This is a genomic window from Alteriqipengyuania lutimaris, from assembly GCF_003363135.1.
Taxonomy (GTDB): Bacteria; Pseudomonadota; Alphaproteobacteria; order Sphingomonadales; family Sphingomonadaceae; genus Alteriqipengyuania; species Alteriqipengyuania lutimaris.
On record NZ_QRBB01000002.1, the window covers coordinates 225,003 to 445,300 of the forward strand.

Genomic DNA, 220,298 nt, shown 5'->3' on the forward strand with positions numbered 1-220,298 from the left:
AACGCCAGCTGGGCTACAAGCATGCGAAATACCTCACCGGGGTAGAGGCGGTCGCCAGTCTCGACGATATCGGCCTCGGCCGGGGTGGCTACTGGGAGGACCATGGTGGCTATCAATGGTACGCTGGAATGTGAGTGCCTTGTCCGGGCTTGGCGACCGGGCATTGCGTCCGGGCATTGCCCGCGCGATAGAGCAACCGGCACGCCGGAAGGGACGATGAGAAGGTAGTCGATGGCCGACAGCTGGAACGACGATCAGGTGCGGGTTCTGGTTGGGTGGAACGCACAGGACTTCGGATCGAACATGGTCCTTCGGCTCGAAACGGTCGGCGATCTGCCGCAGAGCGACGACGACGTGCTGGTCTCGCGAATGGTCCTGAACCGGAACCAGGCGTGCAGCTGGGCAATATGCTTTGCGAGATATCGGGTGCCATGCCGCCGAAGACGGCCAGGCCCTCTCGGCTGGAACGCATGCTGACCAGAAAATCCGACTGACCGTTGATTGAAGGCGAATACGCCGCAAACAAAGTGAGCTCCGATGTCGAACAGGAACCATACCGACCTCATCGATAATGGCGGAACCCGCAGCCCGGCGAGCGTCCTGCTCAGCCGCTATCTGTCCGGCCAGATCACCTCGGGCAGTCTCGAAGTCCGGTTCGCCGACGGGACGCGCGAGCATTTCGGCCAGCGGGAGGCGGACGGTGCGGGGATCGCGATCCGCTTTACCGACGGACGGGTGCCGCGAGAGATGCTGATAGACCCCGCGCTGGGCGCGGCCGAGGCCTTCATGGATGACCGGCTGATCATCGAACGCGGCGACATCATGCAGATGATCGCGCTTTTCGCGCGCAACGCGCCGTGGGAAGCGGGGGCCAGCTACACCCGTCCGCACGTGCTCAAGAAAATCGTCAACCGGATCGCCTTCCATGGCGAGCAGGTGAACAACGCCGTCCGGTCGCGCGCCAATGTCTCGCACCACTACGACATCGGCAACGATCTCTACCGCCTGATGCTCGATGCCGAGCACATGCAGTACAGCTGCGGCTACTGGCCCGAGGATCGCGGCGGCAAGGCCCTGAGCCTGGCGCAGGCGCAGGAGGCGAAGCTGGCGCATATCGCCGCCAAGCTCGCGCTGGAGCCCGGGCAGCGGGTGCTCGATATCGGGTGCGGCTGGGGCGGGATGGCCATGTTCCTCGCATCGCGCGCGGACGTCCACGTCACCGGCATTACCTTGTCCGAAGAACAGGCGGCGCTGGCACGGGAACGCGTGGCCGAGGCCGGCCTTGCGGACAAGGTCAGCATCGAACTGGTCGATTACCGCGACCATGCGAATGCCGGCGCGAAGTACGACCGCATCGTCTCGGTCGGGATGTTCGAGCATGTCGGACAGGCGCAGTTCGACAGCTTCTTCCGCTGCACGGGCAAGATGCTCAAGGTCGACGGCGTGATGCTGGTCCATACGATCGGGCGCATGGGACCGCCGGGATCGACCGATGCCTTCACCCGCAAATACATCTTCCCCGGCGGATACATCCCCGCGCTGAGCGAAACCGTCGCCGCGAGCGAGAAGTGCCGCCTGATCGCCACCGATGTCGAGACATGGCGGCTGCACTACGCGCATACCCTGCGTGCCTGGTACGCCAATTGCGAAGCCAACCGCGATGCGATCGTGCGGATGTACGACGAACGCTTCTACCGCATGTGGACTTTCTACCTCGCCGGGGCAGCGGCGGCATTCGAAAGCGGTGCCATGTGCAACTACCAGATCCAGTACGCGCGCCACCGCCATGCCCTGCCCTACACGCGCGACTACATGGCGGAGGCAGAGGCGAACCTGCTGACCAGAGGCTGACGCGCGCGCGCGTCGCTCAAACGATTGATATTGGCCCGTTGGGACCCCAGATTGGGTGAAGGAACTCGAAGGGAAAGGCCAATGGCTGGCGGATGGGCGCGCGATGGCGCGGTACAGGATCAGATCGACGACACGGTTTCGGACGCAGTGAGCGCGGCGCGATCGCGCATGCCGAGCGGCGAAAGCGAGGAATGGTGCGTCGAATGCGGCGAGGAAATCCCCGAGAAGCGGCGTGTCGCCCTGCCGGGCGTGAAGCGCTGTATGCAATGCCAGTCCGGCCGAGACGCCGCCGTTCGCAGCAGCGGGATCAACCGGCGCGGCAGCAAGGACAGCCAGCTGCGCTGAGCCCGCCTTCTTCCTGCGGCAATCCGCGTTGCGCGGCCCGCAAACCGCTGCTAGCCGCGCGTCATGAGCAGCGAACCCCATAACAACCGCGTCGTCCTCGCCTATTCGGGCGGCCTCGATACCTCCGTCATCGCCAAGTGGCTCGAAGTCGAGCGCGGGCTGGAGGTCGTCACCTTCACCGCCGATCTCGGCCAGGGTGAAGAGCTGGAACCTGCGCGCCGCAAGGCGCAGGCGATGGGCATTCCCGACAAGCACATCTTTATCGAGGATCTGCGCGAGGAGTTCGTGCGCGACTTCGTCTTCCCGATGATGCGCGCCAATGCGCGTTACGAGGGCGACTACCTGCTGGGCACGTCCATCGCGCGTCCGCTCATTTCCAAACGCCTCGTCGAGATCGCGCGCGAGACCGGTGCGGGCGCGATCGCGCACGGCGCGACCGGCAAGGGCAACGACCAGGTCCGCTTCGAACTGAGCGCCTACGCGCTCGACCCCGACGTCACCGTGATCGCCCCGTGGCGCGAATGGGACCTGACCAGCCGCACCGCGCTGATCGCGTGGGCGGAGGAGCACCAGATCGAGGTGCCCAAGGACAAGCGCGGCGAAAGCCCGTTCTCGACCGATGCGAACCTCCTCCACACCTCGTCCGAGGGCAAGGTGCTCGAAGACCCGTGGGAAGAGACGCCCGACTACGTCTACTCGCGCACCGACCATCCAGAGGACGCGCCGGACACCCCGGAATACATCACGCTGGCGTTCGAGAAGGGCGACGGTGTCGCCCTGAATGGCGAAGCGATGAGCCCCGCCACGCTGCTCGCCGCGCTCAACGATCTGGGCCGCAAGCACGGCATCGGGCGGCTCGATCTGGTCGAGAACCGCTTTGTCGGCATGAAGTCGCGCGGCATGTACGAGACGCCCGGTGGCGAGATCTACGCCCGCGCGCATCGCGGGATCGAGCAGATCACGCTCGATCGGGGGGCGGCGCACCTCAAGGACGAGCTGATGCCGAAGTATGCAGAGCTCATCTACAACGGCTTCTGGTTCAGCCCCGAGCGTGAGATGCTGCAGGCGGCGATCGACCACAGCCAGGAGCGTGTTTCGGGCGAGGTGCGACTCAAGCTCTACAAGGGCAATGCCTTCGTCGTCGGGCGGCGCAGCCCGCACAGCCTTTATTCGGAAGCGCACGTCACTTTCGAGGACGATGCGGGCGCATATGACCAACGCGATGCCGCCGGGTTCATTTCGCTCAACGCGTTGCGCTTGAAATTGCTCGCAAAACGCGACCAGCGCGCCTCGAAGGGCTGAATCCGCGTAATAACCGACAAGTTTGACGAAAGGTCCGAAGTAGTCGGGCCAAATGTGGCGGAAGCGCGGCGAGCTGCTTCCGCCGTGGTTCCTCTTCCAGCATTAGGCACTAATTTGCCTCGTCATGGACGGGAACAAAAACATCCTTCGCCGCGCGGCGTTGCCGACGCTTGCACTCAGCCTCTTCGCACTGCCGCTGGCAGGCGCGGTGGCGCAGGACGCGCCGGGCCAGCAGCCGCTCGTCGCGCAGATCGCGGCCCCTTCGCATTTGGAACCGCTGACCGACGAGATCGTGCCCGTCGTATCCGAAGACGCCGCCTTCGAAAGCAGCTTCGCCCGGTTCGACATCGATCCGCCCGCACCCGATGTGAGCGGCCGCACGGTCGACCTCGAAAGCTTCGATCCCCCGGTCGAGGTCGAGCCCGAAGTCTGGCGCAGCGGCGTCGCGTCCTATTACGGCGCCAAGTTCAACGGCCGCCGCACCGCGAGTGGCGAGCGGTTCGACATGAACGCGCTGACCGCCGCGCACAAGACGCTGCCCTTCGGCACGAAGGTGCGCGTGACCAATCCGAACACGGGCAAGAGCGTGGTCGTCCGCATCAACGACCGCGGGCCCTATGCGCATGGTCGCGAGATCGACCTGTCGCGCCGCGCCGCGACCGAACTCGGCCTGATCCAGCGCGGCCACGGCACGGTGGAGCTCGCGCTGGTCAATTAGGCGCATATCCCTCGGGCGCCGGATGGCGCGTCGCCCCCCTCACCATCCTACGGTTGCATGATCCGCAACCCCGATCGGCGCCGGGAAAACGGACCGGCGCGCATCGCCATCCTCCTGAAAACGCGGTGCATTTTCGCCGGACGCCACGGCGCGGATCGCTTTGCCTGACACACCTGACACAGTGTCCAGGGCCAAAAAACCGCCTATCCGATATATTCGCACCTTAGCTCTGGCTCGTCGCGCAGTTCGTCGAGCGCGAGGTCGAACTCGGCCGCCGCATCGCCCGCACACTCATCGCGCGCCAGCCGGTCGAGCCGCCCGAGATGCGCGAGCAGCAGCCGCGCGTCGTAGCGGCGGCGCGTCGCCACCGCCTCGCCGTGGTAGAAGATCGTCTCCTCCACCCCGTTGAGCGCGCGGTCCGCCAGCACCGCCTCGACCTGCGGCCGCGCGACCACCAGCGCGGCGTCCCACAGCGCCGCGAAGCGCGCGCAGGCACGCCGCATGCGATAGGCGGTCGAGCGCGAGACGCCCGCATCCCCGCACGCCGCCCGCACATTCCCGCACCCCGCCAGCGCATCGAGGAAGTCGCACTGCTGCGCGCGGCTGAACTGCTCTGGGATCGCGGGGAGCGCCGCATCGTCCTGCGGCGCGAGCGCGAGGCGGGTTTCGGGCGTATCGGCGGTGTCGGCGAGGTTGGGCATGGCATAGGTCCGCAAGCTGGCGCGAGCCAGACGGCGCGCGCGGGGTTGAGACGGACCGGACCATCTATCGGCGAACCCGCGTGTAGGACAGGTTTTGTGCGGGGGTGCGGGGATCGAGCGGCAGGGCAGTCCTCCCTCGCCCCTATCCCAATCGTCGGCCCGTAACCCTATCGTCACCCCAAAGTCGTCGGCCCGGACTTGCCCCTCGACCACGCCCCACTCCCTTCTCGTCACCCCGGACTTGCCTGCCCCCGCGCAGGCGGGGGATCCGGGGTCGGTGCTTCTTCTTCACGCGCCCAGCAGAACGAGCGCAGGCGCGCCGCCGAGCCGCCCGCCAAGCAAAGAAGAAAGCACTGGCCCGGACTTGCCTGCCCCCGCCTGCGCGGGGGCAGGCAAGTCCGGGCCGACGCGGAGGGAGAGCGAAAGCCCCTACCGCCCCCGCAATTCCTCGCGCACATGGACTGTCACCGAGACCGCCCTACCCAGCAGCACTTCCTCGTTGCGCATATGACGAAGCAGCAGCGCGGGGTTCGGCGCAGCGCGCGTCCCGATGCGGCCTGCATCGACATGGGCCTGCCACGCTTCGAACGCCTCGCGCTCGGTCAGCGTGGGGTTGGCCGCGAGGTCGGGGTGCTGCGGGGAGGGTTTGGACATGGGGTGCCTCTCGGGTTCGTCGGAGCCGGGACCGGAGAGGCTAGTGGGGGAGAGGGGTGTAGGAAAACAGCCGTCCTAACATTAGTCCCTCGCGGCAACCCTCAACCATTACGGCAGAGCGTTAGAAATATATTCTACCGACTCCTTGGAAAACGTTTTTCTATATATTTCGCTGTAAGTGGAATTCGTCCTATCACCCAACACATCGGGATGGAGTACATACATCGCGCCGTCTATGGAAATGATACCATCATGGACTAACCTCTCCAATATAGCTTTGCCAGTGCCTTTCGTCATCCGTTCGTGGTCCAATTTCCTTCGGTATCTACGCAAGCTTCCCTTACTATGCGATCGGAATGAGATCACAAATTTCCTAAAGCGCCTAAGTCCTTCGTCTACTCTGGGATCATCCGCTGCACGCTTGGGAGCCGAAAATGTGGTCCACGGATGCGCGCTTGAGTCTTCCCAACTAACAGTTAGTGCGACGTCCCCTCTTAAGCTCGGCACTCGCGAAATAGAGGGTGCCTCCAGTTCATCTGCTTCGAGGACAACTGCACCTTCACCGTCACGCGCACGCTCAATAATCCAGATCTGCGATGGACTTATCAGTTTTCGGCATTGGAGAGATATCGGCGCCACCAAAAGAGCTTCACGCCCTGAACCAATCTCGACGTCAACCAGAGGCGACTGTATGTCTACGTCCTCTATGTATGGACCCAGCCTAATGACGTTCGTCTCCTCGATAATGAACTGGAATATCTGAGGTTCGGCGGCCATTTTTCGTGAGACGCTAATCTCAACATCGCCCTCCAACAAACGCTCTTCATCATCAATCTCGGTGCCGTATACCGTCAAGGTGGCCTTATCACCCAGGGCAAGTCCCGCGCGGATAGATGCATAAACGACGCCAACATGTGATGCCGGCATCAGACTGACCTCAGACCCTTGCGCCTGCTCCGTCAAATCTTTCAGGTTTTCAAAATAGAATTCGGCCAAAAATGGATTTGCTTTAGCCCCTTTTTCGAGCTCCGTAGTAATTGCCGGGGCATCTTCGCCCCTGGCAAACATATCGTGAGCCGCTATAAATGCACCAAAGACCGCCGATGATGGCTCGCTCCCAGAAAGAAAGGGATGCTCATCAATCCATGTATTCAGAGCAGACGAATAAATTTCGAAATCGGTAGGGCTCAGACCCTCAATTTGCGGGGACCTTGATCCGTAAACACGGGCCGAAAGATGCCCCAACTGTTCAGGGGGAGTGTATAGCTTCTTGGCAAGGCTCTTGTCCTCAAAGGGCAGCGACTCTAACTTGCCCCTCTCCCTTTCAAGAATATAATCTACAATTGTGCGGAGCGTTATTGGCTGCTCCCCGCGCTCCACCTCAGAAATTAGAGTCGATGGATTTTCTTCACGCGCGACCCTTTGAGAAATCGCGTTCAAGACCGGCGCGTAACCGGCGAAGCGATCAGAATCAGCTTCTGTCTCCGCTCTGATTCGATCAATGAGAAGCTCAACGGCGGTATCTTCAACCTGAACATGCGCACTATCTTTTTTCAAGACCCGGAGTTGCGATTTTGCAAACTCAATCGACGTTTCCCGGTCAAAGAACCCGAGTTCCATCACGGCGATTTTAGCCTTCTCGCCTTCCAGCCAAATCCAAGAGTCTTGGATTGCGCCCGTACGCCCCAATACCACTGTAGGAAGAGGCTTATTCTCGGACAGGTTCTTTATATCTGCCAAAAAGGCCTCAAACGCCTCTTGCGTTACCCTTATGCGCGCCTCGTCAACGCCGTCGATCACGATCCCGAGAGATCCCGAACGCCATTCGTTATAAAGGTCACATCTCGCAAGACCGCCGGAGATAGTGTTGGCGCCCACGGGCTCTGCCTTAGCCAAATCGACTAAAAGTGAATTCGTTCGAAAACAAAGCTGCTTGGCAAACGTCGATTTTCCGACTGCTCCGGGAGCGGAAATAAGAATAATATCGGCATCGTCCGCGCCTGCGGTTGAAAGCTCATCATCTAAGGTGAGACTCGCTTCCTGAAAACCGGCGAAGGGAGCATCAACCCCTGACCACCCAGCAATCATTTCCCCGTCAGGCGATTTGCTGGCCTTAAATGCTCTAGTCCAATATCCTTCAATAGGATAACTCAACGGCTTCGCTCCCATCAGTCTGCAAGACCTTGCTAGTCTTCAAGACCTATCTTTACAGCAAATGTCAGGACCGCCAAGCGCAGCAATCGCCTAAGATGTCCAACACCCGGAGCGCCCCGGCTCGAAGCCGGCGCAGGCTAACATCAGATCGTACTTTCAATCCGCCGGTTCTGCCTGTCTTTCCAGCATCGGTTTCAGATAAGCGTCGGTGCCGCTCTGGGGCTCGCTTGCCACCTCCTCCGGCCCCAGCCTACGCCGGGGCAGGCTCGTTCCGGGTCGCGCGGTCCAACAGCGGTTTGAGATACTGCCCGGTGTAGCTTCTCTCGTTGAGAGCGACGTCTTCCGGAACGCCCTCCGCCACAATCTCCCCACCCCGCACACCGCCGTCCGGCCCGAGGTCGAGCACCCAGTCCGCAGTCTTGATCACATCCAAGTTGTGCTCGATCACCACCACGGAGTTCCCCTGGTCGACCAGCCGGTGCAGCACTTCCAACAGCTTGCGCACATCCTCGAAATGCAGCCCGGTGGTCGGCTCGTCGAGGATATAGAGCGTCTGGCCGGTGCTGCGCTTGCTCAGCTCCTTGGCCAGCTTCACCCGCTGCGCCTCGCCGCCCGAAAGCGTGGTCGCCTGCTGGCCGACCTTGATATAGCCCAGCCCCACCTCGTTCAGCATCGCCATCTTGTCGCGGATCGGGGGGACCGCCTTGAAGAAGCTTTCCGCATCCTCGATCGTCATGTCGAGCACGTCGGCGATGGAGTGGCCCTTGAACTTCACCTCCAGCGTTTCGCGGTTGTAGCGCTTGCCGCCGCATTCCTCGCAGGTGACGTAGACGTCGGGCAGGAAGTGCATCTCGATCTTGATCAGGCCGTCGCCCTGGCACGCCTCGCACCGGCCGCCCTTGACGTTGAAGCTGAAGCGGCCGGGCTTGTACCCGCGCGCCTGGCTTTCGGGGAGCCCTGCGAACCAGTCGCGAATCTGGGTGAAGGCGCCGGTATAGGTCGCGGGGTTGGAGCGCGGCGTGCGGCCGATCGGCGACTGGTCGATCTCGATCACCTTGTCGCAATATTGCAGGCCGGTGACCTTGTCGTGTGGCCCCGCGATCACCCGCGCGCCGTTCAGCTCGCGGGCGGCGGCGGCGTAGAGCGTGTCGATGGTGAAGCTCGACTTGCCGGAGCCGGAGACGCCGGTGATGCAGGTGAAGGTCCCCAGCGGCAGCGACGCGGTGACGTTGTTGAGGTTGTTGGCGCGCGCGCCGTGGACGGTGAGGGTGTGCCCGTTACCCTTGCGGCGCTTGGCCGGAACCTCGATCTCCCGCGTGCCGTTCAGGTACGCCGCGGTGAGCGACTTCTTGGACTTGAGCACCTGCTTGAGCGTGCCCTCGGCGACGATCTCGCCCCCGTGCACGCCTGCACCCGGGCCGAGGTCGACCACATAGTCGGCGGTGCGGATCGCGTCTTCATCGTGCTCGACCACGATCACCGTGTTGCCGAGGTCGCGCAGGCGTTTCAAAGTCTCCAGCAGCCGGTCGTTGTCGCGCTGGTGCAGGCCGATGCTCGGCTCGTCGAGCACGTAGAGCACGCCCGAGAGCCCGCTGCCGATCTGGCTGGCGAGGCGGATGCGCTGGCTCTCGCCCCCGCTTAGCGTGCCCGACTTGCGGTCGAGGTTGAGGTAGTCGAGGCCGACGTTGTCGAGGAAGCCCAACCGCTCGTTGATCTCCTTCAGGATCGCACGGGCGATCTGCTGCTGCTGGTCGGTCAGGCGTTCGGGCAGGTCCTCGAACCACACCTTCGCATCGCCCACGCTCATCTGCGACGGGGTGGCGATGTCGATCGCGTTGTCGGGACCGCCGATCTTAACCGCCAGCGCCTTCTCGTTCAGCCGCTTGCCGCCGCAGGTCTCGCAGGCTTGCGCGGTCTGGAACTTGGCCAGCTCGTCGCGCATCCACGCGCTTTCGGTCTGCAGCAGGCGCCGGTTGAGGTTGCCGATCACGCCCTCGAACGGCTTGTTGACCGTATACTGCTTGCGCCCGTCCTTGAAGGTCAGCGGCACGCGCTTGCCCTTGGTGCCGTAGAGGATAACGTCCTGGTTCTCCGCGCCCAGATCCTGCCACGGGGTGGTCAGGTCGAAGCCGTATTCCTTCGCCAGGCTGGCGAGCACCTGCATGTAATAGGGCGACGGCGGATTGCTCTTCGCCCACGGCATGATCGCGCCCTGCTTCAGCGTCAGTGCCTCGTTCGGGACGACCAGCTGCGGGTCGAACAGCTGCTTCTCGCCGATCCCGTCGCAGGTCGCGCAGGCACCCTGCGGCGCGTTGAAGGAGAACAGCCGCGGTTCGATCTCCTCGATGGTGAAGCCGCTTACCGGGCACGCGAACTTTTCGGAGAACACGATGCGGTTGGCGGGCACGCCTGCTCCACGAAGCCCTCCCTCCTTCAGGGGGGAGGGTTGGGAGGGGGGCCCGGAGCCACCACCCCCAACCCCCTCCTCTGAAGAGGAGGGGGCTTTGCCCGTCACCTCGGCAACCGTCCCATCGGCGAGGTCCACATAGGCCAGCCCCTCGGCCAGCCGCAGCGCGGTCTCGAAACTGTCCGCCAGCCGCGTCTCGAGCCCTTCCTTCACCGCGAGGCGATCGACCACCACTTCGATGTCGTGCTTGAACTTCTTGTCGAGCGCGGGCGCATCCTCGATCGGGTAGATCTCCCCGTCGATCCGCACGCGGGTGAAGCCCGCCTTCTGCCATTCGGCCAGTTCCTTGCGGTATTCGCCCTTGCGACCGCGCACCACCGGCGCGAGCAGATAGGCGCGCGTCCCCTCGGGCAGCGCCATCACGCGGTCGACCATGTTGGAGACGGTCTGGGCTTCAATAGGCAGCCCGGTCGCAGGCGAGTACGGCACGCCCACCCGGGCCCACAGCAGCCGCATGTAGTCGTAGATCTCGGTGACGGTCGCCACGGTCGAGCGCGGGTTCTTGCTCGTCGTCTTCTGCTCGATCGAGATAGCGGGGCTCAAACCCTCGATATGCTCGACATCGGGCTTCTGCATCATCTCGAGGAACTGGCGCGCATAGGCACTCAGGCTCTCGACATAGCGCCGCTGCCCTTCCGCATAGATCGTATCGAAGGCGAGCGAGCTCTTCCCCGAGCCCGAGAGCCCGGTGATGACGATCAGCGAATCCCTCGGCAGGTCGATATCGACGCCCTTGAGGTTATGCTCGCGCGCACCGCGCACGGAGATTTTGGTAAGTGCCATAGGCGAGCCCAAGTGGGGGCTCGCGGGGGGTTAGTCTAGGGGGAGAGCAATCGGGCGCCGACAACTGGCCCAGCGGCATCACTTCTCCGTTTTGCCATCGGTCCAATTTCGGACTTTGTTGTGTCTCAGTCGTTCGGCGCGGTCACAAGCGCGATATTTTGCCTGGCCGCCTGCTAAATGCCCTTCCGATCGACACAGACAGCGGTCTTCACCCCCTCGATAAACGCATCGCCTGCAAAGTCGAATTCGCTTCCGGGGGTCAGCTGGTCTGTAGCCAACCGCAAGTGAAGCAGCTTTCGTGCTCTTTTGTCCTGGTTTTGAACGACCAGCGTGAGGGTCTCTCCAGGTCGCTTCTCGACTGCTTTCAGGTTGACAATCAATCTCGTTCGAGATTCGTATTCCCTGAGCAAAACCTCAAGCTGCTTAAGAGAATATTTTTCCGGTCCGATATACACCATACCCTCCTAATCACTTACTGCAGGTAGCTGTGATACGCAGAAAATTGCTGGTCATTCTGCAAGGTTTGAATCAGTGACGTGACTTCGTCAGCAGTACAAAATCCGCCCAGCAAGGCATTCTGGATAAGCTGGTCTACTGCTCGGACATCAGCTTCGGTCATTATTCCGTCGCGCATCGTTGCCGACACTTTGATGCCGTAAGCTTCGGCGAGCGCACCTAATCCTTGCCGCGCAACTGTAACGTTGTCATCACCCGCTCTAGCCTCAGTGAGTGCGGCGTTAAATACCTCGTAATTGAAGTCTCCGAGCTTTTCGGTCTGCCCGCTTTGAAGGGCAGCAACCTGCTCGGGAGTGCAGGCGAATCTGACGGCCCTATCGAAGCGCTCCTTCTGCTCGACCCGTTGCTTTACGGCTTCATCGGTCACTAGGGCGATCGCTTGGTCGAGCGTTCCAGCATTCTGATATTCTACGAGGTCAGCCAATGCGGCTGTGAGAGGATAGTCAGCAGACGGAAGGCTCATTTTTTGTACAATACCGGTGCGGACCTTCAGCCTCTGAGCGTCCATTCCAGCGATCAAGGCCACGGTCGTCTGGTCAAAATACAGGTTCTTGTCGATCGATGCGCTCGTACCGGCATAGACGGCGGAGACGGCCGCAAGCTCTTCGGCCGACTTTGCCGCGATGGTCGCCAGACCGGCGAGCCCCAATTGCGCTATGTCGAAACCCAGGACGAGCTCTCGCTGCTCGCCCGCGATACCCGTTCGAAACTCGTAATAACGAGCATCGATTGCCTGAAAATATGCCGAAAGAATCTCGTTCCGATAGACCCGCTGCGCGGGAGCGGACAGTTGACGATACTCCGATACAACGTTGGGAATCCGGTAGAGTTTGACAACATCAATGGCATCGCTGGTCGAGATGACCGATTTCGGAGCGCCCCTTAGAGACACACAGCCCGTGGACCCAAAAGCGAAACTGCCAACCAGCGTAAGGAAAATTGCCTTTTTTACATCCAGCATCGGCGCCCTCCCACAACCCCGGAAAGCCTTATTGGCGGTATCTTTAGCAGACTCCAAAAGGCCCAACAACACCGAAGACTTACTTCTACGAAGAATACCGCCTGAAAATTCGTCCACGTTTGAATTATGCACTACGGACTTCACGTGAACCAAATTGAAATTATCTTTTTTTATAAATATTTGTCATCCGAAGCAGAGGATTGCTCTCCCTGAGCGATCGATCTCGACCGAGCTAGTCGACCGCAGCGGGAAATGAGCGGATCGCTCGTGGTGACTGCGGAACATCCCCCGCGCCCACCCGCTGATCCATCGAACCCCCAATTCGAAGGAGCATCCCCATGAAAGTACTCGTCTCCGGCGCGACCGGGCATACCGGCCAGCGCCTCGTTCCGCAGCTGATCGAAGCGGGCCATTCGCCCATCGCGCTGGTGCGCGACGGCTCGGACACGTCGACCCTTCCAGCAGGCTGCACCACGCGCAGGGGCGACCTGACCGACCTGCCGCAGGATGTCTGCGAAGGCATCGACGCGGTGATCTTCGCCGCGGGATCGGGCAGCAAGACCGGGCCCGATATGACCGACAAGGTCGACCGCGACGGTGCCAAGGCGCTGGTCGACCGGGCCAATGCGGCGGGCGTGAAGCGCTTCGTGATGCTGAGCGCGCGCGGGGTCGACGATCCCGATCCGGACTCGGACCTCTATCACTACGCGCTCGCCAAGAAGGCGGCGGACGATCACCTGATCGCCTCGGGCGTGCCCTATACGATCATCCGCCCCGGCGCGCTGACGCATGACGACGGCCAGCGCGATATCCGGCTTGGCGACGATGTCGAAGGCAACGGCACCACCGCACGCGGCGACCTGGCGGCAGTACTTGCCCGCGCGGTCGACGACGATGCGCTGGCGAACTGCGTCGTGCCGATGGAATCGGTCGGGATTTGAAATCGACGGGCGTCGGTCCCGCTCAACGGCGCGCTCCGCCCGGCCTCCGTCGCCGCCTCGATGGCGTAATTACCCTACCTAGCTCGTAGGCCATGAAGGGCTTAATCCTCAGACCTACGGTCGCATCCACAAGGCCCGGATCACGGATCCGGACGGGAGAGCGGCATGAGCGAGATAAAGCTGACCGGCGATCACATCCAGGCACTCGCGCGGCGGAACAATTTCCGACCCGAAGCCGGGCAATATATCTTTTTCGGACTGCGCGGCATTTTGCCGGTCGACATCGGCGGAACAGATTTCGCATCGTCGCACCGGGTTCGCCTGACCGACATCAATCATCGCTACATGCGCTGCACACTCGGACAGTTCGATACCCAGAGCGGCAAAATCGCTGTCTTCCCCGGATCCACCGTGCCGCACATCAATTATATCGCAAGTGCGCAGCGCCGGGGCGGCATCGGCGCGAACATGCTGATGCTGGGCCATTTCACCTACAAGCGCGGGGTGCACAAGCCCGGCAAGAGCGGCGGACATCGCGCGTTTCGCCAGGCTTCCTTCTTCCCCGCATGGCGATCGGCGGACGATTACGATTTCGATCTGGACGACGAGGTCGACAATGATGGCGGCTATGTGTGGGACAACCTGCACTGTGCCTACAACGACAATATCGACGTTCCGAAATTCGCTTCTGCCGGATGCCAGGTCGTGTGCGGACGACAGGAGAGCCCCGAGGGCAAGAAGAACGAGACCGGCCCCTGGCGCAAGTTCGTCGCCAATGCCTATGGCGCGTCCTCGGCGCAAAAGACCTACAGCTACTGCCTGTTCAACGGCGCAGAGCTGCTGTTGCTGGACGTGCGCAAGCCATCCGACATCTCGCAGTCCATTCGCTTCGGATCGAGCGGTCCGCTGGCACAGAAGGCGCAGGCGGCATTGCGCAAGGCAGGATTGCCTCTGGGCGAGCCGGACGGCGAGTTCGGGCGCAATTCGCTCGACGCCCTGCTGGCGTTCCAGACCCGCGAATTCGGTCCGGGAACCGCAGATGGCATCATCGGTCCGAACACGGCCGCGCGCCTGGGACTGAAGTTACCGACGCTGGCCGAGGCCTGATGGCGAGAGGCAGAATGATGCCGCGCGTCCGCGGCGTGGCTGGCATCGCATTGGCCGGCGATCGGTTCTATGCGGTGACGCCATGCACCGCCTGTTCGTCGCCCTGCGTCCGCCCGAGGCCATCCGCGATCCGCTGATCGACACGATGGAGGGCCTCGACGGCGCGCGCTGGCAATCCGACGAGCAATTGCACCTCACGCTGCGCTTCGTGGGCGAGGTCGACCGGGCGCAGGCCAATGATCTGGTGAGCGCGCTGCAGGCGGTCCGCGCGCCGGGCTTCCCGCTGCAGCTGCGCGGCGTCGGCACCTTCGCGCGGAAGGGGCGCCCGAGCGCGCTGTGGGCGGGTGTCGAGCGCAGCGAGCCGCTCGCCATCCTTCACCGCCGCGTCGAGCGGGCGTGTCGGGCGGCGGGGCTGGCGCCGGAAACGAGGCGCTTCGTGCCGCACGTCACGATCGCGCGCCTCAACGCCTCCACCGCCCCCGTCGGCGGCTGGCTGGCGACGCATGGGCGGCTTGCGCTGCCGGTGTGGCAGGTGGACAATTTCCAGCTGTTCGAGAGCCGGCTGGAGCGCGGCGGATCGGTTTACGAGCCGGTGGTCGAATTCCCGCTCGCCCCGGCAGACTAGTCAGAACAGCGTTTGCCGGACCGGCACCTGCAGCCCCGCCTGCTGCGCGATGATGCCGATCCACTCGCCCACCTTGGCGATCTCGTCCTCCACCACCGCGCTCTGTGTGGCGGAAGCGTCCGCGCGCGCCTTTTCGGCGAAGTCGGCCCCCGTCTTGGCATCGCTCGCGAAGACCGGGCCCCGGGCGATCTCCTGCGCCTTCCCGCTGTCGATCGCGACGCCGGTGAAGTCGCCCACCGCCGCCAGCGTCCGGGCGCGCTCGGCATCGAAGCGGTCTCCGTCGAGCACGCGGGTGCGGTCCCCGTACCGGCGCGCGATCGCATCGAAGTAGCGCTGGTTGAGGAACCATGCGAGCCCGGCGGCCTGGAGGTCGGTCATCGCGAACTGCTCGCGTCCGTCCATTCCCAGGTCGATCCCGGCATAGGCCATCAGTTCGAGATAGAGCTGCCGCCCCCAGCGCCGCCCCATCATCCCCTTGCGGATCACCGCCGCGAGGAACGAGGGCAACGGGTTGGTCACAAGGATCGCCCTCGCCTGCGGCGCGGAGTCCATAAGCGCGGGGATCAGGCTGTTGGCGTGGTTGGTCGGCTTGACGAAGACGGCTTCGTCCTGCCCCCAGGGCCGCGCCAGCAGATCGACCACCGGGGCGACGAGCGGCTGTCCCCCCTGCCCCGCATTCACGAGGCTGCCGATCACGCCGGGCTCGCTTAGCCCGGCGGACACACCCGGACATTCGAGCGCGCGCACGAGGAGTGTCGACCGGCAAAAGGCGGTGTGGAAGATGAAATGCACGGGCCCCGGCGCGATCGCCGACCGGTCGAGTTGAGACAGCGCGATCGCCTGCGTCGGACCGGTGCGATCGGCCAGGAACCCTGTCTGCGACAGGGCTTCGCGCGTCAGGTGAAGGAACTCCAGCCGCCCCGCCGCCGGGTCGATGCGGTGCGGGATCCAGCGGGGATCGGCGGCGATGCTCTGAAAATCGGTCATTGCCTCCTGCCGCTAGCCGAGCGGCGGCGCTGGCGCAAAACCCGATTTTCGCCCGGCGAAGCGGGATTCCTGGCCCAAGCATACGCTGGCCTGAGGACCTGCTTCGACGAATGGCGGACCTTTTGCCCCGGGTCGTCCGTTTGTTGAATGAAGGCGGCGATGGCCCGTGGCCCCCAACGCGTGGTCCGCCGCCCACGCTTACGACGCAGTCCTACGACGATCGCGACAGGAGAGGAAGCAATGATCGCCCCCAAGGCGACACCGATACAGGGAGAGGACGGCATCGGGGGCGACCTTCGATGACCACTCTTGCAGCCCCCTCCGGTTCCGCGCGTGCCCATGGCGGACCCGCGATCGCGCGTAAGCAGCGCGGGCAACGCGCACGCATGCGTCAGATGCGCGATGACGAGCAATCCGGGCGCAGGGACAAGTGGCGCAAGCGCCTCCTCAAACGCGCGCCGATCGCGCTTGCCGCGGTGTCGGTGGCCGCCGGTACGCTCGGCAGCCATCAGCCCGCAGCCACCCAGACGAGCAAGGATGTCGCCGGCTGGTCCTACCAGACCGACCTGCGTTCCAATCCCAGCTTCACGCGCGTCGATTCCTCGCTTCTGAGCACGAGCGAGCGCATGCAGCGCGCGCTGGCGCAGGAAGAGGGCATGAGGCTGACCGTCTATCGCGACGTCGCAGGCTACCCCACCGTGGGGATCGGGCACCTCGTGCTGCCTGAGGACGGCCTGAAGGTCGGCGACCGGATCACCCGCAAGCAGGCGATGGATTTCCTCGCATCCGACCTGAAGAAGGCGGAACAGGCGGTCGTCAACGTGGTCGGCAATCTCAAGCTCTATCAGCACGAATTCGATGCGCTGGTCGACCTTGCCTATAATGTCGGCGAGGGAACGCTCTCGCCGCAAGAGAGCCCCGCGCTCAATCAAGCCATTGCGGCGGCCGATTACGATGGCATCGCGGCAGAACTCGACTATCGCTTTGCGGGGGGTGAGGTTGCTGGCGGGCTCATCCACCGATCCGAACGGCGCGCACAGATTTTCCTCGAGGCCGATTATGCGGATGTCCGTCCGGGCTAGACTTGCCTGCCTTGCCTGCGCCGGCACACTTGCCGCATGCTCGCCAGCCAGCGAGGCCCAGGTACAGACCCAAGCCGAGAACGATCCCGCTCCGGCGGCGCAGGACGACGTGTTCGTCCAGCAGACGCCGGACAACTGCCTGTTGCTCGTGTGGCAGGAGCAGGAGACGCGCGACGAGCAGTTCGACCTCGCCAACGATCATGCCGATGGCGGGGCGATTTCCTGCGCGACGGGCACCAGCGCGAGCCAGTTCGACCAGGCCCTCGCCGCCATCCGCGCCGCCGCGCGCAGCCAGAACAAGGCCGCCATCCTCGAAGAGGTCGGCCTGCCGTTGCTTTACATCGATGCTGCGGGCGAGCGCCGCGAACTGACCCGTTCGGACGATGTCGACGCGACCTTCGCCGAAGTGTTCGACGACGACGTGCTCGCGCTGCTGCGTGAGGTCGATCTCGACGCACTGACGGTCGTGCCCGAGCAGGGTGCTTTCGTGGAGCTGGGATCGGTCTGGCTGGTGGTGGACCGCAGCGGCGGACGCCCGCGGATCGTCACCGTCAACAAGCAGGCGCTGGGCGAGGCCGCCATGGCGGTGCGCGACGAGGCCGAGGCCGGCGGCGGGGAGACAGCGCCCGCGCGGCGATCGCGCCGGGATGCGGAACCACAACGCGACATGAACGCCGCGCCAGCCACTGTTCAAGATGCGGCTGCTACGCCATATCGCGATCCGAATTGATTTTCAGCAACGAGAGAGACCTTAGATGCGCAGACTTCTAGCGACCGCCGCCACCCTCGCCCTTGCGGGCGGATTTCACGGAGCGGCCCTCGCGCAATCGAGCGGCAACGAAGCAATGAGCGAGGCGAGCACCGCAATGGACGAAAGCGAGAACTACTTCGCCAGCGAAAGCACGCTCCCCTTCAAGGCGCCCGACTTCTCCAAGATTTCCGAAGACGACTACATGCCCGCCTTCGAGCAGGGCATGGCGATCCAGCAGGCCGAAGTGCAGGCGATCATCGACAATCCGGAAGCCCCGACCTTCGACAACACGATCGTCGCGCTCGAGAAGTCGGGCCGCATGCTCGGCCGCGTGGGCACGGTGTTCTTCCAGCTGACCGGCACCAACACGACCGACCGGCTGGACGAGATCAACACCGAGATCAGCCCCAGGCTCTCCGCGCATTCGGACAGCATCACGCTCAACCCCGCGCTCTTCGCGCGCGTCAAGGCGGTCTACGACAACCGCGCCGCGATGGCGATGACGCCCGAGGATGCCAAGCTGCTCGAGGAAACCTACAAGAGCATGGTTCATGCTGGCGCGGAGCTGACCGATGCCGAGCGAGCCCGCGTGAAGGAAATCAACACCGAGCTTTCGACCGTCACCACCGAATTCGCGCAGGAAGCGCGCAATGCGATGGCCGAGCAGCCGGTGTTCTTCGACAGCCGCGAGGAACTGGCGGGCCTGTCCGAAAGCGACATCACCTCCGCCGCCAAGCTGGCCGAGGAAGAAGGGCAGCCGGGCAAGTTCGCGATCGCGCTGCAGAACACCACGCAGCAGCCGCTCCTGCCGAGCATGGAAAACCGCGCCGCGCGTGAAAAGCTGTTCAAGGCTAGCTACAACCGCGCCGACGGCACGACCGACATCGACACGCGCGAGCTCGTGGCGAAGATCGCCGCACTGCGTGCCGAAAAGGCCGCGCTGTTCGGCGAGCCCGACTGGGCGAGCTACACCATGTATGATCGCATGGTCGAAAGCCCGCAGGCCGCGCTCGACTTCATGGGCCAGATGGTCCCCGCGCTGGCCGAAACCCAGCGCCGCGAGGCAGGCGTGCTGAACGAGAAGATCGCCGAACAGGGCGGCAATTTCGAAGTCCAGCCGTGGGACTGGTATCGCTACGCCAACCAGGTGAAGGCGGAACGCTACGAGGTCGACGACGATGAAGTGATGCAGTATTTCCAGCTCGACAAGGTCCTGGAAGACGGCGTCTTCTACATGGCCGAAAAGCTCTACGGCCTGACCTTCGAACGGCGCACCGATCTACCGGTCTACCACCCCGACGTGTGGGTCTACAACGTTTTCGAGGAGAACGGATCGCAGCTCGGCATCTTCTACTTCGACCCGTTCCAGCGCCCCTCCAAGCGCGGCGGTGCGTGGATGAGCAACTTCGTCGACCAGTCGTACCTGTGGGACGAAAAGCCCGTCATCTACAACGTGCTCAACATCCCCAAGGCGCCCGAGGGCGAGCCGCAGCTGGTCAGCTTCGACTGGGTCAACACCGCGTTCCACGAATTCGGCCACGCGCTGCACGGCTTCTTCGCCTCGCAGAAATACCCGAGCCTGTCGGGCACGGCGACCGCGCGCGACTTCGTGGAGTATCCCAGCCAGGTGCACGAGATGTGGGCGACCTATCCCGAGGTCCTGCAGAACTACGCCAAGCACTACCAGACGGGCGAGACCATCCCGACCGAGCTGGTCGACAAGATCGAAGCCGCATCGAAGTTCAACCAGGGCTACGATTTCGGCGAAGTGGTCGAGGCGGCGCTGCTCGACATGAAGTGGCACGCGCTCTCTTCCGACGAAGCGGCGGCGATCGACACGCCCGAAGAGGTTTCGGCCTACGAGGACAAGTCGCTGCGCGAACTCGGCCTGGAAATCGATCTGGTCCCGCCGCGCTACCGCACGACCTACTTCAACCACATCTTCTCGGGACCGGCGGGTTATTCGGCGGGTTACTACAGCTATCTGTGGACCCAGATGCTCGACCGCGACAGCCGCGCATGGTTCCTCGAGAACGGCGGCCTGACGCGCGAGAACGGCGATCACTATCGCGAGACCGTGCTCAGCCAGGGCGGGACGATGGATTACGGCGAAATGTACCGCAACTTCGCGGACCGCGATCCCAACGTGCAGTACATGCTCGTCGCGCTCGGCCTTGCCGAGGAAGCGCCGGGCACGCCCGGGCAGACCGTCGGCGACCCGTCCGACGGCAAGCTGCCGGCCAAGACGGTCGACGGCGACGCGCCGATCGCCGAGTAGAATTGAAAGATTACAAATGCGTACGGAAAGGCCGGGTCTCTGCACCCGGCCTTTTTCGTTCGGCTACCGGCGTTCCTGCGGTTTGACGCGCAACGCGGTGCGGATCAGCCGTTGAGCAGCTTCTCCCACGTCTTGCGCCCCACGATCCCGTCGGCCGAAAGCCCTTTGGATGTCTGGAACGTCTTCACGGCCTCCAGCGTCTTCGGCCCGAAATCGCCGTCGTCGACGATGCCGAGCAACTGCTGAAGGAAGGCCACGTCCTCGCCCCTGTCGGCCAGCCTCACCGGCGCGCGCGATCGCCTGGCTTCGTCGGCCAGTCCCTTCTTGCCGGTCGGCTTCTTCTCTTCGGTCGTCAGCAGCGCGGCCCAGGTCTGCGCGCCCACGATCCCGTCGGGGTGGAGGCCCTTCTTTTCCTGGAAGGCAGTCACCGCGGCCTTGGTCGCCGGGCCGAAATCGCCGTCGGTCGCGATCCCCAGCAGTTCCTGCAGATGCATCACTGCCTGCCCCTCGTCCCCTGCGCGCAGCACCGGGAACGGGCTGTCGGTGCGCGCGCCGCCTTCGCTGAAATCTCGGTAGGCGCGGGCCATCTTCTCGTCGTACTTGTTCTTCCAGTAGTACTTGCCGTTGTAGATCCGGGCGAAGCCCTTCCAGTCGAGCCGCCGCAACTCGTCGTCGAGCCGCTTGGACTTGATGAACTCGACGAAGGCATCGAGCTGGCGCCCGGAATTCTCGACCATCGCGGCGACGAAGGAATCGACATCGTCGAAGCCGACCTCGCGGTGGTTGAAGCCCATGATCTGGAACGCGCCCCAGCTCGCGGACTTGAGTGCCGCCTCGCGATCGAGCGCGATGGCGCGCGCCAGCCGGTCGTATTCGCGCGCCCCGCCGGCATATCCGCCCCAGCTGGGCCAGGAGATGTCGGAATGGCTCTGCGAATGCTTGCCACCGGTATGGCGATGGAACCAGTGCCGTTCGAAAAGGATCTTCGGGCGTCCGTCGCGCTGGTAGCCGCCGCCTGCACTTTCCACCTGGGCCACGGCGCGCAGCGCGGGCACCGAACAACGCAGACTGCGGGCCGGACGCTCGAAATCGGCGGCCTCGAGGGGCGAGGGATCTCCTATGAATTCATCAGCCATCACGCATATCCTCCTCGGAACAAGTCGAATGTCTGTTCGAAAGCGTGCGACCCTAGTTCTTCGTATCGTCTGTAGGATAGCAGGAAAGCACTTTTTCTCCAACATCGCCGTACCACCGCGCCCTTACGCCGAAGACTACTTCGAGATTGGCGTCGGATAGGGCGTCGGCGGGCTCGCCGTCGGCATGAAGTGTTCCGCGGTCGAGCAGGATGATCCGGTCGGCGAGGTTGTGCGCCAGCGACAGGTCGTGGACCACGACCACCACACCCCGCCCGGCATCGGCCTGCAAGCGCAGGTGCCGCGCGAGCGAGGCCTGGTAGGCGAGGTCGAGCGAGGCGAAGGGCTCGTCCGCCAGGATGAAGCGCGGCTCGCCCGCCAGCACCCGCGCCAGCAACGCCCGCGCCCGCTCCCCGCCCGACAGGGTGGAGACGGGGCGGTCGGCGAAGTCTTCCAGCCCCATTGCCGCAATCGCCACCTCGACCGGCTCGTTTCGTCGGTCGCCATGCGCCAGCCGCCCGAGCGAGACGAGATTGCGCACGGAGATATCCCACGCGATCTGCGGTTCCTGCGGCAGGTAGCCGATCGCCTGCGCGCGGGTGCGCGGGTGCATGTCCGCCAGCCGCTTGCCGTCGAGGATCGCCTCGCCATCCGTAGGTCTCAGCACCCCTGCCAGCAGCCGCACGAGCGTCGATTTACCCGCCCCGTTCGGGCCGCAGATCGCGGTAATGCGCGCCGGTTCGATGCTTCCGGATACGCCCCGGAGCCGGTCGTCCAGCGTCAGACCGCGCGCTTCGATCACACTGGCGCTCATGTCAGGCCCATCCCACCGCCGCGGCGCAGGCGCAGCAGCAGCCACAGGAAGAACGGCGCGCCGATCAGCGAAAGGGCGATACCGAGCCGCAGCTCGCTCACCAGCGGCAGCATCCGCAGCACCGCGTCGGCCACCAGCACCAGCAGCCCGCCCGCAAGCGCGCTCGGCACGATCAGCGAGGACGGGCGGCGGTCGGTCAGCGGGCGCACCAGATGCGGTACCATCAGGCCGACGAAGCCGATGATCCCCGCCACCGCCACGCCGCTGCCAATGGTCAGGCCGACGCCCACCACCAGCAGCCAGAGCAGCCTCTCCATCGAAACGCCCATCGAGCGTGCGGCGTCCTCTCCCAGTGTCAGCGCGTCGAGCGCGGCGCCGCTGCGCGCCAGCACCACGATCCCCGCGAGCGTCAGCGGCGCGGCCAGCATCACGTCGGCCCAGCTGCGATCGGTCAGCGCGCCCATCAGCCAGGTGACGATCTCGCTCAGCGCCCAGGGATTGGGCGCGAGGCTGATGACGAGGCTGGTGAGCGCGCCCGCAAGGCTTGCGATCATCAGCCCGGCGAGCGTGAACAGCGCGATCCCACCGCCCCGACCCGCCAGCAGTGCCAGCAGCGCCATCGCCCCGCCCGCGCCCGCCAGCGCGAGGATGGGGAGGAGATATCCGCTCGCCGCGTAGCCCAAGGAGAAGCTCAGCACCGCGCCCAGCGCCGCGCCCGGTGCGATGCCGAACAGGCCCGGATCGGCCAGCGGGTTGCGCAGATAGCCCTGCATCGCCGCACCCGCCGCGCCCAGCCCCGCGCCCACGATCACCGCGAGCAGCGCGCGCGGCAGGCGCAGTTCGGAAACGATCAGCAGCGCGCGCGGCTCGTCGAGCGAAAGGATCGCGGCGCGGCCCGCCAGCAGCGAGAGCGGGATCGCGACCACGAGGCCGCCGAGCAATATCCAGCTGGCGCGAGTCATACTGACCCGTCCCGGATCGCGGCCAGCCGATTACCCGCGCGGATGAGGCTCGGCCCGCCGCAGAAATAGAGCTGCGGGTCGAACTGGGCGCGGCGCGTGTCGAGCTTGCGCAGGGCCGGGTGATGGAGCGTGCGCGACTGTTCGTCGCCCTGCGCGCCTGCATGGAGCAGGATGTCGGGCGGATCGACCAGTACCGCTTCCAGAGGCAGCCGGTCGCCCTGCCCCAGTCCGCGCGTCGCCGCAGCGGGTTGCAGCCCGACCCGGCGCATGAGGTCGACCACCAGCGCGCCGTCGCCCGGCACGATTCCGCCCGCCTGCCACAGGATCGCGGTCTGTCCCGCGTCGCCCGGGCGCGGCGCGGCATCGCCGAGCGCGCGTTCGATCCGCGCAACCAGCGCATCGCCCGCCTCCGTCTCGCCGACCGCGTCGGCCAGCGCGCGCACCTGCGCCAGGTTTTCCTCGACGCTGTTCGACATGCCGAGCACCACCACGGGTATGCCGAGCTGGTCGAGCGCGGCGCGGGTCGCGGGCGGCAGGAAGCTCGACGCGACCACCAGGTCGGCGTGTGCCGCAACGATCTCCTCCACCGAACCCCCGGTTGCAGGCCAGAGGCGCGCCTCGCTCACCGGCATCGACGCGGCGGAGGGGTCGTGGCTGTAATGCGACACAGCCGCCAGCTTGCCCGGCGCGATCTCGGCCAGGATCGCATCGCTGCACGGATTGAGGCTCACGATGCGCAAGCCGTCTTGCTCGCGCGGCTCCGGCGAGGGAGCACACCCCGCCAGAGCGCACGCGATCATGCCGCTCAGCAATGGCGCGGCGCGCATTGCTACAGCCCCACGCGGATCCCGGCGAAGGCCCCGCGCGGCGCCTGGTTGTAGCCGGCGGCGGTTTGGTACTCCTCGTCGAACAGGTTCTCGACCCGCCCGAAGACCTCGACCGGCCGCTCGCCCGCGATCAGCCCCAGCGGCACGCTCACGCGCAGGTCGAACACGGTGTAGCCATCCAGAAGCACGTTGTTGCCCGCATCGTCGAACGCCTCGCCCACGATCCGCAGATCGCCGCCGATGACGGGCGCGCCGATGGTTTCGGGCAGCGGCGCCCAGTCGAGCGACAGCGTGCCCGCGTGTTCGGGGCGCCGGGCCAGCCGGTTGCCGAAATTGGCGGTGCCATCGCTGCGATTTTCGGCCTCGGTATAGGCATAGGCGGCGCGCAGCCGCAGACCCTCGACCGGCGATGCGCCCGCTTCCACCTCGATCCCGCGCGCCCGCGCCTGCGTCACATTGTCGTAGGTGCCGAAGGGCCGGTTTTCGCAGATGCCGGTCTGGTCCGGACAGCCAATAAAGGCGATCAGGTTCTCGCTGTCGCGCTGGAAGGCGGTGACGCTGGCATAGAACGGCGAAATCCGCGTCCCGTAGGCGAGCCCCAGATCGTAGCTGGTGCTTTCTTCGGGCTGGAGCGCCGCGTTGCCGTAGTCGGAGAAGAGCTGGTACAGCGAAGGCGCCTTGAAACCTTCGCCCACGCTCGCGCGCAGGCGCAGGTCGGGCACGATCTCGTAGGTGAAGTCGCCGCCGAAGCTCGTCGCTCCGCCGAAATCCTCATGTTCGTCCTGCCGCAGGCCGAGATGGCCGGAAATGCCGCGGAATTCGATCCCGAGCTGCGCGTAGGCCCCGAAGATCGAGGTTTGGGCGTCGCTGACCGCCCCGTACGACGTGCTCTCGTAGTCGGACCAGAGGTTCTCGGCCCCGAAATTGACGATCAGCGGACCGATCGGCCGCCATTCGCCGCGCAGTTCGACCCGTTCGGAACCCCCGTCGCTTTCGAACGTCGGGTCGAGCCCTGAGCCGGGCAGGTTCGCGCGCTCGATATCGGATACCGAATAGGCCCCGCGCAGGTAGAGCGGCCCGCCGTCGTAGAGCGCGCCGACCACGCCCGAAAGCTGGCGCGTCTCCTGCACCTCGGGCGTGTCGCCGAGGGTGAAGCTGGGCGCAGGGAAGCCATCGATTTCGAGCGTGCCGTCGGCATAGCGGCCGCTCGCGAAGATTTCGAACGTGCGGCTGAGATAGGCGCGCCCGCGCAGGTTGTAGGCCTGCTGGCGGAAACCGTCGGGCTCGGTCCCGCTGGCGGCGGCCGAGAAACCGTCGGTCGTCAGGTAGCTCGCCGATCCGCCGAGAAAGCCGATATCGCCCGCAATGCCGCCTTCCACGCTGGTGGAAACGGTCTCGCGCGAGCCCGCCTCGACCGAGCCGGCGAGGCCCGTGCGCTCGAAAGTAGAGGCGACGAGCACCCCGGCGAGCGCATCCGCGCCCCAGATCACGGAGTTGGAGCCGCGCAGCAGTTCGACCTTGGCAAGGTTGCTGCTGGTCAGCGTGCCGAAGTCGAAACCGCCAGCGGGCGCGGCGGTATCGGCCACCCGCACGCCGTCGATCAGCACCAGCAACTGGTCGTTGCTCGCGCCGCGCACCGATACGCCGGTCGTCGCGCCCAGCCCGCCGGTGCGGTTGATGGTGACGCCGGGCACGCGCTGGAGCACGCGGGTGAAGTCGGGGCCCTGGATGTCGGCGATTTCCTCCGCCCCGATCACGGTCACGGGCTGGCCTGTATCCTCGACCTCGCTCGGGCTGCCGGTGACGGTGATCGTCGTGGCTTCGTCGTCGAGGGTGTAGGCTTCGGACGCCAGAACCGGATCGCCCCCGCCCTGCTGCACGTCGTCCTGCTGCACGTCGTCCTGAGCAAGCGCCGGTGTGGCCAGCCCCAGGATCGAGCACCCGAGAAACAGAAATTTACGCATGTCTTCTCCATCACAAGCCTTGCTGTCGCTCATGACGGAAGGCGTCGGACGCATTGCGACACCCTTCCTCCGCTGCCCTCGGTACACCCCGCCCGTGGCCGAACGACGTATCGCAGGCAGGTCTCCTGGCTCCCGGATCGTCGCGGCTCCCCCCACCTTCCCGTTCCCGCGCCGAAGCGTCGAGGGACAGTGGCGTTTTGGGCGGACCGCTCCCCGGTCACAGTTGCGGGGGCAGCCGGGGCTTGTCCGCTCCGCTATTCGCGGTCCGGCTCCCCGTTCCCTCTTAGGCGGGCGGGCCATCCGCCCACCCACACCTGCAATACGCGGGCGGCCGTAGGCGCATTCACGCAGGCGGGCAACACCGCTCTTTCGAGCCGTTGGACAAGTTAGCTGGGCGTTAACCAGATTGCTTTACCTGTAGGTACGATATGTCCCGTAATGTAACCGTGCGGTCAGTCCCAGGCGCGCCCCAACCCCTATCGTCTTAGACTGACCGTATCTTTTCCGCTTCAGTCAGGATTGCTTTGCCCCAGGCCTCCCGCCCGACACCACCGGCCGCGCGTTCGCCGAGAACCCGTAGGCCATGGCGCGGGATTGCGGTGCTGGTGGGTGCCATCACGCTCCCCGCGATGGGCGCGCAGGCCGAGTGGCGCATGCAGCAGGTCGCCCCGCAGGCGAGCGAGATCGTGGCGAATGCACAGATCGAACCGCTCGAGAGCGAGCGGGCGGGCGCGACCTTCCCCGGCTCCGCGCTCTATTTCCTCGCCGATCCCCCCGCTGCGGCCAGCTTTGCCAATGTCGCGGTCGACACACCGGGCGCGGTCAATCCGATCGCGGCGTGGAACGGCGATCCCGATGCGGCGATCGCGATCGAGACGGCGGGGCCGGCCGCACGCGGCTTCGTCAGCCGCGGTACCGGGATCGACAAGGCGCGCGCGCTCGATTGCCTTGCCAAGGCGGTCTATTACGAGGCCGCGAGCGAGAGCGAGGGCGGCCAGCGCGCGGTGGCGCAGGTGGTGCTCAACCGCGTGAGCCATCCGGCCTATCCCAGGACCGTGTGCGGCGTCGTCTACCAGGGATCGCAGCGGCGCACCGGCTGCCAGTTCACTTTCACCTGCGATGGGTCGCTGAACCGCAAGCCTTCGGCGACGCACTGGGCACGCGCGCTCTCGGTGGCGCGCCGTGCGCTCTCGGGCGAGGTCTATGGGCCGGTCGGCCTCGCGACCCATTATCACACGACCTGGGTGAATCCCTACTGGGCGCCCAGCCTCGCGCATATCGGCACGATCGGTGCGCACCGCTTCTACCGCTGGCCGGGCGCCGCCAGCCGCCCCGCGGCCTTCAGCGATTTCTACTCCGGCGGCGAACCTTCGCCCTCGCCCGCACGCGCGGCCCAGGCCAGCGATCCCGCACCCGATCCGGTGGAAGTCGCGCGGGACTATGCAAGCGCGGGCGCAGCGCGCGAGCCGGCATCGGCATCGGCACCGTCCTACACCGTGGCTGCCGGAGCGAACGGCAGGCAACCAGACCCGGCCGCCGGCCGCACGCAGCCCGATCGCCCGCAACCCGCGACCGAGGGACCGGGCAGCGTCCGGCCGGAATATGCCAATAGCGGGCAGTGGATTTCCCGCCCGCAATAAGGCCGCGAGGGCGCGTCCGACCCGGCCCGGCTCGCGGGACGAGGTTAATTGCGCTAAACCTTGATTATCCGCATAAAATTCACGCTGTGTACCTACCGCTGAAGGGACAGCGAACACACGTTCAAGGATTGTCCCATACATGAGTCGCGGCCTCGCCCCCACGCGTCCTTCCTACCGGCTCTCTTACTCCGGCGCCCTGCCCGTACGCATCCCGGAAGCCGCCAACGACAATGTCGCGCCGGGTCGCACCGCGCAGAGCGAGGGCGAGCTGCGCGCTGCGCTCGACCATTTCGCGCGCCACCACCTCAACGCCGCGCACGACGCCTACGAGCGCGCCAATCATGCGCTGGCAAAAGGGGACCAGACCGATTTCCACTACTGGGCGGACGTCTGCCGCGCGCTCGATCGCCGTCTGGCGGGCACCCTCGCCAGCGGAAGAGACGGCCAGCCCTGAGACATCCAGGGCCCCCGCCGACCGCATTCGGCTCCGGTTTTGGGTGCGAGGGAGTGGTAACGCTCCCGTTAAGCAATTCGTGACGGTTACTGCTTAGTCCGGTGTCCACGATGATGCCCGGAGATATCCGTCGAGCCTACAGGATGCTTCTTCGCCGATTGTCCGGCGACGAGATGAGCGAACGCGCGCGCCGTGTGCTCGTCACGACGCTCTACACGCACCCCTTCAGCCTCGCGAGCGGCGCGGTCATCGGCACTCTGATCGGCGTCTTCCTCGCGATTAACGTTCCCGAACCGCCGGTGATCGCCTGCGTGGTGGTGTTCTCGCTGGTGGGGATCGCCCGCGTGTGGTCCTCGCTCCGGCTGGTGAAGACCGACGACACGTCGACCCACGCGCTCGAATTCTGGTTCGAGATCGGCGCGTTCTCCTACGCCCTGCTGTTCGGCGTGATCGGCGCGATGGCGCTGGTGTACGATACACCGACCCACGTCGCCGTGGTCGTCGTCGTCAATGCGGTCGGTTACGGCATGGCCATCACCGCACGCAACGCCGGCCGGCCCGAGATCGCGCTGGGCCAGATGACCCTGGCGTTCCTGCCCATGTTCATCGTGTCGCTGTGGATCGGAACCTTCCCGCTCTACGTGCTCGCGCTGACCATGTTGCTGGTCGCCCCCACCATGGCGCTGGTGACGCTCAACGTCGCGCGGCTGCTGCGCACCTCGATCTCGGAAGCGGAGACCAGCGAGCGGCTGGCACGCAAGATGGAGGTCGTGGCGCACACCGATGTCGTCACCGGCCTGCACAACCGTGCGGGGCTGAACGACATGCTGGTCAACCAGCTGATGAAGTCCGATCCGAACCGCCCGATGGCGCTGTTCTGGATGGATCTCGACCGGTTCAAGGAGGTCAACGACCTGCTCGGCCACCAGATCGGCGACCGCGTGCTGTCCGAAATCGCGCGGCGCCTGCGCGACGGCCTGCCCGAAGATGCGGGGATCGCGCGCTTCGGCGGCGACGAATTCGTGTTCTTCTGCAACGTCGAAAGCCGCAAGCAGAGCGAAACGCTGGCGAACCGCATCCTCGAGCAGATCATGCGCCCCATGCGCCTCGACGGAGAGCGGCTGGAAATTAGCGGCTCGCTGGGGATCGCGCTGATGCCCGAGGACGGCACCGATGCCGACCGCCTGATGCAGGCCGCCGACCTCGCGCTGTTCTACGCCAAGAAGGAAGCGCGCGGGCGCTATCGCTATTTCGACCCCGCGATGACGCGCGAACTTGCGAGCCGCCGCGAGATCGAGGCGGAGCTGCGCCTCGCGATCAAGCGCGACGAGCTGTCGCTGTTCTTCCAGCCGGTCGTGGACCTCAAGACCGGCCACATCCGTTCCTTCGAGGCGCTGCTGCGCTGGTTCCACCCGGTGAAGGGCGAACTGCGCCCGGCCGAGTTCATCCCCGTCGCGGAAGAGACCGGCGTCATCGTGACGCTTGGCAACTGGATCACGCGGCAGGCCGCGCTCGCCTGCGCGCAGTGGCCCGAGCATGTCAGCGTCGCGGTCAACCTCTCCCCGCTGCAGATCAAGGCGCCCGGCGCGGTGCTGGCGATCGAATCCGCCCTGCGCGAGGCACAGCTGGATCCCAGCCGGCTCGAGCTCGAAGTGACCGAAAGCCTGTTCGTAGAAGACAGCGAGCAGACCGCCGCCTTCATCAGCGAGCTGTCGGCCAAGGGCGTGCGCTTCGCACTCGACGATTTCGGCACCGGCTATTCCTCGCTGTCCTACATTCACAAATATCCCTTCTCCAAGATCAAGGTCGATCGCTGCTTCGTGTCGGGCGACGACGTGGGCCCGCGGGCGCACGCGATCATCCGCGCCGTCGCGGCCATGGGCCACCAGCTCGACATGGAAATCGTCGCCGAAGGGATCGAGGAGCAGGAGCAGGTCGAGTCCGTGCGCGATGCGGGATGCACGCTGGGCCAGGGCTATTTCTTCAGCCGCGCCGTGCCCGATTACCTCGCCGCCATGCTGCTGGCGCAGGATCGCGACGGCGACGGGCTGCGCGCGGCGTAGGACGAACATCGCTCTTGCGAAGCATTATCTAAACCGCCGCAAAACATCGCTTTTTGCCGGTTGCAATCCCCCACGCCCAAGCCTAGGTCCTCTCGCGATAAAGGCGGCCTTTCGCGCATCTTCACCCCGGGGACGCCGGTGAAGCACGATCTGGCCTGCATCCCTTGGTGATTGCCCCGGGCGTCCCGGGCGATGGAAGGACCGACAGACACCCATGGCCAATTCCGCAGGACGCAAGAAGATCGCGCTCATCGGCTCCGGCATGATCGGAGGCACCCTCGCCCATCTCGCGGCGAAGAAGGAAATGGGCGACATCGTCCTGTTCGACATCGCCGAGGGCATGCCGCAGGGCAAGGCGCTGGACCTCAGCCAGTGCGGTCCGGTCGAAGGCTTCGACGCCAAGATCACCGGTTCGAACGACTATGCCGACATCGCCGGTGCCGACGTGATCATCGTCACCGCAGGCGTGCCGCGCAAGCCGGGCATGAGCCGCGACGACCTGCTCGGCATCAACCTCAAGGTGATGAAGGCGGTCGGCGAAGGCATCAAGAACAACGCGCCCGACGCATTCGTGATCTGCATCACCAACCCGCTCGACGCGATGGTCTGGGCGCTGCGCGAATTCTCCGGCCTGCCGCACAACAAGGTGGTCGGCATGGCCGGCGTGCTCGACTCGGCGCGCTTCGCGACCTTCCTTGCATGGGAATTCGACGTTTCGGTGAAGGACGTGAACGCCTTCGTGCTCGGCGGCCACGGCGACACCATGGTGCCCGTCACCAGCTACACCACGATCAACGGCATCCCGGTCAACGACTTCGCCAAGATCAAGGGCGTCGATCAGGGCCGCATCGATGAAATCGTCGACCGCACCCGCAAGGGCGGCGGCGAGATCGTCGGCCTGCTCGGCAATGGCTCGGCCTATTACGCGCCAGCAACCAGCGCGATTTCGATGGCCGAAGCCTATCTCGGCGACCAGAAGCGCATCCTGCCCTGCGCCAGCTATGTCGAAGGCAAGTACGGCCTCGACGGCCTCTACGTGGGCGTCCCCACCGTGATCGGCGCGGGCGGCACCGAAGAAGTGATCGAGATCGAGCTTTCGGAAGAAGAGAAGAAGAATCTCAAGGTCAGCACCGACGCGGTCGAGGAACTGCTCGAAGCGTGCAAGGGGCTGGACGAGAGCCTGAAGTGATCCGCACCGGTCTTTTTTGCGCCGCCTTAGCAGTCGCGTCCTGCGCCAACGCACAGCTTCCGGTGGTTTCGCCCGAAGCTGCGGTGGCCGCAGCGCGCGACTGCGCGGAGGCTACCACGGGCGGTGCGATAGATACCCAAGCGCTCGAAGCTCAGGGTTGGTCAGCGGCGAAAATCCGGGCGGAGGGCGAAACGATCGAAACGCCGCTCAGGATTTTTGGCAAGGCCGGTGACAGCCCCATGATGTTGATTTCGCCTTTGACAGACGGATCGCCTGAAGGTTGCGTGCTGACTGGCTCGCTTCAACGCTTGGCAGACTTCGAAGCCATCAGTGCAGCCTTCGAAAATGCGTTCGAAGCTACCGGGAAAAAGGCGGACGACCGCTATTTCCGTATCGGTAAAGACATAGCGATCCTGAGCCCGACCGGATCGCGCACAGAGCCATCATTCCGCGTTGCGGTACTCGAATTGGGAGATTCCGAATGAGCATCCTCGTAGACAAGAATACCAAGGTCATCACCCAGGGGATGACCGGCGATACCGGCACCTTCCACACGCAGCAGGCGCTCGATTACGGGACGCAGATGGTTGCGGGCGTGACGCCGGGCAAAGGCGGCACGACGCACCTCGGCCTGCCCAATTTCAACACGGTGAAGGAAGCCGTGGCGGAAACCGGCGCGACTGCCAGCGTGATCTACGTGCCGCCGCCCTTCGCCGCCGACGCGATCTGCGAAGCGATCGATGCGGGCGTCGAACTGATCGTCACGATCACCGAAGGCATCCCCGTGCTCGACATGGTGCGCGCCAAGGCCGCGCTGCGCGGTAGCAACTCGCGCCTGATCGGCCCGAACTGCCCCGGCGTGCTGACGCCCGGCGAGTGCAAGATCGGCATCATGCCCGGCTCGATCTTCTCCAAGGGAACCGTGGGCGTCGTCTCGCGCTCGGGCACACTGACCTACGAAGCCGTCCACCAGACGACGAATGCGGGCCTCGGCCAGTCGACCGCGGTCGGCATCGGCGGCGATCCCGTCAACGGCACCAACTTCATCGACGTGCTCGACCTGTTCCTCGACGATCCGGAAACCGAGAGCATCATCATGATCGGCGAGATCGGCGGCAGTGCCGAGGAAGAAGCCGCCCAGTTCCTCGCGGACCAGAAGAAGCAGGGTCGCTGGAAGCCGACCGTCGGCTTCATCGCGGGCCGCACGGCGCCTCCGGGCCGCCGCATGGGCCATGCCGGTGCGATCGTTTCGGGCGGCGAAGGCGGCGCGGACGACAAGATCGCGGCAATGGAGCGCGCGGGCATTCGCGTGGCGGATTCGCCCAGCGAGCTCGGCACGACGCTCGCCGCGCTCCTCAAAGAGCCGGCATAAGCGTCTATAATGAGCCCCGGCGAGAGCCGGGGTTCGTCCCGCGTCGGAGGAACGGTTGGCAGAGGGCTTCGTCTACTTACTGACCGGGCATGAAATGCCATTGGATTGCCGCACAGGTTTTGCGGCGCACAGGTGAGTTGGATGGGTAACGAAAACCAGTCATTTCTGCCGGAACTCGGCGATCAGGAAGGTCCGCAGAAAGGTCCGAGCTGGGCGAATCCCCGCTGGCCGCTGACCGATCTGGGCAGCGAAGCCGACCTGACGCAGGCGCTCGACCCGACCGCGATGAAGGCGGCGGTGAAGAAGGCGGCGGACAAGGCGGGCAAGCCGGTCGACCAGGCCAGCGTGACGCAGGCCGCGGAAAACGCGATCCGCGCCATGCTGCTGATCCGCACCTTCCGCGTGCGCGGGCACCTCGCGTCCGATCTGGACCCGCTGGGCCTGTCCAAGCGCGAACTGCCCGAAGACCTGAAGCTCGAATGGCACTTCCCGCCCGAGGCGATGGATCAGGAGATCTACGTCGGCGGCAATCTGGGCATGGAGTGGACCACTCCGCGAGAGCTCTACCAGGTGCTCAAGGCCAATTACTGCGGCAAGGTCGGCCTCGAATACATGCATATCTCGGACGTGGAGGAGCGCCGCTTCCTCCAGGACCGGATCGAGGGGCCCGAAGAGGTCATCCAGTTCACGCCCGAGGGCAAGCGCGCGATCCTTTCCGCCGTGATCCGGGGCGAGGAGTTCGAGAACTTCCTCGGCAAGAAATACGTCGGCACCAAGCGCTTCGGCCTCGATGGCGGCGAGGGGATGATCCCCGCGCTGGAGGCGGTCATCAAGTACGGCGGCCAGATGGGCGTGCGCGAGATCATCTACGGCATGGCGCACCGCGGGCGGCTGAACGTCCTCGCCAACGTGATGGCCAAGCCTTATCGCGTGATCTTCCACGAATTCTCGGGCGGCAGCGCCAATCCCGAGGATGTCGGCGGGTCGGGCGACGTGAAATATCACCTCGGTACCAGCACCGATCGCGAATTCGACGGCATTGCCGTGCACATGAGCCTGGTGCCCAACCCCAGCCACCTCGAAGCGGTCGACCCCGTGGTGCTCGGCAAGGCGCGCGCGCAGCAGGCAATCCGCGACGACCTTAAGCGGCACGAGCAGGTGCTGCCCGTGCTGATCCACGGCGATGCGGCCTTCGCGGGCCAGGGCATCGTGTGGGAGACGCTGAGCTTCTCCGGCATTCCCGGCTACAACACCGGCGGCGTCATACACTTCATCATCAACAACCAGATCGGCTTCACCACCAGCCCCAAGTTCGCGCGCAGCTCGCCCTATCCCAGCGACGTGGCGAAGGGCGTCCAGGCGCCGATCCTGCACGTGAACGGCGACGATCCCGAAGCGGTCACCTTCGCCTGCAAGCTGGCGATCGAATATCGCCAGAAATTCGGTCGCGATATCGTGATCGACATGTGGTGCTATCGCCGCTTCGGCCACAACGAAGGCGACGAGCCGAGCTTCACCCAGCCTCAGATGTACGATGCGATCAAGAAGCATCGCAAGATCAGCGTGATCTACTCGGATCGCCTGCTGCAGGACGGCGTGATCGACGATGGCTTCGTCGAAGGCCAGCGCGAGGAATTCACGACCCACCTGCAGGAGGAATTCGAGGCGGGGCAGAACTACCAGCCCAACGAGGCCGACTGGTTCGGTGGCCGCTGGGCGGGCCTCAACAAGCCGGCGGACCCCGAAACGGCGCGGCGCGGCGTCGAGACCGCAATTCCCAAGAAGCTGTTCGACAGCCTTGGACGCACGCTCACCACCGTGCCCGACGAGATCACGATCCACCGCACGCTCGGCCGCGTGCTCGATGCCAAGCGCAAGATGTTCGACGATGGCGAGGGCCTGGACTGGGCGACCGCCGAGGCGCTGGCCTTCGGCAGCCTCGCCACCGAAGGCTACAACGTGCGCCTGTCGGGCCAGGATTCCGGCCGCGGCACCTTCAGCCAGCGGCACGCCGTGTGGCACGACCAGAAGGAAGAGGGGAAGCAATACGTCCCGCTCGCCACGCTGCCGCACGGCAAGTTCGAAGTCTACGACAGCCCGCTGTCCGAATATGGCGTGCTCGGCTTCGAATACGGCTTCGCGCTCGCCGATCCGAAAACGCTGGTTCTGTGGGAAGCGCAATTCGGCGATTTCGCCAATGGCGCGCAGATCATCATCGACCAGTTCATCGCCAGCGGCGAGGTCAAATGGCTGCGCGCCAACGGTCTCGTGATGCTGCTGCCGCATGGCTATGAGGGCCAGGGGCCCGAGCACAGCTCGGCACGGCTCGAACGCTTCCTGCAATTGTGCGCGAACGACAATATCCAGGTGTGCAACATCACCATGCCGCACAACTACTTTCATGTGCTGCGCCGGCAGATGCTGCGTCCGTTCCGCAAGCCGCTGATCATCATGACGCCCAAGAGCCTGCTGCGTCATCCGATGGCGAAGAGCGGCGCAGAGCAGTTTATGGGCGACAACCAGTTCAAGCGGATCCTGTCGGACCCGTCGATGGAGCCGGACAGCGCCGCCGACAAGAAGATCAAGCGCCTCGTGCTGTGTTCGGGCAAGGTCGCATTCGACCTGATCGAGCAGCGCGACGCCGAGGGACTCGAGGATGTCTCGATCGTGCGGATCGAGCAGCTCTACCCCTTCCCCGGCGATCCGCTGGCGCTGCGCATGAGCCGCATGGACAATCTGCAAGAAGTGGTCTGGTGCCAGGAAGAGCCGCGCAACAACGGTGCGTGGTTCTTCGTCGAGGAACGGATCGAGGCTGCGCTCAAGGCCGCGGGCAAGGACGGCATGCGGCCATCCTATGCGGGCCGCGAGGAAGCGGCATCGCCCGCCACCGGCCTCGCCAAGCGTCACAAGGCGCAGCAGGATGCGCTTGTCACCATCGCCCTCGGCCTTGCCGATGGCGGCGCGGCCAAGCGCGCACTCAAGAAAACCGAAACCGCCGAAAAGAAGGTCTGAGATAAACATGGCTACCGAGATCACGGTCCCCCAACTCGGTGAATCGGTCACCGAAGGCACCATCGCCGAATGGCTCAAGCAACCCGGCGACACGGTCGAACTGGACGAGCCGATCGCGAGCCTCGAGACCGACAAGGTCGCGGTCGACGTGCCCTCGCCCGTCGCAGGCGTGATCGAGGAACTGCGCGCCGAGGTGGGCGACAATGTCGAAGTCGGCGCAGTGATCGCGACGGTGAAGGAAGGCGCGAGCGCAGGCGAGTCCTCGCCTGCCCCCAGCCCCTCGCCCAGCCCGGCGCCCGCACCCGCTCCGTCCAAGGGCGAGGAAGGCCAGGCCGCCTATGGCGGGCACGACGAAGGCGGCGGCGACGGCAACCAGACCCTCTCCCCCGCGGTGCGGCGCGCCGTGCTGGAATACGGTGTCGACCCGAGCAGCATCAAGGGCACCGGCAAGGACGGCCGCCTGACGAAGGAAGACGTCATCGCTGCGGCGAAGAACAAGGGCGATGCTGGCAACGCACCCGCACCTGCGCCGGCTTCCTCCGCGCCTGCGATCGTCGCCTCGGGCGAGCGCCGCGAGGAACGCGTCAAGATGACGCGGATGCGCCAGACGATCGCCAAGCGGCTCAAGGGCGCGCAGGACGAGGCGGCGCTGCTGACGACCTTCAACGATTGCGACATGAGCGCGGTCATCGAGACGCGCGAGAAGTACAAGGACCTCTTCGCCAAGAAGCACGACATCAAGCTCGGCTTCATGGGCTTCTTCGCCAAGGCAGCGTGCCTTGCGCTGAAGGACGTTCCCGCCGCCAACGCCTACATCGAAGGCGACGAGATCGTGTACCACGATTACGTCGACATCTCGGTCGCGGTCAGCGCGCCCAACGGCCTGGTCGTGCCCGTCATCCGCGATGCCGACAAGAAGGGCTTCGCCCGGATCGAGAAGGATATCGCGGACTTCGGCGCACGCGCCAAGGAAGGCACGCTGACGATGGACGACATGAAGGGCGGCACCTTCACCATCTCCAACGGCGGCGTCTTCGGTTCGCTGATGAGCACCCCGATCATCAACCCGCCGCAGTCGGCGGTGCTGGGCCTGCACCGCATCGAGGATCGCCCGGTCGTACGTAATGGCGAGATCGTGATCCGCCCGATGATGTATCTCGCGCTCAGCTACGACCACCGCCTGATCGATGGGCGCGAGGCTGTGACGGCGCTCAAGATCATGAAGGAAGCGATCGAGGATCCGGCGCGGATGCTGATCGACTTGTAGTTCCAACGAAGCTGCCGTTCGTCATTCCCGCGAAGGCGGGAACCCAGCTGCGGACGGCAGAAGATGGCTCCCCGCCTTTGCGGGGATGACGAAGGTAGAGATATGGCTGACCACAACTACGATTACGACGTCCTTGTCATCGGCGCAGGCCCGGGCGGCTATGTCGCCGCAATCCGCGCCGCGCAGCTTGGCCTCAAGACCGCGTGCGCCGAAGGGCGCGATGCGCTGGGCGGCACCTGCCTCAATGTCGGCTGCATCCCTTCCAAGGCGCTGCTGCACGCCAGCGAATATTTCGACGCGGCGACGAACGGCACGATGAAGGAGATGGGCATCGACGTCTCGCCGAAGTTGAACCTCGACCAGATGCACGCGCAGCGGCGCGACGCGGTGGAGGGCCTGACCAAGGGTGTCGCCTTCCTGTTCAAGAAGAACAAGGTCGACTGGCTGCAGGGCTACGCCACCTTCAAGGATGCACACACGGTCGAAGTGAACGGCGAGACCAGGACGGCGAAGAACATCGTCATCGCCACCGGCTCCTCGGTCACGCCCCTGCCAGGCGTCGAGGTCGACAACGAGAAGGGTGTGGTGGTCGATTCCACCGGCGCGCTCGAACTGGCGCAGGTGCCCAAGAAGATGGTCGTCATCGGCGCGGGCGTTATCGGGCTGGAACTCGGCTCGGTCTGGCGCCGCCTCGGTGCCGAAGTGACCTGCGTCGAATTCCTCCACCAGGTCCTGCCCGGCATGGATGGCGACGTGCGCAAGGAAGCGAACAAGATCTTCAAGAAGCAGGGGATCGAGTTCAAGCTGTCGACCAAGGTCACCGGCGTCACGGTCAAGGGCAAGAAGGCGACCCTTACGCTCGAGCCGGCCAAGGGCGGCGAGAGCGAAACGATGGAGGCCGACTGCGTGCTGGTGTCGATCGGCCGCAAGCCCAACACCGACGGCCTCGGCCTCGATGCGATCGGCCTCGAAACCAACGAGCGCGGCCAGATCGAGATCGATCACGACTTCCGCACCAAGGTGGACGGCGTATGGGCGATCGGCGACTGCGTCCCCGGCCCCATGCTCGCTCACAAGGCCGAGGATGAAGGCATTGCGGTGGCGGAAAACATCGCGGGCCAGACCGGCATCGTGAACCACGATATCATCCCGACGGTCGTCTACACTCTCCCCGAATTCGCGGGCGTCGGCCTGACCGAGGAGCAGGCGATCGAGAAGATGGGCGGCGACAAGAAGGCCGTGAAGACCTCCAAGTTCCCGATGATGGCCAACAGCCGCGCGAAGACCAACCACGAGCCCGACGGTTTCGTGAAGGTCATCGCCGAGGCCGAGACCGACCGCGTGCTGGGCGTGTGGTGCATCGCCAGCGTCGCGGGCACGATGATCGCCGAGGCAGCCATCGCGATGGAATTCGGGGCGACGAGCGAGGACATCGCCTATACCTGCCACGCGCACCCGACCCACGCGGAAGCGCTCAAGGAAGCGGCGATGGGCGTGCAGGGCAAGCCGATCCACATCTGAGGTAGCCGATCATGGAAGAGCGCTGGCGAGAGAGATTTCCGGCGCTCTTCGCCATCGCGCTGCCGGTTCTGGCGGGACTTGCCTACATGGCGCTGTCGGGCGCGCCGCGCAGCTACCCGATCGTCAATGGCGGTTCGCTGATCCTTGCCGGTGCGATCGTGCTCGCCGGTCCGCCAAGGCTGGAGCGGCGCGCACGACTCATTGTCGGCGGCGTGCTGCTCGCGCTGTTCGCCTTGCCGCTTCTGACCGGCCCTTCGGTGAACGGCATCGCCCGCTGGCTGCCGCTGGGCCCGGTCATCCTCCACGCCGGGATGCTGACCGTCCCCGCTCTAGTGCTGCTGGCAGCAGGAGACGACAAGCTCGGCCCGCCCGCCCTCGCCGCGGCGCTGCTGCTGGCGCTGGCCCAGCCCGATTTCGCGAGCGCCTTCGCGCTCACCGGCGGCGCGGTCGGCATGTATCAGGCGCGGCGCAACTGGCGGATCGGTCTGGTGATCATTCTCGGCTTCCTGATCGCCATCGCCGCCGCCTTGCAGGGCGAGCTGCCCGCGGTGCCCTTCGTCGAGCGGATCGTGATCGATGCGCTGCGGACCTCGCCTGCAATGGCCGCGCTGCTCGCGCTCTCGCTGCTGGGATCGGTCCTGCTGATGCTATTTGCGACCGGCCTGCCGCGGGCCGTGCGTTATCCGGTCGGGATGAGCATGTTCGGCTTCCTCCTCGCGTCGCTCATTTCGAACTACCCCACCCCGCTCGCAGGTTACGGCGCGGCGGCGATCATCGGTTTCGCGCTCGCGCACGCGCTTGCCTTTGCGCTGCTGGATGCGCACAATGTGGACGCATGAGCATCCCCCCCTTCCATCTCGCCTTTCCCGTCCATGATCTCGACGCGGCGCGCAATTTCTACGGCGCACTGCTCGGCTGCCGCGAGGGGCGGTCGGACCGCGACTGGGTCGACTACGACTTCTTCGGCCACCAGATCGTCGCCCATGTCGCGCCGGCAAGCGTCGCGGCACGCGCGGCGGGGGAAGACCGCAATGCGGTCGATGGCGAAGCGGTGCCCGTGCCCCATTTCGGCGTCGTGCTCACCATGGACGCATGGCAGAAGCTTGCCGACCGGCTGACCGAGGCGGGCCTCACATTCATCATCGAGCCGACCGTGCGCTTCAGGGGCAAGCCTGGCGAACAGGCGACGATGTTCTTCCGCGATCCCAGCGGCAATGCGCTGGAGATCAAGGCGATGGCGGACCCGGACAAGCTCTTCGCAACCGACTGATCGCATCGCCGGACCGCTAGCGCCGGACCGCTAGCGATTGTCGATCCGGGCGCGCATCGCTAAGGGCGCGGCGATGGCCCGGAAACCTCTCATGCTGCGCCTCGCGAAGTGGCACATCTGGCTCGGCTGGCTGATCGGCGTGCCGCTGCTGATGTGGACGCTGACCGGGCTGGTAATGGTCTCGCGCCCGATCGAGGAGGTGCGCGGCGAGCATCTGCGCGCCGAGGTGACCGAGCGCGCCCTGCCCCAGGCGCTGGCGCTGCCGATCGTTCCCGAAGGCCAGCCGCGCCCGGTCGAGATCCGCCTTGCCGATGGCGATGCAGGCCCGGTGTCGATCGCGCGCTTCGCCGATGGCACGACGCGGCGCTATTCCGCCCAGACGGGCGCCGCGCTTCCCGCGCTGTCGGCAGGCGACGCGCGCGCAGTGCTCGAGAGCCGGATCGTCACCAACAGTCCGCTGGTCGAGGTCCGCGCCTTCGGCGCCGACGAGCCGCCTTTCGATTTCCGGCGCGAAATCGCCGTCTGGCGGGGCGAGTACGAGGACGGGACGCGCGTCTATATCGGCCGCGATACGGGCGAAGTGCTCGCCGTGCGCACAAAATTCTGGCGCGTTTTCGATTTCATGTGGGGCCTTCATATAATGGACCTGCAGACCCGCGAGGATACGAGCCACCCTATCCTGATCATCTTCGCAGCGCTCGGCGCGCTGGGATCGCTGCTCGGGATCGTGCTGCTGTTCCGCCGGAGGAAGGCGAAAATCCGTGCCCGTACCTGATCCCACCGTGATCCTGACGCCGGTGCTCGACTGGCTGGACCTGATCGGCGTCGCCGTGTTCGCACTCTCGGGCGCGCTGATCGCCGCGCGCGAGCGCCAGACCTTCGTGACCATGAGCTTCTTCGCGCTCGTCACCGGGGTCGGTGGCGGCACGGTGCGCGACATGCTGATCGATGCACCGGTCTTCTGGGTCAAGCACCCGTGGTACGCGGCCGTGTGCATCACAATGGCGCTGATCGTCTGGAACACCCCCACGCGCTGGTGGCAGGGCAAGCTGTTCGACTATGCCGACGGCATCGGCCTCGCCGCCTACTCGGTGCTCGGCGCGGCCAAGGCGATGAGCTACGGCGTGCCGCCGGTCTCCGCCGCGATCATGGGGATCATCACGGGCATCGTCGGCGGCACCATTCGCGATGTGATCGCGGGGCGGCCTTCGATCCTGATGCGGCCCGAACTTTACGTGACGGCAGCCGCGCTGTCGGCGTCGCTGTGCAGCTTCGGCCTGTGGCTGCTCGAACCCTATGGCGTTGACGACTGGAACATCTGGGCGATCGCGGCGCTCGCGGGCCTGATCCTGCGCAGCGCGGCGATCCGCTTCAACCTCGGTCTGCCCGCCTTCCACGAGCGCGAAATGGCGAGCGCGCGCGAGACCGAAATCGGGACGGAAGCCGTTGCGGAAGCTGCCGAAGCGACCGAGAGCGACGGTCTCTATTTCGAGGAAGCTCCGTCAGGGGATGAGAAAAGCCCCCAGACCTGAGGTTCGGGGGCTTGTTCTAGAACCTCAATAAGGCTCGCCATCGGCGTAGTCGTCGTAGCCCTCTTCGCCGGGGAGCGGACCGCCCGGATAGGCGGGCTGTGCCCCGCTGTCGGGGGCGACATATCCGTCGTCCCGGGTATTGGAATAGCTGTCCGGCGTGGAATAGCTGCTCGCCCGTGCACGGGCATAGGTGCTGTCGGAATATTGCGGGTCGCCGTAGCTATCGCCGCCCGACTGGTAGCGCACGCCGCTCATGCCATAATCGACGTCGAGCACGCGGCCCGATCCCGATACCTGGCATGAGAAGTCGGTCCCGTTGTAGAGCGTGCCGCTGACCGAATAGCCCGAACGCGTTCGCCCGACATTTTCGACAGAGCCGACCCGCTGCTGCCGCTCGATCCGCTTGATGCAACTGTCGACCGCGCGGTCGAAATCGTCGTTCGATACGTAATCATTGTCGTAGCGATCGTAGCGATCGTTGCGGTCGTTCCTGCTGGCGGCGGAGGCGATGGCGAAGATTCCGCCGATGATCAGCGCGCCCGCGATCACGTCGCCCGCGTCGACCCGGTCGCGGTGATGGCGGCGATAGCGCCAGCCACGCCGGTACTCTGCATGATCCGAGGCACCATGGAGAACGGCGGGCGCAGTATAATCGGCCCGGCCCCCCGGCGCTTCGACCTGCGGCCGTTCCGCCGCCTGGACGGGAGCAACGGCAAGCGCGGCAACCGCCGCGCCCAGCGAAAGCTTGGATAAGTGGCCCATAGTCCTTGTTCTTCCTCCATCGGAAGCGACCCGCCTCCATGCGACCGAGACGGAAAATAGGCGGCCAGCCCTGTCACCGGGCTGAACCGCCTTCCCCTGTCGCGTCACCCGGCGGCGTCCCGGGCGCGACGAACTGAGCGGCCTAGATGCGGTTCAGCCCGCGAATGCCGCGATAATCAATGTCGACGACCCGGCCGCGACGAATCTCACAGCTGAAGCGCCCGCGATCGCCACCTCGGTTGTAACCGCGACGGTCGTACCGGTCGCTATAGCCGCGACGCTGGTCGCGATAGCCGCGCGCACCGTCGACTTCGATCCGGCCGGTGATGTTCCAGCCCCGGCGCGTGTCGCGCACGCGGTTGATATCGACCACATTGGCATAGCGATAGCCGGCCCGGCGCGCCTGGTTCTCGGCTACGCGCACGCACTGGTCGATCGCGCCGCGCGGGTTGCCGTTCGAGCGGTAGTAATCGTCGCGATAACGGTTGTCGCGATAGCGATCGCGATTGTTGTTCGAAGCCGATGCGATGGCGGCGATGCCGCCGATGATCAGCGCCCCGGCGATCACTTCGCCCGCGCTGATGCCGTCATTGTCGCGGTCGCGATAACGCTGGGCCTCGGCGGGGGCAGCGGACGTGAAGGCCATGGCACCCGCGGCAGCGGTGCACAGGGCGGCCTTGGTGAAGCTTTGCATCGGTGGTCTCCTCACTGGATGCCCGAGCGCCATTGCCCGAACACCCACGGTTGTAGGAGACAACCGGTGAGGTGTGACTGAATTGCGGCGAAAGCCACCGTTCATACAAATAGCGCCAAACCTGAACGGCCGGCACCGTTATGGTTAGCAGCTGGAAACGCAGCGGGAAGGCAGGATGCCCCGCCTCCCATTCGTTTACTCGCTCAGGTCGAGCCCGGTGAAGGCCGCCAGGAAGGCGAGGATGTCCGAAGCTTCCTCGATCGCCTTGTCGGTCGGCTTGCCCGAACCATGGCCCGCACGGGTCTCGATCCGGATCAGCTGCGGCCGCTCGCCCAGGTCCGCCGCTTGGAGCGCCGCGGTGTATTTGAAGCTGTGCCCCGGCACCACGCGGTCGTCGGTATCGGCAGTGGTCACCAGCAGCGCGGGGTAATCCTCACCGTCGCGCACATTGTGATAGGGCGAATATGCCAGCAGAGTGCGGAAGTCGTCCTCCCGGTCGGGATAGCCATAATCGTCCACCCAGTAGCGTCCGGCGGTGAACTGGTTGAAGCGCAGCATGTCCATCACGCCGACCGCCGCGTTGCCCGCCGCGAACAGGTCGGGCCGCTGGTTGGCCACCGCGCCGACCAGCAGGCCGCCGTTGGAGCCGCCCTGGATCGCGAGGCCATCCTCGGGCGTGATCCCCTCGGCGACCAGGTATTCGCCCGCCGCAATGAAATCGTCGAACACGTTCTGCTTGTTGTCGAGGCGGCCGCCATCGTGCCACGCCTTGCCATATTCCCCGCCGCCACGGATGTTTGCGACCGCGTAAGCTCCGCCCGCCTCCATCCATGCGATCCGCGACGGGCTGAAGCCCGGGGTGAGCGAGATGTTGAACCCGCCATAGCCGTACAGCAGCGTCGGGGCCGCGGCGCCGCTTTCGGCGACTTCGCGGCTGCGCACGAGGAACATCGGCACCTGCGTACCATCCTTCGAGGTGTAGAACTTCTGCTCGACCACGAAATCCTCGGGATCGAAAGCGACCTCGGGCTGCGCCCACACGGTGCTTTCGCCGGTCGCCACATCGTAGCGATAGACGGTCGTCGGCCGGTTGTAGCTGGAGAAGGCGTAGAAGGTCTCGGTCTCGTCCGGATCGCCGCCGAAACCGCCTGCGCTGCCGATGCCGGGCAGTTCGACATCGCCTTCGCGCGTGCCGTCGAGCCCGAAGACCTCGATCTTGCTCTTGGCGTCGACGAGGTAGTTCGCGATCAGCTTGCCGCCGACCAGCGACAGCCCGTTCAGCGTCTGCTCGCTTTCGGGAATGACGGTGGCCCAGTCCTGCTGCGGCGCGGTGATATCGGTCGTCACAACCTTTTTTAGCGGTGCGCCTTCGTTGGTCACGAAGAAGAAGCGGCTGCCGAGGTTGCCGACATAGGAATAGTCGTACTCGAACCCGGGCACGAGCGTCATCGGATCGGCATCGGGCCGCTCCAGATCGATCAGGTTGATCTCGTAGCGTTCGTCGGTCCCGCTGGAGCTGGTGACGATCAGCCAGCGACCATCGTCGCTGACCTGCGCCACGTGGTTGAGCTCGGGCTGCTCGGGCGTCTCGTAGACCAGCCGGTCGGCATCCTGATCGGTGCCGAGCTTGTGGAAATAGACCTGCTGGTTGGTGTTGAGCGCCTGGAAGGTCTCGCCCTCGCCCGTCGCGGGGAAGCGGCTGTAGTAGAACCCGCTGCCGTCCTTCGCCCAGTCGAGGTTGGAGAACTTCACCCACTCGACCTTGTCGGCCATCACTTCGCCGGTGGCGACGTCCATCACCTCGACCGTGCGCCAGTCGCTGCCGCCATCCTGGATGGCGTAAAGCAGCTTCGAGCCGTCTTCGGTGATCGCGTAATCGGCGAGCGCGGTGGCATCGTCTTCCGACCATTCGTTGGGGTCGATCAGAACGCGCGCCTCGCCCTGGAGCCCGTCGCGCACGTAGAGCACACTCTGGTTCTGCAGGCCGTCGTTGCGGGTGTAGAAATAGTGCCCGCCCTTGTCGGTCGGCAGGCCGAAGCGCTCGTAATCGGTCAGCTGCGTGATACGCTGCTTGAGCGCCTCGCGCCCCGGCAGCCGGGCGAGGAACGCGTCGGTCACCTCGTTCTGTGCGGTGACCCAGGCCGCAACCTCGTCATCCTGACGCACGTCGTTTTCGAGCCAGCGATAAGGATCGGCGACATCGACGCCGAATTGGGTGTCGACAACGTCGCCGCTGCGCGTCTCGGGATAGTCGGGTGCGGTCAGGTCCTGGTCCTGGGCAAGGGTGGGCGTGGCGCTCGCGACGAACGCGGTGGCGACGCCGGTCAGAAGGATGTTGCGAAGCATGGCGGGGCGTCCTCTCGTCGGGGGTGTTTGCCTGAGTATCTATTTCTTTTCGCTGCGCTTTCAACTCGCGCGGCTTCGGCTCACTCGATCGCGGCCAGCACGTCGCGGGTGAAGGCGACGATATCGAACCGGCTGCCGGTGGGGTCTTCGCCCCGGCGCACGATCACGACATCGCGGCTGGGCACCACGACCACGTACTGCCCGCGATTGCCCATCGCCGCGAAGGTGTCCGCCGGGATTCCTTCGTGATCGTTGAACAGCCACCAGGCGGCGCCATAGCCCAAGCCATTGTCGGGCTGCGGGCCGCTCGGCCTCGACACGTATTCGCGCCAGTTCTCGGGCAGCAGGCGCTTGCCGTCCTGCGTCACGCCATCGTTGAGATAGAGCAGGCCGAGCTTCGCGAGGTCCTCCGCCGTGGCCCAGACCTGGCTCGAAAGAATGTAGTCGGAGCCCCAGTCGGTTTCCGCGACCGTTCCGGTCATGCCGATATCGGCAAACAGGTCCGCCGGATCGTAGCTATCGAACGTATCCTCGATCGCCTTGACCGCCATCAGCGTGTCGTTGTTGGCGTAGCGGAACACGGTGCCCGGCGGGTGCAGCAGCGGCCATCCCGTCGCGCTTTCCTCCACCAGTGCCCCGCCCATGTAGAGCGGATCGGTGCGGTTGCCGGGCGTGTCGGTATAACGACCCGACGCCATGCGCAGGAAATCGTCGATGGTGATGCTGCGGCGCGTATCCCACCGCCAGTCATCGAAGGCCAGCGCATCGGTCACCTTCGCCTCGCCCCGCTGGACCGCCGCGCCGATCAGCGTCGCGGCGATGCTCTTGGCGAACGACCATGTGCGCTGGGGCGTGTCGGGGCCGAAACCGGGGGCATAGCGCCCCTGCCCCAGCAATCCGTCGCGATACTCCTTGTGACGCAACACGACCGCCGTGGTGCGCACGCCCTCGCCGTAGTCCGATGCGAGGGCTCCGCGGAAAACCGCGTCGAGCGACTTGGTCGGAGCGTCGCCGCCGCCTCCGGTTTCGCCCACCATCATGGGAATGGTCAGGCCACCACCCTTGCGCTCCCCGCCCGCATTCGCGCTCGCCCCGTCCTTCTCGCCCGGCATTGGCGGAACGCGCATCTCGGGCATGCTGGGTTCCAGCCCGATCGGTGCGAGGCGGCAGCCCTGGTCATGCGATCCTTCGGCGAAGCGCGGCGGCATGTCGTCCGCCCAGTCGACCTGGATCAGCGCCACCCGCCCGGCGGCATCGGGCACGATCGTATAATCGAGATCGCCGATAATATCCGCGATGCGGGGATAGACGCAGGTCAGCTCCCACTGCTCCACGCTCTCTGCCGTGCGCTCCACCCCGTTGCGCTGTGCATTGGCGAGCGCGCCGCACAGGAACAGCGCCTTGTATCCGGCGGCGAGCGCGCGGTCGTAGCGCGCCTCCAGCTCCTCTTGCGATGTCGATTGCGCCGCGATCGGCTGGGCCGAAAACGACAGGCATGCGATGGCCGCGAGCGCGACGAGGCTGGTCCGGATCATGGGCCGGACTGTGCCATAGCTTGCGCAAAAGAAAAGGGCCGCGCTCGTGGCTGGGAGCTAGCCGGAGCATGGCTCCCGCCCCCGCGTATCGTTCGGGTCGCCTGCTCAGTCTTGGGAAGGGATGAAGCCGTCGATCACATATACGACACCATTCGAAGCCGCTTTCGAGATATTGGTGAGGTGCGGGGCATCGTCCCCCGCCCCGACCAGAATCTCGCCGCCGACCTTGCGCAGAAGGATCGGCTGTTCCGCCACGCCTTCCAGCTCCAGCGAACCGCCATTCACTTCCAGCGCGGTTTCGAGGTCTTCGCGCGCGATCGCCCCCACCGCGATATGGGTGGTAAGGATCGCGATCACGCCATCACGCCCCTCTTCGCTGCGCAAGAGCTCCAGTTCGCCCTCGGGCAGTTCCTCGAACGCCTCGTTCCGCGGAAGGAAGATCGTGTAGGCACCGGCGCCCTCGAAGGGGTCTTCCAGCTCGGCATTGCCGATCACCTCGCTCGCGATGGACAGCTCGTCGATCGTGCCGATCATGGCGCCAAGCGTGCTGTCGCCGGCACGTGCGGCGGCCTGCGCCGTCTCGCCCGCCTCATCCGGATCGCCGCATCCCGCAAGCATCAGGCTCAGCGCACCGAGCAGGGGCACGATCGTACTTCTCATCGTCGTCCTCATATCAAGACAGCGGTCGCAGGGGCGACCAGACTGGTCCGCAGGTTGGCCTCATATACATCGCCGTCGCTTTCGCGATAGAGCATCTCAGGCGGTTAACGCACAATGGACAGACCCCATGCGCCGTGCCGAAAGACAGCGAATTGGCACGCGGCCATGTTCGACGATGGAAAAGCGCAGAAAAAAGGGCCGCGGGGCGATGACCGGCGGCCCTTCTGCCAAAGATGCGACACGATCACTCGCCCGGCGGGATCAGCCCGTCGATCATGTAGATCACCCCGTTCGATGCGGCGACCGCCTCTCCGATGAGCTGCGGAGAATCGCCACCGCCGATCGCGATCTCACCATCGATTTCTCGAATGTCGATCGGCGGATCGGCCACACTGGCGAGTTTGATCGCGCCTCCGTTGCGCGCCAGCGCCTGCTCGAGATCGCCGTGCGAAATCGCGCCGACCGCAATATGGCGGCGCAACAGGGCGATCAGTTCGGGACGCCCCTCCTCGCTTTTCAGCCGGTCGAGATCCTCCTGCGGGAGGGCGCCGAACGCCTCGTTGCTCGGCAGGAACAAAGTATAGGCCCCGACCCCGACGAAGGTGGTGTCCAGACCCGCAGACCTGATCAGGTCGTGCGCGGTGGAGACCTCTTCGATCTCGCCGAGCGTGGCATACAGGCGGCTCGGCCCGGCTTGCGCGGTGGCATCCACCGGATCGGCTTCGGCTTCTGCCGGGTCGCCGCAGGCTGCCAGCGGCAGGGCGAGAGACAGCGACACGAATGCCGCCCCAAGATGCATCTTCATATTCGCCCCCTCAGGTCAGCAGATCGATCACGGCAGCGACGACGCGGGTCTCGGGATCGGCCCGGTACACGTAACCATCGCTGTATCGGTACATGGCATCCGGACCGTCGCGATAGCGATCCCGGTACTGGTAGGGCACGTTGTAGACCTCGTAACCAGAGGGAAGTGGCTGGCCCACCGAGATATCGTCGCCCGTCAACAGGGCTGCTATCCCGGTGATCGCACGATCCTCGGGGTCGACCGAGAACAGCGTGCGGTCCGCGTAGTAATAACGGTTGTCCGGCTCTTGGCCGAAATAGCTGCCGTAATAGGCTGGCGCGCGATAATTCTCGTAGGAAGAAGGCCACTGGTTGCCCCCGAAGAGTGCACCGCCGACGAGGGGGATCAGGCTTTCGATCAGGCCGCCGCCCGCCGGGCGATAGGCATAGCCGTCGTAATACTGCCAGTCGTCGCTAGCGAAGCGCGAATCGGCGGATCGGTAATAATCGCCGAAGCGATTGTCGCCGAGCTTCTTCGCCTGGCCGGGCGGCTGGCATCCATTGTTCTTCTTGGCGAGTCCGGGCGGGCAGAAGCCGCGAACGCCGCGGTCGCCGCGATCATATTCGTCCAAGGCGCGGCGGACCTCATCGCCCTTGACCGCATCGGCCACGCGACCCGCTCCGCGATCGATCCGCTGCTCCACTTCGCGCTCGACCCGGTCGCGGATCGCGGCGCCATTTGCGTTCGCGTTGCCATTGACGCGCTGAGCGACCGGCGACCCGCCATTGCCGCGGTTGGCGTTGCCGTTGCCACGCATGGCAGGCGGCCCGCCACGCGCGTTGGCGACATTGCCGTTGGCGCGCCCATTGCCATTGCCGTTGCCGGGATTGGCCTTGGCCCCGGGATTGCCATTGCCATTTCCGTTTCCGTTACCTTGGGCAAGAAGCGGCACCGAAAGCGCGAGAGCGAGAGCGCTCGTCGCTGCGATTGCGATACGCATGTTGTTTCTCCTTGGAAAAACAAACATTCAGCAGTGTCTGGGGTTCCGGTGCGCTGGCCATGGCCTAGCAAAAGGGCCGCGCGGGTTGCCCCGGCGGCCCTCATGAAATCTGGATATCGACCCCGCGTTTACGCGTTTTCGAAGTCGTCCTCGTCGGCCATCACCGGGCCGCTGTCCTGGCCCTTGGCGTCTTCGTCGCGGTCGACGAATTCGATGATCGCCAGCTGCGCGCTGTCCGAAGCGCGGTAGCCCGCCTTGATGATGCGGACGTAACCGCCGTTGCGGTCCGAATAACGCTCCGCCAGAACGTCGAACAGCTTCTTCAACTGCGTTTCGTCCTGCAGGCGGCCCATCGCGAGGCGACGGTTGGAAAGCCCGCCGCGCTTGGCGAGCGTCACCAGCTTCTCGACATAGGGGCGCAGTTCCTTCGCCTTGGGAAGCGTGGTCAGGATCTGCTCATGCTTGATCAGCGCGGCCGACATGTTGCGGAACAGGGCCGTGCGGTGGCCCGACTTGCGGCTCAGCTTACGCTGCGAAATTCCGTGACGCATTCTCTTTTCCTTCGTTTGTAAGGGGCCCGTACGAGGTAGCCCGGTACTGGCGGCGCTTCGGGTGCGCCGCCGGAACCCGTGTTAGCCGAGAAGTTCCTGTTCGAGCTTCTTGGCCATTTCCTCGATGTTCTCCGGCGGCCAGCCCGGGATGTCCATCCCGAGGCGCAGGCCCATGCTGGAGAGCACTTCCTTGATCTCGTTGAGCGACTTGCGGCCGAAGTTCGGCGTGCGCAGCATCTCGGCTTCGGTCTTCTGGACCAGATCGCCGATATAGATGATGTTGTCGTTCTTGAGGCAGTTGGCCGAACGCACCGAGAGTTCCAGTTCGTCGACCTTCTTGAGGAGGTAACGGTTGAGCTGGTTGGCGTCCGATTCCTGAGGTTCTGCAGCCATCCCGATCATCGGGCTCGACGGCTGCGGAATGCCATCCTCGAAGTGGACGAACAGCGTCAGCTGGTCCTGCAGGATGCGCGCGGCATAGGCCACGGCGTCTTCAGGGGTGACGGTACCATCGGTTTCGACCGTCAGGTTGAGCTTGTCGTAGTCCAGTTCCTGGCCGACGCGGGCATTCTCGACCTTGTAGCTGACCTGCTTGATCGGCGAGTAGAGCGAGTCGACCGGGATCAGGCCGATCGGCGCGTCTGCCGGGCGATTCTGCACCGCAGGAACGTAACCCTTACCGATATCGGCGGTCAGTTCCATGTTGAGGTTCGCGCCTTCGTCGAGCTGGCAGATCACGAGATCCTTGTTGAGGATCTCGATGTCACCCGAAACGGCGATGTCGCCCGCCTTCACGGCGCCGGGACCGGTCGCGGAAAGCTGCAGGCGCTTGGGCCCTTCGCCTTCCATCTTGATCGCGATCTGTTTCACGTTGAGGACGATGTCGGTCACGTCCTCGCGCACACCCGCAAGCGAGCTGAACTCGTGCAGCACGTTCTCGATCTTGATCGAGGTGATCGCGGCGCCCTGGAGCGAAGAAAGCAGCACGCGGCGCAGCGCATTGCCGAGCGTCAGGCCGAAGCCACGCTCGAGCGGCTCGGCCACGAAGGTCGCCTTGCGCTTCTTGTCGGAGCCCGTGTCCTTCAGCTCGAGCGAGGTGGGCTTTTTCAGTTCCTGCCAGTTCTTGGTGTTGACGGCCATGGATGTCCCCTAGGAATTCAAGATCGGCTGGGGCCGGGCACTTTGTTGACAAAGTACATGCGGCCCGAAAATTGTCGGCGGCGGGAACGGCTCCCACCGCCCGGCAGGATCAGACGCGGCGCCGCTTGGACGGGCGGACCCCGTTGTGCGGGATCGGCGTGACGTCGCGGATGCTGGTGATGGTGAAACCCACCGCCTGCAGCGCGCGCAGCGCACTTTCGCGGCCCGAACCCGGTCCCTTCACTTCGACTTCGAGCGTACGCACACCGTGTTCGGCGGCCTTCTTGCCCGCGTCGTCGGCAGCGACCTGCGCGGCATAGGGAGTCGACTTGCGGCTGCCCTTGAAGCCCATCATCCCGGCGCTGGACCAGCTGATCGCATTGCCCTGCGCATCGGTGATGGTGATCATGGTGTTGTTGAAGCTGGCGTTCACGTGCGCGACGCCGCTGGAGATGTTTTTCCGCTCGCGGCGCCGGATGCGGCCTGGTTCGCGTGCCATGTGATGTTCCCCTTAAGGAAGATAGACTGAAGAGACTGGAAGCAGCGCCTGGTGGCGCTTACTTCTTCTTGCCGGCGATCGGCTTGGCCTTGCCCTTGCGGGTGCGCGCATTGGTGTGCGTGCGCTGGCCGCGAACGGGCAGACCGGCGCGATGGCGCAGGCCGCGGTAGGAACGAAGGTCCATCAGACGCTTGATGTTCATCGCGGTCTGACGACGCAGGTCGCCTTCTACCGTATGCTCTTCGTCGATCGTTTCACGGATACGCAGCACTTCCTCGTCGGTGAGGTCCTGCACGCGGGTCTTGTGATCGATGCCGAGCTTGTCGGCGATCTCGACGGCCTTGGTGCGGCCGATACCGTGAATATAGGTGAGCGCGATGATCACGCGCTTGTTGGTGGGGATATTGACCCCGGCAATACGAGCCACTTACTTCTCCATGCTCCACAGGGGATAGGTACAGGCGAGCCTGTACGCCCCTATCTCATCGCTCAGTTCATCGACCCGTTGCAGCACCGCTCTTCCGGACGGACGAAAACCGGCAGGTATGACACCAGACCGGTTGCCGGGGAATGCGGATTTGCATTGGATCGGACGAACGCCGCACATAGGGGCGTTGGCGCGCAGCGTCAACAGCTACACGACACAATTCGCGCAGCCTACGGAGACGTGGCGCGCGACTGTGTTACCGGACTGGAAACTACCCCGCTTCGCCGACGCTGTCAAAACCTGACGCCATGCTTTCCCCGTCGATGCGTTCTCGAATCGGAATATTGTCGGCGGAAAGTCTCCGGATATCAGCGCCCCCGCCCCTCCTCGAAGGCCTCGGCTTCCTGCTCGTCCTGCGTATCGGAGTCGTCGCTCGCCGGGCCGAAGGCACTGTCGAATGCACTCGGGCCTTCGGCGTTTTCGCCGAGAGGTCCGCCCAGCGCCTCGGCCAGGCCGAGCGCCTGCTGGCCGATCACGCCATCGACCGCCTTCGAGATCTGCGGAATTTCGAATCGCATCGCCCCGCCGACGATGTATTCCCAGACGATCCGCGTCCCCGCGAGCTCGCCGTCGTCATCCTCGATCGGCTGGAGCGTGATCGTCATCACGCCGTCGACCGGCTCGCTCTGCAACGGGCCGAGCGCGCCGCGCATGCGCAGCACCTTGCGCGGCACGGCCTGCAGCACGCTCATATGCTGCACGCTGCCTTCGAGGCCGGAGGCGTTCTCGCCATCCTCTGCCGGGATCGTCTCGCAGAAACATCCACCCGCCTGCGGGGTGAGCGCCAGATTGGCGGCATCGGCGGACCATGTGTGGCTGTCGTTCCACCAGTCGGCGGGCGAAATCAGCGCAAGCCACGCATCGGCAGGCGGCACGGCTACATCGACCGCATGGCGAGTCACGAAATGCGAATCGGAGGTTTCTGTCACTTCGGCACCGGCGGGCGCGCCGAGCGCGCAGATGGCACAGCATGCGACCAGGGCGGCGCGGACGAAACGGATCATGAAACAGGGCTCCTTCGTTTGCGCCCGCTATTCCATGCGCGGGCGCCAAAGGAAACCTCTGCTGCGGCGATGCTATTTCAGCAGCGAGTCGATGCTGGCCGAAACCTCTTCGATCGAGCCCATGCCGTCGATGCGGGTCACCAGCTCCCGCTCTTCGTAGTAGGGCAGGATCGGTGCGGTTTCGGAGCGGTAGACGCTCATCCGGTGGCGCACGGTTTCCTCGTTGTCATCGGGGCGCCGCTTGAACTCGGTGCTGCCGCACTTGTCGCACTTGCCCGGCACTTCGGGCTGCTTGTGGCGGTCGTGATAGCCTTCGCCGCACTCGGCGCAGGTGTAGCGGCCGGTGATGCGATCGACGAGCGCTTCCTCGTCGACCTGCAGTTCGACCACGCGGTCGAGCTTGCGCCCGTGCTGCGCCAGCAGCGCGTCGAGCCGTTCGGCCTGCTTGCGGGTGCGCGGATAGCCGTCGAAGATCGCCCCGGTCTCGTCTTCAAGCGCGGTCAGCTCCGCATCGATGAGCGCGGATACGATCTCGTCAGAGACGAGCCCGCCCGCGTCCATGATCGCCTTAGCCTGGCGGCCCACTTCGGTGCCCGCCTTGACGGCCGCGCGCAGCATGTCGCCGGTCGAAAGCTGGCGCATGCCGTACTGCTCGACGAGGCGGTGAGCCTGGGTGCCCTTACCCGCGCCTGGAGGTCCGAGAAGAATGATGTTCATCGCGCGTGTCCCCTGACGCCGCCACGGGCCGCTGGCAAGGGTGTGTGATGGCAGCCCTCCCCAGCTTTCTTCGTGGCACTATCGCATGCGGCCCTTGAGCTTGGCCTTCTTGATGAGGTCGCCGTACTGGTGCGCCAGCAGGTGCGACTGGATCTGGCTGATCGTGTCGACGGTGACGTTCACGACGATCAGCAGGCTGGTGCCACCCAGGAACAGCGGGATGCCGGTCTGTGCGATCATGTATTCGGGCAGCACGCACACCAGCGTGAGGTAGGCTGCGCCGACCACGGTGATGCGCGTCAGCACGTAATCGAGATATTCCGACGTCCGCTTGCCCGGACGGATACCCGGAATGAACCCGCCATTCTTCTTCAGGTTCTCCGCCGTCTCCTCCGGGTTGAACACAACCGCGGTGTAGAAGAAGCAGAAGAACACGATCAGCACTGCATAGAGCAGCATGTAGATCGGCTGGCCGTGCTGGAGGTAGAAGTTCAGCGTGTTGATCGTCTGCCCGGCGGTGCTGTCCGGATCGACCGAATTGCCCGCGAACTGGCTGATCGTCAGCGGCAGCAGCAGCAGCGAACTCGCGAAGATCGGCGGGATCACGCCCGCGGTGTTGATCTTAAGCGGCAGGTGGCTGCGATCCGCCTGCATCATCCCGCGCTGCGTGGCGCGCTTGGGATACTGGATCAGCAGGCGGCGCTGCGCGCGTTCCATGAAGCTGATGAACAGGATCAGGCCGACGATCATCACGATGAAGCCGATGATGATTCCGGCGCTGATCGCACCGGTCCGGCCACCCTCGAACATGTTGCTCGCAAAGCTGGGGAACTGGGCGACGATGCCCGCCATGATGATCAGCGAAACGCCGTTGCCAATGCCGCGCGCGGTGATCTGCTCGCCGATCCACAGCAGCAGCATGGTGCCGCCGACGAGGCTGATGACCGATCCGATGCGGAACATGATGCCCGGATCGATGACCGCCTGAAGCCCGCTTTGCGCGCCATAGCTTTCAAGCCCGGTGGCGAGGAAGTAGCCCTGGATGACGCACAGGAAGACGGTGCCGTAGCGGGTGTACTGGTTGAGCTTCTGGCGCCCGGTCGCGCCTTCCTTCTTCAGCGCCATCAGCGTGGGATGCAGGGCCGAGGCCATCTGCACCACGATCGAGGCGGTAATGTAGGGCATCACGCCGAGCGCGATGAGGCTCATCCGCTCCAGGCTGCCGCCCGAAAAGGTGTTGAACAGGTCGAGCACGCCGCCGCGCGTCTGGTCGTAGAGATCGCCCAGGATCTGCGGGTTGACCCCCGGCAGCGGCACGAAGCTCAGAAAACGGAAAACGATCAGCGCCACAACCGTGAACCAGATGCGCTGGCGCAGCTCGGTCGCCTTGGAAAAGTTCGCAAGGCTGAGGTTGGACGCGATATTATCGGCGCGTGATGCCATGGGAAATCATCGATCCTGCATTAGTCGGCGACCCCCGGTCGCCCCCGTCGCGCAGTAGATAGGGTGCGGGCCGGTCCTTGTCGAACCCCCCGCACCCCAAATGCTTGTCAGTCGGCTTTTTTGCCCGACTTCGCGGCCTTGTTCGCTTCGGCGCGGGCCGCCTTCTTCTCAGCTTCGGGCTGGGCAGCCGCGATCACTTCGACCTTGCCGCCGGCCTTCTCGACCGCTTCGATCGCGCCCTTCGACGCGCCGGCAACCTTGAAGGTGACCTTCGCGGTCAGCTCGCCTTTGCCGAGCAGGCGGACACCGTCCTTGCCGCCCCGAGCGAGGCCTGCGGCCTTGAGCGCTTCGTGGTCGAGCGTCTTCTTCGCGTCGAGCTTCTTGGCGTCGATGAACTTCTGGACCATGCCCAGGTTCACTTCGGCGAAGTCCTTGGCGAAGGGATTGTTGAAGCCGCGCTTCGGGATCCGCATGTGGAGCGGCATCTGGCCGCCTTCGAAGCCCTTGATCGCGACGCCTTCACGGCTCTTCTGGCCCTTCTGGCCGCGTGCCGCGGTCTTGCCCTTGCCCGAGCCGATGCCCCGGCCCACACGCATGCGGGACTTGCGGGCGCCTTCGTTGTCGCGGATTTCGTTAAGTTTGTAAGCCATAGTGCACTCGCTTTCGCTTTTCTTCGCGCTGATGAAAATGGAAACGGCCCGCTACTATGAGCGGGCCGCCGCCGTCAATTGCTGTCGCGGGGGCGTTTAGCCCTCGACCACCTCGACCATGTGCGGCAGCTTTGCGATCGCGCCGCGCACTTCGGGGGTATCTTCCAGTTCGACCACCCGGTGCATCTTGCCCAGGCCCAGGCCGATCAGGATTTTCTTCTGGCTCTCGGGCCGCCGGATGGGCGAGCCGATCTGCTTGAGCTTGATCTTGGCCATCGTGTTTACTCCACTACCGCCGCGGCTTCCGCCTCGACTTCGGCTTCGCTCGCGCCCGGGTTACCGCGCGAAAGCAGGTCTGCAACCTTCTTGCCCCGACGCTGAGCCACCGACTTCGGCGAGCTCTGGTTCTGGAGCGCGGCGAAGGTCGCACGGATCATGTTGTAGGGGTTCGAGGTGCCGACCGACTTGGTCACCACGTCCGACACGCCCAGGCTTTCGAACACGGCGCGCATCGGACCGCCGGCGATGATGCCGGTACCCGGAGGCGCGGTGCGCACGGTCACCTTGCCCGCACCGAAACGGCCCTTGCCGTCGTGGTGCAGCGTGCGACCTTCCTTGAGCGCGACGCGGACCATGCTCTTGCGGGCCTCGGCGCTCGCCTTGCTGATCGCCTCGGGCACTTCGCGGGCCTTGCCCTTGCCGAAGCCGACGCGGCCCTGGCCGTCGCCGACCACCACGAGCGCGGCGAAACCGAAGCGCTTACCGCCCTTCACGGTCTTCGAGACGCGGTTGATGTGCACCAGCTTCTCGATGATGCCGTCGTCTTCTTCCTCGCGCTTGCCCCGACGATCGTCGCGACCGCGGCCACGACCGCGGCCACCGCGATCACCGCCACCGCGATTGTCACGGCCACCACGGCCCTGACGTTCGCCCTGCTGGGTTCTGGGCTGACCTTCGGCACCCTGCGCGGGGCTCTGGTTGTCGGCGGCTTCCGAAGGCGTGTCGGCGATCGCCGGCTCTTCCTTCTTCACCGCATGCTCGGTTTCCGCTTCGGCGACGCCGGACGCGGCCTTCGCAGCCGCAACCTCGGGCGTTTCGGGAACGCCGGGAGCCTGCTCGGGCGTCACTTCGGTGTCGGTCTTCTTGTCGTCAGCCATCATCAGAACTCCAGCCCGCCTTCGCGAGCGGCATCGGCCAGCGCCTTGACGCGGCCATGGAACAGGAACCCGCCGCGATCGAACACGACCGTGGTGACGCCCGCCTTCTTGGCGGCATCGGCGATGTTCGAACCGACCGTCTTGGCGGCATCGATATTCGCGGTCGAGCCATTCACACCCAGCGTCGAGGCGCTGGCGAGCGTCTTGCCCGCAGCATCGTCGATGATCTGCGCATAGATGTGCTTGCCGGTACGGTGGACCGACAGGCGCGGCTTGCCGCCCGACTGCTTGCGCAACGCGGTGCGCACGCGCTGGCGGCGGCGTTCAAAGAGAGAAAGCTTTGCCATCTTACTTCTTCTTCCCTTCCTTGCGGAAGATATACTCGCCCTGGTACTTGATGCCCTTGCCCTTGTAGGGTTCGGGCTTGCGCCAGCGGCGGATTTCGGCGGCGAACTGGCCTACGGACTGCTTGTCGATCCCGCTGATGTTGATCGTGGTCTGATCGGGCGTTTCCACCGTCAGGCCTTCGGGCACATCGAGGTCGACATCGTGCGAATAGCCGAGCTGAAGCTTGAGCTTCTTGCCATGCGCCTGGGCACGATAACCGACACCGGAGATCTGCAGCGTCTTGGTGAAGCCTTCGGTCACGCCGTCGACCAGGTTCTGCACCAGCGTGCGCTGCATGCCCCAGTGGCTGCGCGCGGGCTTGGTGTCGTTCACCGGATCGACCGCGATCGTGCCGTCTTCCAGCTTGTAGGACACGAGGTCCGACAGGCCCATGGTGAGCGTGCCCTTGGGGCCCTTCACCGACAGGATGCCGTTGTCGATCTTGGCCTCGACCCCGCTGGGGATCGCGACCGGGCGTTTGCCAATGCGGCTCATCAGAACACCTCCGCCAGCACTTCGCCACCGACGTTCTGGCTGCGCGCTTCCGCATCGGAGAGCACGCCGCGCGGCGTCGAGACGATCGTGATGCCAAGGCCGTTGCGCACAGTCGGCAGCTCGCGGCTGGCCGAATAGATGCGACGGCCCGGCTTGGACACGCGGGCGACATGCTTGATCGCAGGTTCGCCTTCGAAATATTTCAGTTCGATCCGCAGCGCCTTGTGCTTGCCGCTGTCGTCTTCGCTGTAGCCACGAATGTAACCTTCGCGCTGGAGCACTTCCAGAACGTTCGCGCGCAGCTTGGACGCCGGCGAGAGGACGGAGTCCTTCTTCGCCTGCTGGCCGTTGCGGATGCGGGTGAGCATGTCACCCAGGGGATCGGTCATAGCCATCTATCGATTCCTCACCAGCTCGACTTGGTCAGGCCAGGGATAAGACCCTTGTTGCCCAGATTCCGCAGTTCGATACGGTTGATGCCGAACTTGCGGTAATAGCCGCGCGGGCGACCAGTGGTGGAGCAGCGGTTGCGGACCCGCGTGGGGTTCGCGTTGCGCGGGATTTCGGCCATCTTCAGACGCGCGATCAGACGCTCGCCGTCGTCGAGCGAGGTGTCGTCCGCAATCGCCTTCAGCTTCGCGTACTTGTCCGCGTACTTCTTCACGAGAGCCTTGCGCTTCTCGTTCTTGTTGATGGAACTCAGTTTCGCCATTGGACTTAAGCTCTCTTCGTTTCTTGCGTCATGGGGAAGCGGCTCACGCCGCTTCCTTCTCTTCGTCGGCCTTTGCTTCGGCCGGGAACGGGAAACCGAACAGGCGAAGCAGTTCGCGTGCTTCCTCGTCGGTCTTCGCGGTGGTGGTCACGATGATATCCATGCCCCGGACCTTCTCGATCTGGTCGTAGGAAATCTCGGGGAAGATGATCTGCTCCTTCAGGCCCATGGCGTAGTTGCCACGGCCGTCGAAGCTCTTCGGGTTGAGACCACGGAAGTCGCGGATGCGCGGCATCGCGACCGTCACCAGACGGTCGAGGAATTCGTACATCCGGTCGCGCCGCAGCGTGACCTTGCAGCCGATCGGCATGCCTTCACGCAGCTTGAACTGTGCGATCGACTTCTTGGCCTTGGTGATGACGGGCTTCTGGCCCGCGATCAGCGCCATTTCCTCGGCTGCGGTCTGGACCTTCTTCTTGTCCTGGCTCGCTTCGCCCACGCCCATGTTGAGCGTGATCTTTTCGAGCCGCGGCACTTCGAGACGGTTCTTGTAGCCGAACTTCTCGGTCATCGCCTTGACGATCTGCTCGTCGTAGCGGGCCTTCATGCGGGGGGTATAATCAGCCATCGATGGTCTCTCCGGACTTGACGGCGACGCGCACTTTCTTGCCGTCGCGTTCCTCGATGCGCACGCGGGTGGGCGCGCCGTCCTTGGGATCGGCGACCGCGACCTTCGCGATGTGCATCGGCGCTTCGTAGCGGTCGATCCCGCCCTGCGGATTGGTCTGCGAGGGCTTGCGGTGACGGGCGATCATGTTGACGCCTTCCACCACGACCTTGCCGTCCTTCGGCAGGACCTTGGCGACCGTACCGGTCTTGCCCTTGTCCTTGCCCGAAAGCACGACGACGCTGTCGCCCTTCTTGATCTTCGCCATGCCCATTACAGCACCTCCGGTGCGAGCGAGATGATCTTCATGAAGCCGCGGCCACGCAGTTCGCGCACCACCGGCCCGAAGATACGGGTGCCGATCGGCTCTTCGCTCTTGTTCACGAGTACGGCCGCGTTGGAGTCGAAGCGGATCACGCTGCCATCGGGGCGGCGCACATCCTTGCGGGTCCGCACGATCACCGCGCGGTGAACGTCGCCCTTCTTCACTTTGGCACGCGGCTGGGCTTCCTTCACGGAAACCACGATCACGTCCCCGACACTCGCGAAACGACGCTTAGAGCCGCCCAGCACCTTGATGCACTGGACGCGCTTTGCGCCGCTGTTGTCCGCGACGTCGAGATTGGACTGCATCTGGATCATCGATCCGGTTCCTTCTCATTGGCCTGCCGGAATCGATCCGGCGGTTCCTTCGTCTAATTCGTTCTCAGCTGCCGTTGGGACAGCTGCGATTGGGTCAGCTGTTGCTGGCGTCCGCGGCTTCCACGTCCAGGTCGGCATCGACCGCCTGCACGCCGCCCGCGACGACCCGGTCCTTCACGGCCCAGGTCTTGGTCTTCGAGATCGGCTTGGTTTCCTCGATCCGCACGACGTCGCCGAGTTCGTACTCGTTCTTCTCGTCATGGGCGTGGTACTTCTTCGAACGACGGATGATCTTCCCGTAGAGCGGGTGCTTCACCTTCCGTTCGACCAGCACGGTCACGGTCTTGTCGGTCTTGGTGGAGGTGACCGTACCGATCAGAATACGTTTTGGCATGGTCTGCTCCTTACGCCGTTTTCTTGTCTGCGGCGGCGCGGGTGCGCTCGTTCTGCAGCGTCTTGATGCGCGCGATCGTGCGGCGGACTTCCTGGACCCGGGCCGGACGCTCGAGCTGGTTGGTCGCGGCCTGGAAGCGCAGGTTGAAAGCTTCGCGCTTGAGCTCGGTAAGCTCGGCGGTCAGCTGGTCGTCGCTCTTGGCGCGGAGATCTTCGGTGGTGCTCACTTATTCGCCTTTCAGATGCGACTGGTCGCCGAGCCGGGCAACGACCTTGGTCTTGATTGGCAGTTTCATGGCGGCACGTTCGAAGGCTTCGGCGGCCAGCGGACCGGACACACCGTCGAGTTCGAACAGGATGCGGCCCGGCTTCACGCGCGCGGCCCAGTATTCGACCGAACCCTTGCCCTTACCCTGCCGGACTTCGGCAGGCTTCTTGGACACGGGCACGTCGGGGAACACGCGGATCCAGAGGCGCCCCTGGCGCTTCATGTGACGCGTGATCGCACGGCGCGCGGCCTCGATCTGGCGAGCGGTGATCCGCTCGGGTTCCATCGCCTTCAGCCCGTAAGAGCCGAAGTTCAGTTCGGTACCGCCCTTGGCATTGCCATGGATGCGGCCCTTGAAGGCCTTGCGATACTTGGTTCGTTTGGGTTGCAGCATGGTTCTTTCCTAATCCTGCAATCAGCGCGCCGGACGCACGCCGGAAGTCTGCGCTTCCATCATCAGGCGGTCCTGCGCGGTCGGATCATGGGCGAGAATCTCGCCCTTGAAGATCCAGCACTTGATGCCGATGATGCCGTAAGCGGTCAGCGCTTCGGCTTCGGCATAGTCGACATTGGCGCGCAGCGTGTGAAGCGGAACGCGGCCTTCGCGATACCATTCCACACGGGCGATTTCGGCACCGCCGAGACGGCCGCCGCAGGTGATCCGGATGCCTTCGGCACCCAGGCGCAGCGCGGACTGCACGGCGCGCTTCATCGCACGGCGGAAGGCCACACGGCGCACCAGCTGGTCGGCAATGCCCTGCGCGACGAGCTTCGCGTCGATTTCCGGCTTGCGGATCTCGACGATGTTCAGCTTCACTTCGCTTTCGGTCATCGTCGCGAGCTTGGAGCGCAGCTTCTCGATGTCCGCACCCTTCTTGCCGATGATGACACCGGGGCGCGCGGCATAGATCGAGATGCGGCACAGCTTGGCCGGACGTTCGATCACCACCTTCGAGATCGCGGCCTGCGGCAGCGAGTTCACGATGTGCTTGCGGATCTCGATGTCTTCCTTGAGCAGCTTGGCATAGTCGCGCCCTTCGGCGTACCAGCGGCTGTCCCAGGTGCGGTTGATCTGCAGGCGCAGACCGATCGGATTGCTCTTCTGACCCATCTTACGCTTCCTCTTGCTCGCGCACGACGATGCGCAGGCGGCTGAAGGGCTTCAGGATGCGGGTCGACTTGCCGCGACCGCGCGTCATGAACCGCTTCATGGTGATCGATTTGCCGACGCTGGCTTCGGCCACCACGAGGGCGTCCACATCCAGATCGTGGTTGTTCTCGGCATTGGCGATCGCGGAGGCGAGCACCTTGCTCGCATCCTTGGCCATCGCCTTCTTCGAAAAGGCGAGGATGTTCATCGCCTCTTCTGCCTTCTTGCCACGGATCAGCTCGGCAACGAGGTTCAGCTTCTGGGCCGACCCACGGATCGTGGTGCCGACGGCCAGCGCCTCGTTATCGGCGACGCGGCGGGGAGCCTTCTGCTTGCTCATCAGCGCTTGCCTTTCTTGTCGGCGGCGTGACCCGGGAAGGTGCGCGTGGGCGCGAATTCACCGAGCTTGTGGCCGACCATCTCTTCCGAGACAGACACGGGGATAAACTTGTGACCGTTGTAGACGTTGAACGTCAGCCCAACGAACTGCGGCAGGATGGTGGAGCGGCGCGACCAGGTCTTGATCGGCGCGGTGCTGGTCTTTTCCTGTGCGTCCTCTGCCTTCTTGAGAAGGCTGAGTTCCACGAACGGACCCTTCCAAACGGAACGTGCCATTGTCGCTTACCTCTTCTTCTTCGCATGGCGCGAACGGATGATCATCTTGTCCGTCTGCTTGTTCTTGCGGGTACGGGCGCCCTTGGTCGGCTTGCCCCACGGCGTCACCGGGTGGCGACCACCCGAGGTACGGCCCTCACCACCACCATGGGGGTGATCGACCGGGTTCTTGGCGACACCGCGCGTCAGCGGACGGCGGCCCTTCCAGCGGGTGCGACCGGCCTTCGCGAAGTTCTGGTTCGCGTTGTCCGGGTTCGAGACCGCACCGACCGTGCCCATGCAATCGGACCGCAGGTAGCGCTGCTCGCCCGAGTTCAGGCGGATGATGACCATGCCGCGGTCGCGACCGACCAGCTGCACGTAGGCACCTGCCGAACGCGCGAGCTGACCGCCCTTGCCCGGCTTCATCTCCACATTGTGGATGATGGTGCCGACAGGCATGTTGCCCAGCGGCATCGCGTTGCCCGGCTTGGTGTCGACCTTCTCGCCCGCGATCACCTTGTCGCCGACGGCAAGCCGCTGCGGCGCGATGATGTAGGCCAGCTCGTCGTCGGCGTACTTGATGAGCGCGATGAAGGCGGTGCGGTTGGGATCATATTCGATCCGCTCCACGGTGCCTTCGACGTCCCACTTGCGACGCTTGAAGTCGATGTAGCGATACTTCTGCTTGTGACCGCCCGCGATCCCGCGGCTGGTCACGTGGCCCTTGTTGTTGCGGCCGCCCGTCTTGCGCTTGCCTTCGGTAAGCGCCTTGACCGGCTTGCCCTTGTAGAGGCCCGACTTGTCGACCAGGATCAGGCCGCGACGGGCCGGGCTGGTCGGCTTGTAGTTCTTGAGTGCCATGGTTCTGTCCTAGCTCCTCAGACGCCGCTCGTGACGTCGATGGAATCGCCGTCCTTGAGAGTGACGATCGCCTTCTTCATGTCGTTGCGACGATAGGGCTTGCCCCGCCAGCGCTTGACCTTGCCCTTGGTGACGATGGTGTTCACACCGGTCACCTTCACGTCGAACAGCGCTTCGACCGCTTCGCGGATCTGCGGCTTCGTGGCGTCGTTCGACACCTTGAAGACCACCGCGTTGTTCTCGCTCGCGAGAGTCGCCTTCTCGGTGATGTGCGGCGCGAGGATCACGTCGTAGTGCCGCGCGTCGATTTCCTGCTTCTTAGCCATTGAAACGCGCCTCCAGCTTTTCGACCGCGTCCTTGGTGAGGACCAGCGTGTCGTGCTTCAGAATGTCGTAGACATTGGCACCCATCGCCGGGATCACGTTGACGCCCGGCAGGTTGCCCGCCGCCATCCGGAAACCGTCGTTGACACTCTCGCCATCGATGAAGAGCACCTTGCCGTTGTAGCCCGCCTTGTCGAACTGACCCTTGAGGGCCTTCGTCTTGGCGTCCTTCAGCTCGAGGCTGTCGACGATCACGAGGCCGTCCTTGGCCTTGCTCGACAGCGCCATGCGCAGGCCGAGCGAGCGGATCTTCTTGTTCAGCGACGGATTGAAGTCGCGCTTGCGCGCACCGTGTGCCTTACCGCCACCGATGAAGATCGGAGCGCCGCGATCGCCATGGCGAGCGCCGCCCGAACCCTTCTGGCGACCGAACTTCTTGCCGGTGCGGGCCACGTCCGAACGCTCACGCGTCGGGCGAGCGGTCGCACGGCGCTTTTCGAGCTGCCACGTGACCACACGGTGGAGGATGTCGGCGCGCGGCTCGACACCGAACACGGCGTCATTGAGCTCGATCTCGCCGGCCTTCCCGCCGTCGATTTTCTGTACCGCGATCTTCACGATCAGGACTCCTTACCCGAATTGTCTGGGCCTTCGGTGCCATCGCTCTCGGCGCCGGCATCCTGCTGTTGCATCAGCTTTTCCTGCTGCTCGGGCGTCACTTCGGTGTGCACTTCGTGCTCAGCGCCGCTCTCGACCAGGCCGGCATCCGCTTCCTCGTGCTCGATCTCGTCGGCATTGCGACGGAGCGCACCGGGGAACGGAGCATCTTCGGGACGCGGAACCTTGACCGCGTCGGCGACCAGCATCCAGCTGTTCTTCGCGCCGGGCACCGAGCCCTTCACGAACAGCAGGCCGCGATCCGAATCCGTACGGACGATCTCGAGGTTCTGCTGCGTGCGCATGCGGTCGCCCATGTGGCCGGCCATCTTCTTGTTCTTGAAGACGCGGCCCGGATCCTGGCGGTTACCGGTCGAACCATGCGAACGGTGCGACAGCGAAACGCCGTGCGTTGCGCGCAAACCACCGAAGCCCCAGCGCTTCATGGCGCCGGCAAAGCCCTTGCCCTGCGTGTAGCCGCTCACGTCGACAAGCTGCCCGGGGATGAAGTGGCCGGCAAGGATCGTCGCGCCGACGGGAAGGAGGCCTTCCTCGTTCTCGACGCGGAATTCCGCGACCTTCATCTTCAGGCCCACTTCCGCCTTGGCGAAAGCTTCGCGCTGCGGCTTGTTGACATTCTTCTGCTTCGCCTCGCCCGAGCCGACCTGGACGGACCAGTAGCCGTCGCGATCGGCGGTGCGGTTGGCGGTGACCTGGCAATTTTCCAGGGCGAGCACGGTCACGGGTACGTGACGTCCGTCCTCCTGGAATAGGCGGGTCATTCCGACCTTCTTGGCGATTACGCCAGTGCGCATCGTAAAACTCCTAAAACAGAGGCACCCCGGCCCATCCGGGGTGCTTGACGAGCCGCTCTTTCGAACGGCCCCAGCCCGAGTTGTGATGCGTCGCCCCGTCCGGGCTGATTGCACTCCCCAAGGGTGAGGAGCGCGAGACGGGGGACGCAGCCCGGATAAAAATCCGGCGGTATCCCGATGTCTTGCCAGGCCTTGCGGCCCGGCGGGGCTATCGAGCGCCCCGAAACTTCCCTGCCCGCTTAACGTCCGGCAGGAGGACGGAAATCACCTGGCTTAGGCCAGCTTGATTTCAACGTTCACGCCCGCGGCGAGGTCCAGCTTCATCAGCGCGTCGACCGTCTGGGCGTTGGGCTGCACGATGTCGAGCAGCCGCTTGTAGGTGCGCACCTCGAACTGCTCGCGCGACTTCTTGTCGATGTGCGGGCCGCGGTTCACGGTGAACTTCTCGATACGCGTCGGCAGAGGAATGGGGCCGCGAATCAGCGCGCCGGTGCGGCGAGCCGTATCCGCGATCTCGCCCGTCGCCTGGTCGAGCACGCGGTGGTCGAAGGCCTTGAGGCGAATGCGGATATTCTGTGCGTCCATGTCCTAGTCTACCAATGCGAAAGAGCCACGGAGGGGCGAACCCTCCAAAAAATAAAGAACCGCCCCACCCAACCGAAATTCTCGGTGAGGGGCGGCCCTCGTGAATTCTGACCGGCGGGGAAACGAATCTCCCCGCCGGTGCAGGCGCCTATATTAGACGGTGATCTTGCTGACAACCCCCGAACCGACGGTGCGGCCACCTTCGCGGATAGCGAAACGCAGGCCTTCGTCCATCGCGATCGGCGCGATCAGCTTGACCGCGATGGTCACGTTGTCGCCCGGCATCACCATTTCGGTGCCTTCGGGAAGAATCACTTCGCCGGTCACGTCGGTCGTGCGGAAGTAGAACTGCGGGCGGTAGTTGGCGAAGAACGGCGTGTGACGGCCACCTTCGTCCTTCGACAGCACGTAGACCTCGGCGCTGAACTCGGTGTGCGGGGTAACCGAACCCGGCTTCGCGAGGACCTGGCCACGCTCGACGTCTTCACGCGCAACGCCGCGGATCAGGGCACCGATGTTGTCGCCCGCTTCACCGCGATCGAGCAGCTTGCGGAACATTTCGACGCCGGTGACGGTCGTCTTGCTGGTGTCCTTGATGCCGACGATTTCGACTTCGTCGCCCACGTTCACGACGCCGGTTTCGACACGGCCGGTGACAACCGTACCACGACCCGAGATCGAGAACACGTCTTCGATCGGCATCAGGAACGCCTGGTCCACCGGACGCTCGGGCTGCGGGATGTGCTCGTCGACGGCCTTCATCAACTCGATGATCGAGTCCTTGCCGATGTTGTCGTCGCGACCTTCGAGAGCGGCAAGCGCCGAACCCTTGACGATCGGAATGTTGTCGCCGTCGAAGTCGTACGCGCTCAGCAGTTCGCGAACTTCCAGCTCGACGAGCTCTAGGATTTCCTCGTCGTCGACCTGGTCGACCTTGTTCAGGTACACGACCAGCGCCGGAACGCCGACCTGACGCGAGAGCAGGATGTGCTCGCGGGTCTGCGGCATCGGGCCGTCGGCCGCGTTCACCACCAGGATCGCGCCGTCCATCTGCGCCGCGCCGGTGATCATGTTCTTCACATAGTCGGCGTGGCCGGGGCAGTCGACGTGCGCGTAGTGGCGCGCATCGGTTTCGTATTCGACGTGTGCGGTCGAGATCGTGATGCCACGCTCACGCTCTTCGGGCGCCTTGTCGATATTTGCGAAATCGACCGCCTGGCCGCCGTAGGTTTCAGCCATCACCTTGGTGATCGCCGCGGTCAGCGTGGTCTTGCCGTGGTCGACGTGACCGATGGTGCCGATGTTGCAGTGCGGCTTGTTCCGCTCGAACTTTTCCTTCGCCATTGTCTCTCAATACCTCTGTCTTAAAATATGGATTTTCGCGGGAAAAAGGCGGCGCCCGCTCAAAATCAGGCGCCGCCCCTAGACCTATCGCTCGCCTTAGGCAAGCTTCTCCTTCACTTCGGCGGCCACGTTTGCCGGCACTTCGTCGTAGTGCGAGAACTGCATCGAGTACTGCGCACGACCCTGGGTGAACGAACGCAGCTCGTTCACGTAACCGAACATGTTGGCCAGCGGCACGAATGCCTCCACCGCCTGCGCGTTGCCGCGCGTGTCGGTGCCCTGGATCTGACCACGACGGCTGTTCAGGTCGCCGATGACGTCACCCAGATAGTCTTCCGGAGTCACGACTTCCACCCGCATCACCGGCTCGAGCAGCTTGATGCCTGCCTTCTGAGCCGCTTCGCGCATGGCGCCGCGACCGGTGATTTCGAACGCCACCGTGCTCGAGTCGACATCGTGGTACTTACCGTCGATCAGCTCGATGGTGAAGTCGATGATCGGGAAGCCGACCAGGTGGCCGCTCTCCGCCTGCTCGCGCATGCCTTTCTCGACCGAAGGAATGTACTCGCGGGGGATGTTGCCACCCTTGATCTGGTCGTCGAAGATGATGCCCTGGCCGCGTTCGCCCGGGATCACCTTGACCTTGGCTTCACCGAACTGACCCGAACCACCCGACTGCTTCTTGTGGGTGTAGGTCACTTCGACTTCGCGGGCGAGCGATTCGCGGTAGGCCACCTGCGGCGCGCCGACATTGGCTTCGACCTTGAACTCGCGCTTCATGCGATCGACGAGGATGTCGAGGTGAAGCTCGCCCATGCCCTTGATGATCGTCTGGCCCGATTCGTGATCGGTGCTGACGCGGAAGCTGGGATCCTCGGCAGCCAGGCGGTTGAGCGCGACGCCCATCTTTTCCTGGTCGGCCTTGGTCTTGGGTTCCACGCTCAGCTCGATGACCGGCTCGGGGAATTCCATCCGCTCGAGAATGATCGGGTGGGCCGGATCGCACAGCGTGTCGCCGGTCGTCGTATCCTTCATGCCCGCGATGGCGACGATATCGCCAGCGAAACCTTCCTCGATGTCTTCCCGGTTGTTGGAGTGCATCAGCAGCATGCGGCCGATCTTTTCCTTCTTGTCCTTCACCGAGTTGAGGACCTGGCCCTTGCTCAGCTTGCCCGAATAGATGCGGGTGAAGGTGAGCGAACCCACGAACGGATCGTTCATGATCTTGAACGCCAGGGCGGCGAACGGCGCATCGTCAGAAGACGGACGCGTCTGCTCTTCGTCGCTGTCGGGCAGCACGCCCTTGATGGCGGGCACGTCGAGCGGGCTCGGCATGTAGTCGACCACCGCGTCGAGCAGGGGCTGCACGCCCTTGTTCTTGAACGCGGAGCCGCACAGCACGGGCACGAACGCACGGTCCATGGTGCCCTTGCGGATCAGCGCCTTGAGCGTCGGGAGGTCGGGCTCGTTCCCTTCGAGATAGGCTTCCATCGCCTCGTCGTCCTGTTCGACGGCGAGTTCGATCAGCTTCTCGCGGTATTCGGCGGCCTTGTCCTTCAGGTCGTCGGGAATTGCGACGTGCTTGTACGTCGCGCCCAGGCCTTCCGATTCCCAGATGATCGCACGGTTGCCGACGAGGTCGACGACGCCCTGCAGGTCGCTTTCCGCGCCGATCGGGAGATAGAGCACCAGCGGCGTCGCGCCGAGGCGTTCGACGATCGAGTCCACGCAGTAATAGAAGTCGGCGCCGGTGCGGTCGAGCTTGTTGATGAAGCACATGCGCGGGACGCCGTACTTGTCGGCCTGGCGCCACACGGTTTCGGACTGGGGTTCGACGCCCGCGACGCCGTCAAAGACCGCGACCGCGCCGTCGAGCACGCGCAGCGAGCGTTCGACTTCGATCGTGAAGTCGACGTGGCCGGGGGTGTCGATGATGTTGATGCGGTGCTTGTGCATGTCGGCGCGCAGCGCGTCGGGTTCTGACATCGGGTCCATCGAGGGATCCTCGGCGGTCCAGAACGTGGTCGTCGCGGCCGAGGTGATCGTGATCCCGCGCTCCTGCTCCTGCTCCATCCAGTCCATCGTCGCGGCACCATCGTGCACTTCGCCGATCTTGTAGGACTTGCCGGTGTAATAGAGGATACGCTCGGTCGTGGTGGTCTTGCCGGCATCGATGTGCGCCATGATGCCGATATTGCGATAGCGATCCAGCGGATAGTCGCGGGCCATTGTCAATTCCTCGGAAGAGTCAGAGTGAGGGGGAGCCGGTAAGCTGCACCCCATATGGGTCTTTATGTGACCGGATAAAGACGCGCCCACCGCGAGGGCGGCGCGTCCCGACCCGATTTCTACCAGCGGTAGTGGCTGAACGCGCGGTTCGCATCCGCCATGCGGTGCGTGTCTTCGCGCTTCTTCACCGCGTTGCCGCGATTGTTCGCCGCATCCATCAGCTCGCCCGAGAGGCGCGCCGACATCGTCGTTTCCGGACGACCGCGCGAGGCGGTGATCAGCCAGCGGATGGCGAGCGCCTGCGCACGTTCGGGACGCACTTCGACGGGCACCTGGTAGGTCGCACCGCCGACGCGGCGGCTGCGCACTTCGACCTGCGGCTTCACATTGTCGAGCGCGGCGTGGAACACCTGCACCGGATCGGCCTTCGCACGCGCTTCGACCGTGTCGAGCGCGCCGTAGACGATCTTCTCGGCAACGGCCTTCTTGCCGTCATACATCAGGTTGTTCATGAATTTCGAAAGCACCAGATCCTTGAACTTGGGATCGGGCAGGATTTCCCGCTTCTCCGGGCGACGACGACGACTCATGCCGTTATTCCTTCTGTTGGGCCCTTCCCCTTACCGTCACCCCGAACTCGTTTCGGGGTCCAGTTTTCGGCGCGGGGCGAACCTTTCAATTCAAATTGCACACATCGGAACGGAGGACGGCTGGATCCTGAACTGCGGTCGCCTGAGGGCGACCTTTTCAGGATGACCTGTCCCCCGGACAGGTCACTTCGGACGCTTGGCGCCATACTTCGAACGGCTCTGCTTGCGGTCCTTGACGCCCTGCGTGTCGAGCACGCCGCGCAGCACGTGGTAGCGCACGCCGGGAAGGTCGCGCACACGGCCGCCGCGGATCAGCACCACGGAGTGCTCCTGCAGGTTGTGGCCTTCGCCCGGGATGTAGCTGATGACTTCGCGCTGGTTGGTCAGGCGGACCTTGGCCACCTTGCGCAGAGCCGAGTTCGGCTTCTTCGGGGTCGTCGTATAGACGCGGGTGCAGACGCCGCGCTTCTGCGGGTTCTGCTCCATCGCAGGGACCTTCGACTTGGCCTTCTGCGGCGTGCGGCCCTTGCGGACCAGCTGGTTGATGGTGGGCATATTTTCTCGCTTCGCTCGTTATTCTCACCTCATCCGGGCGTAAAAGTGGTGCCCACTTTTACATGATGAGGTTCGGTTCTCTTCAGAGACGGCACCGCCGCCTCATCCGTTCTTCGCAGACCGGCCTTGCCAGGCCCGTTCGTGCTGAGCTTGTCGAAGTGCGGGCGGGCCTCAGCGCGACCCTCGCGTTTGCCCTTCGACGGGCTCAGGACAAACGGACCCCAGCGGGACCGTCCATCTGCTGGATGGCTTCGCGCTTGCGATCGAATGAAGTGTATCGGGGTCGTGCCGGGCGCCCCTCGCAAGAGAGGCCGTTCGTCCTGAGCCTGTCGAAGGGCGCCCCTTTTTTCGGGGCCTCTCGACTGGCAGGCGAAATCTCGCACGAGCCTGAAACGCTCCACCCGAACGCGCCCGCGAGGGACCACCCGGATTACTTTGACGGCTGCCCTTCCCTTACGAGAAAGAGGCCGACGCGTTACGCGACAGCCCCGGGACATGACCGGCAATGTTCAGCTCTATAAGCCTTGGCGAGAGCTGGGCCCTGCCTCGGTTGGGTGTGCGCTTAGTAGGATTTGGGGTGGGGGTCAAGGGATACACCGTATTGACCAACCCTAGCCCGTGAGCGATGCGAACGATCATAGCGAGGAGCATGTGGAATAATGCAAAGAAGAGCGGAGTTTCGACCCTTCAGTTGGCTTCATGATCTTTGGAGACGAGAGCAGCTCGATCTGTCACCGCCCTACCAAAGACGTAGCGTTTGGTCGGAAAGGTTCCGGCATGACTTCGTAACGACAGTTACGCTAAATTATCCCTGCCCTGCCATATTCCTATACGAAGAAATCCGGCCAGACGGAACCTTCAACTACAAGGTAGTTGACGGAAAGCAGCGCCTCACAACACTCTTGGACTTCGTATCCGGGAATATATCCGTTCCCGAAGACCATCCATCACCGGCAATCCGAGGACTTACCTTCGATGCACTTCCTGACCCGACAAAGTTGGCCATTTGGCGCTATCAGTTTTCGGTAGAATTCGTTGAGCAGGAAAACGAAAATCTAATAAATGATATATTCAACAGAATAAACAAAAACGTAGCAAAACTATCTCAACAGGAATTACGACACGCCCTTTTCAGCGGCGAATTCATTACTAGTGCAGAATACCTCACTGAGTACATGGAAGAGAAGCTCCCCCAACGATTTCCAAACATTGCACCGCAATCACGGCGCCAGATGAAGGACGTAGAAAATGCCTCACTAATGCTTTTATTTATTGAGAACGGAGAGCGATCGTTTTCTCAGTCAGATTTGGACAAAGCATATAGGGATAGGGAAGAGGAATGGCCCGAACGGATCGCGACGACACAGACCTTCAGGGACGCAGTAGACTTTATCTCCCAGGTTTTGACTATCGATACCAACGGCACGATCTTGAATAGTCGACTTAAGAATCAGGCCGATTTCTACTCCTTGTTCGGCGCGGTAGTAGAACTGCTTCGACAAGGAAGCCTTCCCATCGCGGACGACGCGAAAGATAGGCTACTTGAGTGGCTCGACGAACTGCGAGACGTTGACCAAGGCAACGTAGCCACGGGAACACACCCAGAGACTGAAGCCTATCTCGCTGCCGCTCGAGCGGCGTCAAACGACTCCGGGCCCCGGCGGGTTCGCATAAATAAACTCAAGGCCGTGTTGGCCTAAATGGCTTCGATTGACACCCTTTACGCGAGCATAACGTCTAGAATAGACGCGGTGCATAATATTGTTAACCCCGCCCTGTCTGACTTCACAGCAGGCAACGAGTTTCTTCTTACATCCCGAAAGAAGCGCCTGCCCTCGCTCTACGAAAAATTATTCACAGCGAGATACGCCAATATAAGCGAAGTAGATGACCTGCTGGCCTATACTATTGTCATTGACCTTCCATCACAGTCTCAGATTGTGGAGCGCTATCTGAAGCGCGCTTTTTCCGTTGAAACTATTAGAGGCCCGCAAACGCTTTTCGATGAACGTTTTTTCGATTTTGACAGCACGAGAGTTATTTGCCGCTTAGGCGCTTCTGGAGACGACTCCCATATACTGAACTCGATTTTATTCGAGGTGCAGATTAAAACGCTTTTGCAGTATGCTTGGTCTAAGATAACTCATCCTATCGTATACAAGCCGGAAAAATATGATGCGCAGAAAAGTCGGCTTGCAGCAGAGACATTAGCGCGACTCGAGGCCGTCGATCGTACATTTCAAAACTTCGAAAAAATATCCCCAACAGTTAAAACCGTGCGACGGCGCGAGATGGTCGGCGCAGACAAAATTGCTGCTATGTTTCGCAGTTTGCATGAGGATGGCACAATACCCTCAGAATTAAAGCCGGAAAGCGGCCGCCGAGTTAGCGAGTGCGTGTTCTCCGCCATCAGATCGGATAAGCAGAGAGACTTGGACACCATAATTCCTCAAATGCGTGAGTTCATTGCCAGACTCAATCCTATCCCCCGCTCTATCTCTTTGTTTGAGTTGGGCATAGTTTTCTTACACGAGAAAAACTACTTATATTTGGGCAGCAAGCGCAGGCCGAGATATTATTATATTTCTGATGAGCTAAAATCGTTATTCCCGGAGATGAAGGCGTTCGCACATGCGATGAGCCTCGAACCTCAGCCATAGAACTGCCGCTGTCCTACTTCCCCATATTCTGCAATCTACCTGCGGCTATGCCCTCAGATGAGTCTTTCGATGGGTCCGCCGAGGACCGTCGCCCGAACACGCCCTCCCCGGCTCCACGCGATCTAGACCCCGCCACGGGGCAGACCGACTGCCACCGGCGGAGGGATGGGTCCGCCGAAGACCGTCGCCCGAACACGCCCTCCCCGGCTCCACGCGATCCAAGCTCCACTTCGGGGCAGGCCATTTGCCACCGGCGGACGGGTCGCCAGGCCACCTCCGCCGTGGCCTACACCCGCCCCGCGCCCGAGGCGGACGATCCGCTGCTCGACTTTGCGCCCTACCTCCACCCGCACCCGCGCTCCAACTCGATCACGCCCGAGCGGCAGCGGCGGTTTGTCGCCACGCTCGCGGCCACCGGCATCGTCACGCAGGCGGCGCGCTCGGTGGGCAAGAGCATGGAGGCGCTCTACCGCCTGCGCGCGAAGCCGGGGGCGGAGGGGTTTGCCGCCGCGTGGGATGCGGCGCTGGAGCGCGGGGTGCAGCGGCTGGAGGATTGCGCGCTCGAACGCGCGCTGCAGGGCACGCCCACGCCGATCGTCTCGGGCGGGAAGCTGCTGGGCACGTGGAACAAGCCGGACAACGCGCTGCTGCGCTTCCTCCTCCAGCATCGCCTGCCCGCGCGCTACGCCGCCGACAGCCACGTCGTGCCCGGGCACCCGCTCTACGAGCGCATCCGCACCGAGGTCCTCGAACAGCGCAGGCGCGAACGCGCGAAGAGCGAGGAGGAGATTTTCGCCAGCATCGATCGCAAGCTCGCGAACATCCGCTCGCGGCGCGCGGCGTATGCGGCGCGGGACGCGGACGGGGGAGTGGCGGAGCCGGACGACCCGAAGGGGGGCCGTCGGGACACCGGCTTGGCGGACAGGGACATCGGGGAGGCCGGTATCGACGCTCCAGACGCGGGCGAAACGGACGCGCGGGGCTGAGCCCTGCGCGCCCGCTTGCGTCGGGCCTCTCAGAGGAAGCGGCGCAGCGGGATCGGTTCGTTGCGCGGCCTGTCGTCTTGCGGGCTGGCGTCGTGCGGCGCGGCATCGGCGGGCGGAGCGGCGCGTTTCTGCGCGGCGGCGGCCTCTTCCTGCCGGCGCGCGGCCTCGTCGATAATGCCCGGGCGGGTGGCGACGCGCCCGGCGGGGCCGCCGCCTTCGAGCAGCTGCATCAGCTTGGCCGGGGCGAGCGGGCGTTCGAAGCGGATGCCGGTCAGCCCGTCCTCGCGCCGCACGATGCTGGCATTGTGGAGCGCCTGGCCGCCGACCTCGATCGTGCACAGCGTGCCGGGGGCGAGATCCTCCAGCCCCCTCACCGCGAGGCCCGACATGGAGATGTTGGCCGTCTCGGTCCAGCGTCCCTTGCAGCCCGCCCATACGCGCACCGGCAGGCAGGTGGGGACGCGGGTGGCGCGGGGCTTGGGGACGTCGACCGGGCTGGCCGGGCCGGAGAGATTGGCGACGCCGATGCGGTTGCCCTCGACCCAGGCGATGCGCGCCTCGACCGCCTCGATCCCGTCCCACCAGTAGGTGACGCGGGTGTCGGGCTTCACGTCGAGCAGGGCTTCGAACATCGCGCCGCCATTGCTGATGTTGCGCAGGATCGCAGGGCGTGCCTCGCCGCCGACGACCACGCAGCAGGTACGGAAGGTGGCGACCTGCCGCTCGTTGAGGCGGCGATCGTCGGCCGGCGCGCCGATGCCACCGGCCTTGCCCGTGAAATCGGCGAAGTTCGTGACATTCGACATGGCTGAGACCCACCCCTTTCGCACATCGCAGGCCTGCTTAAGTACCTGTATGGAAAGCGATGGCGCGAAATTCTTACGATCGGGTTAGCGCCCGGCTCCGCGCTTGCGGCAGCCGCAGCAACCGGCGCTAGATCGAGGCCTTGAGGTATTCGACCAGCGCGCGGACCTTCTTCTGGCGCCATTGCGGCGGCGGGGCGACCAGCCAGTAGGCGCGGCGTCCTTCGACCGGCCCGTCCTCGACCCGCACCGTGCCCGCCGCGATCGCATCGCCGGCGAGCGCGAAGGGCACCCGCGCCGCGCCCATCCCCGCGACCACGCTGGCGAGCGCCTGGCCCGCGCTGCCCACACTGATACACGGCTCGCCCGCCGCCCCGCCATCGCCGCCCTCGTCATCCCGCCCGTCGCCGGGCCAGCCGACCGTGCGGCCCGCGGCGTGCGGCGCATCGACCGGCGCGATCCGGACCCACTGGGCTTGGGATATCTGCTCGCCCGGGAAATCCTCCGGCCCTTCGGCGAGCCAGATCGCGAGGTCGAGATTGGCTTCGGAAAAATCCGCCCGCTCGCGCTCGCGCAGCTGGAAGCGCACACCGGGCTGTTCGGCCTGGAACGCGGCGAGGCGCGGCGCGAGCCAGTTTTCGAGCATACCGCGCGGCGCGGCGATGGCGTAGCGGTCGACCGACTGGCCCGCCTGCATCGCCGCGACGCTTTCCTCGAACCGCAGGAAGCCGTCGCGCAGCGCGTCGAGCCCGGCATGGCCTTCCTCGGTCAGCTCCAGACCCTTGCTCGTACGGCGGAACAGCACGGTGCCGAGGTGATCCTCGAGCGCGCGGATCTGCTGGCCGACGGCGGCGGGCGTCACCGCCAGTTCGTCCGCCGCCTTGGTGAAGGAGAGGTGCCGCGCGGCGGCGTCGTACACGCGCAGGGCGTTCAAGGGCAGGAGCGTGCGCTTCATGACGTGGGCAGCGCTAGCCAGCGGGGGCGCGCTCGGCAAGCCGGGTTACGCCGGAGCCGCGTCCACCGACGCCCTGCGGCATGGCAACGCCCTCACCCGACCGGCCTGCCGCAGCCTGCCGAAAGACTTTTCAGCGGGCCATCGGAAAGGCCGCGAGATTTCTCCCGAAAAAATTCGGTCCCGAGCGATCGGGAGCGAGGGAACCCGGAAGTGCGAGCGGGGCGGCGATTGCCCGCGCAGATCGCGAGGAACCGGCCATTCGCCACCAGGCCGTCGGCGGCACGTCTCCGCAGGCCGGGGGCCGGACGGCCTCGAGCGACCGCCTGCCCCAAAGTCCATGTGCAAGGTCAGGAACTTAAACCCGAATCGCCACTTTGGTTGCAGCGTACCGTGTGCAGGGGGCCTTGGTGGGAAGGCATGTGGTCCGTGATTGTCATCCTTTCGAAAAGGCTTGAATCATGGTCACTTCACAAGTTGCGAGCCAGCTCGGCAGCATCGAGAATGTCGTCGCGCTGAGCGCAGGCCAATACACCTCCGGTTCGCTCATCCTCATGGTGAGCTACGGTGCACACTTCGCTTTCATCCTCTTCTTTCTCGCAATGGCCTGGCAACTCGCGCCACGCTATCGCATCGTCCCGATCCTGTCGGCGGTCGTCATGGCCTCGGCCGGCCTGAGCCTCCTGCGCGAATTCATGATCTGGGAGGAAAGCTACGAGCTTGTCGGCGGCGTCTACAATCCCCTGGCCGAGAACACGAGCTTCACCAATGCTTTTCGCTACGGCAACTGGACGATCACCGTTCCGATCCTGCTGACCCAGCTCGCCATCGCATTCGGCCTTGCCCGGCCCGAACTGCACAAGCGCGTGGTCCGGATGATCGTGCCCGCGCTGCTGATGATCTGGACCGGCCTGTATGGGCAGTTCGGCGAAACGGGCGACTTCCTGCGGCTCAATATCTGGGGCATCATCTCGACCGTCTTCTTCGTCTGGCTGATCGTCGAGGTGCGCGGCGTGATCGGTCGCGGTGTCGCGACCAGTCCCGCCGAACTCAAGACGTGGCCGAAGAACATCTGGTGGTATTTCCTCGCGACCTGGGGGCTCTACCCCATCGCCTATGCCCTGCCCCAGCTCGGCTTTACGGGTGACGTGGTGGTCGTGCGCCAACTGCTGTTCTCGATCGCGGACATCAGTTCGAAGCTGATTTACGGCATCATCCTGAGCCGTTATGTTCTGCGTCGCAGCGCGCTGGAAGGCTATGTTCCGGCAGCCGAGGCGCTCGAAACGTCTCCGCTGGGCGCAACCGTGGCGTCGCAGCGAGGAGACTGACCGCAGTGCTGCGCATAGCGCAACCGAATGCAAGGGGGCTCCGGCTGGATGCCGGGGCCCTCGTTGCCGTTGTCGCGGTGGGTGCGGCGATTTCGGGTCAGCTGATCGGGGGCACGGTGTCTCTGGTCGTCGCCTTGGTCCTGTTCGCCGCAGGCGTGCTGCACGGGGCGGGCGACGAGAGCGCCAGCGGCATTCGCCCTTTTTCGATTCCCCACGCCGCGGCGTACATCGCGGTCGCGGCGGCCGTCGCCGCGCTCTATCTGGCCGCGCCCCTCGCAGGCCTCGTCGGTTTTCTGGCGATTTCGGGCTGGCATTTCGCGACGAGCCGGTGCGGCTTCGACCCGGCGGCGCAAGGCGCGATCGCCGCGTGCGCGCTGGGCGGTAGCGCGCTGTTCCACGGCTCGCCGACAGCGCAGGTCTTTGCTTCGATAACGGGTGGGCCCGTACCCGATCTCTTGATCGGCGGGCTTGCTGCGGTGGGTGTCGCCGGAGTGGCAGCCGCCGGCTACGCGGCTGTGCGCGGGATGCGGGGCGCATGGCATGCGATCCTCGCCGTGATGGCGGTCCTGCTGGCCGAACCCGTCCTTGCGGTGGCGCTCATCTTCTTCGTCGCGCATGCCCTTCCGGTGCAACAGGTTCAGGTCGCCCGATATGGCTTTGCCGATGTCCTGCGGGCGGGCCTGCCGACCGGTCTGCTCGCGCTCGGCGGCATCGCAGCGCTTGGCGCGCTCGCCTGGTCGGGCGTCGTCGCTCTTCCTTTCGCGGCGGCGATCGCTCTCGGGCTCGCCACGCCGCACATGCTGACCGAAGGGCTCTGACGGAGCACCCTTTCGGCCCGGGGAAAGCCTAGTGCGCCGTGGCAGGCGCGGCGAGCGGGAAGAAGGGAATGCGCACCTCGATCGGCGAGCCGTCCTCGCGGTGGAAGGTGTAGAAGCCTTCCATCGATCCGAAGGGCGTCGTCAGCGGGCAGCCCGAAACGTAGTCGTGGCTGCGGCCCGGCGTCAGCACCGGCTGTTCGCCGACCACGCCCTCGCCATCGACATGGCGCACGAGGCCCTGTGCATCGGTGATCCGCCAGTGGCGCATCATCAGCTGCACGCGCTCGTTCGAGGCGTTCTCGATCCGGATATGGTAGATCCAGAACCACTTGTTGTTCGAGGGGTCGCTCTGCTCGGGCAGGAAATTGACCGTGACCCGAACGGTGATCCCGTCGGTGGTGGCGGCATGGTCGAAGAGATGCTTCATCACGATTCGCAAGCCTAGTGGCTTTCGGGCCGAGGGCAAGGCGGGTTGCCGATGCTTGCCCACAGCCTGTTGCCGATTGGCCGCAGCCTGGCCTGCCCGTCCCGCCCCTTCGCGCTCAGGCCTTGCCGAAATCGGCGCGGGTCCCGTGGGCGGAGATCGCGGCGCACAGCGTGCGCAGCGCCACGGCATAGGCGGCGGTGCGCATGTCCGTGTCGTATTGCTTCATCGCGTCGCGGACATTGGCGGCGGCGTCGGTCATCCTGGCTTCGAGATAGTCGGACACGTCCTCGTCCGCCCAGTCGATGCCCTGGCGGCCCTGGACCCATTCGGCGTGGCTGATCGTCACCCCGCCCCCGTTGGCGAGGATATCGGGCACCACCTCGATCCCGGCATCCGCCAGCGCCTGGTCGGCGGCGGGCAGCACGGGCCGGTTGGCGAGCTCGACGATCGCCTTGCAGCGCAGCGCCTTTGCGTCTTCCCCGTCCGCGATCACGCCGCCCAGCGCGGCGAAGACCATGACGTCGCATTCGGTGGAGAGCACGTCCCTGGAATCGTCCGAGGAGGTCGCATTGCCGCCATCGAAGGCGGTGACCTTGCCGTGTTCGTCCTTCGCTTCGCTCAGCGCCTCGATATCGAGCCCGTCGGGGTCCGACACGGTGCCCGAGGAATCGGCCACCGCCACGACCCGGTGCCCGGCCTTCGCCGCGGCATCGGCGAACCAGCGCCCGGCATTGCCGAAGCCCTGCAGCGCGATGGTCAGCCCGCCCTCTTCGGCGAGGCCAGCGGGACCGCGCATCTCCTCCAGCGCAATATGCGCGCCGCGCCCGGTGGCGGGCGTGCGCCCGGGCATCCCGCCGAGCGCGACCGGTTTGCCGGTGAAGGCATGCGGCTGGATCGATCCGGCGATCTCCGAATATTCGCTGACCATCCACGCCATCTCGCGTTCTCCGGTGGCGACATCGGGCGCGGGCACATCGCGATCGGGGCCGAGAATCTTCGCCATTGCCCGGACGTAACCGCGTGCGACACGCTCCTTCTCCATGGTCGAGAGGTCGTGCGCATCGACCTCCACCCCGCCCTTGCCGCCGCCGAAGGGCAGCCCCATCAGCGCGCATTTCATGGTCATCAGGAACGCGAGCGTCTCGACCTCGTCCAGATGGACGCTCGGGTGGAAGCGGATGCCGCCCTTGGTCGGGCCGAGCGCGGAATTGTAGCGGCAGCGCCAGCCCTTGAGCGACAGGGCCGAACCATCGTCGCGCCGTATCCGCACCGAGGCGGAGAGCGTTTCGATCGGATCCTTGAGGTGCGCAACGACCTCCGCATCGAACCCGCCGAGATCAGCCGCGCGGTCCAGCCGCTCCTGCGCCGCTGCCAGATGTTCGCCCATGTGCGTGGTCTCCTGTTCCTTTTTCGCGTTTACAGGAAAGAACGTGAGGGCGCGGGGGTGTTCCGGGATGTGCCGAAAGGATGGGGGCGGGGATGAGGGAGCGGAAGCACCAGGCCCGGGGCCGACGCGGGCGAGTTGAGCAATGCCTTCCACTTCCCGTCGCCCCGGGCTTGACCCGGGACTGGTGCTTTCCTTCAGATCAACATCTCATACAGATCGTCCCAGTCGGGATTGGCCTTCTCGACCAGCTCGATCTTCCACGCGCGGTGCCAGCGCTTGATGCGCTTCTCTTGCGCGATGCAGGAATCGATCGGCTCGCCATGCTCCGCCCAGACGAGCCGCGTAAGCCCGCGCCGTGCGCAGTAATCGGAGCCTTTGCCGGAGCGATGAAGCGTCACGCGCGCCGCAATGTCGCTGGTGACGCCCACATAGATCGCGCCGCGATACCGGTCCGCCATGATGTAGACCCAGCCGCCGCGCCTTTCCCGATCCATTTGCGCAGAAGAAGACAGCACCGGGCCCGGGTCAAGCCCGGGCCGACGGGAAGGGATAGGGAAGCTATTCGACCTCTACGTCGCCCCGGGTTTGATCCGGGGTCGGTGCTTGCTAAAACCCCGCCGCTTCCAGCGCCTGGTCCATGTCTTCCTTGATGTCCTCGATATCCTCGAGGCCGACATTGATCCGCACCAGCCCCTCGGTCACGCCCATCTCGGCGCGGGCCTCTTCGCTCAGCCCGGCATGCGTGGTGCTCGCCGGGTGGCAGGCGAGGCTGCGCGAATCGCCGATATTGTTCGACAGGTCGATCAGCCGCAGCGCGTCGAGCAGGGCGTGCGCCTTCTCGCGGCTCTCCAAGTCGAAGGCGAAGACCGGACCCGTCGCGCGCATCTGCTTCAGGGCGAGCGCGTGGCGCGGGTGGCTTTCGAGGCCGGGATGGAGGATGCGCGGCACGCGCGGTTCCATCATCCGCCCCAGCGCGACCGCGTTCTGGCTCTGCCGGTGGGCACGCAGGTCGAGCGTTTCGAGTCCCTTGTGCACGACCCAGGCGTTGAAGGGCGAGAGGTTGGGCCCGGTGTTGCGCTGGAAGGGCAGCAGCACCTCGTCGATCCATTCCTTCGTCCCGCAGATCGCGCCCGCGAGCACGCGGCCTTGCCCGTCCATCAGCTTGGTCGCCGAATACGCGACCACGTCCGCGCCGAAATCCATCGGCTTCTGCAGCGCGGAGCTGGCAAAGGCATTGTCGACCACCGTCGTGATCCCGTGCGCCTTCGCGAGGCCGCAGACATGCTCCAGATCGACGATGTCGAGCGTCGGGTTGGCGGGGGTTTCGAAGAAGAAAACTCGCGTGTTGGGCCGGATCGCCGCTTCCCATGCGTCGTTGTCCGCGCTGTCGATCACGCTCGTCTCGATCCCGAAGCGCGGCAGCAGGTGGTCGACCAGCCAGCGGCACGAACCGAAGGCGGCGCGCGCGGCGACACAGTGATCGCCGGCGGACAGGCTGGCCAGCAGCGCGGCGGTCATCGCGGCCATGCCGCTCGCTTGCACGCGGCACGCCTCGGCCCCCTCCATCAGCGCGATGCGTTCCTCCAGCATCGCTACGGTCGGGTTCTGGAGGCGCGAATAGGTCATCCCTTCGGCCTCGCCCGCGAAGCGCGCGGCTACTTCGGCGGCATTGTCGTACGTATAGCCCGAGGTGAGGAACAGCGCCTCGCTCGTCTCGCCATGCTCGCTGCGCCAGGTGCCGCCGCGCACGGCCTGCGTGGCGGGACGCCACTGCGACGTGACGGAGCGATCCATTCCGGTGGTCTTCTTCATGGCCCCGCCGCTTAAGGCGGCGACCGGTCGCCCGCAAGCGGGGCTTTCGCTCCGCGGCTCTGCCCACCGACCGCACAAACGAAACGGGGCCCCGCGAAGGAGGCCCCGTTCTTCTTTGTCGCAGGTGGACCCGCCTTATGCGCTGACCGAATCGTCTCCGTCGTCGTCGGTCAGTTCCTTCAGACCGAAGATCAGCGCGGCGCCGATCGCGACGCCGAGCGCGGCACCGGCAATGCCGTTCATGCCCGCGAGGTCTTCGGCCTCGGAGACCGGAGCGGCGATGCGCGTCTGGGTGGCACTCGCCTGCGCGGCGAGCGGCGCGGTGGCGATGGCGGCGGCGCCGGCGATGATGGCAAGCTTACGGATAGGCATTGAGACACTCCCTCGATAGATCACGAATGCGCGCGCTAGGCGTGCTGCATTGCAAAATCACTACGGCGGCCGAAAAAATCTCGCACGGGAAAATCGCGTGGCCGCACAAGATTGCGTCTCGCGCGTGTCCTCCGGGCCGCAACTTCGCGGCGGCGGGAGCGGCGCACTCCGCGCGCGACCGCCGATCGCGTGGCGCAATGGCAACGCTCGCGATGCATAAGCACCACGCCGCTTGATGGTGCCGACGCGCGCCCTTAACGCTGGCTCCACCATGAGCCATGCGCGCGCCGACCGCATCCCGCAACGCGATCCCCTGCTGGCCTCGATCGGCCTCGCCATGGCGTTCTTCGGCCTGTGCCTGTGGCGGCTGTGGCTGCCGAGCGGGCCCTATTTCGACGAAATTCACTACCTGCCCGCCGCGCGCGACCTGCTGACGGGGTACGAATACCGCAATCCCGAGCACCCGCCGCTGGGCAAGGAGATCATCGCTGCCGGGATCGGGCTGCTGGGCGACAATGCCTGGGGCTGGCGGTTCTTTTCCGCGCTCGCCGGATCGCTTGCGCTGTTCGCCGCGATGCGCGGGCTGTGGCACGCGAGCCGCAGCCGCGATGCGGTGCTCGCCTATGGCGTGCTGCTGGCGACGGGTTTCCTGCTGTTCGTCCACGCCCAGATCGCGATGCTCGACATCTTCATGGTCGCCTTCTTCCTCGCCGCGCTGTGGCAGCTCGCCGCGGCCTTCCGGAACGTGGCGACCGGGCGCGCGCGGGTGCATCTGGCGGCGGCGGGCGTGGCGCTGGGCTGCGCGATCGCGTCGAAGTGGAACGCCGCGCCGCTCGCGCCCATGCTCGGCCTGTTCTTCCTCGCCGCACGGCTGTGGGCGGTCGGCCCGGCGCGCGCGCTGACCGCACGCGATGCGGCGCCGGTGCGCGGCGTCGGCCTGGTCGAGGCGGCGCTGTGGCTCGGCCTGCTGCCAATGCTCGTCTATGCCGCGACCTTCTGGCCCGCCTTCCAGGTCGAGGGCGGACCTTTCGACGGGATGGGCCTGATCGGCGCGCACCGCCACATGCTCGAGTTGCAGCAGAGCGTGAAACAGGGCCATCCCTACCAGTCGACCTGGGCCCAGTGGGTGCTCAACACCCGCGCGATCTGGTATCTCTACGAGGTGACCGACGGCGCGCAGAGGGGCGTGATGCTGATCGGCAATCCGCTGACCATGATGCTGGGGCTGGCGGGCGTCGCATGGTGCGGCTGGGCGGCCGTGGCAGCGCGCCGGGCGGACGCTGCGGCGGTCTTCGTGCTCTATGCCGCCAGCATCGGTTTCTGGATGATCGCGGCCAAGCCGATCCAGTTCTACTACCACTATTTCCTGCCGAGCTGCTTCCTGCTCGCAGGGCTGGCGCTGGCGATCGCGTGGCTGAAAGCGCGCGGGATCGCCTGGGCCTACTGGCTGGCGCTGGCGGGCAGCGTTGCGGTGTTCGCGTATTTCTACCCGATCCTGAGCGCAGCCGAGCTGGAAGGCGAGCAGGCGTTCAACTTCTGGATGTGGCGCGACGGGTGGCGCTAGGTTGTCCTCCCGGTTTTCGCGAAGCGCAAATGGGGAGGTGGCAGACGCCGCGAGGCGGCTGACGGAGGGGCGAGGTGTGGCTTGTCCCCCTCCACCCCGAGCCGCGGTCCGCGTCTCGCGGTCCCCCTCCCCACCTGGCCTGCGGCAAGGCGGGGAGGAACCCCCTAAACCCGCCCCCACACGAACCGGTTCGACAGCGCGTAATTCCACACCGCACCGACCACGATCCCCGCCAGGGCGGCGAGCACCCAGTTGATCCCGCGCATCTGCAGGAAGCTCGCCAGCGCCACGTTGGCCAGCGCACCGACCGCGCAGGCCGTGCAGAACACCGCCCAGCCGCGCAGCCACGCGAGGCCCGTGCGCAGCCGCTTGTCGCGATAGGTCAGCCAGTTGTTGAGCCAGAAGTTGAAGGTCATCGCGGCGAAGGTGGCGAGCGCCTGCGCCTTCCAGAAGGTCGCGGTCATGCCGGGGTAGAAGAGCGCAAGCACGCCCATGTGGACCAGCACCCCCGCCCCGCCGACCGTGCCGAACAGCGCAAAGCGCGTGGGCACGATCCGGCCCAGATAGCGCTCGTACAGCATCACGAGGAATTCGAAGGCGACCGCGCGGTCGAGCTTGCTTTCGCCGCTGCGCCGCGCGCCGAAGCGCATCGGCACTTCGGCCACCCGCAGCCGCTCGGGCGAGACGGCGAGGATATCGAGCAGGATCTTGAAGCCGATGCCCGACAGGCGCGGGGCGAGCGCGCGCAGCCTTGCGGTCTCGATCATGAAGAACCCGCTCATCGGATCGGACAGATCGACCCCGGTGAGCATCCGCGCCAGCCGGTTAGCGAGGCGCGATCCGCGTTCGCGCCGCGCGCTCGACAGGCCGTCGGCGCTGGCTCCTTCGGCGAAGCGCGAGGCGACCACCAGGTCGGCCCCCTCGCCATCAATGGAGCGCAGCTTTTCGAGCATCGGCGGGATCAGCGCGGGGTCGTGCTGGTGGTCGGCATCCATCACCGCGATCACCGGCGCTGCGGTCGCGCAGGCCCCCTCGATCACCGCCGAGGCGAGGCCGCGGCGCCCGATCCGCTGGATCGCCCGGACGCGCGGGTTCGCCTGCGCGAGCGCGCGGGCCTCGTCCGCCGTGCCGTCGCGGCTGTCGTCGTCGACGATCACCGCTTCCCAGTCGAGCCCGTCCAGCGCCGCCGCCAGCCGCTCGATCATCGGCGCGAGATTGTCGCGCTCGTCGAGCGTGGGCAGGATGACGGCAATGTCGGGCAACGCGCTCCCCCCAGGCGATCGCTTCAGGCAATTCGGGCCAGCCGCTCGAGCAGCCGACCGCGCGCGGCCATAGCATCGCCGCGCCGGTCGGCAAGCAGGTAGCGCTCCAGCGCGGGGCCGAGCCTGCGCAGCGCGTCGAGCGTTTGCGGCAGGTCGCCCGCCTCGGGCTTCATCCCGCCGTAGCCGAGCTCGCGCAGCAGTAGCGCCTCGTAGGAGAGCAGCGCGGGCGCCCAGCCGCGCGCCGAGGGGGCATGGCAGATCGCATCGAGCAATCCGCCCAGCGCGTCGTGGAGGCTGGGATAGGGATTGCGCTCGGGCAGGGTCGAGGCGGTCAGCGCGGTCACCCAAAGAATCGCGGCTGCGGGCAGCGGCTCGTTCAGCCACGGCGCGCGGCTGGTCACCAGCTCGACCTTTCCGAAGGGCAGCTGGCTGGCCGAGCGCGCGCGGATATCCGCCTCCACCGCGTTGCCCGGAATGACGACCGGCCGCAGCCGCCGCCCCTGCCCGCCCGCAACATAGGCCGCGACCAGCCCCGCCTCATGCGTCAGCGCGCGCAGGATCACCGCATTCTCGCCATGCGGCCGCGCGGCGAGGACGATGGCGGGAGCTCTCAGGTGCATGGTCTTTTCCCATAGCCCGTCGCCCCTGCGTAGGCAGGGGCCCAGATGCGGCCTCCACCGGCGCTACGCATTGATCGTCTCGAAAAGGTCGTTCCAGTCGGGATTGTCACGCCGGATCAACTTCAGTTTCCACTGGCGCTTCCAGCGCTTCACCGACTTCTCGCGCTTTATCGCGTCCTCGATCCGGTCGTAGTGTTCGAGGTAGACCAGCCGTGTAAGACTCCATTTCCGGCAGAACTCGGATCCCCGACCTTCCCGATGCGCCATCATTCTGGCTGGCAGATTGGCAGTCACCCCGATGTAGAGCGTCCCGTGCGGCGCATTCGTCATGATGTAGACCCAGCCGCCGTGCATGGGGTGCGAATATCTCAGGGCAGTCGGTTTGGCGAGGTTTCGCATGCCGAGAGGTCAGCTAGGCCCCTGCCTGCGCAGGGGCGACGGGAAATTGGTTCAGGCGTCGCCCCTGCGAAGGCAGGGGTCCAGATAACATCAGCGCCCCGGATCGCTCGGCGATCGGCTCAAAAAGAGTTTCGGCATGCTGACTGTGAGGACCTCGGCCCACCCGGGGGCCCGGCACACGAAAACCTACCCCTACCCCGCCAGCGTTTCCTTCGACGCCTTCACCGCCATCGAGCGCGGGCGGCCCAGCGACCAGTTGGCCTGCATCCGCACTTGCGGATTGGGGGCGCACCAGATTTCGCCGGTCGCGTCGATCGCGGTGACCCAGAGCAGGCTGTGCTCTTGCCCGTAGTCGATGACGCCGAGAGCATGGCCGTCGCCCTTGCCGAGCACGTGGAGCGGGATGGGGGGATCGAGTTGGGTGAACATGTCGCGAAGACCTCTCTTGCGAGAAACCAAACGCGGGGCGCGGCCTGGCGCACCCGATCCATCATTTCCTAGTTTTCAGCGTAAAGGCGCGGCTTTGCCGCCGGTGCGCAAGGCTACTTGGCCTTCGCTTCCAGCGCGTCGAGCCGCTTGGCCAGCGCCTCGTTCTCGGCGCGGGCCTTGGCGGCCATTTCCTTGACCGCGTCGAATTCCTCGCGGCTGACGAAGTTGAGCCCGCCGACAGTTTCCTTGATCCGCTCGCGCGCGGTTTCCTGCGCCTCGCGTGTCATCCCGGCGAAGGTGCCCGCGGCACCGTTCACGAGCTTCACGAAATCGGCGATGATCGGGTTCTGGCTCTGCATGCGGCCAGAAATGGCTTGCGGGCCCCGGTTTGTCCAGAGCCCGCGCGCGCTCCCCTCACAAATCTATCCGCTGCACCGCGCCGGTCGTCTCGGCGCCGTCCGCCTCGGGGTTCATCCGGAGGATGTCGTAATTGAGCACGGCGGCGAAGATGCTCCACGCGAGGTACGGGATCAGCAGGGCCGCGGCGAGCTTTCGCACGCGGAAGAACAGCACCATCGTGATCGCGATCATCGCGCACAGCCCGGCGATGAGGTAGAAGGCGTAGGTGATCTCGTGCTGGCCGAAGAACAGCGGGGTCCACGCGAGGTTCATCGCGAACTGGACGATGAAGGCGATGATCGCGATTCCGCGCCCCCTCGCCCCCCAGGCCGAGCACACCATGGCGAAGGCGAGCCCCATCATGACGTAGAGAATGCCCCAGGCGATGGGGAACAGGCTGGCATCGGGGTAATAGTCCGGCTTGGCGAGCGCCGCGAACCACGGATCGCCCTCCCCGGTCCCGGCCAGCTGGCCCGAAAGAAAGCCGAGCAATACGACGGCGGGCACGAGGAACAGTGCCCATCTGATGAAGCTGGCGCGCAGTTGCGCGCGCGAGGCCAGCGTTGTCATGAGTCCTCCAGAGGGGGATATTTCACGACTCGCCTAGGCATTCGACCCCCCGACCGACAACCTAAGTTGCAGGGCCTATACCGAATTGGCACGCGGGCTGCACCTATTCCTAAGACCATTTTTTTAAGGTCGTCGTGCGGACACTAGAAACTCGACATTGCCCTTGGGCCCGGTGATCGGGCTTTCGACGATGCCCTGCACCTGCCAGCCGTTCGTTTCGAGCCAGTGACGCACCTCTTCGCACACCCGTTCGTGCAGCGCGGGATCGCGCACGACGCCGCCCTTGCCCACCTCCTCGCGCCCGACCTCGAACTGCGGCTTGATCAGGCTGACGAGGCGGCATTGCGGCGCGGCGAGTTCCAGCGGGCGCTCGAGCACCTTGGCCATGCCGATGAAGCTCGCATCGCACACCACCCAGTCGCAGGCTGCATCGATCTGCTCCGGTGTGAGGATGCGCGCGCTGGTCTGCTCGAGCACGGTGACGCGCTCGTCCTGCCGCAGCTTCCAGGCGAGCTGGTTGGTCCCAGAATCGACCGCGAATACGCGGGCCGCGCCGCGTTGCAGCAGCACGTCGGTAAAGCCGCCGGTCGAGCTGCCGATATCCATCGCCACCGCTCCGGTCGGATCGAGATCGAAGGCGTCGAGCGCGTGGGCGAGCTTCATCCCGCCCCGGCTGACCCACGGATGGTCGCGACCGCGCACCTCCAGCTGGGTATCCTCGGCCACCGCCTGGCCCGGCTTGGCGATCTTGGTCTCGCCTGCAAAGACCAGCCCCGCCATGACGAGCGCCTGCGCACGCGCGCGGCTTTCGGCCAGCCCGTGCTCCACCAGCATCTGATCGACCCGCATCTTCTTCGCCATGGGCATCCTGTAGTCGAAGTCCACATGCGTGAACACTTGCGCCTCCCACCCCGAGGACGCCTGCCGGAAAACGAAGACGCATTAGCCATGGACCCCCATCGGCTCCAAGCGCATTAATGGCACTATGAGCAAACCCCGCATCGCCTCCCCCGCCCGTATCGCCCTTGCCGTCTCGCTGCTGGCGGTGACCTGCTGCCAGACGCCCGAGCCGCCGCCGCCCGCGCCTGCGCCCGCCCCGCCGCCGGTCGCCGCGCCCGCGCCGGCACCCGAGCCGGTTCCGGTGGAAGAGAACTGGATCGACCGCCCGCAGACGGCGGGCGACTGGAGCTATCTGGTCGAGCCCGACGAAACGCTGGCGGTGTTCGGAACGCCCGGCACGGCGAAGCTCGTCATCGCGTGTGACCTCGGCACCCGCGAGGTCGGCATCGTGCGGCCCACCTTGGCCCCGATGCAGGGCCAGGTCGCGATGCGGATCAGCACCGAGACGATCTCGCGCCCGATGCTGGCGACGCCCGCATCGAATGCGCCCGCGCGGGTGATGGCGACACTCGACGCGCGCGATCCGTTGCTCGACGCGATGGCGATCACGCGCGGGCGCTTCGCCGTGGAGGTCGAGGGGCAACCCGGCCTCTACGTGCCCGCCTGGGCCGAAGTGACGCGCATCATCGAAGACTGCCGCTGAAGTACAGCGCCGCCACAGCCTGAACATCGGAACGTGGGGGAGCGAATTGCCTGCCGCGCGGACGCTATCCGCGTCCGGCAGCGGGGGTTCTTTTCGCGAGCGCACAAGTATGACGGGGAAAAAGATATTTACAAGGCTTGTGCTGGCGAATCAGGTGACTCAAAAAGGAACCTGAGAGCGGCGGTGCACGACGCTTCTCGGCCCCCGGTGATACGGTGCGGGTCTTGGCTTACAAGCGCGAAAGGAGGTGATCCGATGTCTCATGGTTCAGCAGAGAGGTCGGCAAGTTTCCGCGCGAGGCACTATCGGTAAAGTCGCATACCCTTAGAGGCTTCGTGGGCGGCACTTCCTGGCCGCTGACCATGAAAGGGCGATCCATCCCCACCATTCGCAGGCGGGCTGGGTCGCCCTTTTCATTTGCGTCGCCCTTTTCAGCTGCGGGGCGCGAGGGCGCGATCGAAAGCGATCCGGAGCCATGCCGGATGGCAAGAGATGGTCGCCAGCACCTTGGCCCGCACGGCACTGCGGAACGACGCGCAACCGCCCGGCAAGCGCGATCCGATCATCGCGCCCTGCCGATTTCGGTCGCCCGAGCGCGCGGGTTCAGCGTCGCCGGATCTCGATCCGCTCGCTCGAACGGGCCTCGTCGAAGCGTTTCGCCGCCTCGGCATCGCCCGCCACCTTGGCCAGCAGGAAGCGCGTGACCAGCGCTATCGCTTCGTCGTATCCGTCCTCCTCCCCGTAGACGAAGGAATGGTCCGACCCCTCGACCAGAAGCAGCGTGTGGTCGCCTTCGGGCAGCGCTTCGAATTGCGCGACCTGCACCTGCGGATCGCCTGCGAAGGGCTGCGCGACATCCTGCGGCCCGGTGATCGTGAGCGTGGGCACGGCGACCGTATCATAGGCGCCGGGGGTCCCGGTCAGCCCGGGGATCGGGCCGGGAGAGGAAAACATCACCACCGCCTTCATCGCCGGGACGCGGGCGCCGAACATGGGATCGAGCGCGCCGCCGCCCATCAGCGCGATCAGCGAGCCATAGCTGTGGCCTACGCCCGCCAGCGCAAGCCCGGGATGGAGTTCGGCAGCATACGCCGAAACGGCGTTCAGGTCGGCGGTGCGGCTGATGAAGGCCGCACGGATATCCTCCCGCTCCGCCTCGGGAATCGTGAGAGAATCGCCGTGGCGCGGCGCGAGCACGACGAATCCCGCCTCCTGCAATGCACCGATCAGCGGCGCGAGCCTTTCAGGCGAGGAGCCCGCGCCATGCGAGAGGAAGATCGCCGCGGCGGGCTCGCCGACCGCATCGAAGACCGACAGGTCGAGAGTGCGCCCGCCCACGGGCAGCGCGACATGCCGGGCGGACGGGAGCGCCGCAGACCCCGCTTGGTCCGGGGCAGCCTGCTGGGCGACCATCGGCGCTGCGCACGCCTGCAAGGCCAATGGTGCGAGCAAACACAGCAGCAGCGGACGCAAGGGACGCATAGAATTTCTCTCCGGAAGGACTGCGAAAGGCTATTGCGTCCGGCCGCCGCGCACAAGCGCGATGACGTTGCGAATACCGCCTGACGGCGCGGGGCCGCCCGATCTCATCGCGCAATGATCGGAAAGATTTTGCGTCGTATCGTGAAATATTTGTCAGACCCCCTTGCCCCGCGCCGCGTGCGCGCATAACCGCCTCGACCAAGGAGACCAGAGCCCTATGGCCGATACGCCGATGATCGATTTTGCCCACCTGCCCCACCCGGCCCCCGTCCCGTCCGAAAGCCGCGACGAGGCGCTGACGGACCCGGGTTTCGGGTCGATCTTCACTGACCACATGGTGACGATTGCCTTCGATGCGGACCGCGTGGAGCGGGGCGAAGACGGCTGGCACGATGCGAAGCTTCGCCCGCGCGAGCCGATCGCGCTCGATCCGGCGGCGGCCGTGCTGCATTACGCGCAGGAAATCTTCGAAGGGATGAAGGCCTATCGCTGGGAGGACGATTCCGTCGCGCTGTTCCGGCCCGAGCAGAACGCGCGCCGCCTCAATGCCAGCGCGCGGCGCATGGCGATGCCCGAACTGCCCGAGGAGCTGTTCCTCGAATCGATCCGCCAGCTGGTCGCGAAGGATCGCGACTGGATGCCCACGGTCGAAGGCGGATCGCTCTACCTGCGGCCTTTCATGTTCGCGACCGAAGCTTTCCTCGGCGTGCGCCCGGCGCGCGAATATCTCTACTGCCTGATCGCAAGCCCGGTCGGTAGCTATTTCAAGTCGGGCGTGAAGCCGGTCGACGTGTGGGTCAGCCGCGATCACACGCGCGCGGCCCCCGGCGGCACCGGCGCGGCGAAGACCGGCGGCAACTACGCCGCAAGCCTCGTGCCGCTGGCCGAAGGGACCAAGCAGGGCTGCCAGCAGACCGTCTTCCTCGATGCCGTCGAGAAGAAGTGGATCGAGGAGCTTGGCGGCATGAACCTGTTCTTCGTGTTCGAGGACGGCAGCGCAATCACCCCTCCGCTGACCGGCACGATCCTGCCCGGCATCACGCGCGACAGCCTGATCCAGATGCTGCGCGACGAAGGGCTGCAGGTGCGCGAGGAACCCTATTCGATCGACCAGTGGCACGCCGATGCGGCGAAGGGCGATTTGATCGAGACCTTCGCCTGCGGCACCGCCGCGGTCGTCACGCCCGTGGGTAGCGTCAACGGGCCCGACGGCACCTTCACCATCGGCAGCGGGGGGACCGGGCAGCTGACCCAGAAGATGCGTGACCGGCTGGTCGCCATCCAGATGGGCACCGCGCCCGATCCGCATGGGTGGGTGACGAAGCTGGACTGAGAGGGCTCAGGCGCTCTGGCTGAGCCCATCGGCGATCCCGACACGTCCGCCCGGGCTGCCAGCCGGACGATGTTCCGCCCCGCGGTCTTCGCCGCATAGAGTGCCTCGTCGGCGCGGTCGATGAGTGCATCGGCAGACAGGGAGGCGGGCGACAGGGCGTCGGGCGACAGGGCGACATTCTGCCGCAAGGCCACGCCGATGCTCACGCTCAGCGTGACGCGCCCGCCAATGTCGAGCGTCACGGGACGTTGCGCCACCGCCCGCCGCGCGCGGTCGGCGAGGATCAGCGCCTCTTCCTCGCTGCAGTGTTCGACCACGGCCACGAATTCCTCGCCTCCGAAGCGCGCCACGGTGCCCCCGACCTCCGCGAACTGCTTCTCCAGCTCGGTCGCGACCTGCTTGAGCGCGCGATCGCCCGCAACGTGGTCATGCGTGTCGTTGAACTGCTTGAAGTGATCGACGTCGATCATCATCACCGCCAGATCGTCGCCCTGTTCGCTCGCCGCGCGAAAGGCGGTGTGGAAGATCCGCTCGAAATAGCGGCGGTTGGGCAGTCCGGTGAGGTCGTCGCGGTGCGAGAGTTCGCGTAGCTGCTCGTTCGCTTCCATCAGCCGGTCCGCGGCGAGCCGGCCGCGCACGGCATAGAGGAAGTTGCGGTCCTTGAGCGTCGCAGTGCGGAACGGCACGGCGAGCGCGACGAGACTGATCGCCGAAAGATAGGCGAGCAGCGCAAAGGCCTCGCGCGCGCGGGGAGGCGGCAGGACGGCCCAGACGGTCCACAACACCGCCAGCGAAAGGAAGACGAGGACCGCGATCGACCCGGGTCGAAGCGGCACGACCACCACGGCCAGGACTACGATCAGCGCCGCGCCCATGACGTATTCGTCCTGCGGCACGGCGCCGTTGTGCATCCCGAGATATCCCGCCACGCCCGCGAAGCAGACGGCGGAGAGGATCGAGGTCCAGCGCTGGAACGCCCAGCCCCCGCGCAAGGCGGCATAGATCGCGAGAAGATAGGCCGGAACCACCAGGCCAAGACGCAGGACCAGCCCCTCCCCGAACATCTCCGGGCCGTTCGAATAGTCGAGCGGCACGCAGAAAATGCAGGAGATAAGCGCGATCGCGTTGATGAAAGCGAGTTCGCGCCGACGGCGCGGCACCTGCTCGTCGCGCCACATCTGGCGCAACGCGGCTGGCCACTGGGCAAAGTGCAGGCCTTTGTCCGCAGCCTGCTCCACGTGGCGGAGATTCGATTCGGGATTCACGCGCGGGACGCTACGCCCGGCAGGTTAACATGCCGCTTCCGCGCGTCCGCAGCGGCGATGCTACATCCGCGGCCGGGTGAGGAAGCGCCTCGAGAACGTCTCGCTCGGCCGGATGACGATGATCGCCACGCCCGCCAGCGCGATCCCCGAGCCGAGCAGTAGCCGTCCGCCCACGACGTCGTTGGTCAGCCATGCGCCCAGCCCGATCGTCATCAGCGGGTGCAGCAAGGTGAGCGGCACGACGAGGTTCGCCTCGAACTTCTGGAACAGGACGAAATAGGTGCCCGTCGCCGCGATCGAGACAACCAGTGCAGCGAAGACCAGGCACCCGGCGAGCGCCCAGGGCGCGGCCGCGAAACTCGCCACTTGCCCCTGCTCGACCGCGAAGGACAGCGGCAGCAGCACCATCGTGGAAGCCACCGCCGCCCACGCCTGCAGCGTCATCGCGGGCATATCGAGCCTCTTGACGAAGACCGCGCCGAGCGCGCCGACGAGGGCCGAAACGAAGACCAGCATCGCGCCGCCGCTCGCCGCCATCGCACCCTTGGAAAGGATCGCCAGCAGCACGCCGCCGAAGGCGAGCACCATGCCCAGCGCACGCCGCCAGCGCACGGTCTCGCCCAGGAAGACGATCGCGAACAGCACGGTCATCGGGGCGCCCACCAGCCCGATCGCGCCCGCCGTCGCCGGATCGGCGGTCTGCAATCCCATGAAGAGGAGCGCGAAGGACCCGCCGCTGATCGCCAGCCCGACCGCGAGGACTGCGGGGAGGCGCGGCGGAATGCTGCGGACCAGCAGCGGCACCAGCACCAGCACGACGATGGCCGAACGCAGACCGGCGAAGAAGAGCGGCGGCATGGCGAGATCGTCCACCGCAAGCTTGCCGACGATCACGTTGAGCGCCCATGCAAGATTGCACAGCACCATCAGCCCTATCGACCACGCGGGCACGGCTCAGTCCTCCGTATGGGGAACGTTGCTTTCCAGTTCGGCGAGCCACACGTCGGCGACCGCATCGCTCGGCGCGCGCCAGTCTCCCCGCGGGCTCAGCGCCCCGCCCATCGAGACCTTGGGCCCGTTGGGCATGGCGCTACGCTTGAACTGGCTGAAACCGAAGAAGCGGCGGCAGAACACCTCCAGCCATTGGCGAATCTCGCCCAGCGAATAGGTGCGTTTGGCATCCTCGGGGAAGCCCAGCGGCCAGCCGTGGGTCTCGATCTCGCGCCAGGCCTGCCACGCGAGGAAGGCGACATGGCTCGGGCTGTGGCCGTAGCGGGCGATGTGATGGAGGAAGAAATCGTGCAGCGCGTAGGGGCCGATCTGGTCCTCGGTGCTCTGCATTTCGCCGTGCTCGCCCGCCGGGACCAGCTCGGGGCTGATCTCGGTGCCGAGCACGTCTTCGAGGACCTCGTTCAGCTCGTGGCCGAACTGGTCGGTGTCGATCATCCAGCGCATCAGGTACTGGATCAGCGTCTTGGGCACGCCCGAATTGACGCCGTAATGGCTCATCTGGTCGCCCACGCCGTAGGTGCACCAGCCGAGCGCCATTTCGGACAGGTCGCCGGTGCCGATCACGAAGCCGCCGTGGTGGCCCGCGAGGCGGAAGAGGTAATCGGTGCGAAGGCCCGCCTGCACGTTCTCGAACGTGGTGTCGTAGACCTCTTCGCCGCCATCCGCTCCCTTGTCTGCGTAGGGGTGGCCGATATCGGCCAGCATGCGTTCCGCCGCCGGAGTGATGTCGATCGTCTCGGCAGTGATCCCCGCCGCCTTCATCAGCCTGAGCGCGTTGTCCCTGGTCGCGTCGGACGTGCCGAAGCCCGGCATCGTATAGCCGCGAATGTCGCTGCGCGGACGCCCGAGCCGGTCGCACGCAATGCACGCGACGAGCAGCGCGTGGGTCGAATCGAGCCCGCCCGAAATGCCGAGCACGAGACTCTTGGCGCCCGTCGCCTCGATCCGGCGCATCAGCGCATCGACCTGGATGTTGACCGCCTCGTAGCAATCCTCGTGCAGCGTGTCGGGATCGGCGGGGACGAAGGGATAGCGGCGGATCTTGCGACGGAGCCCGATGTCGCCGGCGGTCGTGTTGTGGGTGAAGGCGACGCGGCGATACCAGTCCTCGGGCCGTCCGGCAGCCTCGGCGGCGTCGTGGAAGGTGCCGTTGCGCGTGCGGTCGTTGACGATCCTTGCCGTATCGATGTCGGTCACGCACAGCTCGGCCTGGCGGTCGAAGCGTACGCTTTCCTTCATCAGCTGGCCCAGCTCGTAGATCACCCCCTGCCCGTCCCACGCGAGGTCGGTGGTGCTCTCGCCATGTCCGCTCGCGGAATAGGCATAGGCGCACATCCCGCGGCTGGAGGCGGACGCGCAGTGCAGGTGGCGGTCGGAGGCCCGGCCGATGGTGACGGGCGAGGCGGAAAGATTGCACAGGATCGTCGCACCCGCCATCGCGGCCATCATGCCGGGCGGCTGCGGTGCCCAGAAATCCTCGCAGATCTCCATTCCGAAGACGAAGCCCGGCAGGTTCTCGGCGGCGAAGATCACGTCGGTGCCGAACGGCGCTTCGTGACCGGCGATGGTCACGTCGAGCCCGTGGCAATTGTGCCCGCGCGTGAACTGCCGCTTCTCGTAGAATTCGCGGTAATTGGGCAGGTAGCTCTTGGGCACCACGCCCAGCAGGCGGCCATTGGCGATCGCCAGCGCGCAATTGTAGAGCCGCGCGCCGCGCTGCACCGGCGCGCCCACGATCAGCACCGGGGTCAGCCCCGCGCTTCCTTCGACGATCCGCCCGATTGCGGCGGCGGCGGCATCGATAACGGCGGCCTGCAGGTGCAGATCGTCGATCGCGTAGCCGGTCACGCACAGCTCGGGATAGACGGCGAGATCGACGCCCGCCTCGTGCGCGTGCGCCGCTTCGGTCAGGATACTGTCGGTATTGCCGCTAATGTCCGCCGGGCGAACGAAGGGCGTACAGGTCGCCACGCGCACGAAGCCGTGCGTGTGCAGATCGAAGAAGGGATGTGCGCGCTCACCCATGACGGCGAGCCTGTGCCCGCCTCAGGCGCCGGACACAAGGGGCTGCGCGCCATCGCCCAGGTTCGCGGGCCCCTCGCCGCCGCCGACGCTGGTCAGCGTGACGATGCACCCGGCGTCGCTAACGTCCAGCTCGTGCTCGGCCTCGGCTTGGCGGGCGAAGGTGCGCATCAGGCTCTTGCCGAGCCCGCCATCCTCGGCACTGACGGCGGCGGTGCCCGCCCCATTGTCGCGCACTTCCAGCCGCCAGTCGGCCTTGGTCCCGTCCAGCACGACGCTCAGGTCACCCGAACGCCCGTCGGCAAAGGCGTATTTCGCGGCATTGGCGAGCGCTTCGTTGAGGAACAGGCCAATCGCCACCGCCTGCTCGCGCGGAAGCGCAATCGGCGCGATCCGCCGCGTCACCGCGATATTCTCGTCGAACGAGGCATCGAGCAGATGGTCGACCACGTCCTCGAGATAGCTCGCCATGTCGATATCGCCTTCCTGCCGGTCGGCCTCGTCGACCGCGAGCTGGGCGTAGGCGCGGCTGAAGGAGAACACGCGGTTGGCGGCGGCTTCCAGCGCGGCGGCGGCGGCGGGATTGTCCTGCCGGCGCTTCTGCAGTTCGATCATGCTGGCGACGAGCGCGAAGTTGTTCTTGGTGCGATGCTGAAGCTCGGCCATCAGCCAGCGCCGCCGGTCGAGCGAATCGTGCAGCTCCGCCTCGCGCACGCGCACCGCGGCACGGAAGATTTCGGCCAGCACCACGACGATGCAGCAGGACACGAAGTTGATCAGCACGCGCGCGGTGTCGCCTTCCTGCTCGAACGCGAAGGACCAGGTGAAGGGCAGGACGACGTACCACGCCCACAGGAAGGACACGATCAGGCACACGATCCCCGCCCACTGCCGACCGAACAGCGTGGCGATGAGGACGGTGGGATAGACGAGCGCGAAGGGGCCGGAGGTGGGCGCGACCATGTCGATCAGCGCACGCAGGCCGATCATCGCGATGGCAAGGCACAGGCCGAACACGAATTGCGGCACAAGCGGCGGAACGTTCGCCGGCATGAAATTGGCCGCGTCGATCGCGGTCATCCTGTGGTTGGGCAACTCTGTTCTCTTCTCACGCCAAAGGCCGCGCCAAGTGTCCGATAAGCACCGGCGCAGGGTCTTTTAGCACCGCAAAATCAAAGATGCGACTGATCTATATCAAGTTGCCAGGCCGGGCCTTATGCGGCGAGCAGACCGGAGATCGAAGGCGCATCCTCAAGGAAGGAAATCAGCCCGCGCTCCTCGCGCGACAGCCACTTAGTGCGCCGCGGCAGTGCCAGCCCCTCGCGCCATTCGCCCTGCCGGTCCATCAGGTCGAACACGGCCGGGTGGATATAGCTCTTGCGGGTGATCGCGGGGGTGTTGCCCAGATGCTCGGCAACGCTTTCGGTCAGGTACTTGATCGTCAGGTCCTGCTTCGCGCCCGCGAGCAGGCCGAAGGCCATCGCGCTCGCATGCCAAGTGCGGAAGTTCTTGGCGGTGAAGTCCGCGCCCATGGTGTCGCGCAGATAGGCGTTGACGTGGGTCGAGGTGATGTCGCGCACGGCCTGGTCGCCTTCATCGACGAAGGAGAACAGGTCCTGCCCGTCGAGATCCTGCATCTGGCGCACGATCCTGGCGAGGTGCGTGTCGGTCAGCCGCAGGTCGCGATGCTTGCCCGACTTGGCCTTGAACCGGAAACGCAGCGTCTTGCCGCGCACGGTGACGTGGTGGCTCTTGATCGTGGTCGCGCCGTAGCTGCCATTGTCGCGCGCATAGGTGTCGTTGCCGATGCGGATCGCACCGAGATCGAGCAGGCGCACGGTTCCGGCAAGCGCGCGCTGCAGGCCGAGGTCGCGCGCGGCCAGATCGTCGGCGACGCGCTTCCTCAGCAGCGGCAGGCGGTTGCCGAAGGCGAGGCAGCGATCGAACTTCTCGCTATCGCGCAGCGCGCGAAAATCGGGGTGGTAGCGATATTGTTTGCGGCGCTTCGCATCGTAGCCGGTCGCGAGGATATGGCCGTTGGGAGCGGGACAGAACCAGCAATCCTCGTAGGCGGGCGGCAGCGCGATGGCGTTGAGACGCTCGCGCTCGGCAGTGTCGCGGATCAGCCCGCCGTCGGCGTCGTAATAGGCCCAGCCCTTCCCCGCACCCTTGCGGGTGATGCCGGGCAGGCTGTCGTCGACAAAGATCAGCTTGGTCGTGCGCGAGTTCATCTTGGCGAGGAAAGCTCCGGCGCGCGCTTGCGGTTCCCCCGCCCGCGCCCACATGGACCAAAGCATGTTATCGCGAGCCCCTTATCGCGGGCCACGTCAGGAGCATTTTTCATGAGCGAATATACGCCGCCGAAGGTCTGGACATACGACGCCGAGAACGGCGGCAGGTTCGCCAATATCAACCGCCCCACCGCCGGCGCGCGCGAGGACAAGGTGCTGCCCGCAGGCACGCATCCCTTCCAGCTCCACTCGCTTGCCACGCCCAACGGCGCGAAGGCAGGGATCATGCTCGAGGAACTGCTCGAGGCCGGACACGCTGCCGAATACGACGCCTACACGATCAATATCGGCGAGGGGGAGCAGTTCGGCTCCGGCTTCGTCGCGATCAACCCCAATTCGAAAATTCCCGCGCTGGTCGACCGCACTGGCGAAGCGCCGATCCGCGTGTTCGAGAGCGGCGCGATCCTGCTCCACCTGGCGGAGAAGTTCGACGCGTTTCAGCTGACCGGCCCGAAACGCGCCGAGATGCTCAGCTGGCTGTTCTGGCAGATCGGCAGCGCGCCCTTCATCGGCGGCGGGTTCGGCCATTTCTACGCCTACGCGCCCGAGAAGTTCGAATACCCGATCAACCGCTACGCGATGGAGACCAAGCGGCTCTTCAGCGTCGCCGACCAGCGGCTGGGCGAGAGCCGCTTCCTCGCGGGCGATGACTACACCATCGCCGATATCGCCGCCTTCCCGTGGATGGCGCCGTTCGTCGAAGGGATCATCTATAATGACGCCAAGACCTTCCTTTCGATCGACGAATATACGAACGTCGCACGCTGGGTCGGCGAGATCGGCGAACGCCCGGCGGTGAAGCGCGGGCGGATCGTCAACAAGGTGTGGGGCGACGAGAACTCGCAGCTGGCCGAAAGGCACTCGGCGGAGGATTTCGAAGGCAAGGTGCTGGAGCCGAGCAAGCCCGTCTGACGCGGGACCTTGCCCGACGCGTCTGGCGCGTTATAGGAGCGCTCCCGTCCGTCGACCGACGCGGGTCGGGCGCCTCTGCTGGGGTGTAGCCAAGTGGTAAGGCATCGGTTTTTGGTACCGACATTCGCAGGTTCGATCCCTGCCACCCCAGCCAGCCGTTGTCGCATCAAGTCGCATACAAGCGCAGGCATGTTGCCAAAGCCCCGAAATACCGCAAGAAACATTCGCATGTTGTCGCATCGAGTTTCTGGCAAGCGCGGGGGCCTCGGGGGCCACCACGGGGGCCTCAGTTGAGCCTGAACCGGCTGAGCGATCAGGCCTGCCGCAAGGCTATGCCCGACCCTGTGCGGGAGAAACGCCTCTTCGACGGCGGCGGTCTTTACCTCGCGATCCGTCCGAGCGGCGCGAAGAGCTGGAAGCTCAAGTACCGCTGGCACGGGGCGGAGAAAAAGCTGACGATCGGTCCCTATCCTGCCGTCAGCCTGCGCGAAGCTCGAGAAAAGCGGGACGAGGCGAAGGCGCAGATCTCTGCCGGAACGGATCCGGGGGCTGCGAAGAGGGCCCGCCTTCGGAAGGTCGCAGTCGGAGAGACCTTCGAGGAAGTCGCACGCACTTGGCATGCGGGCAAAAAGGCCAAGCTGACCGATCGCTATGCCGGCGAGCTTCTGCGGAGGCTGGAGGTGAACGCGTTCCCTCTTCTGGGCCGCAAACAGATCGCGGCGATCACACCCGCCGACGTGCTCGAGGCGATCAGGCGGATCGAGAAGCGCGGCTCGTTCGTGATGGCGCAGGAAGTTCGCGCGACCATGTCCGAAGTCTTCGTCTGGGCGATCGCGTCGGGCCTCGCCGAGACCGACCCTGCGGCGATCATTCGCAAAGCCTTGCAGCCGAGCGTGAGCGGGCGCTTTCCTGCGGTCGAAACGGTCGAGGAAGCCCGCGATCTGCTGAATGCGATCGACAAGCGGAACGGCAACCGCGGTCTCGTGCAGACCAAGCTGGCCTCGCGGCTGCTCGCGCTGACGGCGGTGAGGCCGGGCGTGGTGCGAATTGCGGAACGGGACGAGTTCGAACAGCTCGAGGGATCGGAGCCGTTTTGGCGCATCCCCGCCGCGAAGATGAAACTGCTGGCTGCACGCAAGTCGGACAGTCGCTTCGACTTCATTGTGCCACTGGCGCCCGCAGCTGCAGCGGCAGTCTCGGCCGCGATGGAAAAAAGCGCCCACCAGAGCTTTCTTTTCCCTGGGGCCAACCGCGATGCGCCGATCAGCGATTCGACGCTCAGTCAGCTGTATCTCGACGCGGGCTATCGCGGGCGCCACGTCCCGCATGGCTGGCGCGCGGCGTTCTCGACGATCATGAACGAGCGGGCCGCAGTGCAGGAACGCTGGGGCGATCGCGAAATCATCGATCTGATGCTGGCACACGTCAAAGGCGACGTCGAAGCCGCATACAATCGTGCCGCCTACATGCCGCGCAGACGTCAACTTGCGGAGGAGTGGGCCCAGCTGCTCGATGTTGGGCTGAAGGACCCTCACGCCCTCTCCTGAGCGTATCTGCTCAGGGAGGTGCGGCATGACGGCGCACGCTCTCTCGCTCCACGGCCGAGCAAAGGCTCGACGCGACAGCTTCGATATCAATGATCCGCGCGCCCAGGTCTTCCGGCCTATCCAACACGGAACCTACTTCGTGGAGGCGATGCTGCGGGTCTTCGACGAGTGGGATGACTTCACCAAACGGCCGGGAAAGCAGCATGCGATGGGCCAGAATTGTCGAAAGGTCCTGCGCTGGCTCTTCTGGTGCTGCGATTTCAAGAGAGGGACCTGCGAGCCCTCGATCGAAACGCTGGAGAAGAAGACGCGCCTTGCGCGGCCGACCGTCGTCCGCGCACTCAAGCTGCTCTGGGCGAATGGCTTCATCGACTGGATCAGGCGGACGGAAAAGACCAGCAATGCGCCTGGCTATGGCCCGCAGGTCAAACAGACCTCCAACGCCTATTTCTTCGACACGAAGCGCCTACCCGGCCGGTGCCAGAAGCGCCTCGCGGAGATCCTGCGCCGCGCTGGCAAACGCTTCCGGCCGGAGGACTTCCCGCGCCCAACGCGCTACGTAGGCCTGCAGGAGCGACGCGCGACCGCGATACGCGACAAGACCGCATACAACCGTGCGGTAAAGCGCAATGCGCTGGCACGCGCTTCCACCGACCAAGAGCGCGCCGAAGCGCTCTATCCCGGCGACGAGCACGCCCAGCGGGCGTGGCTGGCTATGGCCGAGAGCGCGAGTTCAGATAGCGTCCTGAATCCCTCCCCCAGTCGAAGTATTCAGAAGGAGTGAAGCCGCCTGATGCGGCTTCACACGTTGATATTCGATGGGCCGGCCCCCAACCCCCGGCATAAGATTACGAAAAATCACCCGCCCGCACCGGCGGGACGGTCGGCTTGCGCCGACCGGGGCTCGGCAGGGCCGAACCGCAAAATCCGTGCCGGCCGCGAACCATCCGTACAGACGGACCGGATCGCCCGCATTCGAGAGCTATCCTGCCAGCATCGCGCCCCAGCGATCGAACACCTCGCGTCGCCGATCGAGCAGCTGGGCTCGGTTGTACGCCGCCTCGACCTTGCCCTTGCCCGAATGGCCGAGCGCCGCGTCGATCGCGAAGCGATAATCCTCGCCCATTTCCTCGTTGAGGATCGTCGAGAAGCTCGCACGCCATCCGTGCGGGACATGGCGGCCTCGATAGCCGCAGCGATCGTACAGCCCGCCGATCGCGCCGGCGCCGATCGGGGAGGAAGCGCTCCGGCCGGTAAAGATCAGATCGGGTGCGATGTCCGACTTCGGGCGCGCGGCGCGAAGTCCGCGCAGGACGAACAGCGCAGGCTCGCTAAGCGGCACCACATGATCGAACCGCGAATCGTCTTTCTTCGCCTTGCTGAGCTTCATCCGCGCGGCGGGAATCGTCCACGACGCCGCATCGAAATCGATCTCCTCCCACCGCGCGCCGCGTAGCGTGCCCAGGCGCACCGCGGTGAGTGCGAGGAAACGGCTCGCCATGATCGTGATCGCCCGGCCGCGATCGGCTTCGCACGCCCGCAACAGCGCGCGGCAGTCTTCGATCCGCATGAGCGCGGGGAACGGTTGCGCCGGCGGCGCGGAAAGCATCGCGGCGCCCAGGTCGCTCGCCGGGTTATTGTCGACCAGGCCTTCGGCGCGGCCGAAGGCGAAGATCTGTTCGAGCCGCTGGCGCACGCGCTGCGCGGTGGTCGAACAGCCCCGGTTTTCGATCTTACGGACCGCCTGGAGCAGTTCGCGCGAAACGACTTCGCCCGCTGGCCGCGCGCCCAGCTCGGGAAAGATGTCGCGCTCGAGCGTGGAGAGTACGTCAGCTGCATGCGCGAGGCTCCACCCCCGACAATGCTTTTCGAACCAGGCTCGGCCGAGCGCCTCGAGCGTCTTCCCGGTGGCGCGCTTCTTCGACGGATCGACGCCCTGCTCGAGCAGCTCCTTCGCCTCGGCCTGCAGGATCCGCGCGCGGCTCAGGTTCACCTCTGGAAACTGGCCGAGCGTGAGCAGCTTTTCCCGGCCGCGCACACGGTACTTCAGCTGCCAGCTCTTCGTGCCGGTCGGCCGGACCAGCAGATGCATCCCGCCTTGGTCGGACAGCTTGTAGGCGCGACTTTTCGCGCCGGCGGCTTTCGCCGCGGCGTTGGTGAGCATAAGGTCCTCCGATGAGCGGGATAGATTCGACAGGCGAAAAGGCCGCAGAGGCAGGGCGAAGGGCTTATGCCGAGCAGCGTCGCGCGGACCTTGAGCGGTCGAACTGGAGCTTCTGGGTGTATCGAACTGGCGGTTGCGAAGTCCCAGGCCATGCCGACTTCGACAAAATCGCACTCCCACCTAGCGACGCCTTCTGGGATATATTCTACCCTGTGCCGACAGGCCTTTGTGATTGTTACGTGCTCGGTGGACGAAGCGAGAGCGGGATCAGGCGGTTAGGTGGCGATCTCACCAAGTCGCCACCGCCTTGGGCACTGGGTGTGATATCGAAATAGCGCTATTTCGAAACTTTACCGAGCCGGATAATCCCTCCGCCTCATCCACACACGAATTGGTGAGAAATACGTGCCTCGCGGACATTCCGGCGCGGAGCCGTACCCCCAGCGATACCCCCATTTGAGGGGCGGATTTTGCGCGCTTCTAACCTTTCGCCCAGCGTTCGGACGTGCGCTCGATTGTCAGCGCCCCTTGGTACGGCAGGCATAGACCGAGCGCATCCTCCTGCGCTCCGCTCGTCCAGGTGTCGCGATCCTCTCCTGCCAGGATTACCGGCATGCGATCATGCACCGCCGCGGCGTCGCCGGCAGCATCGGTCATGACCATGGAATAGCAATCGCCCCACTCGTCGCTGCCGCGCCAGATCCCGGCGACGGTGAATACGTCCTCGCCCGGGAGCGACAACCAGGTGCGGGTCATCTCGCCCTTCGGCCCTTCGGCCTCAGCCCATGCGGTCAGCGGGATCAGGCAGCGCCGCTCGGCGAAGCTGTATCGCCACATGAAGCTGTCCAGCTTGTCGCTGCGCGCGTTGTTCACCGGGCGCGGCTTCAGGGGTTCGCCCGTGACCTTCGATTTCTGAGCGAGCGGGAAGCCCCAGGTCATTGATCGCAGCGCGCCCTCGGCAATCACCAGCCCGTTGCTCTTGGGATAGAGCTCGCCGGCGACATTCAAACCGAGCGGTGCGGCAAGATCGAATACCCGCGCGATCTCATCGACGCTCCGGCTCATCCGGTAGAGATTGCACACGCCGCTTGTCCTTTGTTCCGCTTCCGTTCCAGAGGGCGCATGGTTCGATATCGCCTCGATTCGGTCAACGCCTTCGGGCGCAAGGGATACTGGCTGCAGATAACGTGCCGGAACTGCGGCTACACCGCTGAGCGCGACCCTACACCACTCCTGATCGACCTGATCGCCCGCAAACTGAGCTTTTCGATCGAGAAGGTCGAGGCGCGCGCCAGATGCACCAAGTGCGGCCACCGAGGCGCGACGATCGGCGCGTGCGAGCCGCCGGCCTAATCCTCCGGCGCCTTGCCGTTCGCCTCGATCGCCGTTGCCCGCGCTGCGGCGTAGGACGCGACGGCCCCGCGGTGTCTGGCCTGGCACTTGGCATAGAGGATCGCGGTCGCCGCCGCCCACTCGAGCAGCTCGGCGGTGGTGTCGCTTACAAGAAGCGAAAGCGGCGGGCATGGGTTCGCCACCGCCGGATCAATCGGCGGCGGGACGGGCGCTCTGTTCGATTGCGGCATTGACGGCGTCGCGCAGGCCGACACCGTAGCCAGCAGCAGGATCGGAAAGATGGGGCGCATTGCGCAGCTCCTTCTGGATGACGGGTTGAACTTGGGTACGCTCGACGCGCTCGATCCGGTTTTCGGTTTCGACGACCTGGACGCCTTGAGCATTGATCGCGTCGATCAGGTCCTCCTCGAGACCGGCCACCGCTTCCTCGATCGCGACGGCCGTCTTCGCGCGTTCCAGCTCGGCGTCCTTCTGCGCGCGCTGGTAGCCGCGATGGTCGATAAACCAGATCACTCCCAGCACGAGGCCGAGCACGATCAGGTGCGGGCCCCAGCGGAGCCAGATCGCACCCATCAGCTCACCGCCTTTCGGACCGGCTCGCCGAGCGGGCACTGCCCGAACACCACCATTGGCGAGAACCGACCGGCCAAGCCGCGTCCGGTGATCGGGCGGGTGCGAATCTCGAAATGAAGGTGCTGGTCGACTCCGGCCATCCCGCGCGCGTTGCCGGTGTTCCCGGTCAATCCGAGCTGGTGGCCCCGCTGCACCTTCTGCCCGGATCGCACATCGATGCGCGACAGGTGACAATAGACCGCGTACAGCGTGTCCGGCTCGCCATCGTCGTCGAAATCGAACGCGAAGCGCAGGATTACGTGCTTGCCGTATGCGCCTGCATTGCGAATCCGCTCGATCGTCCCGTCGGCGATCGCAAAGCAGCGCTGGCCTTCGGGCGCCTCGAAATCCCAGCCTTGGTGCGGTCGACGCGATCCGTCGCGATTACGCCGCACCATGCCGAAGGTGTGGTTGAGCGATCCGCGCCGAATGCGGTTGCTGGCCAGCGGCCATCCGATCTTTGTCATGCCAAGTTTCTCCAGATGACGAAAACAGTCCAAGCGAGCAGGGCCGCGCAATAGAGCCACCAGAAGCGGCGCGAATAGCGGCGCCCCTCACCGAGCGAGGACGTCCACACCAGCAGCGTTTCCCCCGCCAGCATCATCGCGCATCCGACCCAGTAGCTCGGATCGGCAATCGAGAGATCCGCGCGATCGACCAGCAGCTGCTCGATCCGGCCGCGCAGCGACAGCCCGAGGCCGGTGGTGAACAGGATCAGCCCCGCGGCCAGGCATAGGCCGGCATTGTAGGGCGAGAACGGCCTGCGCCGCTTCCATCCTGCACCGGCCCACCCCCAGCTGACGAAGCCGCACCCGATCAGCATCCAGCCGAATACCAGGAGGATCATTCGCCCTTGCCTTTCGTAAGTTGGTCGATCGCGCGATCGGCCCCGCATCCGGCTTCGACCTGCTCGAACAGACGCCGGGCGCAGGTTTTCTGCCCATCGAGCTCGGCGAGCATGGCCTTGACCTCTGGAGGTGGCGTGTAGCTGGTCCACAGCGTGCTCAGCGTTCTCATGATGACCTTCACCTCACGCAGTTTCATCATCGCGCTCCGAGCGCAGAAGGTCGCCGGCCGGCATGCCGAGATGGGCCTGCATGCGGCTGAGCTGCACCGCGACGGCGAGATGCGATCTTGCAGTCTCGCGCGCGGCCTCGGCGCCACTCTTCGCCATCTCGCTAATCAGCTCATCACGTTGCGAGAGGCTGCGGATCGCCAAGCCGAGTAGGATCGCCATGATAGCGATGACGAACAGGGCGCCGTAGGCGAGGATCCCGCTATCGCCCTTCTCGATCAGGCCGACGTCGGGCGTCGGCACGCCGATGATAAAAGAGATCATTATCACGCCGCCATCTCGTCGAAGGTGCCCACGCCGTTGTCGACGTAGGGCCTGCCGGCACGAACGCCGCCGCGCACGCCCGCTTTCAGGATCGTGCCGGTCGACGCGGTTCCCCCGGTCCCGGCCCCGATGATGAAGTCCACGCCGCTTCCCTGCGGATAGCTGTGCGAGAGAGCGACCACGACATCGTCTGCAGAATCCACCTGGACGGAAGCGACGCTTGCGCCGCGCGCGGCCTCGACCACGACGTTGTTGCCATCGCGCACCTCGGGTCGTCCGATCTGCCCGGTGACGGTCAGGCTCTTGCACCGGCCATTGTCGTTCGCACCCTGGTTGAGGATGTGGACGCCGATCTGGCCCGCGAAATCGGGCGCATCGATATGCAAGCGCCCGCTGCTGCACCGGGTAATCTCGGCCAGCTTGGTGCCCAGTGCGCCGCGCACCTGCATCGCGATGTCGAAGTGCGCCCCGCTGTCGGCCTTGAGGACGCCTTTCTTGTTGCCGATCGATTGTGCGCGGACGAAGAGCATGCCCTTGGAGCCGACGATCTGGATATCGGTATCGCAAGCGACAAACTGCCCGTTCGTGATGTGGACATCGCCATCGGTTGGGTCGAGCTCGCGAATAGCGACCTCCGCATTGCGAATGGTGAAACCGTTCATCCGCGTCTTGCGATTGTACTGGCAGAAATAGAGGCCATCGATCCCGCCCTCGGTGTCGTAATCGCGGATCGAGACCGCGTCCGAGGTGAAGCCGATATGCCCGCTGTGCCAGTAGCTGGCGCGCACCCGCACCTTCTGGAACACCGACAGGCCGCTGCTCTGGTCGGAGAAGCCGTCTGCCGCGCTGTTCTTCGATATCACGTTGAAGGTGTAGGCGCCGTTGGTGACCACCGGGTCCCAGTGCCAGTTGGAGCAGGGGTAGGCATTGATCTCGCCGGGCTGGCGATTTCCGTCGAACCCGATGTTGGCGAGCATCGGTTCGATCACGCCGACGCCGGGCGTGATCACCTTGTCGGTGTAGACCAGGGGGAAGCTGGTCGAGAGCACCACCCTGGTCGCCTCGTTCGTGGCGAGGGCATAGCCGCGCTTCAGACCGGTGCTGTCCGGGTTGTTGTAGCTCTCGATATCGATCGAATTGGCGTTGACCGCCGTGATCTTCCCGCGCGTGTTGTCGTAGGTGTTCGTCGAATCGGAGAGGCCGAGGCAGAAATCGGCACCGACCTTGCTGGCGAAGGTGGTGGCCGCATTCGGCACCGGGATATTCGTCTGATCCTTGCTCAGGATCACATTGATCTCGACGCTGACCGCAGGGATCTTCTTCAGCACCGATTCGATCGGGTCGTCGCCCAGGATCGTCATCGTGCGCGGCACGTTGATCCCGCGGTCCAGCATGTACGGGCCGGAGGAGCGCGGGAAAAAGAGATCGCGTCCGAAAGCGGCCGCAATGTCGCGCGCATAGAGCACCTTCTCGGTATCGTTGGCGACGCCGTCCCCCTTCGCGCCGTGATCCTTCACGTTGACCGGCTTCATCCTCTCCATGCGGTTGAGACGCCCACCGAGCAGCAGGTCTTCGATCGTCGTTTCGGATGTGCGCGCCGCCACCACCTCGGGATTGCTGTCGCCGGCATCGAGGACGAGATTGTCGAGCTGGGTCTGAAGCGCTGTGGCGAGCGCGGTGAGCGAGGCGACGTTCTGCTGCAGCGTCGTGATCTGCGTGCTCGATCCGCCAGCGGTCCCTGCCTTGATCGCATGAAACGCGATCTCGTGCGTCGCCGCGCCGGTTGCGTCGAGCATGATCGACCCTCCACCGGGCAATTCGATCATTCCGCCCGCCACGCGTTCGGTCACCGCCCAGCTGCCGGCATCGAAAAACACCTCGACCGGATTGGCGTTGAGATAGGCAGTGAACTTCGCGACCAGGTCGGCTCCGGGCGTGGCGTCGACGTCGGCCTTGGGCACCACGATCCGCGCGTCGGTCAGCGAGGTCCAGATACCGCGCGACTCCGTGCCAGAGGCAGGATTGACCGCGTAGATCGTCGCGCCCGATCGCCCGCCGAGCATGCGGTTGATCTCGGCCGCGAAGGTTGCCGCACTCGCAACCTGCATCCGGTAGAAATTGCCCAAGGTGTTGACCGGGCCGGTCATGTGCCAGGCACCCGCCTGCGCCGTGCCGCGCAGCGTGCGGCGAACGATCCGGCGGATGACTTTCCCGTCCTCCAGCACGTCGCCGACACCCGCATAGCCGTAGAGTTCGATCCCACTGTAGGTCCGCTTGTCCTCCCGAAAAGGCTCGTACGCCGTGGCGACCGCGCCCTTTTCGAGCTGGACCTTCCGATCGGCGGCGAAGGCAGGCCGGGCGCCGGTAATACCGGGCAGCTCGAGGTCGACGAAGAATTCGTTCGCGGCCGCGACGAAGTTGTCCGGTATTCCATCGGTCTGTCCGATCACGCGGGTGACGACGGCGTTCGCGTCCTTGATCGTAATCTCGGCCTTGGTCAGGCCGCTGCGGACATATTCGGTGCCGGGAGTGATCGGGATCGAGTTCTTCGTCCGCAGGGTCGATCCCGAAGCCGTGGGCGCGCCGCTCGCGTCGTACTGCCCAACCTCCCACTTCGAAGGCGTAAGATCGACCAGGTTCTTTCCGGTCGCCGAAATGCTGATCGGCACCACCGGCGTGTCGGGATCGGTCCCCACGAAGCGCGGGTTCACGATGGTCTGCTCGGCTGTGCCCGGATGCGCGCGGCCAGGCGCGACGTCTACCGTTTCGAGCACTTCCCCGCGCAGGATCGCGTTGGCAGCGTCGGAGAGGTCGTAGAACGCTCCCGCGTGGGTCTCGGCCTCCTGCGCAAAGACCTCGGCCGCATCGACCTTCTCCTGCCCCACCGTCTGCACGGTCGCCAGGGCGTTCGCAGCTTCGGTGCCGAAGTCGTCGGCAATGGTTTGCACGGCGATCCGCTCGTCGCGCGCGCGATCCGCTTCACGCGCCGCCAGCGCGGTATCCGGCCCCAGATCGACGACGATATCCTGCCCGTCGAGATTGATCGCGATGTCGGTCATTCGGCCACCCTTCCGCTTACGAAGACATTTCCGGCGAAGCAGCGCGCACCGTTGCGCAGCACTTCGAACACCACTTCCTCCAGTCCGTCGGCATCGCCATCTGCGGGCAGCGCGCCGGTCTGCCCTGCGGAGAGGGAAAGCGTGACGATCGTCGACCCGTCCGCATAATCGCCGGGCGTCACGGTGAAGTCCGCCAATGGGTCGCCCGCCGCGTCCGGCGAAAGGCGCAGCTGACCTGCGAAACTGTCGCCCGATACATCGACGGGAAAGCCGACGGACGCCGTATAGGCCTGCCCGCGCGTGATCGACGGAAGCGCCTTGCCCCCCTTCTTGTCGCGCGCGAGCTGGGCCAGCCACACGGGATGGTTGCTTTGCATCTAGGTCCTGTCCTTCAATCAGGGCGTGTTGTAATCGTCGGGGCTCCACCCCGGTGGCACGCTGCCGCCCGACTGCGTGCCACCGCCACCTGCCACGTCCGTCTTGATCGTGCCGACCCTGTGCCGGACCGGGTTCGTGCCGCTGGTCGCGGCCGTAGACGGGATTCGCGTCGCCTTGAGCGCCACCGCGCCGCCCGCACGGGCGGGATCGTCGTAATAGATGTGATAGGTCGTCGCGGCCGCGATCGCGGTGCTGCCGTCGTCCTCCACCGTCAGCGCGCCGCCGGTGACCGCGACCGGCGATGCAAGGTCCGTATAGGTCCGCGTGTGGTTCTCGACGTCGATCTGACCGTCGGTCGCCTGCAGAAGCCCGTCTGCCGGGTCGGCATCGGTGATGTAACTGTTCGCGATCAGCTGTGTCAGCAGGCCTGCGGGCACGCTGTTCGCATTGGCGACGTCGGCCAGCTCGTCGATCGTCGGCAGCTCTACCGGGTCGGACACGCTGCCGGTCAGCGCCAGCACCTCGGAATGCTTCGCGTCGGTTTCCGCCTCCAGCACGAACCGCCAGCCACCCGTTTCAAGATCCGGCGCGCGGCGGCGGATCACCGCCTTGATCGTCCCGTCGGGGTGCAGGCCCAGCTCTTCGTCGATCTCAACCGCATCACCGGGCTTCAGCCACCGCAGGTGAGGCTTCACCAGCACCACGAACGGCCCGTCCTCGCGCCGCTGCCACAGGTCGTAGCCTGCCAGCTGCGTCACCTGGTCCAGATCGGTCACTAGGTCCCACTGCCGCTCGTCGCTTTTGACCTCGCCGTCCTCGGTCACCCATTCGGCTTTGGAGACCGCGCCGGCCTGCTGGTAGCTCCACTGGTGCGGCTCGCTGCGATAGCGCGGCACCAGCGTGTTGTGCCGCCGCTTCCAGCCCTTGCCGAGGCGGCCCGAGATATCGTCGCTCGCCAGATCCTCGCGCACGATCCGGTGCAGCACCGGGCGCGGCGCGTGGAAATCCACCCGCAGGATTCCGCCGGAAATCACCGGCACCCCGCCGCCCGCCTCGAGGATCAGCTTCAGGTTGTTCCACTTGTCGCCGGGCTCGTACACGATCCCGTTGACGGTCCATCCATTCGCATCGCACAGGTTCGCGAAGGCGACGAAGCTGGCGACGTCGATCGCCGTGATGCCCAGGTTCACGCCCATGATCCGCTCGCCGTTCTCGAACCGGCCATAGGCATAGGTCAGCCCATGGCAGCCGGGATTGCGCGTGTAGGCATAGGTCGATTCCTGCCCGATGCGCTGCGCCCCCGATCCACCCGGATAGGTGCTGTCGAGCCGCGCGTCGTAGGCCGACGTGCCTTCGATGATCTCCGCCAGTGCGGGCACGGTCGATCCGGGGAACTTGCCGCCCTTTTTCAGCAGCAGCGTGTAGGCGACCGCCGCCTTGCCGCTCAGCTTGTGCGCGCTGCTCCAGCGTGGCGGCGTGCCGAACTGGCTTTGCAGCGCGTTCGCTTCGGGCTGCGCACCCAGCTGCGCATCGCGCCACATGTGCTCTTCGTAGAACCCGGTCTCCTCGGCCGGAGAGCCCGCACCGAAGGCGAGGGCGTGGTAATCCGCGACCGGCGTCAGCGACTTCACCGGGCCGCACGCCGAATGCACCGCCGCGATGAAGCGGTAGGGGTTCTTCACGTCGTCCAGCTCGTTCCCGAACCCGACGTCGTGGACCTGCACCCCGCCCGAATAGCTCCGGCCGATCGCCAGCGGCAGCGGATTGTTCGCGCCGAGGATCCGCTCCTGCACCTGTCCTTCGGATCGCGGCGGCTGCGCGGAGAGCCCGCCGATGGCACTTGCGGCGAGCGATATTCCGCCCGCGATAGCGGCGATTCCCTGCCCGCCGGGGATGATGCTCGCGACACCGGCCACCACGCCCGCGACCTGCCCCACGAACTTCGCCACGCCGGGCATCAGAGCTTCCACCCCGCCTTCAGGTGCAGGCCCGCCAGCAAAATCGGCTCAAGCTTTTCGAACTGCGTGGCGGCATGCCACGCGAACACCGATCCGCGCCCGTCGACGATCCCGATCGCGTCGAGCACGCCGTGCTCGCTAGCGCCCGGCAACGCGACCAGATCGCCGAGGCGCGTGAAGGCCGGCGAAGGCCAGCGCTCGAAATAGCGATCGAGCAGGTCCAGAGTGTTCTCCGCGCCCATTTTCCGCAGCGCGCGCACCGCGCCGCGCGGCGTGCGGAAGTTCGGCACCGGCGGCAGGTCGTGCCCCATTGCGATACCCTGTTCGCGCGCAAGGTGGATGCAGCTCGCGCCGCACCAGTCGAACGGCCGCGCGAACTGCGCTCGCACCCGCTCGGTCGCGGCGAGCCGTTCGGTGGCGGTGATCGCGCGCATCACAATGCCTGCATCTGCTGCCGCGGCGAGTAGCCACCGCCGCGGCTGCCGCCGCCACCGCCGCCGCCATAGGTCGTGCCGCGTGCCGGCTCGTCGGTACCCCACGCAACATAGGTCGCCTGGTCGATACAGTTGATGAAGCCCAGCTCGCCCGGCCAGAAGCTCTGGTGCGTCCGGTCCGAACACACATTGCCCTCCTGCCGCAGGAAGAACCGCTCGTCGCGCGCCATCATCTCCAGCACCAGGATGTCCCTGCCCCCCGATCGGTCGCGCTCGGGTGCGTCGACGATCAGGTCGGAAAGCTGCTCCGCGTCCACCGCCGTGTGCATGTCCGCGGCGAGGCCTGCCTGCCAGATCCGCAGCCGGCAATCCTTCAGGTCCGCGCGCCACCAGTCGGCGACATCGGCCTCCGGGTTCGGAGCGAACCGGATCGTGGTGCCCGTCGCCTCGTCCCCGAAACCTTCCTCGTATTCGCCCGGCTCGAAGATCGTGCCGAACACCGCATGCTCGGGCAGGTACAGCTCGCCGCCGAAGCTCACCGGGCCGCCATCGGACAGCAGAACGTCGCCATCGGGCGCTTCGAACTTCATCAGGTGCGTGACCCAGACCGTCGCGTCGGTAGCCCCCATCAGCGCGCCTCCGCGATCGTGAAGGAGAACCCGCGCGTGAAGTAGTCGACATCCAACCGCCACTCGGGCGGAGTTTCCAGCAGGCCTTCGATGACCGGAGCTGCAAACTCGAGCACGTCACCATCTTCGGGCACGACCCGCAGCAGCGGCTCGATCGGCATGTTGCCCGGATCGCGAACCGTCTCCGCAACCATGTGCAGATATCGCTGTCCCCCACTCTGAAGCGAAAACAGTCGGCCCGCTCTCGCGACGAAGCCCGGTGTGGCGCCACTGATCGCCAGCTGCGCGCCGACCTGCCCCGCTCCGTCGACGACGGGGGAGCCGGGAGACATCCCGGATCCGCCCGGCTGCCGAAACCGGAATGCCGCACCGACGCGCACCGCGCGCATCAGCGCGGCCTGCCACGCCGTCGCGTCGCTCTCGGTCATTGGCGGCATCTCGACCGACAGCCGGAACCGGTTGCCAAGCCGGTTCACGCGCTGCGCGGGTCCGCCATTCGCGCCTGGCAGAATCGATCCGAAATCCTGAAGGGTCCAGCTGGTGTTCACCGGGGCCGGTTTCGCCGGCAGCATCATTACGGCCATCAGCTAAGGCTTTTCTCGCGCGCCTGCGCGAACTTCGATCCGACGTACTGCGCCGTGCGGCGGCGGATTGCGGGTTCGGCCTCGGTCACGACGCGCCCAGCGATACCGGTCATATAGCCCTCCAGCCCGCCATCCTTCTGCAGCCGCACGGTCAGCTCGCCGCGCTGGCCATGATTGCCGGCCTGATCGCCGCGCTTCACGTCGATGATCTCGCTCTGGCTCACCCGCGCGACCGGCGATCCGTTGAGCGAAAGGATGTTGCGATCGATCCCAGCGAAGCCACGAACCTTGAAACTGCCGCCCGAGTTGAATTTATGAAGACCCTCGTGGCCCGCAGGACCTGCCGCTGCCGGGGATGACCCACCGAAGAGATTGCCCAGCCACCCCCCGATCGCTCCGAGGAACCCCTCGCCGCCCTGCCGGCTGTCGAACAGCATGTCCGCGAACCGGTCGGCCAGGCGATCGAGCACCTTGGCGAGAGCGTTGAAGCTCGAATCGCGCATCCGGTCCTGAAACCAGTCCCAGAAATTGCCATCCATCGCAGCGCGCAGGCCACCGCGAAAGCTGTCGCGGAAGGATCCCTGCAGGTAGGCTCGCGACCGGTCGGCCGCCTCCTGCAGCGCCTGCGCCTGAGCGTCGGCAAAATGCATGCTCGGATCGTCTTCCTGGAGCTGGCGGATGCGATCCAGAACTCTCTCGTCCTCGCGCAGTTGGTCCGCCATCACCCGATCGCCGCGCAGCTCTGCCAGTTCGATCGAATGCGCTGCGCGCTGTGCGGCCGCACGGCGCTCGATCGCATCCGCGCGCGCCTCCTCGAGCGCGAGCAGCTTCTTCGCCGCTTCGGCCTCGGCTTCTGCTCGAGGCACCCTCTCGGCCTCAAGCGCTTCGATCTCGCGCTGGAGAAACTCTTCGTCTTCGAGCGTCTTGAGATGGGCGTGGTCCTCACGGATCCTCGCCAGCTGAATGTCGAAGCTGCGCTCGTGATCGGCACGCTCGCGGGCGGCCGCCTTGGCGCGCGCCTCTTCGAGCTCGATCATGTCCTTCTCGGCCGCGACCCGGGCCTGCGCGTTGGAAAGGCCGGCACGCTCGTACTGCTCGATTGCGCGCTGCAGGTCGCGCTTGCGCTCGAGCGCGCTGAGCGCCTCCATATCGCCGCTCTCGCGCGCCACCGCGATATCGTGCTCCAACGCGAGCATTTCGCGCCGCTCGGCCAGCTCGGCCGCGCTCGGGCCGGTGCGTCCGCGGGGAGTTGCCTTCGGCTTTTCAACATCCGGCGTACGCCGCCAGGGCTGCTGCGGCTCGGGGTAGGCCCCAAGCCCGCGGATCTGCTCGTCGGTGACGATCTTCCCGCTCAGCGTGCGGGATTGTCCCGGGGTCTCGCCTTTCGCCGCCGAATTTGCCTGCGCTGCTCGCGCTTCCATAAGGCCGAGCTTGACCAGCGTGGCTTCGATCCAGCTCCACAGGTTCTGGAACATGGGAAAGAGGCTGTCGATCACGCGGCCGACCATGTTTCCTGCCGCTTCCCACGCGCCCGCCCAGTCGCCGGAAAGAAGATTGGCGGTGATTTCGACCATCCCGCCGATCCATTCTACCAGTGCGGTGATAAGAGACAGCAGCACATTGAAGGCGCCCACGACCGCAGAGCCAGCCAGCGTCACGAGCACTTCCACCAAGTCCCCGACAAGTCCGATGACCACTCCGAGGAACTGGCCGATAGGGCTCTGCGAAAAATCGCCAAAGGCAGCACTTACCCGCTCGACCGTACCTTCCACCGCGTCGAGCAGCCTTGTGAAGCTCGGACCCAGCGCTTCTTGCGCGATCCGCCAGACGTTCTGCAGCCCATCGATCACGCGGTCGCAAAACAGGAGGAAGATCGCGATGGCAGCGCCGATCGGGGCCGCTAAACCGAGGAAACCGATTACCAATCTGCCGAGAAGCGGGAGGAGCTGGCCACCGACGATGCCGGCAAACTTCGACCCGACGACCAGCAACGTCCCGATCGGGTTGATCAGCGCGGATAGGGCAAGCCAGACCGGCCCGAGCCCGGCAAGGAATAGTGGCAGAATGACCACGGCGAGTGAGGTCAGCAGCATCAGCAATGGCCCTGCGGCCGCACCAGCGGCGAGCAGTCCGACCGCGATCTTGAACAGCAGCGGATTGGCCTGAGAGAAACGTTCGATGAAGTCCGCGCCCTTCTCGATCGCCGCGCTCAGCCAGTCGATGAGACCGGTCGCGGCGATCGCCTGCCACAGCTTGTCGAACGAGATGCCAAGATCGTCGAGCGAGTCCTTGAGGCGGATATATCGTTCGATATCGGCCGCGCTGAAGACGTTCGCCTTCTTGCCCAGCTCTTCGAACAGTCGCCCGTTTTCGGCGAGCAGGGGGATGAGCAGCGACCCTTCGTCCGCGATCGCCTCGAGGAAGAACACCATCTCCTGCTGGCTGACATTCGCCCGGTCGAGGGTGTTGTAGAACAGCTGCAGCGCATCGGGCCCGCTGAGCCCGCGGAACATCTCGGCCGTCACGCCTACCCGCGGCGCGACGTCTTCGAAAAACTCCTTCAGCTCGCCTCCGCCCGTCGCGAAATAGTCGCCGACCTTGTCCAGCGTGTCCTTGGAGATATCGGCGAACTTCTCCATCGCGACACCGGCTTCGCGCTCGGCCGCAAAGGCACGACGTTGGAAGCTCTCGACGCCATCGGCCGCAGTGTTCGCTGCGACCTTGATCGCCTTGGCATCGTTCGCGAACATCACCGTCCGCGCAGTGAACGCCGCGCCCATCGCAGCGACCCCGACGGTCCACGTCTTCGTCATGCGTTCGCCGACTGATGCGAAGTCGGTGGCAAACTGCCGCGCGCGCTCGATCAGCTTGCCGAAGCCGCTGTCGATCTTCGCCGTCCCGCGCTCGAAGTCGGCCAGATCCCACGTAAGCGAAGCCCGAAGGTCAGCGATCAGGTTCTTGCCCACGCTTCCTCCGTTTCTCCGCCATCCGGTTGGCGGTCTTCATCATCGCGAGGACTTCGCGCGCCCCGTCGATCGCTTCGCGCTCGCTTACCTCGCGCGGCGGTTCCTGTTTGGGCGCGCCCGAAAGCGCGTCGAAATCGGGGAACTTGTCCGGCGAGTGGAACGAGAAGGTATTGAGGCGCGCGCTCAGCCAACCGATGCGAGCCGAAATCTCGTGCTCTCGATCCCGCCGCTGGCGGTATGCCTGGATCGCTAGGATCGTGCTCCGCGGGGTTTGCGACCAGAAGGCTTCCGCTTGCTGGCCGGTTTCGCACCACTGGCGGAAGACCTCGTCCCAGTCCCAGCCTCTGCCGCCCGGCGCTGCTGGCGATTGCCCGCCGGGGCTGACGCGTTTCCCGGCTCACCTTCCGGCAGGTCGGGCACGTCGAGGCCCTGCAGCGCCTCCAGGACGGCATCGAGCAGCTTCTTGCGCGCCTTGGGTCCGTGCTGCCCCATGGCGAGGTCCACCACGAATTTCTGCGTCATGTCGTGGTGGTTGACCTTGAGCGCGCCGAAGATCAGCGCAGCCAGATGCTTCACCATCGGAGGCCGCCTCGCCTCGATTGCTTCCTTGAGCTGCGGCGCCCATTCCATCAGCGATTTGCCGATGGCTTCTTCCGCCTCGAGGAACGCCATGTTGTCGACGGTGAGCCGATAGACGGAGCCGTCGAACTCGAACTCCGCCTCGCCGAAGAACTGTGCCGGGGTGCTCATCACGCCACGCTATCCGCGCGGGTGACCGGGCCCGGGCGGCCGACCAGCGTCGCCATCCGCTCGTTGTTGAGCTGTCCGTTATCCGGCTCGTAGCTCTTGAGGAAGATGACGCCGCTTTCGTCCTGGGTCGAGCCGTCTTCCTCGACCACCACCGCCTTGAAGGCGCGCTTTTCCTTGCTCGCCAGATGCTCCAGGATCAGCTGGTGGGTCGCGCTGTTCGGCTCGTGCTTCAGCGTCACCGTGATGTCCGGCCACTCGCCCATGGCAGGCGAGAATTCCTTGGTACCGCCGCTGTCCTGGTCGGAGGTTTCGACCTCGTCGACGCGCAGATGCGGACTGGTGACCGTTTTCACGCCCTTCAGCTTGGTGAGCGTGCCCTGATCGTCGGTAAGGTGGAACTCGATCCCACCGGTATTAACTACTCCATCGCCTTCGGCCATGTCGCTTCCTTTCGCTTCAGATTGTTGCCGTGATGTCCATGTCGAGTATGCGTCGGTAGACCCGCAGCTCGCCGATATTGTCGACCCCGCCCGGGCGGTCGCCGAAGACGTAGCCCGCGGCGAACCGCACGCCCTCAATCTCCGCGGCCGGCTTTGTCTGCAGCTCGGTCGCGAGCGCTTCCTTCAGCAGTATCCCCGGGTCGGCAGAGAGACTGAAGATCTCGAAGCGGAAGAGAGCCTGTCGCGTGCTGCTCACCCCGTCCTGGTCGTAGTTTCGACCGGGTGCGATCAGCGTAATCACGACGCTCGAGAATGCGCTCCGGTCGTTCGACTTTCGCTCGTCCAGGTCGATCGCCGGCTTTCCGCCGACCCGACCCGTGAGGTCGGCGATCGCCTGTGCCTCGCGAAGCCGTCTGCGCAGCGCGAAGTCGATGACACCCGGCATCTACAGCGCTCCGATCATGTCTTCGCCGAGGCGCTTGCCTAGCGCGGTGAAGATGAGGTCGATATTTCGATAGACCGCCGGCGTAAGGAATGGCTCGCCCGGCCAGTGGACCGTACCGAACTCGACGAAGTGCCCCCAGAACACCCCGTCGCCGCCCGCCTCGAGTACGCCGACCGAAACGCTCTGGCCCTCCGTCTCGCCGGTGAACTCTATGGTTGGCGCGACCAGAATGCTGTCGTGCAGCGCTCCCGATCGGACCGACACAAGCCGCCGGGCGTCCTCGGCGATCGGCTCCAGCGTCTCGGCCGCATGCTCGCCAATCCGCCGATCGTTGATCGGCCGCACGACGTCCGCCAGCTTGCGACGCGCTTCGTCCAGCCCGTCGAGCGACCAGTCGAGCATTTACTGTTTGGCAGCCTCGGTCTTCGCTGCCGCGGTCGCGCGCGGACGTTTCGGAGCGCTGTGGGCCTTCTTCGCGGTAGCCTTCTGCTCGCTCGCTTCTTCGTCGGCGATTTCCACGATGCCGGCGGCGATGTCCCCCGCCGGGCGCGGGTGAAGATAGATAGCGCCCTTCGCCTTTTTGAATTTCTCGCCGTGATCGTTCGAGTGCGCCCGGAGGGCCTTCACCATCACGTTGCGCGGATCCCGATCGTCGGTCTTTTTCACATCGGCCATGCTCAGGCTCTCCTTACAAGGGTTATGTCTCGGTGACGCCGACCCCACGGCACATTGCCGGCGACGTTCCAGGTTGCCTCGTCCAGCTCAGCGATGTGATCCGCGTTAATCGCGCGGGTCTTCTCGGTCGAAAGCACCCGGGCGGTGGCCGTTGCTTCGGCGCTATCGGCGCCAGCCTGGCGCCGCTCGCTGGCCTTGCCGTAGTTGACCGAAGCCATCGCGGTCGCGAACGGCTCGCCCGGATCAGGCACCATCTCGCCAGTCGGGCTCTCGGTCGGCTCGTTCGACCGAAAGACGATCTTCCGGTCTCGCGCGGCAGCTCCGTCCATCAATAGACCCGATAGTTTGAAAGATGGGCGAGGTTGGGAGCGCGATCGCCTTCGCGATGTTCGAACAGCGCGGCGACGATCTGCAGCACAGCCGTCCAGAGAGGCTTGGGCAGCGTTTCGTAGCCGACCGTCAGTCGAACCTCGATCGCGCCATCTTCCTGCCGAAGCGAACGTGGCCATGCACTGCCGACCGTGGGTCTGACCCCCCGGTCGAGCTTGGCGCCCGTCAATTCGTATTGGGCGGCATCGACCGTCGATTGAGAGCCTGCCGCGTCCTCGAACTTGAGATGCTCGATCTCGCTTACCGGCCCGATGGGAAGCTGCTCGAGATCGGACCAGTCGTCGCACCGGAGGAGGATCGATTGGCTCACCAGCCTGATCCCCAGTTCCTCCTCGACCCGCTCCCGGCCCGACGTGATCAGGCCGGTGAGCAGGGTGTCGAAACCGTCTTCATCAGCGCCGATCGAGAGGAACTCCTTCGCTTCGGAAAGCGAAACGGGCTCGTTGGCCGGCTCGGCGACGGTCTCGGGCGACGACCAGGCCATGGCTTACTTCGCGTCGCCCTTTTTCTTCGCCCGCTCCTCAGCCGCCTTCTTGGCTGCGGCTTCCTCGGCCGCTTCCGCCTTGGCGATCGCGTCGGCGACTTCCTTGGCGTCCTTGTCGCTGGTGGTGGTGGCAAAGCCCGCGCGGACGAGCCGCGCGGCTTCGTCGATGTCGCATTCGTGGGGATCGCCCTTGGTCAGGTTGGTCTTCGGACCGCCCATCCCGGTCAGCATGGTCAGTTTCATCGCGAGCTCCTCTGGTTGCACTCTTCGGAGAGCTCCGCGCGACGGGGGAACCACGCGGCGCTCACCGAAAAGCCGGGCGGAGCCGATGCCCCGCCCGGTCGATCAGGATCAGGCTGCGGCAAGTGCCAAGTGCTTCACCGCGGCCGTGTCCACGAGTTCGCCGTCGAAACGGTGCACACCGAGGATGCCGAGGTTCGGAGCGAAGCGCTCGCGCGCCACGATGGTGCGTACCGCACCCACCTTGCGAACGAAGTACTTGCTGTGGTCGCCGTAGATGATCGCCCGATTGCCAGCGGCGATCGGGGGAACGTCGTCGTTGACGCTGTAGGGGCTGCGCAGAAGCTGGTCGGGCTCACCCGAGCGAACATCGCCCATCTGCCACAGGTAGTTGCCCTGGCCGTCCTTCAGCTTCCGGATGACCTTCAGCGTGTCGTCCGAGAACTGCCAACGCGTCTTCGGGCTGCGGCGATAGGCCGCGTTCACCGAATGCTGCAAATCGATCAGCTCGTCGGCGGCGATTGCGCCGGTTGCCGCCGCCGTCACGCCTAGGCTCGATGCGGTAACGACTCCGTTGGGGGCACTGCCGCCCGCGCCGACCGTCAGCTGCTTGTTGCCATTACGGCCGAGACGTTCGCCCAGCAGCGATCCGAGCAGCTGTTCCATGGCGAAGATCGAATCCTCGTCCAGCTCGAACGACCACTTGATCCATTCGGTATCGTACGCGAACGCGTCGAGCGACTTCTCGCCGAAGGTGACATCCTTGCCGCCGTCGTCGGTGCCCTGGCTACCTTCGGCATGCGCTTCGGGCGTCACGCCCGTATCGTCGACGGTCGGGATCGTCATCTGGTTGCCGCTTGCCGTAGTGAACACGCGCGCGACGTCCTCGTCGAACATCGGCCCCCAGTCCTTCATCGCCTTGACGATCTCATTCATAAGTTCGGTCGGAACCGTATAGCCGCCATCGGCCGGCGTGCCGGCAGTCTGGACGCGTTGCTCGACGGATCGAAGCGCCTGGCGTTCTTCATTGCTCAATTCGGCGCCACAGACGAACTTGGCGAAGGCGGACCGATATTCACGCGCGCGGTCCTCGGAAGTGGGCGTGTCGCCACCATCGATGCCGGGCGCGCTGCCATCGCGGCCGTTGGGACGCATGCGCGAGCGACGCTCTTCCTCGGCGGTTTCGGCCTGCGCCACGCGCTCTTCGCGCGCGATCTTCTTGTCGAGCGCGTCGACCTTGGCCATCACCGCGTCGTGCCGCTCTTCGGCCTGCTGGATTTCGGTCTCGCTCGCATCGTCGGCGAGGCCGTCGAGGATCTGCCGGGCTTCCGCCACGAGCTCGCCCCGCTCCTGATAGTACTGCTGAAGGATCATCTGTCTCTCCTGGACATGAAAAAGCCCGCCGAAAGCGGGCATGTGAGGACGGGAGCGGGCCGCTTCCGTCGCCTCCGGCGTTCGCCGGGTATGGTTAGCGCAGCGTCAGAGCCTTCGCTCGACGTGGGCCTGTTTCATCCGCAGGCGTGCTGCAGCACCCGCCTTGTTGTGCTGTCGCCGCTCGTCGCGCGCCGCCTGCAGGCTACGCATGCCGACTTCGGTGTCCGGATAGGCCGGAAACGCGGTATAGGTGATCTCGTAGAGCTCGGCCTCGATGACCGTGCGCTTTGGAACATCGCCGCTTTCGTCCCACTCTTCCTTGATCGCACGGAAGCGGAAGCTCATGCCCTCGATATCGCCGCGCTCGAGCGATGTGGCGAGATCTCGACCGTCCTGTGTGTCGGGCAGGTCGTTTTCGAAGCCGAGACCTTTGTCGTCGTCCGAAAAGCGGAGGGTGTCGCGGCTTTTCCGGCCCATCGGGCGGCCGTCATCGTGACTGTGCAGCGCGACCACGTCTCGCTCCTTCAGCGATTTCGTGAACGCACCCTTGGCGAATCGTTCGATAAAGTACCCGCCGATATTGGTGTCGTTGTCGTAGAGGCAGGCGTAGCCCTTGGTCGTCTGGCCGCTTTCGCCATCGCCCTCCGCGCGCAGCTCCAGTCCACCAACGAAGGCTCGCCGCTCGCGCCCATCGCAGGGCGGGTTATTCTTCGGTGCCGGCGTCGTCATCCGCGCCTTCCTCCTCTTCCTCGTCGTTGGAGCTGGTCTGCGAACCCGTTTCGTCGAGCGGCGGGCCGCCATTGTGGCCCATCCCCGCATTCGTGAGGGGCACGGTCGCCTGCTGGACGTACAGCCGGTCTCCCCCGTCGGCTTTCGGTCGGCCCTCGAGCGCACGCGCTTCGTCGGGCGTCATCTGTGCCGTAAGAATGGACCGTGCCATCGCTTCGACCCGGCTTTTGAAATCGCCGCGCTGCAGGCCGTCCAGATTGTGCTTCACGCGCCGCTCGGGGTTGCGCCAACCGTAGAGCTTGAGGGTCAGCTGATCTTCGAACTGCTTGGCCCATTGCCCGACCAAGTGTTTGACCAGCTGGAGATCCTGCTGCTCGGTATTGCTGAAGGTCCCTTTCGAGAGATCTGCGAGGAAAACGGGCGGAAGCTGCCAGACGCGCGCGATCTCCTGAATCTGGAACAACCGAGCCTCGACCATCTGGCCCTTGCCCGGTTCGATCCCGATCGATTTGAGGGAGTGGCCCGGCGGAAGGCCGAAGAACGCCCGGTTCTCCTTCTTGGCCTGCTTGATCGCGCGGTCGATCGCCTCCTTCGCCCGGCGAAAGGCATCCTGGTTGCTCGGCTGCGGACCTTCGAGCGCGTAAGGTGGGACGCCTCCGCCGGCAAAGAAGCCGCCCGCGAAGTCCTGCATCGCAATGGCCAGACTGATCGCGAGGTTGCACTTCTCGATCGGCGAATAGCTGCCGAGCCGATCGCGCTTCGGCATGTAGCACGTGTCGATGACATCGGCGGCGGGGTATTCCCTGCCGTCGAATACGTAGACCACCCGTCCGCTTCGCCGCTTGATCTCCGTCAGAGCCGGATCCATCGGCCAGATTGCGATCGGGCGCTTGCCGGCGCGTTCGATCCAGCTCAGTCCCCGACCGCCGGTGAAGACCTGCTGCCAGTGATAGCGGCGCCAGTCGAAGCTGGTCTCACCCTCGTTCGGCGCGAAACTGAGCAGCTGGGCCGGACCATCATCGGCGCGGTCGCCGTTCTCCCCCGCGTCAAACGTATGCAGCGGCAGTGCCGCCATCGTTCGGGACAGGAACGCGACCGCGCAAAAGACTGCCGGGACCGAGAGCGCCGCCTCGATCGACACGCGCGGCAGGGCATTGTTGCGATCCATAATCCCGAAGAGCGACATGAGCGCCTCGGGATTTTCGGCCAGTGAATATTTCGGGTCTTCGATCGAGCGCTCTTCGGCGCGTCCCCCGCTCCAAAGGTCACGTGCGCGTGTCAGGAAGCCCATCAGTCGGACGCACCTTCATCGTCCGGCGTCATGCGGAAGTCCGGGTCATCGAACGGGGAGGCCATCTCGAATTCCTCCTCAGCGGTCATTGAGACGCCCAATGCCATCATCAGCGCCACCGGGTTGTCGATCTTGGCTTCCGAGCGCGGCTTGTTCGGAAAGACGTTGTCTTTCTTGTCGAGCTGGCCGGTGACGTTGTTGATCTGCCACTCCATCACCGGGCAGCCACCGTGCACGATCTGCTGTTCGCGCATCAGTGCGTCGAGTTCCTTCATAGGCGCCGACAGGTTCTGCACCGTCATCCGATACTCGACCATCGGCAGCCCCTCGGCCTGCATCCGCTGGATCAGCTGCGCGGCCTGCCATGGGTCCATCGGCACCGCTTCGACGTCGAACCGCTCCGCCGCGTCGCGAAGCGCGTCCTCGATCTCTTCGAAGTCGGTAACGTTGCCCTCGGTGACATCGAGCAGATCGGCCGCATCCCAGCCTTGATAGGCGGGGACATCTTCCACCCTGTCGCTCGGCAGGAAATACCGCCCAATCCGGATATATGGGTCCTCTGCAGTCGGCTTCTCGCCGATCGGAAGAAACAGGTATTCCAGCGCGGCAATATCGATCTTCGTCGCAAGGTCGCCAGCGATGATGCACCGCCGGCCCTGCAGCTCGGGAGCCGTCAGCGCTTCAGCGGGACGACGGGCGATCGTATCCCGAGAACACTTCCGCCAATGCTCGACATCGAACCATGCCGTCTTCGCCGCGACCCATAGATTGAGGTGCTTCGTCTTATAGACCGCGGCCTTGCGCGGACTTCGAATGGCGTCGCGCAGCCGCGACTGGAGGTATTCGTCGCCGACCGAGACGCCGTAGTTCGGATTTGCCTTGCGGAGCGTGTTCTCGCTTCGCCAGTCATCCTCTTCGTCGGCCGCGTACTCGACGAACAGCATGTCGTCGTCGAGTGGCGGACCGCCGTTGTGACCGATTCCCGCGAGGCGTTCCCGGCATTCGAGTATCTCGGCGTAGCATGGCCCGTCGAGCTTGTAGCCAGCCGTGGTGACGATCACCTGCAGGGGCTGGTCGCGGGCGCCCATGCCGGTGAGCATCGTGTCGACTTGCCGGTCGTCGTCGTGCTCGTGGTACTCGTCGGTGATCGCGCAGCTCGGCGACTGGCCATCGCCAGGGTCGCCCGTGATCATCTCGAACTTGGATGCGTCCGCCGGCCTGACAAGTGCCTTGGCGAGCACCTCGACCCCGAACGCGCTGGTGAGCTGAGGCGTCTTCAGCGCCATCAGACGTGCGGGGGTAAAAACCTCCTTCGCCTGTTTCTCGGTTGTCGCGCCCGAATAGACCTCGGCCCCCGCCTCGCCGTCGAGGCAGAGCATGTAGAGCCCGATACCGGCAGCCAGCGCTGACTTGCCGTTCTTGCGCGGGACGACCAGCAGCAGACGTCGGAAGCGTCTGAGTCCGGTGCTCTTGTGGAGCCACCCGAAGGTGACCACCAGTATCCAGATCTGCCACGGTTCGAGGACCAACCGTGCCCGTTGGCTCGCCCACTTGCCCTTCGTGTGCGGTAGGCACTCGATGAAGGCGCAAACCTTCGCCGCCTTCTTCGGATCGAACCTGTAGGGAAAGTCCTTGCGCCGATGGCGCTTCAGCTCATCGAGAAACCGCTCGCACTGGAGCCGGATCGACTTGCCCGCCGGCTGCTTGCCCGAGACGACGTCGCGCGCATATTGCCGGGCGATCGCCGCGTAATCGCGTGTCTCCACATAAAGTCCTCAGAGCTCGGCGAGGATCGCGAACGGGTTCTCTTCTGGCTTCTGGCCTTCCCCCAGCCTCAAGGCCGTCGCCGGCGTGATCATCAGTTCGCCGAGCAGTGAATGCGCATGCCGCATCGCATCGGCGAGCATTTGCACCTCCGGCCGCTTTCGGATCATGAAACCGTGCTGCGTCTTCGCTTCGTAGGTGTCGCCTTCGCATTCCAGTACCGCCTGCCAGCGCTGGATCTGCTCGAGGCGCTGGGCGAGCAGCGCGACGACGTCGGTGTAGTGCGGTGACGCCCTGCCCTGCTGTTCGAGGATTTGCGCGATCGAACCGAACAACAGCTGACCGAGATCCGACGAGAGGTAGGAGGGCGCGACCATCGATCCCGGAACCGCCGGCGGCGGCGCTTCAGCGCCGCGATCCTTGCGATCCGTTCCTCTCAATCTCTTAGCCGCTGGATCGTCCCGCTTGCGCCCCGCCCCAGGGCGCCTGCCGCCACTACCCATCGAGCCTCCCCGACCGAACTCGACCGGCCACTTTTATAGTTTTGAATTCGACCGCGTGAAAATCCGCCGAGAGCGGCGGTGTCCGGCGAGGAAGGCCGAAGAGATCGACCCTCCCCCCCTCTATGAGCCGAAGAACGAAGCTCTCAGCTCGCTCAATCGCCGGGCAATCCATCGATCGCTCGGCTTGCCTTCGGATCGCTCCCGCTTCGACTTCTCGTCGTGGCAGGGATCGCAGATGCCCTGCTTGTTCCAGCGCTCATCGCACTTCGACCATTCGAGCGGCACGATATGATCGACGATCGTCGCGCGGACATGCTTGCCTTCCTCGAGGCACGGTCGGCAGAACGGTTCCTCCGCCAAGACCTCGGCGCGATCACGCTGGCCTGCTCGACCGCGCTTGCGAGGATCCTTCCAGTTATCGGGCCGCCGCCAGGGTTGCCGTGGTTTCCAGCCTGGAGGCCGGAAGAGTGGCGGCCGCGTCGGCACGCCTCAGCCCCGCGTCTGCCTTTGCTCGGCGCGCTTGATGAAGAACACGTCCTTACCGGGCACGATCGACAGGCCCAGCTCTTTCAGCGCGCCGGCCTTGGCCCCACCGAGTTCCTTGAGCACCGCCGCCTTGTCGAGCGACACAGTCACGCGCAGCAGCTTCTTCAGCATGCGCGATCGCTTCATCTGCTCGATGAGCTTTCCATCATCCTCGGGCGCCTGCAGGCTAGCCCGGCTCTTCTGGTCGCCGATCAGGCACCCGCCCAGCTCGATGGACTTGGCCTTGGGCTTGGCGCCTAGCGCCTGCTCCCGTCCGTTCTTACCCCACCAGCTGCCGACCTTGGCGGCGATCGCCTCGCGTTCTTCGATCAGCGGCGCGATCTCCTCGTCGGCCGCTGCATTGGCCTTGGCGATTGCATCGTTGCGCACAGCATCGGCCACGCCGATCGCGGTCTCGAGCTCGGCAAAGCGCTCTGCGAGCTTCGTGGCAGATTCAATCGTGCGCGGTTCGCGAATGGCAGTCATTCTTCCGCCAGCATCAGGATTTCGGCGTGAACGATCAGCGCCGGCATGCCTCGAACGTGCTCCACCGCCTTGATCGCAGCATCGGCGACGATCTGGCCCGGGATATTGAACTCGTGGTCTTCCAACCGTGCGATGAAGCCCTCGCCCGCCTGGACGGCATCTGCGCCTTCGAAGTCGAGCGTGATCGCGTGCTGCGTCCCGCTGAAGGTGATGCTGGCCCAGGGTCGCGCGCTGTGTGCGGTAATCTCGCCCTGCTGATCGGTGAGAAGCATCAGCGCGTCGGCGAGCTTCTCACGACGCTTGAGCGTGCAGGAGGTGGCTTCGCAGAAGCTTCCGGTCATCTGCACTCGCCGGACTTCCGGCCAGGCCCGAAGATCATATCGAGCTGGGCCTGAGCGACCCGGCCGTTCATCACCTCGGTGTGAAGCTGTGCAAGATAGCGGCGGGACACGGTGACCGGCTCTTCGCTCGTGGCATCGGCCTGCTGAGCGAGCTCCTCTAGGTCAATCATCGCTCGCCCCGGAAGGCGCGGCGAATGCCGGCGCCGATAGCGTTGCCCCGCTCCTCGAGCTGGTCGAAGTGTGTGGGGTTTCGGATGCCGGCGGTCACTTCGCCCAGCACCTCGTCCAGCTGCGCCTGCGCCTCGGTGAGCTGCTGCTCGAGGCTCGGCTTGGTTTGCTGTGTCAGGCCATGCGGCATCGGCGCTCGGCTCCTTCGGGCATGAAAAAGGCCCGCTCGCGCGCTCTGAAGAGCGATCGCGGCGGGCCTTCTCAGGGGGATCGGGAAGCGAATGAGCCGGGTAAGACGCAATTCGCCCGGGGTCGATTTGGCCGATCAGCGTATCGTTTGGGAGGGTCTAATCTGTAATCGGCTGAAATTTGCCGGTCAGAAGAGGCCGGCTTGCGCGGCCACCAGGTCCGCCTCGCTAATGTTCTCGCGCGCTTCTCGACAATGTCGCGGCCACGCCTGCAGTGCGTCGAGCAGCAGCTTCTTGGCCCGCACTGGGCCGACATGGAACCGCCCGGCCGCAGTGCGCCAGCTGACGTCCTGGACGATCATCGCGAGGACTAGCTGCGCCTCCGAAAGATCCTTGCGCCAGCTCGTATAGGCGATCTCGGCCCGGACCGCCCCCAGCGCTTCAAGCGATGCGCCCTGCCCGCTGCGGCTCTGGTCGACCCGCGTCTCGAGGCTGAAGGTGCCGATCGTCACGTCGCGCGCCAGCTTCTCGGCCACGGCGCGGATCTCCTGACTCCATGCGAGCTCGTCTGCGCTCACGTGCCCCAGTTCGAACATCCGCGCCAGCGCGCCCTGCTGGACGCTGCGAGCCTTCTGCGCGGTCTCGGGCGTTCCGGCATCGAAATGCGGATCACGATCGGCCGCCGCACGCCGGCGCTGCCGACGATCCTTCCGGAAGGCGCTTTCCTCGGCCGCACGTCGCGGATGGCGGGCGCGGTAATCACCATCCACCTTGCGACGATGGCTAGCCTGCTCGGCCGCTCTCTTCGCCGCCTGTCCTTTTGCCCGTCCCACGCTCGCCTTGCTCCTGATCGCTGTCGACCTCCGGAACATAGTCGAGCGTCGCCGGCGGCAGCAGTGGCGGATCTGTAATCGGCTGCGTGATCGTGCGCGACCCTTGATCGACGCGGAAGCCGAGGCCCTCCAGCGCGCGGATGGCAGCGTCGCGTTCGGACGGCAGGGCAAGGCTGCGGGGGCGCTCGCCCTGCAGCAGCAGCCTGTCCCGCACGAGCGATTTCACGGCAACCTTCACCTGGTTCCGGCTGCTATCGAGTCCGCCAGCGATCTCGCCGTAGCTCGGAGACGCGCCGTTCTCACGGAGATAGGCGCGAACAAAATCGAGCACCAGCAACCTGAAGCTCGCCATCGCGGGCGTCAGCTTGCGCCGCGGCCGTTCCTCTATCCGGGTGGGCTGATGCCCCATCCGCGCCTCCCTCCTCGCTGGAACATATAGCGAAAATCAGCGGATAGGGAAGGTTTGGTCGCCCGACCGAGGCGGAGACACCCTCCGCCCCGATCGCGCAAAGGCGCGGGATTGCGCGATCAAAACCCGGTCAAATCTGCCGATACCCCCGATTGCAGGCGCGATACCCCCGCGAGCATTCCGGTGGCATCACCGATATGGGCGCTGGATCAGCCGAAGAAACCGAGCCTTTGGGCGATGATCGCAAGTCCGCTAATCACCCCGACCGTCGTAGCCAACGAGGAAACGATAAAACCCTTGCTCGGCAGATGCGCAACGCGCTCCGTGAGTGTAGCCAGCTCCTTCTCAATACCGCCTATCCGATCGCTTTGACGATCGAGCTTGTCGCCGAGCTTGTCGAACTGACCTTCGAGCCGGGTAACGCGCTGTTCCACTTGGCCTCCCTCTCCGCCACCGCCCCCGCTGCGCGCTTCGATCTGCTCGCGAAGGCCGGCGACATCGCGTTCCACAGCATGAATCCGGTTGAGACTTTGGTCAATCGCCATCGTCGAACCCCTTCAGGGCCGTGCCCATCCTGGCATATTCGGGAAGCATATCGGCAACCGCGTCTGCAATATCCCTAAGCTGCTCTTCGTTGTCCTCGTTTTGCTCGACGGTTCGGACGAGCAATCTGAGGACCCGGACATTCATTTTTATCTGATCGCCAAGCAACTTGGTCAGCGCTTTTGCCGCATCGTCGTCCATGTCGCCCTCTAGAACTTTGTCTCGGGAAAGCCGCTGAACGGCGCCGGGCTGCATTTCGCTTCAGCGAGTTCCACGAATTGCCCGTCCCCAATCCTGCTTCGCAACCGCGAGTATCGACCATCACGGCGTGCGACGAGCTCCATTGTATCGACATCACCGTTGTCTGAGTCATCGAGGATGATCTGCTCAAACGACACGCTGTCGATCGGCTTCACCCGTTCACAGTCATCCGCGCAAAATTCACGCGTGATCAGGTCGATAGAAAGAACCGTACTAAACGGCTTTTTCGGAGCCGTCAGCCTTTCGCGAATACTGGTCTCCTGCCGCTGAACCGTCCCTTCGCAGATTAGATCGAACTGGTCGTTCGCTTGCGTTGCCGCCGAAAGCAGAAAACCCGTCGCGCCCGCCAAAATCCACTTCATAAACTCCCCTTCAATTCAGCTTAGCGAGCTTGGCCAATAGCTTGCGACATTCCTTGATCTGTTTTTCGTCGCCTGCGGCCTCAGCCTCAGCCAAAAGCTTTTCGCTATCCTCTCTCATCCGCGCGACTGACGTGGCCCATTCCTGCCCCAGCGCCTCGCGATCAAGCGGCTTGGGGTCGCCCACCATCGGAATTCGTCCAGCCATCAACTATCCTCCATCTCCTCGAGACTTCCACCCCACTCGGCCGCTCAGATATCGATCTCTCGCCAGTTGCTGATCCGACCGAGTGCAAAGCGGCACGCTTCCTTCCGGTTCAGGCAATAGCCTTCGATTTCGCGCCCATCGCTGGACCAGTTCCCGACCGTTCGCTTGCTCGAAAGACCGTGCTCGTCCTCGTAGTCGAACCGAACGAGGTCTCCCGTTTGACCAGCCCGAAACCGCAGGCGCTTGGACATGGCACCCCGCCACCCCTTCTTCTCTGCTTCGGCGCTCGCAGGGGCCTCCAATTGTTTTGTTTCCGGTATCGGCGATTTCTCCGAAGCCGACTTCTGCGATCGGTTGCGCCATACTTCGCCGCCCTTTCGGAACATCGCATCAGCAGCGCCTCGAGCGACTTTCTGGGTGCGCTCATCGCGCGCCAGGCGCTCGGCCGCCGCGAGGAGAACAGGTAACGGTATTGCCATCGTCCAATCCCTAGATCGTGCTCATAACCGCGAGAACTTCCCAACCACGCGACCGATCAGGTGCAGCTCGCCATCGGCAGCGCGATCCTCGGGCACGTTCGCGTTGTCGGACAGCAGCGTCACCGTGTCGCCGCGCACGCGCAGCCGCTTGATCATGCCGATCTCGCCGATCGCGCACGCCCAGATCCGGTCGTCGATATTCAGGTTGTTCTGCCCGCGATCGATCAGCACAAGGTCGCTCGGCCCGATCGTCGGCGCCATGCTGTCGCCCACGCCTTCGGCGATCATCAGCTGGCCCGGATCGGCCTTGGTGAAATTGCGCAGGAACGACAGCGGGAATTCTTCCATCCGCGAATCGGGATGCTCGGAAAGGAAAGTCCCGCCCATCCCATAGGCGAGATCGACCATCGCCACTTCGACCATATTTTCGCGCGGAGCGCCCGGCAGCGGTGCGTCAGCTTCGGGATCGTCGGTTTCGCCTTCCAGGTAGGCGACGCTCGTTTCGAGTTCGCGCGCGATCTTTGTGATGTGGCGCGAGCCTGTCTTGCCCTTGTTGATAAGGTGCCAGATCGAGTGCTGGGAAACTCCTACTCGGCGGGCGAGCTCAGACTGGCTCAACCCTTTCGCCGCGAGCAGCTCCTCGATTCTCACGCCTACGCCCATTGGCCCTATCTACACACAAAACTGTAGGCGCGGCCGACACATTTATATATTGACGTGTTAAACGCGTATGTGTAGCTCTTCGAATCATGACGGACACAATCTCTCTCGCCCCGCATCGCAAAGGCCCCCGCGATGTCACCGCCTGAAGCTCTCGCCCACGCCGTCGATCTAATCGGCGGACAGTCCGCTATGGGCCGCCTGATCGGCGTGTCGCAGGCGTCGGTCTGGCGCTGGGTCGATCTCAAGAAGCATCTTCCGGCCGAGCATGTCCTGAAGGTGGAGGAAGCCACTGGTGTCTCCCGCCACGACCTTCGCCCCGATCTCTACCCGCGCGAGGATGCGTCGGCCGAAACTGGCTCGGACAATTCCTCCGAAGGGATCGCGGCATGATAGGCTTGATCATCGCCTGCGACCATGCCGAAGCGCGCGATCCGCGTCTGCTGGGATCGGCGACAGCGGCTCCAGCACCTCGACAAGACCTGACTACTGTCCCGGGGCGTCACGGCCCCCCGCCCCGCCTGCTTCGCAACCTCCCCGGGCTACTGGCTGGGCCCGCGTGCGAACAGCCGGGCAAATGCGCGATCAGTCCACCTCCCGCGCAGGCCGCAGCTTCTTCAGAAGGGGGCCGGCGATGAAGGTCCGCGCGCCCCTCACTACCGATCAGGCGCTGGCCCGGATCGTCGGCCAGCTGCCCCAAGGCTACAAGGACGCCGAGAAGGCGACCAACCGATCGGAAAGCTACTTGCGCGCCTGCGGCGACCCTGATCGGCGCGAGCGGCTCTGCTTCGACGATGCGATCGCCCTCGACATTGCTTTCCAGGCGGCGGGTGGCGAAGGCTCGCCCCTGGCCGAACACTTCCTCCTGCGCGTCGAAATGGGCCAGCTCGCCCGCTTCGCGCATCGCTTCGGCCTGCTCGAGAAGACCGAGCAGGTCGTGCGCGAAAGCGGCGAGGCCAGCGCGGCCCTGATCCGCGCCTGCCAGCCCGGCGCCGGGCCGCTCGAGCAGCGAGAGGCGTTCCGCGAGCTGGTCGAGGCGGTCGAGGCCATGAAGCCTGTTATCGCCGCGCTCGATCCCGACAATCCCCTCCACGCCGTGGACGAGAACGAGGCGCGCGCGCCGCCCTGATCGCCGCGGCTAGCCCTCCGTAAATCCCCGTACCGCCCCGTAGCTCGCCGGACCCGCTTCCGGACGCGCCCTCCCTTTGTCCGAAGGAATAGCCCCGTGTCGAAACCAACTCTGCCCCCCGACCACAGCCCAGGCCGCTATATGCGATCCTGCCGACAGCGCGCCGAGCTCTCGATCGCTCAGGTCGCCGCGAAGATCTCCGCGAACGGAGAGCATCGCTACACCGCGCGCAATCTCCGCGCGCTCGAGCAGGATCAGCCCGGCGATTACGCCCAACTGATCGACACGCTCCATGCCCACCAGCCCTTCGCCTTCGATCGGGCGATCCTTCTGGGCCGCATGGCGAGCACGGCGGATCCCGCGTTCGACGATCTGCCGACGAGGATCGCGGCATGACTGTGGCGCTAGCCGGAAGGCATCGCTGCGACGGCTGCAATTCGACCGGCCGCGTCGCCAACACCTTCACCAACGGTGTCGGGTGGCGTCGCCTGTGCGATCCCTGCGCGGACGCCCCGATCGCTCTTCCGCAAGTGCGGCGCCCGCGGGCGCTGCCCCGGCAAGCGGGGACCGCGCGATGACCGCCCGCCTGCTCGCCTTCGCCGAGAATGCGATCGCATTCCTCGCCACCTTCGTCGGTGTTTTCCTCGTCCTCCACGGGATCGAGCGCTTCGCCCACGGCCTCGCCATGAACGGAGCCCTGTGATGACCACCCCCCCCCAGCGACAAGAAGCCATGACCGCACCGAGCAAGACAATCGCTCGTGCAGCGGAACGCTACCGCCAACGCTTGGCGAAGGGCGACTTCATCGTCCGCGATTCTGCCGGGCAAATGTTTTGGCAGAACACCGGCCGCCCCGCCGCCGCAAGGACGGTGCGCTTCATGCTCGACAGCAACCAGCTCTTCGAGCGCGACACCGACATCTTCGGCGATTTCGCCCACGGACAAACCATCGGAAAGGAGCTTTGTGATGGCTGAGGCCACCGATGATCGCTTGCGCCTGCTGATCGAACGGATCGAGCGGCTCGAGGAAGAGAAGAAGGGCATCGCGGACGATATCCGCGACGTCTACGCCGAGGCGAAGGCCGTCGGCTACGATCCCAAGATCATGCGCTCCGTCGTGCGCTTGCGCGCGATGAAGCCAGATGATCGCTCCGAAATGGAGACGATCCTCGAAACCTACAAAGCGGCGCTAGGGCTCGGCTGATGCTGGCGCTTGCACATCCCCTCGTGCGCGCCGAAGGCGTCGCCTGGCCTCTCGAGACTTTCCTCGACACGCACGGGTTCGAGCGACGACCGGACGTCTACGAATGCCGACATCGCTACGAAGGGCAGGTCGAGATCGTCGACGAGCGCTTCGAGCTTCGGCGCGAGGTCGAGGCGCGCCACGTGGACTGGCATACGGTCATCGCGGTTAAGGCGGGCTCGCGGGTCTGCGAAGGCTGCGGGCGCTCGTTCGATCCCGATGTCGATCCGATCTACGCCACTCGCCTCGTCTATAACGTAGCGGGCCGCCTGCTCCGCAACGAGTGCACGGTCTACACAGTCAATTCGTTCCAGGCCGACAACTGCGAAGACTGTCGCGACCACGGCGACTGGAACTTCTACTGATGGCCTGCCAGCACGTTTCCCTCCCCGGCAGCGGCTCGGCCATCGTGTGCGGTCGCACGAACCGCCAGCGCTGCGCCTGCGGCGCGCCGGCCACGCTGCTGTGCGACTGGAAGGTCCGGCGCAAACGCTCGGGCACCTGCGATCGCCCGATCTGCGCCGACTGCTCCATCAGCCCAGCACCCGAAAAGGATCTGTGCCCCGAGCACGCGGCCCGCTTTGTGGAATGGCAGACCATGCGGAGGCCGGTCTGATGATTGCGCTTCGTCTCTTCCGCTGCCGGCGGGGCTGCAAGCCCCCTGCCTCCAGCATCCAGCCGATGGACCGGCGCGAAGAGCGCGATCTGGCGGAGCTGCGTGCTCGCCGCGCGGCAGCGCGCGCCTCGACCTTCGATCATGGCGCGATGTGCCGCTTCGCCCAGGACACGCTCCTACGCTTTCACCAGATCCCGCCCGAGAACGACGTTGAGCGCACGCTGATGGTTGCCGTCGGCCGCGTCTATTCCGCTGGCCTGACCGGTCCCGCCCAGGACGACCGGATCGCGCTCGTCCTTTGGTGGTGCGCGCTGATCGAAGCGGAGTGTGGCGAGTGAACGCCCCGGAAGCTCTCGGCATCGACCTCGCGTCGGGCGCCAGCCTGTCTGCCGTGCAGATCATGCGCGGGGCCGAGGTCGCTGCGACGCTATTCCTGGGCGATGCTTACACCATCCGCCCGACGCTTCGATGGATGGACGCCGACGTTATGGATCCTCCTTACGTAATCCGAACTGCCGGCGGCGGGCGTTTTCGCAAAGAGCGCAGGAGCATGGACGAGGTCGCCGAAGCGGGGATCGATAAGGGTTTCGACCTGTCGATCATCAACCCCCTTCAATGCGGCGCAGTGGTGAGCTTCTGCCACAACGATCAGCTGGCCAAGCTCTTGCATCACGTCGATGGGCAGTTCGATCGCTACGCGGTCTGCGCATGGGTGAAGGCCAACCCCATGCCGGTCGCGAACAAGCATTATCGGCCCGACGCGGAGCCCTATGTCCATGCTTGGAACGTAGGGTACCACCCTCAAGGCGAATTGATCGACAAACGTCGATTCATCGTCGCGCGCGCCTGCCGCGTTACGAAGAAACGCTTCGGTCATCCCACTATCAAGCCAACCACGGTCATGGACAAGATCATGGCCAACGTCGCAGGCGAAACCATCTGCGATCCCTTCATGGGCACCGGCTCGACCGGCGTCGCTGCGGTCAAGGCGGGCAAGCGCTTCTACGGTATAGAGCGCGATCCAAGGTGGTTCGAAGCCGCCGTCACTCGCATCTCCGAAGCCGTAGACGAAGGCGCGCGCCTCTGATGCCCGTCCGCTGGTCGCCATCGGAAATCGAGATCCTGCGCGAGCATTATCCTACGCTCGGCGCAGACTGCGTGCGCCACCTTCCCGGCCGCTCGGCAAAGTCGATCCACCAGAAGGCGTTCAAGCTCGATATCGGGTGCGGCAAGATGGTCGATGCGCCCCGGCCGAAACTCGCGGGCGCGGATCTCGAAGATGCGATCCGCCTGCGCGAGGAAGAGAACTGGTCCTTTGCTCGCATCGGCGCGAAGTTTGGCGTGGCAGAGGCAAGCGCCTGCAACGCGGTCCTCATCGCGCTGTGTCCGCGCAAGGGCTTCACTCCAGCCCAGCGCGACGAACACGGCAACCTCACCTTCGAAGGACGCGAGCGGGTCCGCCTAGCGCTGCGAAAGGGGCTGAAGGGCGTCGACATCCAGTTGCGCCTGGGCGTGTCCGCCAGCTGCGTCGCCGAGCAGCGACGTCGATACCGGGACAATCTCGAAGCGCGCGGAAAGGCGCCGTTGCCGCAGCCGGGTGGGGGCGAGGACTATTCCGGCCGAAAGCTGCCGCGCGCAAAGGTGCGCGAGGTCGAGGGATTGCTTCTCGATGGCTTCGGCACGGCCCGCGCCTCGGCGCAGGCCGGGGTGGAGATCAGCAGCTGCAAGCGGATCCGCAACCGCCTGATCCGCCGCCTCGCACGGAAGGGCGAAACACTGCCCGGTTGCGACCGCCACGGACGCCGTATCGAGGTGAAGGACAGCGCAGCCCACGTCCATCCGGCCCAGGTCACAGCCTTCCGCGGGCTTCTGCTCGATCGGGTGCCGGTGCGCAGCGCAGCGTACCAGGCCGCGATCGGTACCTGCAGCGCGTACGAACTCCGCGATCAGCTGCGCGACGAAATGATGGCCCAGGGGTTCGCGCTGCCCCGGCCAGACCTCCAACGCGCTGTGCGCGGGGCTGCCCGGCAAGACCCCACTTGGCCCCCGCGTGGGCTGACCGGCTACGCTGCTTTCCGCGATCTCCTACGCTCGATGCCGTTCGAAGCCGCGCGCGAGAAGTGGCGCGCCAGCCGACGCGCGGAAATCGCCGCCGAAGCGCGCGGCCCCAAGACATTCGAGGAACAGCTCGCCCGCATCCAGCGCGGCGAGATCGGCCTCGCCCCGTCCCTCAACCGCCCACACCTCGCGCCCCTCATCGGAGAGCTCGCATGAACGCGCCACAGATCTCGTTCGCCCACCCCGTCGACTGGCCGATCGGCCGCAAGAAGGAGGGCGGCCATAAGCAGGCCCTCTGGAAAAGCGGCGGGTCTCGGCTGAATTTCGACCAGGCGGTTGCGCGCCTTGGCGAGCAGGTCGGCGCGATCACCAAGCCGGGCCAGCAATGGAGAGCGACCGAGCTTACGCTCTCGACCAATTTCGAGCTGCGCGCTGACGGCCGCCCGCGCCGCGATCGTCGCCGACCGCTCGACCAGGCGGTGGCCTTTTTCTTCGAGCTCGATGGCGAGCCTCACGCACTGGCCTGTGATCGGTTCGATCGGATCGAGGACAACATTGCCGCGATCGCGGCGCACATCGAAGCGCTGCGCGGACAGGAGCGCTGGGGCGTCGCCGACATGAAGCAGGCTTTCGCCGGGCACATTGCACTGCCCGCGCCCGAGCAATGGTGGCAAGTTCTCGGCGTCAGCCAGCACGCAACCGCAGACGAGATCGATCGCGCCTATCGCGCGAAGGCGAAGGACGCCCACCCCGACCGGGAGGGTGGCAGCCAGGCGGCGATGGCGCGCCTCAATCAGGCGCGCGAGGAAGGCAAGCGGCGATGAAACGAACTCTCAGTCGCGAGGAAGTGCAGGAGCGCGCCGAAGACCGCTGGTTCTCGATGGCCGACCTTGCAGACGAGCTGACACTGCACCGCGCTTCGATCTACCGAATCATCGAACGCGGAGAACTGCCCGAAGGCACGAAGATCTTCGGCAACCGAAAGGTCTGGTTCGAGCGTGACGTGCGCGCGCTCAAGCGGGAGCTTTGCTCTCAAGCCGCATGAACGCGGGGCCACCATGGGGGCCTCGAAATTCCAAGAACCGAAAAAACTCAATAAAGTGAGCAACTAATGACTGCGCGCCATATCCTGCCACCCCAGCCATATAGCCTTAAAAGAAGCATATGCGTTATCGGCCGGCGATGCCGAAGGCTGGGCGCAGCGATATTTCCAACGCCTGCCGTATGGTGCCAATCACGATGTCGGAATGGTTCTCGGCGAAACTCAGTCCCAAGCTTCCGTGGCCGGAGATCGTTTGCTGAGCGCCGAAGAAGAAGGCGTGGATATGCCCGACCTCTAGTGTCTCGAGAGCTACGCAGACTTCTCCCCGTTCGCACATATAGCCTTGATCTATCGCAAGCTCGGCATGGGCGGCATCGTGATTGACAAAATCTGGCGCTTGCCTGCCAATGGATCTGTAGGCCTCGGGAGCGCACATCTTGGACTGGACAAGCGAAGGCGAAAGTCGGCCCGGATTTGCGGCTGGGCGGATTTTGCCGCTTTATCTGCTTCTCGGCTTTTCGGCCGGCCTACCCTTCTTCATGTTCAACGCCGTCCTGCTGTTGCGGCTGGCGCGGCACGGCGTTGATATCGTCACCATCGGCTATTTCGCCTGGGTGGCATTGTTGCCGACTTTCAAGTTCCTCTGGTCGCCACTGCTCGATCGATTCTCGGTGCCGGGCTTTTCGCGGTTCTGGGGCAAGCGGCGCGGCTGGATCATGCTGTCCCAGCTCGGCATTTTTGCAAGCATGGTGGGCATGGCTTTCACCAGCGCCGACACCCACTTGCCACTCGTCGCATTGTTCGCGATCCTGCTCGCCTTCTGGACCACGACGCTGGAAGTCGCCGCCGATGGCTGGCGTATCGAGCTTGCGCCGACCCAGGAATCGCAGGCGCCGATCGTGGCGGCCAATCTGTGGGGCTATCGCAGCGCGATGGTGGCGGCGGGCAGTGGCGCGGTGCTTATCGCTGCGCGCGCGGACTGGACGTTTGCCTATCTCGCGATCGCTCTGGCCGCTTTCGCGCCCTTTCCGGTCCTCGCCCTGACGCGCCGCGAGCCCGGAACCGATGGTGGTCGCGGTGCAGCGCTTCTGAACGGCGTGGCGATCGGAACAGTGATCCTCACTGCATCCTGTGCGATCGTCGCCATCCCCGGCTGGATGGCCCTCACCATGCTGGCCGGTGCGGGCATCGATTCCGATACGAACCTGACGCCCGCGGTGATCGCAATCGCTCTTGCTCCCTTCGCGCTGCTCGCCATTGCCCTGCCGCGGATCAAACGACTGCCGAGCGATGCGGCCCTTCTGCGCTCGACGACCCTCGGCCCCTTCGTCGATATCTTCTGGCGCTACGGTTTCGCCACGCTGGTCGTGCTCGGCTTCGTCTCGCTTTACCGGGTGGGAGACGTGCTCGCGCTCACCCTGTCCCATCCGATGTGGGACGCGCGTGGCTATTCGCTAGACCAGATCGGGATTGCCGATGGCGCGGTCGCTCTGCCTGCGAGCATGGTGGGTGTGGCGCTGGGCAGCTGGATGGCGGCGAAATGGCGCCTGTCATGGGCGCTCGCGGCGGGCGCACTGGTCGCCGCGCTGGGGAATTGGGTGTATGTCTGGTTGTGGTTGCGGCCGGCCGACGGCTGGGTGCTCTACACCAGCGTGGCTGTCGATCAGTTTGGCAATGGGCTCGCGGGCGCGGTCTTCGTGGTGTATCTCTCCATGCTGGTCAATCCGCGTTTCCCGGCGGCGCAATACGCCTTTCTCTCCGGCTTCGCCTTTCTGCTCGCACGATTGCTGGCGGGCGCATCGGGAGAAATGCAGCAGGCGATCGGCTATGACGGCTTCTTCATCCTGACCGGCGCGGCCAGTATCGCCGCGATCGTCTTTCTTCCCTTTCTCGCGCGCATCCGATCGCGAGGAAACAGCGCCGGGCCCCAGGAGGCCGCATGATCGATATAGAACGCGCGTTCGCCCCCGCTCGCCGCATGATCGAGGAAGGGCGTATGCCCTGCGCGGCCCTGGGCATCATCGCCCGGGATGGTACCAGCGCGGTATCCTACCACGGGGATGCGACGATAGAGCCGGACCACGAGGAACTGACGCGAGAGCACTGGTTCGATCTCGCATCGGTATCGAAGGTCATCGGCACCACCACGATGGTTCTCAAACTGGCCGAGGAAGGACGGCTCGATCTCGACGCACCGCTGACGAGCGCGATACCCGATCTGCGCCAATACGATGTCGAACACGCGTCCGAGCGGCGGATTACCTTCCGTCAGTGCCTCGCCCATCAGACCTTTCTGCCTGCGGTCTTCCCGATCTATACCTATGGCGACGATCCGCTGCGAATGCGCGCCTTCGTGCTCCAGCGCCAATGGACGCACGGCGCACCGGTCTATTCCGATATCAATTTCATCCTGCTCGGGATCGCGGTCGAGCGGATTACCGGCAAGCCGCTGTCCGGCTGGCCGCTCGGCAAGGGCCTCTCCTACGGCCCGCCGCCCGGCCCGGCGGTCGCAACCGAATTCTGTACCTGGCGCAATCGCATGCTGAAGGGAGAGGTGCATGACGAGAACGCCGCAGCCCTTGGTGGCGCGCCGGGCCACGCGGGCCTCTTCGGCACGGTAGACGGCGTGCTTGGGTTCGCGCGCGCCTTGATGGCAGGCGAGGTGCTGTCGCCTGCCTCGATGCGGCTCATCCGAACGTCGCAATTCCATCACCGGACGCATGGATGGGAGCTGCCTTATGGTGGCTGGTCCGGGGGAGAAGCCTGTTCGCGCACCACGATCGGACACACAGGATTTACGGGAACCGGGTTGTGGGTGGATTTCGAGCGCGGGATGGCGTGGACGCTCCTTACCAATCGCGTCCATCCGACACGCCATCGCGACCGCGCGATCTACGAATTGCGGCCCGAGATCGGTCGCAGCGTCATCGAAGCCTGGGAAGCCGCGAATTAGAGTGCGCTCATGCGCCATGTTCGGGCGTCCATAACCTGACCGCATGAAAGGAAATCGCGGCGCTTGTCACCGGAGTGCTCACCCCTTTAGGCAAGGTCTCATGCGGTTCCTCACCCTCCTTTTCGCCACGCTGGTGTTGCTCCAGTCGCCCTCGCTCGCGCAGGAGGATCGATTCCCGCCGGTAACGGATGTCGCAAGCTCCGAGAATCTGGCGGAGCGCTTGGCGCTCCCCTTCGCCTCTGGCCTCGCAGGAGCCGCCGATGCGCCGGTATTCGCCTGGGTCAAAAACGCGCGCGGCGTGCGCAATGTCATGGTGGCACGCGCGGGAGAGACCGCGCGCAGACTGACCGATTATGGCGCCGACGACGGGATCGAGATTTACGGCCTCGCTTTGTCGCCCGATGGGACGAAGCTCGCGTTCGTTCGTGGCGGCGACGCTTCCTTCGCCGACGATCACTCGCCCAACACCGGACAGGCCGTGGAAGCGCCCGACCAGACGGTCTATCTCGCCAATCTCGCCAGCGGCGCAGCGCCGCGCGCGATCGGTAGAGGGCACGACCCCTCGTTCTCGCCCGACGGACGCTCGCTCCTCTTCGTACGGAGCGGAACGATCATGGTATCGACCGGAGAGGACGAGGCGCGCCGCGTCGCGGATCTGCGCGGTAATGCAGGCGATTTCAGCTGGTCGCCCGATGGGACGCGCATCCTGTTTCGCGAATTGCGTTCAGGCCACAGCATTGTCGGGGTGGTCGACATCGCTCGGGCAAGCTTGCACTATCTCGGCGCGACACTTGGCCATTCGAGCGATCCCGCCTTTTCACCTGACGGCCAGGCGGTTGCCTTCATTCAGTTCCGCGATGCCCCCGCCCGTTTCGATGACAGCCGCGGATCCTTCTGGTCGGTGCGCGTGGCGGATCTAGCGACGGGGGATGTTCGCACCGTATGGTCGGCGCCGGAAGGCGAAGGCGGGCAATATTACGGGACGCGAGGACGCAATCTCTTCTGGACGGCCTCGGGCCATCTGCTCTTTCCCCACGAGGGGAGCGGCTGGCTTCATGTCATGGCGGTGCCCGCCACGGGTGGGCCTGCGCACGATCTGACGCCGGACGCCAACGAGGTCGAGAATTTCGTGCCCACGCCGGACGGGCGGGGGGTTGTCTATTCCGCCAATCCCGGCGATCTCGACAGCCGCACACTCTGGCAGGTCGATATCGCCAGCGGCGCGGACCGGCGGCTTACCGATGATGGGCAATTCGCCTTTTTCCCGGTTTTCGGCGGAACTCGCCTCGCAGCGACGCTGACCGACGCGCGATCGCCCGCGCATATGGTGCTGATCGACACGATGGAAGCGCTCGGCCCGAAACCGAGCGTCGCGGCCTATCCCGGGCCCCAGACGGTCCGCTTCACGGCGGAGGACGGCACAAGCGTCCACGGCCAGTATTTTCGCGGCGTCGGCGAAGGCCCCCGCCCGGCGCTGATCTTCGCCCATGGAGGTCCGCGCCGTCAGATGATCGCAGGCTTCCACCCGATTTTCTATTATCACAACACCTATATCCGGAATCAGGAATTCGCGGCCCAGGGCTATGACGTTCTTTCGGTCAATTTCCGCAGCGGCACGAATTACGGCCGCGCCTTCCGCGAAGCGCCCGGCACGGGGCGGGAGGGCGCTTCGGAATATCAAGACATTCTTGCAGGCGCGCGCTGGCTGGCGGCACGGCCCGGCGTCGATCCGGCGCGCATCGGGATCTGGGGCGGGAGCTGGGGCGGATATCTCGCTGCCCTCGCGCTCGCGCGCGATAGCGATCTGTTCGGGGCGGGAGTCGATCTTCATGGCGTGCACGCGATGGTCCGCCCGGTGCCCGACACCTACGCGCCCGACGAAGCCCTGGCGATTCAGCAGCTGCAATGGGAGAGCTCACCCATGGGCGCGATCGAGGACTGGCGTTCACCCGTCCTGCTGATCCACGGCGATGACGATCAGAACGTCGATTATCGCCAGTCGCTCCTGCTGGCGCGCGAATTGACCGCGCGCGGGGTACCGTTCGAGGAACTCGCGATACCCAACGAACGCCACGATTTCTTCCGCTATGAAAGCTGGCTCGAATCGCTGGAGGCGACCGGGGACTTTTTCGATCGCACGCTGGAGCAGGCACGATGATCCGCACTCTCGTCGCCCTGCTTGCCGCATTGGCCTCCTTGGCCGTCGCCTTTGCGGGCCCGCCTGCCAGCGCCCAGCAGGAACGGGCGACGCTGATCCGCAACGCCCGGATCTTCGATGCCACCGGCGCGCCCGCTTTTCGCGGGGATGTCCTGATAAGGGGCGGCACCATCGCCGAGATCGCCCCGCGCATCCGCCACCCGCGTGGTTCGGTGGTGGTCGATGCGAAGGGGCGCACTCTGATTCCCGGGCTGCATGACCTCCATACCCATCTGCGCTCTCCCGCCTATTCCGCCCCCGAAGACATGGCGAAAGCCTGGGCGGGCTATCTGGTGAACGGCGTGACCATGGTGAACGATTATTCGCTTTCGGCGGAAATGCTCCAGCCGATCCGCGCCATCACCACCGGGCCCGACGCGATCTGGGCACCGCATCTCAATCTTGCGATCCGCGCGGGCGTGCCGGGCGGGCACGGCACGGAATATGGCTGGGGGGACTTCTTCACGATGAAGGCCGCCAGTCCGCGTGCAGCTCATCTCGCGATGACGCGGGCCCTGCCGTATCGGCCCGACGTGGTCAAAGTGTTCGCCGATGGCTGGCGATACGATCGTGGTCCGGATCTCAATTCCATGAATGTCGGCACGCTCACGGCAATTGTCGCGGATGCCCATGCGCGCGGCATCCCGGTGGTGACACACACCGTCACGCTCGAAGGCGCGAAGGTGGCCGCGGCGGCGGGGGTCGATGCGGTGGTCCACGGGATCGGAGACGTCCGGGTGGACGACGAGGCGATCGCCCTGATGCGCGACAGGGGAACGGGTTATGTCTCGACTTTGGTCGTCTACGAGCCGGGCGATATACGCCAGATGACGGATGGGGAGAAAAGCGTCCTGTCCTCTCCCGAACTGGCGCGCGAGGCAGCCCGGGCGGCGCGCGGCAATCGTGTCGTCGAACCGGAGGTCACCGCGCGGTGGGAGGTTCTCAAGGCCAATCTCAAGGCGATGCACGCCGCGAATATCCCCATCGGCGTGGGGACGGATGCGGGGATTGGCGGCGTCTATCACGGCAGCGCCGCCATTCGCGAGATCGGCTGGCTGGTCCAACTCGGTCTGACGCCTGCCGAAGCGCTGATCGCAGCGACCCGCACCAGTGCCGAAATTATGGGTCAGGCCGACCGTCACGGCACGATCGCCGTCGGAATGCGCGCAGATCTCGTGCTCGTGGATGGTCGCCCGGACGAGGAGATTACCGACCTGTGGAAGATCGCGCGCGTCTGGAAGGCGGGCAGCGAGGTGCCGCTCAAAGAACTGCGCGCTCGCGCGAGCAATCCAGCGATGACACCCCTTCCCACCGTGTCGATGACGGGGCCTATCCTGACGGGTGCACGCAGCGACGGACGGACCGACCTCGACACCTTGCCGGTCGATTCCACCGATGCGGGCAGCGACCACAGCGATATCGCTTTCGTCCATCGCCACGGACCTGACGGCGCGCAGCCGATCTTCAGCCTCGCAAGCTTCGGCGCGAGCGCCCGTCCCTTCGCACAACTGGTCCTCCCGCTCACGAAGGGCGCGGTGCTGCCCGCCGATGCGAGCCGGTTTGCGGGCATCGCCTTCAAGGCGCGGGGGGCCGGGACATACCGCCTGCGCCTGGAAAGCTATGGCCTCGACGACTCGGACTGGTTCCAGCAGAATTTCGATGCGGGTTCGAAAATGCGCGAAATTCGCCTGCCCTTCTCCGCGTTCACGAGCAACGCGGATGCGCAACTCGACCTTGAAAGGCTGCGCGCGCTGCGTTTCGAACTGACGGGCGAGCCGGGCGGGCGCGGCTGGCTGGAACTGGACGATGTGCGCTTCTACTGACCGCCTAGCCGCGCAGACGCTCGACCAGCGCATCGAAACGCTCGCCGCTCGTGAGGGCTTGCGCCGCCGCGTTCGCTTCGTGGCCGAGCGCGAGGAGGACCGCCAGGCGGATATCGCCCTCGGCGAGAGCGAGAGCCCTGCGAGCCGTGCTTTGTGCGACTCCCGCGACCCTCTCGATCATCGCGACCGCACGCCTCTCCAGCTTCGCATTGCTGATCCGCATGTTGACCATCAGACCTCGGTAAACGAGGCCGAGCTCAAGCATGATCGCGGTCGACAGAGCGTTGAGCGCGGCCTTCTGCGCGGTTCCGGCGCCCAGGCGAGTGGATCCCGCAATCGCTTCCGCTCCCGTATCGAGCAGGATGGCGTGTTCGCCGGCTTCCAGCAGCGGGCTGCCCGGATTGTTGGCGACGGAAATGGTCAGCACCCCGCCCGCGCGCGCTTCCCGGACGGCGCCGATGGTGAAGGGCGTATGTCCGCTGGCGGCGATCCCGATCAGCACATCCGACTGCCCCAGCGCCGCTTCGCGCACCGCCGCTCTTCCGGCGGCCTCGTCGTCCTCCGCACCTTCGACCGCGCGCATCATCGCATCGGACCCTCCGGCAAGGAAGAAGGCGAGGCGTTCTTCGGGCCACCCGAAGGTCGGCGTGAGTTCGACGCCATCCTGCACGCCGATCCGGCCCGACGTGCCCGCCCCGGCATAGGCGATCCGGCCGCTGGCGCCGAGGCGCGCCGCCGCCTCCTTGGCCGCCTTTGCGATCGCGTCGCTCACACGCGCGACCGCCGCCACGGCATGGGCCTGTCCGTCGAGGATCGTGGCGACCGCCTTATCCAGCGGCCAGCGGTCGATCTCCTGAAGGTTGGGGTCGATACTCTCGGTGCTCATGATCGGGGCGTATCGCCTGCGCCGCCAGCTTGCCAAGCCATATCGCCGCGCCCCGCCCATAGGTCGCGGTTATGAGCGCGACCCACGCCGCATCATCGCAAATGCTGCGCGAAGCGGCCGAAGCGCCCCGGCGGGCAGCCTGGCAGCGTGACCGCAACCGCGACGCCCTGCGCGAAGCGGCACGGCGCATCCGCGCGCTCGATCCTCCATTCGCCATCACGATCGCGCAGGGCTCGTCCGATCGTGCGGCAAGCTTCGAGGCGGCGCAGAAGTTGAAGGAGGTCACGCGGATCCATGCCGAGGCGTTCAGCAGCGCCGACGTCGCGCACGGACCGATGGCGCTGATCGGCGAAGGCGATCCGGTCTTCGCTTTCGCCTCCCGGCGACGCTGCACGGGACGGTTTCCTGGATCGGCTCGGATCGCTGCGCGAGCGGGCGCGCATATCCTGTGGGCCGGAAGCGCGGATACCTGTTCCCTGCCCGCGATCCGCTCGCGCGATCCGGGGGTCGAGGCGACCGGCATGATCCTTAGCTTCTATCGCCTGGTCGAGGCGCTCGCCCACAGGCGCGGACTCGATCCCGATCATCCGCCCCATCTTTCCAAAATCACGCGCACCCGATGAGCGCGCACATCCTCTCTGGCGCAAAAATCGTTACCGCCGATGGCTTACGGGATGGCGCGGCTGTCGCGATCGAGAATGGTCTTGTCCGCGAGATCGGCTCTGGCGCCAAACCGTCCGCGAAGCGTGTCGAGCTGGAGGGCGGCTATCTCGTCCCGGGTTTCATCGACACTCAGGTCAATGGCGGCGGCGGCGTTCTGTTCAACGACGCACCGACCGTCGAAACGATAGACGCCATCGCGCAGGCCCATCGCCGCCATGGAACGAGCGGCCTCCTTCCTACCCTTATCAGCGACGATTTCGACACTCTGCGATGTGGGATCGAAGCCGTCGATGCGGCCATCGCGGCGGGCGTGCCGGGAATACTCGGCATCCATGTCGAGGGGCCGTTCATCAGCACGGAGCGGCGCGGCATTCACGCCGATCGGTTCGTTCGCGCGCCGATGGAAGCGGAGCTCGAACTGCTCGCTCGCCCTTCGCGAGGCGTGAAACTGGTCACTCTCGCCCCCGAGGCAGTGCCAGCCGGGACGATTCCACGCCTGCGCGCAGCGGGAGTGCTGGTCGCCGCTGGCCACTCGACTGCCGATTACGCGGCGACGCAGCGCGCGCTCGACGAAGGGCTCGACGGGTTCACGCACCTGTTCAACGCGATGACGCCCTTCGGATCGCGCGAACCGGGCATGGTCGGCGCCGCGCTTGAAGATCGCAAGAGCCGGTTCGGCATTATCGTCGATGGCCACCACGTGCATCCTGCCAGCCTGCGCGTGGCGCTCGCGGCGCGCGGGCTCGATGGGGCAATGCTGGTTACCGACGCGATGCCCCCAGCTGGCACGGCCATGGCGCGGTTCGAGTTGCAGGGCCGGACGATCATGGTCGCGGATGCTGCTCTGCGGGGCGACGACGGCAAGCTCGCCGGAAGCGCGCTGACGATGGATCTGGCGCTGCGCAACGCGATCGGGATGCTTGGTCTGTCGCTCGCGGATGCAAGCCGCCTTGCAAGCGCCAATCCGGCGTCGTTCCTGCGCATGAGTGCCCGGCGCGGAACCATCGCGCCCGGCATGGTCGCCGATCTGGTCCACCTCGATGATGCGCTTCGGGTCCGCCGGGTCTGGATCGCCGGACGGCTCCACGATTATGGCTGAGGGCGATATCCCGCGAGATAGAGGGCGCCGTCCACCGGGTCGCCATGTGCCGGCACCAGCCGCGCCACCGTTCGCGCCTTCAGCCACGGCTCCATGCGCGGCGCGAGCCCGCCGGCAAGCGCGCATCGAATTGCGCCGCGTTCGAAGATCGTCTCGATGAACCGCTCGATATGGCGCGCCCCATCCTCGACTATGGAGCGGGCGATCTCATCATTCGCTTCGGCGAAATCCATCACCAGCGGCGCGAAGCTCGCATAATCGGCGGGCCGCGCCTCGTCCATCCAGGCGATCGCGCGCGGGGTCTCGTGGCCGAAGCGGGCGGTGATCGCGCTGCTGAGCGGAGTGGGCTTGGTCCGCCCGTCGAGCGCGCGTAAGGCGTGGCGCATCGCGCTGAGGCCGAGTGCGGCTCCGCTGCCTTCGTCGGAAATGGGAAAGCCGTATCCGCCGATGGTGAAGCTTTTCCCCTCGTGCAGAACATGCGCCGAACTGCCCGTGCCGATAATCAGAATGGCACCGTCCTGCCCGCCATGGGCACCCAGATTGGCGATCATCCCGTCGGTGGCGAAAAGGGTGCTGGCATAGGGAAAATCCTCCGCTTCCAACGCGCTGCAAGCCCCGTCGCGCGACAATCCGGCGATCCCCGCACCCATCGCGATCTCGCCGATTGCGCCGTCTTCGATCCCTGCGGCGGCGATGGCATCGCTACCCGCCTCGAGCAGGACCTTTTTGACCCGGCCGATCCCCATGCGCGTATTGCCGGGCCCCGCCTCGCCCGTGCCGATTACGGCTCCGTCCGCATTGATCAGCCGCGCGCGCGTCCTGCTGCCACCGACGTCGAAACCGAGATAATATCGCGCCATCATAGTCCCAAAAAACCGCCAGAGTCCCCGCTTCTCTTAGCGGCATGGGCTCGGCAGCGCGCCATTCGATGGAGGCAAGGGCATTGCCCGAGGTTATGGGTTGGGCCCGGTCGACGGCGGTAAAGGCTATCTGCAGCCCCGTCCTTGGCTATAGCGGAGCGATGCGTTCGATCCTTGTCCATGCCCTCGCGCTCTTTCTCGCCACGCCCACGCTGGCCCAGCAGGGCGAGGCATCCGCTCCATCGAAGGCCGAGCCAACCCGCCCGGTGGCGGAGATCGTCGCAGAAATCCTCTCCGCCGCGCCGGAGGGCACGCGCTATGGGCTGGTGGTCCAGAAAAGGGAGGGCGGCGAAATCCTCGCTATCGCGGCGGACGAGCGTTTCATTCCCGCATCGAACACCAAGATCTACACCACGCTCGCCGCCTATCGCCAGCTCGCGGCCTTGCAGAGAGCCGCCGAAGGTACCGGCGTACGCATCGAGCCGGCACCTGATGGCGCAGTCGATGTCGTGCTCGAAGGGCGCGGCGAAGCGACCGTGTCGAGCGCGCGCGATTGCCGGACCCAGTGCCTCGCCACTCTCGCCGACGCGGTCGCCGCGCGCGCACGCCGGGTTCGCAATGTCGTGGGCGATGCGAGCTGGTATCCCGATGAGCGCTGGAGCGCGGGGATGAGCTGGAACAACATCCCGTTTCGGTACGGCACCGCCACCGGCGCGTTGGTGGTGGACGACAACGAGATCGTGGTGTCGGTGGCGCCGGGCAGGATCGGACAGCCGGGCACGATAGAAAGCGACGGCTATTACCGGATCGACAACCTGACACGGACGGTGGCGGGCGCCGACAGTGCGCTCGACCTTCGCCGCCTGCCCGGCAGCGATACGCTGGTTGTCGACGGCACGATCGGTACGGGCGCGGACCCTTCCGCGTTTCGCCTCGGCTTGGACGATCCCGCCCACCGCGCCGCCTGGCGGCTTGCGAGACTGCTTGAGGAGCGCGGCGTACAGGTAACGGGCGACGTCACGTCACGCTATCGTCCGCTCCTACCCTCGGACGATCCGGTAAACCGCGCGGGCGCCCCAGCCGCCCGAATGCCGAAGGAGGAAATGCTCGCGCGATTGCCGCCCGAGCAAATCGCAGCCGACATCGTGACGATCAACAAGCAGAGCCAGAACCTTCACGCCGAATTGATGCTGCGCCGGGCCGGAAAACTCACGGGCAGCGGCTCGGTGGCGGACGGCCAGCGCGCTCTGGAAGACCTGCTGGACGCTGCCGATCTCCCCCGCGATGGCTTCGTCCTTGCCGACGGATCGGGCATGTCGAGTTACAATCGTTTGAACCCCCGCATCACTTCGAGACTTCTCGCCTGGGCCGCCCGGCAGGAATGGGGCGATGCGTGGCGCGCCAGCCTCCCCGTGGGCGGGATCGACGGGACGCTCGCGCGCCGTTTTGCGGAAACGCCGCTGGAAGGGCGTATATTTGCCAAGACCGGCTCGCTCAACGCATCGCGCGCACTGTCAGGCTATATGATTGCGGCCAGCGGCGAGCAGTTGGTCTTCTCCGCCGTTGCCAACGACATCCCGCCCGGCGGAGAAGCCGCCGCGCTGGCGGCGCTGGATGCGGCGCTGGTGGCGATCGCCGCCGAAAACTGATCGTCAGTTCGGCGAAATGGTGAAGCGGCGCACTGCCGCCGCGTCCACGGCCGGGCGGGTAAAGGCCCACTCGGCCATCTCGCCCGCAAGCCAGGGCTCATAGAAATCGCGATAATGCGGCGAGGCGGGGTCGGCCGACTGGCCGGGCAGAAGGAGGAACCGCGTACGGTCCCAATTGCCGACATCGGCGGCGAAGAGGAAGCTTGCTCCGTGCCGAACCGAATAGCTCCCGCCCGCACGCATTCCGCGCGCCATCACCGTAGTGCCGTCCCCGCCGGATTCTCCGCCCGCGATCGCAGGGAAGGCATCGGCGATGGCCGGAACCGCGTCGAGCGGATGGTCGATAGTCACGCGGTGCAGATCGCCCCAGCGCCATTGCCCCGGATCGGCGCCACCCACTTGCACGGCCTCCGCCGAGCCAGCCGCCAGCGCGCCGTCGATCAACTCGCGCCTCGTCACAGCCGGATCGGGCCCGAGGCGAGCGTCGAGAGTTTCCAGCGCAGTCAGCATCGCATCGAGATTGACGCGCGATACGAGATCGCGCGCAGAGGGCGGAATGACGGCGGCATGAAACCGCTCCGCAAGCTCGGCAATCACCATCTCGTAAAGCAGTGCCGCGCCGCTATCGGCAGCAAGATCGCCGTTCCAGCCGGCGAGCATCCGCGCAGCATCGCGCGCGTCCGGCGAGGGTTCCTCCGGCAGCATTGCCACGAGCTTCGTCGCCGGAATGGCGACGGTATCATGCAACAGCGCCACACTGTCATCGAGCGAGTGCCGGCCCTGCGCACCGAGCACCTCCTCGATCCGGTCGTGGCGAAAGGGATCGGACCAGGTGAAGCTCAAGATACGCTCGTCATAGGGATAATCCGGCGGCAGATTCATGGCATTGGCCGATACGATCACGCCATTGTCCGGATTGAAGCGGCTCGGCATGTCCGCGACCGCCTGTACGCCCGCCCAGTCGAACGATCCGTCGCCCGGCGCAGGAAACAGCCCGTCATGGCGCGGCCTTTTGGGAGCGAACCCGATCGCCTGCCAACCAGTGTTGCCGTCGATATCGGCGTAATGGAGATTGGTCGGGGAAACATGCAGCCTGAACGCCTCGCGCAAGCCAGCCCAATCTTTCGCCAGATTGATGGCAACGATGGCGAAGCGCATATTGGCGCCCGGCAGCATGGTCACCGTCGCGAATGCGATGGCCCGGTTCCTCGATGGATCCTCGGCGATCACCGGGCGCCCTTCGCTGTATCGCATGACGATCCGCTCCGCCGCCCCGCCCTTCACCGCGACCACATCCTCGACCACATCGAAGGGCTTCCAGTCCCCATTATGGCGGTAACGCGTCGGATCGTCGGGATGCGTTTCCAGCACGAAGAGATCGGTCTGGTCGATATGGAAATTGGTCCGCCCGAAGGCGAAGCGATCGGTATGGCCCTGCATGATCCCCGGCAGACCCGGATATCCCGCGCCGATCACGTCGAGGCCGGGCGCGGTCAGATGAACGATGTGACGGGGACTGAAACCGCCGATCGCAAGATGGGGATCATTGGCGAGGATCGGGCGTCCCGTATCGGTTCGAGTGCCGGCAACGGTCCAGGCATTGCTCCCCTGCGCGGCCTGATCGGTCCGGCGGTTCTCTCTCAGCAGTGCCGCGTCGATCCGCGCGACCAGCGGCGGCTCGATTGCCGGGGGACGATCGAGATCGCGCAGCGCGCCGAGGTCGAGCGGGGAAACGGCGGCGCAATCGAGACCGGGAGGCACGGTGAAATCCCATGCCGGGCGCAGCGGTTCGCGCCAGTTTTCGAGATCCAGTAAACCGCGCGCTTCCAGCATGGCGCGCCGGATCTCCTCGTCGGCATCGTCGCTCCCCGCCCCGCGACGGCGCAAGCAGTCCTCCACCGACCAGCGCATGGGTTCGATCCCGAGGATCGCGAATTCGCGTGGCGCCAGTGACGGATCGGCTGCAATCTCGTCGATCCGGGCGTTGATCCCTGCGCAATATCCGCACACGCAATCGACGACATCGGCGGGAATGGACGCCAGTTCCGCGCTCAGGTCGCCGCGATAATGAAACAGCCGTGCCGCGCGGTCGGAGGGGATAAAACGCGGACCGAAGGCTTCCGCCATCCGCCCCATGTCTCTTCGCAGATCGAGGTCGAGCTGGAACAGGCGGTCGCGTGCGACCAGATAGCCCTGGCCCCAATAGGCATCGTGCAGCGACGCGGCGCGGACATGCGGAATGCCGAAGCGATCCTCCAATACGCTGATTGTCGCCTTCAGCCCCCTGCCCCTCGACAATTCGCCGGGGTGAAACCGGGCCATACCGCGCGCGGACAGGCCAGCCAGGGCAGCGATCCCCGCCGTGGCGAGCAGAAGAGCCCGGCGGGTCATCGCCCGGTTCGCTGATTGGAAGTCAAAAGTGCCGCTCCGCCTGACCGTGGGGTTCGCGTGATCGTAGCGGCACGGCACCGCCCCGCGCATATCTTTGGGAAGCCAGGCCATAACTCGCGGCTATCTGGGCCGATCGCGCGCGAAAGCGTTAAATCGCATCCCATACCCCAAAGCTATATGTCCGTGCACATCTCGGAGCGCTGCACGTATTGACGAAGCTACACTCGCGGTTAGGTTCGAATCTGCTGAAAAAAGAAGGTTTGGCGACAGATCGAACCAATTTTCGATGCAGCGCGCACAATCTTGATACGGTCAATTCTACCCGGCCGTCACGGGGTAGAAATGTTTCGCGATTTCGGCGCAACGGCCGGAATCGCTTCAGGGAACAGGGTGGTTCGAATTTGTCATGACCCGTTTCGACGGGCCAGCAGTGGCGTGAACCGTCCGCTTGGTAATGAGGGATTTAAGATGCAAATGCCAAAGCGCACACCATCCCGGTTTTCGTCCGGTCGCACTCGCCTCGTCAGCAGCAGCGCGCTTGCAGGCACCGCCCTTCTCGCGATGGCGGCAGTACCCGCGGCAGCGCAGACGGTTGCAGACGAAGACGAAGATCCCGCCGTGCAGACGACCGAGACCATCGAACGCTCTTCCGACGACATTATCGTCACCGGCTCACGCGTCGCGAGGCTCGGTTTCGACAGCCCAACACCACTGACGGTCATCAGCACGGAACAGATCGAGGCGGAATCGCCGACCAACAACCTGTTCGACCTCGTCAGTCAGCTTCCCTCCGTGGCGGGCAGTGCGCAGCTGTCGAATTCCCGCCTCAACATCAGCTCCGGCCTGTCGGGCATCAACACGATCAACCTGCGAAATCTCGGGCTGGAGCGGACGCTGGTCCTGCTCGATGGGCGGCGGACCGTGCCCTCGACCGTGCAGGGCTATGTCGACGTCAACACCTTCCCCCAGCAGCTCGTCAGTCGCGTCGAGGTGGTCACCGGCGGCGCTTCGGCCGCCTATGGTTCGGACGCGGTTGCGGGCGTGGTCAACTTCGTGCTCGACAAGCGCTATGACGGGCTGAAACTCAGCGGCAATTCCGGCATCACCGACAAGGGAGACGGCTTCACCTATCAGGTGAGCGCCGCGACCGGCGTGCCCTTCGCGGACGGACGCGGACATATCCTTTTGAGCGGGCAAGTTTCGCACCAGGACGGCATCTTCCAAGTCGATCGGGACTGGAATTTCGGTGTGCAGAACATCATTCCGAACCCCGATTACACTGCGACCAACGGCCTCCCCCAATTCATCGTGCGCGGCCCCGGCAATCGCAACAATGCCGCGCCCGGCGGGATCATCAACGCGTCCTCCGGAGGCGTCGCCGACCGCTTGCGGGGCCTGTATTTCGGTCCCGGCGGGCAGGTGCTTCGTTACGATTACGGCCAGTTCCCGACCGTCGCGCAAAGCAGCGGCATTACCATCGGCGGCAGCTATCAGGTCGACGATTCGAACAGCCGCATCGGGCTTTCGCCGGAAGAGGACCGACGCAATGCCTTCGGTCGGCTGAGCTTCGATATCACGCCATGGGCCACGGCTTTCATCGAAGCGTCCTACAATTGGCAGGAAACCTTTTTCAATGCAGGGCCCCAATTCTCGACCGGCCGGGTTCTGCGCGGCGACAACGCGTTCCTGATCCGCACCCTGGGCGCGCAGGCGGCGGGTATCAATACGGTGACAGTCGGGACGACGCAGAGCGACCTGCCTTTCCGCGCCCTCAACAACACGCGCGACGTCCAGCGCTATGTCGGCGGATTGGAAGGGGAATTCCAAATCGCGGGTAAGGCCGCGATCTGGGACGCCTATGTGCAGTATGGCGAGACCAATTCGCGCGAGCAGTTGCGCGACATCATCATAAACACCAATTACAACAATGCGATCGATGCCGTATTCGCTCCGGCGGGCAATGCGATCGGCGTCCCGGCAGGCACCATCGTATGCCGTTCCACGCTGACGAACCCGACAAATGGCTGCGTTCCGCTGAACATTTTGGGCACGGGGGTCGCCACTTCGGCGGCGGTCGATTACGTTCTCGGCGATCCCTATCGCGATCAGACATTGAAACAGACGGTGGTCGGCGCGAACCTGTCTTTCACGCCGTTCGCGCTCTGGGCCGGTGACGTGAGCCTCGCCGTTGGTGCCGAATATCGCAAGGAAGAGGTATCCGGCTTCGTGCCCACCGAGCTCCAGACCGGATTCCAGGTCGGCAATTACCTCCCGACCTTCGGGGAATACGACGTCAAGGAAGCCTATCTCGAAGCCGTCGTTCCGCTTGGCTTCGGGTTCATCTTCAACGGCGCGGTGCGTGCGACGGACTATTCCACCTCAGGCTACGTCACGACCTACAAGCTGGGTGCGACCTGGCAGCCGATCGACGACATCATGCTGCGCGGAACCTATTCGCGCGACATCCGGGCGCCCAATCTGAACGAATTGTTCCAAGCCGGCACATCGCGGACGAACACGCTGACCAATGCCTTCGTCAATCCGGCGACCACCATCACCTTTCGCGAGACCACGACGGGCAATCTCGATCTCGAACCGGAAAAGGCCGACACCTATTCGGCGGGCGTGGTGCTGATGCCGCGCTTCATTCCCGGGCTGTCCGCCTCGGTCGATTATTTCAACATCACCGTGGAAGGAGCCATCGGGCAGTATTTCGCGCAGGATATCTTCAACCGCTGCAACGAAGGCATCACCCGGTTCTGCGCGGCCTACGGCCCTGATCCCGACGGGGTGCGCGAACTGTTCTTCCGTGCGAGCCCCTTCAACTTCGCCGAGGTGCGGAACGAAGGCATCGACTTCGACGTGTCCTATCGACTGGGCCTCGACGATGTCTTCGGCATGGTGGACAGCTCGCTCGTCCTGCGCGCGGTGGCGACGCACTATCTCGAAAGCATCGTCGATGACGGGATCAGCGAACCGATCAGTCCGCTCGGCACCCTGTCCGGCAGCGGGCCGCCCGACTGGCTGTATCGCGGCTCGATCGCATTTCAGACGCCCGATTTCGGCCTGACCGCCGTAGGACGCGGCGTGGGCAGCGGGCGGTATTCCGCAACGCGCTTCGAATGTTCGACGGCATGTCCGCCCTCGACCTCGCTGGCACGCACGACCGACGACAACAGCATCGACGGCGTGTTCTATGTCGACCTCAACGCGACTGCCAAGATCGCGGAGGCGATGGGGGCCGATGCGGAGGTGTTCGTGCACATTACCAATCTGTTCGATGCCGATCCCATCATCCTGCCCGAAACCGGCCTGGCCGCGAACAGCACCTACAGCGATCTGCTGGGCCGCGCATTCCGCTTCGGGGTCCGGCTCGAATTCTGAGCCTTCGAATACGGGGAGGCCCGCGCGCGGTTCACGCCGCGGGCGGGCCTTTTCCTATGAGGGGCACTGAGCGGGTGGCGACCGCAGCAGCACGCGGCCCGCCGCCTCCCCGGTCACCGCGCCGTTCACCACCGCCAATCGTCCATTCACGAACAGGGCAGTGACACCCTCGCTCAGTTCGCGCGGAGACAGGTAGGTCGCGCGCGGCGCGTATCCGTCGGGATCGAGAACCAGCACGTCGGCGAAATAGCCCGGCTTTAGATAACCGCGCTCTTCGACCTTATAGATATCGGCCACCTGCCCGGTCGATTGGCGGATAAAGCGAGCAAGGTCGATCGTGCCACGTTCCACCACATAGGTACGGTATTTCTCGGGATAGGTGGCGAACATGCGGGGATGTCCCAGCGAGCCGTCCGAGGCGGTGACGACCCATGGCTGGCGCATCAAGGCCTCGACATCGCCCTGCGCCATGTTGAAGGACGCGACTTCCGTCCCCCGCCCGCCTTCCGACGCGACCTGTGCGATAATGCGGATCGCAGCCTCGACCGGATCGATCCCCTTCGCTTTCGCGTGTTCTTCCAGTGTCCGACCTGTCCAGACCCGATCGGGAGCAGTCAGAAGAAGCGACCCCGCTCCGCCCCGGCGGCGCAGGTTTTCGGCCATTTCCGTGCGGATACGCGCCTCGTTCGCGGGATCGGAGAACCGCGCCAGGAGTGCTTCCGACCCCCCATCGACCGCCCAGCGCGGCAGCAGCGCGGCATCGAGGCTCGATCCCGAAGCGAGCCATGGATATTGGTCGGCGGTTACGTCGATCCCGCGCGCCCTTGCCGCCTCGATCAAGGCGATCAGGGCGGGCGCTTCGCCCTGCACGTCCACACCAAGCGCCTTGATATGCGCGATATGGACGGGCGCGCCCGCCTCCTCGCCGATGCGGATCGCTTCGCGCGTCGAATCCATCAGGCCGATCGTATAGGAGGACTCATCGCGCTGGTGCGTGTCGTAAAGGCCGCCGCGCCGCCCAGCCTCCCCCGCCAGGGCGATCACCTCCTCGGTCGTGGCGAAGCTTTGCGGGGCATAGAACAGGCCCGTCGAAAAGCCCGTCGCGCCAGCGCACATCGCGTCTGCGACGAGCTTCTTCATGGTGTCGAGCTCGTTCTGGTCAGGCGCGCGCGCCACATCGCCCAGCACCCGCTCCCGTACCGCACCGAAGCCCACGAAAGGAACCACATTGGTGCCGACGCCCGAATTGGCCAGTTTTCGCGCATCCGCCGCGACATCGGGCGTGCCGCCGCCGTCGACGCCGATCATCACCGTGCTCGCCCCCTGTGTCAGCCAGGCGGCGTTGATCCGATCGGCGGGATCGTTCGCGCGCAGAAAGATATCCGCATGAGTATGGGGATCGATAAAGCCCGGCGCCACGATCTGCCCCCGCGCGTCGATCACCCGCTCGGCCGTGAATGCGCGCTGGGGTCCGACATAGGCGATCCGGTCATCTGTTATCGCGACGTCGCCGGGATAGGCCGGCGCCTCGCTGCCATCGTAGATAGTCCCGCCGCGGATCACGATATCGACTGCAGGCGGCGCGCTGGTGGCGCAGGCACCGAGGGTCAGGGCGCAGGCGAGCGCGGCGAGAGACGGCAGGCGGTGGACAGGCAAGGACGGCATGAAGAACGTTCCTCTTCGCAACCGACGACGCAAGCCGCGCCGCGCGTTGGTGAACGAAAGGCATTTACGATTGCCGCCGATCCGTCCACCCCTGAACCCTGTCGGCGCGTTTGCCGCCTATAGCCGCACCGAATGCGTCCCCTTTGAGCGAGGTCGTCTCACCGATGAATTTACGCCAGATCGAAGTCTTCCACGCGGTATTCCTCCATGGCACGGTCAGCGCCGCGGCGCGCGCGCTCAACGTGTCGCAGCCGAGCGTCACCAAGGTGCTTCGCCATGCCGAGAAGTCGTTGGGACTGGATCTTTTCGAGCGGACCAAGGGGCGGCTGATTCCGACGGAAGATGCGCGCACCCTGTTCGGCGAGGTCTCGGACATTCAGGATCGCGTGCGCTCGCTGCATCAGGCTTGCCGCAACTTGCGCCAGGGCGAAGGCAGCCTGCTGCGCATTTCGGCCCTGCCCTCGCTGGGGCTCGGCGCTTTGCCGGAAGCGGTGGCGCGTTTCACCGAAAAGCGAAGCGAAATCCGTTTCGATCTCCAGACGCTTCACCACGACGAGATCGTGCGCAAGCTCTACGAGCGGGAAACCGATATAGCGATCAGCTTTGAAGTTCCGATTGCCGCACCGGTCGCCCATCAGGTGATCGGCGAAGGGGAATTGGTGGTACTGTTCCGGCCGGAGGATATGCCCGATGCGCCCTCGCGCGTCCATCTGGCCGACATGGAGGACAAGAATTTTATCAGTCCGATCCAAAACGGCCCCATCGGCCAATTGCTGCGCAGCGAACTCGACCGCCTCGAAGTAACGCTGACCGAAAGCGCCTCCTCGCGCACCTATTACATCGCGGCCGCGCTGGTGCGCGCGGGATTGGGCATGGCGATCGTCGATAATTTCACGGCCGAATCCGCACTGTCGGCAGGGCTCGCCAGCCGCCCGCTCCAGCCCGCCCTGACCTTCGACATAAATGCCGTCTATCTCCAGGCCCGACCACCTTCGCGCGCCGGTGCCGATTTCCTCGCTCTTCTCGCGGAAGTGATCGACGCGGTATAGCCCGACGCTATGCCCCCGATGGGACACGCCATCTGGGTGAGCCGAACGCATCGAAGTAAAGTCGCCCTTTCTTTCGACATGCGGGCTATGATGATCGCGACACCCTATCTCCTCTATCTCGGCAATTCGACCGATCCCTACGCCATCAAGACCGCGCGCGGCCTGGCGGTTTTTCGACCCGAACGATGCGTGGCCGAATTTCGCCGCGACGACTGCGCGCTGACGCTCGGGCTTCCGAGGATGACGTTCGCCGAGGCGGCTGCGAGCGGCGCGCGCACGATGGTGCTCGGCATCGTGAATTCGGGCGGCACGCTCGACAACGACGTCCTGGAGGACGCGATCGAGGCGATGGATGCAGGGCTGGACCTTGCCTCAGGCCTGCATCGGCGGTTGAAGGACGAGCCGCGCCTGGTGGAAGCCGCGCGGCGGACAGGCCGTCACCTTCACGACGTTCGCGATCCGCCTACCGGGCTGATGGTCGGGACGGGCGATCCACGACCGGGCAATCGCCTGCTGACTGTCGGGACCGATTGCTCTTCCGGCAAGATGTATACGACGCTGGCGCTTGAGCGCGGGATGGAAGCGCGCGGCGTCGCCTGCGATTTCCGCGCGACGGGACAGACTGGCATACTCGTCGCGGGTGCGGGCATCCCGCTCGACGCGGTGGTGGCCGATTTCATTTCCGGCGCGATCGAACAGCTCGCCCCCGCCCGCCATGACGCGGGCTGGGATCTGATCGAAGGGCAGGGATCGCTCTTCCACCCTTCTTTCGCCGGCGTTTCGACCGGTCTGCTGCATGGTGCCCAGCCCGCAGCGCTCGTCATGTGCCACGATCCGACCCGGCGCGTGATGCGAGGTCTGGCGCATCGCGCACCGCCCGGACTGGCCGACTGTATCGCCGCGAACCTTGCGACTGCCCGGCTCACCAGCCCCGATGTCCGCATGATCGGAATCGCCCTCAACACGTCGAGCCTCGACCAGAACGACGCGATCGCACTCTGTCTGCGCCTGCAGGACGAACACGGCCTGCCCTGTACCGATCCGCACCGGATGGGCGTGGAGCCGATCCTCGACGCGCTGCTCGGTCCGGCGGAAGGGGTGGCACGGGCCTGATGGCGGGAGCTGGCACCACCCTTTGCGCTCGCCACGAAAGCCTTCCGCTCGCGCGGCCCTTCCGCATTTCGCGCGGGGTGAAGACCGCCGCCGAAGTGGTGACGGTTTCGATCGGTCGCGACGGAAAGGTCGGGCGCGGCGAGGGAGTACCCTACCCGCGCTATGGCGAGAGCGTGGAGAGCGCGCTTGCCGCGATCGAAGCGCAGAGGGGGCATATCGAAGCCGGAGCGAGCAGACACGATCTGCTCGATCTGATGCCGGCTGGCGCGGCGCGAAATGCACTCGATTGCGCGCTGTGGGATCTGGAGGCGCGGCTGACGGGCCAGAGTGTGTTCGCAGAGCTGGGTCTCGCAGAGCCGCTGTCGCCGATCCCCACCGCTCTCACCATCGGGCTCGACACGCCTGCCGCGATGCGGGATGCCGCGCGCGCATTGGCGGGAGCACCGCTTGTAAAGGTCAAGGTCGATGCTAGCGATCCCGCCGCGCAATTGCGCGCCGTGCGCGAAGCCGCACCCGATCCGCGCCTGATCGTGGATCCGAACGAAAGCTGGTCGATGAAAGAGGTCGAGGGGCTACAGGACCTGATGATCGACCTGCGCATCGACCTGCTGGAACAGCCTTTGCCCGCAGGTGAGGACAGTGCGCTCGACGGCTTCGCATCCTCGATTCCGGTCGCCGCCGACGAATCGATCCACACGTCCGGCGATCTCGACGATCTGGCGAGCGGATACGGAGTGGTGAACGTGAAGCTCGACAAGGCGGGCGGGCTCACCGGAGCGCTCCAGCTGATCGAACAGGCTCGCCAGCGTGAGCTGGGGATCATGATCGGGTGCATGATAAGCTCCTCGCTCTCGATCGCCCCAGCCCTGGCTTTGGCTGCGGATAGTGCTTTCGCCGATCTGGACGGACCATTGTGGCTGCTAGAAGACCACAGCGAAGGTATTTCCTGCGATCGGGGCATGCTGCATCCACCGCGCGAAGGCTTCTGGGGCGCAGCGAATTAAAGGGGAGATGCGATTATGACCTGGCTGCGGCGGTGGCAGGCGCTGGCATTGTGGCGCCGCGTCGTGGTCGGTCTGATTGCGGGGATCGCTCTGGGTCTGCTAGCACCATCGGCAAGCGCCTATATCGCCTTCCTCGGGGATCTGTTCGTGCGGCTGATCCGAATGCTGGTGGTCCCCATCGTCTTCATCAGCCTTGCCTCTGGCGTCACCGCACTAGCCGATCCGCGCAGGCTGGGCGCGGTCGGTGCGCGTACGATCGCCCTGTTCGCGGCCACCACCTTCTGCGCAGTCGCGATCGGGATGGCGGCGGGCCTCGTCATCCAGCCCGGCCTGGGCGCGGCGATCGGAAACGGGGAGGCGTTTGCTCTGGGCGAGCCTGTGCCGGTCTACGATCAGTTGATGGGCATCGTCCCTATTAACGTGGTCGAGGCTCTGGTGGCGGGTGACATGCTCGCAATCATCTTCTTCGCCATCGCATTCGGTGTCGCCACCGTATTGGCAGGCGAGGAAGGATATCCGGTCGCAAACCTGCTGCAATCGGCTGCTCGCATTCTGTTTCGGCTGGTCGCGCTGGTGATGGAATTCACGCCCTATGGCGTTTTCGCGCTGATAGCCGTTGCAGTGGCTCAGAACGGAATTGCGGTCTTCACCAATATCGGATGGCTGGCTCTTTGTGTGGCGATCGGGGTCGGAGTGCAGATCGCGCTGATCCACGTTCCACTGCTCATTTTCGTCGCAAGGCGGCAGATCGGGGCGTTCTATCGTGCGGCGATCGACGCGCTTGCCGTCGCCTTCGCCACGGCATCGTCGGCTGCAACTCTGCCCGTCGCATTGCGGGTGGCCATCGAGAAAATGCAGATCGATCGCGGCGTTGCCTCGACCGTTCTTCCGATCGGCGCGAGTATCGGCAAGGACGGCACGGCGATGTATGTCGGGCTGCTGAGCGTCTTCAGCCTACAGGCGCTGGGCGTGACACCGGACCTCGCGATGCTGAGCATCGTTCTGCTCACCGGAGCCCTCGCGGCCTTCGGGACCGCGCCCATTCCCTCGGCCTCGTTGTTCATGCTTGCCGCCGTTCTCGCCTCGGTCGGCGTTTCGACAGCTCAGACAGCTTTGATAATCGGGTTCGTACTGCCCTTCGATCGGCTGCTCGATATGACCCGCACCGTCGCGAGCGCAAGTGCCAATCTGACCGTGACCGCATCAGTCGATAAGTGGGAAAGGCGAGACGATCTGGTTCAATAACCCGGTTATTCCGTTTCGACCGAGGTTCGAAGGCATGGTGCCGCTTCGAAAAAAACATGCCTCGAAAATGACTCAGCACGGGACACAGTGCTCGCCTGTTGCTGCCTCACCTGACTGTCCAGAGTAGCCGTCCCAACTCTCATTCGGTGACCACTGACGAACGCATTTCTGAGGTTTTCGAGGCATCATATCTTGGCTGAGGGTCCTGCCACCTCAGCCAGCTCTTCGATCCAGACGATTGCGTGAATCGCCCGGTACCACGGGGTCACCCGGCGGCGAGCTTGGATGGCGCGCCGCCTGAATGGCGTTGGCGGTTCTACGGCGGAGCGTCCTGTTCGCCGCGTGCGTGGGCCTCAGCCGACGGGATCGACGCCGGGAACCGTCGGCTCGATCGCGCCCAGCTCCGGCTCGTGCACTTCGACGTGTCCGCGACCCAGATGGCTCTTGCGATAGCCATAGAGCCCGTAGATCGCGAGGCCGATGGCACCCCAAACAGGCAGCACGAGCATCGCCTTACCGGGCAGGTTCACGAACAGGAACAGCGTCCCCGCCATCGTCGCGGGCCCGACGAACCATAGCGCGGGCGTTCGGAAGCTGCGCAGACGATCCGGCTCGGTCCGCCGCAGCAGCATGACGGCGAGCGCGACCATGAAGAAGGCGTAGAGTGTGCCCGCGTTGGCGATGTCGGCCAACTGCCCCACCGGCAGGAAGGCGGCGGCGAAAGCGACCACCGCGCCGGTGATCGCGGTGACGATATGCGGCGTCTTCCACTTCGGATGGATGCGCGAGAGCACCTCGGGCAGCAGGCCGTCGCGGCTCATCACGAAGAAGATGCGCGTCTGCGCGAAGAGCAGGATCAGGATCACCGACGGCAGCGCGACGAAGGCGGCGATGCCCAGCAGGTTGCCGATTCCCGAATAGCCGATCTCGCGCAGAACATGCGCCAGCGCCTCGTCTGAACAGACCAGCCGGTCCGCGAATTGCGGCAGCGCACACTGCACCGCGAGCTGTTCCGAGCCCGCAGGGAAGGGAATGCCGTCCGGCCCCATGATCGGCTGGCCGCCGATGGTGCCGATCGCGCCCGCCGCGACGAGGATGTAGAACAGCGTGCAGAAGGCGAGGCTGCCGATCAGCCCGATCGGCACGTTGCGCTGCGGGTTCTTGGTTTCCTCGGCCGCGGTCGAAACCGCATCGAAGCCCACGTAGGCGAAGAAGATCGTCGCCGCCGCGCCGACCGCACCCATGCCCGATCCCAATCCGCCGAACACGCCTGCGGGCAGCATGGGATTGAACCTGTCGAGCTCGGCCTGGGGCAGCGTGAGCACGATGAAGACCGTTAGCGCGGTGACCTTGATCGCCACGAGCACGGCGTTGACCCGCGCGCTTTCGCTGGTGCCGATCATCAGCAGCCAGGTGACCAGCAGCGCGATCACCACGGCGGGCAGATTGATCAGACCGCCCTCGATCCCGCCGAGGCTCAGCGGCCCGCCGGCGAGCCATGGGGGCAGCTCGACTCCGAAGAACTGGTTCAGGATCGTCCCGCTGAAATAGCCCGACCAGCCGACCGAAACCGCGCTCGCCGCGACCGCGTATTCGAGCACCAGGGCCCAGCCGACCGTCCACGCGAGCAGCTCGCCCATCACAGAATAGGTGTAGGTATAGGCGGACCCCGAGACCGGGATCATCGCCGCGATCTCGGCATAGCACAGGGCTGCGACGACGCAGATCGCACCTGCGATCAGGAACGCCAGCATCAGGCCGGGGCCTGCCTTCTGCGCGCCTGCCGCGGTCAGTACGAAGATCCCCGTGCCGATGATGCAGCCGATGCCGAAAAGGGTGAGTTGGAGCGCCCCGAGCGAGCGGTGCAGGGATTTCTTTTCCGCCGTTGCAAGGATCGCATCGAGCGGCTTGATACGCCAATTAAACGCCATCGGCGGCAACTTTCGAGAAGGGCAGGCGGTGATCGCTTGCCGAAGATTCGCCGCTGCGCCCGAGCGCGAGATTCGTCAAGCGGGATAATGCATCGAAGGAAATGGACCCGGACGCCCTGGGTGGCGCCCGGGTCCGGATTCGGTCGGTCCTGGTGGGGGAAGACCGGATGCCGAACCCATCTCGTCGACGTAGCGGTCGGGCTACATCGAGAACCGGAGCGAAGCCCGCAGCGCGTAACCGATCTGCTCGTTGCGCTCCTCGGCCGAAAGCTCGCCAGCGATCGTATAGAAGGCATCGCCGCCGACGCCGCGCAGCCGCGCGAACCAGCCGCTGGTGCGTGCGTCCGGCGTCAGGGTGAAGGCATCGCCATCGCCGAAGCGTGCGGTCGTCGCCCCCAGTTCGCCCGAGAGAATCTCGCGCCAGCCGCCTTCGACCTCGATCCGCAGCCAGTTGTCGTCGCCGCGACGCATGCCGAGCAGGTCGAAGCCCACGGCACTGCCGGCATTGATCGCGAGTTCGTCGCTCGTGCGCTCCTCGACCGTGAGGTCGAGCGCGTCGCCGCCGCCGGTCTCGACATATCCGTCCTCGCTCAGGCGGATATAGTCGATCGTCACCGATGGCCGGAAGAAGAAGAACTGCGACCCGGTTTCGAGCGAGGCGCCCCCGATGAAGCTCGCGGCGTTGCCCGACCATTCACCCTCGATCGTGCGCGAGACTGCGTCTTCGCCGTTCATGCCGTCGAAATAGCGCGCGCCCTTGAAGTCCGCGAAGCTGTAGGAGCCACGCGCGAAGCCGGAGAACGCGCCCCAGGTGCCGCGCCAGTAGGCCGCGCCTTCATAGGAATTCGAGACCAGGCTGTTCTCCGCGAGCGTGTCGTGCCGGTTCCACAACCAAGTCGCGGTCGCACCCAGCGTGCCGAGGCCCGTCGTGAGTTCGGCACCGCCCGAAAAGCCGAGGCCGTCGAGATCGTACTGCGCGGTCTCGCCTTCGTCCTTCGAGGAATCCCAGCCTGCGAAATCGACCACGACATTGAGCTTGCGATCGCTCTTGAAAGGCCCTTGGGGCGTGGCGAGGCGCCGCGCGAAGGTGCGCATGCCCAGGCTCAGCCCGTCGAACGCGCCACCGGCGTGGTCCGGCAGCGTCTGTGCCACCGCCGCCTTGAACGCATCCCCTTCGGTAATGCCGAGGAACACGCCCGCCACGTCCTCATCTTCGGACAATGCGCTGTAGAGCGCATCGTAGGCGCTCGTCTGTGCGCGGTTGAGGCCCAGTTCGTCGGTCGCCTTGCGGTCGATGTCGACACTGACGAGTCCGGCAGCCTGATCCACGGCAAGCGCTGCGTCGTACATGAAGGGCACCAGGGCGGCGTCCGATTCCAGATCGCCCGCGCCGCTCAGCGAGCCCGCCTCGATGACGGTGTAGGAGCCTTCGGCCTTCGCGATGTCGGTCAGCCGCAGCTTCAGCTTCGCGCCGTCGGCGAAACTCGCGTTGCCGGTGACGGTAAGGCCGCTTCCGACAGCGGGATCCTTGCTCAGCGTCGCGACGACGACGCCGGACTTGCCGACGGCAAGGCTGGCGATGGTGGCGGGAGAGGTCAGATCGAGCGTGCCGCCATCGAGCGTGACCGCCACGTTCTCGCTGGCGATAAGACCGCCCTTGAAGAGCGCCTTGTCACTCAGCGCGATCAGGCCGGCACCGCTGGCGAAATCGGCCTGCCCCGTGAAGCTCGACGTGCCCGCGAGGCTCAGTTCGTCGGCCTGACCACCGAAATTCGCCTTGCCGGAGAAAGCGGCATCGCCCGACAGCACCATGCGATCGACACCCGCGCCGAAGGACACGTCGCCGGTCCCCGTCCCGTCGAGCAGCTCTAGCCGGTCGGCACCGCTGCCGAACAGGATATCGCCCTTGATACCGGGCGCGGTGACGCCCGATCCTACGACCGTCTGGCGCACGACCGCGCCGGCAACCACGCTGGTGAGGTCGATCGCGATGTTGCGGCCCGTGCCTGCCTTGGCGCCGGTTGCGCTGATCTGTCCGCTGTTTTCCACCAGGCGAAGCGTGCCGCTGCGATCGACGATCGCGGTGGCGGCGCCCGCCGCGTTGGAAGCGGTCGCCTTGATCTCGCCGCTGTTGCGAACATAGGGGAGGGTCGCGCCCGCATCGATGGAAAGCGCGGTCGTATCGATGCCCTCGCCACCGGCGCTCGTCGCCGCGATGCTGCCCGCGTTGCGCAGTTCGGGCGTCGTCGCGCCCGCGCCGAACCGCAGCGCGGTGGCGTCGCGGTCCTTCGAGGTGGCGGAAACCGATCCGTTGACGGCAACGCCGCCCGCAATCGCGACATTCCCGCCACGACCGCCAAGGAGCATGCCGTTGCCCTCGACCCCGGAATAGACGCCGGCGCCCGCGATCGATCCGTCGACGATGATCCCGAAACCGGTCCCGGTTGCTGGGAGCGCGCCGATCGCGATGTCCCGGTCGCCAGCTCCGATGACGACCGCCGGGGCGGCGCCGTAGCTGGTGATCTTGGCGTTGCCTTCCTTGGCATCCTCGATCCCGTCCTTGTCCTCGTCGGGATCGTCCTTGTTCGCGTCGGCGGGTGCCACGGCGAAGCGGATGCCCTTGGCGACGTCGCCTTCGACGAGGATCGCGCTGCCGCCCTGGAGGAGATCGTCGGCGTCGAGCTTGCTCGTATCGCCCGGCGCGGTGGTCGAGCGGTAGCCGGTCGACCCGATGGCGCCCTGCACCACCAGCGTACCTCCCAGATCGCCCGCGAAGCGTGCAGCGACCGCATCCTCGCCCACGGCGGCGACCGTTCCGGCCAGCCGGACGTCGCCCGTCACGTCGTTCAGTTCGATCCCGACGCTGCGGTCGCCCAGAACGCTCGTCTCGCCATCATGGACGACCTTGGCGTTGATCGCCCCCGCCACGCGGATGCCCGCCGAATCATTGCCTTCGACAGCGATCTTGCCCGAATTGACGATGTTGCCGGTCAGGTCGCCGCGTACACGGATGCCCGCGCGATCCGTGCCCACCGCGAAGGGGCCGTCGAGATCCTTGTCCTTGTCGACATCGGTCGGCGTATAGGTCTCGTCGATCGTGATCGTACCGCTGTTGACGATGTTCGCCTGCCGGTCGCCCGTGGTCTCGATCCCGCTCGCCCCGTCGGCGTTGGTGACCACGATCTTGCCCTCGCTGGTCACATCGTGATCGCTGTCGACCACGATCGCCGACCCGCTCGTCAGTTCGACCGAGCCGTTCTTCGTCACCTTGACGTGGTCGCCCGCGCCGTTCTTGAGCTGCGAGGTGCGCACCGTCTGGGTCCGCTTGGCGTCGATGGTGGTCTGCGCCGCCAGCGGCGATGCAAGGGCTGCGAGGGCGGTCCCGGCGAGCAGATAGCGATACATTGTGGTCCTTCCGTCTTGGGTCTGACGGGAGGACGGAGCCGCGCGGCGATTGCCTTGGCCCGGGACGCAAAAAAATGAACGGCGCCCTGCCGGGGACGCTAGAACGCGAAGTCGACGCCGAGGCGGATGGTGCGCGGGCGCAGCGGAGTCTCCTGCGCGCGGGCGACGGCGAAGGGCGTGCCCAGCGCGAAGCGGTTGCCCTTCACATCGGCCAGGTTCGTGATCGAGAGCGTTCCGCCGAGCCGTTCGTTACCGATGCGCACGGTCAGCCCGCTGTCGAGATAATCGCCCTGCAGGTCGCCCAGTTCGGGCCCGATGCCCAGCCGGGACTTGCCGACATAGCTGCCCCACAGGCGCGCATCGAGATCGAGACCGGGGTCGATCGGCCGCGAATATTCGAGCCCGAGACGCCCGGACACCTCCGCGATATTGGGGACGTGCGAGGCGCGTCCCGAAAGCAGGATGGCGGAAAGCGGCGGCTCGTCGATCGTGCTGCGATTGACGCTGAGGCCCCCGGTCAGGCGCAGATCGGGGGTGACGAACACGCCTCCGCTCGCGCTGAGCGTCCACACGCGCCCATCGCCGATATTCGCGGTGCTCGGCAGGCCGAAGGTATCGATGAAATCGGCCTGGATGTCGTTCCAGCGCGTGTAGGAGAGGTTGAGCGCGAGGTCGAAGGGATCGCGCCCGGGCTGCCCGTGCCGCAGGCCCGCTTCGAAGGCCTGCGCATCGTCGCGTTCGAAGCGACGCACGAAGTTGCCCTCGATCGCGAGGCCGCCGGGCCTGAAGCCTTCCTGATAGCGCAGATAGAAGCTGGTGTCCGGCGCCAGCCGGGCCACCAACGATGCCGAGGGAAGGAAGGCGGACTGGTTGCGGCTGGCGGTGACCGCCGCCCTCTCGATCGCGAGGGCGAGCGCCACATCCTCCCCCGCGCCCCCCAGCCGCACCCCCGAGTAGCGACCGCCCAGCGTAGCGGTGAGATTGTCGCGCAACCTGTAGGACCCCTCGGCGTAGACCGTCGCCTCCGTCACGGTGTTGAGCACCCCAGTGGTGGCGGAGCGCAGCGAGCTCGATTGCAGGCTGCGGTTCAGTTCGGTCCGGTTGTCCACCAGGCTCAGCCCCGCGACCCATCCGAACCGGTCCCGGACCGGCTGCCACAGCCGCGTTTCGTGCGCGATCATGCGCGTCTGGTTATCCTGGACGAAAACCCGGTCGCTCAGCATATCGGTCGAGGCGTCGTACCGCTCTTCCAGCGTCTGCCCCGCAATGGCGGTCGAAGAGCGCAGGCGGATGGTGCCGAGACGGCCCCCGACCACCAGTTGGCCATGCAGGTAATCCGCCTCGGATCCTTCGCGAACCCGTGCCGCGCTGTCGTAGCCCGGCTGGTTGCGCGCGGCATACTGGCTGTCGCGCGCATCGGTGCTCTGGCCCAGACCGATCAGGTCGACCGTCCAGCCGGGCGCGACCTGTGCCCGCAGCGTCGCCCGGGCCGACAGGATCGAGGTCCGGTTGACGTCGGTCCGGTCGAGGAACGGCTTGTCGATATAGCCGCCCTCGCTCGCAGCATCGAGGCTGACGCGAAGCCCGGCCGCGTCGGTGGCGAGCGGGAAATTGGCGACTACGCCCAGATCGACGCTGCCCTCGCCATGTTCGGTGAGCGCGCCTCCCAGCGCGCCGGTCGCGAAGCTGTCGCCCAGGTCGGGGCTGTTCGGAACCAGCCTGATGATCCCGCCGAGCGAGCCCGCCCCATACAAGGTGCCCTGCGGCCCTTCGAGAACCTCCACCCGTTCGAGGTCCGACAGCCTCAGGTCGGGATCGGGCGCGTTGTAGCTCAGCCTGATATCGCCGAGATATTGCCCGACCGTGGCCTGCGTCGGGCCGGTGAAGCTGGAATCGGCGATGCCCCTGATGAACAGCTTGTTGCGCCCGCTGCCGAGGTAGGTCGAAGCGACCGTGGCCACCCGCTGGGTGATCTTCTCGGTCCCGCCGACCCCGCCGAGCGTAAGCTCCTCGCCCTCGATGATCGAGACCTGCGCGGGCAGATCCTTCAACGGCAACTCGCGCTTGCTCGCCGTCACCACGATCGGGGGCAGCGGAGCCTGGGGTGGCGGGGCGGGTGCAGGGGGTGGGCTGGTCGGGCGTTCCGCCTTTGCGGGCCGGGTGTCGCGGCGCGGCCGCGCGGGCAGCGGATCGAGACGCCACGCGTTGGGGCCGACGCGGACGGCGCGGGCATTCGCCTGCCGGGTAAGCCGCCGGACCGCCTCGCCCGCAGACATCGTGCCCTGAATGCGGCTGACCTTGCGCTTTGCAAGGACGGACCCGTTGACGACGATGCTCGATCCGGTCTGGCGGGCCAGCGCGATCGCGGTGTCGGCGACCGTGCCCGCGGGTACGTCGACGCGCCGCTCCTGCGCGCTGGCCGGGTAGGCCGCGCTTGCCACGATTGCCACCAGCGGGGCTGCGAGGAAGACCGGAGAGACGCGCACCGTCAGCCTCCGTCGAGGATCCACGCATCGCCGTCGCGGCGGACCTCGATCCCAAGTAGCGGGCCGACCGCGCCCGGATCGCGGCGAAGCGGCTCGATCGCGAGGCTGCCCGAAATCGCGCGGGTGCCGCCCGCCGGGGCAACGCGATATTCGATACCCGTCGCGCGTGAAAGGTCGACCGCGACGTCCGCCAGCGGCGCCTCGCGGAAGGTCAGGCGCCCCTGCCGCCATTCGCCGACCTGTTCGACCGGCATGCTTTCGATCCGATAAGCACCCCCGGCCCGCTCGAAGCTCAGCACCTCGCCCGGGTCGATGCGCGCGGCCGGCCCGCCCGGATCGTAGATCACCGCCCCTTCGGCCACACCGACCGAAACCGCGCTTTGCCGGATGTTCACGTCGAACACGGTGCCTGCGTCGACCAGTGAGGCATCGCCCACCGCGAGGCGGAAGGGATCGCCCTCGTCGTGGCGGATTTCGAAGACCGCCCGCCCGCTTTCGAGGCGCGCCTGCCTCGGGTCGTCGGCATCCACGACGAGGGTCGTCCCGCCCGACAGGATGACGCTGCTGCCTTCGCCCAGGGCAACCGTGCGCGTCTCTCCCGCTGCGGTGTCATAGGTGAGATCCGCATCCCCCGCGGGCCACAGCCACAGCACGGCGAGCGCCGCGAGACATCCGGCGAGGGCCGGCCCGACCCAGCGGCGCAGCGAGCGTTCCTCTTCCTCCTCGTCCGACCAATCCGCATCATTGGCGGGCAGCGAACCGAGCATCTCCGCACCGTCCTGCGCGGCGAGCATCGCACGGTCGTATGCGTCCGAATGGAATGGCGATGCCTCGAGCCATTCGGTGAACGCCGCCCAGTCGTCGAAGTCCGGCTCCGCGGTCCGCACCGCCCACATCGCGGCTTCATCCATGGTTTTCCGATCAAGCGCCATTCGCAAATGCTCCTGGCACCATGACGGAGTCCTCGCCACTATTCCTCATCCAGCCGCTCCCTGAGTTCGACCAGAACCCTGTAGACCTGCCTCAGATCGCTCTCGACGGTGCTGATGCTGACGCCGAACTCCTCGGCGATCACGCGCTGGGCGGCTCCGTCGATCCGGCTCCGGCGGAAGATGCGATTGGCTCGCTCGGGCAATTCGGCAAGAGCTTCCTCGACGCGCCGGGCGAACTGCCTGCCCGCAACCACCCGCTCGGCCGAGGGAGAGTCGGAGACGCCGAGCATGGCGCCGCCGTGTCCTTCGCTCCAGGCGGCATCGCGCAGCTCGGCCTGCCGGGCGGAGCGGTATCGGTCGATCATCGCGGCGTTGGCGGCGCGGTAGAGGTAGGCGAGCGGCGCCGCGATCGGCCCGGCTTGCACCTGCGTGATCCTCAACCAGACCTCGTGGAGAATGTCCTCGGCATCATCGCCCGCCCCGCGCGCGGCGAGAAAGCGGAGAAGCGCGTCCCGGTTGGCCAGGAAAACGGCTTCCAGTCCGTCATGAGGATCAACGGAATGTGCCACCGTCGGTTCTTACTCGCTTGCGCAGGCGGGTGACCAGCAAAGATCCGCGAGGTGGTGGTTGCAAGCTGGATCTGTCTGTAACATCGACGCCGCAATCTGGCGGGTCAGGTATTGGCATCCCGCGCATCTTGCAAGAGTCATCGCGCGGCCGATCGCTCAGCCGGACGGCAGTTTCGACCAGGGGCGCGGAGTATTCCGCCAGGCATCCGTCCCGGCGCGGGGGCACGTCGTGAGGAGATTGTGCCCGACCCGACTATCTGGGATAGAACCCCGCAGCAGCCACACGACCACGCATACCTTCCGCCATGGCAATCGACGCAGCCGGCTTCGTGTCCACAGCGCCGGACCGTGGGAGCACGAACTTGATCTCCAGACTCCGCCGCGCCGCCGGTTTCGCTCTTGCACTTGCGATGCTGGCATGGCCTGCGATCGTCTCCGCCCAATCCACGAGCGAGCCCGGGGACAGCCGGCACGCGCGCGTGCTCTCTCCGGCAGAGCTTTTCGCGCTCGCCGACGACGCCCGCGAGCGCGGGCAATTCAAGGCGGCGGAAAATGCATACCGGGCGCTCGCCCAGCATCCCCAGATCGACCTGCGGACCGAGGCACGCTTCCGCCTTGCGCTGATGCTGGCGGACGATCTTTCCCGCCCCACCGATGCCGCGGTCCTTCTGCGCATGATCCTCGACGAACAGCCCGATGCGGCGCGGGTGCGCGTGGAACTGGCGCGGATGCAGGTGATGCTGGGCAATTACGAGGCTGCCGGGCGCGAACTGCGCGCGGCGCAGGCAGCGGGCGTGCCGGCCGAGGTGGACCGGCTGCTGCGGTTCTACACCCTCGCGCTCGAAAGCCGGAAGCCGTTCGGGGCCAACCTACAGGTCGGTTTCGCGCCCGACAGCAATATCAATCGCGCGACGAGCGAAGATACCCTGTCGACCATCATCGGCGATTTCGACCTGTCCGAAGACGCACGGGCCACGAGCGGCATCGGCGCTTTCGCCCGCGCGCAAGGCTATTACCGACAGGCTGCGGGATCGCGGCTCGATATCCTCTACCGACTGAACGGGCAGGCCCGGGTCTACGAAGACGGCGCATTCAACGACTACGCGCTTTCGGTGCAGGCGGGCCCGCAGATGAGATCGGGTTCGGACGAGATCACGCTTTCCGCCATTGCCAGCCAGCGATGGTTCGGCGGCAAGCCATTCCTCTCCAGCTACGGGGCGTCGATGAATTATCGCCACCCGATGGACGCGCGCACGCGACTGACGGTCGACCTTGCGGGCAATGTCGTGGACGATCGCTTGAACGATCTGCGCGACAATGATCGCGTGAACCTGGCGGTGGGCGTCGACCGGGCCTTCAGCGCGCGGTCGGGTGGCGGCCTGCGGGTCGCGGCCGATCGGCAGATGGCCCGCGATCCCGGCTATTCGCATGCCTCGGGCGAAGTTCAGGCCTACCTGTTCCGCGAACTGGGTTCGGTGACCGTCGTGCTCGATTCGAGCTACAGCCATCTGGAGGCGGACCGGAGGCTGTTCCTCTATCCGCGGCGGCGGATCGACGATCGGTTCGAGCTGGGCATTGCGGGCACTTTCCGCGCGCTGCGCGTGGGACAATTCGCACCGACAATCGGAGTGGACTGGGAAAAGAATACTTCCACGGTCGGAATTTACGATTATCAGAGGCTTAGTGCCGAGGTCGGCATGAGTGCAGCGTTTTGACAATTCGGTCGGCACGGCCGTTGGGGGGAATTCGGTCGGTGAACACTCATCGTGGGGCCGCACAGGCGTCGCTATGTGCTTTGGCGCTTGGTCTGGCCGGATGTGGCGGGGGCGGAGGATCGCCCCCGGTTACCAGTCCGCCGCCGCCCGTTGGTTCCCCGGCACCCGCACCGACGCCTGCTCCAACCCCGGCTCCGTCACCTGCGCCTTCTCCGACGCCGGCCCCTGCTCCGACGCCCACACCGGCGCCGACACCTACGCCCACTCCAGCACCGGCTCCGACACCTACCCCGCCTCCCCCGCCGCCGCCCAGCGGCGCGGTTACCGCGCCGATCGGCAGCACGGGGTACGAGGCGATTGCTGCCTCGACGACGGTCCGGTTCGTGGACGGTCAGCAGCAGGCCGGCGCAAAGGCCGAAATCCTCGATGCCAGCATCGACAATGATTCGACGGACGGAGCAATTCGCCTTTCGGTCGATGGCGAGGACTTCACCTTCGCCGCCAGCGAGGCAGTGATTCGGGCCGGCAATCTCACCCGTTACGACCGCCTCGCGACCGATAAGCAGAGCCGGCTCGATCTGATGTTCGGTCAGCGTCTCGCTTGGTACAGCGATCCCCAGTTCGTGAAGCTGGGGCAGCTGCTCCAGATCGACGGCGATCCCGCGAGCAACGATGTGACGCACCGCTTCGTCGATTTCGTGTTCGGCGTGCCGAGTGCGCCGGGCGACATCCCGACGACCGGCACTGCCGCCTATGCGCTGCAATTCAGCGGCACGCGCGGGTCGTCGATATCGGACGTGGCGCTCGTGATGTTTGGCGACGGCGCGGCTCTGGTCGATTTCGGCAATGGACGGATCGATCTTCGAGGCACCACAGCCGACTTCAAGTTCGACGGGCGCCCGCTTTCATCGCTCGATGGCTCCAGCACGATCAGCGCAAGCGCGCTGATCGGTTCCGACGGCCTGTTCACCAACGGCACGTTCACTGCGACCACCGGCTCGTCAGGCACCTTTACCGGAACGCTTGGTGGAAAGTTCTATGGCCCCGGGGCGACCGAACTCGGCGGAACCATGATCGGCGATGCCAGCAACCTGTTCTACAGCCTTGCCTTCACCGGCTACGAGGTGCCCGACGTCGCCGAAACCGACACGCTTGCGAACCTCACCGGAAGCAACCGGCTCGAGACCGTGCGCCGGGTGGTCGATCTGCCCGATCCGGATCCGAATTTCTCCGAAGCGTCAATCGGCAGGGACATCGTCTACGATGCCGACACCGGAACCTATTTCTTGCCGTATGCGATCTCTGCCGCGTTCGGCCCGAACGATCGCAGGCCTGCAGATGACGGGCAGGACCTCATCGCCTATGGTCTCACGATCCCACGCGCAGACGGCGCGGCAACCTATGAAATCGGGCTGTTCGATGGCAGCACGCAGGGCATCACGCTGTCTTACACCAGCTTCGCCCGCACGCTGGAAACGATCACCGATACTGCGGGCGATCTGGTCGATCAGCAACTGACCTATACCGCCTTCGGCAAGTCCACTCCGGCCGATCAGCTGCCGCAGACCGGCACGGCGAGCTACACCGGCGCGCTGTTCGGCGATGTGACCGACGGCACGCAGGTCCTCTCACCGCTGCGCGGTTCGTCGACCATGCGGGTGGATTTCGGGTCGATGAACCTCACGGGCTCGCTCGCACCCGTGGCGACCGATCTGAACGGTGCCACGCGCGATTTCGGCAGTTTCGACTTTGCCGGCAGTATCGACAGTTTCACCGCCACGTTCGAAGCGATGTTCGGCTCCGCCGAAGGAAGCCTAGCCGGCCGTTTCTTTGGCGACAGGGCGCAGGAATTTGCGGCGACCTTCGGGATCGTTCTGCCCGACGAAGGCCTGAGACTGGAAGGCGTGACCGTGGGCAAACGGAATTCCCCGGCACCGTGAGGTAGCCCACGGCCTGCCGCTGCGCACGCCCGACAGAAATGCCGGATCACGATCGCGGCGCGGCAACGGGCTGCTCTGCGCGATACGCCGGGTCAGGCGCCGCTGGCGAAGGCCTTGGTCGCCTCGACCGCCTTGTGCCACGCGGCCAGTTTGCGCGCGCGGATCGCGGCGTCCATCTGCGAGGTGAAGCGCGCGCCCTCTCCGCCATCCTCCCCCTCGCCTTGGCGAAGGTCGATGTCTTCGGGCAGGATATCGAGCGCGCGGCCGGCGACGAAGGCCGCGCCGACGGCGGTGGTCTCGAGATTGGCAGGACGCTCGATCGTCAGGTCGAGGATGTCGGCGAGGAACTGGCACATCCAGTCGTTGTGAACCATGCCGCCGTCGACGCGCATGGTGGCGGCCGCGATCCCGTCGCTCGCCATCGCCTGCGTCAGGTCGGCGGTCTGGAAGCCGACCGCTTCGAGCATGGCGGCGGCGATCTGTTCGGGCCCCGTCGCACGCGACAGGCCGAAGATGGCGCCGCGCGCATCGGGCAGCCAGTGCGGCGCGCCCAGGCCCGTCAGCGCGGGCACGAAATAGACGTCGGTGCCATGCTCCAGCCCGCGCGCCATCGCCTCGCTCTCGGCCGCATCGTCCATCAGCGCCAGATTGTCGCGCAGCCACTGTACGCCCGCGCCCGCGATGAAGATCGACCCTTCGAGCGCATAGGCCACCTTGCCGCGCAGCCGGTAGGCGATGGTCGAGATCAGCCGGTGGTCCGAGCGCACGATCTCCTCGCCCGTGTTGAGCAGGATGAACCCGCCCGTGCCGTAGGTCGACTTGGCCTCGCCCGGCGCGAAGCATTGCTGGCCGATCAGCGCCGCCTGCTGGTCGCCTGCGATGCCGCGCACGGGGATCGGCGCATCGCAGCCCTCGATGCGGGTCTCGCCGAAATCGGCATCGCAATCGCGGACCTCCGGCAGCATGGCGCGCGGCACGCCGAACAGGTCGAGCAGCTCGTCGTCCCATTGCAGCGTTTCGATATTGTAGAGGCTGGTGCGCGAGGCGTTGGTGACGTCGGTCGCATGGACGCGGCCTTGCGTCAGGTGCCACAGGAGGAAGCTGTCGATCGTGCCGCAGGCGAGCTTGCCCGCCGGGGCCGCCTCGCGCGCGCCGTCTACATTGTCGAGCAGCCAGCCGATCTTGGTGGCGGAGAAATAGGGATCGAGCAGCAGCCCCGTCCGCTCCGCGATCAGCGCCTCGGCGCCCTGCTGCGCCAGCGCCTTGCACTGGGGCGCGGTGCGGCGATCCTGCCAGACGATGGCATTATGGATCGGCTTTCCGGTGGCGCGGTCCCACACGACCACGGTCTCGCGCTGGTTGGTGATGCCGAGCGCTTTCACGCTCACGCCCTCCGCCGCCGCCTCGGCAATGGCGGCGCGCGTGGTCTGCTGCGTCGCCTGCCAGATTTCCTCGGCATCGTGCTCGACCCAGCCGCTATGCGGATAGATCTGGCGCAGCTCGCACTGGCTGGTCGCCACGACCTTCATCGCCTGGTCGAAGATAATCGCCCGGGTCGAGGTGGTGCCCTGGTCGATCGCGAGAATGCCGGTCGTCATGCTGCCCTTGCTCCCTGCCGCGCTCTGCTGCCGCGTCGGACCGCAGGCCCTACCCGAAACCGGCGCCCCTTGGCGAGGGGCTAGGCGCGCGTCAGGCGCTGGCTTCCTCGCGCCGGGGCAGCGGCATGACCAGCCGGAAGGCGGTTCCCCCGCCTCCACCAGCACCGGTGGGCACGTAGCCGCCATCGGCATGCAGCTGGGCCGATAGCGCCTGCACGATCCGCATGCCGAGCCCCGTGCTGCCCTCGGAACGCACCGCCGAATCGAAGCCCACGCCGTCGTCGCCGATGGTCAGCGTGAGATGGTCGCCCTCGACCTGCGTGCTCAGCGTCACCGTGCCCTGCGCGCCGTCGGGAAAGGCGTATTTGGCGGAATTGATCGCCATTTCGACCACGATCAGCGCCAGCGGGACCGAATATTCCACGCCCAGTTCCACCCGCTCGCCCTCGTGCACGAAGCGGTAGCGTACCGCATCGTCGTCCGCCCCGATCGAGGCGACCACATTGGTCAGCAGGTCTTCGAGATAGCCGACGATCTCCACCCGGTCGTGCGCGCTGGTGTCGTAGAGCCGCTCGTGCACGCGGGCGACGGTTTCCACGCGGCTGCGCGCCTCGCGCAGGTGGCCCGCCAGCACCTCGTCGCCCATCCGTTCCTGCAGCTTGAGCAGCGAGGTAATGATCTGGAGGCTGTTCTTGACCCGGTGATTGACCTCGTGAAGCAGCGCATCCTTGGTTTCGAGCGCGGTTTCGAGATCGCGCTCGATCTGCTTGCGCGAGGTAATGTCGAGCGAGGCGAGGAACACGCGCTTGTTCGAATTGCGCATCGGCGTGATCGTGGCGACGAACCAACGGTCGAGCCCGTCGGCCTTCCACGGATATTCGACGATCGTCGGCTCCTGGCTCGCCTGCGCCTTGTGGAACCCTTCTATGATCCAGTCGGCGTAGCGATCCCCCAGTACCGCACGGCCCGACTGGCCGCACAGCGTGTCGAGCCCGAAGGCCGAAGCCATGCGCTGATTGCCCATGACGAGCCGGAAATCGTCCTCCTCGACGTCGATCACGGCGGTATAGACGCCCGCGGTTTCGAAGAAGGCGCGCACGGTTTCTTCGCTTTCGCGCAGTTCATTGCGCGCCTGCATCGTGTCGGTCACGTCGCGGATGGTGAGGACCGCGCCGATCTGCGCCCCGTCCTCGTCGCGCAGCGGCTTGGCGCTGCCCACCGCCCATACCTCGCTGCCGTCGGGGCGGCGGATGATCCACGGCGCGTCGAACACCTCCTCGCCCCGAACCGCGCGGGCGAGCGCGAGGTCTTCGAACGGGTGAGGTTGCCCGTCGACGGTGAACAGGTGGTAGCGTTCCGAGTAGTTCTCGGGCTCGACATGCAGGTCGGCTACGCCGTGCATCTCGCGCGCGGCATTGTTGACGTAGCGGATGGCGCCTTTCGCGTCGGCCACGATCACGCCTTCGGCGAGCTGATCGAGCACGGGAGCGGAGGCTAGCTGGTCGAGATCGAATACGGCGTGAGGCATCGTCGTGCGCGCTAATCCTGAAGCAACGTCCTTCGCGCCACCACTCGCAACCGGACTTGAGGCGGCGCGATTATCACAGGCTGGCGAAGAGCGGAAGTTATTGTGAACCCTGTGCCACGGCGCACGGACCGCAGCCTACGCTCCGGGCGTGCCGGTGGTGCCCACTTCCTGCATTTGCGGATTATTGGGCACCAGGATCAGCGTGCCCTGCTCCACCCGCCATTGCGACAAGCGGCTGAGCAGGTTCATCCCGATCACGTTGGTCTCGCCGATATTGGGCGCGATCACCGCGTCGAGGCCGAAGGCCGCGACATTGCCGAAGCGCAGCTCTTCCACCGTGGTGGTGCCGACCGAGATCGTCCCGTTGGCGGTGGTCATCATCACCGGCAGGCGATCGGTCCGCGGCTCCAGCCCCGCCGCCTGCGCGGTCGATTCGGAAATCGCGGTCAGCGTCGCGCCGGTATCGACGAGGAAGCGCGCGGGCACGCCGTTGACCTCCGCATTGAGCCAGTAGTGCCCGTCAGGCGCGAGCTCCACGCGCGTCTCGCCGCCCACCACGCTTTGTTCGGGCAGCCCGACACCGGACATCGCCACATCGAAGCGCGGGTCGAGCCGCGCGAGCTGCAGCACGATCAGCACCAGCACGCCGCACAGCACCAGCGTGCTCCCCGTGCTCAGCATCCGGCCCACGAAGATGTCGCGCCGCGCCATCGTGCCCCCCAGCCAGCCGAGCACCAGCGCGGCGACCGCGATGATCAGGAGCCCAGACTGCGGGATGCTGGCGATGGTCGCGGCCAGTTGGTCGAATACGGGCTTCAGGTCCATGCGTGCCTATATAGAGCGCAGCGGGTCTCTATTCCATGAATGGAAATGGCTTGCGTAGAGCCGGAGATTTTCGAACTTCGCCTTCACCATCCGCTCATGCTGAGGTTGTCGAAGCATCGCACTGCCTGAAGAAACAGGACGGTCCTTCGACAAGGTCAGGACGAGCGGGAATAAGGTGATTGAGGCAATCAGGGCGCGCTGCGCGGCACACTCGCCTCGGCGAGCACGACGCTGAAGCGCTCCTCGCTGTCGAGCCAGCGCGCCACCGGAGTCCATTCGCCCGCGAGCAACTGCTTGTCCGCGCTGCGGCGGTCGAACTTGTGGCTGTTTTCGGTATGGATCGTTTCGCCTGCGGCCATGGAGAATTCCTCGCCCGCGATTTCGAACGCGATGTCCTCGGTCGCCACCAGATGCATCTCTACCCGCGCGAAACGGTCGTTCCAGCGCGCGGAATGCTCCAGCTTGTCGACTTGTATGGTCCCGCCCAGCTCGCGGTTGATCCGCCGTGCCAGGTTGAGGTTGAACTCGGCCGTCACCCGTCCCGCGTCGTCGTATGCGGCCTCGAGCACGGCGGTGTCCTTGATCAGGTCCATGCCGACGAGCAGCATCGATCCCTCGCCCAGCGTCTCGCGCATGGTGCGCAGCAGGTCGGTCGCGGTGCGCGCGACCATGTTGCCCAGCGTGCCGCCGGGGAAGAAGCCGAGCTTGGGAATGTCCGCGACTTCGGCGGGCAATTCGACCCGGCGCATGAAATCGGCCTCCACCGGGTAGACCGGCAGGCCGGGGAACTTGGCCGACAGGTCGGCGGCCGCCGCGCGCAGGAAATCGCCCGCAATGTCGAGCGGGACGTAGGCCGCGGGATCGATCGCGCTGAGAAGGGCAGGCGTCTTGACCGAAGAGCCGCTGCCGAATTCGACCACCGCACGTCCCTTGCCGATCGCCTGCGCGAATTCGGCGCCGCGCGATTTCAGGATTTCCGTCTCTGCACGGGCTGGGTAATATTCGGGGACCTGCGTGATGTCCTCGTAGAGCTGCGATCCCGCATCGTCGTAGAGCCAGCGCGCGGGTATCGCCTTCTGCCCCTCGCGCATGCCGGAGAGCACATCGGCACGAAAGGCCCGGTCGACCCCCGTCTCGTCGCGGTCGACCAGTTGCAGGCCTGTCGTGTCGCGCATCAGATATCCTTTGCGAGGCGCAGGCCGGTGAACTGCCAGCGCTGGTGGGGGTAGAAGAAATTGCGGTAGGATGCGCGCGAATGACCGCGCGGGGTGGCGCAGCTCGCGCCCTTCAGCACGAACTGTCCACTCATGAACTTGCCGTTATATTCGCCGACCGCGCCGGCAGCGGGCTGGAAGCGCGGAAAAGGCAGGTAGGCGCTGCGGGTGAACTGCCAGCAATCGCCGAACAGTCCCGCCGAGCCGACCGGATGCACCGGCCCTGCCGCATCGAGCTGGTTGCCCGCGGCAGGGTCGTGCGCGGGCGCGTCTTCGGCGTGCTGTCCGCGAGCGACCGCTTCCCATTCGAATTCGGTCGGCAGGCGCGCCCTGTCCCATGCCCCGCCCTGTTCTGCCGCCCAGCTGGCGAAGGCGTCGGCCTCAAAATAGGAAATATGCGTCACCGGCGCGTGCGGGTCGCGCGGCTGCCATCCGGCGAGGGTGAACTGCTCATCATCGCGCCAATAAAGCGGTGCGCGCACGCCATTGTCGTTGACCCATGCCCATCCGTCGGAGAGCCAGAATGCGGCGTTCCGATACCCGCCATCGGCGATGAAGATGTCCCACTCGGCATTGGTGATCAGGCTATCGGCAAGCGCGAAGGGTTCGAGCAGGACGCGGTGGCGGGGACCTTCGCAATCGAACGCAAAGCCGCCTCCCTTGTGCCCGACCGCGCCGATCCCGCCGGGATGCTCGGTCCAGCCGCGTTCGCACGCGGTGGCCGCAGGCAGCGGAGCATCGAACATCGCGGGGCCGAGCGGGTTCTGGAACAGCGCATGCTTGATGTCGGTCAGCAGAAGCTCCTGGTGCTGCTGTTCGTGCGCGACGCCCAGCTCGATCAGCGGGGCGAGTTCGGAATCATCGAGCAGCGCGCCCATCGCTTCGGTTACGTGTGCCCGCCAGCCGAGAAGGTCCTCAACGGTCGGACGCGAGAGCATGCCGCGCGAAAAGCGCCCGATCCGCTCGCCCTCGCACTCGTAGTAGGAATTGAACAGAAACGGCCAGCGCTCGTCGTAGAGCGCGTATCCGTCGAGGTGGTCGCGCAGCAGGAAGCTTTCCCAGAACCACGTGGTGTGCGCCAGATGCCACTTGGCGGGCGAGGCGTCTTCCATCGACTGGATGGTCGCGTCGCTTTCGCTAAGCGGCGCGCACAGCGCCTCGCTCAGCGCGCGCGTTGCATGGAAGCGTTCTGCGAGCGAGCCGTCCTCCGCTTCGGTGCGGGGTACTGCCACTTTCGTTTGCGGTCGGGCCACGGATCCTCTCCTACCGGGCGAGCAATCCTGACCCACCTTGGGGAATTGAACAACCGAAGGGAAGCCCGGTTTCCCGAATTGCCATTTGTATGGCCTAAAGCAGCAGGTGAGCGGGCCGTGGCCTCGGAGAGGACCTACGCCGCTGCGGCGGCGCGAGCAGCCTCCGGCTGCAGCATTTCGGCAATCGCGAAGGCCAGTTCGAGCGCCTGCGCCGCATTGAGGCGCGGGTCGCAATGCGTGTGGTAACGGCTCGAAAGCTCGGCATCTGTGATCGCCACCGCGCCGCCGACGCATTCGGTCACGTTCTGCCCGGTCATCTCCAGATGGACACCGCCGGCATAGCTCCCCTCCGCGCGATGGACCGCGAAGACCGCCGCCAGCTCGGCCTTGATCCGGTCGAAGGGCCTGGTCTTGTAGCCGCTGTCGGACTTGACCACGTTGCCGTGCATCGGGTCGCTCGACCACACCACCGGGTGCCCTTCGCGCTGCACGGCGCGGATCAGCTTGGGCAGGTGCGCCTCCACCTTGTCATGCCCGAAGCGCGTGATCAGCACAATCCGCCCGCTCTCGCGCGCCGGGTTGAGCGTATCGAGCAATTTCAGCAGCACGTCGGGATCGAGGCTGGGGCCGCATTTCACGCCGATCGGATTGCGGATGCCGCGCATGAATTCGACATGCGCGCTGCCTTCGAAACGCGTGCGGTCGCCGATCCAGACCATGTGCGCGCTGGAATCGTACCACTGCCCGTTGCCCGGATCGCGCCGGGTCATCGCCTGTTCGTAGGGCAGCAGCAGCGCCTCGTGGCTGGTGTAGAAATTGGTCCCCTGCAATTGCGGCAGTTCGCCCGGATCGATCCCGCAGGCGGCCATGAAGTCGAGCGCTTCGGTAATCCGGTCCGCCATCGAGAGGAATTTCTCCGACCACGGGCTGCGGCCCATGAAATCGAGGGTCCAGTCATGCACCTGCCGCAGGTTGGCATAGCCGCCCCCGGCATAGGCGCGCAGCAGGTTCAATGTGGAGGATGCCTGGTAATAGGCGCGCACCATGCGCTGCGGATCGTTGCGGCGCGATTCCGGTGTGAACTCGATCCCGTTGACATTGTCGCCGAAATAGCTGGGCAGCGTCACGTCGCCCTGCGTTTCGGTCTCGCTCGAACGTGGCTTGGCGAACTGGCCTGCCATGCGGCCGACCTTCACCACCGGCAGCGATCCGGCGAAGGTCAGCACCACCGCCATCTGCAGGATCACGCGGAAGGTGTCGCGAATGTTCTCGGGTGCGAACTCGGCGAAGCTTTCCGCGCAATCCCCGCCCTGGAGCAGGAAGGCCTTGCCCGCCTGGACCCGCGCCAGCTCGCCCTTCAGCGCGTCGGATTCGCCCGCGAAGACCAGCGGAGGGCACGCGCCAAGCTCGCTCTCCGCACGTGCCAGCGCCGCAGCATCCTCGTAGGCGGGCAGATGCTTCGCCTCGAAATTCGTCCAGCTATCGGGGCTCCAGTCGGAAGCCATGTCACTATGCTCTTTTTGATCGATGTGTTCGCGTAAGCCGAACGACTGGCAAGAGCGCTGCGTGCACGCAACCCTATTTGTACTTTACCACCTGTCGATCTGCCTTCGCAAAATCCTCACCGTGCCAGATCGGACCCTTCGGGCACGATCGCGATTTCGAGCGGTTCGCGGCTGGCGAGATACTTCGCGGCCAGCGCCTGCATCCGTTCGGGCGTGGTCTGCGAGTAATCGTCGAGCAGCGATACGATCGCGCGCAGACGGTCGGCATCGCGGGTGGCCCCGCGCAGCTGCCACATCCAGAAACCGTTGCCGGTCGTCGCGCGCAAAATCTGCTGGCGCAGCGGCTCGGTCACCCGGCCGACCTCGTCGGCAGTCGGACCGTTGGCGGCAAGATCGGCGACGATCTCTTCCGATGCGGCATAGAACGCGGTCACGTCGTCGGGGCGCAGCTGGGCGAGCGCGATCAGGGTGCCCCCGCCGACATCGTCGACCGGCCAGTCGACCCGGACCTGCGGGGCGTAGCTTGCCCCGGCGCGTTCGCGCATCTCGTCGAACAGGCGGTTCATCACGATCTGGCCGAGGATTTCGAGCTGGCGTCCTTCGGAGATCGCCTGCGTCCCGCTGCCGATCGGCCATGCGAGCACGGCCGCCGCCTGATTGTCGTCGCCGCGATGGGTCAGCACCTCGCGCGCCCCGGCTTCGGGCGCTTCGGGACGCGGAGCGAGCGTGGCGGGGTCGACGGGCGCACGCGGCGGCAAGGCGCCGAAGCTGGTCCGCAGCGCCTCGATCGCGGCGTCGCGTTCGAAATCGCCGAAGATCATCACTTCGATCTCGCCCGCCTTCAGCAGCGGCTCCCACACCTCGCGGAACTCCTCGGCGCTGGTGCCCTCGATCATCTCCGGGCTCGGCGTGGCGAAGCGCGGGTCGCCGCCGCGGATCAGCGTCTCGAGATCGCGGTTGAGCAGGCCCGCGGGGCTGGTGGCATAGGTATCGTAGGCGATACGAGCCCCGGCCTTCGCCCGCGCAATCGGCCGCGCGTCCCATTCGGGCAGCGCGAGCTTGGCCGCGAAGAGGTAAAGCTGGTCGCCAAGATCCGCAGCGCGCGTGTCGGCGGAGAAGGTGAAGTCCGACAGGCCGACCGAGAAATTGAAGCCGAGCTTACGGCCCGTGGCCAGCCGGTCGAGATCCTCCTGGTCGAGCCCGGCGAGACCCGAACTGATCAGCGCGGATTCGCCCAGCATGATGTAGGCGGCTTGCGCATCCTCGAAAGCGCGAATGCCTGCACCGAAATGCACGTTCACCGCCACCCGGCCCGGTTCGGCATCATTGGGCCACAGCAGCGCGGTCACCCCATTGGCAAGCTCGACCCGCTCGATCTCGAGCACTCCAAGCGGCCGCGCGGAGGCAACTTCGCCCGGCGTGCCGATCTGCGGCAGCGAAGCGAAATCGACGGTGCTGGCGGCGATGCGCGCCGATCCGTCGGCCTCGACCGGAGCGAGCAGCGCGTCGCGAAGGCCCTGCGCGGTGGCTTCGCCTTCCTGCGGTGTGACGTAGACGCCGCGGATCACTTCGCCATCGAACAGCGCCTGCGTGCGTTCGAGCATCGCCTCGGGCGTCACCCGTTCCCGCATGCCGCGGAAGATGTTGAGCACGGTCTGGGCGGAAGCGACCGTCTCGCGGATATCGATTGCGCCGATCAGCGTGTTGGCGAGCTGCGAGCCCGGTTCGACCGCGGCTTCCTCGACCCCGGCGACGAAGGCCACCTCGAATTCGTCGATCTCGCGCTGCAATTCCTCCGGCGTCGGCGGCGTGGTGGTCGCATCCGCGATCACCGCGCGCACATCGCCCAGCGCAGCCTGCCAGTCCTCGGTCAGCGGCGCGAAGCTGACGAAGGTCGCGTCGGTGCTGCGGCTGACGTCTTCCTGTTCGACCTGTGCATACAGATAGTCGCCGCCGCCGCGTGCACGCGCTTCGAGCCGCCGGTTGATCAGCGACTGGGCGAGCGCGTCCATCAACAGGCCTTCGTTGTAGGAAATCGTATCCTGCACCGGCTCCCACTTGCGCATTACGCCATAGGTTAGCGATCGCGGCAGGTCGGGTTCGACCAGCACGCTCGTCTCGCCCACCGGATTGTCGGGGTTCGTGCCCGCCGGGGCCTGCGGGTCGCCGAAATCGGGTTCGTCCGAGACTTCGCCTTCGACGTTCCAGTCGCCGAAATAGCGCTCGATCAGCCGCGCGAGTTCGACCGGATCGGCATCGCCGGCGACCGCGATCACCGTTTCCTGCGGGCGATACCAGCGATTGTAGAAGTCCTGCACCGCCTCGGCCGTTGCCGCGCCGAGCGTCTCTTCGGTGCCGATCGGGGGGCGCACGGCGAGGCGCTGGCCCTTGAAGAAGGTGTCGCGGCTCTCGGTCGCCACGCGCTCTCCCGGCCCGCCACGTTCGCGCTTTTCGGCGAGCACTATCGGGACTTCGGCGGCGACGTTGGTCTGGTTGATCACCGGCGCCTGGACCATGCCCGACAGCAGGCGGAACGCCTCGTCCAGCTTGGCCGGATCGGCCTCGGGCAGGTCGAGCTGGTAGACCGTGCTGGTCGCGCTCGTCACCGCATTGGTATCATTGCCGAAGGTCGCCCCGAGCCGCTGCCACGTCGGGATCGTCTCGCCGACATCGAGATAGCGCGACTGGCGGAACAGCAGGTGCTCCAGCAGGTGGGCATAGCCCCGCTCGGCATCCTCCTCGTGCAGCGAACCGGCATCGATGCGGATCCGGATCGAGACCTGGCCCGGCGGCACGCCGTTGTCGCGCGTCGCATAGCGCAGGCCGTTGTCGAGCACGCCGAAGCGCCACTCGCGGTCGATCGGGATATTGCTCCCTTCGTACAGCCACGGGGTTTCGTCGACGGGCTGGAGCGAGGCGGGAGCCGCTGCCTGTGGGGGCGTGGAATTCGACTGGGCGGCATTCGCGACGGACTGCGCGGCACCATGCTCTTCGGGCGCGGCCTGCGTCGTTGCGGGGACGCTCTCGTTCGCGCCGTCCGGGGTCGCACAGGCTGCCGCCAGGAACGCAAGAAGCAGGGCGGAACGGCGTAGCGCGGACGATGGCGCGGACAGGAATCGATGCATGAGACCGCCTATAGGGGGGCAAGAAGTGAAGGTCGGGTGAATAGCAAAGATGGTGTCCCGGCCATGCCCCGCAATGGTGCGCAGACAAGTAAGACGAGCGACCGCTTGCCGCGTTCCCGCCGCGCACCTACATCGCAAGGCATGTACATAGAGACCGAAACAACGCCCAATCCCGCCACGCTCAAGTTCCTCCCCCAGCGGCAGGTCATGCCGCAGGGCACGCGCGACTTCGCGAGCCCCGAGGATGCCGAGGCGAGCCCGCTGGCGCAGGCGCTGTTCGACACGGGCGAAGTGACGGGCGTGTTCTTCGGCCACGATTTCGTTTCGGTCACCAAGGACCAGGGCGCGCAGTGGACCGACCTGAAACCGCAGGTGGTCGCGGTGCTGCTCGACCATTTCGTGTCCGAGGCGCCGCTGTTCCACGGCGGCAGCGCGGCAGGCATTGCGGTGCCTGCGGAAGACACGCTGGTAGTCGAGGACGATCCCGCCAACGCGGAGATCGTGGACCAGATCAAGGAGCTGCTGGAAACGCGCATCCGCCCCGCGGTTGCGGGCGACGGCGGCGACATCGCCTATCGCGGCTACCGCGACGGGATCGTGCACCTGCAGCTGCAGGGCGCATGCGACGGCTGCCCCTCGGCCACGGCCACGCTCAAGCACGGGATCGAGGGCCTGCTGAAACATTACGTGCCCGAAGTCGTTGAGGTTCGCGCGACCTGATGCCGCGCTGCAGCCCCGAAATTCATCACGATAAAGAAGGCCCGACCCGCCCATGACCAAACAATTCCACGGACACGACCTGTCGCACGAGGCGCTCGAACAGCTGTTCCTCGAAGCGCGGAGCTACAATGCCTGGCTCGACAAGGACGTGACCGAGGATCAGGTCCGGCGCATCTACGACCTCACCAAGATGGGGCCGACTTCGGCCAACCAGCAGTCGGCACGCTTCGTGTGGTGCAAGTCGCAGGACGCGAAGGACCGCCTCGCGAAGCACGCGATGGACGCCAACAAGGACAAGATCAAAACCGCGCCCGTGTGCGTCATCATCGGCTACGACATCGATTTCCACGAAGAACTGCCATGGCTGTTCCCGCACACCGATGCCAAGAGCTGGTTCGAAGGCGACGTCGAGGGCCGGATCACGCAGGCCAAGCGCAATTCGGCATTGCAGGGCGCCTACCTGATGCTCGCGGCGCGCGCGATCGGGCTCGATTGCGGGCCTATGTCGGGCGTCGATCTCGACGCGGTGACCGAGGACTTCTTCGCCGACCAGCCGCAATACCGCGCGGACTGGATCTGCTCGATCGGCTATGGCGACGTCGAATCGATCTTCGATCGCAGCCCGCGGCCCGACTTCGACAAGTTCAACCGCATCGAGTGACAGCCCGGCCCTTCGAAACCGCACTGAAAAACTGACCCTAAAAAACCGCTTGGCCTGCTTGCGCTTTCGCACTGCAGCGTGGCAACGCGGGTCCGGTTTTTTCGGACGCGCTCAAGGGGGCCAGCGATAACAGCTCAACGAACACTTGCGATCGACTGCGCCACCGCCGCCTGTTCGGTGGCGCTGTTCGGCGGGCCTGAGCTGCATTCGGGCACTTTCGAAGTGCTCGGGCGCGGCCATGCCGAACGCCTGGTGCCGATGATCGCCGAGCTGTCAGAGCGCGGGCGGGCGGGCCGGATCGCGGTCGCGCGTGGTCCCGGAAGCTTTACCGGCGTGCGCATCGGGCTTGCGGTGGCGCGCAGTCTTGCGCTCGCATGGCGCGCACAGCTGCAAGGCTATTCGACGATGGCGCTCGTCGCGGCGATGGCGCGCAGCCGGTCGGGCGGGCAGGCGCTCACCGTTGCGATGGAAGGCGGTCATGGCGAATGGTTCGTGCAGGCCTTCGATGGTGACGGCTTGGCAATCGCGGACGCCGTCTCGCTGCCGCCCCGGCAGGCGGTCGACAGCTTCAGGAACAATGTGGTGGCGGGAACGCGGGCGGAAGATTTCGTCGAGCTGGCGGGCGCGGGCACCGCGCTTCCCCTGTATAGCGACGCGCGCGCGTTCCTCTCGCTCCCGGCGGCAGCGCTGTCGGACGATACGGCGCCGATCTACGGGCGGGCGCCAGATGCGAAGCCAAGCGGCGCCGCGACGGGCAAGTCGGCATGAACGAGGACGTGCTCGACGCGATCATGCGGCTGATGGACAGCGCCTTCGATCCGCAATGGGGCGAGGCCTGGACCCGGTCGCAGGTCGCATCGGCCATCGCCTTCGCCAACACGCATGCCACGCTGATCGATGCCGAGGGCGGCGCGCCTCGCGCGCCCGAGGATGCGGTCGGCTTCGCCATCGTGCGCGCCGCGCCGGGCGAGGAGGAAATTCTTCTGATCGCGATCGAGCCTGCGATGCGCCGCCGCGGACTGGGGGCAAAGCTTCTGAGGACCCTCGCCGCTGCGGCAAGGCTGCGCGGGGCCGATCGCCTGTTCCTAGAGATGCGAGAGAACAATCCGGCACGTTCTGTTTACGAAAATCACGGCTTCCACCCGATCGGGCGACGCAAAGAGTATTACCGGCTCGACGACGGGGCGCGGATGGATGCGATTACCTTCGCACTCGATCTTTCAGCCGGTTGATCGATATTGTCCCAATAATGGAAAGAAATTTTCCCCAAGAGCATTGCAATCGGTAAATGATTGCGACAGGGAATTTCACCTATGCGGCCCTATCCCCCTGGCGGCCGTATCCCAAAACCCTAGAGGAAATTGATGGAAGACCAAGATATCGAAATGACGCAGACGCTTATCGCGTTCACGTCGAACATCGTTGAAGCATATGTCAGTAATAATTCGGCGGAACTCGACGACGTTCCGGTGCTGATCAACAGTGTCTATTCGGCATTGTCTGGCCTCAGCAGCGGTGCCGAAGAGGAAGAGCCGCGCCCCGAACCTGCGGTGTCCGTCCGCGCGTCGGTGAAGCCCGACTATCTCGTCTGTCTCGAAGACGGCAAGAAGCTGAAGATGCTCAAGCGCTATCTGCGCACCAATTACGACATGAGCCCCGAGGAATATCGCGAGCGCTGGAACCTGCCGAGCGATTACCCGATGGTTGCGCCCAACTATGCCGAAAAGCGCCGCGAACTGGCGAAGAAGATCGGCCTTGGTCGCGCACCGGGCCAGAAGCGCGGTCGTCGCAAGAAAACCGCCGAATAATCCGTGCACTCGCCGGTCGGCTGCCAACAGCTCGACCGGCGAGGCTTGAGCGGGCCGCGCACCCGTCCTATGCCCCGAGCGAAAGCCTGAGGAATCCCGCGTGCCCCATAAAATCGATCTCGAACAGCTGTGTGCCGACAAGGGCCTGCGCATCACCGAACAGCGCAAGGTGATCGCGCGCGTATTGTCGGACAGCGAAGACCACCCCGATGTCGAGCAGCTGCACGAGCGTGCCTCGAAGATCGACCCCGGCATCTCGATCGCGACCGTCTATCGCACGGTCCGCCTGTTCGAAGAGGCCGGCGTGCTCGACCGGCACGATTTCGGCGATGGCCGCTCGCGCTACGAGCCCGCGCCCGAATCGCACCACGATCACCTGATCGACGTCGAAAGCGGTAAGGTGGTCGAATTCGTCGACCCCGAGCTGGAGGCGCTGCAGAAGCAGATCGCCGAAAAGCTGGGCTATCGCCTCGTCGACCACCGGATGGAATTATATGGCGTCCGCCTCGAACGCGACAGCTGACAACCGCTCCGACTGGGAACGGCGGCAGGCGGCCGCCCGCGGCGAGAGGACGCCGATCTCTTTCATGGGCTGGGTCCGCTTGTGGACCCGCACCATCGCGCTGGTTGTCGTGATGATGCTGTTCGTCATCCCACTCTATGTCACGCGAATCTTCACCTACGGATCGCCGTGGCCCAAGTGGTACCTGGCGATTGCCGCATGGATCGTGGGCGCGCGGGTCGAGCGGCGCGGTACGCCGCTGCGGCGCGACGTGTTCTTCATCGCCAACCATGTCAGCTGGGTCGACATCCTGGCGCTGGCAGGCGCCAGCGGCACCGCCTTCGTCGCCAAGGCCGAGCTGGCCAAGGCACCGCTGGTGGGCTGGCTGTGCTCATTGAACCGCACGGTCTTCGTCCAGCGCGAGGACCGCCTGCGCGTGGCGGACCAGATCAACGCGCTGCGCGAGGCGCTGATGGACAACTGGTCGGTCACGGTCTTCCCCGAAGGCACGACGACCGACGGGCACTCGCTGCTGCCGTTCAAGTCCTCGATGCTCAGCGTCCTCGAACCGCCGCCGCCGGGCGTGCTCGTCCAGCCGGTGGTGATCGACTATGGCGCGATGGCCGAATGGCTCGGCTGGATCGGCGAGGAAGACGGGCTCAACAACTACAAGCGCGTGATGGCGCGCAAGGGTACCTTCCCGGTCAAGCTGTTTTTCCTCGAACCCTTCAGCCCGGTCGAGTTCCGCGGCCGCAAGGCGATCGCGGCCGAGGCGCGCGTTCGGATCGAAGCGTGCCTTCGCGAGACGATGGGCCACGAACTGCGCCCCTTCGACCACGACGTCGCGCCGATCCGCTACAGCAAGGCCAAGCTGCCGCCGCTGGAGCCCGTCGCTGCTCCCTCCGCTACGGACGATCCCCCCGCGACCTGAGCGGCATGGCCGTGCCCCCACTACGCCCTTCTTAGCGAAGGTTGATTTCGCACCCGGGCCCACGGGGATCGCATTGTACCCGCTATGGATGCCAATACGATGACCGACCAGCGGGTCGAGCAATTCGAGAATGTGATCAGGGGGCCGGATTTTCCCTGCGTCGGCGCAAAGTCGGCGCTGGCGAAGGGGAACATGGAGTTCGTCCTCGCGCGCGACCTCACCAGCGCATGGAACGACATCAAGATTCACGAGGCGCTGATGGCCTGGGCGAAGCGCGACCTGCCCGCCGACCAGCTGCGCAGCCTCGTCGTCATCTTCGACGGCCCGCTCGACCTCGACGAAAGGGCCTTCGAACAGGCGATGTGGGAGCGATTGCAGTCGCTGTCGGACAAGGACGTGTGGCTCTCGCAAAAGCCCGATCCGACCGTCAGCAGCAATCCCGCCGAGCCCGATTTCTCGCTCAGCTTCGGCGGGCAGGCCTTCTTCGTGGTCGGACTGCACCCCAATGCCTCGCGCCCCGCACGGCGCTTCCCGAAACCCTCGCTAGTCTTCAACCTCCACGAGCAGTTCGAGTGGCTGCGCAACAGCGGGATGTACGAGCGGATGCGCCAGCGCATCCTCGATCGCGACAAATCGCTCGCCGGCGATATCAACCCGATGCTTGCGCGGCATGGGGAGAGCAGCGAGGCCCGGCAATATAGCGGGCGCGCGGTCGACGAAGACTGGGCGTGCCCATTCCGGCGGGGCGAGATCAGGAGCATATTTTGAGCGATGTAGTCGAAATCCCGCCGCGCAGCGGCACCGCCTTCGTGGTGGAGGCCGGGCAGGCCTTCACCGTGATCGACCCGCAGGGCACGCAGGTGTCCGACATGGTCGCCTATTCGCAGGCCGACGTGCGCGAGGTCATGTCGAACGGGCGAACCTTCGATTACGAGGAGACGATCCATCTCACTACGGGCAATCGGCTGTGGTCCAACCGGTCGAACGTGATGCTGGAGATCGAGGAGGACAGCCTTGGCCAGCACGACTACCTGCTCACCCCGTGCAGCGAGGATACGTTCCGGCACTTCTATCCGGACAAGCCGGTGCACCGGGGCTGCTTCGGCAACTTGGCCGAGGCGCTGGCGCACTACGGTATCGAGCGCGACGCGATCCCGACCGCGTTCAACATCTTCATGAACGTGCCGGTCGATGGCGGCACGGGCGGGCTCTCGGTCGATCCGCCCGCGAGCCAGCCGGGCGAGGCGGTGCGCTTCCGCGCGCATATGGACCTGGTGATCGGGCTGACCGCCTGTTCGGCCTATGCTTCGAACGGGGGCAGCTTCAAGCCGATCCATTACCGGGTCGAAGAATAGGCCTCCACAGCTGAAACCCTGCCGTCACCCCGGGCCTGACCCGGGGTCGGTGCTTCTTGAAACTGCCCTGGGGTAAAAAGTGAAGCACCACCCCGGATCAAGTCCGCGGTGACGGTGGAGGTGGCAGGAGTTGCGCCCGCCCGTCGCGAAGCGTAAATGCGCGCTTCGCATGAAACCCACGACTCCTCCCAAGACCTACCGGGTCAAAAGCTTCGGCTGCCAGATGAACGTCTATGATGGCGAGCGGATGGGCGAGCTCCTCGCCGCGCAGGGCATTACGCCCGCGCCAGAGGGCGAGGACGCCGATCTGGTGGTGCTCAACACCTGCCATATCCGCGAAAAGGCGACCGAGAAGGTCTATTCCGACATCGGACGGCTCCGGCGCGAGGATGGCACATCGCCGCTGATCGCGGTCGCGGGCTGCGTCGCCCAGGCGGAGGGCGAGGAGATCATGGCCCGCGCGCCCGCCGTCTCGATGGTGGTGGGCCCGCAGGCGTACCAGAACCTTCCGGCGATGCTCGAACGCGCGGTGTCCGGCCAGCGCAGCACCGAGATGGACCTTGCCGCCGAAGCCAAGTTCGCCAGCCTCCCGCAGCGGCGAACCGCCCCCCCGGCGGCGTTCCTCACCATCCAGGAAGGGTGCGACAAGTTCTGCACCTATTGCGTCGTGCCCTACACCCGCGGCGCAGAGATCAGCCGTCCCTTCGCCGAACTGGTCGCCGAGGCGCAAAGGCTGGTCGAAGGCGGGGCGCGCGAGATCACCCTGCTCGGCCAGAACGTATCCGCTTGGAGCGGCGAGGACGCGAAGGGCCATCGCACCGGGCTCGCCGGGCTGGTCCGCGAGCTGGCGAAAATCGACGGGCTGGCGCGCATCCGCTACACCACCAGCCACCCGGCAGACATGGACGAAGAGATCATCGCCGCGCATGGCGAGATCGACAAGCTGATGCCCTTCCTCCACCTGCCGGTGCAGGCGGGCAATAACCGCGTGCTCAAGGCCATGAACCGCAGCCACACGGTCGAGAGCTACCTCAGGCTGCTCGAACGCTTCCGCGCCGCGCGGCCCGATCTGGCGCTGTCGGGCGATTTCATCGTCGGCTTCCCGGGCGAGACCGAGGCCGAGTTCGAGGATACGCTGAAGGTGGTGGACGAGGTCGGCTACGCCCAGGCGTTCAGCTTCAAATATTCGCCCCGCCCCGGCACCCCTGCGGCAGGGATGGAAGGGCAGGTCGCGCCCAAGGTGCTGAAAGACCGGCTCAAGCGCCTTCAGGACCGCCTCAACCGCGACCAGCACGCCTTCAACACCGCCAGCGTGGGCCGCACCTGCGAGGTGCTGGTCGAACGCAAGGGCAAGCTGCCGGGCCAGTGGCTCGGCAAGTCGCCCTGGCTGCAATCAGTGCATTTCGAAAGCGATGCGGCCATCGGCGATCTGGTGCCGGTCACGCTGACCGAAGCCGGGCCCAATTCGCTGCGCGGGACGGTGCGCGAAAGCGTCGCCGCCTAGTCTGCTGTGTCGCGGAAGGTAGCCGCGACCGCATTGGGCAACCGCGTCGCCGCCGAGTTGGGCGGCAGGCTGTAGAGCGCGGCGAGAAAAGCGCGATCGAACCGCGTGAGCATATCCTCGCCCTCCTCCGCCACGAAAGGATCGAGCACGCTGGCCAGGCCGGTGCTCTCGCTGCGGGAGGTCCGCAATCCCGGGGCGAGCAGACGCATCGTCGCGTGATCGGCGACGCGGGTCAGCTCCATCCCGACGAGACTTTCTATATCGAGGATGACGACGCCGCTCGCCGCGGCGATGCTGTGCGAAAGGCCGACGCGGCGCGAGCGCCCCTGCTTATTGACCGGCCCGCCCCATCGCAGCGGCGAGGCCGAGCCGCCCAGACCCGGCACGGTCGCCATTTGCGGAACGCTGCCCCCTTCGGCAGAGCGCTGCTCCTCGTTGTGCCAATCGAGCACGCGTTCGCCCCGCGAAAGGCGTGCGGCGATACGGTTGCGTTCGGCCTCGGAGATGAGCCAGGGCTGCTCGTCGACGATCCGATCGACCAGCGCTGCCGGATCGTCGACGATCAGCACCAGTGCATTGGCCGTGCAGCCGGGCTTCGCCACTCTCAGCCCCGCCTCGCGCGCATTGGCCTCTATCCGCTGCCTGACGGTCTCGCCTCCCTGAGCTCCCAGACCGGAGACCGACAGACACAGCGGATCAAAGAAACGCACCAGCGGTTCGTCGGAGACGAGCGTCTGGCTCATATTCCGCACCGCCTCGCGCACCTGCGCGGTTGTGCGAGCGGATTCGCCGCGCACGAGGATATCGGTATGCGCCTCCTCGGCATCCTGCTGGCCATTGGCCGGCACAAAGCCTGCGGCAAGCAGGACGGCAGCGATCATCGCAGGAGCACGGCGGACCAAGCGTGGCATGGCGCGATGCTAAGGCAATGATGGCCATCCGCCAATCGGTCTAATTCAGAAGCGGACCGGATTCGACTCGTCCTTGCCGTCTAGGCTCCGCTGCGCCATTCTTGCAGCATGGCCAGAGCGACCATTGGCGAGCGGGCTCGATCTTCGCGGAGCGGGCTTGGAAGAAGGCGTTCCATGCCGGTCGGCTTGTGGCTGCTCGGTGTTTTCACGTTCTCGACCGCCACGCTCGCGCAGGAGCAGGGGGGACGCCCGACCGGGGATGACGCCCCCACCATCATCGTCGAAGGGCAGGTGCAGCGCGGCGAGGATGCCCGCGAACTCGCCGAAGACATCCTACGGCCGGCGCGCGGCGGCGAAGTCATGGAGCGTTTTTATCAACCTTTATGCCCGCGCGTCATCGGCCTCCAGCCTGACGTGGCGCAGGTCCTCGCCGACCGGATATTGGCAAACGCGGCGTCCGCCGGGATCGAGCCGGGCGACGAGGGATGCACTCCAAACGTTCTGGTCGCTTTCGTCGACGACGTGGCGGGCGACCTGGAGGATTTGCTGGAGAACCAGCCGTGGGCTTTCGGAGGATTGAAGAGGTACCAGCGGTCAAGGGTCGCAAACGAGGAAGGGCCCACCCGTGCCTGGCACGTCACGCAGATCGGCGATCGCCACGGCAAGCCGCGCGAAGAGACGCTCCATACCGGCATTCCAGTGGTCAGACGTCCTCCGAATGGCGGCACGCTGATCAAGTTGCCGACCACGGTCCTCATTTCGGCCTCGGTCGTGCTGATCGAACGCAACGCCATCCGGGGCAAGTCGTTGCGGCAGATCGGCGACTTCGCATCGATGCGGGCGCTCCTCCCGGTCGAGGAGACCGCGCAGGGCGCGACCGGCCCGGTCGCGACGATTCTCTCGCTCTTCGTCCTCGCGGACGCCCCGGAAGGGCTGACCGAATTCGACCGGACGTTCCTTGGAACCTATTATTCGGACGACAGATCGGGCCTGCGGACCGGTCTCGCGATCGAGGCGATCGGTCGTGAATTCGGCGAACGCCTCGACGAGGCGGCCGAGACGGAGGACTGAGCGGCAGGACAAGCACGATTCTCGCGACGACGGCGCCCCCTTTCGAGTAAGGGAGCGCCGCGCCGGACATGAGATCGCGAGAGCAGTGGGGAGGATCCTGCCGGTCAGCGGTCTCTCGTCACCAGAAGAAGTTGTCGTAGACCACCAGCACCCTTCCGCTGCGGGTATCGATCAGCAGCACGTCGTTGCCGTAGCGAATCCAGCGCTGGTAGCCGTAGCGCGGCTGCGGGAGATAGTATTCATAGGGGTCGACCCAGTAGCGCTGGCCCCAGAAGACGTTCGCGAACAAGCGTTCGCCAACGCTCAACCGATGGTAGCTATATCCACGCGGCGCGTAATAGGCCCCGCGGCGGAAAGCATAGCGATCGGCTTGGCGATAGGCGCGCCAGTCGCGATAGGCCCGCCGTTGATCGCGGCGGTAATCGCGCCGCGCATCCTGACGGGCATCGCGGCGTGCGTCCTGCCGGGCGTCGCGGTAAGCATCGTGCCGGGCATCCTGGCGAACCTCACGCCGGTCTTCGCGGCGATCCTGCCGCACATCCCGTCGCTCCTCGCGAACCTCACGCCGGTCTTCGCGCCGATCCTGCCGGCGATCCTGCCGAGCCTCGGCGCGGGCTTGGGCGTAGCCCTCGGCCCGCTCCTGCTGACGCAATTCCGGCCCGCGCTGGGCCTGTGCCGCAGCGGGAAGGACAAGCCCTGCGGCGGCCGCCAACATCAATACATTACGCATTACGGTCACTCCTCAAGAATGCCCGCTACCGGGCACGCATTCAGGAATATGACGTCTAACATGAACGAATGAGGATCGATGTCGAGCGGACCGACCGATTTGTTGTCGCGGATTGTATCGGGGTCGCAGAAAGGAGCCCACGACCTGCGATTTCGTCCCGCGACGCCTCCGGCGCATTACACCGACGTGACTTTCCACCGGGTCGCACCACTCACGCTTGCCACGCTTCTCGCGCGCCCTAAACTCGCGACTCGCAATCGCCCTCAAACCCAGGAGACGCATGGGCCGCAGACCAACCCGCGCCGGAGAGCCCCGGCTTTCCCCGCCGCCGCACCCGCAGCGTGAGATACGCCGCGCGAAAGTGGACATGGAGTTCGAGAACCAGTCGCTCCTCGTGCCGCTGTTCGGCCAGTTCGATGCCAATCTGGTGCAGGTCGAAAACCGCCTGTCGGTCTTCATCTCGGCCCGCGGCGACAAGGTGATGATCGAGGGGCCCGAAGATTCGGTCGCCCGCGCGCGCGACGTCCTCCAGGCGATGTACGACCGGCTGGCGCTGGGCCAGGATCTGGACGAGGGCGCGATCGAGGCGATCATCGCGATGACCAACGAGCCCACGCTCGACGGGATCATCAAGGGCCGCAAGCCGGGCGAGGATGGCGCGCCGCCGATCATGATCCGCACCCGGCGCAAGACGATCGTGCCGCGCAGCGCGGTGCAGGCGCATTACATGCGCTCGCTCAGCCGCGACGACATCATCTTTGCGCTCGGCCCGGCAGGTACCGGCAAGACCTACCTCGCGGTCGCGCAGGCGGTCGCCCAGCTGACCAGCGGCAGCGTGCAGCGCCTGATCCTCAGCCGTCCGGCAGTGGAGGCGGGCGAGAAGATCGGCTTCCTGCCCGGCGATATGAAGGAGAAAGTCGATCCCTTCCTGCGCCCGCTCTACGACGCACTGTACGACTGCATGCCGCCCGAACAGGTCGAGCGGCACATCGCCAGCGGCGTGATCGAGATCGCGCCGATCGCCTTCATGCGTGGGCGCACGCTGGCGGACGCCTTCGTGATCCTCGACGAGGCGCAGAACACCACGCGCGAACAGATGAAGATGTTCCTCACCCGCTTCGGCCAGAACGCGCGGATGGTGATCGCGGGCGACCCGCGGCAGGTCGACATCCCCGGCGGCGACCGCATGAGCGGCCTCGTCGACGCGGTCGACAAGCTGGAAGGCATCGAAGGCTTCGGCACGATCCGCTTCACCAGCGCGGACGTGGTGAGGCACCCGATCGTTGGGCGGATCGTGGATGCGTACGAGGGGACGGAGGAGTAGGCCTAAGTGCTGAGGGCAGAGTATCGGAGAGGCTTTGTAGTGGCCTGTTTCCTCGTCTGCGCATTCGCCGCGGTCTTCGTCTTTTCCGGTGAGGAGAGCATTGGGCGAACGAGCAGACTGCTGTACTCGGGTGAAGACCTGACCGCGTTTGGCCTCGTCATTTTCGGTATTGGAATGATCGGAGCGGGGCTTTTTTCTGTATTTTCTTTCCGTGCGGTTCTTGGCCTTCCAGCGATTCTCAGCGACGGTGAGTATCTGCGCTCCTACACGTTTCCATTCTCAAGCACGCCAATCAGCGAAATCGAGACGCTTGAATCGACATCAAAGGATGCCGAGGTTCGACTGAAGGACGGGAGTGTCCGGAAGATCAATGTACGGATGGTCCGCGATCCTGAACTCTTTTTCGACGGACTAAATCTGACTGTTGGTTAGAGAATGCCGCCGCGCTCCCGACAAGAAACTAGCCAATTCGTCACCCCGGACTTGATCCGGGGCGAGGCTATTTCATGTGCATCCCAGCATAAAAGCCCGACCCCGGGTCAAGTCCGGGGTGACGAGTGAATTGAAAAGGGCGGACCTCGCAGCCCGCCCCTCTCAAAATCACATCCCGTCGACCGCCTTGCTGACGAGGATGTTCACCGCCACGCGGCGGTTCTGCTGCTTGCCGTAGTCGGTGGAATTGTCGGCCACCGGGTCGGCCTGCGCCATGCCGGTCGGCGTCAGCATGCGGTAGGGCTTCCAGCCGCACTGCTGCTGCAGGTAGTTCACCACCCGCTCGGCGCGCTTCTCGCTCAGTTCCTGGTTGATCTCGTAGCTGCCGGTCGAATCGGTGTAGCCGACCACCAGCAGCAGCGCGTTGTCCATCGCGTCCGCCTGTGCGGCGGCACCGCACAGCTGCGACTGGGCCTGGCCCGACAGCGCGTATTCGCCGGTGTCGAAATAGACGTTGGTCGTGCCCTTCACGTTGTAATTGTCGATATCGGCCACGCGCCCGCGCAGCGCCTCGGTCGCGGCGGTCTGTTCGGCGAAGCCCTGCTGCGTGCCGCGCTGTATCATCGCCGCGGTCTTCAGGTCGGACTCCTTCATGCTGATGCGCTGCGCGATCAGCCCCTGATCCCACTGCACGGTGCGCACGGTGACGGGCACGCCGTTGAAGAGCTGGCTGTCGTCGAGCGAGGTACGGCCGAGGCCGAGGAACCCGCCGCGCGACTTGATCTCGGTCGCATTGGCGACAAACACGACGGTCTGCGTGCCGTCCTCGGACGTGACCTGGATGCGATCGTCAGCCTGCGCCGAGATGAAGCCGTCGATCTCGGGTCCGTCGGGCAGCCCGGAAATATCGGCCGGAAACGCGCCGGTGACGGTCAGCGTGTTCTCGGCGGTGGTTTCGGCCGGGGCGTCCTCCCACTGCTCCTGCGCCGACCCGCTCGCCGGCAGGGCAAGCGCGGCGATCCCGCAGACGAGGGCCGCCCTGGTGCTGTTCGAAATGGTATTCATCGTCTCGACTCCATCGAATTGGCCCCGCCGCCGATCCCGGTGCGCGAGGTTTGGGCCGGTCGCCTCGTCGAAGAGACCGGCATGTGAAGCCCCCGTCAGTTGCGATTGGTGACGAACGATCGACTGACGAGCCATCCCAATGACGGCCCCATCGCGGCGTTCCCGGCGGAGATGCGGGACGGCGCGAAATCGCGACGGCTCGGTGTGGCACAGGGATAAGCCGAGCGAAAGGCGATAGCTCTTGGCGGATCGGCCCCTCGCCCCCTATCCCCCGTTCCCGAAGCCTATCGGCCCAAAGTCCATCGGAAGGAACTCGCGCGTGCCCATTCCCGCTGCCCGGAACGACTTTCCCGAAATCCGCGACGCCGTGCGCGCGCTGGTCCGGGGGTTCGGCGACAGCTACTTTCGCAAGAAAGACGAAGCGCGCGAATATCCCGAGGAATTCGTCGAGGCGCTGACGAAGGAAGGCTGGATGGCCGCGCTGATTCCCGAGGAATTCGGCGGCGCGGGGCTCGGCCTGACCGAAGCCAGCATCATCATGGAGGAGATCAACCGGGCGGGCGGCAATTCGGGCGCGTGCCACGGGCAGATGTACAACATGAACACGCTGCTGCGGCACGGCAGCGACGCGCAGAAGGCGAAGTTCCTCCCCGAGATCGCCAGCGGCGCGCTGCGGCTGCAGAGCATGGCGGTGACCGAGCCGACCACCGGCACCAACACCACCGATCTGAAGACCCGCGCCGTACGCAAGGGCGATACCTATGTGATTGACGGGCAGAAGGTGTGGATCAGCCGCATCCAGCATTCGGACCTGATGATCCTGCTCGCGCGCACCACGCCGCGCGACGAGGTGAAAAGGAAGTCCGACGGGCTCTCGATCTTCCTCGTCGACCTGCACGCGGCCATCGGCAACGGGATGGAAATCCGCCCGATCCGCAACATGGTCAACCACGAGACCAACGAGGTGTTCTTCGACGCGCTCGAACTGCCCGCGAGCAGCCTGATCGGCGAGGAGGGCAAGGGCTTCCGCTACATCCTCGACGGGCTGAACGCCGAACGCGCGCTTATCGCGGCCGAGTGCATCGGCGATGGCTACTGGTTCGTCGAGAAGGCGGCGGAGTATGGCAGCGAGCGCGTGGTGTTCGACCGGCCGATCGGCCAGAATCAGGGCGTCCAGTTCCCCATCGCGCAGGCCTATATGGAGGTGCGCGCGGCGGACCTGATGCGCTACGAGGCGTGCCGCCTGTTCGACGACGGCCAGCCTTGCGGGGCGGAGGCGAACATGGCCAAGCACCTCGCCGCCGAAAGTTCATGGAAGGCAGCTAACGCCTGCATGCAGACCTTCGGCGGCTTCGGCTTCGCGGCGGAATATGATGTCGAGCGCAAGTTCCGCGAGACGCGGCTCTATCAAGTAGCACCGATCAGTTCGAACCTCATTTTAAGCTATGTCGGCGAACACGTGCTCGGAATGCCACGTTCATTTTAGAATGACACACGCGCTCGCGACGGGAAATTGCGCATCCCATCCATTCGAGGCGCCTATTTGATTCATTCCTCACTCAGCATAAAGATTCGATATTTGCACAATTCTGCGCAACATCGATGCGAACCGGAACGAATTCGGAACATCCTCCTCCACTCGTCCCTTGATTAGGTATGGGACCTGACAACATCGACGCCGATCACACCTCCACTCACCATATGCCGAGCCGTCGCGAACGGCTTCAGGCGTTCATGCGCCTCAAGACGCAGCGCCGCTATCTCATCGCCGGTGTCGCCGCGCTCGGCGTGTCGACCGCCGCGTTCGCGGGCGCATTCGCCAATGAAAGCGGGTCGCCCGATGTCGTAAAGCTCGGTGCGGGCAAGGCCAGCGTCGAGGCGGAGCCGGTCGCGGCCTACGAACCGCTGGCCGAGGAAGCGGCTGCGCCCTCCCCCACGCCCTCGACTTCGGAAAGCCCGATGGGCGCCGGAGAGGCGAGCTATTACGGCCACGAACTCGCGGGCAACCGCACCGCCAGCGGCGAGGTGTTCGACCCTGGCCAGCTGACCGCAGCACACCGCACGCTGCCGCTGGGCAGCAAGGTCCGCGTGACCAATCCGCGCAATGGCGAGAGCGTCGTCGTGCGGATCAACGATCGCGGCCCTTTTCACGGCAATCGCGTGATCGACCTGTCGACCGCCGCCGCACGCACGATCGGGCTGATCCGGTCGGGAACGGGGCGCGTCAATCTGGCCCTGCTGATCGACTGACCGCGACGCGTTTTCTTCGATGGTGAGAGGACCGCGGGCGTTCGGCCAGCGGCAGTCAGGCCTCGACCCGTTCCAGCAGCACCTCGAGCATGCACACCACACCATCGGGCTCGTAATGCATCTCGACGCGCGTGCCGCGCCGCGAACTGATGCCGGAACGGATCAGCTTCGAGCCGAAGCCCTCACGCTCGGGCGGTGACACCGACGGCCCTCCACGCTCGCGCCAGGTAAGCGACAGGGCGTCGTGATCTTTGTGCCGCGCCACGTGCCACGTCACCTGCACCTGCCCCTCCGCATTCGAAAGCGCGCCGTACTTGATCGCGTTGGTCGTCAGTTCGTGGACGATCATGGTCAGCGCGAGCGCAACCTCGGGGCTCAGCAGGTAATCGGCACCCTCCAGCTTCAGGCGATCCACATCGGCTCCGGCGGCGGACTCGAAGGTCAGGGATACGATGTCGTCCACCCGCGCCGGCGACCAGCTCGACGCGGTCAGCAGGGCATGCGCGGCGGCAAGCGCCTGGAGCCGCGCCTTGTAGGTCGTCATCGCTCCTTGCGCTTCGCCGATCCCGCGAAACGTCTGCTGCGCGAGCCCCTGGACGACTGCCAGCGTGTTCTTCACCCGGTGGTTGAGTTCCTGGATCAGCAGCGCCTGACGTTCCTCGTACTCGATCTCCTCGGTCACGTCGTAGCCCTGCACAATGATCCCGGTGACCGTGCCGTCGTGATCGAACATCGGCTGAAAGATGAAGTTGAGCACCCGGCGCGTCTGCGAGGGATCATTGGCGCCTTCGAGCACCACCGGCTCGCGCCGGCCGATATAGGGCTCGCCGGTGCGATACACCGTGTCGAGCACGTCTACGAAACCCTGCCCGACCACCTCGGGAAGCGCATCCCTGACCGACCGGCCGACCAGCTCGCTGCGCCCGACCAGATCCAGATAGGCGGCGTTGGTCATCTGGAAGACGTGATCATCACCCCCCAGAACCGCGACGAAACCGGGCGCCTGCTGGAAGAATTCGAGCAGTCGGCGGCTCTCGCGCGCTAGATCGCGATTGCGCGCCTGGATCGCTTCGGCACGGCGCACCACGCCGACCTCGTCGCGCAGCTTGCGCAGCTTCTGCAATTCGGTGACGTCGACAGTGTGCTGCAGGATGTATCTGAGCGTGCCGTCATCGTCCTTGAGCGGCGTGTGCGTAGCGCTCCAGTACCGTGCTTCCATCGATCCGTCGGGGCGCGCGATATCGTACCGGATCAGCGCGATCTCGTCGCGCTCCTCGGTCTCGACAACGCTGCGCAGGGACTGGTCGAGAAGGCGGAAGCTTTCCGATTCGGGATCGGCGGGAAAGGCTTCGAACATCGGCTTGCCGATGATGTCCTCGCGTTCGCGCATGGTGGCCGAAAGATAGGCGCGGTTCATCCAGACGAGCCGCAGGTCCCTGTCCAGCAACACATAGGGGTTGGGCGAAAACTCGGCCAGTTGCAGAAAATCGATGTCCAAATCGGTCCCTTGCCATACGCGGGGAAGCGGCAGAAAAAAGCATCTAGAGCACGTGTCGGTTCCCTGTCACGCAAACACTGCCGTTCGCACGGCAAGCACGGCCCTTTCCTACCCACGGCACCCGGCGTTACAGAGGCGTCATGGTCACCGCGTCCTCCCCTTTGCACCCCCGCCCGCAGCAAGGCTTCGCCAGAGCCGTTTTTTTCACCCCAGGACAGTGTGTCAGGTGTGTCAGGCGAGCCGTGCGGGCGACGAACGGAGGCATCGGCCATGCAGCTTGAGATCGACGTGGAGAGCTGGCCGTCGTCGGCGAAGGGGGATGAATGGTCCGCGCTGGCCGAGCGCGCGGCGCGGGCCGCCGCCGCGGTGGAGCCCTGTCTTGCCAATCCGCGGCTCGAAGCCAGCGTCCTGTTCACCGACGATGCCGCCGTCCACGCGCTCAACCGCGAATGGCGGACCAAGGACAAGCCGACCAACGTGCTCAGCTTCCCGATGCTGGAGCGCGAGGAACTGCTCGCGCTGGATCCCGACGGTCCGCCCGTCCTGCTGGGGGACATCGCGCTGGCGCACGAGGCCTGCGCGCGCGAAGCGGCGGAAAAGGGCGTATCGCTACACGATCATGCCACGCACCTCGTGATCCACGGCCTGCTCCATCTGGCGGGGCTCGACCACGAGATTTCACCGCGCGATGCGCAGGAAATGGAAGCGCTGGAGGTGAAGGCGCTTGCACAGCTGGGCATTGCCGACCCATATGGTGACGCTTGAGCAAGAGGAGAGCATTTCAGGGCCATGCCCGATAGTGACAGCGACAAGTCTTCCGGCACGGGAGATGCGGACAGTAGACGCGGGCTCTGGCTCGCGATGCGCAGGTTTTTCGATCAGCAGGGCGGCGAGCGCAGCTTGCGGCGTGAGATCGAGGACAAGATCAACGAGCACGAGCGCGACGAAGAGGGCGATTCCTCCGCCGGGGGCGACGCCCACCGCGATGGCGACCTGTCGCGTGAGGAGCGCGAGATGGTGCGCAACCTCCTCCATTTCAGCGAACACGATGCGGACGATGTCGCGATCCCGCGCGGAAGGATCATCGCCGTCGATTCGAGCGCCACGTGGGCCGAACTGCTCGCGGTGTTCTCCGAACATGGCCATTCGCGACTGCCGGTCTATCGCGAGCAACTCGACGATGTGATCGGGATGATCCACATCAAGGACGTCTTCCCCTATCTCACCAACGGCAAGCCGCCGCCCGCCGACTGGACCACGCTGATGCGCCAGCCGCTCTACGTGCCGCAGAGCCGCGGCGCGCTCGACGTGCTGGCGGACATGCGCGCCAGGCGCATCCATCTGGCGATCGTGGTCGACGAATTCTCGGGCACCGACGGCATCATCACGATCGAGGATCTGGTCGAGGAGATCATCGGCGAGATCGAGGACGAGCACGACGAGGCGGCCGAGGACTGGATCAAGCCGGTTGCGGAAGGCGTGTGGGACATCGACGCCCGCGCCGAGCTGGAGGACATCGCCAAGCGGATCGACCCCGCGCTCGCCGAAGTGGAGGAATCGGTCGATACGATGGGCGGCCTCACCTTCATCCTCGCCGAACAGGTGCCGCAGGTGGGGGCCACGGTCGAACATCCCAACGGCTGGACGATCGAGGTGATCGAAGGCGACGAGACCCATGTGAAGCGCGTGCGCCTGCGCGCGCATACGCCGACGGAGGATGCGGGCGAGCAGGATTGAGGGGGGTGCATTTCGCGCAACACCACCCTAGCCTAAAATAACGCTTTTCCGCCGCGCCGCATTTAGTAGGGGTAGGGACAATGCCCAAACGTCGCCTGCCTCCGTTGCGTTCGCTCGAAGCTTTCATGTACACCGTACGCCTGGGTTCCGCCCGCGCGGCGGCCAACCAGCTGGGCCTCAGCCCCTCCGCGCTCAGCCGCCGGATCGCGACGCTGGAGGAGTTCATCGGCAAGAAGCTGTTCACCCGCGCGCGGCAGGCGATGCAGCTGACCGACGAGGGCGCGGCGTTTCACGAGGCCGTGCTGCCGCATTTCGAAGCGCTGGCGCGCGCGGTGGAAGGCCAGTCCGAAAGCACCTCGCTGCTGCGGCTTCACTTGGGCGTGCTGCCGCTGTTCGGCAGCCAGCGCCTGTTCCCGCGCCTCGCCGAACTGCGGCGGCTCCACCCGATCCTGCATATCGACATCGACACCGGCCCGCATCTGGAAGACCGGGTGGGCGACACGCTGGACGCGGCGATCGTACTGACCCGCGGTCCGTCGAGCGGGTTGCACGCGGTGCGGCTCGACGAGAACAAGGTTCACGCGATCGCCAGCCGCGAGCTGGCGGAGGTCATCGGAAAGGTGCCCGACAGCGATCTGCTGTCGAAACAGACCTTCCTCATCCACAACGAGCTGCCCGAAAGCTTTACCGCGTGGAAGGCCGCGCTGAAGCTCGACGATTTCGAGCCTGCCGCGATCGACCACTATGATTCGGGCCAGCTGATCCTCGAAGCGGCCGCGCAGGGCCTGGGCATCGCGATCATGCACGACGATCACCTGCGCCGCGCGGCGGATTCGCGGCTGACCGAACTGTACGACCTCGATGTCGACAGCCCCTATTCCTACTGGTTCGTATGCAAGCCCGGCGCGCTCGAAGAACGCCCCGTGCGCATGTTCCACGACTGGCTGGTCAAGGCTGGGCTTTAGCGTCGTCGCACCCGACCGACTCCTCAGGGAAGTCACCGCCGACGCCAGGATGTGGCAGTTGCAAGTCCAGATTGGCTGGCAGGCAGTACCGATTGACGCGCGGGGCGACGATCCCGTTTCTGCCGAGGCTTGCGAACGCGGTCTCGTCGCTGAACGCCGCGATCCAGGTGAGGCAATCGGCCAGCCTGCGCATGGAGTGGTCGCCTATCGGTCTGATGCCTGCCTCGCAGTTGATGACCAGGCCGTCACTCACCTGCATCCGCTTGAACCGTCGCAACGCCCTTAGGATTTCGCCCCTCTCGTCCACGGATACCCGCCTCGCTTCGCGCGCAACACTATCCGGGCGGAAACGAGGCGACGAATTGAAGATATATGCGGGAACGCCGCGCTCCAGCGATACCTGCATGGCAAGCGCCCCGCCCAGGGAATGCCCCGCGACCGTGATGGGAATCTCCCGCCGGCCACTCTGATCGAGGCCCATTCGCAGCGCATCGAATACTTCGACCGCCTGCCGGCGCTGGGTCTTGCCGATGTTTCCGCGCAGCCAATCGTTCAGATGAGAGAATTCCGTTCCGCGAAAGGCGAGTATGGTTTCGGCCACATCCCCCTGCTCCATCCGATCGAACACCGCATAGGCGAGGCCCGCGCTATTGTTGTCCTCGACCTTGCGTTCTTCGATATCTTCGAGAAGCTGGAAATTCTTGCGGTCTTTGGGGCCGTATGCATTCTGCGACAATTGCGCATAGCGCCATGAGGCGGTCGCAAGATCGGCGGTGAAATCACACCATCTGCCGGGTGCATCGAGGCAGGCGGTGCGGGCCTGCGTCAGATCGGATTGGAGCGATACGCAACCCGAGAGAAAGAGGACAGCAATGGCGAGGCACAGTGCGCGAGCCGGCATTCGAGTTCTCCAGACAAAGAACTTCTCGCGACCGATCGTATCCTATGAAACAATTCTTGTGCACGCAAGCACATGCCGGCGGCAGGAATACTTTAGAGAACCCGCGGATAATCGCGGATTATTCTGATCCCTGCGCGCCGGAAACGCCCAGCCCTGACGAACCAGATCGCCCGGGCGGGGAAAGGTGAATTTACGAAACGGTCGCCTTGACGATCTTGCCCGGCTGTGCGGGCGGCTCGCCCTTGGGCAGCGCATCGACCAGTTCCATGCCGCTCTCGACCTGGCCCCAGACGGTGTATTGCCCATCGAGGAATTCGGCATCGTCGAAGCAGATGAAGAACTGGCTGTTGGCGCTGTCGGGCACCTGGGTGCGCGCCATCGAGCAGGTGCCGCGCGTGTGCGGTTCGGAATTGAACTCGGCCTTGAGGTCGGGCTTCTCGCTGCCACCCATGCCGGTGCCGGTCGGATCGCCGCCCTGCGCCATGAAGCCGGGGATCACGCGGTGGAACACGACGCCGTCGTAGAAGCCTTCGCCCGCCAGCTCGGTAATCCGTTCGACATGGCCGGGCGCGAGGTCGGGGCGCAGCTTGATCACGACATCGCCAGTCTCGCCGGTGCCGGTGTCGATGTTGAAGGTCAGTTTGTCGGCCATTGATCAATCTCCTGAAAGTTCGTGTTGGCGCCTGCGCTAGCGGCCCGGCAGTCCTGAGTCACCACCCCCATTGCCCACCACCGGTCACCACCCCCGCTTGCTTTTGGTGCCGGGTGGCTTAGGGGCGGACACCCATGAGCGCCGACCCCCTCCTCGACGAAACGATCGATACCGAAGAGATGGTCGCGCAAGAAGCTGCCAGCGAAGGCGGCCGCCCGGACGACCGCGTCGACGATGCGCGCCACGACGAGGAAAACCGCCTCAAGCCCGAATATCTGCGCGCCGTGCGGCTCGCGCTGGAGGAGGACCGGCGCGGCGAACTCTACGAGCTGGTCGAGCCGCTCCACCCCGCCGACGTGGCCGACCTGCTCGAACTGCTCGACAATGACGAGCGTGGTTCGCTGACGATTGCGATCAGCGACCTGATGACCGGCGAGGTCGTCGCCGAGCTGAACGACTGGGTCCGCGAAGAGATGATGGAAGGGCTGCCCGCAGAGGCGGTGGCCCTGATCGCCGAACAGCTGGAAACCGACGACGCGGTCCAGATGATCGAGGACATGGGCGCGGACGAGCGCGAAGCCGTCCTCGCCGAAATGGACGCGGAGGACCGCGCCGCGATCGAAAGCGCGCTGTCCTATCCGGAAGAAACCGCCGGGCGCCTGATGAGCCGCGAGTTCGTGGCGGTGCCCGAACATTTCTCGGTCGGCGACTTGATCGACTACCTGCGGATCCACGGCACGCTGCTGGGCGATTTCTTCGAGGTCTTCGTGGTGGACGAGGCGCACCATCCGGTCGGCACCTGTGCGCTGAGCTGGATTCTCACCACGCCACGCCACATCGCGCTGGCCGACGTGATGAAGCGCGACCAGACCGTGATCCCGGTGATGATGGACCAGGAAGAGGTCGCGCTGATGTTCCAGAAATACGCGCTGATCTCGGCCGCCGTGATCGACGGGACCGGGCGACTGGTCGGCCAGATGACGGTCGACGACGTGGTCCACATCATCTCTGAAGAAGCGGGCGAGGATGCGCTGCTGCTCTCGGGTGCGGGCGACGGCGACATCAACGAGCCGATCCGCGAGGCTTTCTCCAGCCGCGTGCGCTGGCTGGTCGCGAACCTCGGCACCGCGCTGGTCGCCAGCCTCATCATCGCGGCCTTCGGCGCGGCGATCGAGCAGCTGGTGGCGCTCGCGATCCTGATGCCGATCGTCGCCAGCATCGGCGGCAATGCGGGCACGCAGACCATGGCGGTGACCGTCCGCGCGATCGCGACCAACCAGCTGACCCGCGCCAATACGGGCAAGATCCTGCTCCGCGAACTGCGCGTCGCGATCCTCAACGGGGTGACCATCGCGGTGCTGGTCGGCATCGCGACCGCGCTGGTGTTCGACTGGAAGCTGGGCGGCGTGATCGCGCTCGCGATGGTGATCAACGTCGTGACCGCGGGCTTGGCGGGCGTGCTGGTCCCCGTGCTGTTCGAGCGCGCCAAGCAGGACCCGGCGGTCGCGTCCTCGGTGTTCGTGACGATGGTGACCGACTCGATGGGCTTCTTCGCGTTCCTCGGGCTCGCTGTGGCGAGTGGGCTGGTGGGGTAGCGAGTCCCCCGAAACCGGGCATTCGTTTTCTACCCGGTGAAGACATGCCGATATGATAAGAGCGGCCCGATTATCGGGCAGCAATTGAGGACTCGCCGTTGCAACTCAAAGATGCCTCCGTCGATTTCGAGGGAAATCTTATTGCCGCTGGGTCCATGGACCACCCGGCAGACGTTGCAGGCAGGTTCCCTTGCCCCGATCTCGATCGCATCAAGATCGATCGCGAAACTGCGCGGATCGTGCGGTGCACGGCAATGCGAGACAGCTCGGGCTTCCACAGAACCGAGGAAATCGGCACCGTCCTCTTCACCCCGTTTGCGTCCGAAATCTGGCGGGCCTTGCGCTTCGGCGCCGAAAAGCCAGTAGAGAGAGCGCTTCTCCAGCAAACGGGTGCGCTGACCAGCTCGACCAGTCCAGCCGACAGATCGGTCCAACCCCTGTCCGACTGGCAACTGCGCATCGAGGAGGCGAACGGCGATGTCACCGTCCTCCTATCGGCGGCGCTTCACGCGGTGCCTCGGCGCGATTGGTTGGCGAGTGAAGGGAATTTCTGGGAACAGCAGGCTGGCGCTCGGGTGGAAACGCGCTTCACCATCAGTGCTGCGACCCGTGTCGCATGCTTCGGTGCCCATATCCCGCACGAGCACGCCGAGGCAGAAGGTGCGACGTCGCAGCCCACCTCACCCGACGGCCGCCGACTCAACCTCGCACAAGCACCTGTTGGACCCCAATGCGAGTTTGGGATTCGAGATAGACATTGGGTAGATTTCGGCTCCCATTCGGGCGGCTCACAGCCAAATATGACTATTACCGAGCACCGGAACGTTCGCCGTCTGACGAATGGATTCCTTTCTCACGGTTTGTGTGTCTGGCCGAGAATATGGATCCGGGGCCTGTCGCTGGCGTCAATATCTTCGGCTCTGGGCGCGGAGTCCTTGCGGCTATCGGGAGGGGGCATCGTGGTGTCTCTGAGCGACGATGGGCGGGAGGGCTGGTCACAAACCGCGTCGGAGTCCGCTCTGGAATTTCGCCTTCAAGCAGATGGACTGGCTCTGGACTACGACCTTACGGTTGCAGGTCGGGTGGTCAAAGACCGGGTGCTTTTGCCATGGGAGCTACTGATTCTGCGCTATCCCTCGATAGGAGTTCGCCGCCAGGAGATTCTCGACTCGGCTTAAACCAGCGTTCGCTCTCCACACCCTCGCTTGCCCCTCCACCCCCCCGCACCTACCTCACCCCCATGCCGCTCAACCTGACCAAGATCGCGTTCGGCGCGCAGTCTTTTGCCGACCTCGAAAGCTGGTATGCGAACCGGCGCAGCCCCAACCTCACCACGCGCTATCGCCCCACGCGGTGGGAGGAGTGCATCGGCGGGTCGCTGTTCTGGATCCACCAGCACAACCTCGTCGCCCGCAGCGAAATTCTCGGCTTCAGCGAGACCGGGAATGCCCGCTGGTCGATCGATCTCGAGCCGCGCCTGATCCCGGTCTATCCGCAACCCAAGCGCGCGCATCAGGGCTGGCGCTATCTCAAGGGCGAACCGCCGCGCGACCTGGCCGAAGGCGAGGAGGTGGGCGACGTGCTGCCCGGCGCGCTGGCGACCAAGCTGCAAAGGCTCGGGCTGATCTAGTCCGCCAGTTTGAAGAGGTCCTCGACACTGCGTCCCAGCGCTCGCGCCGCCTTCAGCGCAACGACGGTGGAGGGGATGAAGACCCCGTTCTCGACCGTGTTCACGGTCTTGCGGCTTACCCCCATACGTTCGGCGAGTTCGGCCTGCGTCCAGCCCATCGCCTCGCGCGCAGCACGGATTTCGTTTCGCAGCCCTTCAGCCATTGCCGAACGTTTCCAGGAGCCCGAACGATAGCAGCGCACCCGCAAGCCCGACGCTGACGATGAGATGCGCAGCCTCCTGCGCCGACAGTGGCTCGAACGGGGCGACGACGAACACCAGCATCGCGACGAAGAGCGCTGCGAGGAAACCGCGCGTCACCGCCTTGGCGCGGTTGGCACGGGTCACTTCGTCATCCCCGATCTCGCGCAGATGTTTGGGAAACCACATGCCGCCCCAGAACAGCGTCGCCGCGGCAAAGCCGACGAGGACGAACCAGATGGCGCCCTGCCACCAGGTGACGGCCTCCCAGTCCCAGTTCGCCAGCACCACCTGCCGCACGGCGAGGATCAGCAGTCCGATGAAGGGTGCCATGTAGGCCCGGTTGCGGGAGAGTTCGTCTGCGCGTTCGATATCATTCGTCATGCCAGTATCCTTGTAACCTATGGGTTACTTGTAACCTTCGGGTTACAGACATGTCAACACGCAGCAGTCGCGCCATCGCACTCGGAACGCTCTCCTGCCCCCAACCATTGATGAGGAAAGGAGAATTTTCATGCCCGAACGCCAATCGCGTCACCCCGACAACGACCTGATCGACAAGATCACCGAGAACCCCACACCCGACCAGCAGGGCCGTGCCGAAGGCGACGTCAACCGCCGTGTCGGCGCGCGCGACGAGCTGAACCGCGCGACCGATCCCGACAATCGCGAGCCCGCCGTCGGCTCGGACAATCCCGAGCAGGACGCACGGAAGGGCGAGAAGACCATGCGCGCCATCAAGAACGGCAACCAGGCCTGACAATCCGTGCGAGTGGGGTGCCTTTGAACTCTGTCATACCCCACTCGTCCAAACTCAGTCACGACCCGGCGCGCTAAGGTTGTGGCGAAGCCGATGGATCACGAGGTGCGCGCCCGTATCATTCGAACGGGAGACACCTCATGAATCTATTCCTCAGCACGATCGCCACCGCATCCCTTGCCCTCGCCGCGCAGCCCTCGCTGGCGCAGCAGGCTCCCGCTGCACCCTCAGCCACGCAGATGGCGCCCGTCTCCGACGCCGAACTCGAAACCTTCGTGATCGCCGCGTCGATGATCGGCCAGATCCAGCAGAACGCCGAGATGGAAAAGGCTGCTAAGGACGAGGCGGCGATGAAGGTGCTCTCGCAGGCGCAGATGACGCCGCAGCGTTTCAACACGATCGGCGCCGCGCTCCAGACCAACGAAAAGCTTCAGGCGCGCGCCACGCAGACCGTGTCGCGCCTGAAGGCACAGCAAGCTGACGGCTGACGATTTGCCCACAGCGAGAAGCCCCGCCATATCCGGCGGGGCTTTTTCTATCGGCCCCTATTCGCGAGCCAGCCACGGCGCCTCGACGCTCCAGAAGATGACGTCGACGCCGAGGTAATCGCGCGCGAAGGCCACGAATTCCTCGCGGGTGAATCTCTCGCCCGTTTCGGGATTGGTATAGGTCAGCGTCGGCTCCTGGATCGCCATCGCGACCAGCGGGAGCGCTTCCTTGTGGCGGTTGAAGAAGGGGTAGCTGTTCTTCATCTGCGCGCGCCTGTGCGGAACGATGTCGGGCCCGCCTGCGCCTATCCCCTCTTCCACCGCGAGCGCGAAGGCCCGCTCCATGTAGCGGTGGTCGTTGTTCCACTAGCACGGCCAGAAATTGAGGTACTGGACCACGTGCGTCTCTTCGAACGCAGAGCGCGCGGCGCGCATGTTGTCGAGCGTCGCGTCGAAATAGGCATCGCAGGTGAAGCCGTCCTCGCCCCCCTCCTCGGCCAGCGGATCGAAAGAACTTTCGGGCAGGTTCACCCCGTAGAGGCGACCATCGAACCGCTCGCCCAGCGCCTGCAACAGCATCTAAAAACGCGCGCGCACCACGGGGTTCCAGTGCATCGCGGTCCACCCCTGCCCCTCCGGCTCGCCCTCGCCCGGATTGTCGTACTGGCGCGCGAGCCCGCCGCCATACTCGGGATCGTCGAGCAGATATTGCGGCACGTTGCGCGCGGTTGGCAGGAAGAACCGGTCCTGGATCTGCGCAAACAGATGCTTGCCGCGCGCATCGGTCAGCGCGAGGTCGGCCTCGATCGCACTGAAATCGTACACGCCCTTCTCGGGCTCAAGCATTCGCCAGGGATAGACGACCTGCGCACCCTCGACATCGGGGCGGTCGAGCAGGTCGGTATTGGCTTCGAGTTCGCCGGGGCCGGTATAGATGAAGTTGCGCGGGTCCTCGCCCGCCGATGCAGGCGCGGCGCACAGCATGCCGAGCCAGCACAGCAGCGACAGGGCGATCGCGCGCATCCTTCTAGACCTTCTCCGCCACCCGCCGCAGCGCGTCGGCGTAGGCCTCGGCCGGTTGCGCGCCGGGGATGATGAACTTCTCCGCCACGATCATCGCGGGCACCCCGGTGATGTTCATTTCGAAGGCGGCATGTTCCTCGGCGCGGACCTTGCGCGTGTAGTCTTCGCTCCCGAGCGCGGCCTGCGCCTGCGCGCGGTCCAGCCCTGCCTCTTCGGCGATATCGAGCAGCACCGCATCCTCGCCGATCGCACGGCGCTGGCTGAAGTGCGCGTGGAACAGCGCGAGCTTGAGCTGCGTCTGCTTCTCGGCCCCGTGCGCATCCAGCGCCCATGCAAGAAGCTTGTGCGCGGCGAGCGTGTTCCACATCATCGCATCGGGCGCCGGTTCTTCGCCTTCATAGTCGAGCGAGACGCCCGCGCGATCTGCCGCTTCGCGCATCTGGTCCTGCACGCCGCGCGCCTGCTCGGTCGTGCGGCCGTACTTGCGTGCGATATGCGCGGTACGCTCCTCGCCCTCCGGCGGCATGTCGGGATTGAGTTCGAACGCGTGCCAGCGCACTTCCGCCTCGATCTCGCCGTCCAGCGTGTCAAGCGCCTGACGCAAACCGCCCCAACCGACGAGGCACCACGGGCACATCACGTCGGACCAGATGTCTATCGTCAGCGTCTTCGTCATTGGGCCACCCACCAGCGGAAGAGTTGATGCGCGATCGTGTGCGGCGGGGGCGAGACCATCGGCGCATCGTCCCGCCCCTCGAGCAAGGCGATCACCTCGTCGCGCGTGTACCACTTTGCCTCGGCCATCTCAGTCTCGTCGAGGGTGATGTCAGTCCCTTCCGCGAAACCGATACACCCGATCATCAGCTGGCTTGGGAAAGGCCACGGCTGGCTGAGGATGTAGCGCACATCGCGCACCACGATGCCGACTTCCTCCAGCACTTCGCGCGCCACGCCTTCCTCGATCGTTTCGCCCGGCTCGACGAAGCCGGCGAGCGCGGAGAAGCGCCCCTCGGGCCAGCCGAGCCCGCGGCCGAGCAGCAGGCGCCGTTCGTCTCCGGCGCAATGCTCGACCAGCATGATGCTGACCGGGTCGGTGCGCGGGAAATGGTCCGCACCGCATTCGGTGCAGGTCCGCTGCCAGCCGCCCTTGGCGATCTTCGTCGGACCGCCGCACTGCGCACAGAAGCGGTGCCGGGCGTGCCAGTCGACGAGGCTGCGCGCGCCGCCGTACAATGCCAGCTGGTCGGGCGCGAGCGCGGTCATGAGCGACCACAATTGCGGGTTCGCCATGCGCGGGCGCGCGTCACCCTGTGTAGGCACGCAGGCGAAGCAGGCTTTCTCGCCCCCGTCGGACCGGTCGAGGCCGAGAAACACTAGTTCGGCACCCTCGGGCGCATCGGCGAGCGTTCCCCACGCCAGCCGCCCACCTTCATCCACGGAGGGGCTCAGCCCGTCGAGCAGCAGCAGCCGCGCCTTCCAGTCCATCCGCGCGGCGAGCCCGTCCGGGTCGGCGCGCAGATTGTCCGCCCGGTCGAGCGGCGATCCCGAGAACGCGATGGGGTGCGTGGCGCCGCCCGCCTCAGCCATGGGCCTTGGCGAGGTCGGCACGCACGAGGTCGGGGAAGGCGCTTTGAATTTCGTACACGTCGGTCGGCATGTATTGCGAGTACAGCTGCGCGCGCAGGCCATGCTCGAAATCGACCACGGCAACGGTGCCTGCCGCGCCGCCCCAGCCATAACTGCGCCCGACCACGCGCCCGCCCGCGCCGAAGCCCTGACCCTCGGCCCAGCTGCCGGTCGTGTCGACCGTGGCGGGCAGAAGGTTCGAGGTGCCGACATTCACTGCCTGCTCGCTCAGCACGCGGGTGCCGTCGATCATGCCCTTGCCCAGCAGCATCCGCAGGAACCGGTCGTAATCCTTCGGGGAGGAGACCAGCCCCGCCCCGCCGAAGGGGAAAGGTGGCGTGTCGAGATAGATCGAGGATGCGGCGGGATCGATCGGCAGCGAGCGATCGCCCATCACCCAGTAATTGGTGGTGAAGCGGCCGATTTCGCTCTTGGGGACGGTGAAGAAGGTGCTGGCCATCCCGGCAGGGCCGAAGATGCGTTCCTGCAGCACCGCGTCGAAGGGCTTGCCCTCGACCACTTCGATCACCCGGCCCATCAGGTCGAGCCCGACCGAATAGGACCACTTGGTGCCCGGCTGGTAGACCAGCGGCACGGTGGCGAGCGCGTCGGCGAAAGCTTCCAGACTGGCCACCGGTTTCGCACTGCCCGCGCCCGGTATCGGCATGCGGCTGACCTGTCCGGGGATGAGGCCCAGCCGGTCGTATTCGTCCTTGATCGCGCCCTGCTGGATGATCTGGTAGCCGAGCCCGGCGGTGTGGGTCAGCAGGTGGCGGATCGTGATCGGGGTGGTCGCCGGCTCCAGATTGTCCTCGCTGATCGGGCCGTCATATTCCTTCTGCACCTGCATGTCCGCAAAGGCGGGCAGGATGTCTGACAGCGGCTGGTCGAGGCCCAGCTTGCCTTCGGAAATCAGCTGCATCGCCATCATGCCGGTAATCGGCTTGGTCATCGAATAGATGCGGTAGAGCGAATCCATATTGGCCGGGCTATTGCCGCTGAGCGCCAGCGTGCCGCGAGCGATCGAGTGGGCATGGTCGTCCTGCTTCCACCCGAAGGTCGCGATCATGTTCGCGACCTTCCTTTCCTTCACATAGCGTTCGACCTCGGCAGCCACACTCGGCCATGCCTCGCTGACGTCGTGAGCGAACAGCGCGCTGCCGAACGGCAGGCTCGCCAGCATCGATCCCCCTGCGAGGCAGGCACCCCCGCGCAGCAGGCCGCGACGCGACAGGCCGCCATCCGTGAATTCCCGATAGGCCATCTGTTCTCTCCGTTGATACGTTTTGCGGCGAAACTTAAAGCCCGCCTGCCTGCCGTCAATCGCGCATTTTGGGTCTTGCCAGCGCGAGGTGCGTTAACCATATAAGACACATGCTCAACATCCTCTCCTGGCTGTTCGGACTCGTCGGCCTCGTCATCGTGATCCTGGGCCTGATCCCCTTCATTGGGATCCTGAACTGGATCGCCCTGCCCTTTCTCGTGATCGGCACGATCCTGGGCTTCCTGTCTTCCAGCACGAGCGGGCGGACCTTCTGCATCATCATCATGATCATCTCGATCGTGCGCCTGTCGCTGGGCGGCGGCCTCCTGTGATGCGATAGGCGAGCGGACTAGAGCAGGCGCGCTTCGGCCGCCTGCGCCAGCCGCGCTGCCTTGGCAAACAAGGTCGGCAGGCCCGCTTCGTCGAGCCGGTCGAGCGGCCACCATTCCCCGCTACCCGCGGGTTCGGCCGGCGCGGCTTCGCCGCGCAGCACCGAAAGATGAATCGCGAAATGGGTGAAGGCGTGGCGGACCACGCCCGCATTCTCCCACTCCCCGTCCAAGGGCGGATCGCCCGATCCGTCGGCGCGGGCGGACCAGCCATCGTCGGGCAGCGCGCGCATCCCGCCGAGCATCCCGCTCGGCGCGCGCTTGACCAGCCAGACGCAACGATCACGCTCGATCCAGTATGCCCGGCCCTGCCGCACGGGCTTCGCCTTTTTGGGCGCTTTCACCGGCAGCCGCTCCGGTCCATGCTCGCGTGCCGCGCATTCGCCCGCCAGCGGACAGATATCGCATGACGGAGCGCGCGGCGTGCAGACCCTGCTGCCGAGGTCCATCATGGCCTGTGCGAAATCGCCGCTGCGTTCGTCGGGCGTGATCGTGTCGGCGGCAGCGCGGATCGCCTTGCGCGCAGCCGGAAGCGGCTCCTCGATCATGAACAGCCGCGCGACCACCCGCTCGACATTGGCGTCGACGACCACCGCGCGCCTCTCGAAGGCGATCGCGGCAATCGCGGCGGCGGTGTAGTCGCCCACGCCCGGCAGCCCGAGCAGCTCCGCCTCGCTCTCGGGAAAGCCGCCCATGTCGGCGACCGCGCGCGCGGCCTTCACCAGATTGCGCGCACGCGAATAGTAACCCAGCCCCGCCCATGCGGCGAGCACGTCTTCCTCGGGCGCCGCTGCCAGCGCGTGAACATCGGGCCAAACTTTCGTGAAGGCCGCGAAGTAGGGCTTCACCGCCGCCACGGTCGTTTGCTGCAGCATGATTTCGGACAGCCAGACGCGGTAGGGATCCGGCGCGGCCTCCCCCGGGGCCGCCCGCCACGGCAGGTCGCGCGCATGCTCGTCGTACCAGGCGAGCAGAAGGTGCGGGATAGGGGGCGGGTTGTCGCTGGCAGTCACGCCCGCGCTATGGCATCGGTGGCCACCCGATGGAACGCCCGCCCCCCAAAACCCCCGGCAAAAAGCTCGCGCCCAAGACCGCTGCCGGTGGCAAGCGCAAGGCGAAGGGCAATGTGCGCCCGTTCGAACGGCCACGCGGCGGCGGGCCCAAGGCGGTCGGCGACCTGATGCCGCAGGTCGGGCGCACCGCATTCAGGCGTTACGGCTTCGTACAGAGTTCGGTCGTCACGCGCTGGCCGGAGATCGTCGGCCCCGAACATGCGAAGGTCTGCGCGCCCGAAGCGATCCGCTTCCCGCCGGGCGAACGCGCCGAAGGGATCCTGCAACTGGTCGTCGCGCCGGGCCATGCGCCGATCATCCAGCACGTGATCCCCGAGATCATCGAGCGGGTGAATCGCTTCTTCGGCTATCGCGCGCTCGCCAGGGTCAAGATGCGGCAAGGCCCGGTTCAGCAGCCCGCCGGCAAGGGCGAGCCGATCGCGCGGCCAGCCGGACTCAAGCCGATTCCTATGGAACTGGGCGAGAGCTTGCGCGATATCGGCGATCCCGAATTGCGTGCGGTGCTCGAAGGGCTGGCGCGCACTCTGGGCGACGAGAACGAAGGAACCGACCGATGAAATACCTATTCGCGGCGATCATGGTGCTGGTGGCGGGCCTGTCGGCCACGCCAGGCCTTGCCCAGAGCGCGGGAGCGAGCGCGGGCGCGGACGGGAACTGGCTGGCGAGGGTCGAGCGCACGCCGGTCTCGCATCTCGTCGGCGATCCCGACGCCCCCGTCACGCTGGCCGAATATATCAGTTATACCTGCCCCCACTGCCGCGATTTCGCGATGCGGGGGGAGGAAATCCTCAAGCTCGGCTATGTGCGTACGGGTGACCTGCGCTTCGAATACCGCCACGCCGCGGGTAACGTGGTCGACCTGACCGCGTCGATGCTCGCGCGGTGCGGCACACCCGACCAGTTTTCCGCCAATCACGCCGCGTTGATGATGGCCCAGCCGCAGTTCAACGCGCTGCTGCGGCTCGCGAGCAAGGCCCAGACCGATCGCTGGAATTACGGCGACCCCGCCGCACGCCGCCGCGCGGTGGCGAGCGATCTGCACTTCTACGATATTTTCGAGCGGCGCGGATATCGTCGCCCCGAACTCGACCGCTGTCTCGCCGACCAGGCGCTCGCCGATCGGCTGGAGGCTGCGGGCCAGCGCGACCGCGACGAAGTGGGCGTAACCGGCACGCCGAGCTTCGCGATCAATGGCCGCTTGCTTGATGGCGTGCACAACTGGGACGCGCTCAGCGTCGCGCTCGCCGATCCGGATGCTTCCGGCGACGGGTCGCCAGCCGGGGGCGCGGCCGACTAGCGCCGGTGGAGAACCCACGCCGCCCCCTTCCGAATCGCCGGGCCTCGCGCCTATCCTTTCCCATCGGCTCGAAAAGGACCGAATGATGAGTGTTTCGAAGATTGCCAGACCTTTCGCCCTGACCGCCCTCGCCATGCCACTCGCTCTGGCCCTTGCCGCCTGCGGATCGAGCGACGAGAGCGAAGGTACGGTCGCTGGCGAGCCGGTGGCCGAAGTTCCCGCGCCCGAGGGCCAGGCCTGGTCGGAAACCGCCGAGATCACCGATCGCAACGGCTATCTGGTCGGCAATCCCGAGGCGCCGATCAAGCTGGTCGAATATGGCTCGCTGACCTGCCCGGGATGCGCGCAGTTCTCCCGCGATGCGAGCGAGACGCTGCTGGGCGAATATGTCGACAGCGGGCGCGTCAGCTTCGAATTCCGCAGCTTCGCGATCCACGGCCCGATCGACCTCGCGCTGACCCGGTTGATCGACTGCGGGCAGCCTTCGCAGGCAGTGCCGCTGGCCGATCAGGTCTGGGCCAACCTGCCGACCATCCTCGACACGGTTCAGCAGCGCGGGCCGCAGCTCGAACAGACGCTCTCGCTGCCCGAGGACCAGCGCTTCGTCGCTTTCGCTGAGACTGCCGGTCTGCTCGATTTCTTTGCCGCCCGCGGGATCAGCCGCGACCAGGCGCGAACCTGCCTCGCCGATGCCGAACGCCTGAGCGAGATTGCCGAAGCCTCGCAATCCTACGGTACGGAAGACGAGATCACGGGCACGCCGACCTTCGTCCTGAACGGCAACCAGCTGGATCTTTCGCCAGGCGCCGTCTGGCCGCAGGTCGAAGCGGCGCTGCAGCGCGCGGGCGCCCGCGACGAGTAATGGCGGGCTAAGGCATCTCGATGGAGATACGGCGACTCCGCCTCTCTGGCTTCAAGAGCTTCGTCGAGCCTGCCGAACTGCGCATCGAACCGGGGCTGACGGGCGTCGTCGGCCCCAATGGTTGCGGCAAGTCCAACCTGCTCGAGGCGATCCGCTGGGTGATGGGGGAAACCTCCGCCAAGTCGATGCGCTCGGGCGGGATGGAAGACGTGATCTTCGCCGGGACGGAAGCGCGCCCACCACGCCAGTTCGCCGAAGTGGTGCTGACGGGTTCCGACGACTCGGGCGACGAGCTTGAAGTCGTCCGCCGGATCGAACGCGGCGCGGGCAGCGCCTACCGCGTCAACGGCAACGACGTGCGCGCGAAGGACGTCGCGCTCGCCTTTGCCGACGCGGCGACCGGCGCGCATAGCCCCGCGCTCGTCAGCCAGGGCAAGATCGCGCACATGATCGCGGCCAAGCCCGCCGAACGCCGGCAGATGCTGGAGGAAGCGGCGGGGATCGCGGGGCTGCACGTCCGCCGCAAGGATGCCGAGAGCAAGCTGCGCTCGACCGAGAAGAACCTCGAGCGGCTGGAGGACCTGCTCGCCGGGCTGGACACCCAGATCGCCAGCCTGCGGCGGCAGGCCAAGCAGGCCGAGCGCTACGCCAGGCTGACCGACGAGATCGGCGTTGCCGAGGCGCGGCTGGTCTTCGCCCGGTGGCGCGATGCGGCGGCGAGTGCGGAAGCGGCGCGCAAGGCCGCGAGTGAGGCGACGCAGGCGGTCGCGCAGGCCAAGGAACGCTCGGACGAGACCGAAAAGGCCCAGCGCGCAGCGGCGGAAAAGCTCGCCGATGCGCGCGATGCGCTGGTCGCGGCGCGGACCGATGCGGGCGCTCAGGAGCAGCGGCTGGCGGGACTCGAAAAGGAACGCGACGCCGCGCTCGCCCGGCTCGCCGATCTCGACCGGCAGGCCGAACGGCTTGAGCAGGACCGCGAGGATTACGGGCGCACCGGGCGCGATGCGGCCGATGCGCTCAAGCGGCTCGAAAGCGAGCTGGCCGCGAGCGAGAAGGCACGCGACGAAGCCGAGGCCGCGCTGCCGCAGATCATCGCCGATGCCGAGCGTGCCGAGCAGGCCGAACGCGCCGCCGAGCTCGACCTCGCGCGCGCCAATGCGGAGCACGCCGCGCTCGATGCCGAATGGCGGGTGGCGCGCGCCGCGCTCGAACAGACGGAGCGGCGCGTTGCAGGTCTCGCCAGGGAGGCGGAACGGCTGGAGGAAAGCGCGCGCCAGCAGGCGGGTGCCGACGACCCTGCCGAACTCCTCGAAACGGCGCAGCGGAACGTGAAGGAAGCGGCCGCGCGGCGCCAGGCGCTTGCCGCAAGGATTGCGACCGCCCGCGAGGCTCGGGATTCAGCGCGGGTCGAGATGGAGGCCGCGCAGGCCGCACTCGCCGAGGCGCGCGCCGAACTCGCCGGCGTCGAGCGCGAGCATGCGGCGCTGGAGCGCGATCGGCACGGCCGCGACAAGGCGCGCGCGGCGAAGGCGGGGCTGCCCGTCCCGCTCGACAGGGTCCGCGCCGAGCCGGGCTACGAAGCCGCGCTGGCGGCGGTGCTGGGCCGCGACGGACGCAGTCCGCTCGGCCTGCTGCCCGATGCGCAGGATGGCCGCTTCTGGACCGGCGCGCCGCAGCCCGAACCGGTCGCCGACAACCTGCTCGATCACGTAAAGGATTGCCCCGAGGAACTCCATGCGCGGCTCGCCCGCGTGGTGGTAGCGGAAAGCGATGACGCCCGGACGCTCGAACCGGGTACTTGGCTGGTCACGCTCGGCGGCGCATTGCGCCGGTGGGACGGGCTGGTGGTGCGCGGCGAAGGCGGGGCCGAGGCCGCACGGCTCGAAGCCGCCAACCGTCTCGCCGCGCTGGCCGAAAGGCTTCCCCCCTTGCAGCGCGCGGTGGAGGAGGCCGAGGGCCGCTCGGCCGCGGCCCGCACCGCACTCGACGCGGCGCAGGCCGATTTCTCGCGCGCCGAGGGCGAAGCGGATTCCGCCGCGCAAGCCGAGCGCGAGGCGCTGCGCGCGCTCGACCGCGCCGAAGCCGCGCTCGCCAGCCATGCCGACAAGGCGCGTGCGATCGAGCAGGCGCGCGAGGAGCTGGCGGACCAGCGTGCAACGGCCGAGCGCGAGCTGGAGGCGGCACAGGCGAAGCTCGCCGACCTGACCGATCCCGAAGCGCTTGCCAGCCGCCGCGATGCCGCGCGCTCCGCGCACGAGACCGCGCGCACAAACCTGAGCGCCGCGACCGCCGCGCGCGCTGCGCAGGAGCAGGCACTGGCCGTCGCGAAAGAGCGTGTCTCCGCCCACCGTGCCGACCGCACCCATTGGGATCGCCGCGCCGACGAGGCCGCCCGGCGGCTCGCAGACATGGACTCACGCGTCGCCGAGATCGCCACGGCGCGCGAGACGATCGGCGACCAGCCCGACGCGCTGCTCGCGCAGATCGAAGCGGCCCGCACCGCGCATGAGGAAACCGCCGCCCGGCTCGCAGCGCTGCAGGCCACACTCGACGAGGCGCAGGCCGCCGCCGACGCCGCCGATGCGGCCCAGCGGAGCGCGAACGAGACGCTGGCCGAGGCGCGCGAACGACGCGCCCAGGCCGAGACCCGGGCCGAGAACGAGGATGCACGCCGGTCGGAAATGGCGCGCGTTTCGGGCGATCGTTTCCACAAGCCGCCGCCGCTGCTGCCGGCCACGTTCGAATTCGACGAAAACGATGTCGCGGATCGCGAGGCCGAGG

At 65.5% G+C, this 220,298-nt stretch carries 233 protein-coding genes, 1 tRNA gene, 1 pseudogene and 1 riboswitch (2 of these 236 cut by a window edge); of the genes and pseudogenes, 91 read left to right on the top strand and 144 right to left on the bottom strand.

Annotation, left to right across the window (positions count from 1 at the left end; genetic code table 11):
* From DL238_RS14290 to DL238_RS14315, 5 genes are all read left to right on the top strand, one after another.
* On the top strand, positions 1 to 134 hold the 3' portion of the coding sequence (locus tag DL238_RS14290; RefSeq protein ID WP_115493119.1) for a molybdopterin-binding protein. It extends 619 nt beyond the left edge of the window; 134 of the gene's 753 nt are visible here — the last part of the coding sequence; its start codon lies beyond the left edge, outside the window; its stop codon occupies positions 132 to 134.
* A 403-nt stretch (positions 135 to 537) separates the two neighbouring features.
* On the top strand, positions 538 to 1,851 hold the full coding sequence (locus DL238_RS14300; protein WP_115493120.1) for an SAM-dependent methyltransferase: 1,314 nt from the start codon (positions 538 to 540) through the stop codon (positions 1,849 to 1,851).
* A gap of 81 nt (positions 1,852 to 1,932) precedes the next feature.
* Positions 1,933 to 2,196: a DksA/TraR family C4-type zinc finger protein gene (locus DL238_RS14305; protein ID WP_115493121.1), complete on the top strand. Its 264-nt coding sequence runs from the start codon at positions 1,933 to 1,935 to the stop codon at positions 2,194 to 2,196.
* Between the two features lie 63 nt (positions 2,197 to 2,259).
* The gene (locus DL238_RS14310) at positions 2,260 to 3,498 is read left to right on the top strand and encodes an argininosuccinate synthase (RefSeq protein WP_115493122.1); all 1,239 of its coding nucleotides are present in this window, start codon (positions 2,260 to 2,262) and stop codon (positions 3,496 to 3,498) included.
* A gap of 124 nt (positions 3,499 to 3,622) precedes the next feature.
* Complete coding sequence (locus DL238_RS14315) at positions 3,623 to 4,216, top strand: septal ring lytic transglycosylase RlpA family protein (RefSeq protein ID WP_115493123.1); 594 nt, start codon at positions 3,623 to 3,625, stop codon at positions 4,214 to 4,216.
* Positions 4,217 to 4,419: 203 nt separating this feature from the next.
* On the opposite strand, the gene DL238_RS14320 is transcribed toward DL238_RS14315, so the two are convergent.
* The 6 genes from DL238_RS14320 to DL238_RS14345 all read right to left on the bottom strand — a co-directional run bounded on the left by DL238_RS14320 (position 4,420) and on the right by DL238_RS14345 (position 12,569).
* Complete coding sequence (locus DL238_RS14320) at positions 4,420 to 4,917, bottom strand: hypothetical protein (RefSeq protein ID WP_115493124.1); 498 nt, start codon at positions 4,915 to 4,917, stop codon at positions 4,420 to 4,422.
* Between the two features lie 429 nt (positions 4,918 to 5,346).
* Positions 5,347 to 5,571 (bottom strand): hypothetical protein, encoded by a 225-nt coding sequence (locus DL238_RS14325; protein WP_115493125.1) that lies wholly within the window; start codon positions 5,569 to 5,571, stop codon positions 5,347 to 5,349.
* 108 nt (positions 5,572 to 5,679) lie between these two features.
* Positions 5,680 to 7,725 (bottom strand): hypothetical protein, encoded by a 2,046-nt coding sequence (locus DL238_RS14330; protein ID WP_147291026.1) that lies wholly within the window; start codon positions 7,723 to 7,725, stop codon positions 5,680 to 5,682.
* 250 nt (positions 7,726 to 7,975) lie between these two features.
* Positions 7,976 to 10,975, bottom strand: coding sequence for an excinuclease ABC subunit UvrA (uvrA, locus tag DL238_RS14335; RefSeq protein ID WP_115493127.1), 3,000 nt, complete (start codon positions 10,973 to 10,975; stop codon positions 7,976 to 7,978).
* A 173-nt stretch (positions 10,976 to 11,148) separates the two neighbouring features.
* The gene (locus tag DL238_RS14340) at positions 11,149 to 11,430 is read right to left on the bottom strand and encodes a hypothetical protein (protein ID WP_181883965.1); all 282 of its coding nucleotides are present in this window, start codon (positions 11,428 to 11,430) and stop codon (positions 11,149 to 11,151) included.
* A gap of 17 nt (positions 11,431 to 11,447) precedes the next feature.
* The gene (locus tag DL238_RS14345; protein ID WP_147291027.1) at positions 11,448 to 12,569 is read right to left on the bottom strand and encodes a hypothetical protein; all 1,122 of its coding nucleotides are present in this window, start codon (positions 12,567 to 12,569) and stop codon (positions 11,448 to 11,450) included.
* 221 nt (positions 12,570 to 12,790) lie between these two features.
* Between DL238_RS14345 and DL238_RS14350 the strand changes: the two genes are divergently transcribed.
* The 3 genes from DL238_RS14350 to thpR all read left to right on the top strand — a co-directional run bounded on the left by DL238_RS14350 (position 12,791) and on the right by thpR (position 15,125).
* The gene (locus DL238_RS14350) at positions 12,791 to 13,393 is read left to right on the top strand and encodes an SDR family oxidoreductase (RefSeq protein WP_115493130.1); all 603 of its coding nucleotides are present in this window, start codon (positions 12,791 to 12,793) and stop codon (positions 13,391 to 13,393) included.
* A gap of 165 nt (positions 13,394 to 13,558) precedes the next feature.
* On the top strand, positions 13,559 to 14,500 hold the full coding sequence (locus DL238_RS14355) for a peptidoglycan-binding domain-containing protein (RefSeq protein ID WP_115493131.1): 942 nt from the start codon (positions 13,559 to 13,561) through the stop codon (positions 14,498 to 14,500).
* A gap of 82 nt (positions 14,501 to 14,582) precedes the next feature.
* Positions 14,583 to 15,125, top strand: a complete 543-nt coding sequence (gene thpR, locus DL238_RS14360) for an RNA 2',3'-cyclic phosphodiesterase (RefSeq protein ID WP_115493132.1) — start codon at positions 14,583 to 14,585, stop codon at positions 15,123 to 15,125.
* On the opposite strand, the gene DL238_RS14365 is transcribed toward thpR, so the two are convergent.
* Positions 15,126 to 16,112 carry a hypothetical protein gene (locus DL238_RS14365; RefSeq protein WP_115493133.1) on the bottom strand — a complete coding sequence of 329 codons (987 nt, stop codon included), beginning with the start codon at positions 16,110 to 16,112 and terminating at the stop codon, positions 15,126 to 15,128.
* Positions 16,113 to 16,411: 299 nt separating this feature from the next.
* Between DL238_RS14365 and DL238_RS14370 the strand changes: the two genes are divergently transcribed.
* From DL238_RS14370 to DL238_RS14385, 3 genes are read left to right on the top strand one after another with little or no spacing between them, the layout of a single operon-like run.
* Entirely contained in the window at positions 16,412 to 17,194 is a 783-nt protein-coding gene (locus tag DL238_RS14370; protein ID WP_115493134.1) for a lysozyme, read from the top strand.
* A complete protein-coding gene (locus DL238_RS14375) occupies positions 17,178 to 17,924 on the top strand; it encodes a hypothetical protein (protein ID WP_234031123.1) in 747 nt (248 codons plus the stop codon). Before DL238_RS14370 ends, DL238_RS14375 begins: the two co-directional genes overlap by 17 nt.
* Positions 17,925 to 17,949: 25 nt before the next feature.
* Positions 17,950 to 20,223 (top strand): M3 family metallopeptidase, encoded by a 2,274-nt coding sequence (locus tag DL238_RS14385; RefSeq protein ID WP_115493135.1) that lies wholly within the window; start codon positions 17,950 to 17,952, stop codon positions 20,221 to 20,223.
* A 104-nt stretch (positions 20,224 to 20,327) separates the two neighbouring features.
* Here the strand turns inward: DL238_RS14385 and DL238_RS16520 are convergent, their stop codons facing one another.
* From DL238_RS16520 to DL238_RS14410, 5 genes are all read right to left on the bottom strand, one after another.
* Positions 20,328 to 21,359, bottom strand: a complete 1,032-nt coding sequence (locus DL238_RS16520; RefSeq protein WP_115493136.1) for an N-acetylmuramidase domain-containing protein — start codon at positions 21,357 to 21,359, stop codon at positions 20,328 to 20,330.
* A gap of 52 nt (positions 21,360 to 21,411) precedes the next feature.
* Complete coding sequence (locus DL238_RS14395; protein WP_115493137.1) at positions 21,412 to 22,170, bottom strand: ABC transporter ATP-binding protein; 759 nt, start codon at positions 22,168 to 22,170, stop codon at positions 21,412 to 21,414.
* The gene (locus tag DL238_RS14400; protein ID WP_115493138.1) at positions 22,167 to 23,132 is read right to left on the bottom strand and encodes a FecCD family ABC transporter permease; all 966 of its coding nucleotides are present in this window, start codon (positions 23,130 to 23,132) and stop codon (positions 22,167 to 22,169) included. Before DL238_RS14400 ends, DL238_RS14395 begins: the two co-directional genes overlap by 4 nt.
* Positions 23,129 to 23,863, bottom strand: coding sequence for an ABC transporter substrate-binding protein (locus DL238_RS14405; RefSeq protein WP_234031124.1), 735 nt, complete (start codon positions 23,861 to 23,863; stop codon positions 23,129 to 23,131). Before DL238_RS14405 ends, DL238_RS14400 begins: the two co-directional genes overlap by 4 nt.
* Before the next feature lie 98 nt (positions 23,864 to 23,961).
* Positions 23,962 to 25,923, bottom strand: a complete 1,962-nt coding sequence (locus DL238_RS14410) for a TonB-dependent receptor plug domain-containing protein (RefSeq protein ID WP_115493139.1) — start codon at positions 25,921 to 25,923, stop codon at positions 23,962 to 23,964.
* A gap of 98 nt (positions 25,924 to 26,021) precedes the next feature.
* Positions 26,022 to 26,256: riboswitch (cobalamin riboswitch) on the bottom strand.
* A gap of 266 nt (positions 26,257 to 26,522) precedes the next feature.
* On the opposite strand from DL238_RS14410, the gene DL238_RS14415 reads away from it, so the two are divergent.
* The 13 genes from DL238_RS14415 (at position 26,523) to DL238_RS14475 (ending at position 41,243) form a co-directional block, all read left to right on the top strand.
* On the top strand, positions 26,523 to 27,563 hold the full coding sequence (locus DL238_RS14415; RefSeq protein WP_115493140.1) for a cell wall hydrolase: 1,041 nt from the start codon (positions 26,523 to 26,525) through the stop codon (positions 27,561 to 27,563).
* A 139-nt stretch (positions 27,564 to 27,702) separates the two neighbouring features.
* Entirely contained in the window at positions 27,703 to 28,017 is a 315-nt protein-coding gene (locus tag DL238_RS16420) for a hypothetical protein (RefSeq protein WP_234031125.1), read from the top strand.
* A gap of 173 nt (positions 28,018 to 28,190) precedes the next feature.
* Positions 28,191 to 30,080 carry a putative bifunctional diguanylate cyclase/phosphodiesterase gene (locus tag DL238_RS14425; RefSeq protein WP_115493393.1) on the top strand — a complete coding sequence of 630 codons (1,890 nt, stop codon included), beginning with the start codon at positions 28,191 to 28,193 and terminating at the stop codon, positions 30,078 to 30,080.
* A gap of 214 nt (positions 30,081 to 30,294) precedes the next feature.
* Positions 30,295 to 31,269 carry a malate dehydrogenase gene (mdh, locus tag DL238_RS14430; RefSeq protein WP_115493141.1) on the top strand — a complete coding sequence of 325 codons (975 nt, stop codon included), beginning with the start codon at positions 30,295 to 30,297 and terminating at the stop codon, positions 31,267 to 31,269.
* On the top strand, positions 31,266 to 31,754 hold the full coding sequence (locus tag DL238_RS14435) for a hypothetical protein (protein ID WP_115493142.1): 489 nt from the start codon (positions 31,266 to 31,268) through the stop codon (positions 31,752 to 31,754). The genes mdh and DL238_RS14435 overlap by 4 nt, the downstream gene beginning before the upstream one ends.
* Entirely contained in the window at positions 31,751 to 32,641 is an 891-nt protein-coding gene (sucD, locus tag DL238_RS14440; RefSeq protein ID WP_115493143.1) for a succinate--CoA ligase subunit alpha, read from the top strand. Before DL238_RS14435 ends, sucD begins: the two co-directional genes overlap by 4 nt.
* A 141-nt stretch (positions 32,642 to 32,782) precedes the next feature.
* Positions 32,783 to 35,653 carry a 2-oxoglutarate dehydrogenase E1 component gene (locus DL238_RS14445; RefSeq protein WP_115493144.1) on the top strand — a complete coding sequence of 957 codons (2,871 nt, stop codon included), beginning with the start codon at positions 32,783 to 32,785 and terminating at the stop codon, positions 35,651 to 35,653.
* A gap of 7 nt (positions 35,654 to 35,660) precedes the next feature.
* Positions 35,661 to 36,920 (top strand): 2-oxoglutarate dehydrogenase complex dihydrolipoyllysine-residue succinyltransferase, encoded by a 1,260-nt coding sequence (odhB, locus tag DL238_RS14450; RefSeq protein WP_115493145.1) that lies wholly within the window; start codon positions 35,661 to 35,663, stop codon positions 36,918 to 36,920.
* A 102-nt stretch (positions 36,921 to 37,022) separates the two neighbouring features.
* Complete coding sequence (gene lpdA / locus DL238_RS14455; RefSeq protein WP_115493146.1) at positions 37,023 to 38,441, top strand: dihydrolipoyl dehydrogenase; 1,419 nt, start codon at positions 37,023 to 37,025, stop codon at positions 38,439 to 38,441.
* A gap of 11 nt (positions 38,442 to 38,452) precedes the next feature.
* Positions 38,453 to 39,280 carry a hypothetical protein gene (locus tag DL238_RS14460; protein ID WP_199801471.1) on the top strand — a complete coding sequence of 276 codons (828 nt, stop codon included), beginning with the start codon at positions 38,453 to 38,455 and terminating at the stop codon, positions 39,278 to 39,280.
* On the top strand, positions 39,277 to 39,711 hold the full coding sequence (locus DL238_RS14465) for a VOC family protein (RefSeq protein WP_115493148.1): 435 nt from the start codon (positions 39,277 to 39,279) through the stop codon (positions 39,709 to 39,711). The genes DL238_RS14460 and DL238_RS14465 overlap by 4 nt, the downstream gene beginning before the upstream one ends.
* A 73-nt stretch (positions 39,712 to 39,784) precedes the next feature.
* The gene (locus DL238_RS14470) at positions 39,785 to 40,486 is read left to right on the top strand and encodes a PepSY domain-containing protein (protein ID WP_115493394.1); all 702 of its coding nucleotides are present in this window, start codon (positions 39,785 to 39,787) and stop codon (positions 40,484 to 40,486) included.
* Positions 40,473 to 41,243: a trimeric intracellular cation channel family protein gene (locus tag DL238_RS14475; protein ID WP_181883966.1), complete on the top strand. Its 771-nt coding sequence runs from the start codon at positions 40,473 to 40,475 to the stop codon at positions 41,241 to 41,243. The genes DL238_RS14470 and DL238_RS14475 overlap by 14 nt, the downstream gene beginning before the upstream one ends.
* A 24-nt stretch (positions 41,244 to 41,267) precedes the next feature.
* Here DL238_RS14475 and DL238_RS14480 read toward each other — a convergent pair whose 3' ends face one another.
* From DL238_RS14480 to rpsL, 39 genes are all read right to left on the bottom strand, one after another.
* Positions 41,268 to 42,005, bottom strand: a complete 738-nt coding sequence (locus DL238_RS14480) for a hypothetical protein (protein ID WP_115493150.1) — start codon at positions 42,003 to 42,005, stop codon at positions 41,268 to 41,270.
* Positions 42,006 to 42,147: 142 nt separating this feature from the next.
* Positions 42,148 to 42,699 carry a hypothetical protein gene (locus tag DL238_RS14485; protein ID WP_115493151.1) on the bottom strand — a complete coding sequence of 184 codons (552 nt, stop codon included), beginning with the start codon at positions 42,697 to 42,699 and terminating at the stop codon, positions 42,148 to 42,150.
* Positions 42,700 to 42,894: 195 nt separating this feature from the next.
* Positions 42,895 to 45,045, bottom strand: coding sequence for a prolyl oligopeptidase family serine peptidase (locus tag DL238_RS14490; protein WP_115493152.1), 2,151 nt, complete (start codon positions 45,043 to 45,045; stop codon positions 42,895 to 42,897).
* Positions 45,046 to 45,125: 80 nt separating this feature from the next.
* Entirely contained in the window at positions 45,126 to 46,580 is a 1,455-nt protein-coding gene (locus DL238_RS14495; RefSeq protein WP_115493153.1) for a serine hydrolase domain-containing protein, read from the bottom strand.
* 105 nt (positions 46,581 to 46,685) lie between these two features.
* Positions 46,686 to 47,240: a fasciclin domain-containing protein gene (locus tag DL238_RS14500; RefSeq protein ID WP_181883967.1), complete on the bottom strand. Its 555-nt coding sequence runs from the start codon at positions 47,238 to 47,240 to the stop codon at positions 46,686 to 46,688.
* A gap of 244 nt (positions 47,241 to 47,484) precedes the next feature.
* Positions 47,485 to 48,045 (bottom strand): fasciclin domain-containing protein, encoded by a 561-nt coding sequence (locus tag DL238_RS14505; protein WP_115493155.1) that lies wholly within the window; start codon positions 48,043 to 48,045, stop codon positions 47,485 to 47,487.
* Between the two features lie 10 nt (positions 48,046 to 48,055).
* Positions 48,056 to 49,024: a hypothetical protein gene (locus DL238_RS14510; protein ID WP_115493156.1), complete on the bottom strand. Its 969-nt coding sequence runs from the start codon at positions 49,022 to 49,024 to the stop codon at positions 48,056 to 48,058.
* Positions 49,025 to 49,152: 128 nt separating this feature from the next.
* Positions 49,153 to 49,575 (bottom strand): 50S ribosomal protein L17, encoded by a 423-nt coding sequence (gene rplQ, locus DL238_RS14515; protein WP_115493157.1) that lies wholly within the window; start codon positions 49,573 to 49,575, stop codon positions 49,153 to 49,155.
* 81 nt (positions 49,576 to 49,656) lie between these two features.
* Positions 49,657 to 50,715: a DNA-directed RNA polymerase subunit alpha gene (locus tag DL238_RS14520; protein ID WP_115493158.1), complete on the bottom strand. Its 1,059-nt coding sequence runs from the start codon at positions 50,713 to 50,715 to the stop codon at positions 49,657 to 49,659.
* 109 nt (positions 50,716 to 50,824) lie between these two features.
* Positions 50,825 to 51,214, bottom strand: coding sequence for a 30S ribosomal protein S11 (gene rpsK / locus DL238_RS14525; protein WP_010234721.1), 390 nt, complete (start codon positions 51,212 to 51,214; stop codon positions 50,825 to 50,827).
* A 58-nt stretch (positions 51,215 to 51,272) separates the two neighbouring features.
* Complete coding sequence (rpsM, locus tag DL238_RS14530; protein WP_029140271.1) at positions 51,273 to 51,641, bottom strand: 30S ribosomal protein S13; 369 nt, start codon at positions 51,639 to 51,641, stop codon at positions 51,273 to 51,275.
* A gap of 368 nt (positions 51,642 to 52,009) precedes the next feature.
* Positions 52,010 to 52,705, bottom strand: coding sequence for an SRPBCC family protein (locus tag DL238_RS14535; protein WP_115493159.1), 696 nt, complete (start codon positions 52,703 to 52,705; stop codon positions 52,010 to 52,012).
* A gap of 72 nt (positions 52,706 to 52,777) precedes the next feature.
* The gene (locus tag DL238_RS14540) at positions 52,778 to 53,422 is read right to left on the bottom strand and encodes an adenylate kinase (RefSeq protein ID WP_115493160.1); all 645 of its coding nucleotides are present in this window, start codon (positions 53,420 to 53,422) and stop codon (positions 52,778 to 52,780) included.
* A 78-nt stretch (positions 53,423 to 53,500) separates the two neighbouring features.
* Positions 53,501 to 54,865, bottom strand: coding sequence for a preprotein translocase subunit SecY (gene secY / locus DL238_RS14545; RefSeq protein ID WP_115493161.1), 1,365 nt, complete (start codon positions 54,863 to 54,865; stop codon positions 53,501 to 53,503).
* Between the two features lie 107 nt (positions 54,866 to 54,972).
* Positions 54,973 to 55,515, bottom strand: a complete 543-nt coding sequence (gene rplO / locus DL238_RS14550) for a 50S ribosomal protein L15 (protein WP_115493162.1) — start codon at positions 55,513 to 55,515, stop codon at positions 54,973 to 54,975.
* A 96-nt stretch (positions 55,516 to 55,611) separates the two neighbouring features.
* Entirely contained in the window at positions 55,612 to 55,791 is a 180-nt protein-coding gene (rpmD, locus tag DL238_RS14555; RefSeq protein WP_010234707.1) for a 50S ribosomal protein L30, read from the bottom strand.
* A gap of 5 nt (positions 55,792 to 55,796) precedes the next feature.
* Positions 55,797 to 56,675 (bottom strand): 30S ribosomal protein S5, encoded by an 879-nt coding sequence (gene rpsE / locus DL238_RS14560; RefSeq protein WP_181883968.1) that lies wholly within the window; start codon positions 56,673 to 56,675, stop codon positions 55,797 to 55,799.
* A complete protein-coding gene (rplR, locus tag DL238_RS14565) occupies positions 56,675 to 57,019 on the bottom strand; it encodes a 50S ribosomal protein L18 (protein ID WP_115493163.1) in 345 nt (114 codons plus the stop codon). Before rplR ends, rpsE begins: the two co-directional genes overlap by 1 nt.
* Position 57,020: 1 nt before the next feature.
* A complete protein-coding gene (gene rplF, locus DL238_RS14570) occupies positions 57,021 to 57,554 on the bottom strand; it encodes a 50S ribosomal protein L6 (RefSeq protein WP_115493164.1) in 534 nt (177 codons plus the stop codon).
* Complete coding sequence (gene rpsH / locus DL238_RS14575; RefSeq protein WP_115493165.1) at positions 57,554 to 57,949, bottom strand: 30S ribosomal protein S8; 396 nt, start codon at positions 57,947 to 57,949, stop codon at positions 57,554 to 57,556. The genes rplF and rpsH overlap by 1 nt, the downstream gene beginning before the upstream one ends.
* 11 nt (positions 57,950 to 57,960) lie before the next feature.
* Positions 57,961 to 58,266 (bottom strand): 30S ribosomal protein S14, encoded by a 306-nt coding sequence (rpsN, locus tag DL238_RS14580; protein ID WP_115493166.1) that lies wholly within the window; start codon positions 58,264 to 58,266, stop codon positions 57,961 to 57,963.
* Positions 58,267 to 58,309: 43 nt separating this feature from the next.
* Positions 58,310 to 58,894, bottom strand: coding sequence for a 50S ribosomal protein L5 (gene rplE, locus DL238_RS14585; protein ID WP_115493167.1), 585 nt, complete (start codon positions 58,892 to 58,894; stop codon positions 58,310 to 58,312).
* The gene (gene rplX / locus DL238_RS14590; protein WP_115493168.1) at positions 58,887 to 59,207 is read right to left on the bottom strand and encodes a 50S ribosomal protein L24; all 321 of its coding nucleotides are present in this window, start codon (positions 59,205 to 59,207) and stop codon (positions 58,887 to 58,889) included. The genes rplE and rplX overlap by 8 nt, the downstream gene beginning before the upstream one ends.
* Positions 59,207 to 59,575, bottom strand: coding sequence for a 50S ribosomal protein L14 (rplN, locus tag DL238_RS14595; RefSeq protein WP_115493169.1), 369 nt, complete (start codon positions 59,573 to 59,575; stop codon positions 59,207 to 59,209). The genes rplX and rplN overlap by 1 nt, the downstream gene beginning before the upstream one ends.
* Before the next feature lie 94 nt (positions 59,576 to 59,669).
* Positions 59,670 to 59,969, bottom strand: a complete 300-nt coding sequence (gene rpsQ / locus DL238_RS14600) for a 30S ribosomal protein S17 (RefSeq protein WP_115493170.1) — start codon at positions 59,967 to 59,969, stop codon at positions 59,670 to 59,672.
* 10 nt (positions 59,970 to 59,979) lie between these two features.
* Complete coding sequence (gene rpmC / locus DL238_RS14605; protein ID WP_115493171.1) at positions 59,980 to 60,195, bottom strand: 50S ribosomal protein L29; 216 nt, start codon at positions 60,193 to 60,195, stop codon at positions 59,980 to 59,982.
* Positions 60,196 to 60,630 carry a 50S ribosomal protein L16 gene (gene rplP, locus DL238_RS14610; RefSeq protein WP_115493172.1) on the bottom strand — a complete coding sequence of 145 codons (435 nt, stop codon included), beginning with the start codon at positions 60,628 to 60,630 and terminating at the stop codon, positions 60,196 to 60,198. It abuts the gene before it with no gap.
* A gap of 21 nt (positions 60,631 to 60,651) precedes the next feature.
* Positions 60,652 to 61,347, bottom strand: coding sequence for a 30S ribosomal protein S3 (rpsC, locus tag DL238_RS14615; protein WP_115493173.1), 696 nt, complete (start codon positions 61,345 to 61,347; stop codon positions 60,652 to 60,654).
* Between the two features lies 1 nt (position 61,348).
* On the bottom strand, positions 61,349 to 61,726 hold the full coding sequence (rplV, locus tag DL238_RS14620) for a 50S ribosomal protein L22 (protein WP_115493174.1): 378 nt from the start codon (positions 61,724 to 61,726) through the stop codon (positions 61,349 to 61,351).
* A complete protein-coding gene (gene rpsS / locus DL238_RS14625; RefSeq protein WP_115493175.1) occupies positions 61,726 to 62,001 on the bottom strand; it encodes a 30S ribosomal protein S19 in 276 nt (91 codons plus the stop codon). The genes rplV and rpsS overlap by 1 nt, the downstream gene beginning before the upstream one ends.
* A 6-nt stretch (positions 62,002 to 62,007) precedes the next feature.
* Complete coding sequence (gene rplB / locus DL238_RS14630; RefSeq protein ID WP_115493176.1) at positions 62,008 to 62,844, bottom strand: 50S ribosomal protein L2; 837 nt, start codon at positions 62,842 to 62,844, stop codon at positions 62,008 to 62,010.
* 17 nt (positions 62,845 to 62,861) lie between these two features.
* A complete protein-coding gene (locus tag DL238_RS14635; RefSeq protein ID WP_115493177.1) occupies positions 62,862 to 63,170 on the bottom strand; it encodes a 50S ribosomal protein L23 in 309 nt (102 codons plus the stop codon).
* Positions 63,163 to 63,786, bottom strand: coding sequence for a 50S ribosomal protein L4 (gene rplD / locus DL238_RS14640; protein ID WP_115493178.1), 624 nt, complete (start codon positions 63,784 to 63,786; stop codon positions 63,163 to 63,165). The genes DL238_RS14635 and rplD overlap by 8 nt, the downstream gene beginning before the upstream one ends.
* A gap of 2 nt (positions 63,787 to 63,788) precedes the next feature.
* Positions 63,789 to 64,640, bottom strand: coding sequence for a 50S ribosomal protein L3 (gene rplC / locus DL238_RS14645; protein WP_115493179.1), 852 nt, complete (start codon positions 64,638 to 64,640; stop codon positions 63,789 to 63,791).
* Between the two features lie 273 nt (positions 64,641 to 64,913).
* A complete protein-coding gene (rpsJ, locus tag DL238_RS14650) occupies positions 64,914 to 65,225 on the bottom strand; it encodes a 30S ribosomal protein S10 (RefSeq protein WP_010234663.1) in 312 nt (103 codons plus the stop codon).
* A 153-nt stretch (positions 65,226 to 65,378) separates the two neighbouring features.
* A complete protein-coding gene (tuf, locus tag DL238_RS14655; protein WP_115493180.1) occupies positions 65,379 to 66,569 on the bottom strand; it encodes an elongation factor Tu in 1,191 nt (396 codons plus the stop codon).
* A 96-nt stretch (positions 66,570 to 66,665) separates the two neighbouring features.
* Entirely contained in the window at positions 66,666 to 68,798 is a 2,133-nt protein-coding gene (gene fusA, locus DL238_RS14660) for an elongation factor G (protein ID WP_115493181.1), read from the bottom strand.
* Positions 68,799 to 68,917: 119 nt separating this feature from the next.
* Positions 68,918 to 69,388: a 30S ribosomal protein S7 gene (gene rpsG / locus DL238_RS14665; protein ID WP_115493182.1), complete on the bottom strand. Its 471-nt coding sequence runs from the start codon at positions 69,386 to 69,388 to the stop codon at positions 68,918 to 68,920.
* Positions 69,389 to 69,571: 183 nt separating this feature from the next.
* Positions 69,572 to 69,943, bottom strand: a complete 372-nt coding sequence (gene rpsL, locus DL238_RS14670; RefSeq protein ID WP_007164630.1) for a 30S ribosomal protein S12 — start codon at positions 69,941 to 69,943, stop codon at positions 69,572 to 69,574.
* A gap of 659 nt (positions 69,944 to 70,602) precedes the next feature.
* Here rpsL and DL238_RS14675 point away from each other — a divergent pair.
* The 3 genes from DL238_RS14675 to DL238_RS14685 all read left to right on the top strand — a co-directional run bounded on the left by DL238_RS14675 (position 70,603) and on the right by DL238_RS14685 (position 73,589).
* The gene (locus tag DL238_RS14675) at positions 70,603 to 71,643 is read left to right on the top strand and encodes a DUF262 domain-containing protein (RefSeq protein ID WP_115493183.1); all 1,041 of its coding nucleotides are present in this window, start codon (positions 70,603 to 70,605) and stop codon (positions 71,641 to 71,643) included.
* Positions 71,644 to 72,603, top strand: coding sequence for a RelA/SpoT domain-containing protein (locus DL238_RS14680; protein ID WP_115493184.1), 960 nt, complete (start codon positions 71,644 to 71,646; stop codon positions 72,601 to 72,603).
* A gap of 281 nt (positions 72,604 to 72,884) precedes the next feature.
* Positions 72,885 to 73,589: a hypothetical protein gene (locus DL238_RS14685; RefSeq protein WP_234031127.1), complete on the top strand. Its 705-nt coding sequence runs from the start codon at positions 72,885 to 72,887 to the stop codon at positions 73,587 to 73,589.
* A 29-nt stretch (positions 73,590 to 73,618) separates the two neighbouring features.
* Here the strand turns inward: DL238_RS14685 and DL238_RS14690 are convergent, their stop codons facing one another.
* Both DL238_RS14690 and DL238_RS14695 read right to left on the bottom strand, forming a co-directional pair.
* Positions 73,619 to 74,395 carry a PilZ domain-containing protein gene (locus DL238_RS14690; RefSeq protein WP_115493185.1) on the bottom strand — a complete coding sequence of 259 codons (777 nt, stop codon included), beginning with the start codon at positions 74,393 to 74,395 and terminating at the stop codon, positions 73,619 to 73,621.
* Positions 74,396 to 74,522: 127 nt separating this feature from the next.
* A complete protein-coding gene (locus tag DL238_RS14695) occupies positions 74,523 to 75,347 on the bottom strand; it encodes a LysR family transcriptional regulator (RefSeq protein ID WP_115493186.1) in 825 nt (274 codons plus the stop codon).
* Positions 75,348 to 75,805: 458 nt separating this feature from the next.
* Between DL238_RS14695 and DL238_RS14700 the strand changes: the two genes are divergently transcribed.
* Positions 75,806 to 76,672 (top strand): bacteriorhodopsin, encoded by an 867-nt coding sequence (locus DL238_RS14700; RefSeq protein WP_115493187.1) that lies wholly within the window; start codon positions 75,806 to 75,808, stop codon positions 76,670 to 76,672.
* A gap of 77 nt (positions 76,673 to 76,749) precedes the next feature.
* Entirely contained in the window at positions 76,750 to 77,490 is a 741-nt protein-coding gene (locus tag DL238_RS14705; protein ID WP_181883969.1) for a Brp/Blh family beta-carotene 15,15'-dioxygenase, read from the top strand.
* A 28-nt stretch (positions 77,491 to 77,518) separates the two neighbouring features.
* Here DL238_RS14705 and apaG read toward each other — a convergent pair whose 3' ends face one another.
* The 5 genes from apaG to DL238_RS14730 form a co-directional block, all read right to left on the bottom strand.
* A complete protein-coding gene (gene apaG, locus DL238_RS14710) occupies positions 77,519 to 77,917 on the bottom strand; it encodes a Co2+/Mg2+ efflux protein ApaG (protein ID WP_115493189.1) in 399 nt (132 codons plus the stop codon).
* 115 nt (positions 77,918 to 78,032) lie between these two features.
* Positions 78,033 to 79,304, bottom strand: coding sequence for a Glu/Leu/Phe/Val family dehydrogenase (locus DL238_RS14715; protein WP_115493190.1), 1,272 nt, complete (start codon positions 79,302 to 79,304; stop codon positions 78,033 to 78,035).
* Positions 79,305 to 79,498: 194 nt separating this feature from the next.
* Complete coding sequence (locus DL238_RS14720) at positions 79,499 to 79,798, bottom strand: GIY-YIG nuclease family protein (RefSeq protein WP_115493191.1); 300 nt, start codon at positions 79,796 to 79,798, stop codon at positions 79,499 to 79,501.
* Between the two features lie 112 nt (positions 79,799 to 79,910).
* Positions 79,911 to 81,116 (bottom strand): trans-sulfuration enzyme family protein, encoded by a 1,206-nt coding sequence (locus DL238_RS14725; RefSeq protein WP_115493192.1) that lies wholly within the window; start codon positions 81,114 to 81,116, stop codon positions 79,911 to 79,913.
* A gap of 135 nt (positions 81,117 to 81,251) precedes the next feature.
* Positions 81,252 to 81,488, bottom strand: a complete 237-nt coding sequence (locus DL238_RS14730) for a hypothetical protein (RefSeq protein WP_115493193.1) — start codon at positions 81,486 to 81,488, stop codon at positions 81,252 to 81,254.
* A 271-nt stretch (positions 81,489 to 81,759) separates the two neighbouring features.
* Here DL238_RS14730 and DL238_RS14735 point away from each other — a divergent pair, with 271 nt between their 5' ends.
* The gene (locus DL238_RS14735) at positions 81,760 to 83,052 is read left to right on the top strand and encodes a phospholipid carrier-dependent glycosyltransferase (RefSeq protein ID WP_115493396.1); all 1,293 of its coding nucleotides are present in this window, start codon (positions 81,760 to 81,762) and stop codon (positions 83,050 to 83,052) included.
* A gap of 164 nt (positions 83,053 to 83,216) precedes the next feature.
* On the opposite strand, the gene DL238_RS14740 is transcribed toward DL238_RS14735, so the two are convergent.
* The 7 genes from DL238_RS14740 to DL238_RS14770 form a co-directional block, all read right to left on the bottom strand.
* Entirely contained in the window at positions 83,217 to 84,314 is a 1,098-nt protein-coding gene (locus DL238_RS14740; RefSeq protein ID WP_115493194.1) for a glycosyltransferase, read from the bottom strand.
* A 23-nt stretch (positions 84,315 to 84,337) separates the two neighbouring features.
* Positions 84,338 to 84,934 (bottom strand): DNA repair protein RecO, encoded by a 597-nt coding sequence (recO, locus tag DL238_RS14745; RefSeq protein WP_115493195.1) that lies wholly within the window; start codon positions 84,932 to 84,934, stop codon positions 84,338 to 84,340.
* 63 nt (positions 84,935 to 84,997) lie between these two features.
* Positions 84,998 to 85,288, bottom strand: a complete 291-nt coding sequence (locus tag DL238_RS14750; RefSeq protein ID WP_115493196.1) for a GIY-YIG nuclease family protein — start codon at positions 85,286 to 85,288, stop codon at positions 84,998 to 85,000.
* 237 nt (positions 85,289 to 85,525) lie between these two features.
* A complete protein-coding gene (locus DL238_RS14755; RefSeq protein WP_115493197.1) occupies positions 85,526 to 85,762 on the bottom strand; it encodes a hypothetical protein in 237 nt (78 codons plus the stop codon).
* A 113-nt stretch (positions 85,763 to 85,875) separates the two neighbouring features.
* Positions 85,876 to 86,121, bottom strand: a complete 246-nt coding sequence (locus DL238_RS14760) for an accessory factor UbiK family protein (RefSeq protein WP_115493198.1) — start codon at positions 86,119 to 86,121, stop codon at positions 85,876 to 85,878.
* 55 nt (positions 86,122 to 86,176) lie between these two features.
* Positions 86,177 to 86,731 carry a TspO/MBR family protein gene (locus DL238_RS14765; protein ID WP_115493199.1) on the bottom strand — a complete coding sequence of 185 codons (555 nt, stop codon included), beginning with the start codon at positions 86,729 to 86,731 and terminating at the stop codon, positions 86,177 to 86,179.
* A 123-nt stretch (positions 86,732 to 86,854) separates the two neighbouring features.
* Positions 86,855 to 87,592 carry a TlyA family RNA methyltransferase gene (locus DL238_RS14770; RefSeq protein ID WP_115493397.1) on the bottom strand — a complete coding sequence of 246 codons (738 nt, stop codon included), beginning with the start codon at positions 87,590 to 87,592 and terminating at the stop codon, positions 86,855 to 86,857.
* A 124-nt stretch (positions 87,593 to 87,716) separates the two neighbouring features.
* On the opposite strand from DL238_RS14770, the gene DL238_RS14775 reads away from it, so the two are divergent.
* Positions 87,717 to 88,274, top strand: a complete 558-nt coding sequence (locus tag DL238_RS14775; RefSeq protein ID WP_115493200.1) for a hypothetical protein — start codon at positions 87,717 to 87,719, stop codon at positions 88,272 to 88,274.
* 603 nt (positions 88,275 to 88,877) lie between these two features.
* Here the strand turns inward: DL238_RS14775 and DL238_RS14780 are convergent.
* The gene (locus DL238_RS14780; protein ID WP_181883970.1) at positions 88,878 to 89,687 is read right to left on the bottom strand and encodes an alpha/beta hydrolase; all 810 of its coding nucleotides are present in this window, start codon (positions 89,685 to 89,687) and stop codon (positions 88,878 to 88,880) included.
* 286 nt (positions 89,688 to 89,973) lie between these two features.
* On the opposite strand from DL238_RS14780, the gene DL238_RS14785 reads away from it, so the two are divergent.
* Positions 89,974 to 91,089 (top strand): branched-chain amino acid aminotransferase, encoded by a 1,116-nt coding sequence (locus DL238_RS14785; RefSeq protein ID WP_115493202.1) that lies wholly within the window; start codon positions 89,974 to 89,976, stop codon positions 91,087 to 91,089.
* 71 nt (positions 91,090 to 91,160) lie between these two features.
* Here the strand turns inward: DL238_RS14785 and DL238_RS16565 are convergent.
* From DL238_RS16565 to DL238_RS14810, 5 genes and pseudogenes are all read right to left on the bottom strand, one after another.
* Positions 91,161 to 92,267: pseudogene (locus DL238_RS16565) on the bottom strand (GGDEF domain-containing protein); the annotation flags it as partial.
* A 147-nt stretch (positions 92,268 to 92,414) separates the two neighbouring features.
* Entirely contained in the window at positions 92,415 to 93,305 is an 891-nt protein-coding gene (locus tag DL238_RS14795; protein WP_115493203.1) for a DMT family transporter, read from the bottom strand.
* Between the two features lie 3 nt (positions 93,306 to 93,308).
* On the bottom strand, positions 93,309 to 95,390 hold the full coding sequence (locus DL238_RS14800; protein ID WP_115493204.1) for an NAD(+) synthase: 2,082 nt from the start codon (positions 95,388 to 95,390) through the stop codon (positions 93,309 to 93,311).
* Between the two features lie 21 nt (positions 95,391 to 95,411).
* A complete protein-coding gene (locus DL238_RS14805) occupies positions 95,412 to 96,467 on the bottom strand; it encodes a sensor histidine kinase (protein ID WP_115493205.1) in 1,056 nt (351 codons plus the stop codon).
* 134 nt (positions 96,468 to 96,601) lie between these two features.
* Complete coding sequence (locus DL238_RS14810; RefSeq protein WP_115493398.1) at positions 96,602 to 97,618, bottom strand: DNA topoisomerase IB; 1,017 nt, start codon at positions 97,616 to 97,618, stop codon at positions 96,602 to 96,604.
* A 111-nt stretch (positions 97,619 to 97,729) separates the two neighbouring features.
* Between DL238_RS14810 and yghU the strand changes: the two genes are divergently transcribed.
* The 4 genes from yghU (at position 97,730) to DL238_RS14830 (ending at position 100,921) form a co-directional block, all read left to right on the top strand.
* On the top strand, positions 97,730 to 98,590 hold the full coding sequence (gene yghU, locus DL238_RS14815) for a glutathione-dependent disulfide-bond oxidoreductase (protein WP_115493206.1): 861 nt from the start codon (positions 97,730 to 97,732) through the stop codon (positions 98,588 to 98,590).
* A gap of 79 nt (positions 98,591 to 98,669) precedes the next feature.
* Positions 98,670 to 98,744: transfer RNA gene (locus tag DL238_RS14820), tRNA-Gln, on the top strand.
* A 4-nt stretch (positions 98,745 to 98,748) separates the two neighbouring features.
* Positions 98,749 to 100,137 carry a tyrosine-type recombinase/integrase gene (locus DL238_RS14825; RefSeq protein WP_234031128.1) on the top strand — a complete coding sequence of 463 codons (1,389 nt, stop codon included), beginning with the start codon at positions 98,749 to 98,751 and terminating at the stop codon, positions 100,135 to 100,137.
* 25 nt (positions 100,138 to 100,162) lie between these two features.
* Complete coding sequence (locus DL238_RS14830; protein ID WP_115493208.1) at positions 100,163 to 100,921, top strand: helix-turn-helix domain-containing protein; 759 nt, start codon at positions 100,163 to 100,165, stop codon at positions 100,919 to 100,921.
* A 198-nt stretch (positions 100,922 to 101,119) separates the two neighbouring features.
* Here the strand turns inward: DL238_RS14830 and DL238_RS14835 are convergent, their stop codons facing one another.
* The 41 genes from DL238_RS14835 to DL238_RS15035 all read right to left on the bottom strand — a co-directional run bounded on the left by DL238_RS14835 (position 101,120) and on the right by DL238_RS15035 (position 130,149).
* Positions 101,120 to 102,301 carry a tyrosine-type recombinase/integrase gene (locus DL238_RS14835; RefSeq protein ID WP_115493209.1) on the bottom strand — a complete coding sequence of 394 codons (1,182 nt, stop codon included), beginning with the start codon at positions 102,299 to 102,301 and terminating at the stop codon, positions 101,120 to 101,122.
* A gap of 480 nt (positions 102,302 to 102,781) precedes the next feature.
* Positions 102,782 to 103,615 carry an SOS response-associated peptidase gene (locus DL238_RS14840; RefSeq protein WP_325048450.1) on the bottom strand — a complete coding sequence of 278 codons (834 nt, stop codon included), beginning with the start codon at positions 103,613 to 103,615 and terminating at the stop codon, positions 102,782 to 102,784.
* A gap of 35 nt (positions 103,616 to 103,650) precedes the next feature.
* Complete coding sequence (locus DL238_RS14850; protein WP_115493212.1) at positions 103,651 to 103,836, bottom strand: hypothetical protein; 186 nt, start codon at positions 103,834 to 103,836, stop codon at positions 103,651 to 103,653.
* A 7-nt stretch (positions 103,837 to 103,843) separates the two neighbouring features.
* Positions 103,844 to 104,227: a hypothetical protein gene (locus DL238_RS14855; RefSeq protein ID WP_115493213.1), complete on the bottom strand. Its 384-nt coding sequence runs from the start codon at positions 104,225 to 104,227 to the stop codon at positions 103,844 to 103,846.
* Positions 104,227 to 104,733 (bottom strand): M23 family metallopeptidase, encoded by a 507-nt coding sequence (locus DL238_RS14860; RefSeq protein WP_115493214.1) that lies wholly within the window; start codon positions 104,731 to 104,733, stop codon positions 104,227 to 104,229. Before DL238_RS14860 ends, DL238_RS14855 begins: the two co-directional genes overlap by 1 nt.
* Entirely contained in the window at positions 104,730 to 105,113 is a 384-nt protein-coding gene (locus DL238_RS14865) for a hypothetical protein (RefSeq protein ID WP_115493215.1), read from the bottom strand. Before DL238_RS14865 ends, DL238_RS14860 begins: the two co-directional genes overlap by 4 nt.
* Positions 105,110 to 105,310: a hypothetical protein gene (locus DL238_RS14870; protein ID WP_181883972.1), complete on the bottom strand. Its 201-nt coding sequence runs from the start codon at positions 105,308 to 105,310 to the stop codon at positions 105,110 to 105,112. Before DL238_RS14870 ends, DL238_RS14865 begins: the two co-directional genes overlap by 4 nt.
* Positions 105,297 to 105,605 carry a hypothetical protein gene (locus DL238_RS14875; RefSeq protein ID WP_115493217.1) on the bottom strand — a complete coding sequence of 103 codons (309 nt, stop codon included), beginning with the start codon at positions 105,603 to 105,605 and terminating at the stop codon, positions 105,297 to 105,299. Before DL238_RS14875 ends, DL238_RS14870 begins: the two co-directional genes overlap by 14 nt.
* A gap of 2 nt (positions 105,606 to 105,607) precedes the next feature.
* Positions 105,608 to 108,664 (bottom strand): glycosyl hydrolase family 28-related protein, encoded by a 3,057-nt coding sequence (locus tag DL238_RS14880; RefSeq protein ID WP_115493218.1) that lies wholly within the window; start codon positions 108,662 to 108,664, stop codon positions 105,608 to 105,610.
* On the bottom strand, positions 108,661 to 109,041 hold the full coding sequence (locus DL238_RS14885; protein ID WP_115493219.1) for a hypothetical protein: 381 nt from the start codon (positions 109,039 to 109,041) through the stop codon (positions 108,661 to 108,663). Before DL238_RS14885 ends, DL238_RS14880 begins: the two co-directional genes overlap by 4 nt.
* Before the next feature lie 18 nt (positions 109,042 to 109,059).
* Positions 109,060 to 111,012, bottom strand: a complete 1,953-nt coding sequence (locus DL238_RS16205; protein ID WP_234031129.1) for a phage tail protein — start codon at positions 111,010 to 111,012, stop codon at positions 109,060 to 109,062.
* Entirely contained in the window at positions 111,000 to 111,434 is a 435-nt protein-coding gene (locus DL238_RS14895; protein WP_115493220.1) for a DUF6950 family protein, read from the bottom strand. The genes DL238_RS16205 and DL238_RS14895 overlap by 13 nt, the downstream gene beginning before the upstream one ends.
* Entirely contained in the window at positions 111,434 to 112,063 is a 630-nt protein-coding gene (locus DL238_RS14900; RefSeq protein WP_115493221.1) for a hypothetical protein, read from the bottom strand. Before DL238_RS14900 ends, DL238_RS14895 begins: the two co-directional genes overlap by 1 nt.
* A complete protein-coding gene (locus DL238_RS14905) occupies positions 112,063 to 112,647 on the bottom strand; it encodes a hypothetical protein (protein WP_115493222.1) in 585 nt (194 codons plus the stop codon). The genes DL238_RS14900 and DL238_RS14905 overlap by 1 nt, the downstream gene beginning before the upstream one ends.
* Positions 112,647 to 115,613 carry a phage tail protein gene (locus tag DL238_RS14910; RefSeq protein WP_115493223.1) on the bottom strand — a complete coding sequence of 989 codons (2,967 nt, stop codon included), beginning with the start codon at positions 115,611 to 115,613 and terminating at the stop codon, positions 112,647 to 112,649. Before DL238_RS14910 ends, DL238_RS14905 begins: the two co-directional genes overlap by 1 nt.
* A 249-nt stretch (positions 115,614 to 115,862) precedes the next feature.
* On the bottom strand, positions 115,863 to 116,363 hold the full coding sequence (locus DL238_RS14920; protein ID WP_115493225.1) for a hypothetical protein: 501 nt from the start codon (positions 116,361 to 116,363) through the stop codon (positions 115,863 to 115,865).
* The gene (locus tag DL238_RS14925) at positions 116,363 to 116,803 is read right to left on the bottom strand and encodes a phage tail protein (protein WP_115493226.1); all 441 of its coding nucleotides are present in this window, start codon (positions 116,801 to 116,803) and stop codon (positions 116,363 to 116,365) included. Before DL238_RS14925 ends, DL238_RS14920 begins: the two co-directional genes overlap by 1 nt.
* Before the next feature lie 16 nt (positions 116,804 to 116,819).
* A complete protein-coding gene (locus DL238_RS14930; RefSeq protein WP_115493227.1) occupies positions 116,820 to 117,248 on the bottom strand; it encodes a hypothetical protein in 429 nt (142 codons plus the stop codon).
* Entirely contained in the window at positions 117,249 to 117,650 is a 402-nt protein-coding gene (locus tag DL238_RS14935) for an HK97-gp10 family putative phage morphogenesis protein (protein WP_115493228.1), read from the bottom strand. It abuts the gene before it with no gap.
* Positions 117,651 to 117,923, bottom strand: coding sequence for a hypothetical protein (locus tag DL238_RS14940; protein WP_115493229.1), 273 nt, complete (start codon positions 117,921 to 117,923; stop codon positions 117,651 to 117,653).
* Between the two features lie 2 nt (positions 117,924 to 117,925).
* Positions 117,926 to 118,252: a phage head completion protein gene (locus DL238_RS14945; protein ID WP_115493230.1), complete on the bottom strand. Its 327-nt coding sequence runs from the start codon at positions 118,250 to 118,252 to the stop codon at positions 117,926 to 117,928.
* The gene (locus DL238_RS14950) at positions 118,252 to 118,797 is read right to left on the bottom strand and encodes a head-tail connector protein (RefSeq protein WP_115493231.1); all 546 of its coding nucleotides are present in this window, start codon (positions 118,795 to 118,797) and stop codon (positions 118,252 to 118,254) included. Before DL238_RS14950 ends, DL238_RS14945 begins: the two co-directional genes overlap by 1 nt.
* Before the next feature lie 3 nt (positions 118,798 to 118,800).
* Entirely contained in the window at positions 118,801 to 119,040 is a 240-nt protein-coding gene (locus DL238_RS14955) for a hypothetical protein (protein WP_115493232.1), read from the bottom strand.
* 108 nt (positions 119,041 to 119,148) lie between these two features.
* Complete coding sequence (locus DL238_RS14960; protein ID WP_115493233.1) at positions 119,149 to 120,411, bottom strand: phage major capsid protein; 1,263 nt, start codon at positions 120,409 to 120,411, stop codon at positions 119,149 to 119,151.
* A 105-nt stretch (positions 120,412 to 120,516) separates the two neighbouring features.
* Positions 120,517 to 121,140 (bottom strand): HK97 family phage prohead protease, encoded by a 624-nt coding sequence (locus tag DL238_RS14965; protein WP_115493234.1) that lies wholly within the window; start codon positions 121,138 to 121,140, stop codon positions 120,517 to 120,519.
* A complete protein-coding gene (locus DL238_RS14970; protein WP_115493235.1) occupies positions 121,115 to 122,431 on the bottom strand; it encodes a phage portal protein in 1,317 nt (438 codons plus the stop codon). Before DL238_RS14970 ends, DL238_RS14965 begins: the two co-directional genes overlap by 26 nt.
* Complete coding sequence (locus DL238_RS14975) at positions 122,431 to 124,197, bottom strand: terminase large subunit (protein ID WP_115493236.1); 1,767 nt, start codon at positions 124,195 to 124,197, stop codon at positions 122,431 to 122,433. The genes DL238_RS14970 and DL238_RS14975 overlap by 1 nt, the downstream gene beginning before the upstream one ends.
* Positions 124,198 to 124,206: 9 nt before the next feature.
* Positions 124,207 to 124,698, bottom strand: a complete 492-nt coding sequence (locus DL238_RS14980) for a P27 family phage terminase small subunit (RefSeq protein WP_115493237.1) — start codon at positions 124,696 to 124,698, stop codon at positions 124,207 to 124,209.
* 120 nt (positions 124,699 to 124,818) lie between these two features.
* Positions 124,819 to 125,058 (bottom strand): HNH endonuclease signature motif containing protein, encoded by a 240-nt coding sequence (locus tag DL238_RS14985; protein WP_181883974.1) that lies wholly within the window; start codon positions 125,056 to 125,058, stop codon positions 124,819 to 124,821.
* 129 nt (positions 125,059 to 125,187) lie between these two features.
* Positions 125,188 to 125,709 carry a host-nuclease inhibitor Gam family protein gene (locus DL238_RS14990; RefSeq protein ID WP_115493239.1) on the bottom strand — a complete coding sequence of 174 codons (522 nt, stop codon included), beginning with the start codon at positions 125,707 to 125,709 and terminating at the stop codon, positions 125,188 to 125,190.
* On the bottom strand, positions 125,706 to 126,050 hold the full coding sequence (locus DL238_RS14995) for a hypothetical protein (protein WP_234031130.1): 345 nt from the start codon (positions 126,048 to 126,050) through the stop codon (positions 125,706 to 125,708). The genes DL238_RS14990 and DL238_RS14995 overlap by 4 nt, the downstream gene beginning before the upstream one ends.
* Positions 126,047 to 126,220: a hypothetical protein gene (locus tag DL238_RS16210; RefSeq protein ID WP_181883975.1), complete on the bottom strand. Its 174-nt coding sequence runs from the start codon at positions 126,218 to 126,220 to the stop codon at positions 126,047 to 126,049. Before DL238_RS16210 ends, DL238_RS14995 begins: the two co-directional genes overlap by 4 nt.
* Entirely contained in the window at positions 126,217 to 126,408 is a 192-nt protein-coding gene (locus DL238_RS15000) for a hypothetical protein (protein ID WP_115493240.1), read from the bottom strand. The genes DL238_RS16210 and DL238_RS15000 overlap by 4 nt, the downstream gene beginning before the upstream one ends.
* Positions 126,409 to 126,594: 186 nt before the next feature.
* The gene (locus DL238_RS15005; protein ID WP_181883976.1) at positions 126,595 to 127,239 is read right to left on the bottom strand and encodes a hypothetical protein; all 645 of its coding nucleotides are present in this window, start codon (positions 127,237 to 127,239) and stop codon (positions 126,595 to 126,597) included.
* Complete coding sequence (locus tag DL238_RS15010) at positions 127,190 to 127,648, bottom strand: LexA family transcriptional regulator (RefSeq protein ID WP_115493242.1); 459 nt, start codon at positions 127,646 to 127,648, stop codon at positions 127,190 to 127,192. The genes DL238_RS15005 and DL238_RS15010 overlap by 50 nt, the downstream gene beginning before the upstream one ends.
* Before the next feature lie 209 nt (positions 127,649 to 127,857).
* Positions 127,858 to 128,193: a hypothetical protein gene (locus DL238_RS15015; protein ID WP_115493243.1), complete on the bottom strand. Its 336-nt coding sequence runs from the start codon at positions 128,191 to 128,193 to the stop codon at positions 127,858 to 127,860.
* Positions 128,183 to 128,392 (bottom strand): hypothetical protein, encoded by a 210-nt coding sequence (locus DL238_RS15020; RefSeq protein ID WP_115493244.1) that lies wholly within the window; start codon positions 128,390 to 128,392, stop codon positions 128,183 to 128,185. Before DL238_RS15020 ends, DL238_RS15015 begins: the two co-directional genes overlap by 11 nt.
* Positions 128,393 to 128,400: 8 nt before the next feature.
* Positions 128,401 to 128,814, bottom strand: coding sequence for a hypothetical protein (locus DL238_RS15025; protein WP_115493245.1), 414 nt, complete (start codon positions 128,812 to 128,814; stop codon positions 128,401 to 128,403).
* A 10-nt stretch (positions 128,815 to 128,824) separates the two neighbouring features.
* On the bottom strand, positions 128,825 to 129,019 hold the full coding sequence (locus DL238_RS15950) for a hypothetical protein (RefSeq protein ID WP_147291029.1): 195 nt from the start codon (positions 129,017 to 129,019) through the stop codon (positions 128,825 to 128,827).
* Positions 129,020 to 129,063: 44 nt separating this feature from the next.
* Positions 129,064 to 129,498 (bottom strand): hypothetical protein, encoded by a 435-nt coding sequence (locus tag DL238_RS15030; protein ID WP_115493246.1) that lies wholly within the window; start codon positions 129,496 to 129,498, stop codon positions 129,064 to 129,066.
* A 21-nt stretch (positions 129,499 to 129,519) separates the two neighbouring features.
* Positions 129,520 to 130,149: an XRE family transcriptional regulator gene (locus tag DL238_RS15035; protein WP_181883977.1), complete on the bottom strand. Its 630-nt coding sequence runs from the start codon at positions 130,147 to 130,149 to the stop codon at positions 129,520 to 129,522.
* Positions 130,150 to 130,293: 144 nt separating this feature from the next.
* Here DL238_RS15035 and DL238_RS15040 point away from each other — a divergent pair, with 144 nt between their 5' ends.
* The 13 genes from DL238_RS15040 to DL238_RS15095 all read left to right on the top strand — a co-directional run bounded on the left by DL238_RS15040 (position 130,294) and on the right by DL238_RS15095 (position 136,249).
* A complete protein-coding gene (locus DL238_RS15040) occupies positions 130,294 to 130,551 on the top strand; it encodes a transcriptional regulator (protein WP_115493248.1) in 258 nt (85 codons plus the stop codon).
* 241 nt (positions 130,552 to 130,792) lie between these two features.
* On the top strand, positions 130,793 to 131,287 hold the full coding sequence (locus DL238_RS15045) for a hypothetical protein (protein WP_147291030.1): 495 nt from the start codon (positions 130,793 to 130,795) through the stop codon (positions 131,285 to 131,287).
* Between the two features lie 96 nt (positions 131,288 to 131,383).
* Positions 131,384 to 131,683 carry a RodZ family helix-turn-helix domain-containing protein gene (locus DL238_RS15050; protein ID WP_147291031.1) on the top strand — a complete coding sequence of 100 codons (300 nt, stop codon included), beginning with the start codon at positions 131,384 to 131,386 and terminating at the stop codon, positions 131,681 to 131,683.
* 178 nt (positions 131,684 to 131,861) lie between these two features.
* Positions 131,862 to 131,990: a hypothetical protein gene (locus DL238_RS16525; protein ID WP_267897147.1), complete on the top strand. Its 129-nt coding sequence runs from the start codon at positions 131,862 to 131,864 to the stop codon at positions 131,988 to 131,990.
* Entirely contained in the window at positions 131,990 to 132,262 is a 273-nt protein-coding gene (locus DL238_RS15055; RefSeq protein WP_147291032.1) for a hypothetical protein, read from the top strand. The genes DL238_RS16525 and DL238_RS15055 overlap by 1 nt, the downstream gene beginning before the upstream one ends.
* Entirely contained in the window at positions 132,255 to 132,491 is a 237-nt protein-coding gene (locus DL238_RS15060) for a DUF2312 domain-containing protein (RefSeq protein ID WP_115493252.1), read from the top strand. Before DL238_RS15055 ends, DL238_RS15060 begins: the two co-directional genes overlap by 8 nt.
* The gene (locus DL238_RS15065) at positions 132,491 to 132,895 is read left to right on the top strand and encodes a hypothetical protein (protein ID WP_115493253.1); all 405 of its coding nucleotides are present in this window, start codon (positions 132,491 to 132,493) and stop codon (positions 132,893 to 132,895) included. Before DL238_RS15060 ends, DL238_RS15065 begins: the two co-directional genes overlap by 1 nt.
* Entirely contained in the window at positions 132,895 to 133,146 is a 252-nt protein-coding gene (locus DL238_RS15070) for a hypothetical protein (protein WP_115493254.1), read from the top strand. The genes DL238_RS15065 and DL238_RS15070 overlap by 1 nt, the downstream gene beginning before the upstream one ends.
* Positions 133,146 to 133,484, top strand: a complete 339-nt coding sequence (locus DL238_RS15075) for a hypothetical protein (RefSeq protein WP_115493255.1) — start codon at positions 133,146 to 133,148, stop codon at positions 133,482 to 133,484. Before DL238_RS15070 ends, DL238_RS15075 begins: the two co-directional genes overlap by 1 nt.
* Positions 133,481 to 134,233: a DNA methyltransferase gene (locus DL238_RS15080; protein ID WP_234031131.1), complete on the top strand. Its 753-nt coding sequence runs from the start codon at positions 133,481 to 133,483 to the stop codon at positions 134,231 to 134,233. Before DL238_RS15075 ends, DL238_RS15080 begins: the two co-directional genes overlap by 4 nt.
* Positions 134,233 to 135,420 (top strand): SANT/Myb-like DNA-binding domain-containing protein, encoded by a 1,188-nt coding sequence (locus DL238_RS15085; protein WP_115493256.1) that lies wholly within the window; start codon positions 134,233 to 134,235, stop codon positions 135,418 to 135,420. Before DL238_RS15080 ends, DL238_RS15085 begins: the two co-directional genes overlap by 1 nt.
* On the top strand, positions 135,417 to 136,028 hold the full coding sequence (locus DL238_RS15090) for a J domain-containing protein (protein WP_115493257.1): 612 nt from the start codon (positions 135,417 to 135,419) through the stop codon (positions 136,026 to 136,028). The genes DL238_RS15085 and DL238_RS15090 overlap by 4 nt, the downstream gene beginning before the upstream one ends.
* On the top strand, positions 136,025 to 136,249 hold the full coding sequence (locus DL238_RS15095) for a helix-turn-helix transcriptional regulator (RefSeq protein ID WP_147291033.1): 225 nt from the start codon (positions 136,025 to 136,027) through the stop codon (positions 136,247 to 136,249). The genes DL238_RS15090 and DL238_RS15095 overlap by 4 nt, the downstream gene beginning before the upstream one ends.
* 124 nt (positions 136,250 to 136,373) lie before the next feature.
* On the opposite strand, the gene DL238_RS15100 is transcribed toward DL238_RS15095, so the two are convergent.
* Positions 136,374 to 136,682 (bottom strand): hypothetical protein, encoded by a 309-nt coding sequence (locus DL238_RS15100; RefSeq protein WP_115493259.1) that lies wholly within the window; start codon positions 136,680 to 136,682, stop codon positions 136,374 to 136,376.
* Between the two features lie 103 nt (positions 136,683 to 136,785).
* Between DL238_RS15100 and DL238_RS15105 the strand changes: the two genes are divergently transcribed.
* From DL238_RS15105 to DL238_RS15120, 4 genes are all read left to right on the top strand, one after another.
* A complete protein-coding gene (locus DL238_RS15105) occupies positions 136,786 to 138,189 on the top strand; it encodes an MFS transporter (protein ID WP_115493402.1) in 1,404 nt (467 codons plus the stop codon).
* Positions 138,186 to 139,199 (top strand): serine hydrolase domain-containing protein, encoded by a 1,014-nt coding sequence (locus DL238_RS15110; protein ID WP_115493260.1) that lies wholly within the window; start codon positions 138,186 to 138,188, stop codon positions 139,197 to 139,199. The genes DL238_RS15105 and DL238_RS15110 overlap by 4 nt, the downstream gene beginning before the upstream one ends.
* A 100-nt stretch (positions 139,200 to 139,299) precedes the next feature.
* On the top strand, positions 139,300 to 141,357 hold the full coding sequence (locus DL238_RS15115) for a S9 family peptidase (protein WP_115493261.1): 2,058 nt from the start codon (positions 139,300 to 139,302) through the stop codon (positions 141,355 to 141,357).
* The gene (locus DL238_RS15120) at positions 141,354 to 143,219 is read left to right on the top strand and encodes an amidohydrolase family protein (protein ID WP_115493262.1); all 1,866 of its coding nucleotides are present in this window, start codon (positions 141,354 to 141,356) and stop codon (positions 143,217 to 143,219) included. The genes DL238_RS15115 and DL238_RS15120 overlap by 4 nt, the downstream gene beginning before the upstream one ends.
* A gap of 4 nt (positions 143,220 to 143,223) precedes the next feature.
* On the opposite strand, the gene DL238_RS15125 is transcribed toward DL238_RS15120, so the two are convergent.
* The gene (locus tag DL238_RS15125; RefSeq protein ID WP_115493263.1) at positions 143,224 to 144,105 is read right to left on the bottom strand and encodes an N-acetylmuramic acid 6-phosphate etherase; all 882 of its coding nucleotides are present in this window, start codon (positions 144,103 to 144,105) and stop codon (positions 143,224 to 143,226) included.
* 71 nt (positions 144,106 to 144,176) lie between these two features.
* Here DL238_RS15125 and DL238_RS15130 point away from each other — a divergent pair, with 71 nt between their 5' ends.
* Both DL238_RS15130 and nagA read left to right on the top strand, forming a co-directional pair.
* Positions 144,177 to 144,728 carry an SIS domain-containing protein gene (locus DL238_RS15130; RefSeq protein ID WP_115493264.1) on the top strand — a complete coding sequence of 184 codons (552 nt, stop codon included), beginning with the start codon at positions 144,177 to 144,179 and terminating at the stop codon, positions 144,726 to 144,728.
* Positions 144,725 to 145,867, top strand: coding sequence for an N-acetylglucosamine-6-phosphate deacetylase (nagA, locus tag DL238_RS15135; RefSeq protein ID WP_115493265.1), 1,143 nt, complete (start codon positions 144,725 to 144,727; stop codon positions 145,865 to 145,867). The genes DL238_RS15130 and nagA overlap by 4 nt, the downstream gene beginning before the upstream one ends.
* Here nagA and DL238_RS15140 read toward each other — a convergent pair.
* The gene (locus DL238_RS15140) at positions 145,858 to 146,727 is read right to left on the bottom strand and encodes a BadF/BadG/BcrA/BcrD ATPase family protein (RefSeq protein WP_115493403.1); all 870 of its coding nucleotides are present in this window, start codon (positions 146,725 to 146,727) and stop codon (positions 145,858 to 145,860) included. The two genes, nagA and DL238_RS15140, sit on opposite strands and share 10 nt — an antisense overlap.
* 161 nt (positions 146,728 to 146,888) lie before the next feature.
* Here DL238_RS15140 and DL238_RS15145 point away from each other — a divergent pair, with 161 nt between their 5' ends.
* Positions 146,889 to 148,376: a D-alanyl-D-alanine carboxypeptidase/D-alanyl-D-alanine-endopeptidase gene (locus DL238_RS15145; protein ID WP_115493266.1), complete on the top strand. Its 1,488-nt coding sequence runs from the start codon at positions 146,889 to 146,891 to the stop codon at positions 148,374 to 148,376.
* 3 nt (positions 148,377 to 148,379) lie between these two features.
* Here the strand turns inward: DL238_RS15145 and DL238_RS15150 are convergent, their stop codons facing one another.
* Entirely contained in the window at positions 148,380 to 150,767 is a 2,388-nt protein-coding gene (locus DL238_RS15150) for a penicillin acylase family protein (RefSeq protein ID WP_115493267.1), read from the bottom strand.
* Between the two features lie 561 nt (positions 150,768 to 151,328).
* Here DL238_RS15150 and DL238_RS15155 point away from each other — a divergent pair.
* Positions 151,329 to 154,151: a TonB-dependent receptor plug domain-containing protein gene (locus DL238_RS15155; RefSeq protein WP_234031132.1), complete on the top strand. Its 2,823-nt coding sequence runs from the start codon at positions 151,329 to 151,331 to the stop codon at positions 154,149 to 154,151.
* 54 nt (positions 154,152 to 154,205) lie between these two features.
* On the opposite strand, the gene DL238_RS15160 is transcribed toward DL238_RS15155, so the two are convergent.
* Positions 154,206 to 155,816, bottom strand: coding sequence for an N-acyl-D-amino-acid deacylase family protein (locus DL238_RS15160; RefSeq protein ID WP_115493269.1), 1,611 nt, complete (start codon positions 155,814 to 155,816; stop codon positions 154,206 to 154,208).
* Between the two features lie 164 nt (positions 155,817 to 155,980).
* Here DL238_RS15160 and DL238_RS15165 point away from each other — a divergent pair, with 164 nt between their 5' ends.
* From DL238_RS15165 to DL238_RS15180, 4 genes are all read left to right on the top strand, one after another.
* The gene (locus DL238_RS15165) at positions 155,981 to 156,865 is read left to right on the top strand and encodes a LysR family transcriptional regulator (protein WP_115493270.1); all 885 of its coding nucleotides are present in this window, start codon (positions 155,981 to 155,983) and stop codon (positions 156,863 to 156,865) included.
* A gap of 90 nt (positions 156,866 to 156,955) precedes the next feature.
* Positions 156,956 to 157,978 (top strand): N-acetyltransferase DgcN, encoded by a 1,023-nt coding sequence (dgcN, locus tag DL238_RS15170; RefSeq protein WP_181883984.1) that lies wholly within the window; start codon positions 156,956 to 156,958, stop codon positions 157,976 to 157,978.
* Entirely contained in the window at positions 157,978 to 158,982 is a 1,005-nt protein-coding gene (gene dgcA / locus DL238_RS15175; RefSeq protein ID WP_115493272.1) for an N-acetyl-D-Glu racemase DgcA, read from the top strand. Before dgcN ends, dgcA begins: the two co-directional genes overlap by 1 nt.
* 15 nt (positions 158,983 to 158,997) lie before the next feature.
* On the top strand, positions 158,998 to 160,227 hold the full coding sequence (locus tag DL238_RS15180) for a dicarboxylate/amino acid:cation symporter (protein ID WP_115493273.1): 1,230 nt from the start codon (positions 158,998 to 159,000) through the stop codon (positions 160,225 to 160,227).
* A gap of 353 nt (positions 160,228 to 160,580) precedes the next feature.
* Here DL238_RS15180 and DL238_RS15185 read toward each other — a convergent pair whose 3' ends face one another.
* The 5 genes from DL238_RS15185 to DL238_RS15205 all read right to left on the bottom strand — a co-directional run bounded on the left by DL238_RS15185 (position 160,581) and on the right by DL238_RS15205 (position 169,550).
* Positions 160,581 to 162,158 carry an amino acid permease gene (locus DL238_RS15185; RefSeq protein WP_115493274.1) on the bottom strand — a complete coding sequence of 526 codons (1,578 nt, stop codon included), beginning with the start codon at positions 162,156 to 162,158 and terminating at the stop codon, positions 160,581 to 160,583.
* Between the two features lie 201 nt (positions 162,159 to 162,359).
* Complete coding sequence (locus DL238_RS15190) at positions 162,360 to 165,563, bottom strand: autotransporter outer membrane beta-barrel domain-containing protein (RefSeq protein ID WP_115493275.1); 3,204 nt, start codon at positions 165,561 to 165,563, stop codon at positions 162,360 to 162,362.
* Between the two features lie 98 nt (positions 165,564 to 165,661).
* Positions 165,662 to 168,049, bottom strand: coding sequence for a TonB-dependent receptor (locus DL238_RS15195; protein ID WP_115493276.1), 2,388 nt, complete (start codon positions 168,047 to 168,049; stop codon positions 165,662 to 165,664).
* Positions 168,050 to 168,051: 2 nt separating this feature from the next.
* Positions 168,052 to 168,960 (bottom strand): FecR family protein, encoded by a 909-nt coding sequence (locus DL238_RS15200; protein WP_234031133.1) that lies wholly within the window; start codon positions 168,958 to 168,960, stop codon positions 168,052 to 168,054.
* 59 nt (positions 168,961 to 169,019) lie between these two features.
* The gene (locus tag DL238_RS15205) at positions 169,020 to 169,550 is read right to left on the bottom strand and encodes an RNA polymerase sigma factor (RefSeq protein ID WP_115493278.1); all 531 of its coding nucleotides are present in this window, start codon (positions 169,548 to 169,550) and stop codon (positions 169,020 to 169,022) included.
* A gap of 362 nt (positions 169,551 to 169,912) precedes the next feature.
* On the opposite strand from DL238_RS15205, the gene DL238_RS15210 reads away from it, so the two are divergent.
* Both DL238_RS15210 and DL238_RS15215 read left to right on the top strand, forming a co-directional pair.
* A complete protein-coding gene (locus tag DL238_RS15210) occupies positions 169,913 to 171,265 on the top strand; it encodes a surface lipoprotein assembly modifier (RefSeq protein WP_234031134.1) in 1,353 nt (450 codons plus the stop codon).
* A gap of 383 nt (positions 171,266 to 171,648) precedes the next feature.
* Entirely contained in the window at positions 171,649 to 173,205 is a 1,557-nt protein-coding gene (locus DL238_RS15215) for a transferrin-binding protein-like solute binding protein (protein ID WP_181883978.1), read from the top strand.
* 92 nt (positions 173,206 to 173,297) lie between these two features.
* Here DL238_RS15215 and glpK read toward each other — a convergent pair whose 3' ends face one another.
* From glpK to DL238_RS15250, 7 genes are all read right to left on the bottom strand, one after another.
* A complete protein-coding gene (gene glpK / locus DL238_RS15220) occupies positions 173,298 to 174,803 on the bottom strand; it encodes a glycerol kinase GlpK (protein ID WP_115493280.1) in 1,506 nt (501 codons plus the stop codon).
* 91 nt (positions 174,804 to 174,894) lie between these two features.
* Positions 174,895 to 176,331 carry a sensor histidine kinase gene (locus DL238_RS15225; RefSeq protein ID WP_115493281.1) on the bottom strand — a complete coding sequence of 479 codons (1,437 nt, stop codon included), beginning with the start codon at positions 176,329 to 176,331 and terminating at the stop codon, positions 174,895 to 174,897.
* 135 nt (positions 176,332 to 176,466) lie between these two features.
* Positions 176,467 to 177,156 carry a retropepsin-like aspartic protease family protein gene (locus DL238_RS15230; RefSeq protein ID WP_115493282.1) on the bottom strand — a complete coding sequence of 230 codons (690 nt, stop codon included), beginning with the start codon at positions 177,154 to 177,156 and terminating at the stop codon, positions 176,467 to 176,469.
* A 188-nt stretch (positions 177,157 to 177,344) separates the two neighbouring features.
* The gene (gene egtD / locus DL238_RS15235) at positions 177,345 to 178,331 is read right to left on the bottom strand and encodes an L-histidine N(alpha)-methyltransferase (protein ID WP_115493283.1); all 987 of its coding nucleotides are present in this window, start codon (positions 178,329 to 178,331) and stop codon (positions 177,345 to 177,347) included.
* Positions 178,331 to 179,623, bottom strand: coding sequence for an ergothioneine biosynthesis protein EgtB (egtB, locus tag DL238_RS15240; RefSeq protein ID WP_407640856.1), 1,293 nt, complete (start codon positions 179,621 to 179,623; stop codon positions 178,331 to 178,333). Before egtB ends, egtD begins: the two co-directional genes overlap by 1 nt.
* 134 nt (positions 179,624 to 179,757) lie before the next feature.
* Positions 179,758 to 181,128 (bottom strand): class II 3-deoxy-7-phosphoheptulonate synthase, encoded by a 1,371-nt coding sequence (locus DL238_RS15245; RefSeq protein WP_115493285.1) that lies wholly within the window; start codon positions 181,126 to 181,128, stop codon positions 179,758 to 179,760.
* Between the two features lie 116 nt (positions 181,129 to 181,244).
* Positions 181,245 to 184,253: a M16 family metallopeptidase gene (locus tag DL238_RS15250; protein ID WP_234031135.1), complete on the bottom strand. Its 3,009-nt coding sequence runs from the start codon at positions 184,251 to 184,253 to the stop codon at positions 181,245 to 181,247.
* Between the two features lie 141 nt (positions 184,254 to 184,394).
* Between DL238_RS15250 and DL238_RS15255 the strand changes: the two genes are divergently transcribed.
* The 10 genes from DL238_RS15255 (at position 184,395) to miaB (ending at position 191,734) form a co-directional block, all read left to right on the top strand.
* A complete protein-coding gene (locus DL238_RS15255) occupies positions 184,395 to 184,973 on the top strand; it encodes a NifU family protein (RefSeq protein ID WP_115493286.1) in 579 nt (192 codons plus the stop codon).
* A gap of 52 nt (positions 184,974 to 185,025) precedes the next feature.
* The gene (locus DL238_RS15260; protein WP_115493287.1) at positions 185,026 to 185,634 is read left to right on the top strand and encodes a malonic semialdehyde reductase; all 609 of its coding nucleotides are present in this window, start codon (positions 185,026 to 185,028) and stop codon (positions 185,632 to 185,634) included.
* Positions 185,635 to 185,760: 126 nt separating this feature from the next.
* Positions 185,761 to 186,402, top strand: a complete 642-nt coding sequence (gene tsaB / locus DL238_RS15265; protein WP_115493406.1) for a tRNA (adenosine(37)-N6)-threonylcarbamoyltransferase complex dimerization subunit type 1 TsaB — start codon at positions 185,761 to 185,763, stop codon at positions 186,400 to 186,402.
* Positions 186,399 to 186,866 (top strand): GNAT family N-acetyltransferase, encoded by a 468-nt coding sequence (locus tag DL238_RS15270; RefSeq protein ID WP_115493288.1) that lies wholly within the window; start codon positions 186,399 to 186,401, stop codon positions 186,864 to 186,866. Before tsaB ends, DL238_RS15270 begins: the two co-directional genes overlap by 4 nt.
* A gap of 132 nt (positions 186,867 to 186,998) precedes the next feature.
* Positions 186,999 to 187,442, top strand: coding sequence for a MucR family transcriptional regulator (locus DL238_RS15275; protein WP_115493289.1), 444 nt, complete (start codon positions 186,999 to 187,001; stop codon positions 187,440 to 187,442).
* A 100-nt stretch (positions 187,443 to 187,542) separates the two neighbouring features.
* Positions 187,543 to 187,965, top strand: a complete 423-nt coding sequence (locus tag DL238_RS15280) for a Fur family transcriptional regulator (RefSeq protein WP_115493290.1) — start codon at positions 187,543 to 187,545, stop codon at positions 187,963 to 187,965.
* Positions 187,937 to 188,875 (top strand): lysophospholipid acyltransferase family protein, encoded by a 939-nt coding sequence (locus tag DL238_RS15285; protein ID WP_115493291.1) that lies wholly within the window; start codon positions 187,937 to 187,939, stop codon positions 188,873 to 188,875. Before DL238_RS15280 ends, DL238_RS15285 begins: the two co-directional genes overlap by 29 nt.
* 84 nt (positions 188,876 to 188,959) lie before the next feature.
* Positions 188,960 to 189,643 carry a guanitoxin biosynthesis heme-dependent pre-guanitoxin N-hydroxylase GntA gene (gene gntA / locus DL238_RS15290; protein ID WP_115493292.1) on the top strand — a complete coding sequence of 228 codons (684 nt, stop codon included), beginning with the start codon at positions 188,960 to 188,962 and terminating at the stop codon, positions 189,641 to 189,643.
* Positions 189,640 to 190,230 carry a DUF1989 domain-containing protein gene (locus DL238_RS15295; protein ID WP_115493293.1) on the top strand — a complete coding sequence of 197 codons (591 nt, stop codon included), beginning with the start codon at positions 189,640 to 189,642 and terminating at the stop codon, positions 190,228 to 190,230. The genes gntA and DL238_RS15295 overlap by 4 nt, the downstream gene beginning before the upstream one ends.
* 169 nt (positions 190,231 to 190,399) lie before the next feature.
* On the top strand, positions 190,400 to 191,734 hold the full coding sequence (gene miaB, locus DL238_RS15300; RefSeq protein WP_115493294.1) for a tRNA (N6-isopentenyl adenosine(37)-C2)-methylthiotransferase MiaB: 1,335 nt from the start codon (positions 190,400 to 190,402) through the stop codon (positions 191,732 to 191,734).
* Here the strand turns inward: miaB and DL238_RS15305 are convergent.
* The gene (locus tag DL238_RS15305) at positions 191,731 to 192,615 is read right to left on the bottom strand and encodes a hypothetical protein (RefSeq protein WP_115493295.1); all 885 of its coding nucleotides are present in this window, start codon (positions 192,613 to 192,615) and stop codon (positions 191,731 to 191,733) included. The two genes, miaB and DL238_RS15305, sit on opposite strands and share 4 nt — an antisense overlap.
* Before the next feature lie 204 nt (positions 192,616 to 192,819).
* On the opposite strand from DL238_RS15305, the gene DL238_RS15310 reads away from it, so the two are divergent.
* On the top strand, positions 192,820 to 193,716 hold the full coding sequence (locus tag DL238_RS15310) for a hypothetical protein (RefSeq protein ID WP_115493296.1): 897 nt from the start codon (positions 192,820 to 192,822) through the stop codon (positions 193,714 to 193,716).
* 118 nt (positions 193,717 to 193,834) lie between these two features.
* Here DL238_RS15310 and DL238_RS15315 read toward each other — a convergent pair whose 3' ends face one another.
* The gene (locus tag DL238_RS15315; RefSeq protein ID WP_115493297.1) at positions 193,835 to 194,446 is read right to left on the bottom strand and encodes an RcnB family protein; all 612 of its coding nucleotides are present in this window, start codon (positions 194,444 to 194,446) and stop codon (positions 193,835 to 193,837) included.
* Positions 194,447 to 194,726: 280 nt separating this feature from the next.
* Between DL238_RS15315 and DL238_RS15320 the strand changes: the two genes are divergently transcribed.
* The gene (locus DL238_RS15320) at positions 194,727 to 195,770 is read left to right on the top strand and encodes a PhoH family protein (RefSeq protein ID WP_115493298.1); all 1,044 of its coding nucleotides are present in this window, start codon (positions 194,727 to 194,729) and stop codon (positions 195,768 to 195,770) included.
* Positions 195,771 to 195,776: 6 nt separating this feature from the next.
* Complete coding sequence (locus DL238_RS15325; RefSeq protein ID WP_147291035.1) at positions 195,777 to 196,202, top strand: hypothetical protein; 426 nt, start codon at positions 195,777 to 195,779, stop codon at positions 196,200 to 196,202.
* Positions 196,203 to 196,370: 168 nt separating this feature from the next.
* Here DL238_RS15325 and DL238_RS15330 read toward each other — a convergent pair whose 3' ends face one another.
* Positions 196,371 to 197,267, bottom strand: coding sequence for an OmpA family protein (locus DL238_RS15330; protein WP_115493300.1), 897 nt, complete (start codon positions 197,265 to 197,267; stop codon positions 196,371 to 196,373).
* A gap of 319 nt (positions 197,268 to 197,586) precedes the next feature.
* On the opposite strand from DL238_RS15330, the gene DL238_RS15335 reads away from it, so the two are divergent.
* Together DL238_RS15335 and DL238_RS16430 are read left to right on the top strand one after the other, a co-directional pair.
* Positions 197,587 to 198,753, top strand: a complete 1,167-nt coding sequence (locus DL238_RS15335; protein ID WP_199798063.1) for an acyl-CoA dehydrogenase family protein — start codon at positions 197,587 to 197,589, stop codon at positions 198,751 to 198,753.
* Positions 198,754 to 198,923: 170 nt separating this feature from the next.
* On the top strand, positions 198,924 to 199,517 hold the full coding sequence (locus DL238_RS16430; protein ID WP_234031137.1) for a septal ring lytic transglycosylase RlpA family protein: 594 nt from the start codon (positions 198,924 to 198,926) through the stop codon (positions 199,515 to 199,517).
* Between the two features lie 55 nt (positions 199,518 to 199,572).
* On the opposite strand, the gene DL238_RS15345 is transcribed toward DL238_RS16430, so the two are convergent.
* Complete coding sequence (locus DL238_RS15345; protein ID WP_115493301.1) at positions 199,573 to 201,015, bottom strand: sensor histidine kinase; 1,443 nt, start codon at positions 201,013 to 201,015, stop codon at positions 199,573 to 199,575.
* 270 nt (positions 201,016 to 201,285) lie between these two features.
* Here DL238_RS15345 and ybeY point away from each other — a divergent pair, with 270 nt between their 5' ends.
* From ybeY to DL238_RS15360, 3 genes are all read left to right on the top strand, one after another.
* The gene (ybeY, locus tag DL238_RS15350) at positions 201,286 to 201,780 is read left to right on the top strand and encodes an rRNA maturation RNase YbeY (RefSeq protein ID WP_115493302.1); all 495 of its coding nucleotides are present in this window, start codon (positions 201,286 to 201,288) and stop codon (positions 201,778 to 201,780) included.
* Positions 201,781 to 201,804: 24 nt separating this feature from the next.
* Positions 201,805 to 202,752, top strand: coding sequence for a hemolysin family protein (locus DL238_RS15355; RefSeq protein WP_115493303.1), 948 nt, complete (start codon positions 201,805 to 201,807; stop codon positions 202,750 to 202,752).
* Positions 202,753 to 202,832: 80 nt separating this feature from the next.
* A complete protein-coding gene (locus DL238_RS15360) occupies positions 202,833 to 203,717 on the top strand; it encodes a LysR substrate-binding domain-containing protein (RefSeq protein ID WP_115493304.1) in 885 nt (294 codons plus the stop codon).
* Here DL238_RS15360 and DL238_RS15365 read toward each other — a convergent pair.
* Positions 203,701 to 204,618, bottom strand: a complete 918-nt coding sequence (locus DL238_RS15365) for a hypothetical protein (RefSeq protein WP_115493305.1) — start codon at positions 204,616 to 204,618, stop codon at positions 203,701 to 203,703. The genes DL238_RS15360 and DL238_RS15365 overlap by 17 nt on opposite strands.
* 190 nt (positions 204,619 to 204,808) lie before the next feature.
* Positions 204,809 to 205,270: a peptidylprolyl isomerase gene (locus tag DL238_RS15370; protein ID WP_115493306.1), complete on the bottom strand. Its 462-nt coding sequence runs from the start codon at positions 205,268 to 205,270 to the stop codon at positions 204,809 to 204,811.
* 134 nt (positions 205,271 to 205,404) lie between these two features.
* Between DL238_RS15370 and mgtE the strand changes: the two genes are divergently transcribed.
* From mgtE to DL238_RS15385, 3 genes are all read left to right on the top strand, one after another.
* Positions 205,405 to 206,865 carry a magnesium transporter gene (gene mgtE / locus DL238_RS15375; RefSeq protein ID WP_115493307.1) on the top strand — a complete coding sequence of 487 codons (1,461 nt, stop codon included), beginning with the start codon at positions 205,405 to 205,407 and terminating at the stop codon, positions 206,863 to 206,865.
* 98 nt (positions 206,866 to 206,963) lie between these two features.
* Positions 206,964 to 208,043 carry a hypothetical protein gene (locus tag DL238_RS15380; RefSeq protein ID WP_147291036.1) on the top strand — a complete coding sequence of 360 codons (1,080 nt, stop codon included), beginning with the start codon at positions 206,964 to 206,966 and terminating at the stop codon, positions 208,041 to 208,043.
* A gap of 62 nt (positions 208,044 to 208,105) precedes the next feature.
* Positions 208,106 to 208,495 (top strand): DUF1489 family protein, encoded by a 390-nt coding sequence (locus DL238_RS15385; RefSeq protein WP_115493309.1) that lies wholly within the window; start codon positions 208,106 to 208,108, stop codon positions 208,493 to 208,495.
* Here DL238_RS15385 and DL238_RS15390 read toward each other — a convergent pair.
* Positions 208,492 to 208,698, bottom strand: coding sequence for a helix-turn-helix transcriptional regulator (locus DL238_RS15390; RefSeq protein WP_115493310.1), 207 nt, complete (start codon positions 208,696 to 208,698; stop codon positions 208,492 to 208,494). The genes DL238_RS15385 and DL238_RS15390 overlap by 4 nt on opposite strands.
* A complete protein-coding gene (locus tag DL238_RS15395) occupies positions 208,691 to 209,119 on the bottom strand; it encodes a hypothetical protein (protein WP_115493311.1) in 429 nt (142 codons plus the stop codon). Before DL238_RS15395 ends, DL238_RS15390 begins: the two co-directional genes overlap by 8 nt.
* Before the next feature lie 130 nt (positions 209,120 to 209,249).
* Here DL238_RS15395 and DL238_RS15400 point away from each other — a divergent pair, with 130 nt between their 5' ends.
* Both DL238_RS15400 and DL238_RS15405 read left to right on the top strand, forming a co-directional pair.
* Entirely contained in the window at positions 209,250 to 209,495 is a 246-nt protein-coding gene (locus DL238_RS15400; protein WP_115493312.1) for a hypothetical protein, read from the top strand.
* Between the two features lie 140 nt (positions 209,496 to 209,635).
* Complete coding sequence (locus DL238_RS15405; protein ID WP_115493313.1) at positions 209,636 to 209,983, top strand: DUF4168 domain-containing protein; 348 nt, start codon at positions 209,636 to 209,638, stop codon at positions 209,981 to 209,983.
* 57 nt (positions 209,984 to 210,040) lie between these two features.
* Here the strand turns inward: DL238_RS15405 and DL238_RS16435 are convergent, their stop codons facing one another.
* The 6 genes from DL238_RS16435 to DL238_RS15425 are packed head-to-tail and all read right to left on the bottom strand — an operon-like array spanning position 210,041 to position 213,896.
* On the bottom strand, positions 210,041 to 210,328 hold the full coding sequence (locus DL238_RS16435; RefSeq protein WP_234031138.1) for a hypothetical protein: 288 nt from the start codon (positions 210,326 to 210,328) through the stop codon (positions 210,041 to 210,043).
* 21 nt (positions 210,329 to 210,349) lie between these two features.
* Positions 210,350 to 210,562: a hypothetical protein gene (locus DL238_RS16440; RefSeq protein ID WP_234031139.1), complete on the bottom strand. Its 213-nt coding sequence runs from the start codon at positions 210,560 to 210,562 to the stop codon at positions 210,350 to 210,352.
* Entirely contained in the window at positions 210,563 to 211,006 is a 444-nt protein-coding gene (locus tag DL238_RS16445; RefSeq protein ID WP_234031140.1) for a hypothetical protein, read from the bottom strand.
* Positions 211,007 to 211,010: 4 nt separating this feature from the next.
* The gene (locus DL238_RS15415) at positions 211,011 to 211,682 is read right to left on the bottom strand and encodes a DsbA family oxidoreductase (protein ID WP_115493314.1); all 672 of its coding nucleotides are present in this window, start codon (positions 211,680 to 211,682) and stop codon (positions 211,011 to 211,013) included.
* The gene (gene nudC, locus DL238_RS15420) at positions 211,679 to 212,593 is read right to left on the bottom strand and encodes an NAD(+) diphosphatase (RefSeq protein ID WP_115493315.1); all 915 of its coding nucleotides are present in this window, start codon (positions 212,591 to 212,593) and stop codon (positions 211,679 to 211,681) included. The genes DL238_RS15415 and nudC overlap by 4 nt, the downstream gene beginning before the upstream one ends.
* Positions 212,586 to 213,896, bottom strand: a complete 1,311-nt coding sequence (locus DL238_RS15425) for a serine hydrolase domain-containing protein (RefSeq protein ID WP_115493316.1) — start codon at positions 213,894 to 213,896, stop codon at positions 212,586 to 212,588. The genes nudC and DL238_RS15425 overlap by 8 nt, the downstream gene beginning before the upstream one ends.
* Positions 213,897 to 214,006: 110 nt before the next feature.
* On the opposite strand from DL238_RS15425, the gene DL238_RS15430 reads away from it, so the two are divergent.
* Complete coding sequence (locus DL238_RS15430) at positions 214,007 to 214,228, top strand: hypothetical protein (RefSeq protein ID WP_115493317.1); 222 nt, start codon at positions 214,007 to 214,009, stop codon at positions 214,226 to 214,228.
* A gap of 17 nt (positions 214,229 to 214,245) precedes the next feature.
* Here the strand turns inward: DL238_RS15430 and DL238_RS15435 are convergent, their stop codons facing one another.
* Entirely contained in the window at positions 214,246 to 215,298 is a 1,053-nt protein-coding gene (locus tag DL238_RS15435) for an A/G-specific adenine glycosylase (protein ID WP_234031141.1), read from the bottom strand.
* Positions 215,299 to 215,327: 29 nt separating this feature from the next.
* Here DL238_RS15435 and DL238_RS15440 point away from each other — a divergent pair, with 29 nt between their 5' ends.
* The 4 genes from DL238_RS15440 to DL238_RS15455 all read left to right on the top strand — a co-directional run.
* Positions 215,328 to 215,915 carry a DUF721 domain-containing protein gene (locus DL238_RS15440; RefSeq protein ID WP_234031142.1) on the top strand — a complete coding sequence of 196 codons (588 nt, stop codon included), beginning with the start codon at positions 215,328 to 215,330 and terminating at the stop codon, positions 215,913 to 215,915.
* Complete coding sequence (locus DL238_RS15445; protein WP_115493319.1) at positions 215,912 to 216,655, top strand: thioredoxin domain-containing protein; 744 nt, start codon at positions 215,912 to 215,914, stop codon at positions 216,653 to 216,655. Before DL238_RS15440 ends, DL238_RS15445 begins: the two co-directional genes overlap by 4 nt.
* An 85-nt stretch (positions 216,656 to 216,740) precedes the next feature.
* Positions 216,741 to 217,517 carry a DsbA family protein gene (locus tag DL238_RS15450; RefSeq protein WP_234031143.1) on the top strand — a complete coding sequence of 259 codons (777 nt, stop codon included), beginning with the start codon at positions 216,741 to 216,743 and terminating at the stop codon, positions 217,515 to 217,517.
* A 20-nt stretch (positions 217,518 to 217,537) separates the two neighbouring features.
* Positions 217,538 to 220,298, top strand: the 5' portion of a protein-coding gene (locus tag DL238_RS15455) for an AAA family ATPase (RefSeq protein ID WP_115493321.1). It continues 662 nt past the right edge of the window; the window shows 2,761 of its 3,423 coding nt (coding positions 1–2,761); its start codon is at positions 217,538 to 217,540; its stop codon lies off the right edge, out of view.

What these genes read in the sequence shown, in the direction of transcription:
- DL238_RS15085 (WP_115493256.1), top strand. Translation starts at nt 134,233, where the DNA reads ATGCCCGTCCGCTGGTCGCCATCGGAAATCGAGATCCTGCGCGAGCAT.
- DL238_RS14965 (WP_115493234.1), bottom strand. Translation starts at nt 121,140, where the DNA reads ATGACGACGCCGGCACCGAAGAATAACCCGCCCTGCGATGGGCGCGAG.
- DL238_RS15055 (WP_147291032.1), top strand. Translation starts at nt 131,990, where the DNA reads ATGACCACCCCCCCCCAGCGACAAGAAGCCATGACCGCACCGAGCAAG.
- DL238_RS14895 (WP_115493220.1), bottom strand. Translation starts at nt 111,434, where the DNA reads ATGCGCGCGATCACCGCCACCGAACGGCTCGCCGCGACCGAGCGGGTG.
- glpK (WP_115493280.1), bottom strand. Translation starts at nt 174,803, where the DNA reads ATGACGACCGGCATTCTCGCGATCGACCAGGGCACCACCTCGACCCGG.
- DL238_RS15100 (WP_115493259.1), bottom strand. Translation starts at nt 136,682, where the DNA reads ATGTGCGCTCCCGAGGCCTACAGATCCATTGGCAGGCAAGCGCCAGAT.
- miaB (WP_115493294.1), top strand. Translation starts at nt 190,400, where the DNA reads ATGAAACCCACGACTCCTCCCAAGACCTACCGGGTCAAAAGCTTCGGC.
- DL238_RS14805 (WP_115493205.1), bottom strand. Translation starts at nt 96,467, where the DNA reads ATGACCGCGATCGACGCGGCCAATTTCATGCCGGCGAACGTTCCGCCG.
- DL238_RS15425 (WP_115493316.1), bottom strand. Translation starts at nt 213,896, where the DNA reads ATGGCCTATCGGGAATTCACGGATGGCGGCCTGTCGCGTCGCGGCCTG.
- rpsK (WP_010234721.1), bottom strand. Translation starts at nt 51,214, where the DNA reads ATGGCACGCGAACCAGGCCGCATCCGGCGCCGCGAGCGGAAAAACATC.
- DL238_RS14785 (WP_115493202.1), top strand. Translation starts at nt 89,974, where the DNA reads ATGGCCGATACGCCGATGATCGATTTTGCCCACCTGCCCCACCCGGCC.
- DL238_RS15445 (WP_115493319.1), top strand. Translation starts at nt 215,912, where the DNA reads ATGAAATACCTATTCGCGGCGATCATGGTGCTGGTGGCGGGCCTGTCG.
- DL238_RS15150 (WP_115493267.1), bottom strand. Translation starts at nt 150,767, where the DNA reads ATGACCCGCCGGGCTCTTCTGCTCGCCACGGCGGGGATCGCTGCCCTG.
- DL238_RS15000 (WP_115493240.1), bottom strand. Translation starts at nt 126,408, where the DNA reads ATGCCGCATGGCCTGACACAGCAAACCAAGCCGAGCCTCGAGCAGCAG.
- DL238_RS14755 (WP_115493197.1), bottom strand. Translation starts at nt 85,762, where the DNA reads ATGTTCACCCAACTCGATCCCCCCATCCCGCTCCACGTGCTCGGCAAG.
- rpsJ (WP_010234663.1), bottom strand. Translation starts at nt 65,225, where the DNA reads ATGGACGCACAGAATATCCGCATTCGCCTCAAGGCCTTCGACCACCGC.
- DL238_RS14370 (WP_115493134.1), top strand. Translation starts at nt 16,412, where the DNA reads ATGACCACTCTTGCAGCCCCCTCCGGTTCCGCGCGTGCCCATGGCGGA.
- DL238_RS14885 (WP_115493219.1), bottom strand. Translation starts at nt 109,041, where the DNA reads ATGCAAAGCAACCATCCCGTGTGGCTGGCCCAGCTCGCGCGCGACAAG.
- odhB (WP_115493145.1), top strand. Translation starts at nt 35,661, where the DNA reads ATGGCTACCGAGATCACGGTCCCCCAACTCGGTGAATCGGTCACCGAA.
- DL238_RS15160 (WP_115493269.1), bottom strand. Translation starts at nt 155,816, where the DNA reads ATGCCGTCCTTGCCTGTCCACCGCCTGCCGTCTCTCGCCGCGCTCGCC.
- rpsN (WP_115493166.1), bottom strand. Translation starts at nt 58,266, where the DNA reads ATGGCGAAACTGAGTTCCATCAACAAGAACGAGAAGCGCAAGGCTCTC.
- DL238_RS15185 (WP_115493274.1), bottom strand. Translation starts at nt 162,158, where the DNA reads ATGGCGTTTAATTGGCGTATCAAGCCGCTCGATGCGATCCTTGCAACG.
- DL238_RS14375 (WP_234031123.1), top strand. Translation starts at nt 17,178, where the DNA reads ATGTCCGTCCGGGCTAGACTTGCCTGCCTTGCCTGCGCCGGCACACTT.
- DL238_RS14350 (WP_115493130.1), top strand. Translation starts at nt 12,791, where the DNA reads ATGAAAGTACTCGTCTCCGGCGCGACCGGGCATACCGGCCAGCGCCTC.
- DL238_RS15045 (WP_147291030.1), top strand. Translation starts at nt 130,793, where the DNA reads ATGAAGGTCCGCGCGCCCCTCACTACCGATCAGGCGCTGGCCCGGATC.
- DL238_RS14305 (WP_115493121.1), top strand. Translation starts at nt 1,933, where the DNA reads ATGGCTGGCGGATGGGCGCGCGATGGCGCGGTACAGGATCAGATCGAC.
- DL238_RS14960 (WP_115493233.1), bottom strand. Translation starts at nt 120,411, where the DNA reads ATGATCCTTCAGCAGTACTATCAGGAGCGGGGCGAGCTCGTGGCGGAA.
- DL238_RS15270 (WP_115493288.1), top strand. Translation starts at nt 186,399, where the DNA reads ATGAACGAGGACGTGCTCGACGCGATCATGCGGCTGATGGACAGCGCC.
- uvrA (WP_115493127.1), bottom strand. Translation starts at nt 10,975, where the DNA reads ATGGCACTTACCAAAATCTCCGTGCGCGGTGCGCGCGAGCATAACCTC.
- DL238_RS14925 (WP_115493226.1), bottom strand. Translation starts at nt 116,803, where the DNA reads ATGGCCGAAGGCGATGGAGTAGTTAATACCGGTGGGATCGAGTTCCAC.
- DL238_RS15115 (WP_115493261.1), top strand. Translation starts at nt 139,300, where the DNA reads ATGCGGTTCCTCACCCTCCTTTTCGCCACGCTGGTGTTGCTCCAGTCG.
- DL238_RS15145 (WP_115493266.1), top strand. Translation starts at nt 146,889, where the DNA reads ATGCGTTCGATCCTTGTCCATGCCCTCGCGCTCTTTCTCGCCACGCCC.
- DL238_RS14300 (WP_115493120.1), top strand. Translation starts at nt 538, where the DNA reads ATGTCGAACAGGAACCATACCGACCTCATCGATAATGGCGGAACCCGC.
- DL238_RS15450 (WP_234031143.1), top strand. Translation starts at nt 216,741, where the DNA reads ATGAGTGTTTCGAAGATTGCCAGACCTTTCGCCCTGACCGCCCTCGCC.
- rpsC (WP_115493173.1), bottom strand. Translation starts at nt 61,347, where the DNA reads ATGGGTCAGAAGAGCAATCCGATCGGTCTGCGCCTGCAGATCAACCGC.
- DL238_RS15165 (WP_115493270.1), top strand. Translation starts at nt 155,981, where the DNA reads ATGAATTTACGCCAGATCGAAGTCTTCCACGCGGTATTCCTCCATGGC.
- sucD (WP_115493143.1), top strand. Translation starts at nt 31,751, where the DNA reads ATGAGCATCCTCGTAGACAAGAATACCAAGGTCATCACCCAGGGGATG.
- DL238_RS15360 (WP_115493304.1), top strand. Translation starts at nt 202,833, where the DNA reads ATGCCCAAACGTCGCCTGCCTCCGTTGCGTTCGCTCGAAGCTTTCATG.
- DL238_RS15390 (WP_115493310.1), bottom strand. Translation starts at nt 208,698, where the DNA reads ATGGCTGAAGGGCTGCGAAACGAAATCCGTGCTGCGCGCGAGGCGATG.
- DL238_RS15095 (WP_147291033.1), top strand. Translation starts at nt 136,025, where the DNA reads ATGAAACGAACTCTCAGTCGCGAGGAAGTGCAGGAGCGCGCCGAAGAC.
- egtD (WP_115493283.1), bottom strand. Translation starts at nt 178,331, where the DNA reads ATGCGCGACACGACAGGCCTGCAACTGGTCGACCGCGACGAGACGGGG.
- rplN (WP_115493169.1), bottom strand. Translation starts at nt 59,575, where the DNA reads ATGATCCAGATGCAGTCCAATCTCGACGTCGCGGACAACAGCGGCGCA.
- DL238_RS16420 (WP_234031125.1), top strand. Translation starts at nt 27,703, where the DNA reads ATGAGTCGCGGCCTCGCCCCCACGCGTCCTTCCTACCGGCTCTCTTAC.
- DL238_RS14900 (WP_115493221.1), bottom strand. Translation starts at nt 112,063, where the DNA reads ATGGGGGCTACCGACGCGACGGTCTGGGTCACGCACCTGATGAAGTTC.
- DL238_RS15025 (WP_115493245.1), bottom strand. Translation starts at nt 128,814, where the DNA reads ATGAAGTGGATTTTGGCGGGCGCGACGGGTTTTCTGCTTTCGGCGGCA.
- DL238_RS15950 (WP_147291029.1), bottom strand. Translation starts at nt 129,019, where the DNA reads ATGGCTGGACGAATTCCGATGGTGGGCGACCCCAAGCCGCTTGATCGC.
- DL238_RS14485 (WP_115493151.1), bottom strand. Translation starts at nt 42,699, where the DNA reads ATGCAAAGCTTCACCAAGGCCGCCCTGTGCACCGCTGCCGCGGGTGCC.
- DL238_RS14505 (WP_115493155.1), bottom strand. Translation starts at nt 48,045, where the DNA reads ATGAAGATGCATCTTGGGGCGGCATTCGTGTCGCTGTCTCTCGCCCTG.
- DL238_RS14875 (WP_115493217.1), bottom strand. Translation starts at nt 105,605, where the DNA reads ATGATCTCTTTTATCATCGGCGTGCCGACGCCCGACGTCGGCCTGATC.
- DL238_RS15275 (WP_115493289.1), top strand. Translation starts at nt 186,999, where the DNA reads ATGGAAGACCAAGATATCGAAATGACGCAGACGCTTATCGCGTTCACG.
- DL238_RS15180 (WP_115493273.1), top strand. Translation starts at nt 158,998, where the DNA reads ATGACCTGGCTGCGGCGGTGGCAGGCGCTGGCATTGTGGCGCCGCGTC.
- DL238_RS15310 (WP_115493296.1), top strand. Translation starts at nt 192,820, where the DNA reads ATGCCGGTCGGCTTGTGGCTGCTCGGTGTTTTCACGTTCTCGACCGCC.
- DL238_RS15090 (WP_115493257.1), top strand. Translation starts at nt 135,417, where the DNA reads ATGAACGCGCCACAGATCTCGTTCGCCCACCCCGTCGACTGGCCGATC.
- DL238_RS14880 (WP_115493218.1), bottom strand. Translation starts at nt 108,664, where the DNA reads ATGACCGACATCGCGATCAATCTCGACGGGCAGGATATCGTCGTCGAT.
- DL238_RS14520 (WP_115493158.1), bottom strand. Translation starts at nt 50,715, where the DNA reads ATGGCCGTCAACACCAAGAACTGGCAGGAACTGAAAAAGCCCACCTCG.
- DL238_RS14675 (WP_115493183.1), top strand. Translation starts at nt 70,603, where the DNA reads ATGCAAAGAAGAGCGGAGTTTCGACCCTTCAGTTGGCTTCATGATCTT.
- DL238_RS14510 (WP_115493156.1), bottom strand. Translation starts at nt 49,024, where the DNA reads ATGCGTATCGCAATCGCAGCGACGAGCGCTCTCGCTCTCGCGCTTTCG.
- DL238_RS14950 (WP_115493231.1), bottom strand. Translation starts at nt 118,797, where the DNA reads ATGGCCTGGTCGTCGCCCGAGACCGTCGCCGAGCCGGCCAACGAGCCC.
- DL238_RS14495 (WP_115493153.1), bottom strand. Translation starts at nt 46,580, where the DNA reads ATGATCCGGACCAGCCTCGTCGCGCTCGCGGCCATCGCATGCCTGTCG.
- DL238_RS15285 (WP_115493291.1), top strand. Translation starts at nt 187,937, where the DNA reads ATGGCGTCCGCCTCGAACGCGACAGCTGACAACCGCTCCGACTGGGAA.
- secY (WP_115493161.1), bottom strand. Translation starts at nt 54,865, where the DNA reads ATGGCATCACGCGCCGATAATATCGCGTCCAACCTCAGCCTTGCGAAC.
- DL238_RS14355 (WP_115493131.1), top strand. Translation starts at nt 13,559, where the DNA reads ATGAGCGAGATAAAGCTGACCGGCGATCACATCCAGGCACTCGCGCGG.
- DL238_RS15260 (WP_115493287.1), top strand. Translation starts at nt 185,026, where the DNA reads ATGACCAAACAATTCCACGGACACGACCTGTCGCACGAGGCGCTCGAA.
- DL238_RS15330 (WP_115493300.1), bottom strand. Translation starts at nt 197,267, where the DNA reads ATGAATACCATTTCGAACAGCACCAGGGCGGCCCTCGTCTGCGGGATC.
- DL238_RS14535 (WP_115493159.1), bottom strand. Translation starts at nt 52,705, where the DNA reads ATGATCCGTTTCGTCCGCGCCGCCCTGGTCGCATGCTGTGCCATCTGC.
- DL238_RS15030 (WP_115493246.1), bottom strand. Translation starts at nt 129,498, where the DNA reads ATGGCAATACCGTTACCTGTTCTCCTCGCGGCGGCCGAGCGCCTGGCG.
- rpsS (WP_115493175.1), bottom strand. Translation starts at nt 62,001, where the DNA reads ATGGCACGTTCCGTTTGGAAGGGTCCGTTCGTGGAACTCAGCCTTCTC.
- rplR (WP_115493163.1), bottom strand. Translation starts at nt 57,019, where the DNA reads ATGGCAAAGCTTTCTCTCTTTGAACGCCGCCGCCAGCGCGTGCGCACC.
- DL238_RS15015 (WP_115493243.1), bottom strand. Translation starts at nt 128,193, where the DNA reads ATGGCGATTGACCAAAGTCTCAACCGGATTCATGCTGTGGAACGCGAT.
- DL238_RS15060 (WP_115493252.1), top strand. Translation starts at nt 132,255, where the DNA reads ATGGCTGAGGCCACCGATGATCGCTTGCGCCTGCTGATCGAACGGATC.
- DL238_RS14730 (WP_115493193.1), bottom strand. Translation starts at nt 81,488, where the DNA reads ATGCCTATCCGTAAGCTTGCCATCATCGCCGGCGCCGCCGCCATCGCC.
- DL238_RS15405 (WP_115493313.1), top strand. Translation starts at nt 209,636, where the DNA reads ATGAATCTATTCCTCAGCACGATCGCCACCGCATCCCTTGCCCTCGCC.
- gntA (WP_115493292.1), top strand. Translation starts at nt 188,960, where the DNA reads ATGGATGCCAATACGATGACCGACCAGCGGGTCGAGCAATTCGAGAAT.
- DL238_RS14750 (WP_115493196.1), bottom strand. Translation starts at nt 85,288, where the DNA reads ATGCACGGCGGCTGGGTCTACATCATGACGAATGCGCCGCACGGGACG.
- DL238_RS15250 (WP_234031135.1), bottom strand. Translation starts at nt 184,253, where the DNA reads ATGCATCGATTCCTGTCCGCGCCATCGTCCGCGCTACGCCGTTCCGCC.
- DL238_RS15125 (WP_115493263.1), bottom strand. Translation starts at nt 144,105, where the DNA reads ATGAGCACCGAGAGTATCGACCCCAACCTTCAGGAGATCGACCGCTGG.
- DL238_RS14385 (WP_115493135.1), top strand. Translation starts at nt 17,950, where the DNA reads ATGCGCAGACTTCTAGCGACCGCCGCCACCCTCGCCCTTGCGGGCGGA.
- DL238_RS15040 (WP_115493248.1), top strand. Translation starts at nt 130,294, where the DNA reads ATGTCACCGCCTGAAGCTCTCGCCCACGCCGTCGATCTAATCGGCGGA.
- DL238_RS14680 (WP_115493184.1), top strand. Translation starts at nt 71,644, where the DNA reads ATGGCTTCGATTGACACCCTTTACGCGAGCATAACGTCTAGAATAGAC.
- rplF (WP_115493164.1), bottom strand. Translation starts at nt 57,554, where the DNA reads ATGAGCCGCATTGGCAAACGCCCGGTCGCGATCCCCAGCGGGGTCGAG.
- DL238_RS14365 (WP_115493133.1), bottom strand. Translation starts at nt 16,112, where the DNA reads ATGACCGATTTTCAGAGCATCGCCGCCGATCCCCGCTGGATCCCGCAC.
- dgcN (WP_181883984.1), top strand. Translation starts at nt 156,956, where the DNA reads ATGATCGCGACACCCTATCTCCTCTATCTCGGCAATTCGACCGATCCC.
- DL238_RS14945 (WP_115493230.1), bottom strand. Translation starts at nt 118,252, where the DNA reads ATGGACGGAGCTGCCGCGCGAGACCGGAAGATCGTCTTTCGGTCGAAC.
- nudC (WP_115493315.1), bottom strand. Translation starts at nt 212,593, where the DNA reads ATGGCTGAGGCGGGCGGCGCCACGCACCCCATCGCGTTCTCGGGATCG.
- rplO (WP_115493162.1), bottom strand. Translation starts at nt 55,515, where the DNA reads ATGGCTTACAAACTTAACGAAATCCGCGACAACGAAGGCGCCCGCAAG.
- DL238_RS14865 (WP_115493215.1), bottom strand. Translation starts at nt 105,113, where the DNA reads ATGATCCTCCTGGTATTCGGCTGGATGCTGATCGGGTGCGGCTTCGTC.
- DL238_RS14320 (WP_115493124.1), bottom strand. Translation starts at nt 4,917, where the DNA reads ATGCCCAACCTCGCCGACACCGCCGATACGCCCGAAACCCGCCTCGCG.
- DL238_RS15140 (WP_115493403.1), bottom strand. Translation starts at nt 146,727, where the DNA reads ATGGCGCGATATTATCTCGGTTTCGACGTCGGTGGCAGCAGGACGCGC.
- DL238_RS14395 (WP_115493137.1), bottom strand. Translation starts at nt 22,170, where the DNA reads ATGAGCGCCAGTGTGATCGAAGCGCGCGGTCTGACGCTGGACGACCGG.
- rplX (WP_115493168.1), bottom strand. Translation starts at nt 59,207, where the DNA reads ATGGGCATGGCGAAGATCAAGAAGGGCGACAGCGTCGTCGTGCTTTCG.
- DL238_RS14920 (WP_115493225.1), bottom strand. Translation starts at nt 116,363, where the DNA reads ATGAGCACCCCGGCACAGTTCTTCGGCGAGGCGGAGTTCGAGTTCGAC.
- DL238_RS16525 (WP_267897147.1), top strand. Translation starts at nt 131,862, where the DNA reads ATGACCGCCCGCCTGCTCGCCTTCGCCGAGAATGCGATCGCATTCCTC.
- DL238_RS14480 (WP_115493150.1), bottom strand. Translation starts at nt 42,005, where the DNA reads ATGGGCCACTTATCCAAGCTTTCGCTGGGCGCGGCGGTTGCCGCGCTT.
- rplB (WP_115493176.1), bottom strand. Translation starts at nt 62,844, where the DNA reads ATGGCACTCAAGAACTACAAGCCGACCAGCCCGGCCCGTCGCGGCCTG.
- mgtE (WP_115493307.1), top strand. Translation starts at nt 205,405, where the DNA reads ATGAGCGCCGACCCCCTCCTCGACGAAACGATCGATACCGAAGAGATG.
- DL238_RS14930 (WP_115493227.1), bottom strand. Translation starts at nt 117,248, where the DNA reads ATGCCGGGTGTCATCGACTTCGCGCTGCGCAGACGGCTTCGCGAGGCA.
- DL238_RS15190 (WP_115493275.1), bottom strand. Translation starts at nt 165,563, where the DNA reads ATGTATCGCTATCTGCTCGCCGGGACCGCCCTCGCAGCCCTTGCATCG.
- DL238_RS14990 (WP_115493239.1), bottom strand. Translation starts at nt 125,709, where the DNA reads ATGACTGCCATTCGCGAACCGCGCACGATTGAATCTGCCACGAAGCTC.
- DL238_RS14695 (WP_115493186.1), bottom strand. Translation starts at nt 75,347, where the DNA reads ATGAAGCGCACGCTCCTGCCCTTGAACGCCCTGCGCGTGTACGACGCC.
- DL238_RS14690 (WP_115493185.1), bottom strand. Translation starts at nt 74,395, where the DNA reads ATGTCGAATGTCACGAACTTCGCCGATTTCACGGGCAAGGCCGGTGGC.
- rpsQ (WP_115493170.1), bottom strand. Translation starts at nt 59,969, where the DNA reads ATGCCAAAACGTATTCTGATCGGTACGGTCACCTCCACCAAGACCGAC.
- recO (WP_115493195.1), bottom strand. Translation starts at nt 84,934, where the DNA reads ATGCACCTGAGAGCTCCCGCCATCGTCCTCGCCGCGCGGCCGCATGGC.
- DL238_RS15120 (WP_115493262.1), top strand. Translation starts at nt 141,354, where the DNA reads ATGATCCGCACTCTCGTCGCCCTGCTTGCCGCATTGGCCTCCTTGGCC.
- DL238_RS14325 (WP_115493125.1), bottom strand. Translation starts at nt 5,571, where the DNA reads ATGTCCAAACCCTCCCCGCAGCACCCCGACCTCGCGGCCAACCCCACG.
- DL238_RS14715 (WP_115493190.1), bottom strand. Translation starts at nt 79,304, where the DNA reads ATGGGCGAACATCTGGCAGCGGCGCAGGAGCGGCTGGACCGCGCGGCT.
- rplC (WP_115493179.1), bottom strand. Translation starts at nt 64,640, where the DNA reads ATGCGCACTGGCGTAATCGCCAAGAAGGTCGGAATGACCCGCCTATTC.
- DL238_RS15440 (WP_234031142.1), top strand. Translation starts at nt 215,328, where the DNA reads ATGGAACGCCCGCCCCCCAAAACCCCCGGCAAAAAGCTCGCGCCCAAG.
- lpdA (WP_115493146.1), top strand. Translation starts at nt 37,023, where the DNA reads ATGGCTGACCACAACTACGATTACGACGTCCTTGTCATCGGCGCAGGC.
- DL238_RS15355 (WP_115493303.1), top strand. Translation starts at nt 201,805, where the DNA reads ATGCCCGATAGTGACAGCGACAAGTCTTCCGGCACGGGAGATGCGGAC.
- DL238_RS14770 (WP_115493397.1), bottom strand. Translation starts at nt 87,592, where the DNA reads ATGGCGAAGAAGATGCGGGTCGATCAGATGCTGGTGGAGCACGGGCTG.
- DL238_RS14980 (WP_115493237.1), bottom strand. Translation starts at nt 124,698, where the DNA reads ATGGGTAGTGGCGGCAGGCGCCCTGGGGCGGGGCGCAAGCGGGACGAT.
- rpsE (WP_181883968.1), bottom strand. Translation starts at nt 56,675, where the DNA reads ATGATGGCTGACGACAAGAAGACCGACACCGAAGTGACGCCCGAGCAG.
- DL238_RS15255 (WP_115493286.1), top strand. Translation starts at nt 184,395, where the DNA reads ATGTACATAGAGACCGAAACAACGCCCAATCCCGCCACGCTCAAGTTC.
- DL238_RS14970 (WP_115493235.1), bottom strand. Translation starts at nt 122,431, where the DNA reads ATGGGCTTCCTGACACGCGCACGTGACCTTTGGAGCGGGGGACGCGCC.
- DL238_RS14315 (WP_115493123.1), top strand. Translation starts at nt 3,623, where the DNA reads ATGGACGGGAACAAAAACATCCTTCGCCGCGCGGCGTTGCCGACGCTT.
- DL238_RS15070 (WP_115493254.1), top strand. Translation starts at nt 132,895, where the DNA reads ATGGCCTGCCAGCACGTTTCCCTCCCCGGCAGCGGCTCGGCCATCGTG.
- DL238_RS14310 (WP_115493122.1), top strand. Translation starts at nt 2,260, where the DNA reads ATGAGCAGCGAACCCCATAACAACCGCGTCGTCCTCGCCTATTCGGGC.
- DL238_RS16435 (WP_234031138.1), bottom strand. Translation starts at nt 210,328, where the DNA reads ATGGAGCGGGCCTTCGCGCTCGCGGTGGAAGAGGGGATAGGCGCAGGC.
- DL238_RS16430 (WP_234031137.1), top strand. Translation starts at nt 198,924, where the DNA reads ATGGGACCTGACAACATCGACGCCGATCACACCTCCACTCACCATATG.
- DL238_RS14425 (WP_115493393.1), top strand. Translation starts at nt 28,191, where the DNA reads ATGAGCGAACGCGCGCGCCGTGTGCTCGTCACGACGCTCTACACGCAC.
- DL238_RS14835 (WP_115493209.1), bottom strand. Translation starts at nt 102,301, where the DNA reads ATGCTCACCAACGCCGCGGCGAAAGCCGCCGGCGCGAAAAGTCGCGCC.
- fusA (WP_115493181.1), bottom strand. Translation starts at nt 68,798, where the DNA reads ATGGCCCGCGACTATCCGCTGGATCGCTATCGCAATATCGGCATCATG.
- DL238_RS15430 (WP_115493317.1), top strand. Translation starts at nt 214,007, where the DNA reads ATGCTCAACATCCTCTCCTGGCTGTTCGGACTCGTCGGCCTCGTCATC.
- DL238_RS15105 (WP_115493402.1), top strand. Translation starts at nt 136,786, where the DNA reads ATGTTCAACGCCGTCCTGCTGTTGCGGCTGGCGCGGCACGGCGTTGAT.
- DL238_RS15155 (WP_234031132.1), top strand. Translation starts at nt 151,329, where the DNA reads ATGGCGGCAGTACCCGCGGCAGCGCAGACGGTTGCAGACGAAGACGAA.
- DL238_RS15020 (WP_115493244.1), bottom strand. Translation starts at nt 128,392, where the DNA reads ATGGACGACGATGCGGCAAAAGCGCTGACCAAGTTGCTTGGCGATCAG.
- DL238_RS15415 (WP_115493314.1), bottom strand. Translation starts at nt 211,682, where the DNA reads ATGACGAAGACGCTGACGATAGACATCTGGTCCGACGTGATGTGCCCG.
- DL238_RS15225 (WP_115493281.1), bottom strand. Translation starts at nt 176,331, where the DNA reads ATGCCTCACGCCGTATTCGATCTCGACCAGCTAGCCTCCGCTCCCGTG.
- nagA (WP_115493265.1), top strand. Translation starts at nt 144,725, where the DNA reads ATGAGCGCGCACATCCTCTCTGGCGCAAAAATCGTTACCGCCGATGGC.
- DL238_RS14470 (WP_115493394.1), top strand. Translation starts at nt 39,785, where the DNA reads ATGGCCCGGAAACCTCTCATGCTGCGCCTCGCGAAGTGGCACATCTGG.
- DL238_RS14635 (WP_115493177.1), bottom strand. Translation starts at nt 63,170, where the DNA reads ATGGCTAAGAAGCAGGAAATCGACGCGCGGCACTACGACGTGATCCTC.
- DL238_RS16440 (WP_234031139.1), bottom strand. Translation starts at nt 210,562, where the DNA reads ATGCTGTTGCAGGCGCTGGGCGAGCGGTTCGATGGTCGCCTCTACGGG.
- DL238_RS14400 (WP_115493138.1), bottom strand. Translation starts at nt 23,132, where the DNA reads ATGACTCGCGCCAGCTGGATATTGCTCGGCGGCCTCGTGGTCGCGATC.
- DL238_RS16210 (WP_181883975.1), bottom strand. Translation starts at nt 126,220, where the DNA reads ATGATTGACCTAGAGGAGCTCGCTCAGCAGGCCGATGCCACGAGCGAA.
- DL238_RS16445 (WP_234031140.1), bottom strand. Translation starts at nt 211,006, where the DNA reads ATGCGCGCGATCGCCCTGTCGCTGCTGTGCTGGCTCGGCATGCTGTGC.
- DL238_RS14860 (WP_115493214.1), bottom strand. Translation starts at nt 104,733, where the DNA reads ATGACAAAGATCGGATGGCCGCTGGCCAGCAACCGCATTCGGCGCGGA.
- DL238_RS14800 (WP_115493204.1), bottom strand. Translation starts at nt 95,390, where the DNA reads ATGGGTGAGCGCGCACATCCCTTCTTCGATCTGCACACGCACGGCTTC.
- DL238_RS14935 (WP_115493228.1), bottom strand. Translation starts at nt 117,650, where the DNA reads ATGCTCGACTGGTCGCTCGACGGGCTGGACGAAGCGCGTCGCAAGCTG.
- thpR (WP_115493132.1), top strand. Translation starts at nt 14,583, where the DNA reads ATGCACCGCCTGTTCGTCGCCCTGCGTCCGCCCGAGGCCATCCGCGAT.
- DL238_RS14735 (WP_115493396.1), top strand. Translation starts at nt 81,760, where the DNA reads ATGAGCCATGCGCGCGCCGACCGCATCCCGCAACGCGATCCCCTGCTG.
- DL238_RS14760 (WP_115493198.1), bottom strand. Translation starts at nt 86,121, where the DNA reads ATGCAGAGCCAGAACCCGATCATCGCCGATTTCGTGAAGCTCGTGAAC.
- DL238_RS15110 (WP_115493260.1), top strand. Translation starts at nt 138,186, where the DNA reads ATGATCGATATAGAACGCGCGTTCGCCCCCGCTCGCCGCATGATCGAG.
- rplE (WP_115493167.1), bottom strand. Translation starts at nt 58,894, where the DNA reads ATGGCTGATTATACCCCCCGCATGAAGGCCCGCTACGACGAGCAGATC.
- DL238_RS15230 (WP_115493282.1), bottom strand. Translation starts at nt 177,156, where the DNA reads ATGGACCTGAAGCCCGTATTCGACCAACTGGCCGCGACCATCGCCAGC.
- DL238_RS15010 (WP_115493242.1), bottom strand. Translation starts at nt 127,648, where the DNA reads ATGGGGCATCAGCCCACCCGGATAGAGGAACGGCCGCGGCGCAAGCTG.
- DL238_RS15075 (WP_115493255.1), top strand. Translation starts at nt 133,146, where the DNA reads ATGATTGCGCTTCGTCTCTTCCGCTGCCGGCGGGGCTGCAAGCCCCCT.
- DL238_RS15200 (WP_234031133.1), bottom strand. Translation starts at nt 168,960, where the DNA reads ATGGATGAAGCCGCGATGTGGGCGGTGCGGACCGCGGAGCCGGACTTC.
- DL238_RS15395 (WP_115493311.1), bottom strand. Translation starts at nt 209,119, where the DNA reads ATGACGAATGATATCGAACGCGCAGACGAACTCTCCCGCAACCGGGCC.
- DL238_RS15365 (WP_115493305.1), bottom strand. Translation starts at nt 204,618, where the DNA reads ATGCCGGCTCGCGCACTGTGCCTCGCCATTGCTGTCCTCTTTCTCTCG.
- rplV (WP_115493174.1), bottom strand. Translation starts at nt 61,726, where the DNA reads ATGAGCAAGCAGAAGGCTCCCCGCCGCGTCGCCGATAACGAGGCGCTG.
- rpsH (WP_115493165.1), bottom strand. Translation starts at nt 57,949, where the DNA reads ATGGCTATGACCGATCCCCTGGGTGACATGCTCACCCGCATCCGCAAC.
- rpmD (WP_010234707.1), bottom strand. Translation starts at nt 55,791, where the DNA reads ATGGCCAAGATCAAGCTCAAGCAGATCGGCTCGCCCATCCGGCGGCCC.
- DL238_RS15385 (WP_115493309.1), top strand. Translation starts at nt 208,106, where the DNA reads ATGCCGCTCAACCTGACCAAGATCGCGTTCGGCGCGCAGTCTTTTGCC.
- rplP (WP_115493172.1), bottom strand. Translation starts at nt 60,630, where the DNA reads ATGCTGCAACCCAAACGAACCAAGTATCGCAAGGCCTTCAAGGGCCGC.
- DL238_RS14765 (WP_115493199.1), bottom strand. Translation starts at nt 86,731, where the DNA reads ATGACAACGCTGGCCTCGCGCGCGCAACTGCGCGCCAGCTTCATCAGA.
- DL238_RS15370 (WP_115493306.1), bottom strand. Translation starts at nt 205,270, where the DNA reads ATGGCCGACAAACTGACCTTCAACATCGACACCGGCACCGGCGAGACT.
- rpsG (WP_115493182.1), bottom strand. Translation starts at nt 69,388, where the DNA reads ATGAGTCGTCGTCGTCGCCCGGAGAAGCGGGAAATCCTGCCCGATCCC.
- ybeY (WP_115493302.1), top strand. Translation starts at nt 201,286, where the DNA reads ATGCAGCTTGAGATCGACGTGGAGAGCTGGCCGTCGTCGGCGAAGGGG.
- DL238_RS15320 (WP_115493298.1), top strand. Translation starts at nt 194,727, where the DNA reads ATGGGCCGCAGACCAACCCGCGCCGGAGAGCCCCGGCTTTCCCCGCCG.
- DL238_RS14810 (WP_115493398.1), bottom strand. Translation starts at nt 97,618, where the DNA reads ATGAACTCGCGCACGACCAAGCTGATCTTTGTCGACGACAGCCTGCCC.
- DL238_RS15130 (WP_115493264.1), top strand. Translation starts at nt 144,177, where the DNA reads ATGAGCGCGACCCACGCCGCATCATCGCAAATGCTGCGCGAAGCGGCC.
- mdh (WP_115493141.1), top strand. Translation starts at nt 30,295, where the DNA reads ATGGCCAATTCCGCAGGACGCAAGAAGATCGCGCTCATCGGCTCCGGC.
- DL238_RS14700 (WP_115493187.1), top strand. Translation starts at nt 75,806, where the DNA reads ATGGTCACTTCACAAGTTGCGAGCCAGCTCGGCAGCATCGAGAATGTC.
- DL238_RS14490 (WP_115493152.1), bottom strand. Translation starts at nt 45,045, where the DNA reads ATGCTTCGCAACATCCTTCTGACCGGCGTCGCCACCGCGTTCGTCGCG.
- DL238_RS14855 (WP_115493213.1), bottom strand. Translation starts at nt 104,227, where the DNA reads ATGGGTGCGATCTGGCTCCGCTGGGGCCCGCACCTGATCGTGCTCGGC.
- DL238_RS15305 (WP_115493295.1), bottom strand. Translation starts at nt 192,615, where the DNA reads ATGATCGCTGCCGTCCTGCTTGCCGCAGGCTTTGTGCCGGCCAATGGC.
- DL238_RS16520 (WP_115493136.1), bottom strand. Translation starts at nt 21,359, where the DNA reads ATGGCTGATGAATTCATAGGAGATCCCTCGCCCCTCGAGGCCGCCGAT.
- rplQ (WP_115493157.1), bottom strand. Translation starts at nt 49,575, where the DNA reads ATGCGTCACGGAATTTCGCAGCGTAAGCTGAGCCGCAAGTCGGGCCAC.
- tuf (WP_115493180.1), bottom strand. Translation starts at nt 66,569, where the DNA reads ATGGCGAAGGAAAAGTTCGAGCGGAACAAGCCGCACTGCAACATCGGC.
- DL238_RS15065 (WP_115493253.1), top strand. Translation starts at nt 132,491, where the DNA reads ATGCTGGCGCTTGCACATCCCCTCGTGCGCGCCGAAGGCGTCGCCTGG.
- DL238_RS14780 (WP_181883970.1), bottom strand. Translation starts at nt 89,687, where the DNA reads ATGGTCGCCCAGCAGGCTGCCCCGGACCAAGCGGGGTCTGCGGCGCTC.
- rpsL (WP_007164630.1), bottom strand. Translation starts at nt 69,943, where the DNA reads ATGCCCACCATCAACCAGCTGGTCCGCAAGGGCCGCACGCCGCAGAAG.
- yghU (WP_115493206.1), top strand. Translation starts at nt 97,730, where the DNA reads ATGAGCGAATATACGCCGCCGAAGGTCTGGACATACGACGCCGAGAAC.
- DL238_RS14775 (WP_115493200.1), top strand. Translation starts at nt 87,717, where the DNA reads ATGAGCAAACCCCGCATCGCCTCCCCCGCCCGTATCGCCCTTGCCGTC.
- DL238_RS14995 (WP_234031130.1), bottom strand. Translation starts at nt 126,050, where the DNA reads ATGACCGGAAGCTTCTGCGAAGCCACCTCCTGCACGCTCAAGCGTCGT.
- apaG (WP_115493189.1), bottom strand. Translation starts at nt 77,917, where the DNA reads ATGAAGCATCTCTTCGACCATGCCGCCACCACCGACGGGATCACCGTT.
- DL238_RS14725 (WP_115493192.1), bottom strand. Translation starts at nt 81,116, where the DNA reads ATGAAGAAGACCACCGGAATGGATCGCTCCGTCACGTCGCAGTGGCGT.
- DL238_RS14940 (WP_115493229.1), bottom strand. Translation starts at nt 117,923, where the DNA reads ATGGCCGATGTGAAAAAGACCGACGATCGGGATCCGCGCAACGTGATG.
- DL238_RS14870 (WP_181883972.1), bottom strand. Translation starts at nt 105,310, where the DNA reads ATGAAACTGCGTGAGGTGAAGGTCATCATGAGAACGCTGAGCACGCTG.
- DL238_RS15400 (WP_115493312.1), top strand. Translation starts at nt 209,250, where the DNA reads ATGCCCGAACGCCAATCGCGTCACCCCGACAACGACCTGATCGACAAG.
- DL238_RS14445 (WP_115493144.1), top strand. Translation starts at nt 32,783, where the DNA reads ATGGGTAACGAAAACCAGTCATTTCTGCCGGAACTCGGCGATCAGGAA.
- DL238_RS14410 (WP_115493139.1), bottom strand. Translation starts at nt 25,923, where the DNA reads ATGCGTAAATTTCTGTTTCTCGGGTGCTCGATCCTGGGGCTGGCCACA.
- dgcA (WP_115493272.1), top strand. Translation starts at nt 157,978, where the DNA reads ATGGCGGGAGCTGGCACCACCCTTTGCGCTCGCCACGAAAGCCTTCCG.
- DL238_RS15315 (WP_115493297.1), bottom strand. Translation starts at nt 194,446, where the DNA reads ATGCGTAATGTATTGATGTTGGCGGCCGCCGCAGGGCTTGTCCTTCCC.
- DL238_RS14955 (WP_115493232.1), bottom strand. Translation starts at nt 119,040, where the DNA reads ATGAAACTGACCATGCTGACCGGGATGGGCGGTCCGAAGACCAACCTG.
- DL238_RS14500 (WP_181883967.1), bottom strand. Translation starts at nt 47,240, where the DNA reads ATGAGAAGTACGATCGTGCCCCTGCTCGGTGCGCTGAGCCTGATGCTT.
- DL238_RS14905 (WP_115493222.1), bottom strand. Translation starts at nt 112,647, where the DNA reads ATGGCCGTAATGATGCTGCCGGCGAAACCGGCCCCGGTGAACACCAGC.
- DL238_RS14460 (WP_199801471.1), top strand. Translation starts at nt 38,453, where the DNA reads ATGGAAGAGCGCTGGCGAGAGAGATTTCCGGCGCTCTTCGCCATCGCG.
- DL238_RS14830 (WP_115493208.1), top strand. Translation starts at nt 100,163, where the DNA reads ATGACGGCGCACGCTCTCTCGCTCCACGGCCGAGCAAAGGCTCGACGC.
- DL238_RS15245 (WP_115493285.1), bottom strand. Translation starts at nt 181,128, where the DNA reads ATGGCTTCCGACTGGAGCCCCGATAGCTGGACGAATTTCGAGGCGAAG.
- DL238_RS14465 (WP_115493148.1), top strand. Translation starts at nt 39,277, where the DNA reads ATGAGCATCCCCCCCTTCCATCTCGCCTTTCCCGTCCATGATCTCGAC.
- DL238_RS14540 (WP_115493160.1), bottom strand. Translation starts at nt 53,422, where the DNA reads ATGAACATCATTCTTCTCGGACCTCCAGGCGCGGGTAAGGGCACCCAG.
- DL238_RS14720 (WP_115493191.1), bottom strand. Translation starts at nt 79,798, where the DNA reads ATGGATCGGGAAAGGCGCGGCGGCTGGGTCTACATCATGGCGGACCGG.